Raw genomic sequence first — 205665 nt, 5'->3', positions numbered from 1 at the left:
TGAATCAGATACGGCGCGAGAAGACGATAGATGCCAGCGTCAATCGCAAACAGAAGATGGCCACCATGAGCGAAGAAGTGCTGGACTTAATCGTGAATGCTTAAAAAACGTTCACGCTCTTGCCCTGGGGGTTGGTGGAGCTGGCGGGAGTTGAACCCGTATTATCTTTATTAATATTAATCATTTAGCCCCCGCTGTTTAATAATATCTCGAACCATGCTTTCAAGTTTTACTTTCTCCTCCCCTTCTAAGGAGCGGAACAAATGTTGAGTATTAAACACCTTATCAGATATCTGTGGAATTGGGCATAGTGATTTAGCCTCACTCTTTAAAAGAGAGGCCGCCGCAGGGATGAAATACTCCAAGGCGGCCTGACTATGCTCGAGAACTAAATCCGTCAATACCATACATTGATCTGTCAGAGCTGCATAATTAGCAAATCTTTGAACTTCTTTTACAGTCGAAAGATCTGGCTCTATTCCATTAGGATCCGACTGAGAGGGTGAAGTGAAACATTGCTGGTAGAGATCATTTCTGATACGCCACATCTCAGCAAGCGATTCAATGGTTGAAAGGTGATAGGATAAAACGGTAAGTGAGCGAGATCTAACCGCAATCTCCTTTTTATAGATTGATTTAGCCTCGTCCTCAGAAATCAGTTTTGCCGTGAAGCTGAGCGTTGATAGATTCCTCTTAAGCTCCGTTACTTTTATCTTCGGAATTATAACAATATAGGGGACTTTGAGAAACCTACTATACTTCTCATGCTCACACTTTGAGTAATCAAAGTTACGCTCGTAATTAACTCTTATCCCTGCAAGCTCATGGATTATGCTTATTAATGTATTTTGAAATTCATTTATGCTCTCGGCTTTTTTTACATCGTAGTTAATTTTCTCTTTTACTCTATTCAAGTCATAGGTAAACATCGCAACTGAAGCAACGATGAACGAACCCACGATAGCTAAAAGAGTCGGGATATAAAATGAAAGCGCCAAAAAGACGATGACTAGTAATCCGATGACGCGGGTCAGAGTGCTAGCGTGTTGAAGTTCTTTCATAGTTTCACCGGACATAAGTCGACTTTTCTTAGATCCATCTTCCATAAATTTTCCTTATCATTCCCCAATCTCTATGCCCTAACTGACGCGCCACCCACATGGGGCTTTCACCGTGAGTTAGCATTGTTGATGCATAAGTATGCCTGCATGCGTAAGGTTTTAAGTATCTGACTTTAGATTGTTTTAGGGCGGGTTGCCAGTATCGCTCGCGGGGTACGCCATCATACTTCCCACGTTTGCCTGTTTTTGGGTCAAGAAACACATAACCGGTGCGGTGAGGTAATCGACGTAGAACAGCCAATGCATCCTCATGCAATTCATGGGTTCGGTTACTACCAGCGGTTTTCGTACCAGATTTACGCCCTTTGACGATTGATTCACGAATGAAAATCACACCTCGTTCAATATCAACGTTATCCCAACGCAAGCCGATTTGCTCACCCGTTCTTAAGCCTGTCCAAAATGCGAACTCGTAAAAGTCACGAGCATAGCCCTCTGGTAGTGCTGCCAGTATTCGTTCACGTTCGTCGGCATTGAACGGTTGAACCTCTTCACGCTCGGTTTTCATGCGCTTAACGCTTTTCATTGGGTTACGCTCAATGATGTCGTCATACACCAAATAATCGAATGCTTGGCTCAATAGGCTATGCACTTCGTTCGCAGTTTTTGGATTTAACCCTGTCTTGCGTTGCCATTCGCGGAAGTGGGAAGGTTTGAAGTCGCAAACGCGGAGCCGGCCGAACTTCGGCAAAATGTGGTTATCCATCCGACCGCTATTGGCTTTTAACGTACTATGTGCCCAATTCTTATGGCTTTGTTTGAACCATTGTTCGCACATTTCAGCGACGGTGAGTAATGCCGCTTTATTGTTGGACAACTCGAACGCCAGCTTGCTTTCGGGAAACTCTGTCGCGTAATCAAATTCACCGAAATCAATTTTCATCTGAACACGATCACGCTTCTGCTTCACGAGCCTGATATTTTCGGGGGTTGGTTCAACGCGAACAGTTTCACGGCAACGTCTACCGTTGAATAGAAATTCCAAACGAATCGAATGTTTTCCAACACTGATGCCTGCGTACTGAGATGCTTTCATGATTAGCGCCTCTCAACCCAAGATTCATATTCGATCGGCGGACTGAAAGAGCCGCGGGTTTGAGGTCTAAAACGTCATTTATCTTCGATATAATAGATGCGTGAAACCACCGAAGGGCGCGACTTATGCTTCGCTAGGTCGTAAATCGGCGTGTAATCTGTCACCTTTAAAACTGTGCTGAAACTTGCAACGTCATTTACCTCGCCTGATGCATAGCGATACTTCAGTGTCTCGTCAGGCGTCAACAAACGTACTCCGCAGGAATAGTTATTGCCGTAATTTGCTTGAATGTAGGCATCGAACCTCTCTTTAGCAGCATTGATGTTTGCGTCGTGTGTTAAAGGGCTTTCTGAAGGACCTCCAGAAGATACCGCATCAGCCAATACTGGGGTTCCTCCAGTCATTGCCATCACAGTTAAAACAAACCTCATTCCGCTCATAATTCTGCTTCCTTTCAGTACAAACTAATTTTTTAAACCGTCTTATTGAAGTAACAGCATAATTTTTAGGAGATTGCAGCTCTTCTGAGCAACAGTTACGACAAAGTGACACACATTCACCTTAGTTGCATCATGTTTGATGCAATGTTCTTCAAAATAAAAAAGGAGGTGCCAAGTTACGTAAAGGCTTGAACGGGCATTGCGTTAGTGGGCAGTTTGACCCGTGGTAGAACCACGGGCTACAGATACAAAAAAGCCGCTCGGGTGAGCGGCTTTTTATTGGGATTTGGTGGAGCTGGCGGGAGTTGAACCCGCGTCCGTGATACCTACATCCTCGGTACTACATGCTTAGTTGATCTTTTGGTTAATCAGTGTGACGCCGACCAACAGGCTTCAGCCACTGACGAGCCCGATTAAGTTTAACGCTTCAGCTCCGGGCGAAGCATCCACGCGATTCTGCTTTGGGGTTGAGCCGACTGATCCTAGTCTCGCAGACTAAGCGCTAGGGGTCGGGCATAGCGGGTTATTAAGCCGCTAAAGCGTAGTTGTCGTCGTTTGCAACTATAATGTTGAGGCTTTTTACGAGGCCAGCCTCACCTCGGCATGCACCTTGGGTTTCGTGTATCCCGTCGAATCCAAATCAGCCCCAGGTTTCTTTCTAAATCTTGCGTACTATACCTAAGACCGCTTCTTAGCACCAGAAGTTCCGTGCCTCAGCGCATTTTTTTTGTGCGCTTACGCGGCCATATAAAGTACTTTTTCAACCAATTTGCCAATGCCCTTATCGGCGTCGGCAACACTCTTCGCCAACATGTAAGCCGGTGTGGTTACCACCAGGTTGGCGTCATCAAGAACAATGTCATCGACCGGACATTCTACATGAGTTCCACCCATTTTCTCAATGGCGTTCGCAGTTTCTTTATCGTTGCCAATGGTGGCGTGCACGCCTTCACCATAAACATACGGCAACAATACAGGCGAAATGCAGATGTAGCCCGCTGGTTTACGCTCCTGAGCAAACTCTTTGAGTATCTCCAGTAATTGCTCATTCACTGTCATATCGGCGCCATTCACGGCAAAGTCACAAAAGTTCTTCGCCACGCCGTAACCGCCTGGCAGGATCAGAGCATCAAACTCTTTAACATTCAGCTCGTTCAGTGGCTTAATGTCACCGCGGGCGATGCGGGCAGCTTCGGTCATGACATTACGCTTTTCCTGAGTCGTTTCACCGCTAACATGGTTTACCACATCCATCTGCTCAACATCAGGAGCGAAGCACTGATAGGTCGCGCCCTGTTTGCCGATATGCAACAGCGTAAGTACCGCCTCATTGATTTCTGCGCCATCATTAAAGCCTGCGCCTGAAAGTAAAACCGCTACTTTTTTCATGATTGCTCCTTTGTTGCGCTATTTGCTAGTGCTATTTGCTAATGATATGGGGGGCTTGCGTGACGAATTCAACCATCGTACTTCGGATTGTAGACCACTTCCCAAAGGTGACCGTCAGGGTCGGCAAATACGCCGCCGTAGCCACCCCAGGCCAGCTCGCGACCATGTTTGACCACGGCTTTTTCGGGGAGTGATGAAATGACCTCATCGACCGCCTGGCGGCTGCCGACATTATGCGCCAGCATGACCGCTGTTTGATCGCGAGGACCACGCTCAACCCCGCAGTCATGGGCAATACTGGCGCGTTCCCATAATGCGAAGGTGAGTCCATTGGCCATTTTAAAAAATGCCACTGCTCCATAATCGTATTGTTCACCGACAATGCCGTCAGTAGGAAAACCTAAAATATCCTGATAAAAGGCGACGGCCTTTTCCAGGTCGTCGACGCCAAGCGTAATGTAGCTAATCGCTGGTTGCACGTATGCCCCCCGGTATTGGTAAGCTTCGTCTTACCTTTATATCTTTAATTAAGGTGACCAAAACAAAGCTCAGTAACATTAATAAAAACCATGAGCTCAGTTTAGCAAAGGAAACCATTTCCCACCCATCGTGCTGGTTCGGGTAGATCCAGATATTGGCAAATGTCGCGATGTTTTCTGCGAACCAGATAAATAAGGCGACTAAAAACCACCCCAGTAACAAAGGCATACTGCGATAGTGATCAATGACTCGAAAATAAATGGTGGTGCGATAAAACAACGCGATAGTCGCAGCTAATAGTAGCCAACGCAGATCATAAATAAAGTGGTGACTGAAGAAGTTAATATAAACCAGGGTGACCAGAACCACTGTCGTCCATTTCGGCGGGTAATAAGAAAACTCGAAATCAAACAAGCGCCAGACGCGTGCCAGATAAGTGCCTACCGCGCTGTACATAAAACCCGTGAACAAAGGCACATTGCCAATGCCAAACACATAAGCTTCGGGGTATACCCAGGCACCAATAGCGTCAGCTGTTTTAAATAATTCCATGACGGTGGCCACCAGATGAAAAACGATAATCACCAGTGCCTCGCGCAGCGTCTCGAGTTTGCAGACCAGCAAGAACAGCTGAAAAACAATCGCCGCGAGAAAAATAAAATCGTAACGGTGTAATCCTTCCAGCGGATACCAGTAACGCGTGATGAGCATGACGGCTAATAAAAAGCCGCCAAAGATGCTGGCGTTGGCCTGCTTCAGACCGAAACGCCAGAATTCCGCCAGGAAATTTTTCAACTTTGCTTATTCTCGTCCATGTTGGCGCCGCCAGCGCATTTCGGTCTCAAGACTGGCAATCGGTTGCAGCATGTCAAAGTTGAGAGCATCCGGCTCTTTACCTGCTTTGACTTTATTGACGAACTGCGGATCGCCCAGCGCCGCTTTGGCAATTGCAAGAATAGCGCCCGGATAATGGGCTGCCACCTTGGCGTAATTGGTAGCATCAATACCACCGTTCACTATCTGTGGTATACCGGCATCGCGCACCACTTCAGCCAGCGAACGCGTGCCGCCTTTTAACGCCGGACGTTCAGTTGTGTTATCGGTGGTATGGATGTAATCGATCCCCGCGTCGGCCAACGCCTGAACCAGCCAGTTAAAGCCTTCTTCACCTTCAGGCCACTGATAATCAGGGTCGGTAATCGTAATTTGCGACAACCGGATGCCCAGCACAAAGTCATCAGCAACCATTTCGCGGGCTGCTTTAACTAAATCGAGCAGGAATTGTGCGCGGCTTTGCATGTCACCGCCCCATTTATCGTTACGCGTGTTGAAGTGGGTACTTAATATCTCATTTAACAGATAACCATTGGCAGCATGCAGCTCAATACCGTCGAACCCAGCTTCCGCTGCATTGCGAATACCGTGTAAAAAGCCGTTCAGCACCCGTTCAAAATCGCTTTCATCCATTTTTTTAGCGTCGTGCCATGCCTCTTGATCGCCATAGAGCCCTAACGGTTTGCCCACAGGCTTTTGCTCAGTAATACCCAGTGGTTGCTTATCGAAGCGGTTATATTGCATTTGAGCGCCCGCGTGCATCAGCTGGGCAATAATTTTTGCGCCACTGGCGTGCACGGCTTTCACGACGGGCCGCCAGGCCTCAATTTGTAATGCATCAGCCAGGCCTGGTTGGTTCTCATAACCCTGACTGGCCTCTTGGTCAGGATAGGTTCCTTCGGTAATAATCAGGCCGAAACCGCCCTCGGCATAACGCTTATAATGCTCTACCATAAGCTCGTTGGGGCGACCATTGGCCTGTGCACTGACGCGTGTCATAGGCGCCATCGCGAAACGATTTGCCAGTTTCATGCCGGCGAATTCAATACTCGAAAACTCTGAATCAAACATAAGGTCCTCAATTTGAGATTATGATGTTTCGGTTACGAGCGGGCTGTACAAGCAGATCGAAATAGATAGTATTTCGCGTATGAATGTTTAACACCGCAACGTGCGTTTTCTTCTAGCTACAGCTGTACGCTAAGGGAGTTATGATTTTTAATCAAGTCGCTGACGCCGCAGCAGCGTTACAAAATTTTTTAATCACGCGGCAGCCGGTTACCTTACTGACTGGTGCCGGACTTAGCACCGACTCAGGCATTCCGGACTATCGCGATGCGCATGGTCAGTGGAAGCGCAACCCGCCCATGCAGCATCATGAGTTCATGGGTGACAGCGAACTGCGCAAACGTTACTGGGGGCGCAGTTTGCATGGCTGGCCGACGCTGTATCATGCTCAACCCAATGCCGCGCATTATGCGATTGCTGCACTGCAGCGCCAGGGTCTGATCGATACCATCATCACCCAAAATGTCGATGGCCTGCACCAGCGTGCAGGCAGCGACAGAGTGATTAATCTGCATGGTTATGCCAATGACATGATCTGTATGAGTTGCTGTGCGCATTCGCAACGATTAGACATGCACGAACGCTGCTTAGCGGCGAACCCTGACTTTAAAGTCAGCCGCCTTGCTGAAGAAACCCATGTTGCACCTGACGGCGACGCTGACATTGAGGTCGACTTTTCATCGTTTGTGGTACCGGAATGTTTGTATTGCGGCGGAATTCTTAAGCCCGACGTGGTCTATTTTGGTGACAATGTGCCGCGTCCGCGCGTCGAGCAAGCGCAGCAGGCCCTGCGCGACAGCAATGCCCTGCTGGTAGTGGGGTCGTCTTTGATGGTATTTTCCGGTTTTCGCTTTGCACGTCAGGCCAGTGCTGAGAATCAGCCTATTGCCCTGCTCACCCGCGGCACGACCCGTGCCGATCAGCTGGCAAGTCTGAAGCTCGACACCGATATCAGCGCCACGTTGCAGGCGCTGAGCATCTAACGTGATAACACCAGGGCGGCTTTTTGCTTACGCCGGCCAAAGCCAAAGGCGCGGCGAAACGTCGCCAGCGGAATCGGCAGATATTGGCGCTCTGCAGGTGACTGCCATGGCAGCGCATCCTGATCAGGATCATTGATGTAAATATAGTTTTCGTCGGCAGCACAGATCACCACCCAGTGGGGCGCTTTACTCTCGTCAAAGACATAAGTACTGATCAGCGCTACTACCACTTTTCCGGCTTCCAGGTCATGAATCAGCTGCGACAAGCTGTAATCGCCGACCTCAATCGGCACACCTGCGGCTTTCAGCGCAGCAATGTCCGACTCCTGAATGCGCGACATGATCTGTTTTTTCTCAGTGCTACGCACCGAATCAAGTAACAAGGGACCATCATGACTGACATGCAAGGTGACCGACATACCACGCTTCATTGCCGCGCGCGCCAGACCGTGAGGTCCGCACCCGCCATGACCTGACGTCATAAAAATAGTGGTTGCCTCGCGCCATATCTCAAGTTCTTCGTGCGCCGGATCGGCCGACGGAATATCAAAATACGCCATCGCCATTAATAAGCTCGCCGGACCACAAGTAAACTCTGTGGTCTGGGTGCGATAAGGAACCAGACGTTGGGCAGCGCTCTGCCCCACCGGCGGTTCAAAATGTGGTAGTAATTTTTGCAACACCACGGCATCCGAGTCGTCTTCGTAGTACTCGGGCCGTATTTCCATGTCGTAATAACCGGCGCCATGATAGAGCGCCAGCGCTGCCGCGTTGTCGATTTTCACCTCAAGACGCATAAACAGGCAATGGCGTTCATCGGCGTCATGCTCAGCTGCATCCAACAGCTTTCGGCCATAACCACGGCGCCGGAATGCCGGGTCCACGGCCAGCGAGTAAAGCCGCGCCAGCTGTGTCGCCTGACGATACAACACAATGTAATAACCAACCACCTGCTCATCAGCAATGAGTACCTTAAAATCCCCAAGCCCCTGATCGATAAACCGACGGAAGCTACGCCGGCTGATTAAGTCGGTGGTGAAACTCGCCTGCTCAATGCGCTCAAGAGCATCAAGATGCGTGCGGTTAGCAGGAACAAGGTGTGCGGTCATATAAGTCTTTTGTGAGGTGGTCAAATGCGCGCATAGTATATCGCAGTTACGCACAGAAAGTGTTAAACTAGCGCGCAAATTTTTCGCACCAGCTGAGGACCTTTCCGTGAGTGAGCAAAAACCTTCTTTGAGTTACAAAGACGCCGGCGTTGACATTGATGCAGGTAACGCTTTAGTTGACCGTATCAAGGGTGTGACCAAACGCACCGCGCGCCCTGAAGTAATGGGCTCAATTGGTGGTTTTGGCGCGCTTTGCGAGCTGCCGGGTAAGTACAAGCAGCCCGTGCTGGTTTCCGGCACTGACGGTGTGGGTACCAAGTTACGTTTGGCCATTGATCTGGGCAAACACGACACGGTCGGTATCGATTTGGTCGCCATGTGCGTGAACGACCTCATTGTACAAGGTGCGGAGCCACTGTTTTTCCTTGATTACTATGCCACCGGCAAACTTGACGTCGATGTCGCCGCTGATGTCGTTACCGGTATTGGTGAAGGCTGTGTACAGGCCGGCTGCGCGCTGATTGGCGGTGAAACCGCTGAAATGCCGGGCATGTACGAGCACGGCGATTATGACATTGCCGGTTTCTGTGTGGGCGTGGTGGAAAAAGAAGAGATTATTGACGGCAGCAAGGTTGCTCCGGGCGATGCGCTGGTGGCGCTGGCATCCAGTGGCCCGCACTCGAACGGCTACTCACTCATTCGCAAAATTATTGAAGTCAGTGGTGCTGATGTCGCCAATGAAGAACTCGACGGTAAGCCGCTGGCTGAACATCTGATGGCGCCGACCCGTATTTACGTGAAATCAGTATTAAAAGTACTGGAAAAACATAGCGTACATGCGATTTCGCACATTACCGGCGGTGGATTCTGGGAAAACATTCCACGCGTCTTACCTGATGACGCCAAAGCTGTCATCGACGATAGCAGTTGGGAATGGCCGGTTGTCTTTAACTGGCTGCAACACAACGGCAACGTCGCCACCAAAGAGATGTACCGCACCTTCAACTGCGGCGTCGGTCTGATTATGGCGGTACGCAAATCAGAAGCCGAGGCGATCGTTGCTGAGTTGCACGAGCAAGGCGAAGACGCCTGGGTAATTGGCCATGTGGCTGCCCGCGAAGGTGATGAAGCACAGGTAGAAATCATCGAATGAAGCGTATCGTTGTCTTAATTAGTGGTTCTGGCACGAATATGCAGGCCATTGTCGAGGCCTGCAAAGCGGGCCGCATTGACGGTGAAGTGGTGGCGGTCATCAGTAACAAGCCTGGCGTCGCCGGGCTTGATAAGGCCGAGCGCGCCGGAATTCACACTGCGGTGTTATCGCACAAAGACTTCCCGACGCGCGACGCCTACGATGTTGAGCTACAAAAGCTGGTAGAGGAGTTCCACCCGGATGTGGTGGTCTTGGCAGGCTTCATGCGCATTCTTACCGCTGCGTTTGCCGAGCACTTTCATGGACGCATGCTGAATATTCACCCATCGTTATTACCCAAATACCGCGGCATCAATACCCATCAACGCGCCCTCGACAGCGGCGACAAAGAGCACGGTGTGTCCGTGCATTTTGTGACTGAGGAACTCGATGGCGGCCCGGTGATTCTGCAAGCCCGGGTACCGGTGTTTGCAGGCGATGATGCGGACGATCTGCAACAACGTGTGCATGCACAGGAGCATCGCATTTACCCACTGGTCGTGCAGTGGCTTTGTTCAGGACGTTTAAAGCTTACCGCAAAAGGTGCCGAGCTTGATGGCACCCTGCTCGGCCCGCAGGGCTACGCCGCCGACTAAACTACTGCCCGCTGGCAGATAATTCGACCTGTTCCAGCAAGAGGGTGGCGACTTCGTCACCCTCTTTTCGTTGTTGCATCTTCACCATCACGTAGTCGAGCTGCGGCGCGAACCAGTAAAGCGTTTCGCGCGTACTCGAAGTCCGCACCCGCTCAACTTTAATTGCCTCCACTTCGCCATAGGGTAAGCTCAGCGTTTCGCGCTCAAGCCGGCGAAATTTCTGCTCATCATAATCGCCCTTGTCACCCACCAGCTGGTAGTCAAACTCACGCTTATCAGTATGCTGCAAATCAAAACGTAACTGCTCCAGCATACTTGCCTCATCTAGCAGATGTGGCTGCCACTGAATCGGCAACGGCGCCCCAGACTCCGCTTCGATCACTTGTTGAGCCTGTGGGTCAAACTGAACCGCGAATTTTTTATTACTGCCAGTTCCTGAGCGTTTAAACGAAAAGCTTTGTGGTTTTATCTGCTGTTGTGCAAAGCTAAACACCGATTCATAGCGACGAACATCAGATAAGAACAAAAACGAAATCTCTGTCTCATTTTGTAACAAAAAGCTGCCATCATCATTACGCTGCAATTGCCGCGTCGCCTCGCCGTAATCAGAGCCGCCGCGCTGTACCTGATAGCGCGTGTAATATTCGCTAAGCTCCTGTTCTGACAGGGCTAAAGCTTGCTGGCTCTGGCCCAGAGCGATGCTCAACATGACGAAGCTAAGCCACTGAACAACTGCTTTCATAAATTCTCCTGCGGATAAATTTTCAGCATTCACGTGATCGTATTTACAGGTCTGACCTTATCATAGTTAAAAAGTGCGATGAGGGTTGAAATTAACCCCCGAATTGTCTAATCTCAGGGGATAATTTACTGGTCAGACCTCTAGCCACAACGACGGAGTATCATTATGAGTGTCGCCCTTTGGATCATTGCCACCTTAGTAGTCTTTGGTGGTCTGCTTTATTACCGCACATCGCTACTGGTCACCAGCCTCGGGTTGGTGGGTATGTTTGCAATTGGCAGTCTGTTTGACATTGTCGGCCCGGTACTTTGGGTGCTGCTGGCTTTAGTGCTGTTACCGCTCAATATTACCGCATTCCGCCGTGGCGTTATCAGTAAATCGCTGCTGACTATGTATCGCAAAGTCATGCCGGAAATCTCTGAAACTGAAAAAGACGCCATTGACGCGGGCACCACCTGGTGGGAAGGCGAACTTTTCCGTGGTGCGCCTGAGTGGAAAAACCTGCACAGCATTCAAAAAGCGGAACTAAGTGCTGAAGAACAAGCTTTCCTGGACGGCCCGGTCGAAGAAGTCTGTAAAATGATGGACGACTGGGAAGCTACCCATGAACTGGCAGATATGCCGGAAGAGGTGTGGCAATTCCTGAAAGACAACAAATTCTTCGCGATGATCATCAAAAAGAAATACGGTGGTCTGGAATTCTCTGCCTATGCACAGTCACGTGTATTGCAGAAACTTGCTGGCGTCAGCACCATTCTGGCCAGTACCGTGGGTGTACCGAACTCCTTAGGTCCTGGTGAGCTGTTACAGCACTATGGTACTGAAGAGCAAAAAAATCACTACCTGCCACGTCTGGCAACCGGCCAGGAAGTCCCCTGCTTTGCTTTGACCAGCCCTGAGGCAGGCTCCGATGCAGGCTCCATTCCTGATACCGGTATCGTCTGTAAAGGCGAATGGGAAGGCGAAGAAGTTATTGGTATTCGCCTGAACTTCAATAAACGTTATATCACCCTTGCGCCTGTGGCGACTGTGATTGGTCTGGCATTTAAAATGTACGACCCCGATCACCTGCTGGGTGACAAAGAATCGCTGGGCATTACCGCAGCCTTGATCCCGCGCGATACCAAAGGCGTTGATATCGGTCGTCGCCACTTCCCACTCAACGTACCATTTCAGAATGGTCCGATTCATGGCGAAGACGTTTTCGTACCGCTCGATTTTATTATTGGCGGTAAAGACATGGCCGGCAAAGGCTGGCGTATGCTGGTTGAATGTCTGTCGGTGGGCCGTGCCATTACCCTGCCTTCTAATAGCGCAGGTGGCGTGAAGCAGATCGCTCTGGCAACTGGTGCCTATGCCTATATCCGTCGTCAGTTCCGCTTGCCTGTGGGTAAAATGGAAGGCGTACAGGAAGCGATGGCGCGTATTGGCGGTAACGCATACCTGATGGATGCTGTTACCAGTTTCTCGACCAAAGGTATCGACCTTGGCGAAAAGCCATCTGTTATCTCAGCGATCGCCAAGTACCACATGACTGAAAAGTTACGTGCGTCCATGGACGACGCCATGGATATCCATGGCGGTAAAGGTATCTGCTTGGGCCCTAACAACTACCTTGGTCGTGGTTATCAGGGCGTACCTGTCGCCATTACTGTAGAAGGCGCGAATATTCTGACCCGCAGTCTGATGATTTACGGTCAGGGTGCGATCCGCTGCCATCCTTATGTGCTGGAAGAAATGCTCGCTTCTGCTGAGCATAATGACGAAGGCCTGAAACGTTTCGACAAAGCCATTTTCGGCCATATTGGCTTTGCTATGAGTAACTTTGTGCGTTCGCTGGCACTTGGCTTAGGCGGCTATCGTTTGAGCAGTGCACCGTATAAAGACGCAACCAAGCAGTACTATCAGCAGATGAACCGCTTCAGTGCTAACCTGGCGCTTCTGTCCGACGTTGCCATGGGCGTATTAGGCGGCTCACTGAAACGTAAACAGCGCATTTCGGCGCGTTTAGGCGACATGCTTAGCTATCTGTATATTGGCTCTGCTACGCTGAAGCGTTTTGCTGACGAAGGCCGTCAGCATGACGACCTGCCGCTGCTACACTGGGCAATGCAGGACACCCTGTACAAGCTTCAGGAAGCACAACTTGCGTTATTAGATAACTTTGGCTTCGTCGGCAAAACCATGCGTGTCATCATGTATCCGTTTGGCCGTTTCGTGAAACGTCCTTCCGATCGCCTGGATAGCAAGGTTGCTAAGATTTTGCTCAAACCAAACGCCAGCCGTGAGCGTCTGGGCGCAGGCCAGTTCCTGTCACCGGAAGGTCAGTTTGGCTACCTCGAGCAAACCTTACGTGAAGTTATTGAAGCTGAGCCACTGTTCGATCGGGTTCAGCGCGCGACGAATGAGCGTATGCCGTTTATCTTCCTTGATAAGGTCGCGGAAAAAGGCAAAGAGCTTGGTGTGCTGAGTGACGATGAAGTCGACTTACTTAAACGTGCTGAAGAAGGTCGCAAGCGGGTTATTAATGTTGATGACTTTGCTTCTGAAGATCTTATGGCTGGTAAAGCAGCGCGTCAGTGGGCACTTGACCACGACAACAAGAAATCGTCAGCGGCCTAAGCGCTGCCACGAAGGAATAAAAAAACGGCGCCTTTTGGGCGCCGTTTTCATATCCGGACACTCAACTCATACTTAATCTTCGTCTTTTACGCTGGTATAGCGCAGGTACGGCTTCACCGTTTTAAAGCCTTGTGGGAACTTCTTCTGCGCGTCTTCCGACGACACTGTAGGTGGAATAATGACATCGCCACCGAGCTCCCAGTCGGCCGGACAGGCAATACCATGCTTGTCACCTGTCTGCAGCGCATCGATCACCCGTAGAATCTCGGCGAAGTTACGGCCCACGCTCATTGGATAGGTCATGGTCAGACGTATTTTGTGATTCGGGTCGATAATAAATACCGAACGCACTGTCGCCGTCTCACTTTCGCCCGGGTGAATCATTTCATACAGCTTCGCCACTTTCTTGTCTTTGTCCGCAACGATAGGAAACTCAACCTGTGTGTTCTGCGTTTCATTAATATCGTTAATCCAGCCTTTATGCGCTTCCACCGTGTCCGTTGAGAGGCCCAGAGGCTTCACCTTGCGTTTGGCAAATTCATCTGCCAGCTGTGCGGTGCGACCCATTTCTGTGGTGCAAACCGGGGTATAGTCCGCCGGGTGGCTAAAGAAAAACACCCACGAGCCTTTAGCCCAGTCATGGAAGTTAATCGACCCTTCTGTCGTGTCAATTTCGAAGTCGGGGGCGATATCGCCAATTCGTAAACCCATAATCATTACCTCTTGGTTAAACATTCATTGATTAAAACCTGTTAAGCGGAATCTTCAAATAACGATGACCGTCAGCTTCGGGTTCCGGTAACTGCCCTGCCCGCAGATTCACCTGTAACGCATGTAACATGCGATCAGGTAGCGCCAGCGTCGCATCACGCTCTTCGCGTAATTCCAAGTATTGTTCTTTGCTGATATCGCCGGACAAATGAATATTTTTTGCTTTATGTTCTGCGACAGTGGCTTCCCACATTGGCTCACGTCCGTCCTTGCAATAATCGTGACCGTTAAATAACCGCGTGGCGTCGGGCAGGCTCAGAATACGCTGTAACGAGTCCCACAGTTCACTGGCAGATCCTCCGGGAAAATCAGCACGCGCCGTACCGCTGTCAGGATACATAAATGTATCATGCACAAAAGCAGCGTCCCCGACCAGGTAGGTAATCGACCCAAGGGTATGCCCCGGCGACAACCAGACTTTGACATCCAGCTCACCAATCCTGAAGCTGTCGCCTTCAGCAAATAAGCGCTCAAAGTCTTCGTGCGGCGCAAAACTTTCCGGTAAATGATAGTAGCCGCGCCAAAGTTCAGCAATGTCGGTCACCTTCGCGCCAATCGCGTTAGGTACACCCAGTTTTTCTTTTAAATAATGCGATGCCATGAAGTGGTCAGCGTGAGGATGCGTGTCGAGCACCCAGACAATTTTTAACTTTTCCTCGCGCGCCAGCTCCAACACTTTATCAGCCGAAGTGAATTGGGTACGCCCTGAACGAGGGTCAAAGTCTTGCACCACATCAATCAGCGCAGCCTCCGATGTTTTCGGGTCTGCCACAAGGTACTGGATAGAGCCGGTGTCGGGCTCATAAATACCCCAGACATCAGGTGTTCCGGGCTGTGTGGAAGGACTATGTCGCACAACTGTATCCATAACACCTCCTTATTATTTCGCACTTTACTAAAGTAGGAGAAACAACAGCAGAGTTCAAGTTGCGCCGACGACTTAGCTATTCCATTTCGTACTAACTGATAACCAAAATGCGGTTGTCGCTAAACTCAGTAAGCGCATGAGCCGAGCTTTTTTTTAGTGTACAATCGTTGGCTTTGATAAAAGCTTAGTACAGGAGCAGTATTGCATGACGCAATCAAACTCATCCGCAGAACAACAAAAGCGCGGTGCCTTTACGCGTTTTCTTGATACGGTCGAGTGGTTAGGAAACCTTCTTCCGCACCCGATCACCTTGTTTGCCCTCTTCGCTTTGGGTGTCATTGTTGCCAGTGGCGTTGCCGCCTATTTTGGCTTAAGTGCACAGGATCCGCGCCCCGGCGGTGAAGTCATTGAGGTGGTGAGCCTGCTTAATGCTGAAGGCCTGCAACGTATTGTCACGGGCCTGGTCGATAACTTTACCGGGTTTACTCCGTTAGGTACGGTGCTGGTGGCTTTACTGGGTGTTGGTATTGCTGAACGTTCGGGCCTGCTGTCAGCTGCAATGCGTGGCCTGGTAATGAACGCGCATCCGCGCATGGTCACCGTTGCGGTCGTGCTTGCCGGGGTTATCTCAAATACCGCTTCTGAGCTTGGTTATGTGGTACTGGTGCCGCTCTCTGCGATGATTTTCCACTCGCTGGGACGCCACCCGCTGGCTGGTCTCGCCGCGGCATTCTCAGGCGTATCGGCCGGTTATAGCGCAAACCTGCTGATTGGTACCGTGGATCCGTTACTTGCCGGTATTACCACCAAAGCAGCGAACCTGATTGACCCTGACTACTACGTTGGCCCTGAAGCCAACTGGTACTTCATGATGATTTCAACCTTTCTGATTGCCGTTATGGGTACCTTCGTAACGGAGAAAATTGTCGAGCCGAAGCTTGGCAAATACGATACCAACGAAGCCAGTATCAATCTGAGCGATCAGAAAATTGAAGCGCTCTCACCAATTGAAAAAAAGGGTCTTAAAGGAGCAGGGTTAAGCTTCTTGATTCTGGGAGCGCTGTTGGCAGTGACCATTGTTCCTGAATGGGGTATTTTGCGTCACCCTGAAACCGGTGAAGTTGCAGGTTCGCCTTTCTTGCGCGGTATCGTGACCTTTATCTTTATTACCTTTGCGATACCAGGCTATGTTTACGGGCGCATCACGAAAGTCATGCGCACCGACCGCGATGTTATTGACGCCATGTCAGAGTCAATGAGTACCCTGGGCATGTATATTGTGCTGGTGTTTTTTGCGGCGCAGTTCGTCGCCTTCTTTGGCTGGACCAACTTCGGTAGTATTTTTGCGATTAAAGGCGCTCAATTCCTGCAGGAAGTCGGTCTGACCGGTCCATCGGTGTTCATTCTGTTTATTCTGATGTGTGCTTTCGTCAACCTGATGTTGGGCTCAGCGTCGGCACAATGGGCCATTACTGCGCCAATTTTTGTACCTATGCTCATGCTCATCGGTTATGCGCCCGAAGTGATTCAGGCTGCCTATCGAATTGGTGACTCAGTGACCAATATCATCACCCCGATGATGAGTTACTTTGGTCTGATTCTGGCGGTTGCCGCGCGCTATAAGAAAGATATTGGTATCGGTACGCTCATCGCCACCATGCTGCCTTATAGCATTATGTTCCTGTTAGGCTGGAGCGCCCTGTTCTTTATCTGGGTCTTCGCTCTGGGCATGCCGGTCGGCGTCGAGTCACCGACGTACTACACGCCGTAGGTTCACTGCGGCGTGCGTAATAACCGATAAAGTGTAGTAGCGCTTAGTCCACAGGCGCCAATCACAACTAACATACCTAATGGATGCTGGTGACCGATCACGTTCACCAGCGCCGAAACAACACCCGCGATTAAAAACTGGAGGCTACCGGTGACCGCACTTGCTGAGCCGGCTCTTTCTTGTTGCTCTGCCAACGCACCTGCCATCGCGTTGGGAAATACCATGCCGAGCGTACTGACATAAGCGAATAGCACAGCCAACACCCACCAGAACCCGGCATTCAGTAACGCAAAACCTATCGCGATGAGCGATATCAGTGCCAATACCGGTAGTGATTTATTAAGTATTTTTCGCGCATCACGGCGCCTTAACAGCCAGGCGTTAAATTGCGCCATACCAATAATGCCGATAGCATTCAGCCCAAACAGCCAACTGTAATGGGTCGGCGATAAGTCAAAGTGCTCAATAAACACAATCGGCGAGCCAGTGATATAAGCAAACAAACCTGACTGCGCGACCCCGCCAGCCAACGAGTAGCGCAAGAAACCACGGTCTTGCAGGACATCCCAGTAAATGGGCAGACTACGGCGCATTCGCACCGCACCGTTATAGCCGCGGGTTTTCGGTAACCGGACACGGACAATCGCCATGCACGCCACCGCAAGCGCAGCAACGATAAGGAAAATAGCCTGCCAGCCAAATGCTTTAGTAACATAAGCTCCCGCTAAGGGCGCCAGCACCGGGGCAATGCCCATCACCAGTATCAGAAATGAAAACACTTGCGCTGAGGCCTGTGGGGTATACAGATCCCGCACCATCGCCCGGGCGATCACCAGGCCGGCACAGGAGCCAATCGCTTGTAAAAAGCGTAGCACGATAAGACTCTCAAGATTAGGCGCGTAAGCACAAGCCAGCGACGAGAGAATATAAAGGCTAAGGCCAAAATACAGCGGTGGTTTGCGCCCCCACTTGTCAGAGGCGGTGCCGTACAGCAATTGGCCGACAAATAACCCTAAGAAAAAGGACGTTAAAGAGAGCTCAACGCGGTTTGACTGCGTGCCATAGCTGGCCGCAATATCGCCAAACGCGGGTAGGTACATGTCGATAGAGAGCGGCCCGAACATGGTCAACAACGCTAAAACCACGACGACCAGATCAAGTCTCGCTTTATCCGAACCTGGTGTTACCGTCATTGCTGCGGCGCTTTAAAGCGTTGCGTGCTATGCGCTTCCGGCCGTTTAATTAGCTTGGTTTTTCGGGCCCAGTCGACGAATGACTGCGCATAATTTACGTAAGTGTCCTGCACCTTCCCTTCACGCTTCAGTTCTGCCAGCAAATGCCAGCCATCTGAACCGCTGGCGAGAAAGCTATTGGTCACCATGGTGTAAGTGCGATCATCTGCCATCACCTGCCAGCCATCATCGGTTAGTACCTGCAGTTGACTGAAACGTTCTCCTTGTTCAGCGCCCAGATCAACATCAAAGCGAATACCAGCGCCGTGTGGATAAGCCCCGTCAGAGCCTGATTCAGATAAAGCGTACGCAAGTGCCTGCTCCAATACCTGCTTCACTTCAGCGCCGGTAATCTGTATTTCCACCAAGGTGTTGGCAAAGGGCAATAACTGATAGGCATCGGCGATCGTCAGCGGCCCCGCACTTAGCTCGGTGCGCACGCCACCGCCATTTTGCAAGGCGAAGTCAGCCTGCGGCGCGCTGGCAAGAAAGGCTTTAGCGACGACGGCATGGGCATCAGACTGCCGTCCCAGCCCGCAGTCTTCGACCTGCATAGGCCCCATGCGCTCCATACATAATCGTTGTTCAACCACAGCGATTTGGGTCTGAGTAAGCGTGCTCAGCTCTGCCTCATAACTTTCCAGCAAGGTTGCCGCGTCAGCATCGGGGGCAATGGCTGTCACCAACGGCAACTGCTGAATTTCTTGCGGCGCGTTTTCACTCACCAGTAAGTGTGGCTGTCCACCGCAACTTTGCACGCGATCGCCGGCAAAACGCAGCTGTAACTCTCCCACCACCTGACTGTATTGCCATGCCTGGGCAATACAGACCAGATCGCCATCGCGGTTCAATACCTTAGTTGGGTACGGGCCGTCACTGGCCAGACCGTAGGCATCGAAGTCACCTAATAAGGTATGCGAGTCACCGCCAATAATAAAATCGACAGCTGGCAATTCAGCCGCCAGGCGCAGATCATTTTTATATTGAATGTGGGTCAGCAGACCAATCTTACCAATACCCTGCTGTTGCAACGCATTGATATAGTAACGCGCTGTTGTCAGCTCATCGGCGAATAAGGTGGTAGCGTCAGGCTGCGAGGAGTTTTTGGTTTTCACCGCGATATCAAGCCCAATCAAGCCAATCCGTTCACCGCCGACGCTAAAAATCGTGTACGGCTGAAAATAATCCCAGCGCGTCTTTTGCGCCAGTGGTGAAACACCGACTTCAGGTTTGACATTGGCCGCCAGCACTTCGGTCCGGCACGAGTCGCTCATACTCAGATGGTTGAGAAATTCGCGCAGCCCCTTGTCCCCGTTATCGAACTCATGATTACCCAGCGCAAACGCATCGAAACATACTTCGTTCATCAGGTCCGCGTCTGCGGCACCATTAAAAACGGTGTAAAACAGGGTACCGGTAATTGCGTCACCAGCGTGCAACGTCAGCACATGCTCGTGTTGCTGCCGCAGCGCCTGAAGCTGGGCGACGACACGAGCAAAACCACCGGTTTCCACCTCATAGCTTTGCTCACCTACACGTAACTGAGTTGCCTCGTGAGGTAATAAGTTCGAGTGATGATCGTTGATGTGGGCGACCGTCAGTTGAAACGGTGCTAGTGGCGCAGTACTTTGCGCGCACCCCGCCAGCAAAAACAACCCCGCAAGACCTGCCGCCCAACGCACCACGTTATTTCACCAGACCTATTTCACGCAAGCGCTCCATCAGATAGTCATCTGATGAAATAGCTTCCCAGCGCTTCGGGTTTTCGTCAGTAATGCAGCTTTCCAGCGGGTCAATGACCACGTCAGGATTAAAGTGCAGGAAGAATGGAATTGAATACCGCGACTTCGCACTGTACGGCACCGGTGGGTTCACCACGCGGTGAGTCGTTGAAGGCAGCACGCCGTTGGTCATGCGTTGCAGCATGTCACCAACGTTACAGATAATGGCGCCCTCAATAATGGTCACCGGAATCCAGGAGCCATCCTTTGCCAGAACTTCCAGCCCCGGCTCGCGCGAGCCGACCAGCAACGTCAGTACATTAATATCTTCATGCGCGCCGGCGCGCACTGAAGGGGTGCCTTCGTCTACGATGGGCGGATAATGCAGCGGGCGCAAAATAGAGTTGCCCAGATTGACCTTATCGTTAAAGAAGTCACGCGGTTGCTGCAAGTATACGGCAAGAGCTTCAAGCACACGCAGGCCCAGGGCATCCAGCGAACGGTACAGCTTTAAGATCTTCTCTTTAAACTCTGGCAGCTCCTGTGGCCAAATGTTTGGCGTCAGTTGCTTGAACGGCGGCTCACCTTCAATTTCGCGACCCACATGCCAGAACTCTTTCAGATCAACGTGCTGCGCATCTTTAGCGATTTCAGTACCAAATGGGGTGTAACCACGGGCACCGCCACCACCAGGAATATGGTACTGTTTCTTCACCTCTTCCGGTAAGGCAAATAAATCACGGCAGGTATCCAGCGCTTCTTCAATAAGTTGCTGGTCAACACCATGCTTGGTCAGTGCTACGAAACCATTTTTCTCGTAACCCTCGCCAACGTGCTTGGCAAACGCCTCAAAGTCTTGATCGTAGAGGCTCATATCAATATGTGGAATGGATTTCATCGGTACCCTTTAGGAACTGCTAAAAACAGCCCTCTATGGTATGAATTTTACGTTGTGAAAACAACGAAAAAAGGCAAAATAGGCGCGAGTAAATGTTAAGTAAACCGTCTTTTCAAGTTGCCAGTTATCTCTCACACTTAAACCCACATTCATTGGTAGTGAGGTACCCCATGATGACGAGTTACAACAAGGTGTTTGCGCTGACTGTCATGGTAACTGCTCTCGCCGCGGCAACCCCCGCCCTGGCACATACGCAAAACCAAAGCCCGTTCGAGTCGCCGCAAACACAGCGCGCCTTTAACTTTCTGAGCGCTGGTATCGCCGACCATGATCATGGCGCTGACAGCATCATTATTGAAGGCAGCTACCAGTTTAGCTCGCCCTGGTTTGTCAGCGCGTATGTGCGTGATGGCGACGATGGCCCGTTTGGTAATGGCCGCGATGCGCAAGGTCTGAAATTAGGACGTTACCTGTGGCTGAGCGATACCGTAATTGCCGACTTTTCCGGTCGCGTAGGAAATGTCGACTTTGGCGTTGATGATAGCGGCTACTGGGGCGTTGAGGGTAATCTGCGAACCCGCATTGACCGCTTTGAACTGTTCGCCGGACTCGGCTGGGTCGACTACACCGATGCCGGTAGTGACAGTCAGTACCAGTTTGGTACGCGGTTTTATGTAACCCCGGAGTTCGCCGTCGGCGCGCGGTACCAGGACAGCGAGTTTGGTGACGGCTTACGCATCGAAGCCAGTTATCACTTCTGACAAAATCAGGTATGCTGTGGCAGTAACAAAGCTTATTTTTGGAGTTTCGTGATGTCACAGCTACCCGCCTTTCTTACGCTCTATCGTGAGCTAATTGCGATTCCTTCGGTGTCGTGTCTTGACCCGCATTGGGATACCAGCAATAAACCCGTTATCGACAAACTGGCAAGCTGGCTCACAACTTTAGGTTTTGAGGTGTCAGTGAATGAGCTGACGCGACAACAGGGTAAATTTAATTTACTGGCCAAATATATTCCGCCAGCCAGTGACGGCAAAGGCGGGCTTTTACTGGCCGGCCATACCGACACGGTGCCTTGGGACGAAGGTCGCTGGACCCGCGATCCGTTTCAGTTGCATGAGGCTGATGGCAAACTTTATGGTCTTGGCAGCGCAGACATGAAAGGGTTCTTTGCCTTTGTGCTGGAAGCGTTGCGCGGGCTGAACCTCAACGACTTCAATAAACCCATTTACGTGCTGGCCACGGCCGATGAAGAGACCACCATGGCCGGCGCACGCGAGCTGGCATCCTTTGGCGAATTACGCCCTGATTATGCCATTATCGGTGAACCTACTTCGATGACGCCGGTGACCATGCACAAAGGTCACTTAACCGAAGGTATCCGGGTCACCGGGAAAAGCGGCCACAGCTCGAATCCGGCGGCCGGTGTGAATGCAATTGAGGTCATGCATGATGTTATCAGTGGGCTGCGTGAATTACAGCGCGACTTCCAACAGCGCTTTCAAGATGATCATTTTGCGGTGCCCTACCCGACGCTGAACTTTGGCAATATTCACGGCGGCGACGCTGCCAACCGCATTTGTGCCTGTTGTGAAATGCATATCGATTTACGCCCTTTACCGGGCATGCGCATGGATGAGCTTTACGGTCTTATTGAGCAAAAGCTGCAACCGGTGCAGCAACAGTTTCCCGGCGCAGTCTGTCTGGAACATCTGCACGAAGCGATTCCCGGCTATAAATGTGATCCCGACTCGGCCATTGTCAAATTGGTGCAGGACGTGACCGGTCATCACGCCGAGCCAGCAAATTACTGTACCGAAGCGCCCTTTGTGCAGGATTTAGGCTGCCAGACCATTGTCATGGGCCCGGGCTCTATTGCGCAAGCCCATCAGCCAGATGAATTTATTCGTATTGATGAGATCACGCCCGCGCAACAGCAGTTGCGCGAGATCATTTCGCGGGTTTGCGCGGGTGCTTAGCTAATCAGCTTCAGTACCCGCTGTACCGGTTTAAAACTGCGCCGGTGAATGGGACAAGCGCCGTGTAGCTCGAGTAGCTTCAGGTGTTCGGGGGTCGCATAGGCTTTATGCCTGGCAAACTCGTACAGCGGGTAATGTTCATGCCAGGCGACCATTTGCCGATCGCGCTCGACTTTCGCCAGAATCGAAGCCGCACCAATGCAGGTATGCAGTCCGTCGCCACCTATGACTGCTTCAGCAGGTACCTTTAACCGCGGTAACTGATTGCCATCGACCAACACTTTTAACGGCGGCACCGACAAAGCTGCAACCGCCCGCTGCATGGCCAGCAACGAGGCCTGTAGGATATTCATCGCATCAATCTCGTCAACATCACACTGAGCAATCGCCCAATACAATGCTTTTTCCTTGATCTCTTCACTTAGCGCCTCACGCTGTGTTTCATTCAGCTTTTTTGAGTCATTAATGCCAATAATGGGCCGCGCAGGATCCAGAATCACCGCTGCTGCGACCACTGGACCCGCGAGAGGACCTCGCCCTGCTTCATCTGTTCCACATATCATGAGATGTACCGTTCTTCTATTGTGCTTCTTCGGTGTTGGGGTATGATACTTGCGACTGATAAATAATAACAATAGAAAAAAGGGGTTTTCTCATGTCCGAATCATCCTCGTTACTCAACCGCATGCTCGACAAAGTCGAGAAGGTGGGTAACAAGCTTCCTGATCCGGCGGTCATGTTCTTTGGCTTGCTCATTATCGTCTGGGTATTCAGCTTCTTGCTTTCAGGTGTACAGTTTGACGCGGTGCACCCACTGACCGGTGCCAATGTTGAGGTAACCAACCTGTTAAGTGGCGAAGCCATGGCTGACTTCCTCGCCAATATGGTCGGTACGTTCATGGGCTTTGCGCCACTGGGCGTTGTGCTGGTTGCCATGTTAGGTGTCGGTGTTGCCGAGCGTAGCGGCTTTATCAATGTTGCCATTAAGCTGATGCTGAATGTCACCCCGAAAATGCTGCTGACGCCAGTTCTGATTCTGATTGCCATTGTCAGCCATACCGCTGTTGATGCGGGTTACGTGCTGGTCATTCCGCTCGGTGGTGTTATTTTCTATGCTGCTGGACGGCACCCATTAGCAGGTATTGCTGCAGCGTTCGCCGGTGTTTCGGGCGGCTTTAGCGCCAACTTTGTACCGTCGGCCATCGATCCGTTACTGCAGGGCTTCACTGAGTCAGCGGCGAAAATTCTTGACCCTGCGATTCAGCTGAACCCGTTAAACAACTATTACTTCACTGCGGCTTCTTCAATTATCGTGGTGTTAGTGGGCTGGTATCTGACCGATCGCGTGATTGAGCCGCGCCTGAGCGACACTCCTATCGACGGTGATCAGGAAGATATGCCAGCGCTTGACGATGTCACCCCGCGTGACCGCAAAGCGTTCTACCTGGGTGTACTAACCATGGTAGTAGGGCTGGTAGCGCTGTATTTTGCTGCTACAGCAGAAAACACGCCGCTAGCTGACCCTACCGGTGAGCTGGCCTCATTTGCTGCACCGTTAATGCAAATGATCGTGCCCCTCATTTTCTTGCTGTTTATTTTGCCAGGTATTGTTCACGGTTATGTGTCCGGTAACTTCAGCAACTCGCAGGACGTGATTGGCGCAATGACCAAGTCGATGGAAGGCATGGCTTACTATATGGTCATGGCATTCTTCTGTGCGCTGTTTATTAAAGCTTTCGGCGACTCGAATCTGGGTATTCTGCTATCGATTAAAGGTGCGACCTTCTTAAGCTCACTTGAGCTATCAGGTGGCGTAACTATGGTTGGTATTATTATCCTGGTTGCCTTTATCAACCTGTTTGTCGGTTCAGCTTCGGCAAAATGGGCACTGATTGCACCGATTTTCGTGCCGATGCTGATGCAACTTGGCTACTCGCCTGACTTAACCCAGGCCGCCTATCGTGTCGGTGACTCGACCAGTAATATCATCACCCCACTGTTGCCGTACTTCCCGTTAGTAGTGCTGTACTGCCAGCGCTATGTGAAAAATACCGGTATCGGCTCGCTGGTCGCTCTGATGTTACCGTTTACCGTCAGTCTTCTGGTTATCTGGTCGGCCTTCCTCGTGCTTTACTGGATGAGCGGTATTCCACTTGGTATTCAGGCAAACTACATCTACCCTGCAGGCTAAGTCATGCAGTATTTCTCAGGTAAAACTGTCTGGTTAACCGGTGCCTCTTCAGGCATCGGTTTAGCCATGGCACAGCAACTCGCTGATGCCGGCGCGCACCTTATTCTTACCTCGCGCCGCGCTGAAGTGCTGGAGCAGGTCCGTCAGGGGCTCGCTCATCCTGAACGCCATCGCGTACTGGCACTTGACCTCAGCCAGCCTGAGCAAGCCGCCGACCAAGCGCGCGAGGCACTTGGCGATCAGGTTATCGATATTCTGATTAATAACGCCGGTGTCTCACAGCGTTCACTCATTTTAGAAACCGACTTTGACGTCTATCGTCAGCTTATGGAGATTGATTATTTTGGTGTGGTCGCGCTGACCAAGCTGGTCTTGCCACGTATGGCCGAACGGCGCAACGGCCACATTGTTACCGTGTCATCGGTTGCCGGTAAGGTCGGTACCAAATTACGCAGTGGCTACAACGGTGCTAAGTTCGCGGTGATCGGTTTTATGGATTCACTGCGTGCTGAAATGGCCGAACATGATCTGGTGGTCACCTCTATACTGCCGGGCTTTATTAATACCGCGATTGCCCACAACTCACTGGCCGGTGACGGCTCGGCGTTAGGCAAAGAGGATCCGGATAACGCCGGAGGCATCTCTGCCGAGGAATGCGCGCGACGTTCACTTGAGGCGATTGCCGCGCAAAAAGCGGAGGTTATCGTTGGTTCGGGCTTGTCAAAACTCGCCCCTTTGCTGCAACGGATCTCCCCCGCCTTTGTCCGGCGTATGGTAGCGAAGCGCTAACCTGAGCGCTGCAAACTGAAGTCTAACTGAACCTGCTGTTCCTTACTGACCACCGGTTTACCTTCTTGGTAGGCCGGGATATAAACCCATTGGGCCAACGCGTCTCTGGCTGCTTTCGCAAAGTGACGATCGGTCGCAGAAATAATACTAATGTTCTGGGTGCGCCCCTCAGCGTCGACATCAAACATCAGTAACACTTTACCGCCTTCGGTAGTATTCAGGTTTTCTCGCGGGTAGCTCGGGCTCACACGCGTCAGCAACTGAGAAGGAGATTCTCCGCTCAGCTCCGTTTGTAACTGTTCAACGCGCGTTAAAGTCTCCTTAACCTTATCGCGCTTTTTTTGCGCCCCATAAACCGTTGCCAACCGGTAGTTCGCCGCCAACTGCAGACGCTTCGCTTCGGGCTGATTCTTTGCGTCTGCTTGAGTCAGTTGTTCAAGTCTGGCCACCGCGTCCACGGGCGAGGCCGATTGCAAGCTGGAAAAAAAGCCTGTTTTGAAGGTCAGCGGGTGACTTTCGCCCAGTAGTTTTGAGCTTTCCTGATACAAGCGCTCCCAGAGCGTTGGCCGGGATTGCTCGAGTCGTAACAACTCTTCAGCAACTCGCACACGCAGCGAAAGTTTAATGGGTGCTTTCTCATCAGGCCAGGCACTGAAGACTTCCTCCAGTGCGCTCTCATAAGATGCAATCTGCGTCGCGTTAGCTTCTGGCATGGTTTCTAACGCCAACAGCAAAGGCTCCAGCTGTTGCATATCGGACGCTGGCAATTCGTTTTGATAGACCTCAACTGCGCGCACCGCCACAGCGTGAGGCGCCGACCCTTTGCGCTCATCCGGTGACAGCAATAACAAATAATTGATTGCCAATGTCGCTGTATTAAAGTGCTCATCACCAAAGTAAGCGCGTCCACTTTCAAAGGCTTGCAGCGCCAACTTTTTTAACTCGCTTTGTGGCGTATCTGCATTTGCCTGGGCTTCCTGAAAAAGGCCATAAGCGTGCTCAAATGCTTGCGCATCTTGATTTTGCGAAAATGGCAAGGCAACAGTTGATTGTGAGAGACATGCGCTACTGATAGCTGAGGCGATAAGCAAGGTTCGTAGTTTTCCGGGGAACTGAAGCATTCTATCCATCCATGTTGTTTTTTGTTTTTTTATTGTATCAACCAAGCATACCCCGAATGCTTTCATAGAAGCAAAAAAAAACCCGCAAATCTGCGGGTTTTTATTTCAGTTCGTCTGAAGTCAAACTTAAATCATATGGACAAGCATGGAGGTCGGGTCTTCCAGGTACTCCTGCCAACGCTTGTTAAAGCGGGCAATGGTACCACCATCAATAATACGATGATCGCCGGACCAACTGACATTCATAATCTTACGTGCCACCACATTGCCCTGAGCATCAAAGCGTGGCAGCTCCTGCACTTTACCTAAGGCAACGATAGCAGCTTCCGGCTTGTTGATAATAGGTGTCGCCACCGTACCGCCAATCACGCCGATATTTGAGATAGAAATAGTTCCACCTTTCATATCTTCCTGCGCAACACGGCCATCACGAGCCGCCTGCGTCAGACGCGTCACCTCATTGGCTATATCAATAATGCTCTTGTTCTGTACCTGCTTCACATTCGGTACTAACAGACCAATTTTGGTGTCCACCGCCATGCCGATGTTGTGATCGTCAAAATAAGTGATTTCAGTGCAATCAGCATTCACCTGCGAGTTCATAATTGGGAACTCTTTTAGAGCCAGTGACAGAGCTTTGATGAAAAACGGCATCATGGTGATGCGGATACCTTCATCTTTATAACGCTCTTTCAACTGCTTCTGCAGCGCCATAACTGCGGTCAGGTCAAACTCATCTGCATAAGTAAAGTGCGGAATAGTGCTGACCGACTCGGTCATTGCTTTTGCCATCGCGGCTTTCACACCACGAATCGCTTCGGTACGGGTACCGCCCGTAGCTGAGGCGGGCTTGGCAGTCGCCGCAGGTTGCTGAGCAGCCGTAGTGGTGCTCTCACCGGCAGCAAACTTCTCCACGTCTTCTTTCATGACGCGGCCTTTCGCACCTGAGCCTGAAACTTTACTGATATCAATATCAAGCTCACGGGCACGACGTCGTACCGCCGGGCTGGCGATGGCTTTCCCCTGACGCGCCGGTTGCGGTGCGTCGGCCTGGCCTGGTTGCGCCGCAGAGCTTTGCTTGCTGGTAGCGGTGCTGGCTTGCGCAGCTGCGCCCGTTGGTGCGCCGCTGTCTGCAGCTTCCGCTTCACCCTCAACGCGAACGGCGAACAGTGGCTCATGAACTTTAGCAATATCGCCCTGAGCGTAATACAGCTTTTCCACCACGCCATGCTCTTTGGCCGGTATCTGCACCAGGGCTTTGTCGGTCATGACATCTACCACCGGCTGATCTTCTTCGATCACGTCGCCTTCTTTAACCTGCCACTCGACAATTTCGCACTCGACGATACCCTCGCCAATATCAGGCAGAATAAAGTCGGTTACCGACGAAGAGGAGGAAGCGCTTGCGGTGCCGACGGGTTCTGCCTTAGCCGGTTCTGGTTCCGAAGTCGCTTCATCGCCCTCAGTGGCCACGGCGAACAAAGGCTCGTGTACTTTGGCAATGTCGCCCTTCTCGTAATACAGCTTGGTGACAACGCCGTCGTCTTTGGCCGGAATCTGCACCAAAGCTTTGTCGGTCATGACATCAACCACGGGCTGATCTTCTTTGATGGTATCGCCTTCTTTGACTAACCATTCAACAATTTCGCACTCAACGATACCTTCGCCGATATCCGGTAAGATAAAATCTTTACTCATCGTTTACGGCCCTCTTAGTAAGTCATTGAAGCTTTAATGGCTTCGTACACTTTCAAGTGATCGACGAAGTATTCTTTCTCGTGACTCAGCGGATACGGCGTATCAAGGCCACAGACACGGGCAATCGGTGATTCCAGATACAAGAAACACTTGTCCTGAATGGTCGCAGCAACTTCGCTGGCAAAACCATTGGTCAACGGTGCTTCCTGAGTCACCACCAGACGACCGGTTTTCATCACTGACTCAGCAACGGTATCGATGTCCCAGGGTAACAGGCTCACCAGGTCAATCACTTCACAGTCGATACCATCTTCAGCAGCCTTCTCGGCAGCTTTTTCAGCCATTTCAACCTGCGCGCCCCAGGCTACGATGGTCAGGTCTTTACCTTCACGCACGACATCAGCTTTCCCCAGTTCCAGCGTGTACTCTTCTTCCGGGACTTCGCCGGTTGAGGCACGGTACAAACGCTTTGGCTCCATAAATAAAACCGGGTTTGGATCGAAGATAGCGCTTAATAACAAGCCTTTTGCCATGTATGGGTTGCGCGGCATGACAATTTTCAGACCCGGCGTATGAGCAAAGTACGCTTCCGGTGACTGCGAGTGATAGTGACCACCGGCAATACCGCCACCGTATGGGGTACGGATCGTCAGGCCACCGACATTAAACTCATTACCTGAGCGGTAGCGGAACTTGGCCGATTCATTAACGATCTGGTCAAAGGCAGGAAAAATATAGTCACCGAACTGAATCTCGGCAATCGCATAACTACCCTGCGACGCTAAGCCGTTCGCGAAGCCAAGAATACCTTGCTCCACCAAGGGCGTGTTGAAGTTACGATGACGCCCGTATTTCTCAGTTAAACCTGAAGTCGCACGGAATACCCCGCCAAAGGAACCGGTGTCCTCACCAAAACTGTAAACTTTGTCGTTTTTGGCCATCGCAATATCAAGCGCATTATTGATAGCCTGTAATAAATTCATTTTCGCCATTATTTATCTCCCCCATCCAGACGTGACGCTGTTTTCGGATAGGCCTCAGGGTACTTCCGAATATGCGCTTTAAGCTCTTCAAGCTGCTCTTTCAGCTGCTTGGTTGGGGTGTCATAGACATCATTGATAAGCTCATCAATGTGTGGCACTGGAATCTTCTCTGCGTCTTTCAGCGCCGCCAGAACAGCCGCTTTCTTCTCAGCAAAGTTTTCTTCCGCTTCTTTCTCAGTCAGCCATTTTTTCTTGATCAGGTAAGTCTGGAAGCGTGCCAGCGGATCTTTCGCCCGCCACGCGTCTTCTTCGTCACGGGTACGATAGCCCGTCGGGTCGTCGGACGTCGAGTGGCCAGCCATGCGATAGGACATGCCTTCAATCAGCACCGGCTCGTTTTCTTCCACAGCCAGTTTACGTGCCAGTTGCGTTGCCTGATACACGGCAAAAATATCGTTACCATCGACACGAATCGTTTTCATGCCATAAGCCACGCCGCGTGGCGCGATACCATCGCCGGCGTACTGCTCGCCCTGTGACGGAGTTGAAATGGCATAACCGTTATTACGGCAGAAGAAGATGGCCGGAACTTTGTAGACCGCCGCCATGTTCAGTGCCGCGTGGAAGTCACCTTCAGAAGCTGCACCCTCGCCGAAATAGCAAATGGTACATTTACCTGATTTATCCATTTTCTGGCCAAAGGCGTAACCTGTCGCCTGCGGGATCTGCGTCGCCAGTGGCGATGCGATGGTCATAAAATTGAGCTCAGCACAGCCGTAGTGAACCGGCATCTGACGACCTTTACCCAGATCGCGCTCATTGGAGAACAACTGGTTCATGAACTGTTCAACGGTGAAACCACGATAGGCCAGCGCACCTTGCTCACGGTACTGCCCCATGATCATGTCGCCATCATCAAGTGCCGCAGCCGAACCGATACTTGCTGCCTCTTCACCAAGTGACGATAAGTAGAAGCTGATACGGCCCTGACGCTGCGCGGCAATCATGCGCTCATCGAGAATACGAATGAACTGCATGGTGTCGAACATTTTCAGTGCGAGGTCTTTATCGATGTCAGGTACTTTCGCGTCTTTATGCACGGTACCGTCTTCTTTAAGGATTTGAAGCATTGGAATTTGCAGTGCCGAACCGTCCAGAAAATTCGGTTGGGTCACAATTTCCAGCTGATGTTGTTTATCCTGTGCCATAACTTTCTCGTTCTCAGAAAAATTGCGCTCACTTTACCTTTACGTCAACTGACATGCAAATGAGCACCCTTGTAATTGCGCAAAAATTATACCAGCTTAAGACGTTCCACTGGCATATCGATAACCGTCAATAGCGCGCGCTGTCCCAGAGCCACATTGGCGTTGGGGAAAATAATGCGCTCGCCGGCCTGTTCCACGTAGTACTCTTTGCTGCCATCTGTGGCTAACAGATAGCCCTGTTCAAACGCGGTGAAATTCGCAACCTCGTCGGGAAAATGCAGGGTGAAGTCTTCAACTGTACGGTTTATTGTACGGCAGACATCAAAAATGCGGGTACGATTTGCGTCAAACTCAGGCAAATCCAGCTCTTCTTCACTGATTAAGCGCTTGAACATGGTTTCTGCTGCGGCAAATTTGCTGCGATCATTTTCACCAAAAGGACGCACTTTCCCCAGCTCCACGGTGAAGGCGTCGGCATCATGATTCCGTACACTGTAATAACTGAAAGTGGTGGTGGGCGCCTGGTTCAACAAAATCGTTTCGACGCCGCACTCCGCCAGGAATGTCAGTTGTTCTTTTTTATACGGGCCACCATGGGTGAACGGATAAACGGCGAACTTTTCGTACTGCGAATCACGGATCGCGGTATGCAGGTCATAATGGAAGCGTCTGCGCTGCCCTTTCGGCGCATCATTGTAGAAACTGGTGATGTAATGTTCGAGGTTCGCTGCGCGCTTATGCTCCGGTGTACTACCTTTCTTGTGCGCGCCGTTAAACAAGCGATTCATATTCATATCGACAAAGCGTTTGTTAATTGCGATCGCGGCCGGGTTGGCAATTAAAAACAAAGTGCGCTGTACTGGTTTTAACTCGCCTTGCATGATGCTGTGAATCATGTCGCGGACAATCTCAATGGGTGCTGTTTCGTCACCATGCACCGCACAGGAATAAACCACATCCTTGCCGCTGGGCTGCTCCGGCTCTGCGATGATGACACCGTAATCCTGAAAAATCAGGCGGCCGCCGTCATATGTTAGCTCCTGGTTGATTAGGTCCTGCTCTTCACTTAATGACTCGCCGGTGTAACCGGCCAGCGTCCATTCTAATACATCGACATTATTGCGCTTCACGTTCAGACTCCTGTTCAGACTCCTGTTGCTTTATCCGCCCTGGCTCCAGACCCTTGGTGGCCAGTAACGCACGCAGCACGCGCGAGCGGTATTCACGGCGGTACAAAACCGACACCACGATCACGGTCGACACGACAAATAAGACCGGGTGTAAAAACCAGGTTAGAAAGGCCAGAGCAAAATAATATGCCCGCAAGCCATTGTTGTATTCATGTCCGGCCTGATCAATAACCTTAGCTGATTGCCGCGCAAATACCTCACGCTGTGCGTCAGTAAATTCGGTGCTGCGGTACTGCGGAGCGGCGCCAAGCAGTACCGAAACAAAGCCAAACTGGCGAATCGCCCAGGTGAATTTAAAAAATGCAAAAACAAAAATCAGCGCCAGTACCGCAAGTTTAAATTGGACTTTGTCCGTAGATGTGTCGGCAGTTAACGGCAACGACTGCAAGACCACCACAACTTTATCGGCAGATGCCAGCAAGGTCAGTACACCGGCCAGAACCAGCACGGTTGATGAGGCAAAGAAAGTAACTGTTCGTTCCACATTACCTAATAACGCCGCGTCGGCAATCTGATGCTCCTTGCGGGTCAGCGTAGTCATCCAGTCAATACGAAGCTGACGCAAAATGTAGGACAAGCTATAGGTCGAGCGCGCCCGAATGCGGGCAAACTGAGTATAAGAAACCCAAACCGTCACAAAAAACATCAGTGTAACGATATCGAGAGATGTTAGATTCATGCTTATGACCCTGCACTAACGTGGCGAGTAGCCCATCACCCGAGCCAGAAATCCAGTTTCAGCCCGGGTGATAGCGTTAATCATTGTAAGGTCATTAGTTTACCATTATGTGACGGAATTGTCCGACTCAGATTTCGGTGCCGGTTTTTCCGCCAGGCCATACCAGGACAGCATCGTTTTAAAGCCGCGTTTGGTATCGTCGAGGATCAGATACAAACATGGAATCAACAGCAGCGTAATAACGGTGGCGAATAAAATACCGAAGGCTAGTGAAATCGCCATGGGAATAACCATTTTGGCTTGTAGACTTTTCTCCAGCACAATCGGTAACAGGCCGAAGAAAGTTGTCAGACTGGTCAGGATGATTGCCCGGAAGCGAGCCGAACCTGCGTCTTGCACCGCCTGCCGTAACGGCACACCATCACGACGAGCCTGGTTCACATAATCCACCATCACCAGCGAGTCATTTACCACAACACCGGCCAGAGCGATAATACCAAACAGGCTAAGGATCGAAATCGGCATGCCAATCACCCAGTGTCCGATCACCGCACCTATCATGCCAAAGGGAATGACTGACATAATAATTAATGGTTGACTGTAGGATTTCAGCGGTACTGCCATCAGCGCAAAGATGGCAAACAAGGCCAGCACGAAGCCAACTGCAAGGGAGTTAGTCGCTTCTGCTTCGTCCTGCGATGCTCCTTCAAGCTGGAAATTCACTGACGGGTACTTGTCCAGAATTGGCTGAATATGCTGCTGCCGTACTTTTTGCACCACTTCAAATGGCTCTACATTGTCTTTGTTAACCCGCGCCCGTACTCGTACCGAGCGCTCGCGATCGATACGCGTGATGGTATTGTAGCCCTTCGCAAAACGAATATTAGCTAACTCGGTAAAAGGAATTAGTGCGCCGTCTGCGGTGCGTAGCTTCATATCTTCCAGGTTACCGACCGACTGACGTTCGTCCAGCGGGTAACGCACCATGACCCGTACTTCCTCGTCACCGCGCTGAATACGCTGCGCTTCAGCACCGTAAAAGGCGTAGCGAACCTGATTCGCCAGGTCGCTCAGGGTAATTCCCATTGCCGTTGCCAGTGGCTTGGTTTCCAGAATGATTTCATCATTGCCGGCGCCAAAGGTATCTTCAATATCAAACACGCCATCGAACTGCCCTAAGACTTCTTTCAGTTCTTTTGCCGCGGCGGCAAGTTCATCCAGATTATCGCCCGAGAGTTGAAATTCAACATCGAAGCCGCCGCCTCCACCAATGCTACCCTGGAAATTAATCGCTTTTACCCCCGCAATTTCCGGGGTTTCCATGCGCCAGCGATTGATAATTTCAAAGCCGTCAATATTTCGGTCTTCGCCTTTCTCCAGCTCGCTCATGATCGTGCCACTGGAAGTACCTTGCAGCCATACCGTGGTATGACGCACCACATCATCGCCTTCCTCCTCTTTGACTTCAGCATTCACTCGCATGAGTGCATCCTGAATGGTTTGCAGGGCACGAATCGTCGCTTGTTCTGACGAGCCTGGCTGCATCTCGACGCTGGTCTGAATGAAGTCACTGGGAATATTCGGGAAAAAGACCCAACGCACCACGCCACCACTGATAAGACCGATCATCAGAATAAACATAGCGATGAAACTGGCTAAAGTGGTATAGCGATAATGCAGGCATTTCGCCAGGAAAGGACGGTAATAGCGCTCAACGAACATGCGTAACGCGTCAGAAATCTTATTACGGCCACGCTGGAAGGCATTGAGTTTTTCGCCGCCGCCTTTACTGAACTTCATGGAGGCAATGTGCGCCGGAAGAATCAGTTTTGACTCAACCAGTGAGAAGGCCAGACAAAGAATAACTACCCAGGCAATCGATTCCCAGATCGCACCCATACCGCCATCGACCATTAGCATTGGAATAAAGGCCACCATGGTGGTGAGTACGCCAAAAGTCGCGGGTATCGCCACCCGTTTCGCGCCCCGAACAACGTTATCGGTGGTTTTACCGAATTTCTCGATTTCAGAATAGGCACTTTCGCCTATGACTATGGCATCATCCACCACGATACCCAGCACCAGTATGAAGCCGAATAAACTGATCATGTTGATGGAAATATCAAACATAGGCAGCGGCATCAGCGCAATGGTGCCTAAGAAACAGATTGGAATACCAAGCATGACCCAAAATGCCAGGCGTAACTGCAGGAACAGTGACAGCATCAGAAATACTAAAAAGCCGCCGGTAATCATGTTGTCGAGCATCAGGTCAAGACGACCCTGCAAGTAGTATGACGAGTCGCCCCAGTAACTGATTTTCACCTCAGGCGGTAACTCTTTTTGCTTGCGCTCAATATAACTGCGCACGGCTTCGGCAACCAACAAGTCGTTTTGATCGCCTACCGAATCCACCCGCACAAAAGTAGCAGGCTTACCGTCGAACTGAGTAAAGCGGCGGCGTTCAATGAATTCATCTTTGATCTGGGCTATATCGCCAAGGGTAAGGCTGGTACCGTCAGGACGATTGATAAGCACGATATCTTCGAACTGATCGCCAAAGTAGGCCTGATTGTTAGCTCGCAGCAAAATATCGCCGTTCGGTGTACGAATGGAGCCACCGGCGACATCAACCGAGGTCCCCCGGACCGCATTCACCACTTGCTGAAAGGTCAGGTTATAGCGTTGCAGGTCATACTCTGAAATTTCGATAGAAATCTCGTAATCACGTGCCCCCACGGTTTCAACTTTGGTGATTCCGCCAATATCCTTCAGGTCATCGCGAATTGACTTAGCGAGCTCTTTTTGACTGCGCTCGGTCATATCCCCGTAGACACTGATCCAAATCACCTGCCGCTGCGGACGAATGCGATAAATATTCGGATTTTCAATTTGCTGCGGAAAGTTCGGGATGGCATCGACAAGCATTTTCACTTCGTCCATGACCACCTGCGGATCGTAGCCACTCTCAACTTCAACGGTGACCGAACCGCCACCCTCACGCGCCGTTGAAACCAGGCGCTCGACACCGTTGACGTCTTCCAGCGCGTCTTCGATAAGAATCAGTACGCCCTGCTCTACCTCTTGCGGTGCTGCACCAGGAAAAGGAACCTGAATGCTGATGGTATTGAGCTCGACTTCAGGGAACATTTGTTTGCGCACCTGAAAGACCATAAAAATACCAGTAATAATAATCAACGCCATCAGTAAGTTGGCGGCAACAGTATTATTGGCCCACCAGGCAATGAGACCTTTTTCGCTTCCTGAGTCAGGTGAATTCTGCGGTACTTGCATCACTCCGCTCCTTATTCGCTGCTGCTGTCAGCAGTTTCAGTGGCATCCCTGTCGGCTGCGGGCTGCCCCCGCTGACCTTCCATTTGTTGCGGCAACGGATCACCAGGCAAGCGTACTTTCATACTAGGTAAGGCATTGGCCAACTGGGTTAATACCACCTTGTCACCGGCATCAAGCCCCTCACTAATAATCACCTGGTTCTCTTCTGCCCGCAGCACTTCAACATGCTGACGTTGCAGGCGGCGATCCTCGCCCACCAACCAGACATTACCATCAGTGGTCAGTGCATAACGCGGCAGGCGGTAAACATCTTCCACATACTTGCCTTCAATCGCCAGTTGGACGAAGCGGCCAAAGCGCAGCACTTCATCATGGGTCTGGCCGTTACGGTTGTACGGGTCCTCCACTTCAACCACGCCGTAGATCACCCGGCTACTGGCATCGAGTACACCTTCACTACGCACCAGATAGCCCTGCCAGCGATACTCTTGCTCGGCAATGAACGAACTCAGTTGAACGCGCGGAAAGTCACTTTGTTGCTCAGGTGAGGGTAAGTTCAGATAGGCCAGATCACGATCACTTAAAGGTACACGCACTTCGGCGGTTTCAGTGCCCATTAACTGTGCGACCTGACTGCCAATATTAATAAACTGACCCAAATCAACATTCTTGTTTTGCAATAAGCCCGCAAAAGGTGCGCGGATGACGGTACGATCGAGGTCGCGTTGCGCTTTGGCTACTGCCGCCTCTGCCGATTGTACTGCCGCCACCGCACTTGCGACTTGCGGTTCACGCAGACCGAGCGCCGGAATTTCGCCCATCTGCAGCGACTCCCACTCTTCTTTGGCAACTTTCGCCAGGGCACTTTCCTGCGCCAGTGCAGCACGTGCTTGCGCTAAATTCGCTTTGGCGTTTTGCAGTGCGACCTCATAATCTTTTGGGTCAATCTTTAAAATCATCTCGCCCTGATTAAAAAAGCCGCCATTTTGAAAGTTAGGCGCAGTTTCAATAATCTGGCCGCTGACCTGCGCTACCAGATTAGTGGTATGTTTCGCCCGGACATTGCCCTGGCCTGACACCATCAGATGAATGTCTTGCGGCGTGACTTCCTGCACCTCGACCAACACCGCTGGACGCTCACTGGCGCGCATCGGCAATTGCGGACGGAGCATGCCAAGCAGAACCACTAAAGCGACTGCGACAATGATAATAAGCGGGGGTAACAGAGCGCGTTTTTTGAAAGCCATTGATCGTATTCCGATTGAATATGAAGATGGCGCATAGTATGCGCCATCATAGAGGGATTATTAAGGCAGATTATGTTGCCAGTTGTAACAAATGAAACATTAACCGTTCACTAACCGTTAAGTAAGTAACTTTCGCTGGCCTCGATAGCACGGGGCCCACCAGCAAGCAATACGACGTCACCTTTACAAAGCGTAAAGTCGCCGTGAACCTCACTGAACTCCTCATCGCCACGGCGTACCGATTTCACCTGTACAGCGATATCGTCAAGCGCCAGCTCTTTCAATTCCTTACCGCAGGCATAGGCATTATCGGTCAATTGCACCGCATGCAAAAACTGCAAGCGATCGATCTTTTCCGGATCCATATCCGTCGTCTCGCCCGGATAAAAGCCATGCATTTCACCGTAATGTGAGCGACGCGCCTGATCAAGCCGGGACAAAATACGGCGTATCGGCACACCCGACCGGCTTAACACCTGCGAAACCAACATCAAACTGGCCTCCAGAGTATCTGGTACCACCTGTGTGGCGCCGGATTCCATCATTTCCTGCAGGCGCACATCGTCCCGTGAGCGGACAATAATTTCAGCATGATCGTTAATTTCACGAATGGCTTTAAGCACCTCTAAAGCTTTATGATCCTCGGCGAAGCTGATAATAATCAGTTCAACCTTGTCAGCATGCACTGCCCTTAAGATGTCGCGCCTTGCAGCGTCACCGAAGTACACTTTCGCGCCACCAGCAACGGCCTCTTGCACCCGCTTGGTATCATGGTCGATAGCCAGATGGTCGATACCCTCATTAGTAAGAAAACGGCTGATGGTCTGGCCCACCCGGCCAAAGCCCAGCACCAGTACCTGCTTTGGCTCCGACACATCGGGTTGTTTAATGTCAGCTTCCTGTGCGCGTGACTTACCACGCACCAGCGGTGCTACCAACTGCCGGCAACGCTGAATCGCCATGGGCGTAACTGCCATCCCTAATACGCCGACACCGACCAGCATGGAAGCAACGTCCTGGCTCAATAAGTTATAAGTCAGCGCCAGCGCAACCAGCACGAAACCAAACTCACCCATTTGAAACAGCATTAGCCCTGCGCCCCAACTGTCTTCTTCGCGCTCTCCCATCGCCCCGGCGAGCAGTCGTACGACCAGCATTTTAATTGCGCCGATAAGTAACACGCCGAGCAAAATCCAGTGCAGGTTTTGCCAGAACACATCTAAATCGAGCTGCATGCCGACAGTAATAAAAAATAAGCCCATTAAAATATCGCGAAACGGGCGGATGTCAGCTTCTAACTGATGCTTGTACTTACTCTCGCCAAGCATCATCCCTGCCAGAAACGCGCCTAATGCCATCGACAGACCAAACAAATGAGTCAAGCCGCCGGCGACCAGTGCCACTAACAAGGTGGCAAGTACGAACAACTCATCGGTGCGTAAACGCGCAATTTCACGAAAAATATGCGGCAAGACCCATTTACCGATTGCCATCAGCACTACTACCACACCTGCGCCTTTCAGCAACGCGATGCCAAGGCTCTCCCAAATACTCACTTCAGCCGAACTGGCCGCCAGTAACGGGATAATGATAAGCATAGGGACGACTGCGATATCCTGGAACAATAATACCGATACCGTCGCCTGCCCTTTGCGGGTCGTTAACTGCGATGACTCACCTAACTGTTTAATCACCACCGCTGTGGAGCTAAGTGCTAAGGTACCACCAATAACCATGGCGGCGGTCCAATCGCCCATCAACACATACGCAAGTCCGGCAAACAGTAAGGTACAAATCACCACTTCGCCGGCACCAAGGCCAAATACCAGGCGCCGCATGGCGATCATTTTCGGTAATGAAAACTCCAGCCCCAGCGAGAACAGCAACAACACCACACCTAATTCAGCGACAAAGTGATACTCATTCGGATCTTTAATCCACGCCGTTACATCAGGTCCGGCAATGATGCCAGCGACAAGGTAGGCTAAAATCGCCGGCAACTTAACCCGCCGAAAGCCCCATACCAGCACAACGGCAATAGCGAGAAGTAACAGTACGTCGGCGAAAGTTCCATTCATGTCGATTTCCTTTGTAAATAAAGTCCACAACAAATCAAGCTTAGCCCAATTAAGGTCGTTAACTGAATCACTTCACCGAGAATAAAGTAAATCAGCACCAGGCTCATAAACGGGCTTAAAAATATAAGCATAGATAATTGTGAGGTTTTTTCGGCTGTGCGCATGGCAGTCAGCCAAAGCAAAAAGGTAATGCCCATCTCGAACAGGCCAACATACATGGCTGCTGCCAGGGCTTTCCACTCATGCCAGGGGAGCGGCCGCGTATCAACAGCAACGGCGACGGCCAAACAAACACTGCCAAATGCGAAACACCAGAACATGGCGGGTATCGGTGCATCGGTATTGCGCGTATTCACCAGCCAGTAGGTCGCCCAAAGCAAGGTGCTTAGCAAAGCAAGGCCAATGCCTGTCCAGTTCGTTTGCGTAAAGTCCCATTGCCCGCCGGTCGCAATTAGTACCACTCCACCGTAAGCCACCAACATGGCCAGCAGTTCTTTCACGCCCAGCCGCTGCTTTAGGACAGGCACCGCCAGCAGCGACATAGTAATCGCCCAGGTGTAATTGATAGCCTGCGCCTGCTGCGCGGGCAACTGATCATAGGCAGCGAATAGTACCCAGTAATAAATAAATGGATTCAGCGCACCCATGGCAAGATAAAACAGCCAGCGCTGGCGCCCCAATTGCAGGATCTCCCGCAGCCGGCCTTGCCAGAGTAATAGCAGTAGAAAAACCAAGGTACTGGTCAATGCTGCTAAAAACAGTAAATGCAACGGCGTCAGCAACATCAGTGCTAGTTTGAACGCCGTAGCAACGGTGGACCACAAGGCCACCGCAGCCAGGCCAAAGGCAACCGCGCGACGTTGATTCAAACCCGCTGGAGAACCCGGTGCTGCCATATCAGCTCCCTAAAACCGCTGCAATAATTGCAACGTACGCTGACGCGTACGCACGACTTTGTAGTCGCCCCATGCCACTTGTGGCTGCCGGTCATTACCCGTCAGTAGCATTTGTTTGCGGAGCTGCTCGAGCTGTGCGTAGGACGGCATGCTCGCGCCCTGATGCTGCAACCACGCCCTTAGCAACGCCCGTTGCGTACTTTGCGAGTGGGGTTGTAGTGCGCCGACGGCTAATTCTCCCGTCGCATTCATCGCCTGTCTTAACTGTTTGCCGAGTAATTCGTCCAGTACCTGTTGCTGCTCTGCACAAAGCTGTGCGCTGCGTAGCACCGCGGCGCCAAAATGCGGCCAGCGCTGTTCCAGCTTCGGCACCACTTCGTGACGTAAATAATTACGATCGATGCTGGTATCAAAGTTGGTATCGTCTTCAATCCAATGTAACTGATGCTCTCTGGCATAGGCATAGATGCTGGCCTTGCTGACGTTCAGTAACGGCCGTAGCCAGGTTTGCCGGCCCGGGCGCTGGGGCGCATCGCTACCAATAGTTTGTGCCATCGCTGCCAGGCCTTTGGGCCCTGAGCCACGTTTTAACTGTAACAGGAAGGTTTCAATCTGATCATTTCGATGCTGGCCTAACAACATAATTGCGTCCGGCTCGGCCAGTTCACTTAAGCGCTGATAGCGCGCACTGCGCCCGGCCGCTTCTTTGCTGATGCGCGGGCCTTGTGCCACCGCTAGCACCTCGCAGTGCATCGGAAACTGCCGGCGCGCACAATCCTCCTGTAAGCTAGCAGCCCAGGCAGCCGAATCAGGATGAAACTGATGATCAAGATGAATCGCTAAATACTGGTAATCCGGGTAGTCGGTCCGCCAGCGATCAAGTAAATCGAGGATAGTCTGTGAGTCCGCGCCGCCCCCCAGACACGCAACAAGTTGTTGTTGCGGCCGTAGCTCCAGCGCGGCCAGAGCTGCGGCAAAATCGTCATATAAATCGCGGTAATCGGCGCTCACAAGGTTTGCAAACTGTCGGCTTTAGCAATAGCCAAAGGACATGAGTTTCTGATATCGCTGCTCGAGCAATGCCGTCCGATCCAGACCTTTCAGGGCGCTGAGATCTTTCAGCAGTTGCTGCTTCAGACGTTGTGCCATGGAGCTGTGATCGCGATGCGCGCCGCCTAGCGGCTCTTCAATAATGCTGTCAATAAGACCCAGTTCCAGGCTGCGGTCAGCAGTCACGCCCATTGCCTCAGCGGCAATCGAAGCTTTTTCGGCGCTTTTCCATAAAATAGATGCACAACCCTCCGGCGAAATAACCGAATAGGTTGAGTATTGCAGCATGTTGACCCGATCGCCGACCCCGATGGCCAATGCACCACCAGAACCACCCTCACCAATGACGGTACAGACAATCGGCACATTCAGACGCGCCATCACTTTCAGGTTGCGGGCAATGGCCTCTGACTGACCACGTTCTTCCGCGCCAATGCCCGGGTAAGCGCCCGGGGTATCAATAAAGGTAATAATCGGCATCTTAAAGCGCTCGGCCATTTCCATGAGCCGCAGAGCTTTGCGATAACCCTCTGGTTTAGGCATGCCGAAGTTACGGCGAATTTTTTCTTTGGTCTCACGCCCTTTCTGATGACCGATAATCATCACCGGCTGATCGTCAAGACGTGCAGTACCACCGACGATGGCCCGGTCATCGGCGAAGGCCCGATCGCCGGCCAGCTCATCAAAGTCGGTAAAAATATGCTCAATATAATCAAGTGTATAAGGGCGTAGTGGATGACGCGCCATTTGCGCAACTTGCCAGGCGCCGAGATCGCCGAAGATCTTCTCAATCAGTTGCTCGCGTTTTTCCTGCAACCTGGCAACTTCTTCTTCAATGGAAATATCAAAGTCGCCTTTCGCGCCGACCGCTTTAAGCTCATCAATTTGCGCTTGTAGCTCAGCAATCGGTTTTTCGAACTCTAAAAATTGCAAATTCATTTGGACTCCCGTTCACAACGGCTTTACCTGCCCTTGCGGATCAAAATTCTAATGCCACCTGTTTTGGCCCGAGCTGCTGCTCCAGCTCATAAAGTAAATCGTCTTCCGGCGTTATGAACCACTCGGTTGCGGTCTGATAACTGGCTTTTACATCTGGACGCTGATAATCAAACAGCAGCGGACACGCGCCACCTTTATAAGCGGTCAGCGTCTGCACCAGACGTTTCATGCCATTGCCTTCCAGGTGCTCTGGTCGCACCGTGAGGCGCACGCCCTTGGCGTATTGTTCGCGCATTCCGGTGATGGTCATGACTTCTCGAGCGGTCATTGTATTGCCCCCCGAGTATTCATCAAAGCTGACCTCTCCTTTAATCACCAAAATCTGGTCTTTTGCCAGCAAATGCTCGTAAGTTTCATAGTCTTGTGCAAAAAAGCGTACATCAAAGCGGGCCGTTTTGTCATCTAAGGTGACAATCGCCCAGCGCGCGCCCTTCTTGTTCATCATAACCCGCATATCAATCACTAAGCCGGCAACTGTGGTCATTTGATCACGGCCGGTCGGGCGCACATCGCTCAGATTACAGGGCACATAGTTGCGCAGTTCCGCCCGGTAACGATTGATCGGGTGCCCCGTCAAGTATAGCCCAAGCGTTTCCCGTTCGCCGTCAAGCCATATCGCCTCTGGCCATTGTGGTACTTGTTCAAATTCGTGTTCAATGGTTTCGGTATCATTGGCGCTGGTAAGAACACCGAACAAGTCGCTCTGTCCGATTTCTTCAGCGCGCGCATGTTGCTCGGCTTGACGCATCGCCTTTTCAAGGGTTGCCATGAGTGCCGCGCGATGCGGCCCCAGTGAGTCCATGGCGCCAGCGCGAATCAGCTTTTCCAGCACCCGGCGGTTGAGTTTTTTCAAGTCGACGCGGCAGCAGAAGTCGAACAGATCAGTAAAGGGCCCCTCACTGTTGCGCGCTGCCAGAATCGCTTCAATCGGGCCTTCGCCCACCCCTTTGATGGCACCAATGCCATACACCACATGGCCATTATCATCGACAGTAAATCTGTACTGGCCGACATTGACATCCGGTGGCATTAATTTCAGCCCCATCTGCTCACATTCGTCCACCAGTGTGACAATTTTATCGGTATTATCCATATCGGCGGACATCACAGCCGCCATAAATTCTGCCGGATAATGGGTTTTCATCCATAAGGTCTGATACGAGACCAACGCGTAGGCAGCGGAGTGTGACTTGTTAAAACCGTAACCGGCAAATTTTTCTACCAGATCAAAGATTTTCATCGCCAGGTCGGGATCGATACCGTTATTCTTCGCGCCTTCAGCGAAAACCTCGCGCTGCTTTGCCATTTCTTCCGGCTTCTTTTTACCCATCGCCCGACGTAATAGATCGGCGCCACCGAGCGAGTAGCCGGCCAACACCTGAGCGATCTGCATGACCTGTTCCTGATACAGGATAACGCCATACGTCGGTTCCAGAATCGGCTGCAATAGCTCGTGCTGATAATCTTTATCCGGGTAAGAGATCTGTTCGCGGCCGTGCTTACGATCAATAAAGTTATCAACCATGCCCGACTGTAGCGGACCCGGACGGAACAGAGCCACCAAGGCGATAATGTCTTCAAAGCTATCGGGTAAGAGCTTTTTGATCAGTTGTTTCATGCCGCCTGATTCAAGCTGGAAAACGGCGGTGGTCTGCGCCTTTTTCAACAACGTGAAACAGCGTGGATCATTAAGCGGGATCTTTTCAATCACGACCGGCGTTTCGCCACGGCGCTGACGTTTTGCGTTAACCATATCCAGCGCCCACTGAATAATGGTCAGGGTACGCAAACCAAGAAAGTCGAACTTAACAAGACCCGCCGCCTCAACGTCATTTTTATCGAATTGAGTAACTGGCTGCTTGCCCTCTTCATCACAGTACAAAGGCGAAAAATCGGTAATCTTTTCCGGTGCAATGACGACGCCCCCGGCATGTTTACCGGCATTACGTGTCACCCCTTCCAGAATGCGCGCCATATCTATAAGGTCACGCACGTCTTCGTCCTGACCGTACATTTCGGGCAATCGCGGCTCAATCTCAAAGGCTTTCGCCAGGGTCATGCCCGGGTCACCCGGTACCAGTTTGGTGATTTTGTCGACAAAGCCATAGGGGTGCCCTAAAACCCGGCCTACGTCGCGAATCGAAGCCTTCGCCGCCATCGTGCCAAAGGTGATGATCTGCGATACCGCTTCGCGACCATAAAGCTCAGCGACGTGCTCAATCACTTCGTCACGACGTTCCATGCAAAAGTCGATATCAAAATCGGGCATGGACACCCGCTCTGGGTTAAGGAAGCGCTCAAATAGCAGATCGAGTTCAAGCGGATCGAGATCGGTAATTTTCAGCGCGTAAGCGACCAACGAGCCAGCACCGGAGCCTCGCCCCGGACCGACCGGAATACCATTGTCTTTGGACCACTGAATAAACTCCATGACGATCAGGAAGTAACCCGGAAAGCCCATCTGGTTAATAACATCAAGCTCAATCTGCAGACGCTCATCGTAGGCCTGGCGCTGCTTCTCGCGCTCGTCGTTATCCGGGAAAAGATGCTGTAGCCGCTCTTCCAGACCTTCTCTTGACTTCTTCACCAGAAAGTCTTCAGGCGTCATACCGCCGGTGGGAAATTCCGGTAGTACATATTTGTCCAGCGTAATGGTCACATTACAGCGTTTCGCAATTTCGACAGTATTCGCCAGCGCTTCAGGAATATCCGCAAATAGTTCAGCCATCTCGGTCGGACTTTTCAAATATTGTTCACGGCTGTATTTCTTTGGCCGGCGCTTATCGTCCAGAGTGTAACCATCAGCGACGGCGACGCGCACTTCATGAGCGTGGAAATCATCAGGCTTGAGGAAGACTACCTCATTCGTCGCCACCACAGGAATCTGTTGTTCGGCTGCCAGCGCCACTGCAGCATGTAAATAATCATTTTCCTGCGGCCGCCCCGTGCGCAACAATTCCAGATAAAAACGATCGGCAAAATGCTGTTGGTAAAATGCCAGTTCAGCTTCGGCTTCAGCTTTACGATTTTGCAGCAACTTGCGGCCGACATCGCCCTCGCGCCCACCGCTCAATAACAATACACCTTCGCTGTGCTCGGCCAGCCACTCTTTATTTACGCAAGGACGTCCGGCACGATGGCCGGCGAGGTAACCGCGACTAATCAACTGAGTCAGCTGCTGATAACCCTCATTATTCATTGCCAGCGCCGTCAGACGAAACGGCGCCTCCTGGCTGTCGCTGCTCCAGCCAGCCGGCAATACCCAGAGATCGCAACCGACAATGGGTTTGAGCCCTTTGCCATGGGTTGTCCGATAAAAACGTACCAGGCCACACATGTTCATCTGGTCGGTCAATGCTAACGCTGGCATGCCCTGCGCGGCAGTGGACTCACAAATAGGACCAACCTTGGCGAGGCCGTCAATCATTGAAAAGTCACTGTGTACCCGCAGGTGGATGAATTGCGGAGCTGTATTCTGAGCTATTTCCGTCATGCGCACTTTAGCATTTTGTTAGGGTGAGTCTATCGCTGTATTGTGCCGTATGCGGCGGTCGATGTCATGCCTGAATGTGGTTCTTCTTATGTCTTTTTTGCCGCAATCAGCTAAGCTGTCAGGCAGTTACTGAGGAGGTATTAGATAATGCAATGGGTTCTTATTAGCTTGGTCAGCTGCGCTATGTTCGTCGCCAGCGCCACAACTGCCGCACACGACATTGAGGTGATTAGTGACGGGCATTCTTTCACCGAAGGTCCGTTATGGCATGACGGCGAGCTTTGGTTCTCCGATATTCCAACGTCAACCATTTACCGCTGGCACCCAGAGCGCGGCAGCAGTATTGCTGTACGTCCCTCAAGTGGTGCGAATGGGCTTGCCCTCGACACGCAGAATCGGCTGCTGATGGCGCAACATCAGGCGCGGCGCATTGCGCGTCTAAATAGCGATGGTACGCAAACCAGTCTTGCCAGTCATTTCCAGGGCAAACGGCTCAATAGCCCCAATGATTTAGTGGTGGCTGACAACGGCGCAATTTACTTCACCGACCCGCCTTTTGCGGTAAGTGAAGAGGAACAGGAACTCGACTTTGCCGGTGTTTTTAAAATCAGCAACGCTGGCGAACTGATAGTGCTCGATGACGCGCTGGCAAGGCCTAATGGCATTATTTTAAGTCCCGACGCGACAACGCTGTATGTCACAGATGCTTATCAGTGGCAGATCTTCGCTTATGATGTAACCCCTGAAGGGGTAGCGAACAAGCGTTTATTCGCCGAACTTGAAGGCACCTATGAGCAAGGAATGGATGGCATGGCAGTGGCGCAGGACGGCACCCTGTATGTCGCCGGTCCGCAGGGCATTTATGCTTACTCAGCGCAGGGCAAGTTACTGGAACTGATTGAATTACCCGACTTTACGGCCAACGTGGCACTGGTTGAGACAGACAACCGGGTACTTTACGTGACCAATCAGACCGAGGTACTTAAAATCAGTTTATCTGCCAATGATACTGATTAGGTGACTGTTATGCGCCCTTTGCTGAATTCTGCTTTTTCGCTGAGCCTGATGGCTGGCGCCCTACTTGCCGGTACGTCTCCCGGCTATGCAGCGGAGGAGACAGAAGCAACACTCAATGCTTATGCTGCCGGTTATTTAGCTGGCTTTACCTGTAGCGCAGTTTTTAACGGCAAAAAGGAAATGGATGCCATTCGCCGCGATGAGCTGACTGGTATTTATCCTCTCATCGCCGAGCGAGTTAATGCGCTGGAGCCGGAAATCAATCGTGAAGAGCAGTGGGTTCGGGTCAGCTACGATAACGGTCAACGGGCGCGCATCAGTGTCTGGCGCCCCAGGCTTGGCTGCGTCGACTTACCGGTAGGTGCCACCCTTGCCGATCGCGTGCATCTTGCCAACCCTTTTGCCGGTGCAATTGCCCCGGGCGCGGATAATGGCCAACCCTGGTCTGATCAGCAACCCGCGACAATGACTTCCTCACAGCAGCAAGCATTAAATGAAGTGGTGGCGCAGGCATTTACTAAAAAGTATGGCAGTGGTACGCGCACCTCCGCGGTGTTTATCGCCACCCCTGAGCATATTTTAGCAGAACGTTATCAACCAGGGTTCACCGCCGTAACACCACAACGTACCTGGTCGGTCGCCAAAAGTATCGGCGCCAGTGTTATTGGCGCGGCAGTCTGGCAACGTCTGGTTGAGACTGAGGCGCCGGCCCAACTCGCCAACTGGTCCCATCCGCTTGATCCGCGCCGCCAGATTACCCTGGAGCATCTGTTACATATGGCCTCTGGCCTGGACAGTAATAAGGCGGGCAACCGTACCGACCGGGTATACATGGGGGGTGGACTAGTCAGCGATACAGCCACCGAAACGGCATTAGAAGTAGCCCCCGGCAGTCGCTGGAAGTATGCCAATAATGACACGTTACTGGCCTTACGTACGTTGCGCGAGCGCTTCGCGACCCTCGACGGCTACCTGCAGTTTCCGTATCAGGCGCTGCTGGACAAGATTGGCATGCAGCACACGTATCTGGAAACCGACTGGCAAGGTGACTTTATTCTTTCCTCGCAAGTGTGGACCACTGCCCGCGATCTTGGCCGGCTGGGAGTGCTGCATCTTAACCGTGGTGAATGGTACGGTGAACAGGTGCTCCCCAGTGACTGGCTGACGTACATCAGCACCCCAGCCCCGGCACAGCCGCCTGAGAATGCACCGGCTTACGGCGCGCAGTGGTGGCTTTATAATGAGCGTTTTCCCGAGCTGCCCAACGATACCATTGCCGCACGCGGCAACCGGGGGCAGTTTCTGCTGATTATTCCCAGTGAAAACCTGGTCATTGTCCGTCGTGGTTACGATCTTGCCGGCGAACCGGGCTTTAACGAACATGACTTTACCCGTGATGTGTTAAAGGCGCTTGCCAGTGAGTAAGACAACCCATACGCCTTTTATTATTTTTATCCATGGCTTTGGCTCAAATGGTTTTGGCAGCAAAGCTCAGGCCATGCGTAGCTATTGTCGGCAGCATGAAGTGCGGTTTCTGGCACCATCACTATCACATATCCCCACTTTGGCTTTGCAAACTCTTGAGGAGCTCATCGAACAGCTTGGCGCGCTGACACCAGCGCCACGTCTGTGTCTGATGGGCTCATCATTAGGTGGCTTTTATGCCCACATACTGGCGTTAAAATATGACCTGCCGGTGGTGCTGATAAATCCGTCGATGCACGCTGGTTCGTCGCTACGCCGGGCCTTAGGCCGTGCAGTCAACTATTTTGATAACAGCACTTACGAATGGCAGGAAAGTTATCTTGCAACCTTAGAACAAACTGAGCCAGCTTACCCTTCGCCACTGAATGCCAGCCAGTGCTGGCTGCTGGCACAGACCGCCGATGAGCTATTGGATTATCGCGAAGCCGTCGAAGCCTTACCCGAGGCGCGACAAACTATAGAGCCAGGCGGCGATCATGGCTTTGTCGGCTTTGCGCGTTATCTTGACGATATTATGAGTTTTTTTCGCCAGGCCACAGCTACATAACTACAAATAAAAAAAGCGAAAAAGGAAGCCTCAGGGCGCTAGACAGGCCGATCCAATGAGGTTATTGTTTAATTCTCAACCAGTAGACATTCATCGACATGTGCTTTGCATTACGCCGTAAACTCCCCCTTACCTCAGCGTTAATCACAGCGACGCTGCTCATCGCCCCGACACAAGCCAGCGCCCCGCCGACTGCGACGCCAGTGTTTGCCAGCGAACCGCATATTGCCGCTGAGGTACAAATTCCGCAGCGTGATCCCGCGTTAGAAACACAACTGGACCAGCTCCTCGATAGTGACCTTTACCCCAGTGATCGTGAGGCGTTACGCCAGTTGCTGCGTACCGTCGATATCAACACGCCGGTAGAGACTTTCGTCCGGGCGCATGCTTATCAGGTCGTCGCACTGGCCCATGAGCAAAAAATGTCCGCAGCAATGGCCATTGCCAACGAAGTACAAACCATTGCCGAAAAGTCAGATAACAGCAATGCTATCGCTGAAGCCCGGGTCATGCTCGGCGAAGCCCATTTTGCTGCCGCCGATTTCGAGGCAGCGTTAAAGCATGCGCGCCATTTGACTGACTTGTTGCACACCGTGACGCAACCGCGGGTGCGTTATACTGCCAATCATTTTATCGCCCGTGCCTTGCAGCAGAATGGCGAGTTTTCAGAAGCGCTCGAGTTTTTGCTTGCCGCGCAGGCATTGGTTCCGCAAACAGAGGCCTCGGGACAGCAACGCCGCCGCCAGTTTCTTAATTTACACTTAGCTCGCATTCAGGCGAACCTGGGCCGCTGGCAGGCTTCGGCGAGCACCGCTGAACAAGCCATTGCTGATGCAAAGCGCTCAGGAATTACGCACCATCTGCCCGATCTCTATCTGATTCGCGCGTACTCACAACAATACGACCAGGGTCCCTCTGATGAAATTGTTGCGGCTTTTGTCGCCGCCGCTGAGGCAGGCCGCGATATGAATAACCCACGCGTTGAAATGCTCGCATTCAATAACGCCGGCGCTGCAAAGTTACTGATGAATGAACTGGACGCGGCCCGGGAGTTTCTGGAACAGGGGCTGGCGGTAGCCAAGCGCATTAATAATGTTAACGAACGCTCAGTGACCGAGTTTAATCTTGGCTATATCAAAGTATTGCAAGGCCAACATCAGCAAGGGATTGCCGAAATGCTTGCCGCCGCCGAGGTGTTTAACAGTTTTGCGCAAAAACGCGAAAAGGCGATATTACTGACGCATATTGCCAAAGCCTATGAAGTCGCCGGCGACTATCAGAAACAAGCGCAGACATTGCATCAACAAGTTCAGCTGACCGCCGAGCTGGCTGAGGAAGAGAGCAACGAGCGAATCAGCGAATTGCAGGTGCGTTATCAGGCTGCGGAAAAGTCATACGAGATAAAACTGCTGGAACAACAAGCCGAATTGCGCGAAAAGGAGCTGGCTGCGCAAAAACGGCAGTATCAGTTTTTTGTTCTGGCCGCTGGCTCATTAATTTTGCTGATCCTATTATTCGCATTTGGTTACCGTAAAACGCGCAAATTAAATAATTTACTCAATTCAGCTAATCAAGAATTGCATCAACAATCGCTACGTGACCCACTGACCGGACTGTACAACCGACGTGCGATATACGACCAATTGTTGCGCGGTGATCAGCGCATTTACAGTGGCAATCATGCAGTTCTTATTCTCGATATCGACCATTTCAAAGCCATTAATGACCGCCACGGGCATAACGTCGGTGATGAAGTGCTGATTGAATTTGGCCGCCGGGTGAAAAATGCCCTTCGCCGTTCTGACCTGGCAGTACGCTGGGGCGGTGAGGAGTTTTTGCTGCTACTTGAGAACGTTCAGGCAGACGAAGCGCTGAAGGTCGCAGGTAAATTGCTGCAGGAAATTGGCGAGCGCTCTTTCGATACCAGCGCCGGACCACTACCTATTACTGTGAGCGGCGGCTTTGCGCTGGTTACTGCAAGTCCGAACCCACCCGACTGGGAAACCACTGTGAAGCAAGTGGACGAACTTCTTTATCAGGCCAAGCGCGAGGGGCGTAATCGCATTCGTTATCAGCTTCCCGGTGAGCAACCGGCCAGCTTAAAACTACTGCGCTAGCCTTATCAGCTGAACAAAAAAAAGCCGCATCGCTGCGGCTTTTTTTCTGCTTTAAAAACGGCTTATAGATTTGCCAGTGCGGCATTCAAAGTTTCTGAAGGACGCATCGCCTTAGAAACAAGCTCACCATCAGGCTGATAGTAACCGCCAATCTCTACCGGCTCACCTTGCACCGCGTTCAGCTCACGGACGATTTTGGCTTCATTTTCATTCAGGAAAATCGCGAGTTTCGCCATGCGCTTCGCCAATTCCGCATCGTCGTCCTGCGCAGCAAGTGCTTCTGCCCAGTACATACCTAAATAGAAATGGCTACCACGGTTGTCAATTTCACCCAGTTTACGCGCTGGCGACTTATCGTTCTCGAGGAACTTAGCCGTCGCTTTATCCAGTGCATCAGCCAGAATTTGCGCGCGCTGATTACCGGTACGTTGCGCCATATGCTCAAGCGAAGCCGCCAGAGCCAGGAATTCACCCAGTGAGTCCCAACGCAGGTAGTTTTCTGAAACAAACTGCTGCACGTGCTTCGGTGCTGAGCCGCCGGCGCCGGTTTCAAATAAACCACCACCATTCATCAGTGGAACAATTGACAACATTTTCGCTGACGTACCTAGTTCAAGAATCGGGAACAAGTCAGTCAGATAGTCACGTAAAACGTTACCGGTTACCGAAATGGTGTCTTTTCCTGCTTTCATGCGCTGCAGAGTATGACGGGTGGCTTCCACCGGTGCCATGATCTGGATATCGAGACCGTCAGTGTCATGCTCTTTCAGATACGTCTTCACTTTCTCGATCAGTTGCGCGTCATGAGCACGGTTCTCATCTAACCAGAATACTGCTGGCATACCGCTTAAACGTGAACGATTGACCGCCAGTTTAACCCAGTCGCGAATCGGTGCGTCTTTCACCTGACACATGCGCCAGATGTCGCCCTTGTGCACATTATGCGAGAACACTTCTTCACCCGCCTGGTTCAGTACTTTTACGGTACCGTCAGCAGGAATCTCAAAGGTTTTGTCGTGCGAGCCATATTCTTCAGCTTTTTGCGCCATCAAACCGACGTTCGGGCAGGTACCCATGGTCGCCGGGTCAAACGCGCCATTTTCGCGGCAGAAACGGATCGTTTCCTGATAGACACCGGCATAACAACGATCAGGGATCATTGCACGGGTGTCCTGACGCTCGTCATTTTTGTTCCACATTTTACCTGAGTCACGGATCATCGCCGGCATCGAGGCATCAATAATCACATCACTTGGGACATGCAAATTGGTAATGCCTTTATGCGAGTTGACCATTGCAAGATCAGGTTGTTTTTCATAAACCGCCTGAATATCCGCTTCAATTTCAGCGCGCTTGTCAGCAGGTAATGTAGAAATTTTCGCTAACACGTCGCCAAAACCGTTGGTCGCATCAACACCCAGGTCTTTAAAAAGATCTGCATGCTTATTAAACAGGTCTTTGAAATAAACCTTAACTGCATGGCCGAACATGATCGGATCAGAGACCTTCATCATGGTTGCTTTCAGGTGTAATGACAGCAATACGCCTTCTTCTTTTGCCTTCTCAGTCTCGCGAGCGAAGAAGTCACGCAGCTTGGCCACATCCATACGCGCAGCATCGACAACCTCACCGGCTAGAATTTTGACCGAGTCTTTCAAGACCGTCTGGCCGGCTGGGGTGTTCAGTACGATTTTCAGATCATCAGCCTGCTCAAAAGTGGTCGACTGCTCACTACCATAGAAGTCGCCTTCATCCATGTGCGCGACGCGGGTTTTTGAATCTTCACTCCAGGCGCCCATGCGATGCGGATGTTTCTTCGCATAGTTTTTCACTGAGGCCGGTGCACGGCGATCTGAGTTACCTTCACGTAGTACGGGATTCACCGCGGAGCCTTTGACTTTGTCGTAACGCGCTTTGATATCACGCTCTTCGTCGGTTTCCGGCTCGAACGGATAATCAGGCAGTTTATAGCCTTGCTGCTGCAATTCTTTAATGCAGGCGGTCAATTGTGGAATCGACGCACTGATATTTGGCAGCTTGATAATATTTGCTTCTGGCGTCTTCGCCAGTTCACCTAGCTCGGCCAGAGCATCACTGATGCGCTGTTCTTCAGTCAGATATTCAGGGAAAACGGCAATCACGCGACCTGCCAATGAAATATCACGCGTTTCAACAGAAACGCCAGCAGCGTCGGTAAAGGCACGAATAATCGGCAACAACGAATAGGTCGCTAAGCGCGGCGCTTCGTCGGTTTCCGTGTAAATAATCTTTGAATTATCATTCGCCATAGTGATTCCTTACTAGGTTCGCAAAGGATGAGAAAAGTGGCGCGAAGTATAGCAAGAAAGCCCACTATCGACCAGTCAGCGTAACTTGAATCTGAGTATTCACAGCATTTATTAGCGCGCTGATTTTTGACATGTGTGCGCCGGTCGCCTATCTAAAGTTAAGCAACTGATGCTCTCAACCTGGTCATTACCCAGTTCAGGAACCCACTATGTCATTACGCTGGATCAAAATTATATTAGCGCTGTTATTAGGACTTATGTGCATTGCCTATGCTTTGCAAAACCTCGTAAATCTTGCCGGAGCACATGCGGCTTTAAGTTATGTTCTCGGCATGCAGGACCATACTTATTACCCTGAGACCTTCGCCTTTGCCGTTACTCACCCTACCTTAACCTGGTTGGCTCTGAGCGTGGTCATAGCCCTGGAACTCCTGGCCGGGATTATTCTACTGACAGGCTCCTGGCGTTTGTTTCAAGCCCGTTACCTACCCGCAGCCGGCTTTCAACAGGCTAAGTACACGACCTTAGTCGGCGCTGGGGTCGGCATCATCGTCTGGTTTGGCTTATTTCAGGTCTTCGGTGGCGCATTTTTTCAGATGTGGCAGACCGAGCTGGGTGACGCCTCCTTCGATGGCTCCTTTGTTTATCTTGGCTCAATTGCTTTGATTGCTCTATTTATAAATCAGGCGGAACCTGCGAGCCATTAAACGAAAAAGCCCGTCGGCCTCAGAAGGCGACGGGCTTTTACATAAATTAATTTCAGTTAGTCGTTAGTCAATTTTCGGTGCTGTCAGACCACGACGTTCAAGTAATGCGTCAACCGTTGGTTTCTGACCACGGAAGTCGATGTACTGTTGCATCGGATCTTTGCTGTTACCTTTTGACAAGATAGCGTCACGGAATGCCTGACCATTTTCCAGCGTCAAACCACCGTTTTCCTGCACAAATTTGAAGGCGTCAGCAGCCAGTACTTCTGACCACATGTAGGCGTAATAACCTGCTGAGTAACCGCCGGCAAATACATGCGCAAAGTAGTTAGAGCGATAACGTGGTGGTACCGCTTCAACAGCCACACCATTGCGCGTTAATGACGCTTGTTCAAAGCTGTTCACATCAGCAATACCTGCTGCCGAGTCTGGCGTCAGCGTGTGGTATTCGAGATCAAGCAGGGCCGCAGCAATGTACTCAAGGGTGTCATAACCCATGTTGAAGTTTTTCGCAGCCATCACTTTGTCTAACAGTTCCTTAGGAATCTGTTCACCTGTCTCGTGGTGCTTGGCCATATTTGCCAGAACTTTCGGGTTCAGCGTCCAGTCTTCCTGGAAGGTTGACGGGAACTCAACGTAGTCACGAGAAACTGAAGTACCGGCCAACGATGGATAGGTTACGTCTGAGAACATACCGTGCAATGCGTGGCCCATTTCGTGGAACATGGTGCTCACTTCGTCGAAGCTCAGTAATGTCGGCTGACCGTCAGGCGCTTTGGTGATGTTCATGTTGTTTAAAATCACCGGCTTGTCGCCTAACAAGTGAGACTGAGATACAAACGAGCTCATCCAGGCACCACCGCGCTTGCCGTCACGGGTGAACCAGTCACCGTAGAACAAGCCCAGGCTTTCGCCGTTGACGTCTTTCACTTCATAAACCACGATGTCATCAGCGTAAGTCGGAATGTCATCACGTTTCTCGAAGGTAATGCCAAACAGCTGGTTCATCGCATAAAACACCCCGTCTTCAACGACGCGGTTGAATTCAAAGTATTGCTTCACTTCATTCGAATCCAGAGCGTATTTTTCAGCGCGTACTTTCTCAGCATAGAAAGCCCAGTCCCAGGGCTTCACTTCAAAATCACCGCCTTCGCTGCTGATTTGCGCCTGGATTTCAGCCATTTCTGCTTCAACGTTGCTTACAACCGCTGGCACCAGGTCACGCAACATTTGCTGTGCTGCTTCAGGAGTTGCCGCCATGCTTTGCTCAAGCACATAAGCACCCCAGTTGTCGTAGCCTAACAACTGTGCTTTTTCAGCGCGCAGCTGGGCCATACGTTTAACCAGCGGACGATTGTCGGTTGCTGTGTTGCCGCTGCCACGCTCGGCTGAAGCGCGCCAGACTTTTTCACGTAACTCGCGGTTCTCCAGCGAGCTCAGAATCGGCTGACGCGTCGTGTTAGTAATAGTGATCACATACTTGCCCGGCATGTCTTTCGCTTCTGCGGCTTTGGCCAGACTCGCAATCTGTGACTCACTTAAACCGGTGAGCTGAGCTTTGTCGTCGACTACGATCATGTTCTCATCAACCAGTGTCATCAGGTTGTTACGGAACTCAGTGGTGAGTGATGACAGCTCTGAATTGATTTCACGAATGCGAACTTTTTGTTCTTCAGTCAGGTTTGCACCGGCGCGAACGAAATCTTTATAAGTGTCTTCGATCAGGCGCAGTTTCTCACCTTCGAACTGGTCGCGATTCTCATAAACAGTTTTTACCCGGGCGAACAGAGCCGCATTAAGGCTAATATTGTCACTATGAGCCGCGTACTTCGGCGCCATTTTCACTTGCAAGGCACGGAAGTCGTCATTACCTGCCGAACCCGCAACATTACCGAACACAGCGCTTACGCGGCCCAGTAAAGCACCCGATTTTTCCATCGCTACAATGGTATTTTCAAACGTAGCTGGCTCTGAGTTCGTGGCAATCTCGGCAATTTCAGCTGCATGGGCTTCCATACCAGCTAACAAGGCGGGCTCGTAATGCTCAAACTTGATTTTGGTAAAGTCGGGTGCATGGAAAGGCAGCGTGCTTTCTGCATAGAAAGGATTGCTTTGGTTGAATTCTGCCGCAGCAGTTTGCTGCTCGGCTTGCTGAACTTGTTGCTCAGCTTGTTGGTCGGTTGCTTGCGCCGCTTCTTTATCAGCACAGGCTGCTACGGTTAACGCTGCACCTATGGCGACGGCGATCAGGCTCTTACGCATGGAATTTACTCCCCTGTAGATTATTCAGCGCACTACCTTGTCCGGTAGTGCTCGTTTTAGTCGTTCCATAATGTAACTCTTGGCCGACAAGGGCTCAAGAGCTTTTCGTAGCGCAAAAACTGCGATTGAACGGATTATGCAACTTCTTTGACGGGGATAAGCGGTGCCAGACCATATTTTAGCCGCGCTTTATCGCAGTAAGGATTAGCGGCTTCATCACCGGCCGCAAACTCTCGACAAGGCGAGGGACGATTGGCATAGATAGAGCATCCGACCTGTTTGCCGATTTCGCCCTCCAACGCAACACAACGTGGGTTTGCCTGGTTGGTACCTTGCATACAGAGCAGATGAGGATGAAAGTTTTCTGTCAGTTCAGACGGAACATAACCTGCAGGTGCGCCAGTGGCTTCACCCCAGTAAAAAGAAACACGATAGGACGCGCAGCAAGCCCCACACGTCAAGCAGGCCGAAACCTTACTCATCGCGCAACACTCCAAAAAGCACTTATGAAATGGCGGAGCGGACGGGACTCGAACCCGCGACCCCCGGCGTGACAGGCCGGTATTCTAACCAACTGAACTACCGCTCCGCAGCGGTGATTTGTATTTCAGGAAGTGGCGGAGCGGACGGGACTCGAACCCGCGACCCCCGGCGTGACAGGCCGGTATTCTAACCAACTGAACTACCGCTCCAGCTTCCTGCATCTGGGTTTCCCGAGTGGGTCCCCCCGAATGCGGAGCGAATATTACGAGGGCTGTTGTTTCCCGTCAACCTTTTTTTTGAAGTTTTATTCCGTTTGCCTGAAAAACCATCAAATCGGTTTGTTTTTGCATTTTCATCGCCCTTCAACCGATCGCATTTACGCTCAGTTTGGGGTAATCTGCTCGGGTTTCATTAGTAAAAAGGAAAGTGCCGGCATGCGACAAATCGTTCTTGATACCGAAACTACAGGTCTGGATCCTGCCCGCGGGCATCGGATTATTGAAATTGGCGCGGTGGAGCTTATCGGCCGTAAACTTACCGGCAATACTTTTCATGTTTACATCAATCCACAGCGCGTAGTGGAACAAGAAGCGATAGAAGTACACGGTATTACCAATGAGTTCCTGCAGGACAAACCGGTATTTGCACAAGTTGCCGAGGAATTTCTGGAATTCATTAAAGGCGGCGAACTGGTCATTCATAATGCCGCCTTTGACGTTGGCTTTATGGACCATGAGTTTCGCCTGTTAAGAAATGGCACCGGCGCCACCCGCGATTACTGTCAGGTACTCGATACCCTGATGCTGGCCCGTGAAATGCGCCCGGGACAGAAGAATAATCTCGATGCGCTCTGTCGTGCCTATGGTATAGACAACTCCAACCGCACCTTCCACGGGGCTCTGCTCGATGCTGAGCTACTGGCCGACGTTTATCTCGCCATGACCGGTGGGCAAACCAAGCTGGAACTGGCAACACAGAAAAAGAGTCACCAGCATAACGGGCAGATGGTGGACTGGAGCCGGGTGGCCGATAAACCGGCGCTGCGCGTTATCAAAGCCAGCGCAGCCGAAGAACAGGCGCATCAGGAGCGCCTGAAACTGATCGACGCCCCACTTTGGCAGGAACAACAGTGACAGCAGCGAAAAAACACGTTCATATTTATACTGACGGCTCATGTCTGGGGAATCCCGGTCCCGGCGGTTATGGCATTGTGATTGAGTACGGTAAGCATCATAAGGAACTGGCAGAGGGGTTTAAGCTGACCACCAATAACCGCATGGAAATGCTGGCGGCGATTAAAGCATTGCAGGCACTTAATCAGCCCTGCGAAGTCACCCTGACCTCAGATAGCCAGTATCTTAAGCAAGGCATTCAAAGCTGGATCCACAACTGGAAACGCAATGGCTGGCGTACCTCAAATAAAAAGCCGGTGAAAAATGCTGACCTGTGGCAAGCCCTCGACGCTGCCACGCAGCGCCATACGATTCACTGGAAGTGGGTGAAGGGCCATGCCGGCCACCCGCAAAACGAGCGCTGCGACGAACTCGCCAGGCAGGCTGCCAAAGCGGGTAAATTGCTGGAAGATACCGGCTATCAGCCCGAAACGAATGTCTCTTAAGGACGGTCTGAGTATTCGCCGGTGACCTGTGGATACTTATGCTCTTCCCATGCCTGCATGCCGCCAGCAACCGAGTAAACCTCGTTGAATCCCATTCGTTGCAACGACTCAGCCGCCAGCGCTGAGCGCCCGCCACTGCGGCAGATAAGATACAAAGGCTGACTGGCGATGCGCTGTAACGCATCGTCATAGCCAGCGACTTCAGGATGCTGAGTAAGCTGCATCTCAAGCACACCGCGCGGCATATTAACAGCCTGATGAATGTGGCCCACCAGATATTCGCCTGGTTCGCGTACGTCAATCACCCGAGCACCCTCGGCAATGCGTTGTTGCAACTGCTCGACATCGATTTCTTTCACATTGGCTCTGGCTTTTGCACATAACTCTTGTGGACTTAGCATGATGACTCCTTCGATTGTGTCTGGTTTGCCAAAGGTACGGTTTGTAGCTTTGGCGCTAATTTTCTGTGTTTGTTCTTTTCCGGCAGCAGGGTCAGCGGAAATTCGCGTTTGCGTGCCACCAGCAGATAGCAACTGTTGAACTGCGGTAACGCCCTGTTTAGTTGCGCAGCCACGCGCTGCGGCCAGTTCCAGCGTCCTTGCAAAAGGCCCGGCGCAAAATAATGTTGTACCGACACTTCAAAATTTAACAGTGCCAGCCAGTCCAGCACCCGCGCCTTAGTAAAATAACGGCCACACCACGGATACTGATTCAGATAACCCGGCCAGAGCATTTGCAACTGGTTAAGCGCATAAGGATTAAAGCCAACATAGATGAGCTTTCCTTCAGCAATAAGACTGTGGCTGACTTCTCTTAAGATCTGGTGAGGATCCTGCGCAAACTCAAGCTGACCCACCATTAATACCGCATCAAGACTCGCCTCGGCAAACGGCCAGGCAGTTGGCAGCGCACAAACCTGCACCGCATGATGCGGGCGCTCGGCGACGGCAAACTGGTGGGCAATGGGGAACTTGGGCAAGGTTAATTCGGCACTTAGCGCACCCAACCGGGCAAAATGGTAACCGTACAAGCGCTCGGCGTGAGGGGCAATTGCCTCCTCAACCTGATGCTGCAACCAGCGACCATGGGCAAGATCACGCCAGGACTGTGGCGGCTTTACCGGTTTTTGTCGAAGTGCGGGTTTTAACATCACCCCTTCCCACCTGTATACTGGCCTTAGCTAAGGCAACCAAGATGACTAGTGTTATGAAAATTACGCCTCTACCTGCTTTTGATGATAACTATATTTGGGCCATTCAGCCAACTGAACATGCGCCTGCGGTCATTGTCGATCCGGGCGATGAAGCACCGGTATTACGCTGGCTCGATGAACAACAAACCGAGCTCGCCAGTATTTTGATCACCCATCACCACTGGGATCATACCGACGGTCTGCTCCCCTTGCTGAATCAGTTTGACGTGCCTGTTTATGGCCCCGACAATCCCAAAATAGAGGGTATCAGCACCCCCCTGCGCGAGGGTGAACGCTTCACTCCAGCCGGACTCGGGGAGGAGTTTCAGGTGCTGGAAACACCCGGCCATACGCTTGATCACATCAGTTTTTACAGCAAAGGTATGCTGTTCTGCGGTGACACTTTATTCAGTGCTGGTTGTGGGCGGATGTTTGAGGGCAACGCGCCACAGTTTTTCAAATCTTTACGTAAACTGGCAGAACTTCCCGCTGCAACACGCATCTACTGTACCCACGAGTATACCGCAGCAAATCTGCGTTTCGCCGCCGCGGCTGAGCCTGAAAACACGGCTATTCGCGAGGCACAACAGGAGGTTAAGGCGTTGCGGGAGGACCAGCAACCGACACTGCCAAGTACACTCGCGCGCGAACTACAGATAAACCCTTTTCTTCGGACCAAAAGTGCTGATGAATTTGCCCGATTAAGAAAGTGGAAAGATGAATTTTAAAACCGTAAACTGCGACAAATCCGCAACGGTTCCGATGTAACCTTTTAGTACAGGAAAGACTGCATGAAAAAATGGATAATGCTGACGCTCAGCGCATCGGTATTGGCGGCCTGTCAGTCAACGCCGACCACGACGCAAACACCTACGACAGCAAATGAGCCAATGCACAGCGCTGAACTTCCGACAACTGAATCAGCGCCCGTTGCGTCAGCAAAAATTGACACTGTAGACCATTTGTTAAACCCTGAATTAATTGCTCCAGTGCCAGCGCCCGTGGTTAAGGAAGTCACACCTCAGCAAGAGGCTGATCTGTGGCAGCGTATCCGCCGCCAGTTGACCATGCACGTGCCTGAAAATGATCGCGTCAGCGCGCAACGTAATTTTTACCTGAAGCATCCGGCCTATATGGACCGTGTCGCGAAGCGCGCGGCACCATTTATGCATCTGATTGTCGAGGAAATCGAACAGCGCGGTTTGCCACTTGAGCTGGCATTGTTGCCAATTGTTGAGAGCGCCTTCGATCCGTTCGCCTATTCTCACGGCAGCGCCGCCGGCATCTGGCAGTTTATTCCCGGTACAGCACGGCAATATGGTCTTGAAATCAATTGGTGGTACGACGGCCGTCGCGATGTCTATTCAGCAACGCATGCGGCGCTTGATTACCTGACCGACCTGAACAACCTTTTTGATAACTGGCTGCACGCACTGGCTGCCTATAACTCGGGCGGAGGCAGGGTTTCCTCAGCGATTCGACGTAACCAGCGTGCCGGGAAGCCCACCGATTTCTGGTCGTTAGACCTGCCCCGCGAAACCCGGGCCTACGTACCAAAACTACTTGCGCTCGCCGATATATTACGCAATCAGGATACCTATCAGGTTAGCTGGCTGGCGATTGAAAACCAGCCCTATCTGACCTTAGTGGAAACTGAGACGCAAATTGATCTCGCGCTGGCAGCAGAACAAGCCGGGCTGGAACTGGAGCAACTGCATCATTACAATTCGGGCTACAATCGCTGGGCCACTGATCCTGAAGGTCCTCATCGCTTGCTGTTGCCACAGCAAAATGCACAACGCCTGCAACAATGGCTGGCTGCGAGCGATAGTAGGGACTTAGTGCGCTGGAGCCGGCACAAGGTTGCCTCTGGCGAAAGCCTGATTGTGATTGCGAAAAAATATCACACCACACCACAGGCTATTCAGCAGGCAAATAATATTCGCGGGCACTTGATTCGGGCCGGTGATTATTTGCTGATCCCTGCCGCTTCGCGTGATCTTGATGATTACAGCCTGTCGGCCGACCAGCGCCTGAGTGCAACCCAGTCGCGCCAGCGCGGCAGCTACAAAATCGACCACACCATTGTGCCTGGCGATACCTTTTGGGATCTCAGCCGCAAATATGACGTCAATCTGCGTCAATTGGCGAAATGGAATGGTATGGCGCCGACCGACCCCTTACGCCCGGGACGCAAGCTGGTGGTCTGGCTAAGCGAAGATGACAAGCCCTCCGGAGTGACCCGCAATATTCATTATCAGGTACGTTCCGGTGATTCGCTGGCGCGTATTGCGCAGCGTTTCAATGTGACCATTGGCGATATTGAGAAGTGGAATCAGATTAAACGCTCGAATTATCTGCAACCCGGTCAACGTCTGAAACTTATTGTCGACGTTACCCGGATGACCAACGATATCTGACCCTCACCGCCGGTATGACTGCTGAACGACGCTATCAGTCGTTCAGCAGTTCTTGCAGATCATCTTCGCTTAACACCGGCACACCCAGCTGTTCGGCCTTCGCAAGCTTTGAGCCAGCGTTGTCACCGGCAACGACAGCGGTGGTCTTTGCCGAGACACTTCCGGTCACTTTCGCACCACGTGCCTGCAGTGCCTGTTTTGCTTCATCGCGGGTCATGGTGGTCAACGTTCCGGTCAGAACATAGGTATTGCCTGCCAGCGTCGCTTCGGCTGCTGCCAGCTTTTCAACTTTTGGCCAGCTAACACCCAGCTCCAGCAATTCATCAATGACGCGTTGATTGTGCGGTTCGCGGAAAAACTGATAAATGTGACTGGCCACGACCGAACCGACATCACTGACTTCTTCCAGTTGCTCCTGGCGTGCTGCGGCAAGCGCTGACAGTGAGGCAAAATGACTGGCCAGATTGGCGGCGGTTGCCTCGCCAACTTCGCGGATACCTAAAGCGTAGAGAAAACGCGGTAGCGTGGTGGTTTTACTGGCTGCAATGGCGGCGACAATGTTCTGCGCCGATTTCTCGCCCATGCGTGGTAGTTGTGCTAATTCGCGCGCCTTTAACCGGTACAGGTCCGCTGGTGACTTTAACCACTCGCGCTCGACCAGCAGCTCAATCAGTTTATCGCCCAGGCCATCAATATCCATGGCTTTACGTGAGGCGAAATGTTTTAACGCCTCTTTACTTTGCGCCGCGCAAATCAGGCCGCCAGTACAACGGGTCACCGCCTCACCTTCGGCGCGCTCAACGTGTGAGCCACAAACCGGGCAATCGGCGGGAAATTCAATTGGTTTGGCATCTGCCGGACGGCGCTCGCGCACCACATTAACGACTTGCGGGATGACATCGCCGGCACGACGAATAACCACCGTATCGCCCAACTGAACATCTAACCGGGCAATCTCATCGGCGTTGTGTAAGGTTGCATTAGACACCGTCACCCCACCGACCGCCACTGGCTCAAGGCGCGCTACCGGGGTAATCGCGCCGGTGCGCCCCACCTGGAAATCGACGCCTTTGAGCACTGTCATTTCTTCCTGCGCGGGAAACTTCCAGGCAATCGCCCAGCGTGGTGCACGGGACACGAAGCCAAGGTCCTGCTGCTGCGCAATACTGTCGACTTTGAGCACCACGCCATCAATTTCATAGCGCAGTTGATCGCGTCGCGCCAAAATATCCGCATAATAGGCTTTGCAGCCGCTGGCGTCATTCACCCGCTTCACCTCAGCGCTGACCGGCAAGCCCCAGCTCTGTAACTGCTGCAGACGCTGATAATGAGAGTCCGCCAGCTGAGTTTCCTCACTAACGACGCCCATGCTATAAGCGTAAAAGTGAAGGGGACGTTGCGCGGTCACCCGCGAGTCAAGCTGTCGCAGGCTGCCTGCCGCGGCGTTGCGAGGGTTAGCAAAGGCTTTTTCACCGCGAGCCAGGGCTTTTTCATTGTATTCCGCGAAGGCCTGTACCGGCATGAATACTTCTCCCCGCACTTCCAGGCGGGCCGGAAATTCACCACTGAGTTGCAACGGTAAATTGCGTATCGTGCGCACATTGGCGGTGATATCTTCACCCACCTGGCCATCACCACGGGTGGCCCCCCGTACTAACTTTCCGTCTTCATATAACAGGCTGACGGCGGCACCATCGAGTTTTGGCTCACAGCAATAGGCAATCGCACTGGCGCTATCAAGGCGCTCTTCGACACGCCTGGCAAACGCCTCAAACTCCTCAGTCTCGAAGGCGTTATCAAGGGACAGCATGGGCATTTCATGCGCTACCTGAGAAAATGCGTCAAGGGGTTTGCTACCTACTTTTTGCGTCGGTGAGTGCTCGCTTTGCAATTGCGGATGCGCTTGCTCAAGCTGCTGCAATTCGCGGAACAGGCGGTCATACTCAATGTCGGGCACTGAGGGCTCGTCAAGTTCGTAGTATTCGCGATTGTAACGGGTGATAAGCGCGCGCAATTCCTGCACGCGCTGCTTTACTGCTGAATCTGTCATAAGCTTACTGTCGAATTAATCGTTTACGTTCGTATTCACGAATACTCTGATGGATATGCTGCACGGCCTGACGGGTTAACGGATTACGATGTTCATCAAGCACCTGGCCACCCTCAACGGCGGCCGCTAGCTTTTCCGCGGCATTGTGCATCATGGTAAACGCCTGCGTTGAATTGCTCTTAATTGGTAAGGCAAGAAACAGCGCGACCCCTTTGGTTTCAAATTGCTCCATGGCGTCAATATCAAAGGTGCCCGGATTAAACATATTGGCAAGACTGAATAACACCGGTCCGGTTCCGGCACTGTCAACATGGCGATGAAAGATGTCAAACTCGCCGTATTTGAACCCCAGTTCCGTTAACTGTTGTAATAAGACCGGACCTTCAATATTACCGGTGACATGCAACGCTATCACCATATCAGGCGCTTGCGATACCACGGGTTCGTCGCCAGGTTCCAGTGCCAGATCCATACTTTGTTGCGTCGGTTTTGGCTCGTCCGTTCGGCTCTTTTCTGCCGCGCTTTTCGGTGCCGCTTTGGCAGCAGCTTTCGGCGCAGGCTTGGCTTTCTGCTCAGCTTTTTTCAGTTCGTCAGGTTGCGCCGCCAGCGACGGTAAGTCGAGTTCCTCGTCGTCTTGCCAGGCGCGAATCGGTTGCTCGCCCGCCGGCTTCGTCTCACCTCTGGCGGGTTGCTCACTTATGTCATTGTTATTTTTCTTTGCCTCTGCGGCAGTAACCGCTGCACGCTTATCCGTTGCCTGCGCACGCTCAGAAGCACGCTTAATTACCCGTACCTCACCAATACCGTCATCATCGAAACCTGAGGTGTCATGCGCCCGTTGACGCTTTTGCTCAAGTTCGTGTTGCTGTTCCTGTTTACGTCGCTCGCTGCGACGGATGTTCCACATGCCGTGCCCGATGATCAGAGCGATCAGCAGCAGACCAATAATGCTAAAGACGATTTGCATGGTACTCATTGCAGGCTTTCCATGATGTTTTGATGTTCTGTTGTTGTTATCATTCAGGAGGCTTCGGTCAACGCCACTGCCTCGTCCACATCTACTGCGACAAGACGCGACACCCCTGGTTCCTGCATCGTAACACCGGCCAGGTGTGAAGCCATTTCCATTGCCACCTTATTGTGACTGATATAGATAAATTGCACGCTTTGTGACATCTCCTCTACCAATCGGCAAAAACGGCCGACGTTCGCATCATCCAAAGGCGCATCGACTTCATCAAGCAAGCAAAACGGTGCCGGATTCAGCCGGAAAATCGCAAATACTAATGATAAAGCCGTTAATGCTTTTTCACCACCCGATAACAAGTGAATTGTACTGTTTTTCTTTCCGGGCGGTCTTGCCATAATAGCAACACCTGTTTCGAGTAGATCATCTTCAGTAAGTTCCAGATAAGCGCTCCCACCACCGAATACCTTGGGAAACAATTCCTGCAGACCGCTGTTGACCGCATCATAGGTGGTTTTAAACCGTTGCCGGGTTTCCCGGTCAATCTTGCGAATAGCGGTCTCTAAGGTTTCCAGACTTGCGGTTAAGTCCTCATGTTGCTGATCCAGGTATTCTTTACGCTCTGCCAGCGTTTCCGCTTCTTCAATCGCGGCCAGATTGATCGCACCAAGCCGGCCAATGGCATTTTGCAAGCGCTCGACTTCCTGTTGCCATTGCTTCTCGTCGGCGCTGTCGCTGAGCTGTTCAAGTACCGGTTTCAGTGGCTGCTGCATTTCTTCCAGCACCGCCAGCACATTGCGGCTGCGCTCCTGTACTGCGGCCAGCTCCATCTGGCTGCTCTGTAGGCGCTGCCGGGCTTTTTCGATTTGTCCCTCGACACCTTTCGCGCCGCTGCTGACGTCGTGCAGCTGCTGTTCCACTTCAGCTAACTTGTTCGCCCACTCACGACGTTCTTCGTCAACCTGCTCGCGCTGAGCCAGCAACTCTTCCAGTTGCAGCGCCAGCACTTCAAGCTCTTCCTGATGCGCTTCCGGCTCCGCCAGTGACTGCAATTGCTCACGGGCTTGTTGTTGCTGTTGCTCAACCCGTTGCAGCAAGGTCTGCATATGCTGCTGCTGGCTCTTATACTGTTCGGTCTGCAGCTTTTTGTCCTGGTATTGCTGCTGCAGGCGCTGAGCGGTATCGCGTAGTTGCTGCCGCTCCGCTTGTAGCTGCTCACGGCGTGCCTGCCACACTGCGTCGTCTGCATCTGGCTGTTGCTGGGTTAGTTGTTCCTGTTGCAGCGCAAGTTCTTCCTGCTGCAACTGCAACTGCTCGCCCTGCTCTGCAAGTTCGCGCTGACGCTCGCGGTTGGCTGCTAATTTATTTCCCAGCTGTTGCTCCTGCTCAGCCTGCCAGCGCTGCTTTTCGCGCCAGGTCGCTAACGCTGCCTGCTGCTGACTGTAATTGTCGCGCGTCTGATTGACAACTTGTTCCAGCTCCTCGCGCTCACGCGCCAGGCCTTGTTGTTGCGCCTCACATTGCTGCAGCTCTTGTTGCAGCACCTCGAGTTCGGCTTCCAGTTGCTCCAGCTCACTTTGTTGCAACAGCTGACTCTCTTGCTCAGCAATTTGCGCGGCCTGATAACCGGCGGCTGACCATAATTGCCCCTGCGAACTCAGCATGGCAACGTCGGCCTGGCCGGTCGCCGTTTTGCCTGGCATATCTTCTGCCACTGCCAGTTTCAGCTGCTGTGCCCAGGGCCACTGTTGCAGGTGTCCTTGCAACTTACTTGCCAGACTATCTGGCGGCGCGCTTTGCTCATTCAGCACCACCAGCCGGCTCCCCAGTTGCTCCGGCCAATGCGCCGGAGCCTCAGTTACGACATAGGCGTCAAGCCAGTGATGCACCGCCTGCTCGGCAGCAAGCTGCCATTCTGGTGCAACTTGCAGTAAGTCGCGAACCTGACCCAGCGGGGTGATGCTTTGCGCTGCCAGCCACTGCGCCAATGCCGCGGGCCAGTCGGCTTTGGCCGCTTTCAGTAAGGTTTGTAACGAGCTTTGCCGACCTAACAAGCGCTGTTCGCCCTGCTGCAACTGCGTTAACTGCGTTGCCAGAATTTCACGTTGTTCACGTATGCCCTGCAAGTGTTGTTGCTGTTGCTCTAATTGCTGTTGCGTTTGCTGTAATTCAGCACTGGCAAATTCAACCTGTTGGCGGGCTTCGCTTTGCGCCAGCTGCGCCAGCTCGGCTTGCAGTTGCTGCTCCAGCTGCTGCAATTCGCGTTGCTGTTGCTCATTGCGTTGGCGCTGATCCGCAGCTCGTTCATATTGCATCTGTAGCTGCTGCTCACGCTGACGTTGCTGCTGCTGCGACTGTAAAAAGTCCTGATAATCATGCTGCAGTTGCAGCCATGCTTCCTCGTGTTCCTGAAACGCTGCATGGGCTTGTTCTGCAGCCGCCGCAGCGGTCTCCAGCTCAGGCTGCAACTGTTCCAGCTGCAATTTAATTTCGACATCTTGTTCAATGTCGCGTTGATAGGTCAGATCGAGTTGTTCAAGCTCGGCGTGCAACTGCTGCTGGCGCTGTTCCCGTTGTTGTGCCTGAGTGCGTAACGACTGCAACTGATGTTCGTTGCGGGTGACTTCATTACCAAGCTGATAAAAACGTTGCTGGATATCGTCAAGTTGCGCTTTGGTTTCACTGGCTTGTTCGCGCAGCTCCAGCGTACCACGCTCGCTACCGCGCTGCTCGGCCAGCCAGCGCTCCAGTTCTGCCTCGTGCTCGCGGATGGTCTGGCGTAAGCGTTCGGCCTGCTGTTCATGATTAAGCCAGCGCAATGCCTGCAACTCCGCTTTGTACTTGCGCTCTTGCTGTTTTAAATCTTTATAGCGGCGGGCGGCCGCAGCCTGGCGCTGTAATTTGTCGAGCTGACTGCCTAACTCGTCACGCACGTCGTTCAGACGATCCAGATTATCGCGGGTGTGCTGCATGCGGTTTTCAGTCTCTCGGCGCCGCTCCTTGTACTTGGAGATACCGGCAGCTTCCTCAATGAAGACCCGCAGCTCCTGGGGTTTTGATTCAATTAGACGCGAGATCATGCCTTGTTCAATAATGGCATAACTGCGCGGCCCCAGACCGGTACCGAGAAAAAGATCGGTGATATCGCGGCGGCGACATTTGCTATTGTTCAGAAAGTAATCCGAGCGACCATCACGGGTGACCAGACGCTTAACGGAAATCTCTGCATAGTTGGCATATTCGCCCTGAATGCGCCCGTCAGTATTATCGAAAACCAGTTCAACACTGGCCTGTGACACTGGCTTGCGCGCTCCTGAGCCATTAAAGATGACATCCGTCATGGCATCACCGCGTAAGTTCTTGGCGGAACTTTCGCCCAGTACCCACCGCACAGCGTCAATCACGTTCGACTTACCACAGCCGTTCGGCCCGACGACACAGGTCATCTGGTGCGGGAACGGTACCTTGGTAGCATCGACAAATGATTTAAAGCCTGCAAGCTTGATGTGTTTAAGGCGCATGGGGTCCTTATCAGGTTCTTATTATTTAGGCTTTCACTTATGCCTTCACTTATGCCTTCATAATGCTAGATTTTGTAACATTTTCAAGGTTAGATCGTGAGTATAACCACGTATACTGAGCAAAGCTCTCGCAAACTTCACTGATCATGGCACAAGGAGTACATTATGCCACAACCCGGCTACAGCGATTTTGGCGCCAGTTATGTCGCGCGCGGATTCGAATTAGCGTTTCAGAAAGGGGTACGACGTTACTCTCTGATCCCACTGGCAATCAATATTTTGTTGTTCAGCCTGGCCATCGTTGCAGTCTTTCACTACACCACCATGTGGGTAGCTGATTTTATGGCCTGGTTGCCCGAGTGGCTGGGCTGGCTCGAGTTCTTATTGTGGCCGCTGATTATTATCGCCGTGCTGCTGCTATTTGCAATGACCTTTACCAGTGTCGCAAATATCATTGCTTCGCCGTTTAACAGCCTGCTTGCTGAAAAAGTAGAAGAGCGCCTGACCGGCGTGCCTGCTGCCAATGGCGGTGTGCCGGGCATGATCAAAGATATTCCACGCACGCTGGGACGTGAATTCCAGAAAATTGTTTATTTTGTGCCACGCGCGCTGGGCTTTTTTCTGCTGTTAGTATTTCTGCCCATTATTGGGCAGCTGTTGTGGCTGCTGTGGGGCGGCTGGATGATGACCGTGCAATATGCCGACTATGCCTTTGACAACCACAAAGTACCTTTTGCCAATATGCGCGCCAGTTTAGGCCGTCACCGGGGTAAAAGTCTGAGCTTCGGGGTTGTGGTGGCCTTTCTTGCTTCCGTACCGGTGATTAATTTGATCATGATACCTGTTGCGGTATCAGGCTCCACAGCGATGTGGGTCGACCATATGCGTGGTGAAAATTTGGGCTAGCGCATCGCCTGACGGATGGTTATGATGGTGACCATCATGTTAGTAACTTGAGGTTTTTACCAGGTGCGTTCAGTTTTCAAACGATTAACTGGATTGCTGATAGTGTTCACGGCAGCGACATCTGTCACTGCCGCGGAAGATGATATTGTCTGGGGCGTCAATAGCGCCCCGCCCTATCATATTGTCGACGGCTATTTTGCCGGACAAGGGATCTGCGACGTTATGATCAGCGCCTTCGAACGCGCCTTACCTGAGGGCACCCGCCACCGTATTGAAAACTACCCGCAGGGGCGTATCGCCGCGCTAATTCGCCAGGGCGAGAATCTCTGTTTCCCGTGTATGATCCGCAAAGAGACACAAAGCGGGCCGGTTATTTATTCAAACTCAGTCATGGAATACCCTCCGCATGGCCTTATTACCAGGCCTGAACTAGCGGAAGAATTCACTAAGCAGTTTGGCAATCCCGTCGATTTAGTTGAGTTGCTCAAAGAACGCCGTTATCGTTTTGGTCAGCCACTGGGGCGTCGTTATGGCATCCTGGAACCCTATCTGGAGCGGTTTCTCCATAATACACCGCGTTTTACCGAGGTTTCGGGTAGCGACGCCAACGCCAATATGCTGGCCATGGTTAACGCAAAACGTCTCGACTTTGTGATTGATTATCCGCTACTGCTTAATTACCACAATGAAATCTTACCTATCGATTTAGTATTCTTGCCAATTAAGCAAAACTTTGAGACGCAGATTGAGGGCGCCATTGGTTGCCCGCGAACGGTCTGGGGCCAGCGCGCCATCGACCTGATAAACGAAGCCATTCCTGCGGTTCGCGATGATCCACAGTTTAACCGCACAAAAGATCGTTGGCTTCTGCTTCAGAACCCGTAAAATAGCAGGCTAATTTTTGCGCCCTGGCGCAGCATCCGCTTTTTTTGTTCAATCGATGGCCTAAATTATGAAAGTAAAACAGTTTTCTCTCGCTGCTATCAGCGCGGTGACCCTTGCCTGTTCGGCATCATTTTATTCAGCTCCGGCAAACGCCTGGGGCAAAACCGGACATCGCATTACCGGTAAAATTGCGCAAGCTTACTTGTCGGTTGAAGCAACCGCGGCCATCGCTGAATTGCTCGGCCCGGAGTCGCTGGCTGAGGCCTCGACCTATGCCGATGAAATGCGTTCAAACCCGAGCGAGTTCTGGCAAAAGACAGCCAACCCATTTCATTATGTGACGTTGTCTGAGCCGCATCATTATCATGAGCATGACAAACCTGCTCAAGGCGATGCGATGAGTGCATTGCAGGACTTTACAGCGACCCTGCAAAATCCGGATGCCAGTAAAGAAGAGAAACAGCTGGCACTGCGCTTTATCGTGCACATTATTGGTGACTTACATCAGCCACTTCACGTTGGCTCAGCAGCTCTGAACGACCGTGGCGGTAATGACGTAAAAGTGACGTTTTTCGGCGAACCAAGTAATTTGCATCGCGTCTGGGACTCCGGTCTGGTCGATCACCAACAACTGTCTTATACCGAGTTTTCCCATTGGCTGCAGCGCCGCATTACCCCTGATCAGGCGCAACGATGGGCCACGCCTGACCCTTATACCTGGATTCACGAAAGCTCGCAGTTGCGTGATGACGTTTATCCGCAAACTGACGAACCCTACCTGGCCTGGGATTACGTCTATAATTACACTCCGGTCATGAAGCAACGCTTGCAACAGGGCGGCGTGCGTATTGCGGCCTATTTAAATCACGTTTTTGCGAGTAACAGTAATTAATATGAGTGTTGAATCTTACATTCCCGTCACTGACGGCGTTATTACCCAGCCTAAAATTGGCTTTGTCAGCTTAGGCTGTCCGAAGAACCTGGTCGATTCTGAGCGTATTCTTACTCAGTTACGTACCGAGGGCTACGACATTGTGAATACCTATGACAATGCTGACATGGTCATCGTCAATACCTGCGGCTTTATTGATAGCGCAGTACAGGAATCGCTCGACGCTATCGGCGAGGCACTCAACGAGAACGGTAAAGTGATCGTAACTGGCTGCCTTGGCGCCAAAGACGATGAGATTCGTGAAGTACACCCAAACGTGCTGGCGATTACCGGTCCGCATGCCTATGAAGAAGTCATGGGGCATGTCCATCAGTACGTACCTAAACCTGAGCGCGCGCCCTTTGAAAATCTGGTACCGGAGACTGGCGTCAAGCTTACCCCACGTCACTTTGCTTATCTGAAAATTTCAGAAGGCTGCAACCACCGGTGTACGTTCTGTATCATTCCGTCCATGCGCGGTGATCTGGTCAGCCGACCGGTGGGTAATGTCCTTGCTGAGGCGCAGCGCCTGGCCAACGCCGGTGTGAAAGAGTTACTGGTAATTTCCCAGGACACCAGTGCTTATGGCGTAGATGTGAAGCATAAGACCGGCTTCTGGGATGGCCAGCCGGTTAAAACCCGCATGCTGGAGCTTTGCGAAGCTTTGAGTAAACTCGGTATCTGGGTACGCTTGCATTATGTCTACCCCTATCCCTCAGTGGATGAGGTGATTCCGTTGATGGCTGAAGGCAAGTTATTACCTTATCTTGATATACCTTTACAGCATTCCAATAAACGTATCCTGCGCCTGATGAAGCGCCCGGGATCCGCCGAGCGCACGCTGGAACGTATTCAGAACTGGCGTAAAATATGCCCTGACCTGGCTATCCGTAGCACCTTTATTGTCGGCTTTCCGGGCGAGACTGAAGAAGAGTTTGAGGAACTGCTGGAGTTCTTACGCGAAGCGCAGCTTGATCGCGTCGGTTGCTTCACCTATTCCGATGTCGAAGGCGCGAAAGCCAATGACCTGCCTGATCCGGTTCCGGAAGAAGTTAAGCAGGAGCGGTATGCCCGCTTTATGGAAGTGCAGCAGGAAATCAGTGCCGCGCGCCTGCAGCAAAAAATTGGCCGCACGCTGCAAATTCTAATTGACGAAGTAGATGAAGAAGGCGCCATTGGCCGTAGTTACGCCGACGCCCCTGAAATTGACGGACTGGTCTATCTGAACGGTGAATATGATGTCAAACCTGGTGACATGGTCAATGTTCTGATTGAGCACGCCGATGAGTACGATCTCTGGGGTACCAAGGTTTAGTCTTCGGTGACCGGCACCAGTAGGTCGTCGGTCACATCCATTTCGAGTGGCGCAATACGCTCAAGTATGGCGCCACTGATATAAAACCGTGAACATGAATTCCTTTCCTTTTAGTTGTCGTCCGTGCCTTCGCTATCAAGTAACTTACTGTCGATACTTTTTGAGGTCTGGACCCCCATTTCTTTAAACTTCTCCACGCGTCCTACCAGATTACCGCGGCCCGTTGAAAGCTTATTCATAGCGCCATCATAATGTTTACGCACGGTTTCCAGACTATTGCCTATTTTCTGCATGTCTTCGATAAAGCCAACAAACTTATCATAAAGCTTGGCCGCATCACCGGCGATACGCTGCGCGTTTTGATTCTGATATTCGTATTGCCAGATGTTATTAACGGTGCGTAGCGCGACCAAAAGATTGGTCGGGCTGACCAGCATAATGTTGTTATCCAACGCCAGGCGAATCAATTCCGGATCGCGATCAACTGCAAGTAAAAATGCCGGCTCGATAGGAATAAACATCAGCACGTAATCAAGGGTGCGGACACTTTCCAACTGCTGATAATTTTTCTTGCCAAGCCCCTTAATGTGATTGCGTAGCGAGTTCACGTGTTCAGTTAACGCTGCGGCACGCTCTTTATCGTCGTCACTGTTGAAGTAACGCTCATAGGCAACCAGCGACACTTTTGAGTCAATCACTACGTCTTTGTCGTTCGGCAGGTGAACGACAACATCGGGCTTAAAGGATTTACCGTCTTCATCGCGGTGATGGCTTTGGGTTTCGTATTCGTGCCCTTCGCGTAACCCTGACTGGGTCAGAATACGCTCCAATACCACTTCTCCCCAGTTACCCTGGGTCTTACTGTCACCCTTAAGTGCACGGGTCAGTGCATCAGCTTCGGCCGCCATTTGTTTATTGAGCTCTTTCAGCGTGGTCAGCTCAGTGGTTAACGAGGCCCGTTGCTTAAGCTCTTCGGTATACTGCGTTTCAACCTGCTTTTTGAACGCCTCAAGCTGTTGCTTAAAGGGTGCCAGCGTCACTTCCAGAGTTTGTTTGCTGTTTTGCTGTAAGCGTTCCGACTTTTGCTCAAAAATTTGCTGGGCCAGACGCTCGAACTCTTTTTTCATGCGCTCTTCACTGGCTTCAAGCAAACGTTGCTTTTCTTCAGCGTGTTTTAAAGTGCTTTCCAGCTTTGAGTGCGTCGCGGCAAGATCGGCCTGCAACTGACTGCGCTCCTGCTGCAACCGTTGCTGCTGCTGTTCGTGCTGCTGCAGTCGCTGCTCCAGTGCTTGCTGTTGTTGGGTCGTGCGTTGTTGATGTTGCGCTAACTCATGCTGCAGCTGCTGCTCACGTTGCGCCGCAACCGCCTGTTGATGGCCAAGCTCCTGTTGCCCATGCTGCACTTGCCCGCGGCGCAGCCACCAGCCCAGTAACATACCGACAGCCAGCGCCAGTGCGCCAGCTGCCAGCCATTGCCAGATAAGCAAACTATACATCGGCCGTTTCCAGCTTCACCCGCCAAATGGCAGGTCCGGTTTCATGGGCGTTTTCTCCGGTGCTATCAACGGCAACCGTCACTGGCATGTCCTCCACCTCAAACTCGTAAATCGCTTCCATGCCAAGATCTTCAAAAGCAACGACGCGCGCTTTCTTAATCGCCTTGGCGACTAAATAAGCTGCACCACCTACGGCCATCAGGTAAACGGCTTTATGCTGCTTAATACTTTCAACCGTCGCAGGACCGCGTTCAGCCTTGCCGATCATGCCAAGAATGCCGGTTTTATCGAGCATCAGGTCGGTAAATTTATCCATTCGTGTTGCGGTAGTGGGTCCGGCAGGCCCCACTACTTCATCGCCGACAGGATCAACCGGACCGACGTAATAAATAAATTTATTGGTGAAATCGACAGGTAAAGTTTCGCCGCGGTCGAGCATGTCTTTTATGCGCTTATGCGCCGCATCACGGCCGGTCAGCATTTTGCCACTAAGCAATACGGTTTCACCGGTTTTCCAGGTCTCGATATCCGCCTGAGTCAGCGCATCAAGATTCACGCGCCGCGCGTCGTCACCCAATTCAAAGGTGATATCCGGCCAGTCCTCCAGTTTTGGCGGCTGAAGATCGGCAGGCCCAGAGCCATCGAGCACAAAATGCGCGTGGCGGGTGGCGGCACAGTTTGGAATTAAGGTCACTGGCTTCGAGGCAGCATGGGTTGGCGCGGTTTTGATCTTGACGTCCATCACGGTGGTCACGCCACCCAGACCTTGGGCGCCAATACCGAGTTGATTTACCCGCTCGTAAATCTCCAGCCGCAGTTCTTCTTCAGCGTTCTGCGGACCACGATCCAACAGTTCCTGAATATCGACCGGATCCATCAGCGCTTCCTTTGCCAGTACCGCAGACTTTTCCGCGGTACCACCAATACCCAGGCCGATCATGCCCGGCGGACACCAGCCGGCGCCCAATTTCGGCATGGTTTCAACTACCCAGTCCGCAATCGAGTCGCTGGGGTTGAGCATCACCATTTTCGACTTGTTTTCCGAACCACCACCTTTTGCGGCGATCATCACTTCTATCTGGTCACCGGGCACCATGTCGATGTGAACCACTGAAGGAGTGTTATCACCGGTATTTTTCCGTTTGCCGGCAGGATCAGCAACTATAGAGGCGCGCAACGGATTCTCGGGGTTGGTGTAGGCCTGACGGGTCCCCTCATCCACCATTTGCTGCACCGTCATGTCTGTTTTATCCCACTGCACTCCCATACCAACTTTGACAAAGCAGGTCACAATGCCGGTATCCTGACAGATCGGGCGGTGCCCCTGTGCAGCCATACGTGAATTCGTCAGCACCTGAGCGATAGCGTTTTTCGCCGCGTCACTTTTTTCCTGGTGATAGGCTTTTTCCAACGCCTGAACAAAATCCAGCGGGTGGTAATACGAAATATATTGCAGAGCATCGGCGATGCTTTCAATGAAATCAGCCTGACGAATAATGGCCATGAGTACCTCAACTTCCTCCAGTTATAATTGGCCGCTATGATAGCGTTTTAACTGCACGCTGACCAGTTTTCGGCAGGTATATGTTAAGCTACGGACAAATGATTTTGGGAGCCCGATAGCTGTGTCCATTGTTGCTGTATCTTTACCTGTAAAAGCCCGGTTTGCTTCGCTGTTCGCGGCCATCGCAGAACAACCCTGGGCATTGCTGCTAGATAGCTGTGAACACCCCCAAAGCCACTACGATTTCATTTTCTGGCAGCCCGAATTGCAGGTTGTCGACAGTAGCGACTGGCCACGTCGCTTGCGTGAGTTGCTTGCTCAGGTACCAACCTATGAAGGCCCTGCCGACCTGCCGTTTCAGGGTGGACTGGCGGGCGCCTGGAGTTATGACGCGGGCCGCGCGCTGGAACGCTTGCCCGAGCATGCTCTTGCCGACAGTGAATTACCCGAACTGGCCGTCGGCCTTTACACCCGCGCTTTAATACGTTGCCGTGCCACCGACACCACCTGGCTACTCGCACCCAAACAAGAAATTGCGCACTGGCAGACATTCTGGCAACAGGCGGAAATTCAACCTCATGCAACTGCGGCGTTTCAACTGACCTCAGCCTGGCAGAGCAACATGCAAGCGGCAGATTATCTGCAAAAATTTGCGCGGGTGCAGGACTACCTGCGGGCCGGTGACTGTTACCAGGTGAATCTGGCGCAGCGCTTCAGCGCTGATTATCAAGGCTCCCCCTGGGGGGCATACCAATGCTTACGAGAGGCAAATCAGGCACCTTACTCAGGTTTTTTAAGGTTGCACGAGGGGGCCGTACTAAGCCACTCGCCGGAGCGCTTTTTACAGGTCAGTGCCAGCGGCGCGGTCGAGACCAAACCAATTAAGGGTACGCGCCCACGCCATGCTAACCCGCAGCAGGATCAGCAACTCGCACAGGAGCTGCAGCAAGCAAGTAAAGATCGCGCGGAAAATGTGATGATTGTCGATCTGTTACGCAATGACCTGAGCCGGGTCTGCCAGCCTGGCAGCGTACAGGTTCCGAAGCTATTCGAGATCGAAAGCTACCCCGCCGTGCATCATCTGGTGAGTACCGTAACGGGCACGTTGGAAACCGAACTGTCAGCCATTGATGTACTGGCCGCTTGCTTTCCCGGCGGTTCCATTACCGGGGCGCCGAAAATCCGTGCCATGGAAGTCATTGATGAGCTTGAGCCCCAGCGCCGCAGTTTTTATTGCGGCAGTATGGGCTATATTTCTCAACACGGTGCCTGTGACACTAATATCTGCATCCGCACGCTGGTCGCAAGTCAGCGCCTGCTCCACTGCTGGGCCGGTGGTGGGCTGGTGATGGACTCAGTGGGTGACGAAGAGTACCAGGAGACACTCGATAAAGTGGCCAAGATACTCCCGGTCCTTGCGACCGCCACGTCAGGGGAGCATCCGCATGACTCGTGATGAATTCTTACAGCGCTTTCAGCTGCACCACAAGAAGCCTTTGCAGCGGCCGCCACTCAAGCGACTGCGCCCGGCAGCGGTGTTAATTCCGTTGTGGGAACGTGAGGGGGAACTGCAGTTAATTCTGACGCAACGCAGCGTAAACTTACGTCATCATGCCGGACAAATCAGCTTTCCGGGGGGGCGCCAGGAATTGAACGATGCCGATCTCTACGCCACTGCCCTGCGCGAGGCGCACGAGGAAATCGGGCTTGATCCCGGCGATGTTGAGCTTGTGGGCGCGCTCGAGGACTACCCGGTCATTAGTAATTTTCTGATTCGTCCTTATGTTGCCTTCGTACGACCGTCGGCTCCACTGCGTCCTGATCCACGCGAGGTTTCTGAAATTTTCACTGTGCCGCTTAAGCACGTATTGCACCAACAACAACACTTCGCCTATCGGCTGAGGCGTTTTATTTACGATCAGGTATACTTTATTCCATATCAACATAGAAATATCTGGGGTGCGACGGCCGGAATTTTGCGAGAATTGGCCGATCACGTGTATCCTGAGCGTCACACTTTTTATCGCTCTTTAAACTAAGGTTTACGATAACTTTATGATTAGTGTTTTTGATATCTACAAAGTGGGTATTGGTCCATCGAGCTCTCATACCGTGGGCCCGATGCGTGCCGCGAAGGAATTTCTGCAAGCCGCTGCGCAGGAAATTGATCTCTCTTCGGCCACCGGCATCAAGGTCGAGCTGTTTGGCTCACTGGGCCAGACCGGCAAAGGTCACGGTACCGGTAAAGCGGTCATTCTGGGACTTGCCGGTGAAGAGCCTGAAACGGTAGACACCACGCAGGTCGATGCTTTTCTGGCCGAAACCGATAAAACCCAAAAGCTCAAGCTGTTAGGCTCGCATGAAATCAAGTTCCCGCGTGAGGGCGCTATCACCTTTCATCGCCGCAAAACCATGCCGCGTCATGCCAATGCTATGGAGCTGCGTCTGTTAAAAGGTGATGAAGTCCTTTACAAAGACCTTTATTACTCTATAGGTGGTGGCTTTATTGTTCGTGACGCCGACTTTGACGACACCCTCGAAGAAGCGATTGAGCAGTCAACTCAGCCTATTCCGTACCCCTTTGATAGCGCTGCGGAATTGCTCGCGCAATGTGACGAGCATGGGCTGCGCATTAGCTCCTTGATGCTCGCCAATGAAAAAGTATTCCGCAGCGAAAAGGAAATTCGCGAACGGCTGATGCATATCTGGAAAACCATGGACGAATGTATCGACCGCGGTATTAAAACCGAGGGTATATTACCCGGTGGCCTCAAAGTCCGCCGCCGTGCGCCTGGCCTGTATCAGCGTCTGCGCAATGAAAAATCAGCCGACCCCATGCAAACCATGGACTGGGTCGACTTATTTGCGCTGGCGGTCAATGAAGAAAATGCTGCAGGTGGCCGGGTCGTGACGGCTCCGACCAACGGCGCTGCGGGAATTATCCCAGCGGTGATGAAATATGCCGATAAGTTTATCTCACCGCTTGATGAAGAGACAGTGGTACGTTTTTTACTGACGTCCGCAGCCATAGGTATTCTGTATAAAAAGAACGCCTCCATCAGCGGCGCCGAAGTCGGCTGTCAGGGCGAGGTAGGTGTGGCCTGTTCGATGGCAGCGGGTGCACTGGCCGAACTCATGGGCGGCAGCGTCAGCAATGTTGAAAATGCCGCAGAAATTGGCATGGAGCACAATCTGGGATTAACCTGTGACCCGGTCGGCGGCCTGGTACAGGTACCTTGTATTGAGCGTAACGCAATGGGCTCAGTGAAAGCCATTAACGCGGCACGTCTTGCATTGCGCGGCAGTGGTGATCATAAGGTCTCGCTCGACAAGGTCATTAAGACCATGTGGGACACCGGTAACGATATGAAAACCAAATATAAAGAGACCGCTCGTGGCGGCCTCGCGGTAAATATTATTGAGTGTTAACTTAAAGCATCGGTAACCGGGTTGTTTCAAATAAGCGATCAACAGCGTCCTGGGTACGCTGTTGCATCGCTTCCTCTACCACAGGCTTGGTCAAATGTGGGGCAAAGGTCTCAATAAACTCAAACATGTAGTTGCGCAAAAAGGTTCCTTTGCGGAAGCCGATTTTGGTGGTACTGGGTTCAAACAGATGATCGGCAGGTAGCGCCACTAAGCCTTTATCATTTTGTGCATCAAATGCCATGGTCGCCACCACTCCCACTCCTAAACCGGCATGGACATATGTTTTTATGACATCGGCGTCAGTGGCGGTAAAAACGACATTAGGGCAAATGCCCGCTGCACTAAAGGCGCGATCGAGCTCGGAGCGTCCGGTAAAGCCATGCACATAAGTGACCATCGGATGTGCGCCCAATTGCTCTATGCTGACTTTGGACTCTTTCGTCAAAGGATGGTCTTTAGGCACAATAATCGAGCGATTCCAGTGATAACAGGGCAACATGATCAGGTCCTGATATAAATGCAGCGCTTCAGTGGCAATGGCAAAATCTGCGGTTCCCTTTGCAGCCAGTTCGCTGATCTGCTCCGGAGAGCCCTGATGCATGTGCAGTGATACCTTCGGATAGCGTTGCATAAACTGCTTAATCTTGACCGGCAAGGCATAGCGCGCTTGTGTGTGCGTGGTGGCAATATTGAGTTTGCCCCGGTCCGGCAAGGTATGTTCACTGGCAACCGCCTTAATACTGTCTACCTTGGCAAGGATTTCACGTGCGATCACAATCACTTCATGACCGGCTGGGGTAACCTGGGTAAGATGTTTGCCACTGCGTTCAAAAATCTGAATTCCCAGTTCGTCTTCCAGCATGCGTACTTGCTTGCTGATACCAGGCTGTGACGTATAAAGGCTCTCGGCGGTCGCTGAAACATTTAAGTTATGGTTTAATACTTCAACGATATAACGCAGTTGCTGCAGTTTCATGGCGTGTTCCGGTTCGCTTACTTATTCTAAAAATATATAACACGTTGGTTATTTATTCCAAGCTTAAAATATGAGGTGCTCGTGTCAAGTCTATCTGATCAACTTAAAAATTTAGGCTTTCGCCCATCGGAAACTGCTGAGCCAACACCAGCAGATACCCCTGCTGAACCCGACACCTCACAGACTGTGCGTATTCAACGACAAACCAAAGGTCGCAAAGGCAAAGGTGTCACGGTGATTCTTGATTTGCCCGATGATGCCGAGCTGTTAAATCGTTATGCCAAAGCGTTGCGCAAACAATGCGGCGTCGGCGGGAGCGTGAAGAACAGTACGATTGAGCTGCAAGGCGATCAGCGCGAATCAGCCATGGCGTATCTGCAGCAACAAGGATTCACCGTAAAACTAGCCGGTGGTTGAGGCAGTGCTTCTGGTCGGCGTCAGATAGTAGCCGAACTCGACAGTGCGACCATCTTCATGCCAGATCAGCGGGCTCGCCAGGTGTCTGAGTAACTCAAGCCCACGCCCATGTGACCGTTCCTGGCCGGCAAGCGCAGCCTGGCTTTGCGGCTGCCAGCGCGTGCCGTTGTGGCTGAGAGTAAAGTAGATATGCGCCGAGCGTGGCTGGTAACTCACCTCGACCCTGATCATTCCTTTACTGAGTTGTTGCAGCCGCTCGGCGCGCAACTGATAATAATACGTGAAACCTTCAGGTTCATCCTTAATCCGGGAGTCAAGCCCCAGCAAACTGTGCTCCAGCGCGTTATTGAAGACCTCGGCCAATAGCAGGTACAAGGTGGTACGATGGTATCGCAGGTTCGGTAGATGACCGATAATACCCAATATTGCGCTAACTACATCAACCTGGCGCAAATCATCCGCGTTAAGCTCAGTGATAAAGCTAAACGGTAAGGCGCGAGCCTCGCTCTCTGCCCTGGCCGGCGCAAGACCAGTAGGACAACACGCTAAAATTGCCAACGACATATCGTCGTGCAGGGGCTCATCGCCACGAAAATGCTCCAGCTTATGAATCAGACGATCGAAATCGCGCAACTGCGGATAAGCCTGTAAATAACATTCAAGACTTTTCAGCCCGAGAAACTCATGGCGCTGACTTAACATTTCAATCACCCCATCGGTATAGATGGCGACACGATCACTGGCACTGGTACGGATACTGGATACCTGGGCGTCAAACTCTTCGGTCGGTAATACACCCAGCGCCACATGTTGTGCCTTGAGGCGGTGTTTGATTGCCCCTTGGTCATCATAAACCAGCGCTGGTGGCATGCCGCCATTCCAGTAGGTCAGACGCTCCCCGTTTGCCGCCAGTTCTAACAAAAAACACGCACAGAACATTTCATTTGGCAGTAGCCGGTGCAGGCGGTAATTAAATTCAGTTACCATCTCGGCCACTGAGACGCTACGATCAGCCATGGCAAAAAATGCCTGGGAGAGTGGCAAAGCGCCGGTTGCCGGCGCCAGTCCGTGACCGGTGAAGTCTGCCATCATTACATACAGGCTGCCGGTTGGTCCTGGCGCGACGAGGCACAGATCACCATTGAACTTCGCAGCCGGCGCCAACAAGGTTCGGATATGCGGGTAATCGGTAAAATTGCGACTGAGCGCATTCTGAAAAATATTCTCGACTAACTCGTATTCGCGTTCCACCTGACGCGCATGCCACGCCAGACTCTCTTGCATGGATCTGAGTTGATGCGCGCACTGAAAACGTTGCACCAGTAACTGTATCTGTTTGGACAACAAAGGCACGCTTAGCGGCCAAACCAGGCTATCGCCGGGCCATAGCAGCAGTTTTTTTGCGTCGAGCTGGAAAGGTAAAATCAGCAGTTGCTCAGTACAGCACAGCGGCTGCTCTAATTGCGCAGCAAAATCAGCGAGCACTAACAAGGTTGGATGCGGCAACAGCGCGTCCGGGCGCCAATCCCGGAAAGCTTTAAGGCGTAGTCTTTTGGCCAGCTTTAAATGCTGCAGATCGCCGATAACTTCCTCTGCAAAAGCTGAACCGTCATGATAGATATCGATAACGAGAGGCGGAGATGGCTGAAGCATAGCTGTTATATTCGCGTCGCATTTACTCGATAACAAAGAGCTTATCGAAACGCGAAATATCTAAAATATTACTGACTTCGGCACTGCAGTTAATGATATGAATTCCTTTCACATGATCACTGATGGCCTTACGCATATTCAGTAACATTCCGAGAGCGGAGCTGTCGAGGTACTCTGTTTGCCTGAGATCGACATAGACAGTGGGCTTTTGGTCACCCAGAGAACTGTACGCACGGCGGAATTCCTGCACAATCCCGAAGTCGAACTTACCGTGAATTGCAATTGTTAGCTCTTTACCATCGCTTGATAAGTGACGGACTACCGACATTCCACACCTGCTGAAGTTGTTATTTTTTGATTAGATAGGTGTAAATAGTGCCAACACCTCTAAACAAACACAAGTCTGACCAAGAGGTTTTTTACGATGAATTCCTAAATAAAAAAGCCGACCTGTCGGGGTCGGCTTTGATTTTAACCATACTCTTAAGGCTTTTGTTTATATTTATTATAGAGTTGCAGGTGTCGATTGTTCAGATCGACCAGGCGTCCCTCAATAAATAACTGCTCAATTTTCTGACCAATCGGGTCAAGCAGATCGCCATCTGAAATCAATATAGTGGCCTGTTTGCCCTCTTCCAGTGAACCCAGACGATCGGCAACACCTAAAAACTCAGCTGGCTTCAGAGTAATAGCTGCCAATGCCTGCTCCCGATCTAAACCGTAAGCAACGGCGTTACCGGCAGCAAATGGCAGATTACGCACATCCCAGTAGCCGGGGTAACTGATAGCAAAGTTCACGCCGGCCTGCGCCAGTGCCGCAGGGGTACTGAATGCCTGATCATAGGCCTCGTCGTGGCGAGTAGGTAGACCAAAAGGTGCACCATAAACCACGCGTACGTTTTCCGCTGCCAGCTGATCGGCCATCCGCCAGGCGTCACGGGCGCCCATTAATACCCAGTCAAAGCCCCACTCACGAGTCAGCTCTATGGCTTCCTCAATCTGGCGCTGATCGTCGGCATGTACGAATAACGTGCTGGAGCCGTCGAACAATCCCAGCATGGCTTCCCAACGCAAGTCGGTGCCATTAAGTTCACCAGCTTGCTTCGCGTCATAATATGCTTTGGCGTCGATAAAGGTACGTTCCAGCTGCTTGCGCGCCTCGGCATTAGCTTTACGCTGTTCAGCCGGCGAGCGACGCTCCCACCATGCGGTATTAATGCCAACGCGTGGCCAATTCACGTGGACGCCCACGTTCAGACGTTCACCAGCATCTTCATAAGTCCAGCCATCAAGTTGCAATAAGCTCGAACGCCCGGTAATCAGCTCGCCCTGCGGTACGATCTGAGCATGCGAGACACCGTTGTAGCGAATTGTCGGAATCACTTCCGAATCGGGGTTGTAAGCAACATGACCTGAGACTTCAGGGGTTATGACCCCTGCTTCGTCAGCATCTTCAGTGGCCCGTACCGATTCAATTTCGCGCAGGCCGATGGTGGTATCCAGCGCAATCACGCCCGGATAGACGTGTTTACCAGCCACATCCAACACCTGCGCATTGGCCGGTACCGCCAAGTCAACGCCAATGGCAGTAATCTTGCCGTCCACAAATAGCAGGTCGGTATTGGCTTGCACGCCATGGCTGACCGTATGTAACGTTCCGTTCTGCAACAGAATAGGTTGCTGCTGCGGCTCGCCCGGCACGATATCATGCGCGGCAACGGACAGAGATACAGTCGCCGCAGCTACGGCTGTGATTAATTTTTTCATTCTTAGTGTCCTCCGTGGCTATGTGCAGTGAATGTACCTAGCCAGGTATCATGTTCGGTATCGCAGTGCCAGGCTGGCTGCTCGCGCTTGTAGCCATTGCTGTCGCCATTACTGGCGTTTGGATCGGCCAGTACTTTTTGCAGCAGGGCTTGTTTTTCCTCTCGCAGTTCTGCGCGTAACTGTTCGTCACGCTCGCGATTAAAGAAGTTACGAGCATTGATCCAGGTCTGCTCAACCCGCGCGTACGAACTCAACGGATGGTTATTCCAGATAACAAAGTCGGCATGTTTGCCGGCTTTAATGCTGCCCACGTATTCATCAACTTTAAGCTGCTTGGCTGGATTCAGCGTCACCATCTTCAAGGCTTCATGCTCGTCCATACCACAGTAAGTCACCGACTTGGCCGCTTCGGTATTCAGACGACGTTGCAGGTCATTACTGTCTGAGTTGATGCTGGTCAGTACGCCTTTTTCTGACATCAGACAGGCGTTATGCGGAATTGCGTCATACACCTCAAACTTGTAAGCCCACCAGTCAGCGAATGAGGAACCGCCCGCGCCGTGCTTGGCCATCTCCGACGCAACTTTGTACCCCTCAAGAATGTGGGTAAAGGTCGTCAGCGTGAAGTTAAAGTCTTCTGCTAAGCGCAATAACATCAGGATTTCTGACTGTACGTAGCTGTGCGCGTGGACAAAGCGCTCACGATCAAGAATCTCTAACAAGGTCTGCAGACGATAATCAGGACGTGGTGGTGCAGTTTTCGCACGCTCACTGCGACTTAGCTTCTTATAGGCCTGTAAGCGTTCGCGATACTCAAGTGCGGCGGTAAAACCATCACGCATCAGGGTTTCCACACCCATCCGCGTTTGCGGATAACGTGTGCTCAACCACGACGGGTAACGACTTTGTTTTACGTTCTCACCCAATGCGAACTTAATCGAAGGCGGCGCTGCGTCAAATTTCATTTGATCTGCCGTGGCACCCCAACGCAGTTTAATCACCTGCGCCTGTCCGCCGATCGGGTTCGCTGAACCATGCAATAGTTGCGCCATGGTGGTGCCACCGGCCAATGAACGATAGATATGAACGTCGTCCGGGTTGACCACATCGCCAATACGCACTTCTGAGGTAATAGCTTCAGAACCTTCGTTCACGCCACGATCAATCGCAATGTGGGAGTGCTCATCAATAATACCCGGCGTCACGTGCATGCCGGACGCATCAATTACCGTGTAGCCTGAGGGGGTAGGCAAATCCTGGCCAATACGGTAGAACTCACCATCACGAACGATGATGTCAGTATTCTCCAGCACACCATCTTCATCTGCGGTCCATACCGTGGCATTTTTAATATGCAGATTCTGTCGCGCCGGCAAGCCATCCAGGCCATAAGCGACGTTCGGATAAGTCAGGCGACTGACATAACTGACATCGGTCGCTGCGGTCGTTGCCGCGGTAGCTTCGCTATCCCCACCGTCTGTGCGGGTACCGCTAAAGTGCAGGGTACGGCCATCAGGACCGACCGCCACGCCACGAAACTCTTGCTCCGCAGCTTGTTGCAGTTGCACTCGCCAGGCGCCGCTTAGCCCAGCCAACTCAGCGTCGACCACAAAGTTCAGGGTGTCTTCATCACGGGTCACCGAGCGTAGCTTACTGCTACGTTCGCCCATGACCAGCTCGCCGCTGACGCGCTCGTCACCTTTTAACTCAAACTGCACATCCTGATTCGCCAGACTGGCACGAATGGTGCCAGCGAAGTTTGCGGTGCGAAGTGGTGCCAGTTCAGTTTCAGCGCCTTGCAACCACACTGACTTAATCGTGCCTTTCGTAAACAGGTCGCCCTCGGCAACGACAAAATCAGCCATATAGCCTGGCGCGAGTTTACCTGCCTTGTCACTGACGCCGGCAATCTGCGCCGGTATCGTCGTCAGCGCAGCCAAAGCGGTGTCCTTATCCAGTCCGTGCTGTACGGCTTTGCGCAAATTCGGCCAAAAGTCACCAGCTTTTTGTAATTGATGCAGGGTAAATGAAAAATCAATATCCGCAGCTGCTAACGCGGCTGCATTGCCTGGCGCACGCTCCCAGTGACGCAAATCAGCAAGCTCGACATCCAAATCATCATTGACGCCAGCTACTTCCGGCGCGGCAGGGAAGTTTAACGGTAACACCAGCTTCGCCTGGGTGGCCTTTACGGCATCCAGACGCGCATATTCATAGTTTGAGCCAACAAAGGTGACCGGCACATCGAACTCACTGAGTACCGCGTGCGCGCGCAGTAGTGACTTGTCATCAGTGACTTTGAACAGCATACCTTCTTGCTCAATAGGTCCGAGCTCTGCCAGGGCGGCATTGTATTCAACCGTACCGTTATACGCTGCTTTGCCGTAGGCTTGCTCGTACCAGTTGGCGTCGGACAGGGTTTGCCGGATAAGGGCAATCGACCCCATCAATGAGTTCGGGTATTGCTGTTGCGAAGTGCCTTTGTCAAAAGAGCCAAAATGACGCCCTTGGGCGCGATAGACCACGTCGTTGGCAATTTTGTCAGCCAAAGATAAAGTGACGGCCTGGCCCTGAAAAATACCGTCTAGCCGGGCACTTTGTACGGCAGTAAAACCTTGTTCAATGTAATCTTCTGCGGCTTTACTATCGCTTGCTGCCTGATCTACCCACAGTTGCTGCGAATGAATTGCGTCGTTCGCCGCATTGCCGCCTTCGCGCTTGTTATTGTACTGCGGTTTGGTCGAAAACCACGGGCCGCGCTGCTCTTGTTTTGGCGCGGGCACCCCATAATTACTGTAAGCGTCGATGAAACCCGGGTAAATCGTGTGTCCGGTTAAGTCAATCACCCGCGCCCCTTCCGGCACGCGGTTATTTTCGTTGATACGCTCAACCTTACCGTTGCGAATGACTAAAGTGGCGTTTTCCAGACGTTTGCCTGGCTCAGTGATGATGGTCGCATTCTGCAATGCAACAAAACTGGATGAGTTGTCATGCAACCCTTGTACAGTGGTGGTCTGCGATGCGCTGGCAAGCACTGGTAGTGCTGCGCACATCGCCACCGCCAGCTTGCTAAGGCGGTTACTGCTAATCATCGGCGTCCCCTCGATAGGTTGTTCTGCAGTGTATTTTTTCGGATTTAAAAAAGATTCGTTCTCGCCTACATTAAATGTAATAACGAGGTAAGCGCAATCCATTTAGGGATAAACAGCCTGGTTGAATCGGTAAAGCGTTGTATTCTTAATAAGATAATAGTGAACTACTACATAAAACGCATTGGGAGTGCATACATGATCTTCAAGACCTTTCAATTAACTTTGCTTACCGGAGCTCTGACCATGAGCGCCATGGTCGCGGCGCAACATGCCTTTAATGACGCAGAAAAAGCGGTTGAGTACCGGCAAAAAGCATTTTCTGTCATGCAGAATAATTTTGCTTATATGGGCGACATGCTCAAAGGTGACATGCCCTTCGATGCCGAGATTTTTAAAGAACGCGCCGATACGGTGGCGCAGATGTCATCGGTACCCTGGGTCGGCTTCCGTCAGGAAGGTGCCATGCCCGGTAACAATACTGACGCGCTGCCTGCAATCTGGGATAACTGGGAGGATTTTCAGGAACGTGCTGAGCAATTGCAGCGTGACACCTACCGCTTAGCGCAGGTTGCGGTAGCAGGTAATCAGAACGAGCTGCGGGCAGCTTTTAAAGAAACCGCGCAAAACTGTAAAGGCTGCCACGATCAGTATAAAGATTAGTCACGACTTCAGGCCCACAAGTACCATCCGCTGGCAGCCAGCACGGCTGCCAACAACCACGCCCAAAATGACCAACGTAAACCTGGCGCAAGCGCACCGTCACGCTTACCATGAATCATCGCAGCAATCAGTGAAATGCCCTTTAACCGGTATAGCAGCACCGCGAGTATATGAATCGCTATTACCGTCGCCAACACAACAAAATTCAGTCTGTGCAGATCGGTGAGTTGATTCTGCCAGTCACTACTAACCAGACTGGCTAACGGACCGGAAAAGAAGATCTCGTCGGTGGCAAACAGGCCGGTGCCAAGCTGCATTGCCAGTAAGCCCCATAATAATAACACCGACCAGCCACCTGCCGGGTTATGAGTGCTTCCGGGAGTATAGGACTGGCGCGACATTAAGCTGCGAAAATGTTTTATCACCGCGCCGGGTCCTTTCACGAAGGCACTGAAGCGGGCATTTTTGCTACCAGCGAGAGCCCAGATAAGTCTTGCGATGAGTAAGGCACCGATACCGATACCGATGCGCAGGTGCCATTCCATGTGGCCCTCATTGGCGGTCCACCACATGGCAGGGATGCCGAGGACCAGCAGCCAGTGATAGCCGCGCACAAAACTGTCCCAAATTTTCATTTTGTTAAGACCTTAAAGCGTTGTTGGTTATTGGATATTGGATATTGGATATTGGTTAGAATAGTCAATGTGATTGCCAGGATGCCAGTATTTCTTTACCCTGTTGTTCCATCGGAAGTTAAACAGAGCTGTGAACATAAAGGAGTCTGCGATGGCAAAACAATCAACGCATGTGGTCATTGTCGATGATGATATGATTTCACTGGAAGTCATGAGAGCCATGTTGGGTCACTTTCCTGCCACCAAAATCAGCACCGCCGAAAACGGTCAGGATGCTTACGAGTTAATCGTTAGTGAGCGGCCCGATCTGGTTCTACTTGATCATGAGCTGCCCGACTTTAATGGCGTGGAGCTATATTGCAAGGTACAGCAGGAACTCGGCGCCGAAACGCCGACAACCGCGATGATCTCTGGCCACAACCCAGATGACTTCCGCGCTGAATGCGAGGCAGCTGGTATTAACAAGCTACTGCAAAAACCGCTAGCGCCCAGTGACCTGGCTGAGCTGATGCGCATCGCCGGCGCTAGCTAACAGGCGCTGGCTATCCTCAAGAAACTTCTGTGAAAACTCACCAAAATACTGACTAATTTCAGCGAACTTGTCGACAAACCCCTGTTTGTCGCCTTGTTCCAACTGACCCAGAACCTGATCAAACGTACTCAGATAACGGCGCATCATGGCAAAATTCTCAGGATGCGCGAGAATAATGTCCGCATAAAGCGCGGCATTTTGTGCGAACAAACGCCCGACCATCATTAGTTCAAGCCGGTAAATCGGCGAGCTTAAGTCCAGCAGCTCCTGCAGGTCTGCGCGTTCTGACGCCAGATGAGCACCATAAACAAAAGTTGATAAATGCCGCATAACCTGAATAAACCCCATCGCCTCGTCATGGCGCGCAGCATCGGTTTGATACAATTGCGCGCCCCAACGCACTAATGTATCCAGTAACCACCGGCAGGCCTCAGGTTTTCGCCCCTGGGTAACCACAATAAGCTGCTTGGCCAGGGTCGCAACTTGCGGACCAAACATCGGGTGAAGACCCACCACCGGGCCGTCATGTTGCGCAAGCATCGCTGTCAACGGACCTTGTTTAATGCTGGTAACATCAGCCAGAATGCAGTGTGCCGGCAACTCAGGTAAGCGTGCAATAACGACTTCGGTAACGGCAATAGGAACACTGACAAGTACCAGATCAGCTTGCTGACAGGTTGCCCCGATATTGTCCCAGTCATGCTCACCGACACACGCCACACGCGCTCCGGCTTCGCGGAAACGTTCCGCAAAAAGTCCGCCCAGGGCACCGTGCCCGCCAATCACGACCACTTTTTTATCTTCCAGATGGACGTCAGCCGCTTGTTGCTGTTGATAGGACTCGCGAATCACACGGCGCAGGACATCCTCAATGAGATCTGCTGATAACCCCACCTGTTCCGCTTCACGGCGACGCGCGGCGAGCAGTTTGGCCTCGCGCTCCGGAACAAACAGCGGCTGTCCTAGCCCGCGCTTAACCACACCTACCTCCGCCGCCAACTGGCGGCGGCGATGTAGCAACTGCAATAACGCGCTATCGGTTTCATCAATAGCTTCGCGCAGTTGCGCTAGCCGTTGTTCCGGAGTGGGGACTGCCGAGTCAGACATGGTGTGGGCTCCTTACTTCAATACCGCAGTCATTGTGCCTTATTTCAGCCATAAAAAAACCCGCCAGCGGCGGGTTTTTTCAGATCAAAGCTGATCTTAAGACAGCTTCTCACGGATACGTGCAGATTTACCTGAACGCTCACGCAAGTAGTAAAGCTTAGCACGACGTACCGCACCTTTACGCTTCACAACGATGCTGTCGATGATTGGGCTGTGCGCCTGGAAAGTACGCTCAACACCTTCACCATTTGAGACTTTACGAACCGTGAAAGAAGAATGTAAACCACGGTTGCGCTTAGCGATAACCACGCCTTCAAATGCCTGAACACGCTCACGGTTACCTTCAACAACTTTAACATTAACGACCACTGTATCGCCCGGCGCGTAGTCCGGAAGGTCTTTTTTCATTTGCTCGTCTTCGATCGCTTTGATCAAATTTTGACTTACTTTTGCCATGTTAGCCTCACTTTCCTAGATTAACTACCCGCGTCAGTTTCAGCCTGATACTGATGAATAAACTCATCAAGTAGCTGTTGCTGTTCGTCAGTCAGAGCTAGGTCATTTAACAATTCCGGTCGCCTTAGCCAGGTTCTGCCAAGAGCCTGCTGCAGACGCCAGCGTCTAATTTGTTCATGATTGCCACTCAGTAATACTGGCGGCACTGCCTCATCATCAAGTACTTCTGGTCGTGTATAGTGCGGGCAATCTAACAGTCCTGCTGCAAAAGAATCTTCTACAGCTGAGTCCTGGTGTCCCAACACCCCGGGTACAAGCCGCGCAACACTGTCTATCATGACCATTGCCGGCAGCTCGCCGCCACTCAACACGTAATCACCAATCGACCATTCTTCATCAACGTGACGTGCAATCACACGCTCGTCAATGCCTTCGTAGCGACCGGCAATTAAGATGAACTTGTCATGCAAAGCGAGCTGCTGCACGCCGGCATGATCAAGTTTGCGACCCTGAGGTGACAAATAAATCACCTTGGTATCGGCCCCCAGCTGCTGTTTTGCTGAGGCAATCGCATCGGTCAGCGGTTGCACCATCATCAGCATGCCAGGACCACCGCCATAAGGGCGATCGTCGACGGTGCGATGACGGTCATGAGTAAAATCGCGCGGGTTGGTCAAATGTACTTCCAACAGCCCATCGCGAACCGCTCTACCGGTCACACCATTGTCGGTGATTGCCTGAAACATTTCAGGAAACAGCGTGATTACGCCGACCTGTAATTTTCCAGCCATTAAAAATCCGACGGCCAATCCACAACGATGCGTTTGTTCTCTTTGTCGACTTCCTGAATGTACTGACTCTGAATAAACGGAATCAGACGTTCAGAGCGACCAAAAGCATCGTTACTGTTCGCTTTCACCACCATCACATCATTTGATGCTGTGGCCATTAACTGGTCCACGACTCCCATGTTATAACCGTCAGTATTTACTACGGTCATACCAATCAAATCGCGCCAGTAAAACTCATCCTCTGGCAACTCGGGTAACTGCCCGGCGTCAATAATAATGTCAGCACCCGTATAAAGGTGCGCCGCATCACGATCTTCAACGCCTGCAAGTTTGGCAATCAGTCCTTTATTGTGTCGACGCCATTCCTCGACCTGAACTTCCTGCACTTTACCCTGCTTACGAATCTGCCAGGGGTGATAATCAAAAATGGCTTCAACGTCGTCAGTATAACTTTGAATTTTCAGCCAACCTTTCACTCCATACACTGCGCCTAGCTGGCCAATGACGACGTGTTCAGTAGGTTGATTCATAGTTACTCTGCTACCAACGTTGATGAATAAGCTGAATTAAGCTGCGCTACGCGCATCTTTTAAAAGCTTAGCTACGCGCTCAGATACTGTTGCGCCGTGACCTACCCAGTGGTCAACACGCTCAAGATCTACACGTAGTTTTTCTTCCTGACCACGCGCAAGCGGGTTGAAGAAACCTACATTTTCAATGAAACGACCGTCGCGGGCATTGCGACTGTCGGTAACTACCATCTGGTAGAATGGACGCTTTTTAGCGCCGCCGCGTTGTAAACGAATGGTTACCATTACGTTCCTCGATACAGTTTTTAATGTTAAATAAATAGAAAAATCTCCGACCGGGGTCGAAGAGCCCGGCAATTCTACCGATTTTTCCGCCGAATGCAAGTATTCTCTAGCCTTTGGGGAACATTCCGGGAGGCATTTTACCGCCCATTCCGCCCAGGCTTCGCATCATTTTTGCCATGCCACCGCCTTTCATTTTCTTCATCATTTTTTGCATCTGCATAAATTGCTTCAGCAAGCGGTTGACATCTTGCACCTGAGTTCCCGACCCGGCAGCGATGCGACGCTTGCGCGAGCCCTTAATAAGGTCCGGGAATTCACGTTCTTTCGGCGTCATGGAGCTAATAATCGCTTCCATACGCACGGTCATTTTATCATCCATCTGACCTTTGACCTGGGCGCTCATTTTGCCCATGCCAGGGAGCTTATCCATCAGCCCCATCATGCCACCCATATCACGCATCTGAGCTAATTGCTCGCGGAAGTCCTCAAGCGAGAACTTACCTTCTTTCATGACTTTTTTGGCAACCTTTTCGGCCTTGGTACGGTCGACCTTTTGTTCCAGTTCGTCAATCAGCGACATTACGTCGCCCATGCCCAGAATTCGTGACGCAACACGTTCCGGATGGAACGGCTCAAGCGCGGTATTCTTCTCGCCAACCCCTAAGAACTTAATGGGCTTGCCGGTAATATGGCGAATCGATAACGCCGCACCGCCACGGGCATCACCGTCAGCTTTGGTCAGAATGACACCGGTCAGCGGTAATGCCTCATTAAAGGCGCGTGCCGTATTCGCAGCATCCTGACCGGTCATGGCATCGACCACAAACAGTGTTTCGATGGGGTTGATCGCGGCATGCAGGCCTTTAATTTCCGCCATCATCGCATCATCGATCGCAGTACGACCTGCGGTATCAACTAACACGACATCAATAAACTTCTTCCGCGCATGACTGATTGCAGCCTGGGCAATGGCGACCGGTTGCTGTTCGGTCGAAGACGGGAAAAATTCGACCTCAACTTCGTTGGCTAAGGTTTCCAGCTGCTTGATTGCCGCCGGCCGGTAAACGTCCGCCGACACCACCAGCACCTTTTTCTTCTGCCGCTCACGCAAATAACGCGCCAGCTTACCAACACTTGTGGTTTTACCGGCACCTTGTAAGCCAGCCATCAGAATCACTGCGGGCGGTTGTGTCGCCAGATTCAGCGGGACATTGCCCTCGCCCATAGCGTGCTCAAGTTCTTGCTGAACTATTTTCAGAAAGACCTGCCCCGGGGTCAGGCTCTTATTCACTTCGGTACCGACCGCACGTTCCTTGACCCGGCTGATAAAATCGCGCACCACGGGTAAAGCGACGTCGGCCTCAAGCAGAGCCATACGTACTTCACGCAAGGTATCTTTAATATTGTCGTCGGTCAGCCGACCGCGACCGGTAATATTCTTTAACGACTGCGACAGGCGTTCGCTTAAATTCTCAAACATGGTGTTGTCCATCTACTGCTAGCTGGAAATAATCTGGTGGCGATTATATCGTAAATCAAGCAAAGTTTCCCGATCCTATTGGGTTTCTTCATCACAATGCATATACTTGTGCTTTGCACTCAGGACGTTAGAACACTTCAACAGTGGGAATCAACATGTCAGGCCTTCTTGCTCTTACCCTGATCCTTTACTTTGCCAGCGCCGGAATGCTGTGGCGTCAGCTTGCCAGTGTCGGAAGTTTGCGTGCTACCAGTTGGTGGCTTGCGGTCGCTGCGGTAATCAGCCACGGTGCGTTACTCACCTGCTATCTGGCAACGGACGGCTTTGATCACCTGAATGTTGCCAGCAGTCTGAGTACCGTTGCTTTTCTGCTGGCGTTATTTTCGCTGGTCCGGGTGCAGCGCAATAGTGGACTGATACTGCGCCCGGTGATTTACGTATTTGCTGCCGTCAGCTGCATCATTCTGCTGGCGAGTCCTGCGAACTGGGGAGCAACTATTGCGAATACCCATGGCCTGGTGATTCACATCGTCTTGAGCCTGCTGGCCTATGCTATTTTAATGCTGGCAACCTTGTATGCGGTGCAGTTACTTTATTTAAACTACCTGCTCAAAAATCATCGCATGAACGCCCTGTCGAGCTATCTGCCGCCGTTAATGGTGGTTGAGAAGTATTTTTTCCGCTTATTAAGTACCGGAACCTTGTTACTTTTCATTGCCATCGGCAGTGGCTATGTCTTCCTTGACGACATGTTCGCTCAGGGGCAGGCCCATAAAACCCTGCTCAGTTCCGTTGCTGCGATTATTTATGCTGCCATTGTCGTGTTACATCGCTTGCACGGTGTGCGCGGCCGCGCTCTGGTCGTCGCCAGTGTCATTGCCAGTCTTCTGCTAAGCTTAGGTTATTTCGGCAGCCGCTTTGTGCGCGATGTCATGTTAAGCTAATTCAAACTTGACTTGTCTGACCATGTCATTAAATTAGGCACTCAAGTATTCAATATAGGTAACCTTCTTGGACGAAATAGCCACGTCGACCCTGCTGATCATTCTGGGTCTCTTACTGTTTCTTTCGGCGTATTTTTCAGGCTCGGAAACCGGCATGATGTCGGTCAACCGCTACCGTTTGCGTCATCTCGCACAACAAGACCATTCCGGCGCCAAGCGGGTGCAGTACCTGCTCGACAGACCAGACCGCCTGATCGGACTCATTCTCATTGGTAATAACCTGGTAAACATTGGCGCTTCAGCCATTGCCACCGTGCTCTGTTTTCGCTGGTTTGGCGACGCAGGTATTGTTGTCGCGACCTTTGGCCTGACCATCATTGTGCTTATTTTTGCCGAAGTGACGCCCAAGACCATTGCCGCATTGCACCCTGAACGGGTTGCCTTTCCAAGCTCGGTGATCCTCAAGCCGCTACTGACCATTATGTACCCGGTGGTGGCGACGGTGAATTTTATTACCAACGGTTTTATGCGCATCTTAGGTGTCAACCCCAACACTACCTTGGGTCAGGACGCACTTAGTTCAGAAGAACTACGCACCGTGGTGAACGAGGCACAATCAATGATCCCCAGCAGTCACCAGGATATGCTGCTAAGTATTCTTGATCTTGAAAAGGTGACTGTTGAGGATGTCATGATTCCGCGTGCCGATATCAGTGGCATTGACGTGCAGGATGATATCAAGTCAATTATCAAACAGTTGTCGCAGGCTCAGTACACGCGTCTGCTGCTTTATCGCAGTGAAATTGATGACGTGATCGGCTTCCTGCACGCCCGTGACATTATGCAGATTGTAACCAAGTCAAGCAGCGAGACCGACAAAGCCGAACTGATCCGCGCCGCGCGCGAAATCTATTTCATTCCTGAAGGTACGCCGCTAAACGTGCAGCTACTCAAGTTTCAGCACAATAAAGAGCGCATTGGCCTGGTAGTTGACGAATATGGTGACATTCAGGGACTGGTCACCCTGGAAGATATTCTCGAAGAAATTGTCGGTGACTTCACCACCAATATCACCCCGGCACCCAGCGAAACCGTGTCCCCACAAGAAGACGGCTCGATTCTGGTGGAAGGTACCGCCAACATTCGCGAACTGAATAAAGAAATGAACTGGGAGCTGCCCACCAGTGGCCCGAAAACCGTCAGCGGTCTTATTGTGGAACTGCTCGGTGATATTCCGCAACACCCCTTGTGTCTGCGTATTGAGGGTTACGCATTGGAGATTATGGAAAGCAGCGAGAGCATGGTAAAACAGGTTCGCTTTTTGCCTGATGAATCGCGCCATCAGGAACAACAGAACCTGTTCGGTTAATTAAAAGAACAGATCCCACAGCCAGCTACGCTGCAAATCCTCTTCACAGCGGCGCAGCTGCGCACCATAGGTGCCAGCGCGCTGCTTCACCCGCCCTGCAGTGCGTTGCAACCAGGCTTTAGAGCGATAGGTCTGACGCTTATAGCCAGTCCAGCCTTCATGATAGTTCAGATACAGTGCATAAGCGTCCCACTTTGAAACGCCATTAATTCGGTGGCTCTTGTCGATAAACCACCCCATAAAGTCAATCGCATCAGCAAAAGAGTCGCGTGAAGCCCAGGTGTTGCCTGTTTCACGCTCGTAGTCATCCCAGGTGGGCGTTTTGGCCTGTGAATAGCCGTAGGCACTGCTCACCCTACCCCACGGAATGACCCATAACAGATAGTCGCGCGGTGGCACCGCATCGTGCTTAAAGGAGCTTTCCTGGTACATTATCGCCATGGGGATCTGAATCGGCACGCCCCAGCGCTCGCGCATGTCAGCGGCGGCATCATACCAGTCCGGTTTTTCGTAAAAGATTTCACATAAGTCATCAGGCTGCTGCGGCGGCGCTGAGGCACAGCCGCTTAGTGCCAGCGTGACCAATGTCGCAAGCGAGATTGTTTGCCAGCACTTCATGACTTTTCACATTCTGCCGCAGTGCATTTCGCTTTAACGAAATAGTCTTCGAGGAAGTGGTCAAACGAGGTTCCGGCATCTTTCTCTTCACGTGCCGTTTGCTCATCAATTGAGGCCTGTGTCCACTGCTCAAACTGCTGCTCGGTAAAGTAGCGCAGCGGTTGTTGTAATTCTTCGCGATAACGTTTGGCCAGTTGCATTCCCAGATGGCTATTATCAAGGTGCTCTTCGCGCATCAGCGCCAGCATTTGTCCAGACAGCGTCAGCTCGGGGTTAAGGACCATTTTATAGTGCTCGGCGACGCTTTGCCGATAGTCATCACCAGAACCACCGTCCATGAAACGCGCCAGCGCCTGCAGATCGGCAAAAAGTTCTTCCAGCCAGTCACTAATGGGCCGCTCGTAGCCATTGTCGTTGAGCGTCAGGCGTGGATTCCGGCCATCCAGTACGACCTTATTAAAATTACGTTCGGTCATTTGCTGAGCGTCCCAGTCGAGCTCCGGACTGTCGCTCAGTAAACAATACAGCAGCAACAGATCAAGCATGCGGATCTGGCCTTCACTGATACCTACCGGACTGAAAGGATTCACATCCAGCGCGCGTACTTCTATGTATTCAACACCGCCGCGCTCCAGAGCCTGGGTCGGTGTTTCACCGGACGTGGCTACGCGTTTGGGGCGGATCGGTGAGTAGAACTCATTTTCAATCTGCAGAATATTCGCATTCAACTGCCGGTACTCTGTCTCCCCTTGAGCATTGGTCTCCTTTACGCCAATTCTGGCGAACCGTTGTGACGGCGTGGTGATTGCACGGCGCAGCCGCCCGACGTAATCACTCAGAGAGTTATAGGTAATTTGCAGGTCCGCCTGCTCTTTATTGGTATAGCCAAGATCACTCATGCGCAGCGAGGTACCATACTCTCGATAGAGGGTACCTTTGCCCAGCGGCTTCAGGTCAATCTGCCCGTCAGCATGATCTAAAAATGACTGGCACACCGCTGGTGACGCACCAAATAAGTAAGGAATAACCCAACAAACGCGCTTGTAATTACGGATCAGACCAAAATAACGCCGTGAGATATAACCGGGATCCAGTTGCACGCCCTCTTCTGCGGCCAGCGCTTCCCACATGGCCGCAGGTACGGAAAAGTTATAATGGACTCCGGCAATGATTTGCATACCACCACCGTACCTATGGGTCAGTCCACGTCGATAAAGATTTTTCATCCGGCCACTGTGCGACGCGCCATAGCGGGCAATATGAATATCTTCCGGATCACCGACAAAACAAGGCATAGAGAGTGGCCACATCAGCTCGTCACCCATGAAACGATAGGTGTAGCTGTGAATATCCGTCAGTTGATCCAGAGTAACCTGAATATCGCTCGCCACTGGGGTAATGAATTCCAGCAGCATTTCCGCGTAATCGGTGGTGATGTGCGGATGCGTCAGCGTTTTGCCTAAACCAATCGGGTGTGTTGTCGCGGCCAGACGGCCTTCCGATGTAATGCGCAGACATTCACGTTCAATACCACGTTGTAACTTCCTGATCGCAGCTTGTTCAGCGGCCGACTGTTCAGTGGTTGACTGAAAATGTGCGAGCGACTTCAAAAGTGTTGTTTGCAAAGTAAATCCTGCCTCTACTTACATCGACGTCAGATGATGCAAAGCTTACTGTTTATCGCCTGCTACGTCCATGCTGATGAGATAATTTGGCGAAGTTCGCGACGCATGGCATGATATTACGCAAGCTATCTTATTTTCGGAATCTTATGGCCACAGATGATAAACCGGTAAACCAAGTTCGTGATTTGGCCGCGCTTGAGCAAGCCATTGCCAGCGCCGAAGCCGCTAATCAGGCCAAAAGTGAGTTTCTGGCTAATATGAGCCATGAAATTCGCACCCCGATCAATGCCATCCTGGGCATGACGCAACTTTGTCTGAAGACCGCGCTGAGCGATAAGCAGCATGGCTACCTGAAATCCATTGAGAGTTCGTCGAAGATCTTGCTGGGTATTGTTAACGACTTGCTCGACTTCTCTAAGCTCGAAGCCGATAAGCTCACCATCGAGGCAATTCCTTTCGATCTTGAAGAAGTACTGCGCAATCTCGCCGACCTTTTTGCTTATCGCGCGCACGATAAAAACCTGGAATTTATTATCAATTTGCCGCCGAATATACCGACGCGGCTGATAGGCGACCCGTTGCGTCTGAACCAGGTGCTGGTCAACCTGGTCAGCAATGCCATCAAGTTTACCGAACATGGCGAAGTGGTCGTCTCGGTCACCAAGCTCGACCAGACTGAAACCGACCTCTACCTGCGGCTGTCGGTCACCGATACCGGCATCGGCATGGATGAGGAACAACGCCATAAGTTGTTTCAGGCCTTTACCCAGGCGGATACCTCAACCACCCGTAAATACGGCGGCACCGGTTTGGGGCTGGCCATCAGTCAGCGCATTGTTAAACTCATGAATGAGCATGGCATTGGCGTTATCAGCAGCAAGGGTCAGGGCACCACCTTTTTTATTGAACTGCAACTACCTTTGCAGCAACCTCAGCAACAGCGTATTCCGCAAAATGTTCTCGACCAGTTGATGGGCAAACAGGTGATGATTGTTGAGGACAACCTGACGACGCGCGAAATGCTGACGGACCTGCTGCGTAGCATACAGTTAGATGTCACCAGTTTTCGTACTGCAGAAGAAGCGCTGGCGGGTCTTAAAGATCGCCACTTTGAGGTGGCTATTGTTGACTGGCAGTTGCCGGGCATGAGTGGTCTTGAATTATGTGAAAAACTGCTGCAACAAGCGACATCAACAAAATGTATTCTGGCGACCAGTTATCATGCCAGCGAGCTTATCGATAAAGCCCGCGAAGTGGGCGTCAACGGCCATCTGTTAAAGCCCTATACCAGCCACGCAGTGATTCGTGAATTAAGCGCAACCTTGTCGCTGCATGGCAGCAGCCTCGCCGACGCCAACACTGATACATTGCAGGAGCTGCAAGGCACACGCGTATTATTAGTCGAAGACAATGATATCAACCAACATATCGCCACAGAAATGCTCGAACATCTGGGCTTGCAGGTCGACGTGGCTCAGCATGGCGAGGAGGCCCTGGAGCGGGTTGAGCATCAGACTTATGGCATGGTGCTGATGGATATTCAAATGCCAATTATGGACGGCTATAGCGCTGCGCGTGCCATCCGGAGCCGCCATGCGTATGAGCAGTTACCGATTGTTGCGATGACAGCAAATACCGCCAGCGAAGATGTTGAGAAGTCGCTTGCTGCGGGTATGCAAGATCACCTGGCCAAGCCGATTGACGAAGCGAAACTGCGCCAGGTCGTCAAGAAATGGTGTCGCCGCGGACTCGATAATGCGACTGCCGCGGCGCCCCAGGACGCGCCAGCACAGACCCGGTTGCGATATCCTAACCACCATGACATTGACTTTCAGAGTGCGCTGACACGGCTCAACCACAATGTCGAGCTTTACGTCAACCTGGTACAACGCCTCTACGACAGCTATGACGAGGCACCCTTGCGGGTGGTAGACTTTCTCACTAAGGGTCAACATGAAGAAGCGCGTCGCTACTTTCATACCCTGAAAGGCTCGGCCGCCAACTTAGGCTTGTCCGGGGTAGAAAAACTTGCCGCACAACTTGAGCAAGCCATGAAAAATGCAGAACTTGATCAGGTTGCTGACCATATTACCCGTTTGCGCCCGATGCTTGAGCAAGCGCAACTGGCAGCAGCTGACCTAAACCTATGGGTGGAGAGACAATGATACGATTTTTATTTTTAATTCCTTTGGTGCTGGGGTTACTCTGGTGGCTCTACCTGCGCGCGAACGGCTGGACCTTGCAACAGGGACGCAAGGGCTTTGTGGTGATTGTCATTGTGAGTGTCTTTATTGCGCTTATTTACACTTTATTGCTATGGCTTACCGGGCGGCAGTTTTAGCCGCCCGTACGCCGTTTAACCCACCAGTGCCAGCAAAATACCTGCGGCGACCGCAGAGCCCAGCACCCCGGCAACATTAGGTCCCATCGCATGCATTAACAGGTAATTACTTTGATTTGCATCAAGTCCGACCTTGTTAACGACCCGCGCCGCCATCGGCACCGCTGACACGCCTGCAGCGCCAATCAGCGGGTTGATGGGCGCTTTACTAAAGCGCGCCATCAATTTGGCCATTAACACCCCTGAGGCCGTGCCAATAGCGAAGGCAACCGCGCCTAAGGCAAGAATACCTAACGTCTGCACGTTGAGGAACTCTGCCGCAGAAAGCTTTGAACCCACGGCAAGGCCAAGGAATATAGTGACGATATTGATCAGCTCGTTCTGTGCAGTTTTACTCAGCCGCTCGACGACGCCGGCTTCCCGCATCAGATTACCTAAACAGAACATACCGACCAGCGGTGTGGCGGTTGGTAAAAACAGCAAGGTTAAAAACAGTACCGCAAGCGGAAACAGGATTTTCTCGCGCTGCCCCACCTGACGTAACTGCTCCATTCTTACCGCGCGCTCTGCTTTGGTGGTCAGCAACTTCATAATCGGCGGTTGGATAATAGGTACCAGTGCCATATAAGAATAGGCGGCTACGGCAATCGCCCCCAACAGGTCAGGACTTAACTTCGAGGCCAGGAAAATAGCGGTCGGGCCATCCGCGCCACCAATAATGGCAATCGCAGCGGCATCCTGCATGGAAAAGTCGAAGCCGGGAATGGCATTCAGTGCGATGGCACCGAATAAGGTCGCAAAAATACCAAATTGCGCAGCAGCGCCAAGTAGCAGTGTACGGGGGTTTGCGAGCAAGGGACCGAAGTCTGTCATCGCCCCCACGCCCATAAAAATGAGCAGCGGAAACACGCCGGTATCAATGCCCACTACGTAGATATAGTAGAGAATACCGCCAGGCTCATTAAAACCCGCTAACGGAATATTCGCTAAAATCGCTCCAAAGCCAATGGGCAGCAGTAACAGCGGCTCGAATTTCTTACGAATTGCAAGAAATAGCAAGATTGCGCCGACCAGCATCATCGCCGCATCTTCCCAACCAAAAGCTGAAAGCGCTGTACTCTGCCATAACGTCAACCATCTCTCCATCGCGACGTTACTCCAAAGTCAGCAATTCATCGCCAACAGAGACGCTATCGCCCTCTTTGGCCAGAATATCGCCGACGGTACCGGCGCGATCAGCACGGATATCCGTCTCCATTTTCATCGCTTCCAGAACAATCAGCACATCACCTTCAGCAACTTCCTGGCCCGGCTTCACAACAATCTTAAACACATTCCCTGCCAGCGGTGCGGTAATACTCTCTGCGCCTTCACTGGATTTCTCAGCAGTTTCGTCGCTGCTTTTAGCTGCTGTCTCTGAACCTTCCGCTGCTTCACTTTTTGTGTCTTTTGCGCCGCTCTCGCCAGTAGAAATCGAGCCCTCCGGGCCCACTTCAACAGTAAAGACTTTACCGTCCACTTTCACATTGTAAGTGACCGGCTCGCCTGAGCGCGCTTTAGCAGTTTTTTTCTCTGCTTCTGACTCTACTCTCTTCGCTGACTCGGAGGGCTCTTCCGGCTCGGGTTCGAAGGCATCAGGATTATCACGATTGGAGAGGAATTTAAGACCAATTTGCGGAAATAAAGCATAGGTCAAAACATCATCGACCTTATTCTCGGCCAGACGGATGTCTTTTTCGCTGGCATGCTGCTCCAGCTCTTCGGTAAGCTTATCCATTTCATCATCAATCAGGTCTGCCGGCCGGCAAGTAATGGGCTCGTCGCCCTCAAGAACTGACTTTTGTAGCTCTTCATTGACCGGTGCCGGCGTAGCTCCATATTCACCACGCAGCACCCCTTTGGTTTCTTTTGAGATAGATTTATACCGCTCACCGCTTAATACGTTTAACACCGCCTGGGTGCCGACAATTTGCGAGGTCGGGGTAACCAAAGGTATATAGCCGAGGTCCTCTCTCACCTTCGGGATTTCAGCCAGCACTTCGTCAAACTTCTCCGTCGCGCCTTGCTCGCGCAACTGATTTTCCATGTTGGTCAACATGCCACCAGGTACCTGCGCGATCAGAATGCGGGCGTCGATACCTTTTAGCGAGCCTTCAAACTGCGCGTACTTTTTGCGAACCTTGCGGAAGTACCTGGCAATTTCTTCCAGCTTTTCCAGATCAAGCCCGGTATCACGATCGGTATTCTCGGTCATTGCGACAATGGTTTCAGTCGCGGAATGGCCATAGGTCATGCTCATCGAGGAAATGGCGGTATCGAGCATATCAATACCGGCATCAATAGCTTTCTGATAAGTCGCGGTACTCAGACCGGTCGTAGCGTGGCATTGCATCGCAATCGGCAAACCCGTCGCATCTTTTACTGCGGTGACCAGATCATAGGCCGCCTGTGGTCGTAATAACCCTGCCATGTCTTTAATGAACAACGAGTCACAGCCTAAGTCTGCCAGCTCTTCTGCCATGGCGACCCACTTATCCAGGGTATGCACCGGACTCACGGTGTAGGCCAAAGTACCTTGCGCATGTCCTTCAACGTCTTTTGCCGCTTTAATTGCAGTCTTCAGGTTACGGACATCATTCATCGCGTCGAAGATACGAAAAACATCGACACCGTTTTCTTTCGCACGCTCAACAAAGCGGCGTACGACGTCGTCGGCATAATGACGATAACCTAATAGATTTTGCCCGCGTAACAACATATGTTGCGGGGTTTTCGGCATCGCTTTTTTCAGTTCGCGGATACGCTCCCACGGATCTTCGCCTAAATAACGGATACAGGCATCAAAGGTGGCACCACCCCAGGACTCCATTGACCAATAACCAATATCGTCCAGCTGTTCAGCAATGGGCAACATATCGTCCAGTCGCATGCGCGTGGCTAGTAGCGACTGATGGGCATCACGTAACACCAGTTCCGTTAGTTTCAATGGTTTTGGCATGCTAAGCTCCTGCTAATTGTTATTCGTGATCGCGCCGATAGGCGTGCACCGCAGCAGTAATAGCCGCAAGGCGCTGGTTATCGGTCGAGGTTTCGCGGGCTGCACTTGACTGAGAGGTCGCTGTATCGGTCTGCGGCTGGATAGCAAAACGACGCAAAAGTGCCATGGCCATCAGCAATAGCGTTAAAAACACAAAAACGGTGATCATGCCGGTCAGCATGATAGTGAATGCTTCAGAAAGTTGTTGTTGCATAGTTTACCTGCCGCTAAAACCTTATCAGTAAGCGTAACTTATAAGCAGGATAACACAACTTTTTAACGGGTCGCCCTAAGTGGGGCATATAGAAGGTATAAACAGAGGAAATGGCGCGCTCGGGAGGACTCGAACCTCCAACCGCCTGGTTCGTAGCCAGGTACTCTATCCAGTTGAGCTACGAGCGCACTTTTCGGTTGCACTGTTAGCAAATGGCGCGCTCGGGAGGACTCGAACCTCCAACCGCCTGGTTCGTAGCCAGGTACTCTATCCAGTTGAGCTACGAGCGCGTGTTGCTAACAAATGGCGGTGAGGGAGGGATTCGAACCCTCGATAGGGCTACAAACCCTATACTCCCTTAGCAGGGGAGCGCCTTCAGCCTCTCGGCCACCTCACCGCTTACTTGTGGCGATGAATTCTAGCGACACTGAAAATAATGTCAAACGATTTTTTCCAATAAAGAGTGCGTTTGTGGGATTTTTAAACATCTCGCGCAAATTTCCCGCAAAACTCTTTATTTTTCTATCTTAAAGACGAAAAAAGCTGATGATAGCTCATCAGCTTTTTATTCAGCTATCGCACTATTCGGACGAGTCCTTTTTGTCCTGATGCTCCGCTTGAATTCGCATATAAATTTCTTCCCGGTGTACCGAGACATCCTTGGGCGCATTGACACCAATACGCACCTGATTCCCTTTTACACCCAAAACCGTGACTGTGACCTCATCTCCAATCATTAAGGTCTCACCCACGCGACGGGTTAAGATCAACATGTTACCTGCTCCTTCCCTACTTTTATGTGTGGGCATCCATGAGAAACACCACACTACCAGCCTGATTTTAAGTCTAATTATGTTGCATGAATCATCACCAGATGTCATGCAACCTTCATTCTAGCAAGGAAATGCTAACCATGACAGCACGTTTGCGGGTCTAATTTGACCCTCACGTTGCTTACTGCAGCAGTTCCTCAATTTTACCCTGCGCGGCTGCCAGAGCCGCCTGGATTTTGCTTGCGTCGCTGCCGCCGGCCTGTGCCATGTCAGGACGACCACCGCCCTTGCCACCAACTTCAGCCGCAGCAACGTTTACAACATCGCCAGCTTTCACTTTAGCAGTTAAATCTTTGGTCACGCCAACAATCAGGCTCACTTTGTTGTCGTTCGCCACCGCGAGCACCACGATGCCACTACCAAGTTGATTCTTAAGATCATCAACCATACCTCGCAATGCCTTACTTTCTACGTTGTCCAATTCTGCGAGGATCACTTTGTGACCAGCAATTTCCCGGGCATTTTCGACCAGGCTACCGCCGGCTTGTGCCGCCATTTGCTGCTGCAGCTCAGCAACGGTTCGCTCCAGCTCTTTGCTGCGTTGCAGCTGTTGCTGAATACGCTCAGGCAATTGCCCGGGCTCGGCTTTAAGTAAACCGGCACTGGTGCGTAGCAGCTGTTGCTGTTGCTGCGCATAACGCAGCGCACCAAGTCCGGTAACAGCCTCAATCCGGCGCACACCAGAAGCGATGCCAAGCTCACTGATAATCCGGAAGCTGCCGATATCACCAGTGCGCTTGACGTGGGTTCCACCACACAGCTCCATGGAGTAATCGCCCATCCGTACGACCCGTACGTCCTCGTCGTACTTTTCACCGAACAAGGCCATGGCACCCGCTTTTTTCGCTTCCTCAATTGGCATCACTGCGGTGGCCAGCTCATGGTTGCGGACAATCTCTTCATTGACCTGGCGCTCAATCGCATCCATCTCTTCTGCGGTTACTGCCGCAAAATGTGAGAAATCAAAACGCAGACGGTCAGCGGTCACCAAACTGCCTTTTTGGGTCACGTGTTCGCCCAGAATATTGCGCAGTGCTGCGTGCACTAAGTGGGTCGCACTATGGTTGCGTTTCACCGACTCGCGACGTTCCGCATCGATTTCAGCTTCTACTTTGTCGCCCACCGCCAAATTAACTTCCGCACGTCCATGGTGAGCAATCGCCTTACCGATATACTGGGTATCTTCAACGACAAAGTCGCCGCCACTTGCGTGTAAACGGCCGGTATCGCCGATCTGCCCACCGCTTTCGGCATAAAAAGGCGTCTGTGATAATACTACGACGCCCTGCTGGCCGGCCTCGAGTTGCTCCACGGGCTTGCCATCGGCAAACAGTTCAACAATCTCGCTGCTACCAGCTGTTGCACCATAACCGGTAAACTCGCTACGCTGAGCTGATTTCAGTCGCTCGTTGTAATCCACGCCAAATTGCGACGCCTGCTGCGCACGCTTGCGTTGGGCCGCCATTTGTTTTTCAAAGCCTTCAACATCAATGGTAAGCTCTTTTTCACGGGCAATATCAGCAGTTAAATCAACCGGGAAGCCATAGGTGTCATAGAGCTTAAACACCACTTCACCAGGAATTACCTTACCGCTCAGTGATGTCAGCGCGTCATTTAAAATGACCAGCCCGCGTTCGAGAGTTTTGCCAAACTGCTCCTCTTCACGCGCCAGCGCGTCGATGATCACTTTTTCTTTATCTACCAGCTCAGGGTAGGCCTGCCCCATTTGCGCAATTAATGCCGGTACCAATTTATAAAAGAATGCGCCCTGTGCGCCCAGCATGTTGCCATGACGGACCGCACGCCGGATGATGCGTCGTAACACATAGCCGCGGCCCTCATTCGACGGTTGCACGCCATCGGCAATCAGGAAGCTACAGGAGCGAATGTGATCGGCAATAACGCGCAACGATTTATTATCCAGATCATCATGACCGATAATCTCGGCGGCTTCTTTAATCAGCGCCTGGAACAGGTCGATGTCATAGTTGCTGTGGACATGCTGCAACACCGCCGCAATACGCTCCAGTCCCATGCCGGTATCAACTGAAGGCTTCGGCAATGGCTCCAGGGTGCCATCGGCCTGGCGGTTATACTGCATGAAGACCAGATTCCAAATCTCAATATAGCGGTCGCCGTCTTCTTCTGCCGTTCCCGGCGGTCCACCCCAGACTTCTTCACCGTGGTCATAAAAAATCTCTGAACATGGACCGCAGGGCCCCGTGTCCCCCATGGCCCAGAAGTTATCTTTTTCACCGATACGCGAAATACGATCTTCCGGTACGCCAATCTCTTTCGCCCAGATGTCATAAGCCTCATCGTCTTCGGTAAAAACCGTCACCCATAGCTTTTCCTTCGGCAACTGTAATACGCCGGTCAGGAAGTCCCAGGCATATTCAATGGCTTCGCGCTTAAAGTAATCACCGAAGCTGAAGTTACCAAGCATTTCAAAGAAAGTGTGATGCCTTGCGGTGTAGCCTACATTTTCCAGGTCATTATGCTTGCCGCCAGCGCGCAGACAGCGCTGCGATGAGGTTGCGCGATTGTAATCACGTTGCTCGTCGCCTAAAAAAACATCTTTAAAGGGCACCATGCCGGCGTTGGTAAACAGCAACGTCGGGTCATTCGCTGGAATTAATGATGCTGAGGGCACGCGTTGATGGCCTCGCTCAGCAAAATAGGACAAAAACGCTTCACGGATTTGCGCGCTAGTCATACTCATGAACACTTTCCTGTTACAACTTATCGGGGGGTGAAAATTTTCGGTTATTTAGCGCGCAAGACTAGCACGAATGGAAACTTTCGACTAGTGCGCTGACATATCAGACAGCTGTTGCAGCGCGGCTTTTATTTCGTCAAAGCGAAAGCCACGGTTCAATAAATGGCGCATTATTTTATCGCGCTGCTGACGCGTCTCGGGCGCTTGCTCGCCAAACTTTTTACACAAGCGCTGAAAGCAGAGCTCCTGCCAGTCCGGGGCGGCGGTTCGCAAGGCTTGTTGCAGCAGCTGTTCATCAATGCCTTTGCCCGTTGCATTGGCCTTAATTCTTAGCCAGCCATTACCGCTCGCCAATGCTTGCCTAAGCCAAATCTCGGTATACCGCGCATCAGATTGCCAGCCCTGTTGCTGTGCTTTGGCCAGTACTGTGGCGATAACGGTGTCGGCAAAGCCACGCTGACGCAGTTTTTGCTGTAACTCGAAAGCACTGTGTTCACGCCGGCCAAGCAAGCGCACAAGCGTTTCTTCAGCTTGTAGCTGTTGATCAGAAATCATCACCACTCCTCTGGATTATCTGTCTTCGCTGCGGGAATTTTTTCTTTAGTTTACACTCTATAATTACAACTGTTGAGCCACATAGCTCCATCAACGTCTATTACTGAAAAGGAAGCCTTATGCGTCGTTTGATCCCATTTTTTATGATTGCTGCCAGCCTGTCTCTGGTTGCCTGCCAACCAGCGCCTGAGGTAACGCCCTCCACTTTGACCGTGGCCGGCAGTGCCACTGTCGAGGCCACGCCTGACGAGGTGCAGCTGACTTTGAATATCGAGCGTTCAGGCATGGATATCCCGGCGCTGAAAGCACACGTCGACGACATCACTGCCAATCTACTTAACTATCTGCGTCAACAAGGCGTGGCGGAAAGGCATATCCAGTCGTACGCAATTCGGCTGTTTCCACAATACCGGTACACTGAGGGTGAGCAAAAGCTGACAGGGTACCAGGTCAATCGCCGCATGGTGGTCGACTTTACCGAGCCGCAGTTGCATACCGATTTTCTTGAATACGCATTACGTAACGGTGTGCAACGTATTAACGAGCCGAGCTATCGTATCAGTGACGCGGAAGAACTTTATCGCCAGACGGTCGCGCAAGCTATTATGAACGCGCGGGCAAAAGCAGAACATATGGCAACGGCTGCGGGCACCCAGATCATCGGTATCCGCGAGATCCGTGAAAGCATGCAACAAGCGCCGGTCATGCGCTATCGTATGGCCGAGATGAGCGACAGTGGCAGCAATGTCAGTCTTCCCGGTCAGCAAACCGTTGAGGCACAGGTCGAGGTGATCTTCCTGTTAGCCCGGCAAAACTAAGCTCAGGCAGTGTGGACCGCCACCACCGCGGACCATTTCGAGTGCGTCGACAGGTATCACCGCCAGTTCAGGAAAGGCCTGCTGTAATCCTGCGACAGCAGCGCTGTCGTCTGCCAGGCCAAATTGTGGTACGACCAACGCGCCAGGCAGCCTGAGCAAATTGGCATAACTGCAAAGTAAAGGCCGCTGGCCGCGCCGCTGAACACCGGCACGGCGGCGGACATCGTGATAAATATCGACCGCGTCAGTTACCTGTTGCGCGGCGGGCAATTCAATCCAGCGATAGGCCCGGCCCCAGGGTTGCCGTTGCAAAGTCGCCACTTCTTCATTCCAGGCGGGATCATCGGTACTGGTAACATAGACAATGGAATGCGCGTCAACGAACTGCAACTGGTTGTCGGTATGACCGCCAGTTTCATCCGCGCTCAGTGCCTGATGCAACCAAATGATTTGTTGCAACCCTAATGCGCGTTTTAACTCGCGCTCCAGCGCGGCCAGTCGCCACTGCGGGTTGCGGCGTTGCAGGCTGCACGCATGAACCACCGCTGTACCGGCACCGTCGTGACTTAACATCCCCCCCTCAAAGATAAAGGGTAACGAATGTAACGGCAGCGCGCGACGATGCGCCAGCGCTGCAGCAAAGCGCTGATCGCGCTGATAGACGCCATGTACACCTTGCCAGCCGTCGAATTGGCCCGCGACTGCTGATAGCCCACCCGGCCCTGAGCGAAATAACGGCCCGAAATCTCGAATCCAGGCATCATCATAGGCCAGCGGCAGCCAGGTTAGCTGCTGTGGTAGCTGACGTAGGGCAATGTTCAGTTGCGGCGGGTGGATGGCCAGAGTCACCGGGTAATAGGGCAAAATAGCGTGGAGCATGGCCAGCAGTGCCTGTTGCACAAACTCGCCATTACCACGCCAGACGTCATTCCGATAGGGCCAGCAGGTCAGTAAAGGTCCTGCTAATTGCCAGTCGGCAAGAAGTTTCATTTGCGGCTGCGTTGTTTCGCATTCTGTAGGCGTTTGGCCTGGCTACGGCGTGCCCGGGCATAGCGCTTCTGGCGCGACTCCTGCTTGCGTGGATCGATAAACGTGCGCTCTTCGGGCGGTAACCCTACCAGTTCTCGTAAGTAGTTAATTTGCTCGAGCGGCAACTCACCCCAGCCGCTTTGTGGCAACCCTTGTTCAAGACGGATGGAACCGTAGCGTACCCGCATCAGTCGGCTGACAGTGACGCCTTGCGACTCCCACAGGCGCCGCACTTCGCGGTTACGCCCTTCGGTCAGCACTACCCGGAACCACTGGTTCATGCCCTCGCCACCACCGGTACGCTTAATTTCTTTAAATGCTGCCGGTCCGTCCTCTAATTGCACACCTTTACTGAGTTTACGAATCATCGCATCCGTCACTTCACCAAACACCCGTACAGCGTACTCGCGTTCAATTTGGTGACCGGGATGCATCAGACGATTCGCCAGCTCACCGTCTGTCGTAAATAGCAGCAAACCAGAAGTATTCACATCCAGCCGACCGACTGCGACCCAGCGCGCACCCTGTACCCGCGGCAAACGATCGTACACCGTCGGGCGCCCCTCGGGGTCCTTACGGGTACATAATTCACCTTCAGGCTTATGGTACATCAGGACACGACATACCACGTCCTCAGGAGGCTTAATGGTGACTTCATGGCCGTCGATCCGCACTTTAGCGTCAGCATCAATACGCTCACCTAGACTGGCAATCTGGCCATTGACACTCACCCGTCCAGCAGCAATCATTGCTTCCAGTTCGCGACGGGAACCATGGCCTGAACGGGCTAAAACTTTCTGTAATTTCTCACTCATGGGGCGCTTTCACTCTCTTCTGGCGCTGTCTCAGCGGTTTTTTCTTGAGCAACTGGCCCTGTATTCGATGCCTTTTGCGGGGGCTCTGGAATAGCAGGTAACTCAGATAAATCCTGTAAATTAAAATAGTCTAAAAACTCATTGGTGGTGGCATACAGCTGTGGTCTTCCGGGCACCTCGCGATGCCCTACCACTTTAACCCAGCCGCGCTCCTGCAAGGTTTTCATGATCTGCGAACTGACGCTGACACCACGTACTTCTTCAATATCGCCACGGGTAATTGGCTGGCGGTAGGCAATCAGCGCTAAAGTTTCAAGCAGCGCCTGGGAATACTTCGGCGGCTTCTCCTGCCACAGGCCGGCAATTATACCACCTAATTCAGCGCGCGTCTGAAATCTGTAACCCGATGCCACCTGATGTAACTGTATGCCCCGCTCCTGATAATCAAACTGTAATTCCTGAAGTACTTCACGAATCTGGTTGCGGCTGGCATCCATACCATGCTCGCTCAGATAGTCCGCCAGTTGCGCCACCGACAGCGGCGATTCAGTAACGAACAGCAGGGCTTCAATTAACTGTTTAATCTGATGCTTCTGCATAAACCTGACCACGATTTGCGATATGAATTTCACTAAACGCATCGACCTGGACCACGTCGATCAATGCTTCTTTTACCAGCTCCAAAACGGCTAAAAAACTGACCACAACGCCCGGTTTACCTTCTTCGGGCGAAAATAAGTCAGCAAAACGTAGCCGCGAACGGGTTTGCAGCAGATCGAGAATGCGGCTCATACGCTCACGCGTTGACAGTTTTTCGCGCTGCACCTGATGGTGATGCTGCAACTCTGCCTGTGCCATAGCGTGGGCAAAAGCAACCGCTAGTTCGGCCAGCGCAATCTCAGGCAGTTGTTGCTGCACATGCTGTTTAGCATCGGTGGCGGCATGCGCGACAAAATGATCACGGCCGGTCTGCGGCATTTCATCAAGATAGCCAGCGCCCGTCCGAATGGCTTCGTATTCTTGTAACCGACGGACCAGCTCGGCACGGGGATCGACTTCGTCATCGTCCTCAGCCGGCGGCCGCGGTAACAGCATTCGGCTTTTTATCTCTGCCAGCATAGCTGCCATGACCAGGTAATCGGCCGCAAGCTCGAGCTTCAACTCTTTCATCATTTCGACGTATTCCATATATTGCCGGGTGATCGGCAAAATGGGCAGCTCAGTAATTTCCAGCTTCTGACGTCGGATTAAATACAGTAACAGATCCATCGGCCCGGAAAAGCTCTCTAAAATAAGCTCCAGTGCATCAGGCGGAATGTAAAGATCTTCAGGCTTATCAATGACGGGCTCGCCGCGGACAAACCCCAGCGGCAGCGATTGTTGCTGTGGTGCAGAAAGCTTTTCGGTCATTGCTCGTATCTGCTCCTGCACATGCCCTAACGGCTTTGTTCAAAAGGTGAAGGGTCGCCTGCTCCCACCCGGGTCACCACGACTTCGTCATCAGCCAGATCAACCACGGTGGTGGGCGCCTGCCCGCGGTGCTCGCCATCAATAATCACATCAACCTGATTATCTAACTGGTCACGAATCTCATAGGGATCGGATTCGGCAAAGTCATTATCACCTAAGATCAGACTGGTGGACATCAGCGGCTCGCCTAATGCCTCCAGTAAAGCGACACAAATAGGATCATCAGAGACGCGAATACCGATCGTTTTTCGTTTTGCGTTCAGCAAGCGCTTTGGCACTTCCTTGGTAGCCTTAAGAATAAAGGTATAAGGACCGGGGGTATTGTTCTTTAACAGGCGAAAAGCAATATTATCGACGCGCGCATAGGTCGATAACTCGGACAAATCACGGCACATGAGGGTGAAATGGTGCTCTTTATCCAAATCACGTATGCGGCATATGCGCTCTATCGCATTTTTTTCACCCATACGGCACCCCAGCGCATAGCCTGAGTCCGTCGGATAGACCGCGACGCCGCCCTGCATGATAATTTCCACCGCCTGCTGAATTAAACGGGCTTGTGGATTTTCTGGGTGAATACTGAAATAGTGACTCATAACGGTTTGCTTTCCTCGCCCTTAATGCTTGTCCCATGAACGCCATATTGGCACAGTGTCAGGCGGTAAACAAAGATTTTTGCCGAGCTCCCGCCACGGGCGCGGGCCGTGAAAATCAGAGCCTGCCGAGGCTGCAAGGCCGATGTCCTTCGCCATGGTCGCCAATGCCAGCCGCTGTCCCGGACTTTGCTGACTAATTGCCACTTCAACACCATCCAGACCCCAGCTTTTGCAATCGGTAAATAACCGGCGCAGCCACTTATTACTCATTTGATAGGCATGTGGATGAGCCAGTACCGCACTCCCCCCAGCGGCATGTACTGCAGCAATCGCCGCTTCCAGCGAACTCCATGCGGTCGCCACATAGGCTTGCTGCCCTTTCCCAAGGTAACGGCGAAACGCAGTATCGATATCTTTCACCCAGCCCTGATCCAGTAACGCTTGCGCCAGATGCTTACGGGTCGGCATGGTCAGGTCGGCCGCCAGCGGCGGCTCAACCTCAATACCTGCCTTATGCAGTTTCGCCAGCATCTGTTCATAACGTTGCTGGCGCATTTGCTGCTGATGCGCCAGCAACGCCACTAATGCCGGATGTTCCGGATCCATATTCAAACCCACCAGATGGATCTCAAAACCTTGCCAAGCACAGGTAATTTCCACCCCGGCAATTAAGGTAAGCGCTAACTGATGCTCTTCAATGGCCTGCCGCGCGTTACCGATACCCGCCACGGTATCGTGGTCGGTAATGGCAAGGTGACTCACACCCACCGCCGCGGCGCGCAAAACCAGTGCTTCCGGAGCAAGCTCGCCGTCTGAGAAATGACTGTGACAATGTAAATCGTATAATTCGCTCATAATTGTGCCGCCAGTTCTGCACCCTGTCGAATGGCGCGCTTGGCATCGAGTTCCGCGGCAACATCTGCGCCACCAATCAGGTGAACCTTCTTGCCCGCGGCCTCTAATTGTTCCTGCAACTCACGCAACGGTACTTGGCCCGCACAAATCACCACGTGATCAACCGGTAACAACTGCTCCTGGCCTTCAATCTCAATCCAGAGCCCCTGGTCGTCAACCTTTTTGTAAGTCACGCCCGCGACCATATGTATGCCTTTCTTTTTCAGTGTTGCGCGATGCACCCAACCGGAGGTTTTACCAAGGCCTTTACCCACTTTACTGGTTTTGCGTTGCAGTAACCATACTTCACGCGGACTGTGTTCCGGCGCTGGCTGGGTCAGTGCGCCGCGGCCACGGTAATCTTCATCCACGCCCCAGATACTGTTCCATTCACTCACTGAGAGCGCTGGTGAAGACTCAGTGCTAATGTACTCAGCAACATCAAAACCGATACCGCCGGCACCAATAAGCGCCACTTTTTGGCCCAGTGGCTTGTGATCGCGCAGAACATCAATGTAACCCAGTACTTTTTCGTGATCGGCTCCGGGAAAGTCGACTTTGCGCGGCAGTACCCCGGTGGCCAGAATAATTTCGTCAAAGTCCTCTTCCAATAAGGACTCAGCGCTCTGCCGACACTGCAGATGCACCTTGACCCCGGCATCGGCAAGGCGGTTCTCAAAATAACGCAGGGTTTCGTAGAATTCTTCTTTACCCGGAATCTGTTTGGCGAAATTGAACTGGCCACCTATTTTATCACTGGCTTCAAACAGGTGTACCTCATGGCCCCGCTCGGCGGCATAACAGGCGAAGGCTAAGCCTGCCGGTCCCGCGCCCACAACGGCAAGGCGTTTAGTTGTGCTGGCAGGTTGCATTAACAGTTCCGTTTCATAGCAGGCCTGCGGATTCACCAGGCAACTGGCGCGCTTATTTTCAAACACATGATCAAGGCAGGCCTGATTGCAGGCAATACAGGTATTAATACGGTCACCTTTACCAGCTTGCGCTTTGGCGACGAAGTCAGCATCGGCTAATAACGGGCGTGCCATCGAAACCATATCGGCCTCGCCCTTCGCCAGAATCTGCTCTCCAATTTCAGGCGTGTTAATACGGTTGACTGCCACCAGCGGAATGTTCACTTCTTGCTTCACACGCGCGGTAATCCAGCTGAACGCGCCGCGTGGCACTGAGGTGACGATGGTTGGCACCCGTGCTTCATGCCAGCCGATACCGCTGTTGATCATGGTAGCGCCGGCAGCTTCAATCTCTTTTGCCAGAGCAACCACTTCTTCATAAGCATGGCCTTCAGGTACTAAATCCAGCATCGACAAACGATAAATAATAATAAAGTTTTCACCGACCGCGGCCCGCACAGCTTTCATAATTTCAATGGCAAAGCGTGCGCGGTTTTCGAACGAGCCGCCCCAGCGATCAGTGCGCTTATTGGTACGCGGACACAAAAACTGATTAATCAGATACCCTTCCGAACCCATCACTTCGACACCGTCATAGCCAGCTTTTTGTGCGAGTCTGGCACAGCGGGCAAAGTGCTTAATGGTCTTTTGTATTTGACGCTCCGACATGGCCTTTGGCGTGAACGGCGATATAGGAGCTTTAAGTTTACTTGGCGCAACCGCAAACGGGTGGAATGCATAGCGTCCGGTATGCAGAATTTGCAGGCAGATTTTTGCCTCATGACGATGCACTGCCTCAGTAATCTGGCGATGCTTCTTTACATGCCAGGGCTTACTCAATTCTGAGCCCAGTGGCTGCACCCGCCCGCGAAAGTTAGGACTGATGCCACCGGTCACGATAAGACCTACTCCGCCCTTTGCGCGCGCCTCATAAAAAGCCGCGAGCTTCTCAAAGCCGCGCTTTTCTTCTTCAAGCCCGGTATGCATTGAGCCCATGAGCACGCGGTTCTTTATCTGCGTAAATCCTAAATCAAGTGGCGCAAGTAAATGGGGGTAGGGAGCTGTCACAGTGACCTCAACTTAAACGACTGTTTGAATAAGTTCACTGTACTGATTTCACCGCTTGCCAGCAAGTGCCAAGCGGTGAAACCCGCGAGGGACGGCAATAGTTTAAAAGTAGTAGCCAATATTAATATTAAAGCGGGTATTGGTGTCGTCTGAGTCACCCACCATACTGCCGCCAACAAACGGCTGGTTTTTCGCCGTAACCAGATCAAAGTAGGTATAAAGTCCACCCGCCGATACCGCCATACCCAGCACATTCATAAAGGTGTCTTCACTACCGCCACGCTTATCGGTCATCAGGCTGTAATCATTATAGAATGTCAGATTAGTGATGGGACCGATCTCAACTGGCAGGCTGTAAGCCACATTCGCGGTGTACAGGGTCGCCTTACTCGGAATAGTGTCGTAGAAGGCGTAGGCCCCTACAACAATACCTTCGTTGGCCATCTCCATGTCGTAATCGTACTGACTGACCTGACCCATAAAGGTCCAGCGATCGATGGAATATACGCCGTGTAATGCCCAGGCACTGCGGTCACCAACATCGTCAGTACCGTCATGCATCTGTCCGAACTGACCGGAGACGCCCATTTCAAATGACTGCTCATTATTCCACGAGTATTTACGGGCTACCCGTGCAGCAAAGCTGTTTGACTCACCTACAGCCAGTGACGGCGTATCATAAATACCCTCGCCCGCCAGACGCACGCCCAGTGGATCATAGGCATAGCGGTCTTCACGATTACTGACATAACCATCGACACCGCCCTGCTCATCATTGACAAAGTAGGCAATGTCAAAATCCCACTGGTCATCGCGATAAAGGAATTTGAGTCCGGCGTCGTGGTCATCCTCCAGCCCTACGTAAAAGTTTGAACTGAAGAAGTAATTATTGGAGTTATACGGCGTATTCCCAAACGGTACCTTGGTAATACCCGCCTGTCCCTGCCAGTTTTCATTAAAGTTATAACCGACCCAGGCGTGCTGCACAGCTTCCATGTACTGGAACCAGCGATACTGTGCCGAGAGAATCACATCACCGATGGTGCCGCGAAAATCGAGCCGGAAAATATCAAAGTCAAAATCGCCACCACGATCTTTATTGCCTTCGTTATAGTCTTCCCAGACAAACTGACTGCGCACCGCCCCGCCAATCGCAATCGGGGCGTTTTCGGCGTCTTCAATGTCAGCCTCCAGTTGTTCAACCCGTGCGGCCAGTGCACTGTTATCGTTTATGCGCTCGCGTGGCGGAATCGCACCGACTTGTTGTTCGTCGTCTGTCGCTGGTTGCACTTGTTCGGTTTCCGCGGCCACCACCGCGGTATCAATTTCACGTTCTTCGTCGAGTTGTCTTTCAAGTTCAGCAACACGCTGTTGCAGCTTTTCCATTTGCTGCAATAGCTGTTTGATTTGTTGCTCGGTTGCCGCGCTCTGCTCCTGCTGTGCGATGGCAGGGGAGCTCAGCGCAGCTCCCACACAAAGTGCTATCAATTGCTTTTTCATAGGTCCTCCTTACCGCAGCACATGTAAGAAATGCATGTGTTTGTGATAGTGGTCGATGATATCGCCAATCACGGCATCTCGTGACCAACCTAAGATGTCATAGTCCTGACCACCCTCTCGTAAGTGAACTTCAGCCCGATAATATTTTTTCTCTTCATCAATGTCGGTCGTATCAGCGTCAGCATGGATAAAGGCCGGCTGAATATGACTCGTCAGAAATACCTGATAAACAAAATCGATCTCATCACCATGAACAACGCGGAACGCCATTTGTCCGTCATCGTCTTGGCTGATTTCGACCGTCAGGCCACTTGATTCCATTTCCTCAGACACTTCTTTGAACGCCGGTGCGACGACTTGTTTTAAGAAGCGCTGGCCGACCTGTTTGGTAGGAAAATCGATAATATTATGCAAGCGATCTTTCCAGTTGCGGTTACTCACCGCTGAGGCAGTCAGGTAATTGTTTTGCAACGCATCCTTTTTATGCACATCGACTCTTAACGCGCGTATCAATCCCCAGGTTGCGACCATCAGCACAATGGTAAAAGGTAAGGCACTGGCTATGGTCATGGTCTGAAGTGCTCCCAGACCACCTACCAGCAATAATACGATGGCAACTACGCCCTCGCCGCTGGCCCAGAAAATACGCTGCCATACCGGGGTATCGTCACGGCCGCTCGAGCAGAGCATGTCCACCACCATGGAACCTGAATCCGAAGAAGTCACGAAAAACACGATGACCATGACAGTCGCGAGACCCGAAAGAAAGCTGCTAAACGGGAAGCGCTCAAGGAAGGCAAACAACGCCACCGAGACATCATTTTGTACCATGTCTGCTAAACGGTCGGCGCCCTCGTTCATGATCATATCAATGGCTGAGTTACCAAAGAAGGTCATCCACATTAAGGTAAAGCCCGCCGGTACTAACAGTACACCTGCTACGAATTCACGAATGGTGCGACCACGCGAAACCCGGGCAATAAACAGACCGACAAATGGCGCCCAACTTAACCACCAGCCCCAATAGAATACTGTCCAACCGCCAATCCAGTCGGTTTTCTCGTAGGCAAACAGGTTAAAGGTATTACTGACAATTTCTGAAACGTAAGCGCCCGTGTTCTGTACAAACGCCTGTAGCAGAAAGACCGTTGGCCCCATAAGCAATACGAAAAGAAGCAGTAACACGGCCAGTCCCATATTCAGCTCAGAGAGCCGGCGGATGCCTTTATCCAGGCCTGTGGTGACTGAGATGATTGCTAACAGGGTCACACCCACGATTAACATCACCTGCACCATGGTTGAGACCGGTATATCGAATAAATACCCCAGACCTGAGTTGATCTGGGCGACACCATAACCGAGTGACGTTGCGACACCAAATACCGTACCGATGACGGCAAAGACATCAACGGCGTGACCAATAGGCCCATAGATACGTTGGCCGATGAGTGGATAAAGTGCTGAACGTAAGGTCAACGGTAAACCGTGGCGATAAGCAAAGAAGGCCAGTATCAACGCCACAATGGCATAAATCGCCCAAGCGTGAAGGCCCCAATGGAAGAAGGTGATCTTCATGGCTTCGCGGGCTGCCTCAGTGGTGCCCACCTCGGCGACCGGTGGTGCCAGATAATGCATCACCGGTTCGGCGACACCAAAAAACATCAGGCCGATACCCATGCCCGCCGAAAATAGCATTGAGAACCAGGTCAGCTTGCCGTAATCAGGCGCGGCATGATCGGGCCCCAACTTTATGGTGCCGTAACGGGAAAAACCTAAGAAAATAACGGTTAGCAAAATAATGGCTACGGCTAATACGTAAAACCAGCTACCGTTTTGGATAATCGCTGCTTGCGCGGTTTGGAAGACACTGTTTGCAGTGTCAGGAAAGACAGCTGTGAAAAAAAGAATAATAAAGATAAGCCCTGCTGCACTGTAAAACACAGGGGGATTAAGACGGGCTTTTTCGCTCGACTCCATGCTCGCTTCTCCCATTTGTTATGATTTTCATTCAATTATAGAGGGTTATGCATAAGATGCTAATTTGGATCGCCGCCAAATAAAAAGGCCTCCATCGCTGGAGGCCTTTTTTATGCGTTTTAATTACCTAACGAATTAGATAACTTCTGCGCGCTCTACAATTTCAACCAATGCCCAAGACTTAGTCTTAGATACTGGACGGGTTTCGCGAATAATCACGGTATCGCCCATTTTGCATGAGTTGTCTTCGTCGTGAGCGTGTAACTTAGTAGTACGAGAAATGTACTTACCATATACAGGGTGCTTCACCCGGCGCTCAACAGCAACAGTGATAGACTTGTCCATCTTGTCGCTGATTACACGACCTTGCAGAGTACGAACACGTTTTTCTTCAGCCATTACGCACCTGCCTTCTGATTCAGAATAGTTTTCACACGTGCGATATCACGACGCACTTGCTTCAACATGTGAGTTTGATTCAGCTGACCAGTCGCTGCTTGCATGCGCAGATTAAACTGCTCACGACGCAAACCCAGCAATTCTTCTTGCAGCTGCTCAACGGTTTTATCATTCAGTTCGTTCGCTTTCATTACATCACCGTCCGAGATACAAAGATGGTTTTGAATGGCAGCTTACGTGCCGCAAGAGTAAACGCTTCACGCGCCAGCTCTTCCGAAACACCGTCGATTTCATACAGGACACGGCCTGGCTGAATTTGAGCTACCCAGTATTCCACGCTACCTTTACCTTTACCCATACGAACCTCAAGAGGTTTCTTGGTAATTGGCTTATCAGGGAACACGCGGATCCAAATTTTACCCTGACGTTTCACGTGACGCGTCATGGCACGACGAGCCGCTTCGATTTGACGCGCAGTCATGCGACCACGGTCAACAGCTTTCAAACCGAAAGTACCGAAGCTAACTTTGTTACCTGCTTGCGCCAGACCACGGTTGCGGCCTTTGTGAACCTTACGGAATTTTGTACGCTTTGGTTGTAACATTTAGTATCTCCTTACTTACGGCCTTTAGGGCGTTTCGCTGGAGCCTGTGGCTTTTCTTCAACTGGCATACCGCCCAGTACTTCACCACGGAAGATCCAAACTTTCACACCGATGATACCGTAAGTGGTGTTAGCTTCTGCAGTTGCGTAGTCGATGTCTGCACGCAGTGTGTGCAGCGGTACGCGACCTTCACGGTACCATTCAGTACGGGCGATTTCCGCGCCACCTAAACGACCGCTAACTTCCACTTTGATACCTTTGGCGCCCAGACGCATTGCGTTTTGTACCGCGCGCTTCATCGCACGACGGAACATAACACGGCGCTCAAGCTGACCAGCGATATTTTCAGCAACCAATTGTGCGTCCAGTTCAGGCTTACGCACTTCTGAGATGTTGATTTGAGCTGGCACGCCAGTCAATTTTGAAACTGCTTGACGCAGCTTCTCAACATCTTCACCTTTCTTACCGATGACCACGCCAGGGCGTGCGGTATGAATGGTGACACGGATGCTCTTCGCAGGACGCTCAATAACGATGCGAGAAACTGAAGCATTGCTCAGCTCTTTTTGCAGCATCTTGCGAACCTGGTGATCACTGTGCAGGTTATCGGCAAAATCTTTTGTATTCGCGAACCAGGTTGCATTCCATGGCTTGGTGATACCTAGGCGAATACCATTAGGATGTACTTTCTGACCCATAATTTATCTCCTAGCTATCTGATACAACCACAGTAATGTGGCTGGTACGCTTAAAGATACGATCAGCACGACCTTTCGCGCGAGGCTTGATGCGTTTCATGGTAGGACCTTCGTCAACCATTACTTTGGCAACTTTCAGCTCGTCGATGTCGGCACCTTCGTTGTGTTCAGCATTCGCGATAGCTGACTCCAGCACCTTCTTCAGCAGGCCAGCTGCGTCTTTCGGGCTGTAGTTCAGAATATCCAGCGCTTTCGCTACTGGTAAACCGCGAATCTGGTCAGCAACCAACCGGCCTTTTTGCGCAGAAAGGCGAGCAAACTTGTGAATAGCAATAGCTTCCATCTCAACTCTCCCTTAGCGTTTCTTGGCTTTCTTATCAGCAGCGTGGCCACGATAAGTGCGGGTTGGTGCGAATTCACCAAGCTTGTGACCAATCATTTCGTCAGAAACGAAGACTGGCACGTGCTGGCGACCGTTATGAACAGCGATAGTAAGGCCGATCATATCAGGGATAATCATTGAACGACGGGACCAAGTCTTAATAGGCTTTTTGTCACCGGCTTCCAACGCTTTCTCCACCTTATTTAGCAGGTGAAGGTCAATAAATGGACCTTTTTTAAGAGAACGTGGCATGTTTAATCCTCAACTCTTATTTGTTGCGACGACGTACGATGAATTTATCAGTACGCTTGTTCTTACGGGTCTTATAACCCTTAGTCGGAGTACCCCATGGGGTAACCGGATGACGACCACCAGAAGTACGGCCTTCACCACCACCATGCGGGTGATCAACCGGGTTCATCGCCACACCACGAACGGTAGGACGAACACCACGCCAGCGCGTTGCACCAGCTTTACCCAATTGACGCAGCATGTGTTCTGCGTTGCCTACTTCACCGATGGTTGCACGGCAGTCCGACTGAATCCGGCGCATTTCGCCAGAACGCAGACGTACAGTAACGTAGCCGCCATCGCGAGCCAAAACCTGTACATAAGCACCGGCTGAACGAGCCAGCTGTGCACCTTTACCAGGTTTCATTTCGATTGCGTGTACCACAGAACCTACTGGAATGTTACGCAGTGGTAAGGTGTTACCCGCTTTGATCGGTGCATCTGAACCAGACTGAACTTTATCACCAGCTTTCAGGCCTTTAGGGGCCAGAATATAGCGACGCTCACCGTCTGCATACAGAACCAATGCGATGTTTGCTGAACGGTTTGGATCATATTCCAGACGCTCAACTTTCGCAGGGATACCGTCTTTGTCGCGCTTAAAGTCGATCATACGGTAGTGATGCTTGTGACCACCGCCGATGTGACGAACTGTAATGCGACCATTGTTATTACGACCGCCTTTCTTGTTGTTTTTATCCAACAAAGGCGCGTAAGGCTTGCCTTTATACAGGTCTTCGTTAACCACTTTAACTACGTGGCGACGACCTGGAGACGTAGGCTTACACTTAACTAATGCCATGTGAATTCCTCCTCTTACTCAGCGCCGCCGACGAAGTCGATGTCAGCACCTTCTTTCAGGGTGACATAGGCTTTTTTCCAGTCACTACGCTTACCGAAGCGCATGCCGGTACGTTTGGTTTTGCCTTTCACGTTGACAGTGCGAACGCCTTCAACTTCAACCTCGAACAGTTTTTCAACTGCTGCTTTGATTTCAGCTTTGTTAGCGTCGGTTGCAACTTTGAAAACCACTGTATTTGCAGTTTCAGCTGCAACAGTAGATTTTTCAGAAACGTGAGGAGCAATGATCACTTTCAATAAACGTTCTTCGCGCATCATGCTAAAGCCTCCTCAAGTTGCTTCACTGCGTCCGCAGTCATCAGAACTTTTTCAAAAGCAATCAGGCTTACCGGGTCAACAGCCTGAACATCACGTGCGTCAACTTTGTGCAAGTTGCGTGAAGCAAGGAACAGGTTCTCGTCCAGTTCTTTGGTCACGATCAACACGTCGTTCAGATCCATTTCTTTCAGCTTAGTAGCCAGTTGCTTGGTCTTTGGTGAATCAACACCAAAGCTTTCGACCACGACTAAACGGTCCTGACGAACCAGTTCAGACAAGATGCTCTTCATCGCACCGCGGTACATTTTTTTGTTTACTTTCTGGTCGTGGCTGCGTGGTTTCGCTGCAAAAGTAGTACCACCAGAGCGCCAGATTGGGCTACGGATAGTACCTGCGCGAGCACGGCCAGTACCTTTTTGGCGCCATGGCTTTTTGCCACCGCCAGCTACTTCAGAACGCGTCTTCTGTGCTTTGGTGCCCTGACGAGCGCCTGCAGCATAAGCGACAACGACTTGATGAATCAAAGCTTCGTTGAACTCACGTCCAAAGGTAGCTTCGGAAACTTCAAGAGCGCCTTTTGCGTCTTTCAATGTTAATTCCATCACCATTCTCCTCAGACGTTACGCCTTAGCCTTGACTGCTGGCTTGATGACAACGTCACCGCCAGTAGCACCAGGGACAGCGCCACGAATCAGCAACAAACCACGCTCAGCGTCAACACGCACGACATCAAGAGTCTGCACGGTTATTTGCTTGTTACCCATCTGACCTGCCATTTTCTTGCCTTTGAATACCCGACCAGGAGACTGGTTTTGACCGATAGAACCCGGTGCACGATGTGACAACGAGTTACCATGGGTAGCGTCCTGAGTACGGAAATTCCAGCGCTTAACAGCACCTTGGAAACCTTTACCTTTAGAGGTACCGGTAACGTCTACTTTTTTGGTGTCCGCAAAAATTTCTACGGTGATTTCAGAACCTACTGCGAAATCTTCACCTTCGCCGTCTTCCAGGCGGAATTCCCAGAGACCACGACCTGCTTCGACACCCGCTTTCGCGAAGTGACCAGCAGCTGGTTTGTTTACGCGGTTCGCTTTTTTCTCACCTGTTGTAACTTGAAGCGCGCGATAGCCGTCAGTTTCCTCAGTTTTGACCTGAGTCACACGGTTTGCAGTCACTTCAATCACAGTAACAGGTACAGAAGCGCCGTCTTCTTGGAAGACACGTGTCATTCCTACTTTACGACCGACTAGACCAATAGCCATTGTTAAAACCTCTCGTGTGTAATCCTATTACTGCCCGCTTAACCCAGGCTGATCTGAACATCAACACCCGCTGCAAGGTCAAGGCGCATCAGCGCGTCAACAGTCTTGTCAGTAGGGTCCATGATATCGATCAGACGCTTATGGGTACGGATCTCGTACTGGTCACGCGCATCTTTGTTCACGTGTGGAGAAATCAACACGGTGAAACGTTCTTTGCGCGTAGGCAGAGGGATTGGACCACGTACCTGAGCACCAGTCCGTTTTGCAGTCTCAACGATCTCTGCAGTTGACTGGTCAATCAGACGGTGATCGAACGCTTTCAGTCGAATCCGAATTCTTTGATTAGCCATAAAAAATCAAAGCCTCAAATAAAGAGCATTTAAAAAAGAGCACAGAAAAAAACCTACACCCTGGCAGCATACCGGGCGAGGTATTTCTAACGAATCAACATTCAATCCCCTATCGGGATTGCTGTGGCAACCAACTTCCAGTTGTTTACTTACCGGTCAAGAGCCCTGAGGGATCAACAACTGTGGCGGCAAATTATACACGGAAAAGATAGAAAAGCAACAGCGTTATCGGTTATCAGATACTGGTTATTAGCAAACAACCAATATCCAGTATCCAGTAACTAATAACGCTCTAAGGTTTTAGTGGTTCGCGGCGTAGGTTTCTACTTCGCGCCAGACGCGAAGTAAATTCTCATTGAGGATCTTCTTAATATCGGCGTCAGAATAGCCCCGATCAAGTAAGCCTTGCACCAGATTTGGATACGTTGATACGTCTTTCAGACCCACCGGCAAAGAGTCACCAACACCGTCGTAATCAGAACCAATACCGACGTGGTCAATGCCGACCAACTCGACGACGTGGTCAATATGGTCGAGCACCTGCTCCAGCGTTGCGAACGGGAACGGGTTATCAGCGCGTAATTCGGCGATGCGTTGTTTGGCTTCTTCGCTGTCTTCACCGAGCTCAGCGATGACTTTTTCAACCTGCTGGTTAATCATGTCGCGATAACGGTTCGCGGCCTGGGTCACGAAGGTCGAACCGAAGTTGATCATAATAACGCCGCCGTTTTCGCCCAGCGCTTTGATCATGTCATCGCTCATATTCCGTTCAAAGCCCGGCGTATAACGACGCAAAGATGAGTGAGAGGCGATAACCGGTGCTTTAGAGAGCGCCAGGGTTTGCCAGAAAGCATCATCGGAGACATGCGAAATATCGATCATCATACCGATATTATTCATCTCAACGACCAGCTCTTTACCAAAGGGGCTCAGGCCATTCCACTGGCGGCGGATGTCATAGGATGAGTCAGCGATGTGATTCGACAGTGAATGCGACAAGGTAATATAACGAATGCCGCGATCATAAAATTCTTTCAGGTTAGCCATGTCGCCTTCCATAGGCGAGCCATTTTCCATGCCCAGCGCTATCGACATCAGGCCCTGGTCGAACTGTTGCTCAACGTCAGCCACCGTATAGGCCATGGCAAACTTGTCTGGCGCGCGCCACGCCACTGCTTCCATACTATCAATCAACTGGTGGGCAAGTTGCTTACTGGCACCCGGCGTCTGTTCCAGCTGTGCCGGAATATAAATCGACATGAAAGGCACATTCAGACCGCCTTCTACAGCACGGGGATAATCGAAGTCACCACCTTCAGTGGCTTGAGTTACGTCGGCCCACTTTTCAGTAAGGCGATAAGGGACGTCAATGTGGGTATCGATCAGCATATTTTCCTGCGCAAGCTTAATTGCACGTTCGCTGGCCTGATACTGCTGCGCATTTACCGGCGCCTGAAGCGCTGCCACTACGGCCAGACTCACTGCGCTGACCATTCCTAACCATGCGTTTTTGTTCACTACAAGTTCCTCTGACTAAAGTTACTCTTGTTATTGTGAACCGCAGACTAGCACAGAAAAGCCTTTAAAATCACCCTGTGTTGGTTGCGTTAAACGCATGGTTAATGACGACGGCCGCACCGGCGACCACTGTGCTTACCACCGGTGCAAAGGTCAGAATCAGCAGCCAGATCGAAGTAAGATCAAACATTCGGTTACTCCCCTTTCAGGGCTGACGGCTTTACCTCAACGCGTTGTTCCGCCACAATCAGCTCGGGCTCAAGGCGTGGACCGCGTAATTCAGCCAAAAGGCGTTGTTGCTGCAAACGGCTCTGCTGATCAAGATGATGCTTCACCTGTTTGGCTTGCGCATGCAGGCTTTTCCCGATCGCCGCTTCAAGCTCGGCTTTATTGTTCGCCAGTGCCGGAGTAGCCGTTGCAGCGGCGACTAAGGTGATAAGTGCGATGATAGCTTTCATGTTTTGTTCTCCTATCGAATGGTGAAACGCAAACCGTCCTCACAACGGTCCTGGTTAAGTCGATAGAAGTAATACAAAGGTTGTGCCAACTTTTGAAAAACGATGACAACCATCTGTATTCTAAAGGTTTTATATTTATTACTTATGGAAGGGTGAGATTTTTCGGGCGCTTATTCGTTGGTCTGTTCCGCTAACTTTTGGTCAAGCTTTGCACGTTCTTGCAGCACAAAAGCCAGACCACCGCGGATCAGTTCTTCGGCATTTGTCGCCGTGGGCCCTTGTTGGCTCAGCCACTGACGCCAGCGTTTCGCGCCTGGCTGTCCCTGAAATAAACCCAGCATATGGCGCACCACATGCCAGCAGCGCCCACCCTGTTGCAGATGCGCTTCTGTGTAGGGAATCATTTGCTCAACGACCGTGACTTGCTCAGCGAAGGTCGCATATTGCTGCAGCATTTGTTGCGGCATTTCTTCCGACATTTCTTGCGGCATAGGTGCAGCAGTATCAGCCAGCAGTGTATCAAAACAACCAAGAAACGCAGGGTTCTGATAAGCCTCACGACCTACCATCACGCCATCAACATGCTGCAGATGCGTGGCAATGGCAGCGGCATCGGTAATGCCACCATTTATCATCAGATGCAGCCCGGGGTAGCGCTGCTTCGCCTGGTAGACACGCTCATACTGTAACGGGGGAATCTCGCGATTCTGCTTCGGGCTTAAGCCCTGGAGCCAGGCTTTGCGGGCGTGCAACGTCAGATAACGACAGCCAGCATCGGTAACGGTGTCAATAAACCGGTAAAGGAACGCATCACTGTCGTGCTCGTCAATACCGAGTCGGGTTTTCACCGAAACCCGTAGCTGCGGGGCTGCTTTTTGCATGGCCTCGACACAGGCGCCTACGATCGCAGGCTCTGCCATCAGACAGGCGCCGAAGCTGCCATTTTTGACGCGATCGGACGGACACCCGACGTTAATGTCGACCGCCTCATAGCCGCGTTCAAAAGCACGCGCTGCACATTCAGCCATCGCTGCCGGATCGCTGCCACCAAGCTGCAGAACCACCGGCTGCTCAGCCGGATGAAAAGCGAGGAAGTCGTATTTACCGTGAATAATGGCGCCTGTTGTTACCATCTCAGTGAAAAGCACGGTTTTCTTGGTAAAAAGCCGATGAAAATATCGACAATGGCGATCGGTCCAGTCGAGCATAGGAGCTACAGCGAGTGTCGGAGCTGTTAATGTCGATGCCATAGGGAACGCGCCTCAATACCAGTAAGGACGCCGTATTCTACGGTTTCGCTCTGGCTTTGCAAGTTTTGCGGTTAATGCTCGCGCGGTAACAGCGCTGGTGCTCGCCGTTGTTGGCTGACTTGCTCATAGGCGTAAGCCGCTTCGATCAGCAACGCATCCGCACCGGCGCCGGCAAAGAAGCTCATGCCTACCGGTAAGTGCCCGATAAAACCCATTGGCACCGTGATATGTGGGTAGCCGGCTACCGCGGCTGGTGAACTGGCCGAGCCAAGATAATGATCGCCGTTGATGACATCAATCTTCCAGGCGGGCGAGGTGGTCGGCGCAATCAACAGGTCAAGTTGGTGACGCTTGAGTGTCGCATCAATGCCGTTTTTACCTGCGGCATCTTTCGCTCGCGCAAGCGCCGCTTCATAATCCGCTTGCTGTTCATCGGTACGCAAATCCGCAAGGGCAAAGATTTGCTGCCCGAAAAATGGCATCAGAACCTCGCCATATTGCTGCGTCGCCGCTATAAGCTCATCAAGATTATGGTAACGTGCTTGCGGATGCTGGGAGAAATAATCCTGTATGCTGTATTTAAACTCATGTAACAAGACGATGAGTTCATCTTCACTCCAGTCGTGCTCGCTGCAAAACTCAACCTCTTCAATGATCTCGGCGCCGGCATCGCGCAACACGTTTAACTGCTTCTCGAAGGCCGCGTCCAGGTCGGTATGATAACCCATCAGATTGCGTGCGACTCCTATGCGCTTGCCTTGCAGACCGGCGACCTTTAGATGCTCACTAAACGACGGGCTGCGTTTGTCATCAGCGTTACGTTCAACCAGCACATCCAACAGATATACCGCGTCACGAACAGTGCGCGCCATAGGACCGGCAGTGTCCTGGCTGGGAGCGATGGGAATAATCCCCTTATGGCTAATCAGGCCAAGCGTCGGTTTAATCGCGACAATTCCCGTGGTTGCTGCCGGACATACCAGCGAACCATCGGTTTCGCTCCCCACTGCTACCGGAATCAGGTTACTACTGACAGCACAGGCCGAACCACCGCTCGAGCCACAGGTACTGCGCGTGGTGTCATAGGGGTTTTTTATCATGCCACCGAGACTGCTCCAGCCTGAACTAGCGCCACTGGAACGGAAGTTTGCCCACTCCGTTAAGTTCGCTTTACCAATGATAATCGCACCCGCCGCGCGCAACTTTTCTACCAGCGGGGCATCACGTTCAGGAAAGTGCTCTTTCAGTAGCAAAGAGCCTGCAGTATTTGGCAATCCATCAGCGGTATCAATATTATCTTTCAGTAACACCGGAATACCATGCAGTTTTCCACGGACATTGCCCTGCTCGCGCTCGGTGTCTAACTTGCGCGCTATTTCCAGGGCGTCGGTAAGGGGCAATAACTGATTTACCGCACGTAAATCTGCGCCCTCCTCGTTATGCCGGACGATCTGCCGATAATAATGACGTACCACCTGTTGGGCATTCAATTCACGGTTCTGCATCGCCTCCTGCAACTTATCAAGTGTGATGTCAGTAAAACTGAAATCCGGCTCACCCGGTGCTATCGCATCGGTGTGAGATAAGCCAACAAGTAAACGTCGCCAATTGGTTTGATAAGATTTGCCAGAATCTGAAGTCATGATTGTCGTCCTTTTCATCTGCTCTGAGCTGCTTGTGTGCTACCCGATTCGCAATGACCGTGATAAACTGCTTGTTATGACGACAAAAGATACAGCGCGCCTTATCTCTAAGGCCGAAAAATTATGTGCACAGCGTGGTGCGCGGCTAACGCCGGCGCGCCGTGAAGTATTTGAGATCCTGGCAGAACAAAGCGGCGCGATCGGCGCCTACGATCTGCTTGATAAACTCAAATCGGCTGTACCTAATGCCAAGCCTCCGACCATCTATCGTGCCCTTGATTTCCTGCAAGAGCAAGGCTTTGTCCATAAGATTAGCTCATCAAACAGTTATGTGCTTTGTAGTCATTTTGACCACCACCATCCCGTGCAGATGCTCATCTGCGAGCGCTGCGGCTCAGTGCAGGAAATTCAGTCCGACGGGGTGTATGAGGCGCTGCGTAAGCAGGCTGAAGATCAGGGTTTTCAGGTTGAATCGCAAACCATCGAGGCACACGGTGTGTGCCGCGAGTGTGCTTAACCCTTCTTATTAGTAGTCCGGCCCGTCAGGAATTTCATGCTGGGCCAGATTATCAAAGCGTGAATACTGCCCCTGGAACTTCAGTTTCACCGTGCCAATGGGGCCATTCCGCTGCTTACCCAGAATAATCTCAGCAATGCCCTTCTCATCACTTTCCGGGTGATAGACTTCATCACGATAGATGAACATGATGACGTCGGCGTCCTGCTCAATCGAGCCCGACTCACGCAAATCTGAGTTGACCGGACGACGGTTCGAGCGTTGCTCAAGTGAGCGGTTGAGCTGTGACAACGCCACCACAGGCACTTCGAGTTCTTTCGCCAGCGCCTTCAGTGAGCGCGATATTTCGGCAATTTCCAGAGTCCGGTTTTCAGCCATGCCGGGCACCGTCATTAACTGCAAATAATCGACCATGATCATCGATAAACCACCGTGTTCACGCGCTACCCGCCGCGCCCGCGAGCGCACCTCGGTGGGCGTCAGACCTGATGAGTCATCAATGTAAATGTTATTGCGCTCTTTCAGAATCGAAATGGTGGAGGCCACGCGACTCCAGTCTTCTTCCTGTAGCTGACCATTACGTATGCGGGTCTGATCCACATGGCTCAACGAGGCCATCATCCGCATCATGATCTGTTCTGACGGCATCTCTAAACTAAACACCAGCACCGGCTTGTCTTCGCGCATGGCTACATTTTCACAGAGATTCATGGCGAAGGTGGTTTTACCCATCGACGGCCGCGCCGCGACGATGATTAAATCAGAAGGCTGTAAGCCAGCGGTCATGCGATCGAGATCGGAGAAGCCAGTCGAGCGTCCGGTGACACCGTTGGCATTTTTACTGCGACTGAGCTCATCGATGCGCTCCACTGTGCGTTGCAGAATCGGGGCAATCGCCTGTGGACCCTCGTTGGCATCGGTGCGTTTTTCGGCGATATTAAAAACCTTGCTCTCTGCAATATCGAGTAGTTGAGCACTGCTACGGTTCTGCGTGTCATAGCACGACTCGGCGATTTCATTTGAAGCGGCAATCAGCTCGCGCAGCACCGCGCGCTCACGAACAATTTGCGCGTAGGCGCGAATGTTCGCCGCACTTGGTGTGTTCTTAGCGATTTCACCTAAATACGCAAAGCCGCCGACATCCTGTAGTTCTCCCGCCGCTTCCAGAGTTTCCGATACAGTGACGAGATCAATAGGTTGGTTTTGCTCGGTCAGTCGCGACATCGCGCGAAAAATAAGCCGGTGACCGCGATGGTAAAAATCGTCACTGATAATATCGCCGGCAATCGCGTCCCAGGCCTGGTTATCGAGCATTAAGCCACCGAGTACCGATTGTTCGGCCTCAATTGAATGGGGTGGTGTCTTAATTGCAGCAAGCTTGGCATCCGTACGTGCTTGCTTTTCAGGGCGGGTCGCGGCCATGGTTCTCTCAGTTACGATGAATGATGGCTTAGACTATACAAAATGCGGGGCAAGGAGGGAAGCGAATCGCGCTGCGATCCGCTTCTGTTTGATTACTTTTTGATGAAATGGATATCACCGCTCATGGTAGTTACATCAATGACACCAGAACCGTTGCCGACGGTCGACTTCAGCTGCGCACCGACGCCCCAGCGTGACTCTTCCGCGCGCTGCTCATTGAGACGATTCACAATGCTACCGCCACCACTGACCACGGCTGATAATTTCGCATTCAGTTCACCGCGAATCGCTAATTCAACATCACCGCTGACAGAGTTTGCTGTCACCCGACCATTGTTCGCCAGGCTAAACGTCGCTTCGACATCGCCGCTCACGGATTTCGCCGCCAGTTCTTTCACTTCGCTGAGGGTCAATTCAATATCACCCGAGACCGACTCGACACGCACTTCTGTTGCTGGCGTTGCCACACGGATGTCACCACTGGTCGTACTATAATCGGCAACCGTGGCGTTACCGTTACGATCATCAATATCGCCACTTACCGACTTCAGCTGTACGCGTCCGCCCACTTCACTGGCGAATACGTCACCACTGACGGTGTTCAACCGGATATCACCCTGCAACTCTTTTGCGGTGATATCGCCACTTACCGTATTAATTCTCACGTCACTGTTAAAACCTGTGATCGCGTAATCACTCGAAACCCCCTCAAGCGTAAGCTCGGCACTTTGCGGTAACCAGATTTCAAGTTCCGTTACATCGTTACCGGAAAAGTTTCCCCGTTGTGGCATCTCGACTGCAATTGTCAGGGTACTGCCATCCAGTGCGAAGATAAAACCCGTGGCATATTCATCAAGTACGCCTTCGACCCGTGCCACTGAATCCGCTGTGCCCTTGATTGAAACTTCACCGCGCATATTCTCAACTTTTACGAACACATCTGCAGGAACCTGAAGTTGCTCGTCAACACGCTGCTGTTCAGCCACCGCGCCGGTGCTATAAACCAATCCCGTCGCCAGGACCATCCCCGTTACTACACTTGTCAGAACTTTCATGACTTTTCTCCTACCCGTTAAACCTGTTGCAGCTTATCGTTCACCACAAACTGTGATTCCAGTAACTCTAACTCTTTGTTATACAACCATTGCAGTAGCTGCCAGAGCGCCTGATTGTCGGGTTCCTCCAACAGTTGTGCACTGACTTCCTGAATACTTGCGCGGATCTGCTCTACTTCGGCGGCCACAAAATCACTCTCGCCGTTCCAGCCCGCTGTTTGATAATGGGTCAGCACAAACTCCCGTTGTTGTTCATGCTGCGCATTCAGATACGCCAATAAGGCTTTGGCTGGTGGTGTCCCGGTGGCAGTTGCTGCCGGCTCATGCATGCCCATAAAGGTCACCCCACCGACCGCCAGCACTAAACAGGCAGCACTTGCCCAGACCCAGTTCAGCCACTTGCCTGAGCGCCGCTGACGGCGCGCCAGGCTATGTTCAATACCGCGCCACAAATCACGTTCAGGGGCCGGCGTCGATGCGCCACTTGCCGCTTCCTGAATGAGTTGATCGAGTCGCTGTTTTGCTGTCGAATTACTCATCACTCAACCACTCCTCTAATAAAGTTCGTGCTCGATGCACGTGCGCTTTACTCGTACCCACTGCAATCCCAAGCTCACTCGCCACCTCGTCATGACGTAATCCTTCAATGCAGTGCAAAACAAAAACCCAGCGCATTTGCTCAGGTAACCGCTGAATCAACCGGTCGAGCTCGCCCAGGTCAGCACTGGCTGACTGCGTTATCCCATCGGCGTAGCTGCCGTCATCGGTCAGCGTAATATTCTGACGCCAGCGCTTTTGCTTGCGCAGCTCACTGATGGCCACGCGACTGGCAACGGTATGCAGCCAGGTACTGAATTTACTCTCGCCGCGAAAGCTGCCCAGGGCATCCCAAAGCTTGATAAAGACTTCCTGCGTCAGGTCATGGGCGGTTTCACTGTCGCCCGCCAGCCGCCAGACCAGGCCATAGACCTTGCGGTGATGACGCTCAAACAGCTGCGAAAAAGCTGCCATGTCGCCATTTGCCGCCTGACGGACGAGTCGCTGGTCCGGGTCCTCAAACGCCTGATGGGTGATCACTTGTGCTGTCACGGGGTGTGCCCTTTTTGCTGTTCTTGTAGGGTTGGTCGCTGCCAATACTTACAAGGTTTACATGAGCATAAAAAAAAGCAAAAAAAAAACCGCAGCCCGGTGACCCGAACTGCGGTTTTTGGTGTGCATATTTGCTTAGTGCTGATTACTCAGCAGCAACCACCTGCAACTTGATGGTGGCAAATACGTCAGCGTGCAAGTGCAACTCAATGTCATACTCGCCAGTCTCACGTAAAGTACCGTTTGGCAACAATACTTCGCTCTTCTGCACTTCAACACCCGCTGCAGTTACTGCATCAGCGATGTCTTTGGTACCGATAGAGCCAAACAGCTTGCCTTCATCGCCAGCTTTAGAGCTGATCACGATAGGATCAAGTGCGTTGATTTTTTCTGCACGCTCTTCTGCAGCAGCTAAGTCAGAAGCGATTTTCGCTTCTAATTCAGCGCGGCGTTCTTCGAAAACTTTAATGTTCGCGGCAGTTGCTGGAACAGCTTTGCCTTGCGGGAACAAAAAGTTACGTGCATAGCCAGACTTCACGGAAACCTGGTCGCCCAGGCCACCTAAGTTGGCGATTTTGTCTAATAGAATAATTTCCATTGTTCGCTACCTCTGAGTTTCTGAGATCGTTCGCGATGCCGGCTTACTGATGTGAGTCAGTATAAGGCAGCAACGACAAGTAACGTGCACGTTTGATGGCACGCGCCAACTGACGCTGGTACTTCGCAGAAGTGCCAGTGATGCGGCTAGGAACGATTTTGCCACTCTCAGTGATATAGTTTTTCAGAGTAGCGATATCTTTATAATCAATTTCTTTAACGCCTTCTGCCTTAAAGCGGCAGAATTTACGGCGACGGAAAAAACGAGCCATGATGGTCTCCTCAAATCTTTACAAGTTGCCGGGCGTGCAGTACCAGTTTTCCAACACCGTTTTTATCTTCAATTCGATTCAAAAAACCGCTGACCTGTAACTGTGTCCCAACTGTCAATTCGTTCATCCACTGTTTCGCTGCTTCACCTGTTACCACAACCAGAATTCTTACGAAACTGCGCCGTGAGTATCCGGCTTCCTGTTGTTCCGACTGGTGATCCAGTACAAAACGCAAGTGGCTGATGCCTGCCGGGCTGGTGGTTAACCTGGGTGGTTTGCTGACGCTGCCACCTAATACCAGTTGATTACTTAGCTCCACAATGGTCAGACGCTAACAATTCAGCTTACGCTGCTTCGTTATCGCCTTGTTCTTCGTTACGGCTGTCGCCTTTACGGTCTTCTTTTTTAGTCAAAGGAGACGCATCGGTGACGGCTTCTTTCTTACGCATGATCATGTTGCGAAGAACGGCATCGTTGTAACGGAAAGCTGTTTCCAACTCTTCGACAACTTCAGCTGAAGCTTCGATGTTCATCAGAACGTAATGTGCTTTGTGCAACTTGTTGATTGGGTAAGCCAGTTGACGACGGCCCCAGTCTTCCAGGCGGTGGATAGTGCCGTTACCTTGTTTGATCGTTTCGCTGTAACGCTCGATCATACCAGGTACTTGCTCGCTCTGGTCCGGGTGGACCATGAATACGATTTCATAATGACGCATTTCTGCTCCTTATGGTTCATAGCTACTGATAGGCTCAGTCACACCTGCAGCAGCAAGGAACGCTTTATTGATAGTTTAAAAACTTCAGACTGATTTAAGCGGCGGGATTTTAGCCGAATTTGGTCGGGATCACAAGCTTGTACTATGCTTTTCTGCGTTTTCAATCAAGTCAGTCAGCACTTTCACGAACTGTTCCGGTAAAGCCCCCATGGCATCATAGGGTCCCTGAACTTTAAAACGCTGCTCCTGAACTTGTTCGGTCGTCTCGCTTTGCGGGGCACGTAATACTGCTACGATCACCAATTGTTCGGACTCGAGAACTTCAGCCTCTAACTGCCACGCATAGGGCGCTGCGTTTTCAACCAAGCGCCATTCATGGCGTTGCTGAATACGCTGACGAATGTCAAACATGACATCATCGACGCGTGGCGACATCGACGCAGAGGTTAGCTCAACATACAACTGCGGTTTATTGGTCCGCTCACCAGGCAAAAATCCACCGGTCGGTAACCATGCCAGCGCCAGTAAAACAATGACGATCATCGACAGCACCACCGGGCGCATACGCATTAGCGGAACCTTCTTCATGCTGTTTCGCCCCGCTGCCGCACTGCTTCAAACAAACACACGCCGGTTGCTACCGACACATTCAGGCTTGAGACGCTGCCATGCAGAGGAATTTTAATCAGTTCGTCACAGGTTTCACGGGTCAAACGCCGCATGCCATCGCCTTCGGCACCCATGACCAGCGCCACAGGCCCTTTCAGATCGACGTTATAGACCGATTGCTGTGCCTCGCCTGCGGTCCCCATCACCCATACGTTCAACTGTTGTAACTGCTTCAGCGCCCGTGCCAGATTAGTAACCTGCACCAATGGCATGGTTTCAGCTGCGCCGCATGCAACTTTCCGTACCGTGGCATTCAGCGATGCTGATTTGTCTTTTGGCACAATGACTGCTGTGACACCGGCAGCGTCTGCAGTTCGCAGACAGGCCCCTAAATTATGCGGGTCGGTGACACCGTCCAGGACCAGAAACAAAGCTGCTGAACTGCTGTTATTTACCAGATCAGGCAAATCATTATCGGTGAGCAACGGCGCCTCCAGGGCTACCACGACAATGCCCTGATGGGTGCCACCGTCAGCCTTTTTATCAAGGGTCTGTTTAGGCACAAACTGTGGCCGGACGCCTAAGCGCTGAGCACTTTGTACCAGTGTTTGCAACGCGTCGTCCTGACGCTCACGCAACGCAAATACCTCAACCACCCGCTCGGGATGTCGCTCAAGCAACGCACGTACTGCGTGCAGACCAAATACAGCTACTTTCTTACTCATTGATTGAGCTATCCTTTCATTTTTAGTTATTTCTGCTTGGTTATTTCTTTTTGCCGGTGGTTTTCTTTTTCGCTTTACGCTGCTTTTCAACTTTCGCGCGTTTCGCTTTCACTTTACCGTTTTTTTCGCGCTTTTGCTGACGCTTGCTTTTCGGTTTACCGCTGCTCTCATCTTTATCCTTACTTTTGGGCTCAGGTAAGCGTTGTTTACCCGAAGGACTTTCAGCCGACAGCAAGGTCAGATCAATTTTGCGCTCATCCAGGTCGACGCTGCGCACACGAACCTTCACCTTGTCACCTAAGCGATAGACCCGACGGCTGTTTTCGCCAATCAGTAAATGTCGCTCGCTGTCGTAATGATAATAATCATTATCGAGGTTCGACACATGTACCAAGCCATCAATATGCAAGTCATCTAAGCGGATAAACAGACCAAAATTAGTAACCGAAGCGATCACCCCGGTGAATTCCTCACCAACATGATCCTGCATGTATTCACATTTAAGCCATTCATCGACCTGACGTGTGGCGTCATCTGCGCGACGCTCCGTCATTGAACAGTGCTCACCGAGCTCATCAAGCTGTTCATCAGGATACATCCAGGCCCCTTCCAGGGCTTTGCTCGGACCTTCAACTTTTTTCAGCAGCGCTTTTATCGCGCGGTGTAAGACCAGATCAGGATAACGCCGAATCGGCGAGGTGAAGTGCGAATACTCGTCCAGTGCCAGGCCAAAGTGACCGGCATTATCCGGGGTATAAATCGCCTGCTGCATCGAGCGCAGCAACATGGTCTGAATCAGCTCCGCATCCGGTCTGTCACGTACCTGCTCAAGCACATCGGCATAATCATTTGGACTTGGGTCATCGCCACCTTTAAGTGAAAGACCCAATTCTCCCAGAAAGCTGCGGAAATTTGTCAGCCGTTCCGAGGATGGCGGCTCGTGGACCCGGAATAGTGCACCGGCTTCATCATGCTGTTCGATCAATCGGGCCGTCGCTACGTTGGCCATGATCATACACTCTTCAATGATGGTGTGCGCGACATTGCGTCGCACCGGCTCAATACTTTCAATTTTGCGCTGCGCATTAAAGATGAAACGGGTTTCCAGCGTTTCAAACTCGATCGCAGCGCGTTTCTGCCGTGCTTTTTTCAGCACTTTAAAAAGCTCATGTAAATTCTCAATTGGCGTGAGAATCTGTTCGTACTGCTGACGCAGCTGCGGGTCCCCGTCCAGAATATCCGCAACTTTGTTGTACGTCATTCGCGCATGTGACTTCATCACCGCCGGATAAAATTTCGCCTGCTGCAACTTACCGCGGCTCGATACTTTCATTTCTGCAACCATGCACAGCCGATCGACTTCGGGATTCAGTGAGCACAAGCCGTTTGACAACTTCTCCGGTAACATGGGCACGACGAAGTTCGGAAAATATACCGAGTTACCGCGTTCCAACGCATCTTTATCAAGCGCTGTATTCGGCCGCACATAGTAACTCACATCAGCAATCGCTACCCACAGGCGCCAGCTATCGCCTTCAGGCTCAGCATAGACGGCATCATCGAAGTCGCGCGAATCTTCACCGTCAATGGTGATAAGAGGTAACTCGCGCAAATCGGCGCGATTCTCATAGGCTTCAGCAGGGACTTCGTCGGCCAACTTGTCAACCTCGGCAAGCGTCGCCGGACTCCAGTCAGTGGGAATGTCATGCTCACGAATGGCAATTTCAATTTCCATTCCAGGCGCCATATGCTCGCCTAAGATTTCTGTTACCTCACCGATGGGCGACGTGCGTCGATTCGGCCGACGGGTGATCGTGACCACTACAATCTGGCCATGCCGGGCACCATTTCGGGCTTCCTCGGGAATTAAAATATCCTGATTAATGCGGCTGTCGTCGGGCACTACGATGCCAAGGTCATGGTCAATAAAGAAGCGTCCGACAATGCTCGCATCGCGCGGCTCAATCACCCGTACAATACGGCCCTCGCGGCGACCTTTCGGGTCTGTACCCTGTTCCTGCACCAGCACCTTATCGCCATGCATCACGCTGTACATCTGATTCGGCGGAATAAACAGGTCATTACCGCCGTCTTCCGGCTTACAAAAACCGAAGCCGTCCCGGTGGCCAATAATGCGCCCTTTAATCAGATTCATACGTGAGGGTAAGCCGTAGGCATTGGCTTTGGTATAAATCAGCTGACCATCGCGCTCCATAGCGCGCAGGCGACGTTTAACCCCCACGTGCTGGCGCTCGTCAGTAAGCTCAAAGCGTTCCAGAATTTCTTCAAACGTGGTCGGTTTCAGACGCGACTCCACGGCTTCTAGTAGCGCTTCGCGGGATGGGATTTCAACCTCGTATTCAGGCTGTTCCGGATTGTTTTTGCTGTCGTTCTTCGACATAGAACCTCTGCGGTTTGTTCATACGAATTGCATCAACGAATAGCAGACAGTATAACAGAAAATCAAGGGGATAGCTGTGCTGTGATTCAGCGCAAACAGAGCAGAGATGAAGTTTTGGTGCCGAAGGGGGGACTTGAACCCCCACGCTGTTGCCAGCGGCGGATTTTGAATCCGCTGCGTCTACCAATTCCGCCACTTCGGCATAGAAGATTTGACTTGAATGTCGGTAGTGCGTGGCATTATACGCAAGGGAATTTTCCGATCAAGAAAATTATCAAGGTTTTAGTGTGTTCGGCTAATTCATAAGCAACTCACTAAATTTGTGCGGACATGAGGCTGGTCCTTGCTTCTCAAAGGCGACTCAAAGATAATCCTCCTGCAGTTATTATTAGTCAGTTAAGGAATCATCATGACGGACGCCAGTCCTGCGCAAAAATTACATGCTTCATTTCCCAGCGCCGGATTCTTGCGGCGCCTCGCCGCCTGGGTCTACGATCTACTGGTCGCCGTGGCTATTATTATGTTGGCTTCCGCGCTCGCGCTTGGCTTTGCGGCCCTGCTGACCAGTCTTGACTGGCTGACGCTGCCTGCAGGCGTCGACCATGCGGCATGGCTCAATAGCTCACCACTTTACGGACTATATCTGCTGGCGATGCTGGCTCTGTTTTTTGGTTGGTTCTGGTACCGTAGCGGTCAAACCCTGGGAATGCGCGCCTGGCGCTTAAAGGTGCAGCAACGCGATGGTTCACGCATCACAAAAAAGCAAACGCTCATCCGCTTGCTTACCTGTGCGTTCGGTCTGGGTAACCTCTGGGTGCTGGTTGATGTTAAGAATCGCCGTGCCTGGCATGATTATGCTGCGGGAACCGAAATGGTGACCTTATCCAAAGAAGCTAACCAGCTCTATTACTGGAAAGAATTATAAGGCCTGCAGGTTAACGTTCATTGCAGGCGCTTATTTTCATTGCGGTTTTATTTGCGCTGCAGTAAGTAGAGCGCGGCGCCGGCAAACAAGACACTTGGCAGCAGCGCGCCAAGTATTGGTGGCAGGTGATAAACCTGCGCTAGCGGCCCGAAAATTTCATTACTGACGTGAAAGCCAAAGCCGGTAATTACCCCTAGCAAAATGCGCGCGCCCATGGTCTGTGAGCGTAAAGGTCCAAATATAAAGGACAAGGCCACCAACAACATGACCGCTACCGTGACCGGCGCCAATAACTTGCGCCATAGTGCCAGCTGATAGCGTTCTGTTGCCTGTTGATTGGCACGCAGGTAATCGAGATAGTCGAGCAGGCCGGTAATGGATAATGCCTCGGGCTTGACCGTCACGACGCCAAGTTTGTCCGGCGTAAGTGAGGACTGCCAGACCCAGCGCGATAATTCGCTATGCTCAATACGTTCCTCGCCGTGCTCAGTAATCTCGACGTTGGTCAGCAACCACTGGCCATTTTGATAAGTCGCGGACTGTCCCTGCACCACCGACTCAAGTACCCGTTGCTGATTAAACCTATAGACCGTGAGATCACGCAGGCGACCGGTGTCTTCCACTTCACTGATATTGACAAAGTGAGAGCCGTCTTTGGCCCAAACGCCCTGCTGAGCCGAAATCAGGCTGCCGCCAGAAATTGCTGACGCTCGTAGTTCGCGCCCTTGCGCCTCAAGTTGTGGCGCAATCCATTCGCCCATCGCCATGACCGCCAGCATCATGATGACTGCTGCCTTCATCACCGAGCCAACAATATTTAACCGCGAGCGCCCTGAGGCCAGCATCACCACCAGCTCAGAGTTACTGGCCAGCATGCCCATACCGATCAGGCCGCCAAGCAAAGCTGCCATGGGAAAGAACACTTCGATATCACGGGGCAGGCTATAGAGTACAAACAGCCCCGCTTCCGCCACTGAGTAAGTTCCTTTACCCACTGACTTCAGTTGTTCAACAAAGCGGATCAACGCCGACAAGCCACTGAGTACCGCCAGACTTAGCAATGACGTCGTCAGTACCGTACGGGCAATGTATTTATCGAGAATAGAAAACTGCAGCATGTTAAGACCTCCGCAGTTGCGCCAGCATGCGCAACCCTAACGGACGGCCTTTGCCGACCAGAATAATACCGAACAACAGCAGCAACACATGAATCCACCACAAACCAATTACCGCAGGTATCACGCCATCAGCCACCGCCGAGCGTGCCGCCATCAATAACAGAAAGTAACCCAGGTAGATGAGTAGTGCCGGCGCCATCCGGGCAAATTTACCCTGGCGCGGATTGACCCGGCTTAGCGGTACAGCAATGAGGGTCAGCAGCGGCATGGCCAGCGGAATGGCAATACGCCATTGCCACTCGGCAGCAGCCTCCGGATTATCTTCAGCCCAGAGCTCAGCCGTACTGTAGGCTTCAAGCTTACGGCTGTATTCAGTTGCTTCCTGTTCTTTAATCTGCAACTGATAACTGGCGAACTCCATTACCTGATAGTCACCCTCGCCAGTGTTACGGGCATAGCGGGTGCCATTATTGAGAACCAGTTGCTGCGAGCCACTGTCATTGGCGATAACCGTGCCGGTATCGGCCATTACCACACTGCCGCCGACAACACGCTCTTCTTCATCGCGCAATGACTGCGCCACAAAGACCTCATCGAGGTCGCCAGTCTCAGTCAGCCCCTGTACGAAAATCACCGCTTTTTGGTTACTTGCCTGCTGAAAACGTCCCGGCATAATGACCGACAACCCAGTGTCACTGCGCGCCCGCTCCTCGACCTGCCGCTCCTGTTCCAATGACCAGGGCACCAGCCACAGCGTCAGCGTGGCGGTCACCAGCGCGAGCAGTACGGCCAGCACCAGGGTAACCCGCGTCACGTACCATTCACTCACACCACAGGCATGCAATACGGTCATTTCATTGTCGGCATAGATACGCCCATGGGCTAATAAAACACCGAGGAATAAACTCAATGGTAGGATCAGGGCTGCCAGCGCCGGCAGATTTAAACCCAGTAACTTTATGACCAGATCGCCGGGAATTTCGCCCGCAGAGGCGTCAGCCAGTACGCGGACGAACTTTTGACTGACAAAAATGGTCATCAGCACCGTTAAAACGGCGATTTGAGATTTGAAGGTTTCTCGCATTAAATAGCGGAATATACGCACTGGTGACCACTCTTAACGTTGCTTTTTGCTGGAAAATACGCAATTTTTCAGTAAACTTGTCATTTTACCAAGAATTATTCTATGGCAGCCCTACCCTGTCAACCGCCAAAAACGGGAGTACTTATGGAGTTTAGCGTCAAAAGTGGCAGTCCGGAAAAGCAACGTTCTGCCTGTATTGTCGTAGGAGTGTTTGAACCCCGCCGCTTGTCAGGCGTCGCCGAGCAACTCGACCAGGTCAGCGAAGGCTACCTTAGTGGCTTATTGCGTCGCGGTGACCTTGAAGGTAAAGCCGGGCAAATGTTGCTGCTCCATCATGTGCCGAACATTTTAAGTGAACGCGTACTCCTTGTCGGTTGCGGTAAAGAGCGTGAACTTGATGAACGTCAGTATAAACAAATTATCGAAAAAACCATCCATACATTGAATGAAACCGGTTCAATGGAAGCGGTTTGCTTTCTTAGCGAGTTACACGTAAAAGGCCGCGACACCTACTGGAAAGTCCGTCAGGCGGTGGAAGCAGCGCAGGCCGGGCTGTACACGTTCAACCAGTTGAAAACGCGCAAGGAAGAACCTCGCCGGCCGTTACGTAAACTAGTATTCAACGTCCCCACCCGCCGTGAATTACCCTTAGGCGAGCGCGCGATTCAGCATGCGCTGGCGGTCAGTAAGGGCGTGACCATCTGTCGTGATGTAGCTAACATGCCACCGAATATCTGCACCCCGCGCTATCTTGCTGAGCAGGCGCAGTCAATGGCAGATCAATACGACAACCTCTCGTTTAGTGAAGTTGACGAAGCACAAATGGCTGAGCTGGGCATGAATGCCTACCTTGCTGTGGGGCAGGGGTCCGAGCATGAATCAGTGTTATCGCTATTGCACTATCAGGGCGCTGCCAAAGACGTCCCACCGGTGGTGCTGGTAGGTAAAGGCCTGACGTTTGACTCTGGGGGGATTTCTATCAAGCCTTCCGCCAATATGGATGAGATGAAGTACGATATGGGCGGCGCGGCCTCGGTTTTAGGTGCCATGCAGGCGTTGGCGGAGCTACAATTACCCATCAACGTAATTGGTGCCATTGCTGGCTGTGAAAATATGCCTGATGGCAAGGCCTATCGCCCTGGCGATGTGCTTACCACCATGAGCGGACAAACCGTAGAAGTTCTGAACACCGACGCTGAAGGGCGTCTGGTACTTTGTGACGTGCTGACTTACGTAGAGCGCTTTGAACCAGAGGCGGTGGTCGATATCGCCACCCTCACCGGTGCCTGTATTGTTGCGTTAGGTCATCATGCCAGCGGCCTGATGAGTTCGCATAATCCGCTCGCGCACGAGCTGCTTAACGCTTCAGAGCAAAGTGGTGACCGCGCCTGGCGCCTGCCATTGTGGGATGAGTACCAGGACGCCCTGGACAGCCCCTTTGCCGATATGCAGAATCTTGGCGGACGCGATGCCGGCACCATTACCGCTGCCTGCTTCTTGTCCCGCTTCACCAAGAAATACCACTGGGCGCATCTGGACATTGCCGGCACTGCATGGCGCAGTGGCGCGAAAAAAGGCGCGACCGGACGACCCGTGCCCATGTTGACACAATTTCTGCTCAATCGGGCTGATAACGGACAAAGCAACTAATATGGTACACGGTATCTTTTATGTCCTTGACGGGCTGGACGAAGCACAGCAGCTAAGCCTGTTTTGTCAGCTCATCAGCGAGCGCTGGCGCGAATTGGGCAGCGTCCGCGTCTGGTGCCGTGATCAACAACAAGCTGAAGCGCTTGATGAAGCGCTGTGGCAACAACCCGCCGATGCATTCGTGCCCCATAACCTGATCGGTGAAGGCCCCAGTCAGGGCGCACCGGTAGAGTTATGTTGGCCCGAGGCGGCCATCGGCGCGCGGCGTACCAAAGTGGTCGTCAATCTGATGCCGACCGCGCCGCAATTTGCCGGCGCCCAACTGGTGATTGATCAGGTGCCCAGTGACCCACAGGCCCGTCAGCAAGCACGTGAGCGCTTTAAATGGTACCGTCAGCAAGGCGTGCAACTTAGCACAGTGAATGCCACTGAGCTGCAACAAACAACATCAAATTAATGTCGTGAAGGTTTCGCATGGATAAAACGTATTCGCCAAATGCTATTGAGCAAGCGCTCTACCAAAAGTGGGAGCAGGCAGGCTATTTTAAACCCTCCGGCGAGGGCAGTAGCTATTGCATCATGATCCCGCCACCCAATGTGACGGGCAGTCTGCATATGGGCCATGCCTTTCAGCATACCATTATGGATACGCTCACCCGCTACAAGCGTATGGATGGCTTTAACACGCTCTGGCAGGTTGGCTCTGACCATGCTGGTATCGCTACACAAATGGTGGTTGAGCGGCAATTGGCAGCGCAAGGTCAGACCCGCACCGAGCTGGGGCGCGAAAAATTCATCGAAAAAGTATGGGAATGGAAAGCCCAGTCCGGTGGCACCATCACGCAGCAGATGCGTCGCCTAGGTGACTCTGTCGACTGGGATCGCGAACGCTTTACCATGGACGAGGGTCTGTCAAACGCGGTGAAAGAAGTCTTCGTAAGGCTGCACAAAGAGAATCTGATTTATCGCGGCAAGCGGCTGGTCAACTGGGATCCGAAACTGCAAACCGCGATCTCCGATCTGGAAGTGGAAAATAAAGAGCAACAAGGCCACATCTGGCATCTTCGTTATCCGTTAGCTGACGGAGCCACCACTGCCGATGGTAAAGATTATCTGGTGGTTGCGACCACGCGCCCCGAGACCATGCTCGGTGACGTTTGTGTTGCGGTCCATCCTGATGACGAGCGCTATCAGGCGCTGGTCGGTAAATTCATTGATTTGCCTTTGGTCGGTCGCCGTATTCCGATCATTGCCGACAGTTATGTGGACCAGGAGTTTGGCACCGGCTGTGTGAAAATCACACCTGCGCATGACTTCAACGACTATGAGATTGGTAAACGCAATCAGCTGGCGATGATCGCCGTGCTTGATGATCACGCGCAGGTGCGCGAGCGCGCCGGACTTTACACGGCCACCGGCGAAGCCATTGATAGCATCGGTGACTTCGATGGCATATTGCCTGAGGCGTACCGTAATCTTGATCGTTTTGAAGCCCGCAAAAAAGTAGTCGCTGACTTTGATGCCCTGGACCTGCTTGATAAAGTTGAAAAACATACCAATAAGGTGCCCTACGGTGACCGTGGCGGCGTGCCGATTGAGCCACACCTGACCGATCAGTGGTATGTGCGTGTTGCCCCGTTGGCAGAAGTGGCAACACGCGCTGTTGAAGAGGGCGAGATTCAGTTCGTACCTAAACAGTATGAAAATATGTATTTTGCCTGGATGCGTGACATTCAGGACTGGTGTATTTCACGCCAGCTTTGGTGGGGTCATCGTATCCCTGCCTGGTACGATGCTGAGGGCAACGTGTATGTGGGCCGCGATGAAGCCGAAGTCCGTCGCGAACATGGCCTGGCTGACGACGTTGCTCTGCAACAAGACGAAGACGTGCTTGATACCTGGTTCTCATCAGCACTGTGGACTTTCTCAACCTTGGGCTGGCCAGAAAACACTGATGATCTGAAAACCTTTCACCCGACCGATGTGCTGGTGACAGGTTTCGACATTATTTTCTTCTGGGTGGCACGCATGATCATGATGACCATGCACTTCCTCAAAGACGAAAATGGCAAGCCGCAGGTACCTTTCAAGACGGTTTATGTGACCGGCCTTATTCGCGACGAAGAAGGCCAGAAAATGTCGAAGTCGAAGGGCAACGTGCTCGACCCGCTCGATATGATTGACGGTATCGATTTGCAGTCACTGGTGGAGAAACGTACCGCCAATATGATGCAGCCACAACTGGAAGCGAAAATTAAAAAGCGTACCGAAAAGCAGTTCCCTGAAGGGATTACTGCGCACGGTACCGATGCCTTACGTTTCACGCTGGCCGCGCTGGCCTCCACCGGTCGTGACATTAACTGGGACATGAAACGGCTCGAGGGCTATCGCAACTTCTGTAACAAGCTATGGAATGCCAGCCGCTATGTGCTGATGAATACCGAAGAGCACGACTGCGGTATCAAAGGCGGTGAAATGCAGCTGTCCTTAGCTGACCAGTGGATCATTGAGGGTTTCAACGATACCGTGAAGCAGTTCCGTAACGCGCTGGATAACTACCGCTTTGACCAGGCCGCAGCGATTGCATACGAGTTCACCTGGAATCAGTTCTGCGACTGGTATCTTGAACTCACTAAGCCAATCTTATTCAATGGTAGCGAAGCTCAGTTGCGTGGCACCCGTCACACCCTGGTGACCGTGCTGGAGCAACTGTTGCGCCTGCTGCATCCTTTACTGCCATTTATCACCGAGGAAATCTGGCAGCGCGTGGCTCCGCTTGCCGGCGTCGAGGGCGAAACTATCATGTTGCAGCCCTACCCTCAGGTGCAGAAAGAGCGCTTTGCCTCAGCCCGTGATGACATGGAGTGGCTGAAACAGGTGATTGTTGCGGTACGCAATATTCGTGGTGAAATGAACCTGTCACCCAGCAAACCGCTGCCGGTATTAATTACCAATGCCGATGCCAAAGCCAAAGCCCGCCTGCAGGAAAATGAAAGCTTTCTGGCAGCACTGGCTAAGCTTGAATCGGTGACATTCCTTAGCAGTAGTGCTGAGGCTCCGGCCAGCGCCACCGCATTGGTGGGCCGGATGGAAATACACATTCCAATGGCAGGTTTGATTGACACCGCTGCGGAACTTGCCCGACTGGATAAGGCAATTGAAAAAGCTGAAAAGGAAGTGACAATGTTCTCACGTAAGCTAAGTAATGAGAACTTCGTCAGTAAGGCGCCAGCAGATGTCATCGCCAAAGAGCGTGAGAAGCTTGCTAACGCCGAAGATACGCTGCAGCAGTTACAGCAGCAACGGGCAAAAATTGCGGCGCTTTAACAGCGCCGCAGCATTTTACTCTTCTTCGTCAGCCTCACCAAAGAAGGTACCCCAACCGTCGTACTCTACGCCGGCTAAGTCGGCTATCTTGCAGACTTCTTTGGTTTGCTGACGCAGCAGTTCAGCGTCAAGCTTCACCTCACTGACAGCAGCAAAAGCAAACAAGCGGCTACCATCATCAAGCTCGAATTCGTCGGCATCGTCGACGTGATAGCCTGCTTTTACCAGCTCCACCGCTGCTTTCTCTAATTTGGTAAAGTCAGCGCTGACCAGGTGGTGTTCAATAGTAAAGCGTGTGTCCGGATCTGCACCATCTTCAATTAGCGCAGCAACTGTTGCATCGCTTTGCGCCAGCAGTTCAGCAGAATCATTGGCCATATTCAGTAGCTCCCTGAGCGAGTTCGTGATCAAGCTCACTAATTTTCATTTGCATCAGCTGGTGGCAATGCGCCGTAAGCGCGCGCACGTTTTCCGCACTGTAGCCGCTGACCGGCACCGGCTCCAGCATTTCGATAATTACCGTACCATTATTCCAGCGATTTAACTTAATACGACCGTGCAGATTCGATACGCAAATCGGGACAATGCTCACGTCCGCCTGGATCGCAGTGCGAAAAGCGCCCGTTTTAAATGGCAACAGGCCCCGGCCATAGCTACGTGTACCTTCGGGGAACAATAACACCGAAATCTGCCGCTCCCGAATGGCTTCGGCGGCCTGATCAATAGTGCCGCGGGCCCGACCGGTATTTTTGCGGTCAATTAAGATATTACCAGCCAGCCAGTACAACTGACCAAAAAACGGGATCCACTTCAGGCTTTTTTTACCAATACTCACGGTACCTGGCGGCATCGCCCGGCTTAGGGTGAAAATGTCGTAGGTATTCTGGTGATTGGCGATATAAACATAAGGCCCGCCTTCATAAAGTCCCTGCGGAACACGAATATCAAGCTTTACACCCAACAAACGGTGCATGCGGCCATACCAATGCGCAAAAATAGGGGTATTGTTTGGATGGAATGGGCGCAACAGGCAGATTAACAGACCTATTACGCCACAAATCACGACAAAACAGCCAAGTAAAATCAGACGTACAACAGCGAGCATGCATTCTCCTAATTAGTTGCTGCCCGCTATTATACCTTTTTCAGCGGAAAAAATTACTCCGATCAGTCCTGACTCTCTACGGTAATCGCGTCAACGCGTTGCAGACCGCGCGGTAGCTTATTTCCCCGACGGCCGCGTTCACCGCGATAATGCTCCAGATCGGCAGGCTTTAAGGTCAGCTTGCGCTTGCCTGCCAGCAAGGTAATTGCGGTATCCGCGGGCACCACATTAGTCGCTACGACATACTCCTCGCGCGACTGCGCCCGTAGCGCCGGAATACTCATCATCTTATTGCCTTTACCCTTGGCTAACTCGGGTAAATCAGCGACCGGGAAAATAAGCATCCGCCCTTCGTTCGAGACCGCGACAAGTAAATCTGACTGCATATCGTTCACCCGATTTGGCGGCAGTATTTTAGCGCCCGTTGGCAGGTTCAGCACCGCTTTACCATTTTTATTGCGACTGACCAGATCGCTGAACTTACAGATAAAGCCATAACCTGCGTCAGACGCTAACAGGTAACGTTGCTCATCTTTGGCCATCATGACTTGTTCAACGGTTTCACCGGCTACCATACTGAAACGGCCGGTCAATGGCTCGCCCTGCGTTCGGGCAGACGGCAATAAATGCGCCTCACAGGCAAAACTACGCCCCGAGCTATCGAGAAAGACGACTTGCTGATTACTCTTACCCTGAGCACTCGCCAGGAAACTATCGCCCGACTTATAAGCTAAGGCGGCGCCGTCAACATCATGGCCTTTGGCGGCGCGTACCCAGCCTTTTTTCGACAGCACCACAGTCACCGGTTCCGCAGGTGTCAGGTCACGCTCACTCAGTGCTCGCGCTTCAGCGCGTTCTACCAGCGGCGCGCGACGCTCGTCACCGTATTTCTCAGCGTCAGCCAGGATTTCTTTGCGGATCAATGTCTTCAGACGACGATCAGAGCTCAGTAGCAGTTCCAGTTGCTCTCGCTCTTTTTCCAACTCATCCTGCTCACCTTTCAGCTTCATCTCTTCGAGCTTGGCTAAATGGCGTAACTTCAGTTCCAGAATGGCTTCCGCCTGCGTTTCCGTTAACTGGAAACGCTTCATCAACTCAGCTTTGGGCTCATCTTCGTAGCGAATAATGGCGATCACTTCATCAATGTTCAGATAAGCAATCAACAAACCTTCGAGGATGTGCAGGCGCGCCAGCACCTTGTCCAGACGATGCTGCAGACGGCGGGTGACGGTCGTTTGCCGGAAAACCAGCCACTCTTTCAGTACGTTCAGAATCGGCTTCACCTGCGGGCGGCCGTCAAGGCCGAGCATATTCAGGTTAACCCGGTACTGCTTCTCAAGATCGGTGGTGGCAAATAAGTGTTGCATCATCTGCTCAATGTCGACCCGATTTGAACGGGGCACAATGACCAGGCGCGTCGGATTTTCATGATCGGACTCATCGCGCAGATCAGACACCATCGGTAACTTTTTCGCCTGCATCTGCGCTGCAATCTGCTCTAACACTTTGGCGCCTGATGCCTGATGCGGCAACGCATCAACAATAACTTCGCCGTCCTCCAGCTGATATTTTGCCCGCATCCGAATACTACCGCGGCCACTCTCATAGATTTTTACAATCTCTTCATGCGGGGTAATAATTTCTGCATCGGTCGGATAATCTGGCCCGCGTAAATGTTCCATCACCTCGGCCAGATCGGCGCTTGGCTTCTCGAGCAACAGCGCGCATGCATGTGCCACTTCCCGAGCGTTGTGCGGTGGAATGTCCGTCGCCATACCAACAGCGATGCCTGTCACCCCGTTCAGGAGAATATGCGGTAACCGCGCAGGCAACATGCGTGGCTCTTTCATGGTCCCGTCAAAGTTCGGTACCCAATCCACGGTGCCCTGACCCAACTCACTGAGCAGCAGTTCACTGAAGCGTGACAATTTCGCTTCGGTATAACGCATTGCGGCAAATGACTTAGGATCATCCTGTGAGCCCCAGTTACCCTGGCCATCTACCAACGGGTACCGGTACGAAAACGGCTGCGCCATCAGTACCATGGCTTCATAACAAGCGCTGTCGCCATGCGGGTGGAACTTACCTAATACGTCACCCACGGTACGCGCCGACTTCTTATATTTCGCTAACGCCGACAAGCCCAACTCTGACATGGCATAAATAATGCGTCGTTGCACCGGCTTAAGGCCATCACCAATATGTGGCAAAGCGCGGTCCATAATGACGTACATGGAATAATTGAGGTAGGCATCCTCAGTAAACCGACGCAGTGGAATTTGTTCTACGGTGTCCATCGACATTCTTATAATTCTCCTTACAGCTCAGCCAGATCGACCAGGTTGCCCTTACTTTCCAACCACTCGCGACGGTCGCTTGCGCGTTTTTTGGCCAGTAACATATCCATCAGCTCTTCAGTCGCGGCAGGCTCATCCACCGTAAGCTGCACCAGCCGGCGGGTATTCGGATCCATGGTCGTTTCACGTAACTGCAGCGGGTTCATTTCACCCAGACCTTTAAAACGCTGAACGTTGACTTTGCCCTTGCGCTTTTCCGCATCAATACGATCTAAAATGCCCTGTTTCTCGTCTTCATCGAGCGCGTAAAACACTTCTTTGCCAACATCAATCCGATAAAGCGGCGGCATCGCGACATACACATGCCCATGTTCCACCAACGCGCGGAAGTGGCGCACGAACAGCGCACAGAGCAAGGTGGCGATATGCAGACCGTCAGAGTCCGCATCGGCCAGTATGCAAATCTTACCGTAGCGCAGCTTCTCCAGATCGCCAGAGTCAGGATCAACGCCAAGCGCGACAGAGATATCGTGAATTTCCTGCGAACCGAGAATTTGATCAGACTCGACCTCCCAGGTATTCAGAATTTTACCGCGCAGCGGCATCACCGCCTGAAAATCACGATCCCGCGCCTGTTTGGCAGAGCCACCGGCCGAGTCACCCTCAACCAGAAACAGTTCGCCGCGAGACGGATCCTGGGTCGCACAGTCGGTCAGTTTGCCCGGTAACGGCGGCCCCTGCGTGACTTTTTTGCGCACCACTTTCTTACTCGCGCGCATGCGCCGTTGGGCGTTATGAATACACAATTCGGCCAGTTGCTCGGCCTGCTCGGTATGTTCGTTCAGCCACAGGCTAAAGGCATCTTTAACTACGCCGGAAACAAATGCTGCCGACTGGCGCGACGACAAACGCTCTTTGGTTTGTCCGGCAAATTGCGGATCCTGCATTTTCACCGACAAAATATAAGTGCACCGCTCCCAGATGTCCTCGGGGGTCAGTTTGACCCCACGTGGCAACAGGTTACGGAACTCACAGAATTCGCGCATGGACTCCAGTAAGCCCTGGCGCAGGCCGTTAACATGGGTGCCACCCTGCGGCGTGGGGATCAGGTTTACGTAGCTCTCCGCAACGCCCTCGCCGCCTTCGGGTAGCCAGGTGACCGCCCAGTCAACCGCCTCTTCATTACCACTGAAGCTACCAATGAAGGGTTCCTCTGGCAACGTCGGTAATTCCTGCACCGCCTCGACCAGATAGTCACGCAGACCGTCGGCGTATTGCCAGGTCTGTTCACTGTTATCGATGAGGTTTTTAAAGGTAATCTTCAGGCCCGGACAGAGAACCGCTTTCGCCCGTAACAAATGGGTCATTTTAAGTACTGAGAACTTGGCCGAGTCAAAGTACTTAGGATCAGGCCAGAAACGGATGATGGTACCGGTATTACGTTTACCAACGCTACCAGTGACGGTTAAATCGCTTACCTTATCGCCGTTCTCAAAAGCCATTTCATAGACTTGCCCGTCGCGCTTGACGGTAACATCAACGCGGGTCGAAAGAGCGTTCACGACAGAAATACCTACGCCGTGTAAACCACCGGAGAAATTGTAATTTTTGTTCGAGAACTTACCACCGGCATGGAGCTTGGTCATGATCAGCTCGACCCCGGGCACGCCCTCTTCAGCGTGCACGTCAACCGGCATGCCGCGGCCATCGTCCTGCACTTCCAGCGACTGATCCGGGTGCAGAATAACCGTCAGCTCGCGCGCGTGGCCCGCTAACGCTTCATCGACGCTGTTATCAATGACTTCCTGGCCTAGGTGGTTGGGTCGGGTGGTGTCGGTATACATTCCCGGGCGACGTCGCACCGGTTCGAGGCCATTGAGGACCTCAATCGCATCTGCTTTATAGTCTGACATGCGCTCTTCTTTTCGATGACAAGAATTATAGTTATTGAATGCTCATATACTGTTACAGCTTGAGTATAAACTCAAGCTAGTATTCGGCAACCAGCCCTTGCTCACGAATAAGTTCAAGCCACTCCTGCAAAAACTGGTTCACCTGAAACTTTTCGTTGCGCTGATGCATGGCCGGATTGGGCTGAGTATAGACGGCAGCGAGACGCTGTACATTTTGACTTCGCGTAACTTCAGCAAGTTGCGCGTCATGGTAAAGCCGCACCTCAAGTTCGGTTTCGACTAAGCCCGGCAGCTTTGTCTGCAACGCATGTTGCTGAATGCGGATATCGGTGGTGTAAGGAGCGCGCTGTACGACCGCCACGCGAAAATGTAAATGGCTGCCAACTTTAATCAGCTTCTCACTGCCTTGCTTAATCTGTTTCACCAGCTTAGTTAACGCCGCATAGTTCACTGCCGCCAGCCGTTGCAGGGCGGCAAGATCGAACTGATAACGCTGACGCTTAATATCTCGGGTCATGATTGCCTGATCTGCTCCAAATGTAATTGCAACCATTGTAGTCCAATCACACTGGCTGCATTGTTAATTTTTCCCTGCTCAAGCAGGTCTACTACGTCTTGCCTTGGTAACGAATGAACACGTATATCTTCGTTCTCAGACGCCAGGCCTCCATGATTCGACGCCTTACTGCTGTCCACCTCTGCCACATAGACCGAAATTTTTTCGGTACAGCCGCCGGGGGTCGACAGATAAGTTAGGGCGTAATGCAGTTTGTCAGTCTGCAGCCCGGCCTCTTCCTCTAGCTCACGATGGGCCACCGTTTCCGCACTCTCGTCGGGCTTGTCGATCATGCCAGCCACAAATTCGATTAACCATGGCGAGTCTTCTTGTTCGAGTGCGCCAATGCGAAATTGTTCCAACACGACTAAGCGGTCGCGCTTAATGTCATAGGGTAACACCACCACCGCATGCCCGCGGTCCATGACCTCGCGATCAAACTCCTGCGACCAGCCGCCAGCAAATAAACGGTGCTTCAGCCGATAGCTGAAAATACTGAGAAACCCTTCACGAACGATCTTCTTCGCGATGATTTTGTAATCATCATGACTAAATTTTTGCACATTAAACCTTTTGCTTTTTACCAACGTCTATCAGATTTAGCTAAACTACGTTCGAGCCTTCATGCTGCATAGTTTAACAGACCCTAAGCTGGGATACGTCAGACAATGAGTTTTCGTGCACACTTCTCATAATTGGTTACATTTCTGCCAATCCTGTTGCAACTGAAAGCATGAAAGCGACGGGCTATCGGAGTATGCTAGTAATCATTCAAATGTGTATGTAAAATACCAAACTAATTTAGCAACGGTCATCTGAGCCAGACAAACAATTCAGGACTACTGAACTCATGAAAAAAACGATTTTATCTGCTGTTATCGGACTTACTTTTGCTGCAAGCAGCTCAGCGGTATACGCTGACGATCTTGCTGAAATTTTTCAATTAGCGCTGCAGAACGACCCGACGCTGAAGCAAGCTCAGGCACAACGTGATGCCGCGCAAGAAGGCGTTGACATTGCCCGGGCCGACTGGTGGCCGCAGCTTGGTTTCAGTGCCGGTTACGCGCGCAGCCAGCGGGAAACGCTGGACATCGATAGCTCAGGTAATACTTTCATGTATGACATTACCACCACCGGTTGGGATGCTGGATTTAACCTGAGTCAGAACCTGTTCAGCAAAGCCGTCTGGGAGCAGACGCAAATCGCTGAGAAACAGGCGTACCAAGCTGAAGTAAGCTACCTGAGTGAGCGCCAGCAATTAATGATTCGCGTTGTTAACGCTTATTTCACTGTGCTCGAACGTAAAGATGACCTGGAGTTCGCGCAAGCAGAAAAGCGCGCGATTGAACGTCAGTTAGAACAAACCAAGCAGCGTTTCTCAGTTGGCTTAACTGCCATCACTGACGTGCACGAAGCTCAGGCCCAGTATGATCAGGCCGTTGCGCGTGAAATCCAGGCGCAAAATGCGGTGGAAATCGCCCAGGAAAGCCTGCGTGAAATCACCGGCCGTTATCATGACAATCTGGCTGAGCTTGATACCAAAAACTTCTCACCATCGTCGCCTCAGCCTGATGAAGCTGACGCCTGGGTGCGCACTGCTGAAGACAAAAACCTGCAATTACTCGTACAACGCGTTGCGGTAGAAATCTCTGAACAGCAAATCGAGCTGGCCCAGGCCGGACATTATCCTCGCGTTTCGTTATCGGCCAGTTACGGTACTTCCGACTCTGAATCAGAAGTATTAGGTCGTACCAATGACAGCCCACGGATGGATAACTCCCGTATCGGCGTGTCGCTTGACGTGCCTATTTTCAGCGGTTTCCGCACCTCATCGCAGGCCGATCAGGCGCGCGCTAACTATGTCGCCAGCAGCCAGCAGCTTGAATCTACCCGTCGTAATGTCGAGCGTGAAGTTCGCACCTCTTATTATGATCTGGTCGCCGCTATTGCCACCATCCGCGCCCTTGAGCAGGCAGTGGTCTCGGCAGAAAGTGCGCTAAATGCCACACAAACGGGCTTTGAGGTAGGTACACGTACGATTGTTGACGTGCTTGACAGCACCCGCGACCTGTTTAATGCGCGCCGCAACCTGTCGACTGCGCGTTACAATTACATCCGCCAGTCACTGACGCTGCAGCAAGCTTCAGGTAAAATCAGTGAACAGGATCTGATGGCAATTAACGCAAGTCTGATTAATGAAAATAATTGAAAAACCTAAATTTGAAGCAAGGTTTTTATTACCGAAGTACTGGCTGACCTGGTTAGGGGTCGGCCTTCTTTATTTCATCTCTTGGTTACCTTACAAGTGGCAACTGGCACTTGGCCGCGGTCTGGGCAAGCTGTTTTACAAGTTTGTGCCGAAGCGCGCAGATATTGCCCGGCGTAATCTTGAACTGTGCTTTCCTGACAAGTCCAGTGATGAAATAGAAGCCTTAGTGCGTAAAAACATGGAAAACACCGGCATTGCGTTCTTCGAAACGGGAATGGCGTGGTGGTGGCCCGATTGGCGTATTCGTCGCAAACTGCACGTGCATGGTGTTGAGCATTTACATGCGCCCTTGCAAGAAGGCAAGGGTGTATTGCTGCTTTTATTTCACTTTCTCAGTCTTGAGGTGCACGCCCGTTTACACGGCTTTGTGCAGCCTGCAGTAGGTTTATACCGGCCACACAACAATGCCGTCATGGAATACCTGCAAACCCGGGGACGCGGTCGTTCAAATAAATACATGATTCCGCGTACCGACGTACGCAGTATGAAACAAGCGATTGACCAGGGCGAAATTGCCGGCTACCTGCCGGATCAGGATTATGGTCGCCGGCGAACGGTTTTCGCACCTTTTTTTGCGGTGCCGGAAGCCAGCACCACAACCGGTACCTTGCTGTTTGCGAGCAGCAAAAACTGTGCGGTACTGCCAACGACCTGTTTTCGTCGTGAAGATGGTAGTGGTTACGATATGACTTTTTATCCGCAGTTTGAAAACTTTCCAACCGGGGATGACGTTGCGGACGTCACCCGCGTGAATCAGATGGTCGAATACGCCATCAATCAGCGCCCCGAACAGTATCTTTGGGTTCATCGCCGTTTTAAGACACGCCCTTCTGAAACCGATCGGGATCTCTATCGCCGCGATTAATTAGCGCGGCGATCGCTCTCAGACTCCCCCGGGAACCACTCCTGCCACGCCTGCTGCACAATGGCCCGCTCTTCGGTGAAGGGCTGATGGGTTACTGAGCCGCGATCATCGAGCGCCAACTGATGCAGGTATTCGCGCTGGTGCACATACACCCGGGTCAATTGCTCCGCCTGCGCGGCGCTTAACACCCCTGCCTCACCGGCCTGCGCAAGAATACGGACATTATCGGTGTACTCAGTCAATTGCGGTGACACGTTGCTGAACCGTAGCACCAGATATTGCACTAGAAACTCGATGTCGGTAATACCACCGGTGCCCTGTTTCAAGTCAAAGCTTTGTTCGTTGTCGGCCTGCTGTTGCTTATGGCTGCGCATCTTTTCGCGCATTTCTACCACTTGTTGCGCCAGCTTATCCGCATTCCGTGGCTGACACAGTTGCTCTTTACGCATCTTGCCAAACGCCTGACACAGCTGTTGGTCACCGAATACCGGACGCGCCCGCACCAATGCCTGTAACTCCCAGGTCCAGGCGTCTTCAGCAAGGTAACTGGCGTAGGTCGCCAGGCGAGTGACCAAAAGCCCGGCCTTGCCTGAAGGGCGTAAGCGCATATCGACATCGTACAAAGTTCCGATCATGGTGCGCGTGGTGAACAGATGCAGTATGCGCTGCGCCAGGCGCAGGTAAAATTGTTGCGTCTCCACTGGCTTTACACCATCAGTTTCGCCCTGATAATCGCTGTCAGTCACAAACACCAGATCCAGATCGGAGCTATAGCTAAGCTCAATACCGCCGAGCTTGCCGTAAGCAATCACAGCAAACCCCATGTTTTCAGGCGAGCGTCCCGGCGGACAGCCATGACGCGCCACGAGTTGCTGCCACGCAAGTCGCACTACCGCGCCAATAATCGCTTCGGCAAGATAGCTCAGATGGTCGCTGACTTTCATTAACGGCAAGCCACCGCTGATATCTGCGGCGGCAATTTTCAACTGACAGGACTGCCGCGCCTGGCGCAGCGCATTCATTTGCGCTTCCAGATCATCTTCCTGCTCAGGGATGCGAAGCAGGTACTCGTCGATAATAGCGCGGTAATCATTCACGGCCGGGAGTTCATACAGGTGCTGCGGATCAATCAGTTCATCCAGTAAAATGGGCAGCTTGGCCAGATGCTGTGCAATCCAGGAGCTGGCCCGACAAAGTTTAACTAACTGTTCCCGCGCGCCGACGTTCTCGACCAGCAGCTCAACGTAGGCGGTGCGACTCATAATTCGCCGCAAAATACCGAGCACCCGCTCGAGCACTATTTCCGCATCAGCAAGTTGCAGACAGCGCTGTAACAGTAGCGGCACCAGTTTTCCCATTGCCTTGCGCCCCCGCGGCCCGCTGCCGCGTTTTCGCACTTCGTCGCGCAGTTCATTAACCAATTGCCAGATCGCTTGTGCGCGCTGTTTATTAAGTCCGTAGTCCTGCAGTACATCGAGCGCAGTCGCGTCCTCAATCATGTCCTGCCAGAGGATCTGCAACGGCCCGGCATCCTCGTCATCGGTTTCATTGTCGCCAATCACCTGCTGAAAATGCTGATGTACGGTACGCATCGCCTGCTGAATGCTGTCCAGCAGCTGCGGCCATTGCTGCTCAAACACTGCTGCTACCCGCTCTTGCGCGTCCTCGTTGTCCGGTAACGTCTGGGTCTGCTCGTCGTTCAACTCCTGCAGTGCGTGCTCGACCCGGCGCAACAACTCATAACTGCTCAGCAGTTCAGTAACCGTTTGCTGTGGTAGCAGTCCCTGCCCGGCAATGACCTCATAAGCCTGATACAGCGACTGCGTTTGCAGCTGACGTTCCTGTCCACCGCGTATCAGCTGAAAGGTCTGGGCAATAAATTCAACTTCACGAATGCCACCAGGGCCTAATTTAATATTGTTCTGCACACCCTGACGTTTGGTTTCCTGATTGATCAGGTTTTTCATTTTGCGCAATGCATCAATCGCCGAGAAGTCGATATAGCGGCGGTAAACGAAGGGGCGAAGTAACTGTCGGAACTGTTGTTCATGCTCGCTACTGGCGCCAATCAGACGCGCCTTCACCATGGCGTAACGCTCCCAGTCGCGACCTTGCTCCTGGTAATAGTATTCCAACGCGGCGAGACTGGTCACCACCGGCCCTGACTGCCCGAAGGGACGCAGCCGTAAGTCCACCCGAAACACCCTGCCATCGCCTGTTACCGTATCGAGCAGATTCACCAACCCTTGTACCAGCTTGGTGAAAAACACGTCGGTCTCAATAGGCTTGCGCTCGTGATCGGTCTCACCACGCTCGGGGTAGCAGAAAATCAAATCAATATCAGATGAGAAGTTCAGTTCACGCCCACCGAGCTTACCCATTCCGAGAACCAATAACGGCTGTGCGGCCCCCTCGCTGTCGCGGGGCACGCCATAACGGTCGCTCAAACGCGGATACAGCCAGTCACGGGCAGCAATAATAAAAGCATCAGCAGCGGCAGATAAATGTTCCAGCATGGTCGCCAACGAAAGTTGCCCGGCAATGTCTGCCGCCGCAAGACTGGCGAACCAGCGCTTACGATAGCTGCGCAGTATGCGTTGCGCTGCTGCCTCATCGTCGGCAGCTTCCAGGGCTCCTTGCAGCTTGCGCAAATAGTCCTCAGCGCCGGGCAACACTACCGTCGCGTTCTGAGCGAGCGTAACAGCATCAGGGTCCTGTTCCGTCACATCGGCAACGAACTGACTGATATGCGTTACTTTTTGCTTTACCTGTTCCGCGCTCGTGGGTTTCGTCATGATTAACTCAACCAATAGGGTTCTTGCTTTAATGCGGCCTTGCGCGAGTGCTCGAGGGCATAGAGCAGCGACTCCAGCTGCACCTGCTGCCAGTTCAGCAATCGGTCGGGTTGGCTGTCTTCATTGTCCTTTATCGCTTCGCGCAACAGCTTCAGTGCCATGATTTCGCGGATACCGCGCATCATGTCCTGCCACGGGGCCCGAAACTGCTCGCGATCTTCCTCATCGAACAGATACCCCACACAGTAACCAAGTTGCAGTGAGCTTTGCAGTAAGGGTAACTGCTTCAGATAATATTCAGGTTTGAGTTCGCCTTCTTTGGCAAAGGCATCAATCACCCCCTGCCAGTCCTCACGCAGACGCTGCGCAGCCCATTGCTTTAAAGGTAACTCGGCAATTTCCTCATGCCGCGGCTGCTGATGACAGAGCGCACCGAGCTCCAGCAAGGTCAGTTGATAGTCGTCCCGAATACTCAGGCTTTGCACCAGTTCCAGCTGAACGGCATGCTCCTGTTGCTCAAGAATGGCCTCATACAACTTCGGGTGTTGCTTGAGCGCGCGGTGATAGGCACCGTCCTCTGCGGTCAGTTCGGTCAAACCATCGTAGCGACTCAGCCAGCCCAGATGACCGAGCATCTGCTCCAGCCGCAGGATATGATCGCTGACATCCACCTCAAGTGCCGCCAGCTGCTGCAACACCACTTTACTCAGACGGATACCATCAGTGATACCGGCAACCGCCCGCACACTGGGCATTTCGGCCAGGCAGGCATCATTATGTTGCCAGTACTGTAAAGCATAAGTCAGTGCCCGGTAGAGGCCAATGCCAACCCCATCATTTGGCTCTTGAGGTACGAAATGGGCATGGGTAAAGGGTTCCAGTACCGTTTTGCCAGCCAGCAGGTAGCCCCGCGCGGCTTTACTCAGACTACCAAGTCGCGCATTCACCCGGGTAATCAGGCGTCGTGCCATTTTGTAAGCATCAGCAATGTCACCCTGTTGCACCTCAATTTCAATTTCGGCGATGGCACGTTCATGCTCCCCCGCCCGAATCACTCCCTCGTCATACACCAATTCAATGCGGCCTTCGGCACTTGGAATATGCCAGCGATGACGGGTAAAGTCGGTAGCAAAAATCTCTTCCAGCTCGCGGTTTATATCAAACAACGGGAAATCGTCAGGCCAGATATCTTCTTCAAACAGCGTCAGGTCGGGGGTATCGCTGGTCACCACAGCATTATATTCCGGGCGGGTATGCATGCCGCCCAACACTTCACCGGCAAGTTTAATGGTTTGCTCGCGCTCGTCATCATGTTGGCGGATGCGCAGCCCCATGTCATGCTGCCGTAAGCGCAAATCGGCGGTGTCAAAGTAACTGTTGCGCAAGTGCAGGGTATCGTGTTCTGCACCTTTAGCGAGACTTTGGCACAGTTGCATAATCTTTTCTCTGGCGTTGGCGTCGACCAACAGCTTTAGCTCAATTTCCTGACTCACAAACCCTCTCAGCTTAGCAAATATCCCTTACTGAATACGGTACTCGCAGCCAGCAACCGGGTCAACTGTCATGGGCTTGACAGCAGCGGCCAAAAATTGCACCGTGGGCGGCGACGAAAAGTTTAGAAAAACTGACGAAGTGGGCTTTACGCGCAGTAAAAAAGCAATATACTTGCGCGCAAATTATGTCCCCTCCAGCCTTGGGCTGAGTCCTACAGGAGATGCTATGTTCAAAGCCAGTGAAGTACTTCAGGCTCAGTATTCCGGCGCCGACCTTGGCAAGCTGCAGCGCGCTATTACCGAAAACTATATCGTTGATGAAGACGCCTACCTCAAAGAACTGATGCAATTAGTTCCTGCTGAGAATGAGGTGCTTGATCAGGTAACAGAGCGTACCGATAAGCTTGTCCGCACCGTGCGTGAGCGTGCAGATGGCGGCGGCGTTGATGCCTTTTTGCAAGAGTATAGCCTTGATACCAAAGAAGGTATCATTCTCATGTGTCTGGCTGAAGCGCTGTTGCGGGTTCCCGACGCCGCTACAGCCGACGCCCTGATCCAGGATCGCCTCTCGGGCGGTGACTGGCAAAAACACATGGGGCAAAGCGCCTCGTGGTTAGTCAACTCAGGCACATGGGGTCTGGCGCTTACCAATAGCGTCATCAACCCAACCGGTCAGCCAATGGAAACCCCGCGGGGGGTCTTCCGTCGCCTGACTCGCCGCCTGGGTATGCCGGTTGTGCGTAAGGCTACTTACGCTGCCATGCGCATTATGGGTAAGCAGTTCGTACTCGGCCGTACCATTGAAGAAGCACTGAAAAACAGTCGCGCCAACCGCGAGAAAGGCTACACGCATGCTTATGACATGCTGGGTGAAGCCGCTCTGACGATGGCTGATGCACGCCGTTACCATGCTGACTACGTCAATTCGATTAAAGTGGTGGCGGCAGAGAACTTTAATAATCCCAAAGCGCCGCGACCAACCATTTCAATCAAATTGTCCGCGCTGCACCCGCGTTATGAGGCCGCAAATCAGGAACGTGTGCTGACTGAACTGGCACAAAGCCTGACCGAGCTGGTCAAGCTGGCAAAAGAAGCGGACGTGGGCGTAACCATTGATGCCGAAGAAGCCGACCGGCTGGAGCTTTCGCTTGAGTTATTCGAGAAAGTCTATCGCAGCGGCGTATGTAAAGGCTGGCCGCGTTTTGGCGTAGTGGTTCAGGCCTACGCTAAACGTGCACTCCCGGTTCTTTGCTGGTTAACAGCACTGGCAAAAGAGTGCGGCGACGAGATACCGGTCCGGCTGGTAAAAGGCGCTTACTGGGACACTGAAATTAAGCACTGCCAGGTCAATGGCCTGACCGGCTATCCGGTGTTCACCCGCAAGGCGAATACCGACGTCAGCTATCTGGCCTGCTCGCGTTACCTGCTGTGTGATAAGACCGATGGCGCGTTATATCCGCAGTTTGCTACCCATAACGCGCAAACTGTCATGGCCATCCGCCAGATGAATGAAAGCACCAAGCGCCGCATCGAGTTTCAGCGCCTGCACGGTATGGGCGATGACCTGTACGATACTTTGTTACAGGAAGATGCCGAGACTACGGTACGTATTTACGCGCCGGTGGGTGCCCACAAAGACCTGCTGCCGTATCTGGTGCGACGCCTGTTAGAAAACGGCGCCAATACCTCATTCGTGCACAAACTGGTAGACCCGGAAACGCCGGTGGAGGAACTGACCCGGCATCCGATGCGCAGTGTGGCCAAGTATGAAAGCCTGGCTAATACCAAAATTCCATTACCGACGCAGATTTTCAGCGATCGTAAAAACTCGTTAGGATTGAACATGAACATTCACTCTCAGGCAGACGACTTCATTGCTGCAGTACAGCAGTACCGTGACAAACAGTGGCAAGGTGGCCCTATCGTCAATGGCGACGTGATTGATGACGCTCACCATCGGGTGAGCATTAACAGTCCGCAGGAAAACCAGCGCCAGATCGGCAGCATTTGTTGGGGCGATAAAGCCCTGGCCGAGCAGGCTTTAAACAGCGCGAACGCAGCCCATCGCCGTTGGCGCGATACCGATGTCGAAGTACGCGCGAAAGCGCTGGAAAAATTTGCCGACCTGATGGAAGCAAACCGCGACGAACTCATTGCACTGTGCTCTCTGGAAGCGGGCAAGAGCCTGCAGGATGGTATTGATGAGGTGCGCGAAGCCGTCGATTTCTGTCGCTATTACGCCGTCGAAGCACGCAAACTGATGGGGGAAGGCACCACGTTGCCAGGACCGACCGGTGAGACCAACGAGCTCTTCGTTGAGGGCCGCGGTACCTTTATCTGTATCAGCCCGTGGAACTTCCCGTTAGCTATCTTTACTGGCCAGGTCGTTGCCGCGCTGGTAACCGGTAACTGCGTGATCGCGAAACCGGCCGAGCAGACCGGCTTAATTGCCTTCCGTGCAGTGCAACTGTTACTGGAAGCTGGTGTTCCGGGTGATGTTGTTCACTTTATGCCGGGTAGCGGTGCTGAAGTCGGCTCGTTCCTGGTTAGCCAGGAAAACATCGGTGGTGTTTGTTTCACCGGTTCAAGCTACACCGCACAATCGATTAACCGTGCGCTGGCGGCGCGGACCGGCGCCATCGTACCGCTTATCGCCGAGACCGGTGGCCAGAATGCCATGCTGATTGACTCGACAGCCTTACCTGAGCAGGCCGTTACCGATATCGTTGCCAGTGCGTTCAAGAGCGCCGGTCAGCGTTGCTCAGCGCTACGCGTACTGTTCGTGCAGGAAGATATCGCTGATCGCGTGATTGACTTGCTCAAAGGCGCAATGGCGGAACTTCAGGTGGGCGACCCGATGTTGCATGAAACCGACGTCGGTCCGGTCATTGACGGTGTTGCGAAGAGCAACCTCGAGCAACATGTTTCCGATATTTCGCAAGCAGGCCGTCTGATTGCGCGCGCGCCCATGCCTGATTACACCAATGGCGGTACCTTTGTTGCGCCGACCGCAATTGAAATCGACAGCATCAATCAGTTGGTGAAGGAAAACTTTGGCCCGATCCTGCACGTTATCCGTTACTCAACAGATAACCTTGATGAAGTCATTCACAGTATTAATGCCACAGGCTTTGGTTTGACGTTCGGCATTCACAGTCGCAATGAAACCTTTGCTGAAGATGTCGCGCGCCGCATTGATGTAGGTAACGTGTACATTAACCGCAATCAGGTAGGTGCTGTGGTCGGTGTCCAGCCGTTTGGTGGCCGTGGTCTGTCAGGAACGGGTCCGAAAGCGGGCGGTCCACACTACCTTACCCGCTTTATCACTGAGAAAACCCGCAGCAATAACATCACTGCGGTCGGTGGTAACGCGACCCTGCTGTCACTGGGCGACTAAAAGTCACCCAATTCATGCAAATAAAGCGACTGGCTGCCGTCCTCAATGGCGGCGGCCAGCCCTTCAATCCGCGGCAATAGTCGCGCCATGTAAAACTTCGCGGTTTTAATTTTACTTGCCAGTTGTGGCCGCCCACTGGCCAGCGGTTGTGCCGCTTTGGCCATGCGTAACCACAAATAGCCATAAGTCACGTAACCGAGCAGATGCAGATACTCCACTGCGACGCTGTTAATCACATTCTCATCGCCCGCGACCTGCTTGAGCACATGCTCGGTAAGCTGCTTCGTACGCTGCACAGCTTTGTCCAACTGCGCGTATTCTGTCGCAAGTTCAGGCATAGGCTCCGCCAGCAACGCTGCAATATCGGCCATAAGCGGTTTGAGTAATTCGCCGCGCGAGCCAGCGACTTTACGTCCTAACAGATCCAGCGCCTGAATACCGTTCGTGCCTTCGTAAATTTGCGCAATGCGACAGTCCCGCACCAGTTGCTCCTGACCCCATTCGCGGACGTAACCGTGGCCACCGAATACTTGCTGACCAATCACCGTTGCCTCAAATCCGGTATCGGTAATAAAGGCTTTCGCAACCGGTGTTAACAACGCGACCAAAGCCTCAGCGCGGGACTTTTCCTCACTGTCCTCACTGTATTTTGCAATATCCAGCTGTTGTCCGACGTAGGTCGAAAACGCACGTCCGCCTTCTACCAGCGCTTTCATGGTTAGCAGCATGCGCCGCACATCACCATGTACCAGTAACGGATCGGCTTCTTTATCCATATTCCGGCCGGCCAGCGCGCCGCGTCCCTGCAAACGCTCCTGCGCATACTCAAGCGCATTCTGATAAGAACGCGCCGCGGCGCCCAGGCCCTGAATGCCAACGCCCAGACGCTCGTAGTTCATCATGGTGAACATTGCCTTCAGGCCCTGATGCGGTTCGCCAATTAACCAACCTTTGGCGCCATCAAAGTTCATGACACAGGTCGCCGAACCATGAATCCCCATTTTGTGTTCGACCGAACCGCACTTCACGGTATTTCGCTCGCCGGGCTGGCCTTGGTTATCGGGCAAGAACTTGGGTACTAACAGCAGGCTAATCCCCTTACTTCCCGGCGGTGCGTCAGGTAGTTTCGCCAGCACCAGATGAACAATGTTGTCGGTCAGATCATGCTCACCGCCGGTAATGAATATTTTTGTACCGGTTACCGAATAAGTACCATCGGGCTGTGGTTCAGCTTTGGTGCGAATAATTCCCAGATCGGTTCCCGCGTGCGGTTCCGTCAGGCACATGGTGCCAGTCCACTCGCCCGAGGTCATGCGCGGCAAATAAAGCTGTTTTAGCTCATCGCTGGCGTAGGCATCAATGGTGATGATTGCGCCTGAGGTCAGGCCGGGGTAGAGGGAAAATGAGATATCAGCTGCGCAGAGCATTTCTTCGTATTGAGCAGAGAGCGCTTTCGGCAAGCCCATGCCGCCAAAATCCGGGTTGGCTGTCACCCCTACCCAGCCACCTGCTGCGAGTTGCTGGAAATTCTCACGATAACTCGCAGGGGTTTTTACTTCACCGTCCTGAAAGTGTACGCCTTCTTCATCGGCTGCGCGGGCATGAGGCGCGATCAAGGTTTCCGCCAATTTTGCCGCTTCATCAATAATGGCGCTGGCCATATCCAAATCAACTTCGGCCAGAGCTGGGAAGCGGGCCCAGTCTTTATCTACCTGGAACACGTCCTGGAGTAAAAACTGCATGTCATCACGGGGAACTCGATAATCAGCCATCGCACACCTCTAAAAAATCAAACAGTGAATTTAAACAGGTGTTTTAATAACAACTTATGGCGAACTTGTCCAGTCTTCCAGCGCAGGTTGTTGAAAGGCCTGCTGGCCGAGGACCAGAACAACGTGATTCGGCGCGATAGTAAGTACCTGAATTCCTTTCCAGAAGTCGCCCTGACGTAAGCGCTGCCCAGCGAGTTCCACAAAACGCTCAGGAACACGGGATGAATACTGATGCGCGTCGTAGGTAAAACCTGGGATTTGTCGGCGTACCTCTGGTGGCAATTGCTCGATTCGCGGCAATACCGATTGCTGCCTGTCGCCCGCAGCACCATTGCCAGTCGCCGCAATCGCCTCTTCAAAGGCAGCCAGCAGCTCCGCCGGAACCTGATTCAAGTCCACGCCCTGCCCGGCATCCAGTGCCGGTGGCGAGGCAAACGTCGACTCGGTAGGTTGGGCTTCTGCGGTGGGTTGAGTGTCTTCGGTCGTTTGCGCAACGGGTAAGCTTACCTGGCGCACGGGTGCCGGCTCACCCAGACGAATCGGTAGCGTCTGGCCCTCTGCTGCCGTCCCGGGCGGCACGGTGGTGCGCAACAGGAATACGGAACTGGCAAACCAGCCAAGTGCCAGCGCGGCCACCAGCGCAAGTACCAGCCAGACCCATGGGTGGCGCCGTGACCGGGGCGGCAGCGGTGCCAGTTGTACCGGCTGCTGTTGCGGAATCAGGTCGGACTGCTGTTGGCGCAGAGCTTTTAAAACTGAAGACATTAGCGATTCTCCGCCGTTGCGGCCGTCAGACGAGGCCCGAGTTCCGTATGATGACTGGTAAGCCAGGCCAGCGTCAGCGCGTCAAATTCGCCACTAACCGGGAGTCCCTGGCGCTGCTGCAGTGTTTGCGCCAGCGCGTTTAAGTCATCGGTAGTGTTCTGCCGGTAGGTCGACAGTGTTTGTTTCAGCCAGTCCTGATAGGTCTCCGGTGCAGTGATCTGATAGCCCGGAGGGTTCGGCCAAAGCGCCATGAACTCGCCGGTCCAGTTCGCTTGCGGCGTACTTTGCGCGTCGCCGATAAACTGCCAGCTACCGTCATCAAGACGCAGTATTGCCGGTAAATTCAGGGCCAGAATGCGGTCAAACCGCAGCCGCCCACGCACACAACTCAACTGATATTCCTCAACCCAGCGACACAGCTCCTGTTGTCGCGGCAACTGCGGTAATTGCCAGTGGCGTAGCAGCTCCTGCACGCCTTCTTGTGCTGCCGGCGTAGCCTTTACCGGCCGCTCCTGTGCCGTTGTCGCTGGCAGCGTGTCACTGAGCTGCCAGGCGCCAATCGCGCCGCCAATAAATACCGCAAGCACTAATCCGGCCGCCACAGCCCAGCGCGGTGGCCCACCGACCGGCTGCTGTTCCGCTTCACCCAATTCACGCGCGGCAGTGCGCATCTGTTGTTTTCCTACGGTCTGCACCTGGTCGTTATAGGCCGCCAGTAGTGCGCGATCACAGAGCAAGTTCAGCCGCCGCGGGATACCCCCACTGAGTTGATGGACCAGACGCACGGCAGCTGGCTCAAACAGTGCGCGTTGCGCGCCCGCCACCTGTAAGCGGTAGTTGATGTAGCGCTCGGTATCCGTCGGTTGCAGCGGCAGTAAGTGATAGCGGGCGGTAATGCGTTGCGCCAGTTGTCTGAGCTCGCGCCGCCGTAACAGATCCTGTAACTCTGGCTGGCCGATTAAAATGACCCTTAGCAGCTTATTTTGGTTGGTTTCCAGATTGGTGAGTAAGCGTAACTGTTCCAACACCTGAGGTCGCAGATGCTGCGCTTCATCAATCAGTACGACACACTGCTCCCCTTGCGCATGAGCGTCGAGCAGGAACTCCGAAAGTTTATCCGTCAGGCGTTTATTGGTGATGTTGCGTTTCGCGTAACGAATGCCAAATTCATCGCACAGCGTTGCCAGCAACTCGGTTTCATTCAGCATGGGGTTGAGGATAAACGCGGTGCGGGTCTGTTCCGGCAATTGCTCCAGCAGTGCCCGTGATACCGTCGTCTTACCGGTACCTACCTCGCCGGTCAGCAAAATAAAACCGCCACTCCCCTGCAGGCCATAACTTAAGTGCGCCAACGCCTCCTGATGCCGCTCGCTTAAATAAAGAAAGTGCGGATCCGGCGCAATTGAAAAGGGTTCTGTTTGTAAGCCAAAGTAATTCAGATACATAGTCTGTCTACATTCACCAAGCTGAAGCAAGCTCCAGTGTAACGATTGACTTGCATCAGGGCTAGTCATTAGCGATCATCAAATAAATTATTAAGGAGCTTAATGTGGAAGTCTATCTGGTCGGTGGCGCGGTGCGCGATCAATTGCTTGGCAAAGAAGTACATGAACGCGACTATGTGGTGGTCGGAGCGACCCCTGAAGAAATGCTGGCGCGGGGCTATCGTCAGGTTGGCAAAGACTTCCCCGTGTTCCTGCATCCGGATACCAGCGAGGAGTACGCACTGGCCAGAACCGAGCGCAAGTCAGGGCGCGGCTATACTGGCTTTGCGATTGCTGCCGACCCTTCGGTGACCCTGGAGCAGGACCTACGGCGCCGCGACCTGACCGTTAATGCCATTGCCCGTGCTGCGGACGGAGGTCTCATCGACCCTTACGGTGGGCTTGCCGACCTTAAAGCACGCAAACTCCGCCATGTTTCTGAAGCCTTTGTCGAAGATCCACTACGGGTATTGCGGGCGGCCCGCTTCGCTGCACGTTTTGCCGCTGACGGCTTTACTATTGCAGAGGAAACGCTGGGTCTGATGCAGGACATCAGCGCTTCGGGCGAACTCGAAACCCTGGCCAATGAGCGCGTCTGGCAGGAAACTGTTAAAGCACTGAGTACCACGTCGCCCGCAGTTTATTTTGAAGTCTTAGCTGCCGCAGGAGCACTTGAGCCCTGGTTCGCTGAGCTCCATGATGACGCCATTTTCAGCGCTGTCATCAGCCGCCTGGCACAGTGTCCGACATCGCATTCAGCACTAACTGCTTTCGCCAGTTGGCACGGCGAACTCAGTGCGCCGCAGGTTGAGATGAGTTGTGAGCGTTTACGGGTACCGAATGAGTGGCGTCAGCTCGCCCGTCTGGCTCAGCAGTGCCACGCCCAGCAGCGGCAGTTAGATGACGCGGAGCAACTGTTCCAATGCTTACAGCAAGCCGATAGCTGGCGCCGTCCGGAACGGGTGCCAGTGCTAGTCCAGGTCTGGCAGAGCCAGGGGCTAAGCGACGCAGTCGCTGTCGCAATTGAAGCAGCCTTCGCCAAGGCTCAACAAGTGAATGCCAGCGCAGTCATCAGCGCCGCTAAAGAGCGCGGCGAACAGCTACAGGGACCTGCGATCGGCGCGGCAGTTACGGCCGCGCGCGCAAAGGCACTACGCGAGTGCCTAGAGGAACATGACCAGCAGTAAAGCGCCGAGCAAAAGCCGGTAAATCACGAACGGCAGCATGCCCATTCGCTCAATTACCTGCAAGAACAACTTAATGCACAGATATGCTGAAACAAAGGAAACCAGCATACCAATCAGCACCATAGACCAGGCAACAGGCTCTGCCTGCTGCGCCAGTTGCATGCCTTTGTAACTGCCAGCCAGCATAATGATGGGAATTGAGAGCAGGAACGAGAACTTCGCAGCATCGGTGCGGTTCAGACCCAACAGCAGTCCGGCCGTAATGGTAATACCGGAGCGTGAGGTTCCCGGAATCAGTGCGATTGCCTGGGCAATACCAATGAACATTGCCTGACGTAACGACAAACCGGCAATATTTTTGTGTTCGGTGGCGCGCTTGTCGGCATACCAGAGTAACAAACCAAAAAGAATGGTGGTGGTAGCAATGACCAATGCCGAGCGCCCGTAGTTTTCCAGTAAATCATTGCCGAACAAGCCGGCTAAAGCTGCTGGTACCGTCGCCCAGATAATGAACCAGGCGAGCCTGCTGGATTGGTTGTAGCGGCCGCGGAAGCTCGCTAACCACCCCATGATAAGCTCGCCGACCTGTTGCCGGTAATAAAAAACGACCGCAGCTAAGGTTCCGACGTGCACTGCGACATCAAAGGCGAGTCCCTGGTCGCGCCAGCCCAGTACCTGTGAAGGAAGAATTAGATGGGCCGAACTGGAAATCGGCAAAAACTCAGTCAGGCCTTGAATCAGAGCAAGAATAATGGCTTCAAAAGTAGACAACGTCAGCTTCCTTGTGATCTAGAGCGTTTGCATATGGGGTAAAGTTTCGAAAGCGAATTTTAGCGGTTTTATCTGTTGCTCGCTACGATAACTTTGCCAATGCTGTGCAAAGCTCAAGCCTGTCTGCGGATGTTTTTTCTCCGGGATTAACTCTGCCAATGGCCAAAGCACAAAAGCATTTTCAGTAATCTCGCCACGCGGTAAACAGACCGGCGTGGTACACACCTTATCGTCATAGAGTAAAACGTCAATATCGAGCGTTCTCGGGCTGTATTTGGGCGCACTTGAAGGATGCCCATGATCACGCTCAATGGTTTTACAAGTCTCAACAAGCTCAGCGATACTCAGGTCGGTCTGTAACTCCACCACGGTATTGTAAAAGTCGTGGCCGTCAAACCCGACCGCCGCGCTTTCAAACACACGAGCCACCCGCAGTGGCGTTTGTGCTGAGGCAAAGCGTCCGTGCAAGGCGCGTAAACCGGCGTTAATATGATGAGTGCGCCGCCGGTTACTGCCCAGGCCTAAATACACCCATGCCATCTCAGTTACTGCTCCGGGTGATCTCCACCCCCACGGTCTGGGCGGCATCGACCGCTTCGGGCTTCTCTAAACGAACCGTCACCTCGGTGACCTTGAACTCGTTAAGAATCAACGCGGCGACTTCCTCAGCAACGGTTTCTATCAATTGCCGCGGGCGCGCCTCAACCAGCTTGATAACCGCCTTGCTCAGGGTGTCGTAATCAAGGGCATCAGCAATATCATCAGTCGCCGCAGCAGCGCGTTGATCCCATGCCATGGTCAAATCGAAGATCAGCGGTTGCGACTGTTCGTGCTCCCAGTCATAAACGCCAATGAACGCCTGGGTGCGCAAGCCTTTTACAAACACTTTATCCATTCTGCTCTACTCTTATTGTCAGTCTACGTTGTCAGCATAGAATTTTTTCTTCAAAGCGCTTATGCTAAGTGCTTTAATCAGGAATGAAAAGCACAGCGGAAAAGATTACCTATGGGTGGTTTAATTGTTCTGGCGATCGTTGTCGCCTATTTGTTTGGCTCTATCAGCAGCGCTGTGCTGATCTGCAAGCTATTTGGTCTGCCTGATCCGCGTCAAAGTGGCTCCAACAATCCCGGCGCGACCAATGTTTATCGCATTGGCGGTAAGGTTCCGGCTCTACTCACCCTGGCCTTTGACGTGCTCAAAGGCATGATCCCCGTCTGGGGCTCCTATTTTCTGGGTATTCCGCCATTATTCCTGGGCATGATCGCTGTTGCTGCGTGTCTGGGCCACATTTTTCCGTTGTATTTTCATTTTCGTGGCGGCAAAGCCGTGGCAACGGCACTGGGCGCAATGTTTCCGGTAGCCTGGGAAATGGCCTTGCTGCTGATTTTTACCTGGCTCGTGGTATTTAGAGTCAGCAAGCTCTCTTCATTAGCGGCCATCATCACCGTTTCTCTGGCGCCGTTTTATGCGTATTTTATCAAGCCCCAATACACAGTGCCGGTGATCATGATCTCATTGCTGATTATCTGGCGCCATCAGGCCAATATTTCGCGCTTACGTCACGGTAACGAGCAGCGGATTAAACCCCGTTAAGGCGCATTCTCTCCGGGCACCTGTAACTGCTCTAAAGGCCAGCGTGGATAGGTCTTAATCTGCTTACCTACGTGCTCGCCCGCTGCCAGACGCTGCGCACCGGCGAATGCAATCATGGCACCATTGTCGGTACAGAATTCCGGCCGTGGAAAAAACACCTGGCCGCCGATTTTCTCCGCAAAACTCTGTAACTCGCTACGTAAAGCTTTATTGGCGCTGACCCCACCAGCGACAACCAGGCGCTTTAAGCCTGTCTCCTTCAGTGCCCGACGGCATTTAATCACTAAGGTATCGACGACGGCATCCTGAAAGGCGCGGGCAATATCCGCGCGGGTTTGTTCGTTGTCGTCCGCTGCCGCAATGGTATTGGCAGCAAAGGTCTTCAGGCCACTGAAGCTAAAGTCCAGTCCGGGACGATCGGTCATTGGCCGGGGAAACTGAAAACGCCCGGCTTGTCCTTGCTCCGCCAGCGCTGCCAGACGCGGACCGCCAGGATAATCGAGGCCCATCAGCTTGGCTGTTTTATCAAACGCCTCGCCGGCTGCGTCATCTACCGACTCGCCTAATAACTGATAGTCGCCGATACCGTCGACACGAACCAGTTGCGTATGCCCGCCGGAAACCAGTAACGCAATAAACGGAAACTCCGGCGCCTCGTCTTCAAGCATGGGAGCGAGCAGATGCCCTTCCATATGATGCACGGCAATTGCGGGTACCTGCCAGCCAAGCGCCAGGCTGCGACCAATACAAGCACCCACCAGTAAGGCGCCGACCAGACCTGGTCCGGCGGTATAGGCAATGCCATCAATATCGTTCGCGGAAAGCTGCGCTTGCGTTAAAGCAGCGCTAATCAGTGGCAGGGTTTTGCGGACATGGTCGCGTGACGCCAGTTCAGGCACCACGCCACCATAGTCGGCATGCAGCTTAACCTGTGAATAAAGCTGATGGGCCAATAGCCCTTTCTCGGTATCATAAATTGCGATACCTGTTTCATCACAAGAAGTTTCAATACCTAAAACGCGCATGCCAGACCTCGAACGACCGCTCTTAAAACCAAAAAGGAGCGGTAGTTTAATCGAAGTTACTCTAAATCTACAGTCACACCTTTCAATGGACTATCATCACTGCCACTGGACTCGCCGCTGAGTTTAATACGTAAACGCAGATCGTTCGGCGCGTCGGCATGACGCATGGCCTCTTCAAAGGAAATTTTGCGCGCTTTATAAAGGTCAAACAATGCCTGGTCAAACGTCTGCATACCAAGCTCACGCGATTTGGCCATAATCTCTTTGATTTCGCCCATATCATTTTTTGCGATTTTTTCGGCGACAATCGGACTGTTCAACAGTACTTCAATGGCCGCAACCCGGCCACCATCGGTGGTAGGTACCAGCTGCTGCGCCACAATTCCGCGCAGATTCAGTGACAGATCAAACATAAGCTTGCTGAGTTTTTCTTTGGGCACCATATGCATAATCCGCTCAATCGCCTGGTTGGCATTGTTGGCGTGCAACGTTGCGACACACAAATGTCCGGTTTCAGCAAAGGTCAGCGCGTACTCCATAACCTCCTGCGAACGGATCTCACCAACCAGTATCACATCGGGCGCCTGCCGCAGCGAGCTCTTTAACGCTGCTTCAAAACTTTCCGTGTCAGTGCCGACCTCGCGTTGGGTAATCATCGATTTACCATGTTCATGCACGAACTCAACGGGGTCCTCAATGGTAAGTATATGGCCGCGCGAGTGCTGATTACGATAGCCGATAAGCGCTGCCAGACTGGTCGATTTACCGGTACCGGTACCACCCACTACCAGCATCAGGCCGCGCTTGGCCATAATAAGTTTGGTTAATACCTCAGGTAACTTAAGTTCTTCAACGCTGGGAATGTCGGTAACGATACGGCGAATAACCATGCCGGCGCGCTGTCGCTGCCAGAAAGCACTCACCCGGAAACGACCGATACCTTCGCGGTAAATGGCGAAGTTTGCTTCTTGCTCTTCAAAGTACTCGTCATGGTGCTTCTCACCCAACGCCTCTTTGACCAGGTCCAGAGCCTGCTGCTCACTTAGTTTTTGTTCACTTAAGTGACGCAGCTCACCATTAATTTTTGCACTTGGCGGTAACAGCGCTGAGATAAAAAGGTCAGACGCCTCTTTTTCAATCATGATCTTGAGTAATTTATCCAGCAACATACCGCCTCCTGATTTAGTTTCTGCCGCCATAACTTACTTAAACGCCTCTTTGTTCGCGGCTTTCGCCCGCGCGTCGACCCGTGATACCAGTCCCTGATTCAGTAGGTTCAGCAGCCCCTGATCCAGAGTCTGCATGCCATGGGCTGCGCCAGTCTGGATTGAGGAGTACATTTGCGCCACCTTATCTTCGCGGATCAGGTTTTTAATTGCCGGGGTCGCTATCATAATTTCGTGCGCGGCAACGCGCCCGCCGCCGACACGCTTCAACAGTGTTTGCGAAATGACCGCGCGCAATGACTCCGACAACATTGAACGCACCATAGGTTTTTCATCACCGGGGAAAACGTCAATGATCCGGTCGATGGTTTTTGGTGCCGATGTGGTGTGCAAGGTACCGAATACCAGATGGCCCGTCTCGGCGGCCGTCATCGCCAGACGAATGGTTTCAAGGTCACGCATCTCACCTACCAGAATAACGTCTGGATCTTCACGTAGTGCCGAACGCAGCGCATTACTGAAACTATGCGTGTCACGATGTACTTCCCGTTGGTTCAGCAGGCTTTGTTTATTTTTATGAACAAATTCTATGGGGTCTTCAATGGTGAGAATATGATGATGCTTATTCTCATTAATGAAGTCGACCATCGCTGCCAGTGTGGTTGACTTACCCGAACCTGTTGGCCCGGTTACCAACACCAGTCCGCGCGGTTGGTCAGCAATCGTTTTAAAAATATCAGGCGCACCGAGCTGTTCCAGCGTCAGAACTTCACTGGGAATGGTCCGCAAAACGGCGCCACAGCCGCGGTTCTGCACAAAGACGTTAACCCGGAAACGCGCCAGCTCAGGCACTTCGAAAGAGAAATCGCACTCAAAGTTTTGTTCATATTCCTTACGCTGGCGATCATTCATAATGTCATAGACCAGCTCCTGCACCTGCTTATGGGTCAGTGCCGGAATATTGATTTTACGAACGTCACCATCTACCCGTATCATAGGGGGGGAATCGGCCGATAAATGTAAGTCTGACGCATTATGTTTGACGGCGAAGCTGAGTAACTCAGTTATATCCATACTATTTCTCTTAATTGTTATTAGTGAGCCGTTAGCAGATGAATAGCATAGTTGAACGCTTAAAAGAAGTCCGGATGAGCATTGAATCTGCATGCCAACAATGCAATCGTAGCCCAGAATCAGTGCAATTGTTAGCTGTGAGCAAGACCCAACCGGCAAGCGCTATTCAACATCTCTACGCCGCTGGCCAACGTGACTTTGGCGAGAACTATCTGCAGGAAGCTTTGCTGAAACAGCAGCAACTAACAGATTTACACGACTTAACCTGGCATTTCATCGGGCCTATACAGTCAAATAAAACGCGTGATATCGCCGCCCACTTTACCTGGGTACAAAGTATAGACCGGAAAAAAATTGCCCGCCGCCTGAGCGAGCAGCGTCCATCCCACCTGCCACCATTACAGGTGTTAATTCAGGTCAATATTGACGATGAAGCCAGTAAATCCGGCGTCGCTGCCGAGCAAGTCAGCGATCTGGCCGCTTATATTGATGACTTACCGCAGCTCGAATTACGCGGTTTAATGACAATACCGGCAGCCGACACCGATAGCGACCAACAGCAAGCCAGCTTTACCGCCATGCAAAGGTTGTTTTCCGGGCTGACATCCCAATATTCAACAGTAGATACATTATCAATGGGCATGAGTAACGATCTCGCCGCCGCAATTGCCGCTGGCTCGACCATGGTTCGGGTCGGTACCGCTTTATTTGGCAAACGCGAGCGCTAGACGAAGCTGCCCCTAAAAAAACAAGGAGTAACGAATGACCACCCAGCCCCGCAACATCGCCTTTATCGGCGCCGGAAATATGACCCAGAGCATCGTCGGCGGTATGGTAGCCAGTGGTTACCCGAAAGAGAAAGTTTTCGTCAGTAATCCCAGCCCGGGCAAACTGGAAAAAATGTCGATTGAACTGGGCGTTACCACCAGTCAGGACAACGCTGAAGTAGCCAAAGCCGCCGATGTGATTGTACTCGCTGTTAAGCCACAGTTAATGGCCGATGTCTGCGCTGCACTGCGCGATGAGGTTCCGGGTTTAGATAGTAAGCTTATTGTGACCATTGCAGCGGGTATCCGCATGGAAAAGTATCGTCAGTACCTGGGCGATAACATCCGCATGATTCGCGTCATGCCAAATACGCCGTCACTGGTGGGTAAAGGCATGTCAGGTCTGGTTGCTGATGCGTATGCCACTGCCGACGACAAAACTTGTATCACCGAAGCGTTCGATGGCGTCGGCGCAACGTTATGGGTTGCTGACGAAGATGAGCTGGATATTCTTGGCGCGGTAGCGGGTAGCGGACCGGCCTACTTCTTTGAATTTATGGCCAGCTTGCAAAAAGCGGCCGTAGCATTGGGCTTCGACCGTGACAAAGCACGCACCATGGTGCAACAAACCGCATTGGGTGCTGCAGAAATGGCGATCGCCAGTGACCTTGAACTGGAGGAACTACGTAAGCAGGTCACCAGTAAAGGTGGTTCCACAGCCAAAGGCATCGAGCAATATCAGGCTTACGATATTGATAAAATCTCTGCTGATGCGGTCAAAGCAGCAGTACAACGAAACCAGGAAATGGCTAAACTCTTCTAAGGGTAATTACTATGGAAATGATGCGTTTTCTCATCACTGTTGCCTTTGAACTATTTTTGATGGTGGTGATTTTGCGCGTGTGGCTGCAAGCTGCGCGAGCTGATTTTTACAATCCGATGAGCCAGTTTGTGGTCAAAGTGACCAATCCGCTGGTGCTTCCCCTACGTAAGGTGATTCCTACTGTCGGGGTGTGGGATTTGGCAACGATAGTGCTGGCATTATTGGTAAGCTTCGGCAAGTTTGTTGTGCTCTCCGCTGTTCTCGGTTACCCGTTCATCTGGGTCGACCTGATCATGGTTGGCATACTTGGCGCGATCAGTCAGTTTTTACAGTTGTTTTTCTGGATTGTCATCATTCGCGCCCTGCTTAGCTGGTTCGCGCAAGGCTATAATCCAATGATGGCCATTCTGGTGCAGCTCACTGAACCTTTCCTGGCGCCCATTCGCCGTATCATTCCACCCATCGGCGGTCTGGACTTATCGGTACTGGTATTAATTATCGGTATTCAGGCGCTGCGGATTTTAATAGGAATCTGATTATGATGTGTCGACTCTTACACTTCACATTGCTATCCAGTCTCGCACTGAGTCTGCTCTGGGCGACTCCGGTGATGGCCCAGCAAAGTCAGCGGCTGGGGCCGTGGGAAGTCCACTACAATGCGTTCAACTCGACCTTACTGCGACCTGAAATGGCGCAGCAGTACGGCTTAGAGCGTTCACCAACGCTGGCAACTGTGAATATTGCAGTGTTGGCTGCGGAAAAACCAGGCAAGCCGGCACAACAGGTAGAGATATCGGGCATTGTCAGAAACCCGTTGAGCGTTGAACAAAAGCTTGAGTTTGACGAAGTGATTGAAGGTGAAGCGGTATACTATCTGGCACAGGTGCCCTTTACTAACCTTGAGACCTTGCGCTTTTTTATTACCATCAAACAAGGTAATCAGGCACAAGAACTCCGCTTCTCAGAAGAGTTCTGGCGTAACTAACCACTTACTTTTCGTCTTTATCCAGAAGCTTTACGCCAACCTTGGTGATGCGGCCCTCATCGTTCAGCTCACGAGCCGTGAGCTGAACCTTACCAAGTACTAATTGATCACCAACTACCATGCGGCGATGAAATTTCTGCGAGAAATACTCGTGCAGGCTTAGTTGCCGCAACTCACCTTCGAGCTCACCTAGAGGATAAAAGCTTGCCACGTCGGCCAGGCTTAAATCGCCGTTAAGGGTAAAGTCACCAAAGAAGTCACTGCTGGTCAGGGCGCGATCTTTACCACCTGCGGCCAGCACGCGGCTAATTTCATCAATATGCTTTACCTTGGCTACCACCAGCACCCGATCATCTTCCAGCAGTTTCGGACGTCGTTCGGGACGCAGCCATTCACCGTCACGGATGAGTCCGACGAATTCCAGCGGTACCGACCAGCGTAATTCGTGCCAAAAGTGATCACATGCCGGTGAGCGCTCACTAATCTCGTACGCCCATAGCTCAAGCGGATCTTTACTACCTACCTGCTCCAGCGCCATGCGCCGGTCAGGCTCCGCCTGCGGCGGCACTTCAAGCTTCAGCCAGCGCGCCATTGGCGCCAGCGTCCAGCCTTGTAATACCAGCGATACCAGCACCACCACAAAGGCAATATCGAAAAACAACTCTTGCCCCTCTACGCCGCTTAACCAGGGATAAAGCGCCAGAATGATGGGCACCGCACCGCGCAGGCCCACCCAACTAATGAAAAACTGTTCGCGTAACGGAAACGAGAACGGCAACAGACTGACAACGACCGCCAGCGGGCGCACAATAAATATCATCAACCCGGCAACCGCAAGCGACAAACCAATATTGTTCATCAGATGTGACGGGGTCACCAGTAAGCCAAGAATCAGGAACATCATGATCTGACTGAGCCACGCCAGGCCATCCTGCACCTTCAGAATATGAATCAGTTGCGGCAAACGGGCATTTCCGATGATGTAACCCATCAGATAAGCGGCGAGAAAACCGCTGCCACCAATGCCAGAAGTCATGGCAAATACCACCACCGCGCTTGCCGCCGCCAGCAAGGGGAAAAACGCAAACTGAGCAGTAATTTTACGCGCCAGCAGCACGAAAGCATGCCCGCCAAGCCAACCGGCCAGGTAACCGATAACCAGTTGTTGCAGTACATTCAAACTAATGCTGGTGAGCGACATTGCTTGCGAGGAAGCGATGACCGTGGTCATGGTCAGGGTAAGAATGACTGCCATGGGATCGTTGGTGCCTGACTCGATTTCGAGTGTCGACGCCACCCGTTGTTTAATGCGCAGATTCTGTGACTGAAAGATACCGAACACCGCCGCGGCGTCGGTAGAACTGAGGATTGCCCCAATGAGCAAGGCGATGGGCCAGGGCAAATCAAAGAATAAGACGATACCGAGAGCGGTTAAGGTGCAAGTCAGCGCGACGCCAACCGTTGCCAGACTGATCGCGGGCCAAAGAGCCACCCGGAAGCGCTCTTTGCGGGTGCGCATACCACCGTCAAAAATAATAATGACCAGCGCCAGTGAACCAATAAAGAAGGCAATTTCGGGTTGATCGAACTCGATACCCAGCACCCCCTCTTCGCCAGCCAGCATGCCGACGGTCAGGAATACCAACAGCAAGGGTGCACCGAAGCGTGATGACACCACCGCTGCCAAAATGCTCACCAATAACAATGAGCCCATTAAAAGCATCACGCTATTCAAGTCACCCAAGCATTTCTCCTTTGGTCGCACTATCGCTATGGCTTATAATGAATTCATTGTGCCGAAAATGAAGTCATCTGTCATGCAAGAAGTCGTATTAGCAACTGGAAATCAGGGTAAGGTTCGCGAACTAAGCGATCTCTTAACGCCGCTCAGCTGGCGGGTAAAGCCACAGAGCGAGTGGAACTTCGAAGAGGCTGAAGAGACCGGCCTGACGTTCATTGAGAATGCCATTATCAAAGCACGACATGCGGCCAGCCATACCGGTCTGCCCGCCCTTGCCGATGACTCAGGTCTGGCAGTAAAGGCCTTAGATGGCGCACCTGGTATCTATAGCGCGCGTTACGCTGGCAGTAGCGCCAGTGATCAGGAAAATGTTGCTAAGTTACTCCATGCGTTGCAGCAGGTACCTGTGGGCGAGCGTCAGGCGAGCTTCCACTGTGTACTGGCCTTTTTGCGTCACGCCGATGACCCAACGCCACTCATCTGCCATGGCAGCTGGCGCGGAGAAATTGCCCTGCAGCCCAGCGGCAGTGACGGTTTCGGTTACGACCCGGTTTTTTATATCGCCAGTGAAGGTTGTACCGCAGCTGAACTCAGCAAGTCGCGAAAACAGCAGCTAAGTCATCGTGGACAAGCACTACGACAACTTCTTGCGCAGTTACAGGAAACATGATGAAGTTGCCACCACTGTCGCTGTACGTGCATATTCCCTGGTGTGTACAGAAGTGCCCCTACTGCGACTTTAATTCCCACGCATTAAAAGGGGGCGTGCCTGAGCAGGCTTATATCGCCCGCTTACTCGATGACTTACGGGCCGACCGCAGTTGGGCACAGGACCGTCCAATTGTCAGTATCTTTATTGGCGGCGGCACGCCAAGTCTGCTTTCGCCGCAGGCAGTAGCAACGCTACTCAACGGTATTAAGACTGAGTTGCAGTTAACCGCAGACTGTGAAATTACCCTGGAGGCCAACCCCGGCACCTTCGAACAGGAACGCTTCGCCGGTTTTCTACAGGCAGGTGTGAACCGCCTCTCTATCGGTATCCAAAGCTTAGATGAGGCGCAACTGCAACGCCTCGGACGTATTCATAACCCGCAGCAAGCCTTGGCCGCAGCCGCACACGCGCGGCAATTGCCGCTACGCAGTTTTAATCTGGATCTGATGCACGGCTTGCCGCAGCAAAGTATTGCACAGGCAATGGCCGATCTGGATGGCGTGATCGCATTGAATCCGCCGCATATTTCCTGGTACCAGCTGACTATTGAGCCAAATACGTCATTTGCCAGCCGACCTCCGCGTCTGCCGGAAGATGATGTCCTGGCCGAGATAAGCGAACAGGGCCATCGCAAATTACTTGCCGCAGGGTATGAGAATTACGAAGTAAGCGCTTATGCAAAGCCCGGCCATCAGAGCCGCCATAATCGCAATTACTGGCAGTTTGGCGATTATCTGGGCATTGGTTGCGGCGCGCATAGTAAGATCACGCTTATTGACGAGGCGCGCATTCTGCGTTGCGAGAAAATCAAGCATCCGCAGGGCTACCTGGACCTGACCCGGCCATTGCGCTATCGCACCTGGGAAGTAGACGCCGCAGAGCTGCCCTTTGAATTTTTTATGAACCTGTTACGGCTCGCTGAACCTATCACCAAATCTTTGTTTACAGAGCGCACCGGTCTGCCATTGGCCGTGGCTGAGCAGGCTCTGGCACCTGCACTTCACAAAGGGTTAATCACCTCTTCAGCGACAGAATGGCAAACGACGCCACTGGGGCGCCGTTTTTTAAATTCCATTCTTGATGAAATGGTTTAGTGGTCTGCTTTGATCGCTGTCAGGGCTTAACGCAAACGCTCGAACTTCAAGTCCCAGACGCCGTGACCGAGACGTTCACCACGCTTTTCAAACTTGGTGAGTGGACGCTCTGCGGGTCGCGGCACAAAATCATCCGACTCTGACAAATTCCGCCATTTACCCTCGGCAGCCGCTGCGCGCATGACTTCAAGCATATGCTCGGCATAGTTCTGCCAGTCTGTCGCCAGGTGCAATACACCGCCTATTTTGAGTTTACTGCGTAGCTTTTCGACAAACTCAGGCTGAATCAAACGACGCTTGTGGTGACGCTTTTTGTGCCAGGGGTCGGGAAAAAACACCTGCACACCGGCCAGGCTTTCTTCAGCAATACAGTCGCGAAAAACTTCCACTGCGTCATGTTCATAGACCCGCAAATTGCTCACGCCTTGCGCTTCAGCTTCCATCAGGCAGGCGCCGACTCCAGGACGGTGAACTTCAATACCAATAAAATTTTTCTCGGGAGCAGCTTTAGCCATACTGACCAACGAGTGGCCCATGCCAAAACCAATTTCAACAATTGTATCGGCATCGCGACCAAAGACCTCGACCAGATCGATAGCACCGTTACGGTGCTCCAGACCCATCGTGGGCCAACTGCGCTCAAGCGCTGCCGCCTGACCTTTGGTAAGACGTCCTTCGCGCTTTACAAAGCTGCGTACCTGACGAATATAGCGACCCTCTTGCTGCGCTGCGGCAAGATTTTCCTGTGTTGAAGTTTTCTTACTTTCAGTCATGACCTGATTCTTTTTCCTGCATTCAGACAAAAAAGGCGCTACCAAGCAAATTGCTTAGCGCGCCTTTTTCAACTTACTTTATGAAGCTTAGTTGTCTTCTTTCACCGGTACTTCTTTGGTGACTGACATTTTGGCTTCAATACGGCGGTTCATCGCACGGTTTTCTTTCGAGGTATTTGGCACCAGCGGACGGTTTTCACTATAACCGATAGTGCTGATACGCTCCTGCTCAATACCGTAGTCTTTCACCAGGCTCTCGCCTACTGATTTTGCACGACGCTCCGATAAGCCCTGGTTGTACTCGACCGTACCAATGTTATCAGTGTGGCCTTCGATACGAATATCCAACTGCGGGTATTCCTTCAGGAAGTCCGCGGTTTCTTTCAACTCAACGACTTCGTTGGTTGGGATTTTCGCTGAGTCAAAGGCAAAGTTGATCATCAGCTCGTGAGTGATGGTCTCGTTGCGATACATGACACAACCCGTTTCATCAACTTTATAAGTTGGCTGCGTATTCGGACACAGGTCGTTGGCATCGATAACACCGTCACCATCTGAGTCAACTGGCGCAGCTTGCTGCGGAGCTGGTGCCGGAGCCGGCGCTGGGGCTGCGGTGCGACCGAAGTAGTAACGCACACCTGTCATCAGTAAGAATTCAGTCAGGTCGCCGTCGCTTTGCTGTACACCACCTTCAACAAATACGTCCCAGTTGTTGTTTAACTGCTCACGATAACCGGCACCTACCCGTAAGAACTGGTTCGATACGTCACCGAGCTCGGTATTGTTAATACCCAGGCTACCGTAAAGGTTGTTGGTGAAGTTATAAAGTACGTCGACACCGAATACCCGGCCGTCGGCAGAGTCGGCGTTTTCCAGATCACCACGCAGGTAATCATAGTACACACGGTAGCCCCACTCTGGGGTAAACTGGAAGCCAGCTTCTAAACCATAGAATGCACTGTCGAATCCGCCATCGAAGGTACGGAGTTGATTATTGTCGATAGCGACCCGATCGGAATCAGTTCCGAATGGACCAAGCCGCGGACCGACATACCATTCACCCTCATTTGTACTTTGAGCGTAAACTGAACCGGTAAAAGATAGACCGGCTAATACTGCTAATGATACTGCGGCGATACGATTCACGAGATGCTCCTTTAATTTCCCAATGAATAGATTCGAATTTCCCTTTACTATATACGAAATAGAGTGATTTCGCTTGTTTTTTAGTGATTTTTTCATGCTTTACAAAAGATTTACCTGATAACGACCTCGTTCTTACGAAATTTAAAGAAAATCCTTAAAAATGAATGCGGTGGAGACGTCATTAAGTGTCAAACTCTCAAGTTACAGCGGCAACAAAGGTTATCTCGCCAGAGGCGCTTGCCAACTGCATCACTGGCTGGCAAAAAGCCAAAGGCCGTAACGATCTGCCCTGGCAGTTGCATAACGATCCCTATCACGTCCTGGTCAGTGAACTTATGTTGCAGCAGACTCAGGTTAAAACCGTGATTCCTTACTTTGAGCGCTGGCTGCAGACGTTCCCGACAATCGAAGCATTGGCCAGTGCCAGCGAAGATGAAGTGATGACGCTTTGGCAAGGGCTGGGTTATTATCGCCGCGCGAGAAATTTGCACGCTGCCGCGCAGAAGGTCGTCCGCGACTACCAAAGTGAGATTCCACGCAGCGCTGCGGAACTTAAGGAAATACCGGGTATCGGGCCCTATACTGTGGGCGCCATTCGCGCCTTTGCCTTTGATGCGCCCGCGGCGATTGTCGACGGTAATGTCAAACGCTTGTTCGCGCGATTGTTCGCGCTACCTTACGAAGTGAATAAAAGCACTAACGATCGTTATTTCTGGCAACTCGCTGAGCATTTTACCCCGGCCAGAGACAATCGTCGTTTCGCTCAGGGGTTACTCGATTTAGGCGCCACTATCTGTAAACCGCAGCAACCTTTATGCGCGCTATGTCCTTTAGCGAAAGTGTGCCAGGCATTGCAACTTGGTAAGGTGAATGCGTTGCCAAAGCGCCAGCAGAAAAAAGCAATACCGACGCGTAAAGGACATTTTCTGCTCGACGTTAGTGCCAGGGGCATTGTGCTGGAACAACGCCCGGCCAGCGGCATCTGGCCGACGCTTTGGTGCCTGCCCGAAGTAGCACAGGCGCCCGACGCGCAACTTTGGACGAGATTCCGCCATACTTTTAGCCATTACAAACTTGATGGCCATGTCTGGCTGGCAACACCGCCGGGCAATGGCACAACAAGACGCATTGCCTGCCACCAGCTTGATGAAGTTGGCTTACCCGCTCCCATACGTAAGTTACTGCAACAGCTGATTGCCAGCGAGGTTTGTAACCAACAGGATTAGGGCGTAAAATTCAGCATATTCACAGAGGAACCGAGGTAACTATGAGCCGTACCGTATATTGCCAATACCTGAAAAAAGAGGCCGAAGGTCTCGACTTTCAGCTTTACCCTGGCGAGCTTGGAGAAAAGATTTACCAAAATATCTCCAAAGAAGCCTGGGCTGAGTGGCAGAAAAAACAGACCATGCTGATCAATGAAAAGCGTCTCAACTTAATGGACCCGAAATCACGTGAATTTCTTGAAGAGCAAATGAAAGCTTTTCTTTTTGAGGGTAAAGACGTCGAAATTGAAGGCTACACCCCTCCCAGCGAATAATGTCTCTCTAAAGCCCCATTAACAGGGGCTTTTTTATTGCCTGCACCGCCCCCTCTTGCTCATTTCCTGAGCACTATTTCCTAAATTTTACTAAGCTATGATCAACATAGCCACGGCTTATAGTCTCAACCTAGAGAAACCCCTACATATCTGTTAGACTACGAACGAATTTTTTGAGAGGGAGCCACTATGAAAATGCCTTCCTGGCAGCGTGCCGTCGTAAAAGTTGGCAGTGCGTTGATTGCGCCAGACGATACAGGAACGAGCAGTAAATACTTATTAGCTATCGCCCGCTTCATCATTGAGTGTCATGAGCGTGGGCAAGAGATAGTGTTAGTTTCATCCGGCAGTGCTGCGGCCGGACGCAAGCATATCGCTTATAACAGCGATACCATTCCGGTAACGGTGAAAAAAGCCATGGCGGCGGTGGGACAAAGCGACATGATGGCCAACTGGTCGCGCTTTTTTGATTTCCCCTGCGCTCAGGTACTTATGACCCATGGCGACCTTCGCGACCGCGCGCGTTATGTAAGTATTCGCAATACCTTACATACATTGTTAGAACACGATGTATTGCCTATTGTGAATGAAAATGATGCCCTTGCCACCGACGAAATGAAAGTGGGTGACAATGACAACCTGGCAGCAATGGTTGCAACTTTGGTTGACGCTGACGCGCTATTTATTTGTTCGGATATTGACGGCTTGTTTGATGCTGACCCACGGGTCAAGCCCGACGCCAAGAAGATTCCGGTGGTCGATGAGATCACTGAAGAAATATTTGCCCTTGCCGGCGGCACCACGAACAAGATTGCCACCGGTGGTATGCGTACCAAAATTGAAGCAGCAGAAAAGGCAACCTCGCATGGCGTTGACACCTATATTGTCAACGGCCGCAAAGGCGAAACATTCGAATTAATGTTGCAGGGTGAGAACCCTGGCACCTTATTCAAACGCCAACAAGACCCGATGAGCAACAAGAAGCATTGGTTGCGCCACACGTTGATCTCACAGGGTGAGATTGTGGTCGACAGCACAACTGCTGATGCTCTGCTGGATGGTCAGTCGTTAACAACGACCGGAATTGTTGACGTGCAGGGAGATTTCAATCGCGGTGACGCAGTGGTTATTCGCAATGGCGAAAATGCCGAAGCCATTGCCAAAGGCATTTGTCAGTACAGCTCACATGAGTTGCTGCATATTAAAGGCCAGGAAGTGAGCCATATTGCCGAACAATATGGTTATAGCCCAATCACCGAAGTCATCGAAAGTAACGATTTAATGATATTGGAGGATGTATGAGTAACTCCGTAGCCAGTGATATTGCCAAACGCGCCGCCGTTGCCGCGCGTGCCGTTGCAACACTGACAGAGCAGCAAAAAAATGATGTCTTACAACGTATGGCCAATGCCATCCGTAAACATCAGGACAAAATTCTTGAGGTCAACCAGCAGGACATGGCTGCAGGTCGCGAGAAAGACCTTTCTGATGCCATGCTCGACCGTCTGCAGCTAAACCCTGAGCGGATTGAGGGGATGGCCACCGCAATTGAAGAAATTATTGAACTGAAAGATCCCGTCGGCGAGCGGATGCCGTTTACCACCCGCCCGAACGGCATCGTGGTCGAAAAAATGCGTATCCCGCTGGGCGTTATTTGCATGATTTATGAAGCGCGTCCTAACGTTACAGCTGACGCCGGCGCCCTTTGTTTTAAATCAGGCAATGCCGTCATCCTACGCTGTGGTCGCGAAGCTATCGAAAGCAGCAAAGCTATCGCCGCCGCGTTGCATGAAGCATTGCGCGAGAGCGATTTGCCAGAGGACGTCATTACCGTGGTGCCAACACCCGATCGTGATCTGATGCTTAACCTGTTGCAACAGGACGACTATATTGATCTGGTCATCCCGCGTGGCGGTGAAGGTCTGATTCACTTTGTCAGCGATAACAGTAAGATACCAGTTATTCAGCACTACAAAGGTGTTTGCCATCTGTATGTTGATAAGGACGCGGATCTGGATAAAGCGCTGAATCTGTTGCTGAACGGCAAAACACAGCGTACCGGTGTTTGTAACGCCCTGGAAGGCCTGCTGGTGCATAAAGATATTGCCGAGCAGTTCTTACCAAAAGCGGCAGCGGCATTGCAGGAAAAAGGCGTTAAGATTCACAGCGACCAAACCTCTGCAAGCTACTTTGAGCAACCAGATATCATTAGTACTGACGCTTTTGGCGAAGAGTATCTGGCGCTTGAGATTGCGGTCCGCACCGTCGCCGACTTTGACGCTGGTATCAAGCACATTCAGGATTTCGGCAGTGGCCACACTGAAGTCATTGCTACTGAGAATGAAACCACTGCGCAACGCTTTATTCGCGAAGTCGATTCGGCGGTTACCATGTGGAACGCCTCCTCACGTTTCAGTGATGGCGGTCAGCTGGGTTTAGGTGCAGAAATTGGTATCTCGACCAGTAAACTGCATGCCTATGGCCCGATGGGACTGCAGGCATTGACCACCGAGAAATTCGTGGTCACAGGTACGGGTCAAACGCGCGATTAACGCGCGTTTTCATACCCCGCCATCAGCAAAGGCCAGTCGCGCTCTTCCTGCCAATGGAAGTCCCGGCTGGCCTCTTGCGCTTTACGATATTCCTTTTTAAAACTACGTAATAAGCGCGCCAGATTCCCTTCGCGCCACTGCCCACTCTCACGAAATTCACACTTATCGAAATCAACGATCCAGGCTTTATCGGCGCTGTCTAACATCAGGTTGTGGCAGTTCAGGTCTGAATGGTAAACATCGGCATCATGAAGTTGGCGAATCGCAGCCCCGAGCTTGTGCCACTCATCAGCACTTAGTGGACGCTCCGACAAACATTTAAATACATCTTTGGCACCGGGAATGACTGCCACCAGTATATCTGCGCGGTAGCCCCACCATGGCGCTTTTTTATAGCGCGCAGCCAGGGGCTCGGGCACCGGTAAACCTTGCTCTCTTAATTGCAGGAGCAGCTCAAACTCTGCCATCGCCCTGCTTTCTGCAACAGGTTCACGTTTAAACCTGTCTTTATTGAGTTTTCCGACCAGTCCACCGCGATAATAGTGGCGTAATAACATATCGATTTTTTCGCCGGCGATAAACCAGGCCGTGCTTCTGCCAGTAGCTGCGCCTTTTATTTGATCGCGGGCGCGCCAGAAATCGGGGTCAAAGTACGCTTCCTGAAAAGCTTCAAAGCGATCGCTGCGATACCAGATTTCTTCCTTTGCTGAGGGGTTCAATTTCTCAACGGTTGCCATATTCAGCTTTTCTCCCTTGGTTAACTGCGGCAGACAATGGCTTATATCATTTAACATTGCCGTCGTTGCACCTTGATCCTGCGCAAATTCCTGGCGCGCTGCCTGCTGCAATTTTGACCGCAACTCTGATTTCTGGAGTAACTCGGTCAACTGTTGTGCCAAATCTTCAGCACCTTCAGCCCAGCGCATGCCGCCCGCTGCATCAAGCCGCGCAAAAATCTCTTTAAAATTAAATACGTGAGGACCGCTGACGATGGCGGTATCAGTGGCCACTGGCTCCAGCGGATTGTGGCCGCCTCGCGTGATTAAGCTGCCGCCGACAAAGGCAACATCAGCCACAGCATACCAGAGTAATAACTCGCCCATCGTATCGCCCAACCAGACCTGATGCTGTTCATCAGGTAAATCGCCTGAACTGCGCCGCTGCAGCGCGAAGCCTTGCTGACCGATAAGCTCTGCGACATTTTCAAATCTTTCCGGGTGACGTGGCACCAGAATCAACAGGGTCGAAGGTTCGTTTTCCAGCACGTCAGCAAAGGCATCAAGTATCTGTTCATCTTCGCCTTTATGAGTACTCGCTGCCACGACCACCGGGCGGGCAAGGCGCTGGCGTAACTCGTGAGCTTCGGAGAGTGTCGTAGCTGCTACATGACTGTCGAATTTCAGGTTGCCCCGGCTGGCCAGTTTATCTGCCGGTACACCCAACTCGATAAAACGTTCACAACTCGTTTGCGTCTGCGCGGCGACCCAACGTAGTTGTTGCCAGATGGGTCCCAGCAACCAGCTATTACGCTGATAAGACGCCAGCGACTTTTCCGACATCCTGGCATTCAGCAACATAACCGGCACCCGACGGCACCGCGCTTCGCGCAGAAAGCAGGGCCAGAGTTCAGTTTCCAGAATAATCGCTGCACGGGGCGCCAGCTTGGTAAAAAAGCGGCGCATCGCACCGGGCGTATCGATGGGTAAGTAAAGGTGGTGAACGCGGCTGCCAAATAATCGCTGCGCTAAGTCGGCGGCGGTTGGCGTCATGGACGATAGTGTTACGGGTAAGTGCGGGTACTGCGTTAAGATGCCCTCAATCAAAGGCCGCGCGGCGACAGTCTCGCCCACTGAGACACAATGAATCAATAAGCCATGCCGGTAAGCCGGAGGAACTGGCTGCAATGCCAGTCGCTCTGACCAGCGTTGCCGATAGGCCGGGGCTTTTTTGCCCCGAAGCCACAAATATACGAACGCCAGAGGCAGTAACAGCCGAATGAGTAAACGATACGCGGCTGTCATGGTACTTAGCGCCAGTACTCTTTGATCCAGGTAGTGGGCAGAACTTTGCGGTACCATTTACCACTGCGGCCGGCAATGGCGTCGTCAGGGTGTGGGCGACCATGGAAAATAATGACCTTGGCGCCTTCAGGAATGCGTGGCTGCTGAAAAAAGCTCAACGGGAACGGGCGCAAACAGTGACGCTTGAAGCTGCGGCACCACTCTGCCGGCCAGTATTTCAGTTTGCCCTGGCGGTCGACATATTGGGTGATATATTCCTGTTCGTTGCGTACATTTTTACGGGCACCCACCGGATCTTCTTTCAGATGCTCAAGTGCGTCTACATGGGCGCCAATATTGAACCGGAACACCGAAGTATTGCCTGTAGCATCTGATTTATCCCATTCTTTAATGACCAGAAACTCGCCTTCAGGCTCAAAAAACTCGTCCAGACTACCCACAATGACGATATCGAGATCGAGGAATAGCGTGGGCCCCTGCAAGTCATAAAGCGGTTCGGCAAAGACAGTTAATTTCAGCCAACCATGGCCAAACGTCCATGGCTTACGCTCATCAAAATCGGCGAACCCTACTTCGGGAATAGGTTTAACCTCGACTTCGTCGCGAATGCCTTCAGGGTCATCAGTGAAGCAAACGAAACGATATGGTCGCGACAAATTGCGGCTGACCATTGAGTAAAGCGTATTGACATAATCGGCGCCATATTTCTGGCCCCACTTGATACAAATGACATTAACTGGCTGCATAGTTTCCTGCCTGTAAGACTCTTCTGCGAATCGGTGCATAATGCCAAATTATGCCCACTCTGGCTATGTTTCGCGGCAAATTTACCAGCTTTTTATAAGGATCTGTTTGCCTTAGCGCACCGTACCCGACTATTAACTCTAATACACTTTTTCGCGATTAACAGGATTATGGCAACTTCAACATCTCCGCTATTTTTAAGCTCAAAATGCTGGTTATGCTTAAGTGACGTGCCCGAACAAGACATCGATACTGTCGCCTTAATTCTTGGCGACCAGCTGAACGCCGATCACAGCTGGTACCGCGAACAACAAGCCAACAGGTTGTTCGTTATGTATGAACTGCGCCAGGAAACGGAATATTGTCAGCACCATATTCAAAAAGTGGTCGGCTTTTTTGCTGCCATGCGTAAGTTTGCCAGTGCCCTTGCTGAAGCCGGACATCAGGTTTTGTATTTAACCCTTGATCATGCCGATAATCAATCGTCACTGACCGATAATCTCGCGCGGCTGCTGGAGCGTTGCAACGCCGACCAGGTACACCTGCAACAACCCGACGAGTATCGGTTGGATCAGCAGCTCAGCAAGTGGAGCGAGCGCTGCGCGGCACAGGTGCATTGGTATGACACTGAACATTTTCTGACGGAGCGAACAGTATTAGAGGACTGGTTCGGTAAGCAAGCCAACTACATGATGGAGCATTTTTACCGGCGCGTGCGAAAACAAACCGGCTACCTTATGGACGGTGATAAGCCGGCAGACGGGCAATGGAATTTTGATAAGGACAACCGAAAAACTCCAAAAGACACGCAAGACATTCCGCAACCGCTTACGTTTTCCCACGATGTCACGGAAATTTACGAAATGCTCGAAGCAGAGAACGTCAAGACACTGGGGGCAATCAATGCCAGTCAGTTTATCTGGCCGCTGACCCGTAAAGACGCCAAACAGCAGTTGGCAGACTTCACCAAACGCTTCCTCCCCCACTTCGGGGATTACCAGGATGCGATGCTCGACGCACAGTGGAGCCTTTATCACTCGCGCTTGTCGTTTGCCCTGAACAGTAAAATGATTAGCCCGCGGGTGGTCGTCGAGAAAGCACTCTCCGCCTGGCGCGAGAACCGCGATGAAATATCACTGAACCAGATTGAGGGCTTTGTGCGCCAGATCATTGGCTGGCGTGAGTTCGTGCGTGCCATCTACTGGCAATTTATGCCCGAGTATGGCGATCGCAATCATTTTAATCACCGCCGCGCCTTACCTGAGTTTTACTGGCATGGCGAAACCCGCATGAATTGTCTGGCGCAGAGTATTCAACAGTCGCTCGAGCATGCCTACGCGCATCATATTCAGCGGCTGATGGTCACCGGTAATTTCGCCTTACTCGCAGGCTGTGACCCGGACGCGGTAGATGCCTGGTATCTGGGCATTTATATCGACGCTATTGAATGGGTGGAGCTACCGAATACCCGGGGCATGAGTCAGTATGCCGATGGCGGCGTTCTGGCCACCAAGCCCTATATTTCCAGTGGTAGCTATATTCATAAAATGTCTGATTATTGCGCCAGCTGTGACTACGACGTGAAACAAAAAACCGGTGCGCAGGCATGTCCGTTTAATTATCTCTACTGGAATTTTATTGACCGGCATTATGACCATTTGCAAAGTAACGGCCGTATGGGGCTCATTTTAAAACAGTGGGAACAGCGTGACAGCACTGAAAAAAAGGAGATTCTTAACGAGGCCGAGAAGTTTCTCGAACAGCTGCAATAAAAAAGGGGAGCGACAGCTCCCCTTCGAGTCATTTCTTAGTAGTGGTTACTGAAAACGGCGCGGGCGACGCTCACCACGTCCCTGACGCTCTTTACCACCGGCAAAACCACGTGGCGCCGGACGCTCACCACGCGGCTTACGTGGCCGTGCGGCTATGTTCGTGTCAGCCAGCTCCATGCCCATTTGCTGCTGGCGTACCCGTGCCCGTTGCAGAATGCGCAACACACCCGTTGGCATACCTTTTGGTAGTTCTACCAGGCTGTGATTATCAAACAGCTGAATCTGACCGATATATTTGCTGTCGATATCGCCTTCGTTAGCAATGGCACCAACGATATCCTGTGGCCGCGCGCCATGCTCACGTCCCACTTGAATACGATAAGTATCAAATTCAACGTTGGCGTCACGACGGTCACGACTGTTGCGCTTCTCGCCACGTTTCTGGTCGCCGCGCTCCGGACGCTCAGCAAATTTCTTCGGTGCCGGATCAGCTGGCACGATAAGCGGACGCTGGGTCTGTTGTTCAGCCAACAGCGCAACCGCGATCTGAGTTGCTGATAAACCAGTCTCCTGCTGCATCTTTTCGACGATGGCAGTCATTTCACTTAAGTCACTGTCAGCGACTTTCGCTACAATTTTTTGCTGCAATGAGTTTTGACGATGCGCGCTCAGTTCAGCCGCATTGGGTACTTCAAAGAACTCAATGGAACTATTGGTCAAACGCTCGTACTGACGCAACAAGTGCTTTTCACGCGGACGATAGAACAAAATCGCCTCGCCGCTGCGACCCGCACGGCCCGTCCGGCCAATACGGTGAACATAAGATTCACTGTCACCCGGCAAGTCATAGTTCACCACGTGCGTAATTTCGGGGACGTCCAGACCACGTGCGACAACATCAGTGGCAACCAGAATTTCAATATGGCCACTACGCAACTGATTCACCGTTTGCTCGCGCTGAGACTGGTTTAAATCACCGCTTAAAGGCGAGGCTTTGAAACCAGATTTTTGTAACAGCTCGGTCACTTCCATGGTGTCACTGCGGGTACGTACGAAAATCAACACGCGCTGATATTCCATCGTTTCCAGCAAGCGGGTCAGCGCCATCATTTTGGTCAGGCCACGAACCTGCCACGCGCGTTGGCGAATATTCGCTTTATTTTGCGTTTTCGGTGCAATTTTAATGTTGATCGGTTGCTCACTTGCCTCGTTAACCAGGAAGGTTTTCGCTAATTTGCGAATCGCATTCGGCATCGTTGCTGAAAACAGTGCGCGTTGAGCACTGTTCGGCACTGCGCCCATGATCGTCTCGATGTCGTCGATAAAGCCCATGTTGAGCATTTCATCGGCTTCATCCAGCACTGCCATGCGCAATGCAGATAGCTTCAATAGGCCCTTGTTCAACATATCAAGCAGACGTCCTGGCGTACCCACAATGATTTGTGCGCCGGTACGTAAAGCTTTGATCTGTGGTCCGAAAGCGGCACCACCATAAACGGTGGCAACTTCCAGCCCGCGCATTTTCTGACCGAAACCGCTTAGCGCCTCAGCTACCTGAATGGCAAGCTCACGGGTTGGTGCGACTACCAGCATTTGCGTCTCGCGAGTCTGTGCGTCAATCATGCTTAACCCCGGCAAACCAAAAGCGGCGGTTTTACCGGTACCGGTCTGGGCTTCGCCCAGCACGTTTTTGCCATCTAAAAGGGCAGGAATTGCTTGTTCCTGAATAGGTGTTGGCGCAGTGAAGCCCATGCTGTCCAGTTGGTTAAGCACAGCACTAGGTAAGCCCAAGTCGGCGAACGACTGGCCTGAAGTTACTTCTGTCATATTTTTCTCACATCATTTCTGTAAAGCTTATAGGGGGAAGTACGCCCAGCTACAGAACACGATGAACACTCTGGCAGGATAATAGGCGCTGAACCCCAGCGAGTCAGGGGTTGAGCCGCTCCCATCATTAGCGGTAGTAACCCTGAGGAGCGCGAACTATACGCTAATTGTCGCTAAATAACAAGATAAACTATCATTGAAACTACGGCGTATAAGCAACATACTCATAAAACAATCATTTACTGAAACTGCAGGGGGTAAACCTATGTCATCCCATAGCATGCGTTCGTTAACCAAGTCTAATGCGTTCATTGATGGTCACTGGGTACCTGTCGATCAGCGCTTCGAAGTCACTAACCCCGCTACCGGCGAAGTCTTAGCCGAAGTTGCCGACGCTGACGCAGCGCTCGCTGAACGCGCCGTCGAGGCGGCACACCGCGCCTTGCCCGGCTGGCGCGATCGCACCCCACAGGAAAGGTCTGAGCTATTACTGAAATGGTTCGACTCGATGCAGGCCAACAAACAGGCGCTTGCCGAGCTGATGTGTGCCGAGCAAGGCAAGCCCGTTGCCGAAGCTGCCGCTGAAATTGAGTACGGTGCCAGCTTTGTAAGGTGGTTCGCTGGCGAGGCCGAGCGTAGTTACGGCGATGTCCTACCCAGACAAAGCGACGACAAGCGCGTCTGGATCAGTAAGCAGCCGGTAGGCGTTTGTAGCGCCATAACGCCCTGGAACTTTCCCAACGCCATGATTACCCGCAAGGTTGCGCCCGCGCTTGCTGCCGGTTGCACCATTGTGGTGAAGCCACCGCATCTGACTCCATTATCGGCGCTGGCGATAGCACAGTTAGCCAGTGAGGTAGGAATTCCTGACGGGGTCCTGAATATCGTCCCCAGCTACGAGGCGAAACATGTAGGCAAGGTACTGACCGAACATCCTTTGATTCGTAAATTCAGTTTTACCGGCTCGACCGCCGTAGGTAAAAAACTGATGGAACAATGTGCCAGTAATGTGAAAAAAGTTTCCTTTGAATTGGGCGGCAATGCACCTTTCATTGTGTTTGACGATGCCGACCTTGATCTTGCCGTCGAGCAGCTGCTGATCTGTAAATTCCGTAATGCCGGACAAACCTGTATCAGCGCTAATCGTATTCTGGTGCAAGAGAAAGTGCTGGATAGTTTTGTTAATAAGCTTAAAAGCGCAATGGAGCAGCTTAAGGTTGACCGTGGCACCGCCGACGAAGTGGACTATGGCCCGCTGATCGACCAGGATGCCATTGACAAGGTGCAGCGTCTGGTTAACGATGCGAAAGACAATGGGGCCGAATGTTTGCTGGGCGGCAACGTACTCGATGAGCTGGGCGAGCTGTTCTATGCGCCGACCCTGCTGACCGAAGTGACATCAACCATGGACATTGCCAGCGAAGAAATTTTCGGCCCGGTCGTCGCTATCCAGAGCTTTAGCGACGAAGAGGAAGGCATCCGCAAGGCAAATGATACGCCCTTTGGTCTGGCAGGCTATTTCTGTGCCCAGGATTACCGCCGCATCGACCGCGTCAGTAACGCATTGGAGTGTGGCATGCTGGGTATCAATGCCGGGGCAATTTCACATGCCTATAATGCTTTTGGCGGCGTGAAACAGTCAGGTATTGGCCGTGAAGGGTCGCGCTATGGCCTTGCGGAATATCAGGAAACCAAAACTCTCACCCTGGGCGGCTTCGCATGAAGGAAATGATGCAACGCTTACGCCACACCTATGTCAGCGGCCTGACCCGGCCGCGGCAGTGGCGTGTTGAACAGCTGCAACAGTTAGCACTGCTACTGGAAGAGCATGAAAACGATCTGCTTGAAGCCCTGACCAATGATCTGGGTAAGAGTCATGCTGAAGGCTGGCTGACGGAGCTTGGTTATTTACATACCGACATTAAACATACCTGCAAGCAGTTGCGTAAATGGATGCGGCCCAAGCGGGTATCACAACCCATGCTGGCCTGGCCGGGCAAAAGCTTTCTGCAACCTGAGCCATTGGGGGTGGTGCTTATTATCGGTGCCTGGAATTATCCCCTGCAACTATTACTCAGCCCTTTAATAGCGGCTTTGGCCGCCGGCAATTGCGCGGTGGTAAAACCGTCGGAACTGGCACCCAGGACTGCCGCTATTCTGGCGCGTTTACTGCCCGACTATTTGTCATCCGAGGCAGTCCGGGTGGTGACTGGTGGGGCCGATGTCGCGCAGCAGTTACTGGCCGAGCGCTTTGATCACATTATGTATACCGGCGGCGGACGCGTCGGCCGTATCGTTATGGAAGCGGCTGCGCAGCATCTGACGCCAGTGACGCTGGAGCTCGGTGGTAAGAGCCCTGCGGTGGTACTAGATGACGCTGACATAAAAATAGCAGCGCGGCGCATTGCCTGGGGCAAATGGCTCAATGCCGGGCAAACCTGTATTGCGCCCGACTATGTTTTGGTTGCCGAAGGTATCAAGCAAGATTTCATTTCCGCTTTGCGCCAGGCAACCGATGCGTTCTATGGCGACGACGCCAGTGACGCCAATGACTACGGCCGTATCGTTAATGAGAAACACTGGGAACGCCTGGTTAGCTATCTTGACCAGGGTACGGTGGTTCATGGTGGTGATTACGACCGTCAGACCCGCTATCTGGCACCGACCATTCTTGATGACGTTGCGCTGGACAGTGCGGTCATGGAAGAAGAAATTTTCGGCCCGGTATTGCCGGTACTGTCAGTTCCCAATCTGGCCAGTGCCATCGAATTCATTCGCGAGCGCGACAAACCGCTGGCACTCTATGGGTTTAGCGCCTCAGCGCGTTCACTGCAGCAACTGACCGAGCAAACCCACGCCGGCAACCAGTGTAACAACGACACCTTGATGTTTATGCTCAATCCTGAGCTCCCCTTCGGCGGGGTCGGCAATAGCGGTATGGGGCGCTACCACGGTAAATTTGGTTTCGACACCTTTAGTCACCATAAAGCGGTCATGCAGCGACCGTTTTGGTTTGACCCGAATTTTCGCTATCCACCTTACACGTCATTCAAGCAAAAGTTATTGCGTTGGTTTAACTAAGCAAATTTAAGCAATCAATTTTAAAGAGGATAAATCGTGGCAAACGTTGGTATTAATGTCACCATGGAAAACTTCCAGCAAGTCATTCTGGAAGCGTCAAAAAACAAACTGGTTATGGTTGATTTCTGGGCCGACTGGTGTGAGCCCTGCAAACAGTTAATGCCGGTACTGGAAAAACTGGCCAATGAATTCAGCGATCGGGTTACGCTGGCCAAGATCGACTGCGACGCACAGCAACAATTGGCCGCTCAGTTTGGTATCCGCAGCCTGCCAACCGTAGCATTTTTTAAAGACGGTCAGCCGGTTGACGGATTTGCCGGTGTGGAACCCGAAAGTGCCATTCGCGCACGAATCGAAGCACAGATCCCGGGCCCGGGCGAAGACTTGTTGCAACAAGCACAAGACCTGTTGCAGCAAGAGCAGTTTCAGGACGCTTACGCCGTGGCCAAACAAGCCTATGACTTACAACCTGACAATGCAGTGGTCAAGCTGACGCTTGCCGATGCGGCCTGCAGCGTCGGCCGTATTGAACAAACCGAGGAGTTGTTGCAGCAAATTGGACTGGTTGATCAGGACAGTTACTATCAGCATGTTTCGAGTAAACTTGAGCTGGCCAAGCAGGCTGCTGATAGTCCTGAGCTTCGGGCTTTACAGGAGCAGGTCGCGGAACAACCGGACAATCTGGCATTGAAGCTTGAGCTGGCTGGTAAGCTGTATCAGGCGCAGCGCATGGAAGAAGCACTCGAAGCAGCGTTCTCGGTATTGCGCAGCGACTTTAACTTCGCCAACGCCCGCAAGCAGACCCTGGATATGCTGAATGGTTTACCAAAAGGTGATCCGCTGGCGGCGAAATACCGGCGCCTGCTGTATAGCATGATGTACTAGCTTTTTGCCTGTCTGAAAGTAAGGTTAATCCGCTGCTCGCCGAGTAGCGGATGCTCCCCCGCCACAACCTTTTTCACGCCGTGAAACCGAAGCCGGTCTACCCCGCCCCAGACGACGACATCGCCGTGCTCGAGCATGATCTTTTCTGAGCGGTCATTTCGCCTTAAACCGCCCCATAAAAATTCAGCCGGTAACCCCAGTGAAACGGATACGATGGGCGCACTCAAATCAGCTTCGTCACGGTCCTGATGCAACCCCATCCGGGTTCCGCAGCGATAACTGTTGAGCAGACAGGCATCAGGCTGATAGTTGTGAAAGTCGAGCTGCCGGGCGGCGTCCTGTGCCAGTTGCAGGAAACAGGCAGGCAAAGCTGGCCAGGGTAATGCGGTTAATGGGTCCTGGGCGACATATCGGTAACCACGCCTGTCGCTATGCCAGCCCCAGTCACCGCAGTTGCTGGTGCGTACGGACATGGGCCGGCCGCCGGGAGTATGCAGCTGACGCCAGGGTGCAACTGCTACGACCTGTTGAATTGCCTGCCACAACTGTTCACTTTGTGCCAGGGCAAAGCCTTTGAGGACAGCAGCTTGCTGACCTAAGAAAATAGGTCGTTGTTGTTCACTGGTAGCAAAAAGGTCTCGTTGCATCGCTTTCTTCAGCTGTTGGTGCTTGCCGCATTTTACGTCATACGCTAGGATTGAGCGAATAACTTTCGGGGTCCGGGCGGCAGGCACAGTTGGGCAAGCACCTATGCTCCGATTTACTCAACGCATAATAACTATAAACAAAGGTCTCCGTTATGAGTACATCCCGCGAGCATTTCAGCTCGAAAATAGGCTTTATTCTTGCAGCCGCAGGCTCTGCCGTTGGTATTGGAAACCTGGTGGGTTTTCCGGTAGCTGCCACCAAAAACGGCGGTGGTGCCTTTTTGATTATTTATGCTTTGTTTGTGGCTTTCATTTGTTTACCAGTGATGCTTGCCGAGATGGGCTTGGGCCGACGCTCACAGCACAGCCCTTATAAAGCCTATGCCGAGCTTGGCCAACAAACGACGCACTGGCGACTGGCCGGCTGGTTAGCTACTTTCACGCCTTTTATGATCGCCGTTTTCTATATGGTCATTACCGTCTGGATTTTCGGCTATCTGTTCCAGACCTTATCGGGAAATCTTGAGCTCATCGCGCAGCCAGAATACTTCGGTCAGTTCGTCAACGATTACTCCTTTGTCGGCTATTTGGTTGCAGTTACCGTAATTATTAACTTCATCCTGGTTGGCGGGGTACGTAAAGGTATCGAGCGCGCCTCAAAAATTCTCATGCCGACGCTGTTCCTGATGCTGATTTTGCTGGTTATCTTTGTGCTTACCCTGGATAACGCCATGGCGGGGGTTCAGTTCTACCTGGTTCCTGATTTCAGTAAGATCGATGGCAGCGTCATTAACGGGGCCTTGGCTCAGGCGTTCTTCTCGCTCTCCTTAGGTATGGGTATTTTGATTACTTACGGCTCCTATTTCCGTCGTAGTGACGATATTGTTACCTCAGGTAAACTGGTGGCAGTGACTGATACTGCTGTAGCTTTCACCGCCGGCCTGATGACCTTACCGGCGATTTTTGCCATTTACCCTGAGACTAACCCGGAAAGCCTGAGTGATTCATCAGTGTCGATGATTTTCTCGTTCTTCCCACAAATATTCATGCAGTTGACGGATATCGTCGGCTACGGCTTTGCCAGCGTCGCAGCGGCTATTTTCTTCCTGCTTGCGTTCGTCGCGGCAATCACTTCGTTGGTTTCGATCATTGAAGTACCAACTTCATCGTTTATGGAACGCCATAACGTCTCGCGCAAAAAAGCACTGTTAGTAATGGGACTGGCGATTACCGTCCTCACCTTGTTAGCCGCCACTTCGTTTGGCCTGCTGCCCTGGGTAAGTAAAATTGCTCATTATGCAGGTATGGACAAGTCTCTGTTTGATGTCATCGTCGATGTGTTCTACGAAACGATTCTGCCGTTAAACGGTTTGCTTATTTGTCTGTTTGTCCGCTTCCGCTGGAAACGCGAGAACTTCACTGCTGAGATGAGTGAAGGTAACGCGGCTTATAAGACATCGTTGCTGCATAAGTACGTGAATTTCTCTGTTGGTACTTTTATACCGGTCATTCTTGCGATTATCTTCGCCAATACCGTAGCAACCAAGTTCTTCGGTGTGTCGTTCCTGTAAGGCAACACCATGCTCGAACAGTGGCTAACGCAATTAAAGGCAGCACGGCAACGTGCTGTCTTTATTTTTTCTGCCGCCACAGCTGATGAACGAGCGCATATTCACGCCCGGTTACAGGCTCTCCTAAGCGACGCGTTATGGTTAGCCGACGCTGCCGGGCAGTATGCCCGCGTGCATCGTTACCGCGATTATCTGGGGCTTACCCAACAACATGTGGTGATGGATTTCCAGCAGCTTATTCATGCTGACGCTCTGGCGGCACTCGCCGGTACGGTTGAAGGTGGCGGTTGTTTGTGGCTGATATTGCCAGTCCATTCCTCACCATTTCAGCAGCGTTTGTGCCGTTATGCTCAGAGCTACCCGTTAGTCTGCTGTTTTAGCCATTGGCGGGAGTTGATTGCGAAACTTGAAACCACACCTGAGCTACACCTTCCAGGTGCGAATTCGCCCGGCTTCCCAAGCGCTGAGCAACAACAGTTAATTAAGAAACTACAAGAGGCTCCGAAGCAGACGCATGTCATCGTCGCCGACAGGGGGCGCGGTAAAAGCACCGCACTGGGGCTTGCGGCTCGTACCCTATCATCGGCAGCCCCGCTGCTGGTCACCGCTCCCCAGCCCGCGGCCGTGACCACTTTGCTGCAACACGCCGGCGCTAGCGTACAGTTTCGCGCCTGGGATAAGTTACTGCACGACACCAAAAGTTACGGGCAAAGACTTATCATTGATGAGGCTGCAGCGCTCCCTCTGCACATCTTGAAGCAGCTTATTGAACATTATGAGGTGTGGGCTATTGCGACCACGGTAGATGGTTACGAAGGCTGCGGAAAAGGCTTTGTTCTGCGTTTTGTGGCCTGGTTGCAACATCATGCTGATGTGCGCATGCATCGCCTGGTGACACCATTACGTTGGTCGCCAGCGGACAATTGTGAGCCCTGGCTCCATGAGGTTTTGCTGCTGGCCGCGCCGGTTTCAGAATCCGGCAACGCGCGCAACGAGGTACTGACGTTGCGGCAGTGTCACGCCAGCGAGCTGACCGAAGAACATTTACGGCAAACCATGGCGCTATTGCTTGAAGCCCACTACCAGAGCAGTCCCAATGACTTACGTCTGTTACTCGACGATAGCCGGCAACGTTTGTTACTGAGCTTTTATGGCACGACGCTGGTGGGAGTCTGCTGGCTGGCGGCAGAGGGACCGCTGCCCGTCGAACTCCAGGCCGCAGTCGTTGAAGGACGCCGGCGGGTGAAAGGCGAGTTGCTGCCCCAGGCACTCGGATTTTACCGTCAACAACCACAATGCCTGAACTGGCGCTGGTTACGCGTGGTACGTATTGCCGTGGCCGCCGATCAGCGGCGACACGGCATCGCTACAGCGATGCTCGGCCACATAGCCGACACAGCACGCAACCAGGGCTTCGATGCGTTGGGCACCAGTTTTGGCATCTCTGCTGAAGTACTGCGTTTTTGGCAACATACCAACTTCCGCGAATTACGCCGCGGACTGAAAAAGAACCCTGCCAGCGGCAGTGTGAGTGCGATTTGGGGATATGGGCTTACTCCACGTGCGCAGCATCAGTTACAACAGCTTGGCGAATTGCAAACACTTGAACTTGCGTGGCAACAGGGCGCGACGATCGATCCTGTCGCACCTGATCTGTTCGCCATTTGCCAGGCTATTATTAAGGGCTTCGTGCGCGGTTTTCTGCCGTTGTCGAATGTTCGTTTTGCCTGGTATCTGTTATGGCTGCAGCAGCGGAACCCGGTGTTTGATTACCGACAAAGCGTGTTTGATCCAACAGTTAGTATCGCAGCGCTAAGCCAGGCTTACGCGAAGGCAAGTCGCGCTGAACTTGAGCAGTGGCTGCGCGGCGAAGCCAGCAATTTTTTAACTCAGACAGCGTCCCGGTGCTAACAGCGGATGCTGTTTTTTGAAAAATATGCTATCTTTCAGCCTTTAAGTCACCCGTTTATGGAATCAAAAAAAGGGTCGTTTTCATGTCAAGAGTACTGATTATTGGCGCTGGCGGCGTTGCCGGTGTAGTGGTAAAAAAATGTGCAATGTTGCCTGAGTATTTTTCAGAGATTCACCTTGCCAGCCGTACGCTGTCTAAATGCGAAGCATTGCAGAAAGAAGCAGGTAAAGATCGGGTTGTTGGTGTGTATCAGGTCGATGCCGACCATGCTGATGAAGTTGCCGCACTGATCCGCAAAGTCGAGCCAGCACTGGTTATCAACGTTGCCTTACCGTATCAGGATCTGCCAATCATGGATGCCTGTCTGGAAACTGGCGTCCACTACCTCGACACTGCGAATTACGAGCCAAAAGACGAAGCGAAGTTCGAGTATTCGTGGCAGTGGGCTTATCACGAGCGTTTCAAAGAAAAAGGCATTATGGCATTGCTTGGCGCAGGCTTTGACCCGGGCGTAACCAACGTATTTACCGCCTATGCTGCCAAGCATTACTTTGATGAAATTCACTACCTCGACATCGTTGACTGTAATGGTGGTGACCACGGTCAGGCGTTTGCCACCAACTTCAACCCTGAAATTAATATTCGTGAAATTACCCAGCGCGGCAAGTACTGGGAAAATGGCGAGTGGCACGAAACAGCCCCTATCAGTGTGCGTGAAGATCTGGACTATCCGAACGTGGGCGTTCGTGCGTCCTATCTGCTCTTCCACGAAGAGCTTGAGTCATTGGTGAAGCACTTCCCTACGCTGAAGCGCGCACGGTTCTGGATGACCTTTGGTGACCAGTATCTGACCCATTTGCGGGTGCTGGAAAATGTCGGCATGACTTCGATTGAGCCGGTCGAATTCCAGGGCCAGAAAATCGTTCCACTGGAGTTTCTGAAAGCGGTTCTGCCTAACCCGGGCTCGCTGGCTGAGGGGTATACCGGCATGACCTGTATTGGTACCTATGTTACTGGTATCAAAGACGGTAAAGAGAAAACCATCTTTATCTTTAATAACTGTGATCACGCGATGTGTAATGCCGAAGTAGGTGCACAGGCCGTCTCTTATACCACTGGCGTTCCTGCAATGATCGGCGCGTCAATGATGTTACAAGAGCGCTGGATGCAACCAGGTGTCTGGAATATGGAACAATTCGACCCTGACGAGTTTATGGAGCGCCTGAATAAATACGGCCTGCCATGGCACGTGGTCGAATGCGAATCGCCATTTAAGCGCTAACGTTATGAGTCATCCTTACTTATCTGCAGCGATCCCATCGCCTTGTTACGTATGTGACGAGGCGTTACTGGAGCGCAACCTTAAGCTGATGAAACGGGTTCAGGACGAAAGCGGCGCCGACATTATTCTGGCGTTAAAGGGCTTCTCGATGTGGAGTACCTTCCCACTGGTGCGGAACTACCTGAAAGGTTGTACCGCCAGCTCAGTCTGGGAAGCAAAGCTTGCCGCTTACGAATTTGAGCGCGAGGTGCACGCCTATGCGCCGGCATACAAGGCGAGTGATATAGACGAGCTGTTGCCGTTGGTTAACCACATTTCGTTTAACAGTCTGACGCAATGGCAAGCATACCGTGAAAAAGTTGCAGCTTCAGGTGTATCGCCCGGCCTGCGGGTTAACCCTGAGCATCAGGAAGCAGAAACCGAACTTTATGATCCCAGTGCGCCTGGTTCACGACTCGGTATTCGCGCCGCTGATCTTGAAGGGGCGGACTTAACCGGTATTGAAGGCCTTCATGTACACAACTTGTGTGAGTGTGATTCCTACGCACTGGAACGCACCTTGCAAGCGGTGGAAGCCAAGTTTGGTGCACTGCTGAAGAAGATGAAGTGGCTCAATCTCGGTGGCGGGCATTTGATGACGCGCGAAGGTTACGACGTTGATCACCTGATTGCGCAGCTCAAGCGCTTGCGTGAGACCTATGATTTACAGATCATCCTGGAACCGGGCTCAGCGGTTGCCTGGCGAACCGGGCCATTGGTTGCCGAAGTAGTCGATATTGTCGAAAACGAAGGCGCGATTGCTATTCTCGATATTTCTGCGACAGCGCATATGCCTGACGTGCTTGAGATGCCCTATCGCCCGACGATCACCTACGCCAGGGAGCCAGGCGTACTCGCCCACACCTATAAGTTGGGTGGTAACTCCTGTTTGGCAGGCGATGTGATTGGTCTTTATAGTTTCGCTGAGCCGCTTAAACCCGGATCACGGATCATTTTTGAAGACATGATGCACTACACCATGGTGAAGACTTCTTTCTTTAATGGGGTCGAGCATCCATCTATCGGCATCCTGCGCCGTGACGGCAACTTTGATCTGGTGCGTAAGTTTGAGTACGAGGACTTTCGTGACCGTTTGTCTTAAGAGTGCATGCACAGTTCACTAAAAAAGGCGCTTCGAGCGCCTTTTTTATTTACCTTAAGCCCCCGCATAAAGCGCAAGCCCCTGCAATACCAGTTCGCTGCGATGCTCACCGCGACGTTTCAAGTCCATGGGTAATAAGGGTGTCGACCCGCCACTAAAAAGCACGCGGAAATCAAACCAGTCCAACTCTGCCTCAGTGACATGTAATGCCTGCCGAACCAGTCCGGCAAACATATTGACGCAGCCATCCATCAGGCCATCCGGCGTACTGGTGCCAAGTTGATTTACTCTGCCCCACATTTGCTGTTGATGAGCAAAGACTCGTGGTGCCCGGGCCGTTACCGAGGTTTGCATTAGTTCGACGCCCGGCGTGATCCAGCCTCCCAGATGCTGCCCCTGCGCGTCGACCCAGTCAACGGTAATCGCCGTACCGGCGTCGATGATAAGCGTCGGCTTAGCCAACTCATTATAAGCGCCCAATAACGCCAGCCAGCGATCCACGCCCAAATTGAGGGGTTCTGCATAGGCGTTGGTGACACCAAATGCAGTGCGCTCTGACACCACGTTATGAACGCGTTCGCGCAAATCTTTCAGCCAGTTATTCAGCTGTTGCTGCTGCACGCTACCACCCACTGGTGCCAGCCAGACATCGGTCAGGGAGTCGCTTAGCGGGTACTGTTCGAGATCATCGTAGGATTGATTAAACCACGGCTCAATATGGCCTTCAGCATCCATTAAAGCGGTCTTAACGCGTGTGTTCCCGGCATCTATCAGTAATTTAACTGGGGTCATATCGTAAACTTACCTCTCCTGCGTGATAAGCTTTCACTTGTCCCGCAACATCAACTAACAAAGCACCGTCGGCAGCGATACCTTGAGCGATGCCCTGCAACTTGCGCTCACCGAATTCCAGATTCACTGGTCGCTGATAAAGATCGTCAAAATCCAGCCAACGCCGGATAAATGGAGCCAGGCCATGCGTCTCAAATTCCATAAGCGCTGCGCGCAGTGCAGCAATAAATTTCGCCACCCACTCATTACGTAACAGCGGCTGATTATTTAATTCGCTTTGCAGATCGGTCCAGGGTTGATCGATCGGCATCTCCAGCCAATCCGGCATCGACAAATTGACTCCAACGCCAATGATAGCGTGGGCGCTGTCCACCGCCTGGCCTTCCAGATCGATAAGAATGCCAGCCAATTTCTTACCATCAACTAAAACGTCATTGGGCCATTTCAGGGAGACGTCGTTGACGCCGCTAGCGCGTATGGTTTCGGCTAATACCGTACCTACCAGAATACTCAGGCCCATAGCAGCCGACATGCCCCGGTTAAGCGGCCAGTACATGGTCAGATATAAGTTGGTGGCAAAGGGTGAGTACCAGCTTTTTCCCCGACGCCCCCGGCCTGCGGTTTGGGCTTCCGCTAACAATACTTCACCGGCCTTTAGCAATTGCCCTGCTTGTAGCCGGGCACGCATACTGTCGTTGGTCGAGCCAACAATACGCTGCAAGGTTACCGGAGCCTGACTTTCGGAAAGCGCCGTCAACGCCGTCGAAATTTTGGCTTCATCAAGTAGCTCAATACTTTGAGATAGCTTGTAGCCTTTGCCGGTAACTCTGAATACATCGAGACCCAGCGCCTGGATATCCTTGATATACTGACTGATTGCCGTGCGTGACACGCCAATCTGTTCACCAATGGTCTCACCCGAGTGAAATTCCCCATCGGCAAGTAATTCGATAACGCGGATCATCCGTTCATTACGTTTGCTCATAAGTCCATTAGGCCTTTACTGTCCATTAGTCTAACTTCAGCTTCCAGGTTAACACCAAATACCTCGGCTACCCGAGCCTGAATTGTCCCGGCGAGTTGCAGCACATCTTCGCCTTTTGCCTGATTTTGATTCACTAAAACCAATGCTTGCTGAGCATGAACCGCGGCACCGCCACAACGAAAGCCTTTCAGGCCCAATTGATCGATAAGCCAACCTGCGGCTAACTTAACCTTGCCATCGGCAACCGGATAATGTGCGATAGCAGGAAAGCGCTCCTGCAATTCAAGAAACTGTAGTTTCTCAATCACCGGGTTTTTAAAAAAGCTGCCGGCATTAGGGATGATGTCTGGGTTTGGTAACTTACTATTGCGGATAGCGATTACCGCTTGCATGATCTCTTGAGCGCTGACGTTGGGAGGCAGTTCCTTCAACGCGCCATAGTTTAAGCGCGCAACCCATGCTTTGGGCATACAAAACTCAACTTCGGTAATCAGATAACGACCGGCGCTGCGTTTAAAAATGCTGTCCCGGTAGGCAAACTCACAGCTTTCTCGGTTGAACGTATGCCAGCGCCGGGTCTGACGATCCCATGCCTTGACTGAGTTTATGTATTCACCAACCTCAACACCATAAGCGCCAATATTTTGTACCGGCGCCGCACCGACACTGCCCGGAATCAAAGCTAAGTTTTCAAAGCCAGGGATAGTATGTTCAAGGGTATAGCTCACCAGCGCGTGCCAGTTAACCCCTGCGCCGACCCGTAAGGTAAAGTAATCCGCTGACTCCTCAACGTGAATATGGTCCAGCAAAATTCGCACAATGGGTCTGTCAAAGTCGCAAGTGAAGATAGTATTACTGCCTTCACCAAGCACGAGAAAGTCGCCTTCAAGGCGCTCAAGCTCAGCTTCAGAAGTTATCTCGGTAACCTCGCTGGCGTAATACGGCAACTGAAAGCTATGTAACGGTTTTAATGAGATATTACTACGGTGTTTCATCATAGCCGCATTTTAAACCAGAGGTCAGATAAAGGCGAGCAAGTTCGCTATTCGCTGTTTGCTGTTTTACAGGCATAAAAAAACCCCAGTCCATCGGGACTGGGGTTCTCTATTTGAAGCCTGGCGGTGTCCTACTCTCACATGGGGAGACCCCACACTACCATCGGCGCTGAAGCGTTTCACTACTGAGTTCGGAATGGGTCAGGTGGTTCCACTTCGCTATGGCCGCCAGGCAAAACTGGT

183 protein-coding genes, 6 tRNA genes, 1 rRNA gene and 1 other RNA gene are annotated in these 205665 nt (G+C 52.1%); 61 read left to right on the top strand and 130 right to left on the bottom strand.

Annotated elements, in window-relative coordinates:
• Positions 1 to 176: 176 nt before the first annotated feature.
• From CWI71_RS07205 to CWI71_RS07170, 8 genes are all read right to left on the bottom strand, one after another.
• The gene (locus CWI71_RS07205; RefSeq protein WP_126754581.1) at positions 177 to 1106 is read right to left on the bottom strand and encodes a hypothetical protein; all 930 of its coding nucleotides are present in this window, start codon (positions 1104 to 1106) and stop codon (positions 177 to 179) included.
• Complete coding sequence (locus CWI71_RS07200; RefSeq protein WP_126754580.1) at positions 1090 to 2157, bottom strand: tyrosine-type recombinase/integrase; 1068 nt, start codon at positions 2155 to 2157, stop codon at positions 1090 to 1092. Before CWI71_RS07200 ends, CWI71_RS07205 begins: the two co-directional genes overlap by 17 nt.
• A 74-nt stretch (positions 2158 to 2231) precedes the next feature.
• Positions 2232 to 2597, bottom strand: coding sequence for a hypothetical protein (locus CWI71_RS07195; RefSeq protein WP_126754579.1), 366 nt, complete (start codon positions 2595 to 2597; stop codon positions 2232 to 2234).
• Between the two features lie 287 nt (positions 2598 to 2884).
• Positions 2885 to 3245: a transfer-messenger RNA gene (gene ssrA, locus CWI71_RS07190) on the bottom strand.
• An 87-nt stretch (positions 3246 to 3332) separates the two neighbouring features.
• Complete coding sequence (elbB, locus tag CWI71_RS07185; protein ID WP_126754578.1) at positions 3333 to 3986, bottom strand: isoprenoid biosynthesis glyoxalase ElbB; 654 nt, start codon at positions 3984 to 3986, stop codon at positions 3333 to 3335.
• Between the two features lie 68 nt (positions 3987 to 4054).
• Positions 4055 to 4465 carry a VOC family protein gene (locus CWI71_RS07180; RefSeq protein WP_126754577.1) on the bottom strand — a complete coding sequence of 137 codons (411 nt, stop codon included), beginning with the start codon at positions 4463 to 4465 and terminating at the stop codon, positions 4055 to 4057.
• A complete protein-coding gene (locus tag CWI71_RS07175; RefSeq protein ID WP_198678755.1) occupies positions 4449 to 5261 on the bottom strand; it encodes a DUF817 domain-containing protein in 813 nt (270 codons plus the stop codon). The genes CWI71_RS07180 and CWI71_RS07175 overlap by 17 nt, the downstream gene beginning before the upstream one ends.
• Positions 5262 to 5267: 6 nt before the next feature.
• Positions 5268 to 6371: an oxidoreductase gene (locus tag CWI71_RS07170; RefSeq protein ID WP_126754576.1), complete on the bottom strand. Its 1104-nt coding sequence runs from the start codon at positions 6369 to 6371 to the stop codon at positions 5268 to 5270.
• A 140-nt stretch (positions 6372 to 6511) separates the two neighbouring features.
• On the opposite strand from CWI71_RS07170, the gene CWI71_RS07165 reads away from it, so the two are divergent.
• Positions 6512 to 7351, top strand: a complete 840-nt coding sequence (locus CWI71_RS07165; RefSeq protein WP_126754575.1) for an NAD-dependent protein deacetylase — start codon at positions 6512 to 6514, stop codon at positions 7349 to 7351.
• Here CWI71_RS07165 and CWI71_RS07160 read toward each other — a convergent pair.
• Entirely contained in the window at positions 7348 to 8460 is a 1113-nt protein-coding gene (locus CWI71_RS07160) for a peptidase C39 family protein (RefSeq protein WP_126754574.1), read from the bottom strand. The two genes, CWI71_RS07165 and CWI71_RS07160, sit on opposite strands and share 4 nt — an antisense overlap.
• 106 nt (positions 8461 to 8566) lie before the next feature.
• Between CWI71_RS07160 and purM the strand changes: the two genes are divergently transcribed.
• On the top strand, positions 8567 to 9613 hold the full coding sequence (gene purM, locus CWI71_RS07155; protein WP_126754573.1) for a phosphoribosylformylglycinamidine cyclo-ligase: 1047 nt from the start codon (positions 8567 to 8569) through the stop codon (positions 9611 to 9613).
• A complete protein-coding gene (gene purN / locus CWI71_RS07150; protein WP_126754572.1) occupies positions 9610 to 10248 on the top strand; it encodes a phosphoribosylglycinamide formyltransferase in 639 nt (212 codons plus the stop codon). The genes purM and purN overlap by 4 nt, the downstream gene beginning before the upstream one ends.
• A gap of 1 nt (position 10249) precedes the next feature.
• Here the strand turns inward: purN and CWI71_RS07145 are convergent, their stop codons facing one another.
• Positions 10250 to 10990: a DUF3108 domain-containing protein gene (locus CWI71_RS07145; RefSeq protein WP_126754571.1), complete on the bottom strand. Its 741-nt coding sequence runs from the start codon at positions 10988 to 10990 to the stop codon at positions 10250 to 10252.
• Positions 10991 to 11155: 165 nt separating this feature from the next.
• Here CWI71_RS07145 and fadE point away from each other — a divergent pair, with 165 nt between their 5' ends.
• Positions 11156 to 13612: an acyl-CoA dehydrogenase FadE gene (fadE, locus tag CWI71_RS07140; protein WP_126754570.1), complete on the top strand. Its 2457-nt coding sequence runs from the start codon at positions 11156 to 11158 to the stop codon at positions 13610 to 13612.
• Positions 13613 to 13684: 72 nt separating this feature from the next.
• On the opposite strand, the gene CWI71_RS07135 is transcribed toward fadE, so the two are convergent.
• Both CWI71_RS07135 and CWI71_RS07130 read right to left on the bottom strand, forming a co-directional pair.
• Positions 13685 to 14323, bottom strand: coding sequence for a peroxiredoxin (locus tag CWI71_RS07135; RefSeq protein ID WP_126754569.1), 639 nt, complete (start codon positions 14321 to 14323; stop codon positions 13685 to 13687).
• Between the two features lie 31 nt (positions 14324 to 14354).
• A complete protein-coding gene (locus tag CWI71_RS07130) occupies positions 14355 to 15251 on the bottom strand; it encodes an MBL fold metallo-hydrolase (RefSeq protein WP_126754568.1) in 897 nt (298 codons plus the stop codon).
• A gap of 205 nt (positions 15252 to 15456) precedes the next feature.
• Here CWI71_RS07130 and CWI71_RS07125 point away from each other — a divergent pair, with 205 nt between their 5' ends.
• Positions 15457 to 17022, top strand: a complete 1566-nt coding sequence (locus CWI71_RS07125; protein ID WP_126754567.1) for an AbgT family transporter — start codon at positions 15457 to 15459, stop codon at positions 17020 to 17022.
• Positions 17023 to 17024: 2 nt separating this feature from the next.
• Here CWI71_RS07125 and CWI71_RS07120 read toward each other — a convergent pair whose 3' ends face one another.
• The 3 genes from CWI71_RS07120 to CWI71_RS07110 are packed head-to-tail and all read right to left on the bottom strand — an operon-like array spanning position 17025 to position 20873.
• Positions 17025 to 18215 (bottom strand): multidrug effflux MFS transporter, encoded by a 1191-nt coding sequence (locus CWI71_RS07120; protein WP_126754566.1) that lies wholly within the window; start codon positions 18213 to 18215, stop codon positions 17025 to 17027.
• Entirely contained in the window at positions 18212 to 19939 is a 1728-nt protein-coding gene (locus CWI71_RS07115; RefSeq protein WP_126754565.1) for a bifunctional metallophosphatase/5'-nucleotidase, read from the bottom strand. The genes CWI71_RS07120 and CWI71_RS07115 overlap by 4 nt, the downstream gene beginning before the upstream one ends.
• 1 nt (position 19940) lies before the next feature.
• A complete protein-coding gene (locus CWI71_RS07110) occupies positions 19941 to 20873 on the bottom strand; it encodes an isopenicillin N synthase family dioxygenase (protein WP_126754564.1) in 933 nt (310 codons plus the stop codon).
• A 170-nt stretch (positions 20874 to 21043) separates the two neighbouring features.
• Between CWI71_RS07110 and CWI71_RS07105 the strand changes: the two genes are divergently transcribed.
• Positions 21044 to 21634 carry a hypothetical protein gene (locus CWI71_RS07105; RefSeq protein WP_126754563.1) on the top strand — a complete coding sequence of 197 codons (591 nt, stop codon included), beginning with the start codon at positions 21044 to 21046 and terminating at the stop codon, positions 21632 to 21634.
• Positions 21635 to 21685: 51 nt separating this feature from the next.
• The gene (gene argE, locus CWI71_RS07100) at positions 21686 to 22852 is read left to right on the top strand and encodes an acetylornithine deacetylase (RefSeq protein ID WP_126754562.1); all 1167 of its coding nucleotides are present in this window, start codon (positions 21686 to 21688) and stop codon (positions 22850 to 22852) included.
• Here the strand turns inward: argE and rnhB are convergent.
• The gene (rnhB, locus tag CWI71_RS07095) at positions 22849 to 23415 is read right to left on the bottom strand and encodes a ribonuclease HII (RefSeq protein ID WP_126754561.1); all 567 of its coding nucleotides are present in this window, start codon (positions 23413 to 23415) and stop codon (positions 22849 to 22851) included. The genes argE and rnhB overlap by 4 nt on opposite strands.
• A 92-nt stretch (positions 23416 to 23507) precedes the next feature.
• On the opposite strand from rnhB, the gene CWI71_RS07090 reads away from it, so the two are divergent.
• Together CWI71_RS07090 and CWI71_RS07085 are read left to right on the top strand one after the other, a co-directional pair.
• Positions 23508 to 25043 (top strand): AbgT family transporter, encoded by a 1536-nt coding sequence (locus CWI71_RS07090; protein WP_126754560.1) that lies wholly within the window; start codon positions 23508 to 23510, stop codon positions 25041 to 25043.
• Positions 25044 to 25046: 3 nt separating this feature from the next.
• Entirely contained in the window at positions 25047 to 25832 is a 786-nt protein-coding gene (locus CWI71_RS07085) for an SDR family oxidoreductase (RefSeq protein WP_126754559.1), read from the top strand.
• On the opposite strand, the gene CWI71_RS07080 is transcribed toward CWI71_RS07085, so the two are convergent.
• The 13 genes from CWI71_RS07080 to dnaE form a co-directional block, all read right to left on the bottom strand.
• Positions 25829 to 26953, bottom strand: coding sequence for an energy transducer TonB (locus tag CWI71_RS07080; protein WP_157981074.1), 1125 nt, complete (start codon positions 26951 to 26953; stop codon positions 25829 to 25831). The genes CWI71_RS07085 and CWI71_RS07080 overlap by 4 nt on opposite strands.
• Before the next feature lie 126 nt (positions 26954 to 27079).
• The gene (locus CWI71_RS07075) at positions 27080 to 28651 is read right to left on the bottom strand and encodes a dihydrolipoyllysine-residue acetyltransferase (protein WP_126754557.1); all 1572 of its coding nucleotides are present in this window, start codon (positions 28649 to 28651) and stop codon (positions 27080 to 27082) included.
• A gap of 14 nt (positions 28652 to 28665) precedes the next feature.
• The gene (locus CWI71_RS07070; protein ID WP_126754556.1) at positions 28666 to 29643 is read right to left on the bottom strand and encodes an alpha-ketoacid dehydrogenase subunit beta; all 978 of its coding nucleotides are present in this window, start codon (positions 29641 to 29643) and stop codon (positions 28666 to 28668) included.
• Positions 29643 to 30842 carry a thiamine pyrophosphate-dependent dehydrogenase E1 component subunit alpha gene (locus CWI71_RS07065; RefSeq protein ID WP_126754555.1) on the bottom strand — a complete coding sequence of 400 codons (1200 nt, stop codon included), beginning with the start codon at positions 30840 to 30842 and terminating at the stop codon, positions 29643 to 29645. Before CWI71_RS07065 ends, CWI71_RS07070 begins: the two co-directional genes overlap by 1 nt.
• 86 nt (positions 30843 to 30928) lie before the next feature.
• Complete coding sequence (gene astE / locus CWI71_RS07060) at positions 30929 to 31972, bottom strand: succinylglutamate desuccinylase (protein ID WP_126754554.1); 1044 nt, start codon at positions 31970 to 31972, stop codon at positions 30929 to 30931.
• On the bottom strand, positions 31959 to 32711 hold the full coding sequence (locus tag CWI71_RS07055) for a DUF599 domain-containing protein (RefSeq protein ID WP_126754553.1): 753 nt from the start codon (positions 32709 to 32711) through the stop codon (positions 31959 to 31961). Before CWI71_RS07055 ends, astE begins: the two co-directional genes overlap by 14 nt.
• Positions 32712 to 32816: 105 nt before the next feature.
• Positions 32817 to 36005, bottom strand: a complete 3189-nt coding sequence (locus CWI71_RS07050) for an efflux RND transporter permease subunit (protein WP_126754552.1) — start codon at positions 36003 to 36005, stop codon at positions 32817 to 32819.
• An 11-nt stretch (positions 36006 to 36016) separates the two neighbouring features.
• On the bottom strand, positions 36017 to 37252 hold the full coding sequence (locus CWI71_RS07045) for an efflux RND transporter periplasmic adaptor subunit (RefSeq protein WP_126754551.1): 1236 nt from the start codon (positions 37250 to 37252) through the stop codon (positions 36017 to 36019).
• A 110-nt stretch (positions 37253 to 37362) separates the two neighbouring features.
• Positions 37363 to 39330 carry a monovalent cation:proton antiporter family protein gene (locus CWI71_RS07040; RefSeq protein WP_126754550.1) on the bottom strand — a complete coding sequence of 656 codons (1968 nt, stop codon included), beginning with the start codon at positions 39328 to 39330 and terminating at the stop codon, positions 37363 to 37365.
• Positions 39327 to 40226 carry a DMT family transporter gene (locus CWI71_RS07035; RefSeq protein WP_126754549.1) on the bottom strand — a complete coding sequence of 300 codons (900 nt, stop codon included), beginning with the start codon at positions 40224 to 40226 and terminating at the stop codon, positions 39327 to 39329. The genes CWI71_RS07040 and CWI71_RS07035 overlap by 4 nt, the downstream gene beginning before the upstream one ends.
• Positions 40227 to 40235: 9 nt before the next feature.
• Positions 40236 to 41237, bottom strand: a complete 1002-nt coding sequence (tilS, locus tag CWI71_RS07030) for a tRNA lysidine(34) synthetase TilS (RefSeq protein WP_126754548.1) — start codon at positions 41235 to 41237, stop codon at positions 40236 to 40238.
• A 21-nt stretch (positions 41238 to 41258) separates the two neighbouring features.
• On the bottom strand, positions 41259 to 42215 hold the full coding sequence (gene accA, locus CWI71_RS07025; protein ID WP_126754547.1) for an acetyl-CoA carboxylase carboxyl transferase subunit alpha: 957 nt from the start codon (positions 42213 to 42215) through the stop codon (positions 41259 to 41261).
• Between the two features lie 40 nt (positions 42216 to 42255).
• Positions 42256 to 45768: a DNA polymerase III subunit alpha gene (gene dnaE / locus CWI71_RS07020; RefSeq protein WP_126754546.1), complete on the bottom strand. Its 3513-nt coding sequence runs from the start codon at positions 45766 to 45768 to the stop codon at positions 42256 to 42258.
• A 147-nt stretch (positions 45769 to 45915) separates the two neighbouring features.
• On the opposite strand from dnaE, the gene CWI71_RS07015 reads away from it, so the two are divergent.
• The 4 genes from CWI71_RS07015 (at position 45916) to CWI71_RS07000 (ending at position 50934) form a co-directional block, all read left to right on the top strand.
• Positions 45916 to 46785, top strand: a complete 870-nt coding sequence (locus CWI71_RS07015) for an SMP-30/gluconolactonase/LRE family protein (protein WP_126754545.1) — start codon at positions 45916 to 45918, stop codon at positions 46783 to 46785.
• A 9-nt stretch (positions 46786 to 46794) separates the two neighbouring features.
• A complete protein-coding gene (locus tag CWI71_RS07010) occupies positions 46795 to 48210 on the top strand; it encodes a serine hydrolase domain-containing protein (RefSeq protein ID WP_126754544.1) in 1416 nt (471 codons plus the stop codon).
• Positions 48203 to 48817: a YqiA/YcfP family alpha/beta fold hydrolase gene (locus CWI71_RS07005; RefSeq protein ID WP_198678754.1), complete on the top strand. Its 615-nt coding sequence runs from the start codon at positions 48203 to 48205 to the stop codon at positions 48815 to 48817. Before CWI71_RS07010 ends, CWI71_RS07005 begins: the two co-directional genes overlap by 8 nt.
• Positions 48818 to 48915: 98 nt before the next feature.
• Positions 48916 to 50934, top strand: a complete 2019-nt coding sequence (locus tag CWI71_RS07000; protein ID WP_126754543.1) for a GGDEF domain-containing protein — start codon at positions 48916 to 48918, stop codon at positions 50932 to 50934.
• Positions 50935 to 50996: 62 nt separating this feature from the next.
• Here CWI71_RS07000 and CWI71_RS06995 read toward each other — a convergent pair whose 3' ends face one another.
• On the bottom strand, positions 50997 to 53222 hold the full coding sequence (locus tag CWI71_RS06995) for an NADP-dependent isocitrate dehydrogenase (protein ID WP_126754542.1): 2226 nt from the start codon (positions 53220 to 53222) through the stop codon (positions 50997 to 50999).
• A 209-nt stretch (positions 53223 to 53431) separates the two neighbouring features.
• Here CWI71_RS06995 and CWI71_RS06990 point away from each other — a divergent pair, with 209 nt between their 5' ends.
• The gene (locus CWI71_RS06990) at positions 53432 to 53929 is read left to right on the top strand and encodes a DUF2165 family protein (protein WP_126754541.1); all 498 of its coding nucleotides are present in this window, start codon (positions 53432 to 53434) and stop codon (positions 53927 to 53929) included.
• A 63-nt stretch (positions 53930 to 53992) separates the two neighbouring features.
• Here the strand turns inward: CWI71_RS06990 and CWI71_RS06985 are convergent, their stop codons facing one another.
• From CWI71_RS06985 to CWI71_RS06970, 4 genes are all read right to left on the bottom strand, one after another.
• Entirely contained in the window at positions 53993 to 56191 is a 2199-nt protein-coding gene (locus CWI71_RS06985; RefSeq protein ID WP_126754540.1) for a M3 family metallopeptidase, read from the bottom strand.
• 134 nt (positions 56192 to 56325) lie between these two features.
• Entirely contained in the window at positions 56326 to 56673 is a 348-nt protein-coding gene (locus tag CWI71_RS06980; RefSeq protein WP_126754539.1) for a YkgJ family cysteine cluster protein, read from the bottom strand.
• A 30-nt stretch (positions 56674 to 56703) separates the two neighbouring features.
• Positions 56704 to 56780: transfer RNA gene (locus tag CWI71_RS06975), tRNA-Asp, on the bottom strand.
• 26 nt (positions 56781 to 56806) lie between these two features.
• A tRNA-Asp gene (locus tag CWI71_RS06970) sits at positions 56807 to 56883 on the bottom strand.
• Positions 56884 to 57108: 225 nt separating this feature from the next.
• Here CWI71_RS06970 and dnaQ point away from each other — a divergent pair.
• Together dnaQ and rnhA are read left to right on the top strand one after the other, a co-directional pair.
• Positions 57109 to 57807: a DNA polymerase III subunit epsilon gene (dnaQ, locus tag CWI71_RS06965; protein ID WP_157981073.1), complete on the top strand. Its 699-nt coding sequence runs from the start codon at positions 57109 to 57111 to the stop codon at positions 57805 to 57807.
• The gene (gene rnhA / locus CWI71_RS06960; protein WP_198678753.1) at positions 57804 to 58292 is read left to right on the top strand and encodes a ribonuclease HI; all 489 of its coding nucleotides are present in this window, start codon (positions 57804 to 57806) and stop codon (positions 58290 to 58292) included. Before dnaQ ends, rnhA begins: the two co-directional genes overlap by 4 nt.
• Here rnhA and CWI71_RS06955 read toward each other — a convergent pair.
• On the bottom strand, positions 58289 to 58693 hold the full coding sequence (locus CWI71_RS06955) for a rhodanese-like domain-containing protein (protein WP_126754537.1): 405 nt from the start codon (positions 58691 to 58693) through the stop codon (positions 58289 to 58291). The two genes, rnhA and CWI71_RS06955, sit on opposite strands and share 4 nt — an antisense overlap.
• Positions 58687 to 59442 carry a methyltransferase domain-containing protein gene (locus CWI71_RS06950; RefSeq protein ID WP_126754536.1) on the bottom strand — a complete coding sequence of 252 codons (756 nt, stop codon included), beginning with the start codon at positions 59440 to 59442 and terminating at the stop codon, positions 58687 to 58689. The genes CWI71_RS06955 and CWI71_RS06950 overlap by 7 nt, the downstream gene beginning before the upstream one ends.
• 56 nt (positions 59443 to 59498) lie before the next feature.
• Between CWI71_RS06950 and gloB the strand changes: the two genes are divergently transcribed.
• Both gloB and CWI71_RS06940 read left to right on the top strand, forming a co-directional pair.
• Positions 59499 to 60212: a hydroxyacylglutathione hydrolase gene (gloB, locus tag CWI71_RS06945; RefSeq protein ID WP_198678752.1), complete on the top strand. Its 714-nt coding sequence runs from the start codon at positions 59499 to 59501 to the stop codon at positions 60210 to 60212.
• 63 nt (positions 60213 to 60275) lie between these two features.
• Entirely contained in the window at positions 60276 to 61904 is a 1629-nt protein-coding gene (locus CWI71_RS06940; protein ID WP_126754534.1) for a LysM peptidoglycan-binding domain-containing protein, read from the top strand.
• Between the two features lie 34 nt (positions 61905 to 61938).
• Here the strand turns inward: CWI71_RS06940 and ligA are convergent, their stop codons facing one another.
• The 3 genes from ligA to smc are packed head-to-tail and all read right to left on the bottom strand — an operon-like array spanning position 61939 to position 68442.
• Positions 61939 to 63954 carry an NAD-dependent DNA ligase LigA gene (ligA, locus tag CWI71_RS06935; protein WP_126754533.1) on the bottom strand — a complete coding sequence of 672 codons (2016 nt, stop codon included), beginning with the start codon at positions 63952 to 63954 and terminating at the stop codon, positions 61939 to 61941.
• A gap of 4 nt (positions 63955 to 63958) precedes the next feature.
• The gene (zipA, locus tag CWI71_RS06930; RefSeq protein ID WP_126754532.1) at positions 63959 to 64930 is read right to left on the bottom strand and encodes a cell division protein ZipA; all 972 of its coding nucleotides are present in this window, start codon (positions 64928 to 64930) and stop codon (positions 63959 to 63961) included.
• A gap of 44 nt (positions 64931 to 64974) precedes the next feature.
• On the bottom strand, positions 64975 to 68442 hold the full coding sequence (gene smc, locus CWI71_RS06925; protein ID WP_126754531.1) for a chromosome segregation protein SMC: 3468 nt from the start codon (positions 68440 to 68442) through the stop codon (positions 64975 to 64977).
• 165 nt (positions 68443 to 68607) lie between these two features.
• On the opposite strand from smc, the gene cysZ reads away from it, so the two are divergent.
• The 4 genes from cysZ (at position 68608) to rimO (ending at position 72479) form a co-directional block, all read left to right on the top strand.
• Positions 68608 to 69348, top strand: coding sequence for a sulfate transporter CysZ (cysZ, locus tag CWI71_RS06920; RefSeq protein ID WP_126754530.1), 741 nt, complete (start codon positions 68608 to 68610; stop codon positions 69346 to 69348).
• A gap of 102 nt (positions 69349 to 69450) precedes the next feature.
• On the top strand, positions 69451 to 70233 hold the full coding sequence (locus CWI71_RS06915; protein WP_126754529.1) for a hypothetical protein: 783 nt from the start codon (positions 69451 to 69453) through the stop codon (positions 70231 to 70233).
• Between the two features lie 67 nt (positions 70234 to 70300).
• On the top strand, positions 70301 to 71125 hold the full coding sequence (locus tag CWI71_RS06910; protein WP_126754528.1) for a S1/P1 nuclease: 825 nt from the start codon (positions 70301 to 70303) through the stop codon (positions 71123 to 71125).
• Between the two features lies 1 nt (position 71126).
• A complete protein-coding gene (gene rimO / locus CWI71_RS06905) occupies positions 71127 to 72479 on the top strand; it encodes a 30S ribosomal protein S12 methylthiotransferase RimO (RefSeq protein WP_126754527.1) in 1353 nt (450 codons plus the stop codon).
• A 110-nt stretch (positions 72480 to 72589) separates the two neighbouring features.
• Here the strand turns inward: rimO and rmuC are convergent, their stop codons facing one another.
• Entirely contained in the window at positions 72590 to 73975 is a 1386-nt protein-coding gene (rmuC, locus tag CWI71_RS06900; protein ID WP_126754526.1) for a DNA recombination protein RmuC, read from the bottom strand.
• Positions 73968 to 75479, bottom strand: a complete 1512-nt coding sequence (locus CWI71_RS06895; protein WP_126754525.1) for a fumarate hydratase — start codon at positions 75477 to 75479, stop codon at positions 73968 to 73970. The genes rmuC and CWI71_RS06895 overlap by 8 nt, the downstream gene beginning before the upstream one ends.
• A 121-nt stretch (positions 75480 to 75600) precedes the next feature.
• Here CWI71_RS06895 and pabB point away from each other — a divergent pair, with 121 nt between their 5' ends.
• The 3 genes from pabB to CWI71_RS06880 are packed head-to-tail and all read left to right on the top strand — an operon-like array spanning position 75601 to position 78908.
• On the top strand, positions 75601 to 76935 hold the full coding sequence (pabB, locus tag CWI71_RS06890) for an aminodeoxychorismate synthase component I (protein WP_241967657.1): 1335 nt from the start codon (positions 75601 to 75603) through the stop codon (positions 76933 to 76935).
• Positions 76925 to 77518: a CoA pyrophosphatase gene (locus tag CWI71_RS06885; RefSeq protein ID WP_126754523.1), complete on the top strand. Its 594-nt coding sequence runs from the start codon at positions 76925 to 76927 to the stop codon at positions 77516 to 77518. The genes pabB and CWI71_RS06885 overlap by 11 nt, the downstream gene beginning before the upstream one ends.
• Before the next feature lie 16 nt (positions 77519 to 77534).
• A complete protein-coding gene (locus tag CWI71_RS06880) occupies positions 77535 to 78908 on the top strand; it encodes an L-serine ammonia-lyase (RefSeq protein WP_126754522.1) in 1374 nt (457 codons plus the stop codon).
• Between the two features lies 1 nt (position 78909).
• Here the strand turns inward: CWI71_RS06880 and cysB are convergent, their stop codons facing one another.
• A complete protein-coding gene (cysB, locus tag CWI71_RS06875; RefSeq protein WP_126754521.1) occupies positions 78910 to 79884 on the bottom strand; it encodes an HTH-type transcriptional regulator CysB in 975 nt (324 codons plus the stop codon).
• 81 nt (positions 79885 to 79965) lie between these two features.
• Between cysB and CWI71_RS06870 the strand changes: the two genes are divergently transcribed.
• On the top strand, positions 79966 to 80301 hold the full coding sequence (locus CWI71_RS06870) for a translation initiation factor (protein ID WP_198678751.1): 336 nt from the start codon (positions 79966 to 79968) through the stop codon (positions 80299 to 80301).
• On the opposite strand, the gene CWI71_RS06865 is transcribed toward CWI71_RS06870, so the two are convergent.
• From CWI71_RS06865 to CWI71_RS06850, 4 genes are all read right to left on the bottom strand, one after another.
• Positions 80287 to 81954, bottom strand: a complete 1668-nt coding sequence (locus CWI71_RS06865) for a PP2C family protein-serine/threonine phosphatase (protein ID WP_126754520.1) — start codon at positions 81952 to 81954, stop codon at positions 80287 to 80289. The genes CWI71_RS06870 and CWI71_RS06865 overlap by 15 nt on opposite strands.
• 22 nt (positions 81955 to 81976) lie before the next feature.
• A complete protein-coding gene (locus CWI71_RS06860) occupies positions 81977 to 82282 on the bottom strand; it encodes an STAS domain-containing protein (protein ID WP_126754519.1) in 306 nt (101 codons plus the stop codon).
• Between the two features lie 155 nt (positions 82283 to 82437).
• Positions 82438 to 83721 carry an amidohydrolase family protein gene (locus CWI71_RS06855; RefSeq protein ID WP_126754518.1) on the bottom strand — a complete coding sequence of 428 codons (1284 nt, stop codon included), beginning with the start codon at positions 83719 to 83721 and terminating at the stop codon, positions 82438 to 82440.
• A gap of 2 nt (positions 83722 to 83723) precedes the next feature.
• Entirely contained in the window at positions 83724 to 86813 is a 3090-nt protein-coding gene (locus CWI71_RS06850) for an amidohydrolase family protein (protein ID WP_126754517.1), read from the bottom strand.
• A 195-nt stretch (positions 86814 to 87008) separates the two neighbouring features.
• Here CWI71_RS06850 and CWI71_RS06845 point away from each other — a divergent pair, with 195 nt between their 5' ends.
• Positions 87009 to 87473 carry a c-type cytochrome gene (locus tag CWI71_RS06845; RefSeq protein WP_126754516.1) on the top strand — a complete coding sequence of 155 codons (465 nt, stop codon included), beginning with the start codon at positions 87009 to 87011 and terminating at the stop codon, positions 87471 to 87473.
• A gap of 8 nt (positions 87474 to 87481) precedes the next feature.
• On the opposite strand, the gene CWI71_RS06840 is transcribed toward CWI71_RS06845, so the two are convergent.
• Complete coding sequence (locus CWI71_RS06840) at positions 87482 to 88108, bottom strand: cytochrome b/b6 domain-containing protein (RefSeq protein WP_126754515.1); 627 nt, start codon at positions 88106 to 88108, stop codon at positions 87482 to 87484.
• Positions 88109 to 88259: 151 nt separating this feature from the next.
• Between CWI71_RS06840 and CWI71_RS06835 the strand changes: the two genes are divergently transcribed.
• A complete protein-coding gene (locus CWI71_RS06835) occupies positions 88260 to 88640 on the top strand; it encodes a response regulator (RefSeq protein WP_126754514.1) in 381 nt (126 codons plus the stop codon).
• On the opposite strand, the gene tyrA is transcribed toward CWI71_RS06835, so the two are convergent.
• The 6 genes from tyrA to ffh all read right to left on the bottom strand — a co-directional run bounded on the left by tyrA (position 88590) and on the right by ffh (position 93289).
• Positions 88590 to 89747, bottom strand: coding sequence for a bifunctional chorismate mutase/prephenate dehydrogenase (gene tyrA, locus CWI71_RS06830; protein ID WP_126754513.1), 1158 nt, complete (start codon positions 89745 to 89747; stop codon positions 88590 to 88592). The two genes, CWI71_RS06835 and tyrA, sit on opposite strands and share 51 nt — an antisense overlap.
• Before the next feature lie 96 nt (positions 89748 to 89843).
• The gene (gene rplS, locus CWI71_RS06825; RefSeq protein WP_126754512.1) at positions 89844 to 90203 is read right to left on the bottom strand and encodes a 50S ribosomal protein L19; all 360 of its coding nucleotides are present in this window, start codon (positions 90201 to 90203) and stop codon (positions 89844 to 89846) included.
• A 20-nt stretch (positions 90204 to 90223) separates the two neighbouring features.
• Positions 90224 to 90994, bottom strand: coding sequence for a tRNA (guanosine(37)-N1)-methyltransferase TrmD (gene trmD, locus CWI71_RS06820; RefSeq protein WP_126754511.1), 771 nt, complete (start codon positions 90992 to 90994; stop codon positions 90224 to 90226).
• A complete protein-coding gene (gene rimM, locus CWI71_RS06815; protein ID WP_126754510.1) occupies positions 90994 to 91524 on the bottom strand; it encodes a ribosome maturation factor RimM in 531 nt (176 codons plus the stop codon). Before rimM ends, trmD begins: the two co-directional genes overlap by 1 nt.
• A 36-nt stretch (positions 91525 to 91560) precedes the next feature.
• A complete protein-coding gene (gene rpsP / locus CWI71_RS06810; protein ID WP_026860381.1) occupies positions 91561 to 91809 on the bottom strand; it encodes a 30S ribosomal protein S16 in 249 nt (82 codons plus the stop codon).
• Positions 91810 to 91915: 106 nt separating this feature from the next.
• On the bottom strand, positions 91916 to 93289 hold the full coding sequence (gene ffh, locus CWI71_RS06805; RefSeq protein ID WP_126754509.1) for a signal recognition particle protein: 1374 nt from the start codon (positions 93287 to 93289) through the stop codon (positions 91916 to 91918).
• A gap of 155 nt (positions 93290 to 93444) precedes the next feature.
• On the opposite strand from ffh, the gene CWI71_RS06800 reads away from it, so the two are divergent.
• Together CWI71_RS06800 and CWI71_RS06795 are read left to right on the top strand one after the other, a co-directional pair.
• Positions 93445 to 94233: a cytochrome C assembly family protein gene (locus CWI71_RS06800; protein ID WP_126754508.1), complete on the top strand. Its 789-nt coding sequence runs from the start codon at positions 93445 to 93447 to the stop codon at positions 94231 to 94233.
• Positions 94234 to 94300: 67 nt separating this feature from the next.
• The gene (locus tag CWI71_RS06795) at positions 94301 to 95602 is read left to right on the top strand and encodes an HlyC/CorC family transporter (RefSeq protein WP_126754507.1); all 1302 of its coding nucleotides are present in this window, start codon (positions 94301 to 94303) and stop codon (positions 95600 to 95602) included.
• Here CWI71_RS06795 and CWI71_RS06790 read toward each other — a convergent pair whose 3' ends face one another.
• Together CWI71_RS06790 and gshA are read right to left on the bottom strand one after the other, a co-directional pair.
• Positions 95603 to 96220, bottom strand: coding sequence for a transglycosylase SLT domain-containing protein (locus CWI71_RS06790; RefSeq protein ID WP_126754506.1), 618 nt, complete (start codon positions 96218 to 96220; stop codon positions 95603 to 95605).
• On the bottom strand, positions 96217 to 97845 hold the full coding sequence (gene gshA / locus CWI71_RS06785) for a glutamate--cysteine ligase (protein ID WP_241967656.1): 1629 nt from the start codon (positions 97843 to 97845) through the stop codon (positions 96217 to 96219). The genes CWI71_RS06790 and gshA overlap by 4 nt, the downstream gene beginning before the upstream one ends.
• A 146-nt stretch (positions 97846 to 97991) precedes the next feature.
• On the opposite strand from gshA, the gene CWI71_RS06780 reads away from it, so the two are divergent.
• Both CWI71_RS06780 and CWI71_RS06775 read left to right on the top strand, forming a co-directional pair.
• Entirely contained in the window at positions 97992 to 100010 is a 2019-nt protein-coding gene (locus tag CWI71_RS06780) for a response regulator (RefSeq protein ID WP_198678750.1), read from the top strand.
• Positions 100007 to 100186, top strand: a complete 180-nt coding sequence (locus CWI71_RS06775; protein WP_126754504.1) for a hypothetical protein — start codon at positions 100007 to 100009, stop codon at positions 100184 to 100186. Before CWI71_RS06780 ends, CWI71_RS06775 begins: the two co-directional genes overlap by 4 nt.
• Positions 100187 to 100201: 15 nt before the next feature.
• On the opposite strand, the gene CWI71_RS06770 is transcribed toward CWI71_RS06775, so the two are convergent.
• The 9 genes from CWI71_RS06770 to CWI71_RS06730 form a co-directional block, all read right to left on the bottom strand.
• A complete protein-coding gene (locus CWI71_RS06770) occupies positions 100202 to 101332 on the bottom strand; it encodes a sodium ion-translocating decarboxylase subunit beta (RefSeq protein WP_126754503.1) in 1131 nt (376 codons plus the stop codon).
• A 7-nt stretch (positions 101333 to 101339) separates the two neighbouring features.
• Entirely contained in the window at positions 101340 to 103184 is a 1845-nt protein-coding gene (oadA, locus tag CWI71_RS06765) for a sodium-extruding oxaloacetate decarboxylase subunit alpha (protein WP_126754502.1), read from the bottom strand.
• Positions 103185 to 103203: 19 nt separating this feature from the next.
• Positions 103204 to 103437 (bottom strand): OadG family protein, encoded by a 234-nt coding sequence (locus CWI71_RS06760; protein ID WP_126754501.1) that lies wholly within the window; start codon positions 103435 to 103437, stop codon positions 103204 to 103206.
• A gap of 111 nt (positions 103438 to 103548) precedes the next feature.
• Positions 103549 to 103625, bottom strand: a tRNA-Arg gene (locus tag CWI71_RS06755).
• Between the two features lie 25 nt (positions 103626 to 103650).
• Positions 103651 to 103727: transfer RNA gene (locus CWI71_RS06750), tRNA-Arg, on the bottom strand.
• Positions 103728 to 103741: 14 nt separating this feature from the next.
• A tRNA-Ser gene (locus tag CWI71_RS06745) sits at positions 103742 to 103834 on the bottom strand.
• A 184-nt stretch (positions 103835 to 104018) separates the two neighbouring features.
• A complete protein-coding gene (gene csrA / locus CWI71_RS06740) occupies positions 104019 to 104210 on the bottom strand; it encodes a carbon storage regulator CsrA (protein WP_126754500.1) in 192 nt (63 codons plus the stop codon).
• Positions 104211 to 104391: 181 nt separating this feature from the next.
• Positions 104392 to 106992, bottom strand: coding sequence for an alanine--tRNA ligase (gene alaS, locus CWI71_RS06735; RefSeq protein WP_126754499.1), 2601 nt, complete (start codon positions 106990 to 106992; stop codon positions 104392 to 104394).
• Positions 106993 to 107076: 84 nt separating this feature from the next.
• Positions 107077 to 107544, bottom strand: coding sequence for a regulatory protein RecX (locus tag CWI71_RS06730; protein WP_126754498.1), 468 nt, complete (start codon positions 107542 to 107544; stop codon positions 107077 to 107079).
• 119 nt (positions 107545 to 107663) lie between these two features.
• Here CWI71_RS06730 and CWI71_RS06725 point away from each other — a divergent pair, with 119 nt between their 5' ends.
• The gene (locus CWI71_RS06725; RefSeq protein WP_126754497.1) at positions 107664 to 108362 is read left to right on the top strand and encodes an SIMPL domain-containing protein; all 699 of its coding nucleotides are present in this window, start codon (positions 107664 to 107666) and stop codon (positions 108360 to 108362) included.
• Here CWI71_RS06725 and CWI71_RS06720 read toward each other — a convergent pair.
• The 24 genes from CWI71_RS06720 to CWI71_RS06605 form a co-directional block, all read right to left on the bottom strand.
• The gene (locus tag CWI71_RS06720) at positions 108345 to 109352 is read right to left on the bottom strand and encodes an agmatine deiminase family protein (RefSeq protein ID WP_126754496.1); all 1008 of its coding nucleotides are present in this window, start codon (positions 109350 to 109352) and stop codon (positions 108345 to 108347) included. The genes CWI71_RS06725 and CWI71_RS06720 overlap by 18 nt on opposite strands.
• Positions 109349 to 110206, bottom strand: coding sequence for a 23S rRNA pseudouridine(2605) synthase RluB (gene rluB, locus CWI71_RS06715; RefSeq protein ID WP_126754495.1), 858 nt, complete (start codon positions 110204 to 110206; stop codon positions 109349 to 109351). Before rluB ends, CWI71_RS06720 begins: the two co-directional genes overlap by 4 nt.
• On the bottom strand, positions 110203 to 110805 hold the full coding sequence (gene scpB / locus CWI71_RS06710; RefSeq protein ID WP_126754494.1) for an SMC-Scp complex subunit ScpB: 603 nt from the start codon (positions 110803 to 110805) through the stop codon (positions 110203 to 110205). The genes rluB and scpB overlap by 4 nt, the downstream gene beginning before the upstream one ends.
• Positions 110786 to 111616, bottom strand: coding sequence for a segregation and condensation protein A (locus CWI71_RS06705; RefSeq protein ID WP_126754493.1), 831 nt, complete (start codon positions 111614 to 111616; stop codon positions 110786 to 110788). Before CWI71_RS06705 ends, scpB begins: the two co-directional genes overlap by 20 nt.
• 26 nt (positions 111617 to 111642) lie before the next feature.
• Complete coding sequence (locus tag CWI71_RS06700; RefSeq protein ID WP_126754492.1) at positions 111643 to 112272, bottom strand: L-threonylcarbamoyladenylate synthase; 630 nt, start codon at positions 112270 to 112272, stop codon at positions 111643 to 111645.
• Positions 112273 to 112293: 21 nt separating this feature from the next.
• Positions 112294 to 113127, bottom strand: coding sequence for a PHP domain-containing protein (locus tag CWI71_RS06695; RefSeq protein WP_126754491.1), 834 nt, complete (start codon positions 113125 to 113127; stop codon positions 112294 to 112296).
• Positions 113124 to 115145, bottom strand: a complete 2022-nt coding sequence (locus tag CWI71_RS06690; RefSeq protein ID WP_126754490.1) for an NADPH-dependent 2,4-dienoyl-CoA reductase — start codon at positions 115143 to 115145, stop codon at positions 113124 to 113126. The genes CWI71_RS06695 and CWI71_RS06690 overlap by 4 nt, the downstream gene beginning before the upstream one ends.
• Before the next feature lie 102 nt (positions 115146 to 115247).
• Positions 115248 to 116645: a carbohydrate porin gene (locus CWI71_RS06685; RefSeq protein WP_126754489.1), complete on the bottom strand. Its 1398-nt coding sequence runs from the start codon at positions 116643 to 116645 to the stop codon at positions 115248 to 115250.
• Between the two features lie 9 nt (positions 116646 to 116654).
• Entirely contained in the window at positions 116655 to 118622 is a 1968-nt protein-coding gene (gene betT / locus CWI71_RS06680; protein ID WP_126754488.1) for a choline BCCT transporter BetT, read from the bottom strand.
• A gap of 135 nt (positions 118623 to 118757) precedes the next feature.
• Positions 118758 to 119021 (bottom strand): 30S ribosomal protein S17, encoded by a 264-nt coding sequence (gene rpsQ / locus CWI71_RS06675; protein ID WP_126754487.1) that lies wholly within the window; start codon positions 119019 to 119021, stop codon positions 118758 to 118760.
• Positions 119021 to 119212, bottom strand: coding sequence for a 50S ribosomal protein L29 (gene rpmC / locus CWI71_RS06670; RefSeq protein ID WP_126754486.1), 192 nt, complete (start codon positions 119210 to 119212; stop codon positions 119021 to 119023). The genes rpsQ and rpmC overlap by 1 nt, the downstream gene beginning before the upstream one ends.
• On the bottom strand, positions 119212 to 119625 hold the full coding sequence (gene rplP / locus CWI71_RS06665; RefSeq protein ID WP_126754485.1) for a 50S ribosomal protein L16: 414 nt from the start codon (positions 119623 to 119625) through the stop codon (positions 119212 to 119214). The genes rpmC and rplP overlap by 1 nt, the downstream gene beginning before the upstream one ends.
• Positions 119626 to 119636: 11 nt before the next feature.
• Positions 119637 to 120323 (bottom strand): 30S ribosomal protein S3, encoded by a 687-nt coding sequence (rpsC, locus tag CWI71_RS06660; RefSeq protein WP_126754484.1) that lies wholly within the window; start codon positions 120321 to 120323, stop codon positions 119637 to 119639.
• Positions 120324 to 120333: 10 nt separating this feature from the next.
• Complete coding sequence (gene rplV, locus CWI71_RS06655) at positions 120334 to 120666, bottom strand: 50S ribosomal protein L22 (RefSeq protein WP_026860407.1); 333 nt, start codon at positions 120664 to 120666, stop codon at positions 120334 to 120336.
• A gap of 12 nt (positions 120667 to 120678) precedes the next feature.
• A complete protein-coding gene (gene rpsS, locus CWI71_RS06650; protein WP_026860408.1) occupies positions 120679 to 120957 on the bottom strand; it encodes a 30S ribosomal protein S19 in 279 nt (92 codons plus the stop codon).
• Between the two features lie 16 nt (positions 120958 to 120973).
• Positions 120974 to 121798 carry a 50S ribosomal protein L2 gene (gene rplB / locus CWI71_RS06645; RefSeq protein ID WP_126754483.1) on the bottom strand — a complete coding sequence of 275 codons (825 nt, stop codon included), beginning with the start codon at positions 121796 to 121798 and terminating at the stop codon, positions 120974 to 120976.
• Between the two features lie 14 nt (positions 121799 to 121812).
• The gene (rplW, locus tag CWI71_RS06640) at positions 121813 to 122115 is read right to left on the bottom strand and encodes a 50S ribosomal protein L23 (RefSeq protein ID WP_126754482.1); all 303 of its coding nucleotides are present in this window, start codon (positions 122113 to 122115) and stop codon (positions 121813 to 121815) included.
• Complete coding sequence (gene rplD, locus CWI71_RS06635; RefSeq protein ID WP_126754481.1) at positions 122112 to 122717, bottom strand: 50S ribosomal protein L4; 606 nt, start codon at positions 122715 to 122717, stop codon at positions 122112 to 122114. The genes rplW and rplD overlap by 4 nt, the downstream gene beginning before the upstream one ends.
• Before the next feature lie 18 nt (positions 122718 to 122735).
• Positions 122736 to 123380, bottom strand: a complete 645-nt coding sequence (gene rplC, locus CWI71_RS06630) for a 50S ribosomal protein L3 (RefSeq protein WP_126754480.1) — start codon at positions 123378 to 123380, stop codon at positions 122736 to 122738.
• A 38-nt stretch (positions 123381 to 123418) separates the two neighbouring features.
• Positions 123419 to 123730, bottom strand: a complete 312-nt coding sequence (gene rpsJ / locus CWI71_RS06625; protein ID WP_008488677.1) for a 30S ribosomal protein S10 — start codon at positions 123728 to 123730, stop codon at positions 123419 to 123421.
• A 300-nt stretch (positions 123731 to 124030) separates the two neighbouring features.
• A complete protein-coding gene (locus tag CWI71_RS06620) occupies positions 124031 to 125224 on the bottom strand; it encodes a dipeptidase (RefSeq protein ID WP_126754590.1) in 1194 nt (397 codons plus the stop codon).
• Between the two features lie 218 nt (positions 125225 to 125442).
• On the bottom strand, positions 125443 to 125706 hold the full coding sequence (locus CWI71_RS06615; protein WP_126754479.1) for a hypothetical protein: 264 nt from the start codon (positions 125704 to 125706) through the stop codon (positions 125443 to 125445).
• 170 nt (positions 125707 to 125876) lie between these two features.
• Complete coding sequence (gene dusA, locus CWI71_RS06610) at positions 125877 to 126956, bottom strand: tRNA dihydrouridine(20/20a) synthase DusA (protein WP_126754478.1); 1080 nt, start codon at positions 126954 to 126956, stop codon at positions 125877 to 125879.
• A 71-nt stretch (positions 126957 to 127027) separates the two neighbouring features.
• Positions 127028 to 128599, bottom strand: coding sequence for an amidase (locus CWI71_RS06605; RefSeq protein WP_126754477.1), 1572 nt, complete (start codon positions 128597 to 128599; stop codon positions 127028 to 127030).
• Positions 128600 to 128675: 76 nt separating this feature from the next.
• Here CWI71_RS06605 and zur point away from each other — a divergent pair, with 76 nt between their 5' ends.
• Entirely contained in the window at positions 128676 to 129116 is a 441-nt protein-coding gene (gene zur, locus CWI71_RS06600) for a zinc uptake transcriptional repressor Zur (protein ID WP_126754476.1), read from the top strand.
• Between the two features lie 9 nt (positions 129117 to 129125).
• Here the strand turns inward: zur and dnaB are convergent, their stop codons facing one another.
• The 12 genes from dnaB to CWI71_RS06540 form a co-directional block, all read right to left on the bottom strand.
• Entirely contained in the window at positions 129126 to 130538 is a 1413-nt protein-coding gene (dnaB, locus tag CWI71_RS06595; protein ID WP_126754475.1) for a replicative DNA helicase, read from the bottom strand.
• Between the two features lie 92 nt (positions 130539 to 130630).
• Positions 130631 to 131593 (bottom strand): DUF4097 family beta strand repeat-containing protein, encoded by a 963-nt coding sequence (locus CWI71_RS06590; protein WP_126754474.1) that lies wholly within the window; start codon positions 131591 to 131593, stop codon positions 130631 to 130633.
• Positions 131594 to 131610: 17 nt separating this feature from the next.
• Positions 131611 to 132132, bottom strand: coding sequence for a hypothetical protein (locus tag CWI71_RS06585; RefSeq protein WP_126754473.1), 522 nt, complete (start codon positions 132130 to 132132; stop codon positions 131611 to 131613).
• Entirely contained in the window at positions 132125 to 132682 is a 558-nt protein-coding gene (locus CWI71_RS06580) for an RNA polymerase sigma factor (RefSeq protein ID WP_241967655.1), read from the bottom strand. Before CWI71_RS06580 ends, CWI71_RS06585 begins: the two co-directional genes overlap by 8 nt.
• Positions 132683 to 132827: 145 nt before the next feature.
• Complete coding sequence (gene rplI, locus CWI71_RS06575; RefSeq protein ID WP_126754472.1) at positions 132828 to 133280, bottom strand: 50S ribosomal protein L9; 453 nt, start codon at positions 133278 to 133280, stop codon at positions 132828 to 132830.
• 43 nt (positions 133281 to 133323) lie between these two features.
• Positions 133324 to 133551 (bottom strand): 30S ribosomal protein S18, encoded by a 228-nt coding sequence (gene rpsR / locus CWI71_RS06570; protein ID WP_006956988.1) that lies wholly within the window; start codon positions 133549 to 133551, stop codon positions 133324 to 133326.
• A gap of 10 nt (positions 133552 to 133561) precedes the next feature.
• Positions 133562 to 133870, bottom strand: coding sequence for a primosomal replication protein N (priB, locus tag CWI71_RS06565; RefSeq protein ID WP_126754471.1), 309 nt, complete (start codon positions 133868 to 133870; stop codon positions 133562 to 133564).
• 25 nt (positions 133871 to 133895) lie between these two features.
• Positions 133896 to 134267, bottom strand: coding sequence for a 30S ribosomal protein S6 (gene rpsF, locus CWI71_RS06560; protein ID WP_126754470.1), 372 nt, complete (start codon positions 134265 to 134267; stop codon positions 133896 to 133898).
• A gap of 129 nt (positions 134268 to 134396) precedes the next feature.
• Complete coding sequence (locus tag CWI71_RS06555) at positions 134397 to 134855, bottom strand: hypothetical protein (protein ID WP_126754469.1); 459 nt, start codon at positions 134853 to 134855, stop codon at positions 134397 to 134399.
• Entirely contained in the window at positions 134852 to 135601 is a 750-nt protein-coding gene (rlmB, locus tag CWI71_RS06550) for a 23S rRNA (guanosine(2251)-2'-O)-methyltransferase RlmB (RefSeq protein WP_126754468.1), read from the bottom strand. The genes CWI71_RS06555 and rlmB overlap by 4 nt, the downstream gene beginning before the upstream one ends.
• A 40-nt stretch (positions 135602 to 135641) precedes the next feature.
• Positions 135642 to 138002 carry a ribonuclease R gene (rnr, locus tag CWI71_RS06545; RefSeq protein WP_126754467.1) on the bottom strand — a complete coding sequence of 787 codons (2361 nt, stop codon included), beginning with the start codon at positions 138000 to 138002 and terminating at the stop codon, positions 135642 to 135644.
• 115 nt (positions 138003 to 138117) lie between these two features.
• A tRNA-Leu gene (locus tag CWI71_RS06540) sits at positions 138118 to 138204 on the bottom strand.
• Between the two features lie 207 nt (positions 138205 to 138411).
• Between CWI71_RS06540 and CWI71_RS06535 the strand changes: the two genes are divergently transcribed.
• Positions 138412 to 138927 carry an RDD family protein gene (locus CWI71_RS06535; protein ID WP_126754466.1) on the top strand — a complete coding sequence of 172 codons (516 nt, stop codon included), beginning with the start codon at positions 138412 to 138414 and terminating at the stop codon, positions 138925 to 138927.
• A gap of 47 nt (positions 138928 to 138974) precedes the next feature.
• Here the strand turns inward: CWI71_RS06535 and lptG are convergent, their stop codons facing one another.
• Positions 138975 to 140045, bottom strand: coding sequence for an LPS export ABC transporter permease LptG (gene lptG, locus CWI71_RS06530; protein WP_126754465.1), 1071 nt, complete (start codon positions 140043 to 140045; stop codon positions 138975 to 138977).
• A gap of 1 nt (position 140046) precedes the next feature.
• The gene (gene lptF, locus CWI71_RS06525; protein ID WP_198678749.1) at positions 140047 to 141150 is read right to left on the bottom strand and encodes an LPS export ABC transporter permease LptF; all 1104 of its coding nucleotides are present in this window, start codon (positions 141148 to 141150) and stop codon (positions 140047 to 140049) included.
• Positions 141151 to 141273: 123 nt separating this feature from the next.
• On the opposite strand from lptF, the gene pepA reads away from it, so the two are divergent.
• From pepA to CWI71_RS06510, 3 genes are read left to right on the top strand one after another with little or no spacing between them, the layout of a single operon-like run.
• Positions 141274 to 142779, top strand: coding sequence for a leucyl aminopeptidase (pepA, locus tag CWI71_RS06520; protein ID WP_126754464.1), 1506 nt, complete (start codon positions 141274 to 141276; stop codon positions 142777 to 142779).
• A gap of 1 nt (position 142780) precedes the next feature.
• Positions 142781 to 143236 (top strand): DNA polymerase III subunit chi, encoded by a 456-nt coding sequence (locus CWI71_RS06515; RefSeq protein WP_126754463.1) that lies wholly within the window; start codon positions 142781 to 142783, stop codon positions 143234 to 143236.
• Positions 143237 to 143253: 17 nt separating this feature from the next.
• Complete coding sequence (locus CWI71_RS06510; protein ID WP_126754462.1) at positions 143254 to 146106, top strand: valine--tRNA ligase; 2853 nt, start codon at positions 143254 to 143256, stop codon at positions 146104 to 146106.
• A gap of 15 nt (positions 146107 to 146121) precedes the next feature.
• On the opposite strand, the gene rraB is transcribed toward CWI71_RS06510, so the two are convergent.
• The 6 genes from rraB to CWI71_RS06480 form a co-directional block, all read right to left on the bottom strand.
• A complete protein-coding gene (rraB, locus tag CWI71_RS06505) occupies positions 146122 to 146484 on the bottom strand; it encodes a ribonuclease E inhibitor RraB (RefSeq protein ID WP_126754461.1) in 363 nt (120 codons plus the stop codon).
• Positions 146474 to 147211, bottom strand: a complete 738-nt coding sequence (locus tag CWI71_RS06500; protein WP_126754460.1) for a 1-acylglycerol-3-phosphate O-acyltransferase — start codon at positions 147209 to 147211, stop codon at positions 146474 to 146476. The genes rraB and CWI71_RS06500 overlap by 11 nt, the downstream gene beginning before the upstream one ends.
• A 62-nt stretch (positions 147212 to 147273) precedes the next feature.
• Positions 147274 to 149514: a DNA topoisomerase IV subunit A gene (gene parC / locus CWI71_RS06495; RefSeq protein ID WP_126754459.1), complete on the bottom strand. Its 2241-nt coding sequence runs from the start codon at positions 149512 to 149514 to the stop codon at positions 147274 to 147276.
• Positions 149515 to 149528: 14 nt separating this feature from the next.
• On the bottom strand, positions 149529 to 151421 hold the full coding sequence (gene parE, locus CWI71_RS06490) for a DNA topoisomerase IV subunit B (protein ID WP_126754458.1): 1893 nt from the start codon (positions 151419 to 151421) through the stop codon (positions 149529 to 149531).
• Between the two features lie 76 nt (positions 151422 to 151497).
• Positions 151498 to 151938, bottom strand: a complete 441-nt coding sequence (locus CWI71_RS06485) for a DUF1249 domain-containing protein (protein WP_157981072.1) — start codon at positions 151936 to 151938, stop codon at positions 151498 to 151500.
• Positions 151935 to 152540 carry an NUDIX domain-containing protein gene (locus CWI71_RS06480; RefSeq protein WP_126754456.1) on the bottom strand — a complete coding sequence of 202 codons (606 nt, stop codon included), beginning with the start codon at positions 152538 to 152540 and terminating at the stop codon, positions 151935 to 151937. Before CWI71_RS06480 ends, CWI71_RS06485 begins: the two co-directional genes overlap by 4 nt.
• Positions 152541 to 152827: 287 nt before the next feature.
• Here CWI71_RS06480 and tolC point away from each other — a divergent pair, with 287 nt between their 5' ends.
• Together tolC and lpxL are read left to right on the top strand one after the other, a co-directional pair.
• Positions 152828 to 154186: an outer membrane channel protein TolC gene (tolC, locus tag CWI71_RS06475; protein WP_126754455.1), complete on the top strand. Its 1359-nt coding sequence runs from the start codon at positions 152828 to 152830 to the stop codon at positions 154184 to 154186.
• Positions 154179 to 155111 carry an LpxL/LpxP family Kdo(2)-lipid IV(A) lauroyl/palmitoleoyl acyltransferase gene (gene lpxL, locus CWI71_RS06470; RefSeq protein WP_126754587.1) on the top strand — a complete coding sequence of 311 codons (933 nt, stop codon included), beginning with the start codon at positions 154179 to 154181 and terminating at the stop codon, positions 155109 to 155111. The genes tolC and lpxL overlap by 8 nt, the downstream gene beginning before the upstream one ends.
• Here lpxL and glnE read toward each other — a convergent pair.
• A complete protein-coding gene (glnE, locus tag CWI71_RS06465; protein WP_126754454.1) occupies positions 155108 to 157906 on the bottom strand; it encodes a bifunctional [glutamate--ammonia ligase]-adenylyl-L-tyrosine phosphorylase/[glutamate--ammonia-ligase] adenylyltransferase in 2799 nt (932 codons plus the stop codon). The two genes, lpxL and glnE, sit on opposite strands and share 4 nt — an antisense overlap.
• A gap of 2 nt (positions 157907 to 157908) precedes the next feature.
• Positions 157909 to 159399 carry a CYTH domain-containing protein gene (locus CWI71_RS06460; RefSeq protein ID WP_126754453.1) on the bottom strand — a complete coding sequence of 497 codons (1491 nt, stop codon included), beginning with the start codon at positions 159397 to 159399 and terminating at the stop codon, positions 157909 to 157911.
• Between the two features lie 226 nt (positions 159400 to 159625).
• On the opposite strand from CWI71_RS06460, the gene putA reads away from it, so the two are divergent.
• Positions 159626 to 162796: a bifunctional proline dehydrogenase/L-glutamate gamma-semialdehyde dehydrogenase PutA gene (gene putA, locus CWI71_RS06455; protein ID WP_126754452.1), complete on the top strand. Its 3171-nt coding sequence runs from the start codon at positions 159626 to 159628 to the stop codon at positions 162794 to 162796.
• Here the strand turns inward: putA and CWI71_RS06450 are convergent.
• The 3 genes from CWI71_RS06450 to CWI71_RS06440 are packed head-to-tail and all read right to left on the bottom strand — an operon-like array spanning position 162793 to position 166778.
• The gene (locus CWI71_RS06450) at positions 162793 to 164568 is read right to left on the bottom strand and encodes an acyl-CoA dehydrogenase C-terminal domain-containing protein (RefSeq protein WP_126754451.1); all 1776 of its coding nucleotides are present in this window, start codon (positions 164566 to 164568) and stop codon (positions 162793 to 162795) included. The genes putA and CWI71_RS06450 overlap by 4 nt on opposite strands.
• Before the next feature lie 54 nt (positions 164569 to 164622).
• The gene (locus tag CWI71_RS06445) at positions 164623 to 165333 is read right to left on the bottom strand and encodes a general secretion pathway protein GspB (protein WP_126754450.1); all 711 of its coding nucleotides are present in this window, start codon (positions 165331 to 165333) and stop codon (positions 164623 to 164625) included.
• Complete coding sequence (locus CWI71_RS06440) at positions 165333 to 166778, bottom strand: ExeA family protein (protein ID WP_126754449.1); 1446 nt, start codon at positions 166776 to 166778, stop codon at positions 165333 to 165335. Before CWI71_RS06440 ends, CWI71_RS06445 begins: the two co-directional genes overlap by 1 nt.
• A 104-nt stretch (positions 166779 to 166882) precedes the next feature.
• On the opposite strand from CWI71_RS06440, the gene CWI71_RS06435 reads away from it, so the two are divergent.
• Positions 166883 to 168004 (top strand): tRNA nucleotidyltransferase/poly(A) polymerase-related protein, encoded by a 1122-nt coding sequence (locus CWI71_RS06435; RefSeq protein ID WP_126754448.1) that lies wholly within the window; start codon positions 166883 to 166885, stop codon positions 168002 to 168004.
• Here CWI71_RS06435 and CWI71_RS06430 read toward each other — a convergent pair.
• The 3 genes from CWI71_RS06430 to folB are packed head-to-tail and all read right to left on the bottom strand — an operon-like array spanning position 167981 to position 169670.
• Complete coding sequence (locus tag CWI71_RS06430; protein WP_126754447.1) at positions 167981 to 168775, bottom strand: undecaprenyl-diphosphate phosphatase; 795 nt, start codon at positions 168773 to 168775, stop codon at positions 167981 to 167983. The two genes, CWI71_RS06435 and CWI71_RS06430, sit on opposite strands and share 24 nt — an antisense overlap.
• Positions 168776 to 168793: 18 nt before the next feature.
• Positions 168794 to 169315, bottom strand: a complete 522-nt coding sequence (gene folK / locus CWI71_RS06425) for a 2-amino-4-hydroxy-6-hydroxymethyldihydropteridine diphosphokinase (protein ID WP_126754446.1) — start codon at positions 169313 to 169315, stop codon at positions 168794 to 168796.
• A 1-nt stretch (position 169316) separates the two neighbouring features.
• Complete coding sequence (folB, locus tag CWI71_RS06420; RefSeq protein ID WP_126754445.1) at positions 169317 to 169670, bottom strand: dihydroneopterin aldolase; 354 nt, start codon at positions 169668 to 169670, stop codon at positions 169317 to 169319.
• A gap of 111 nt (positions 169671 to 169781) precedes the next feature.
• On the opposite strand from folB, the gene plsY reads away from it, so the two are divergent.
• A complete protein-coding gene (gene plsY / locus CWI71_RS06415; protein ID WP_126754444.1) occupies positions 169782 to 170369 on the top strand; it encodes a glycerol-3-phosphate 1-O-acyltransferase PlsY in 588 nt (195 codons plus the stop codon).
• On the opposite strand, the gene tsaD is transcribed toward plsY, so the two are convergent.
• Genes tsaD through CWI71_RS06400 form a run of 3 tightly spaced genes read right to left on the bottom strand, consistent with a single transcriptional unit; the run spans position 170366 to position 173634 of the window.
• Complete coding sequence (tsaD, locus tag CWI71_RS06410; RefSeq protein ID WP_126754443.1) at positions 170366 to 171394, bottom strand: tRNA (adenosine(37)-N6)-threonylcarbamoyltransferase complex transferase subunit TsaD; 1029 nt, start codon at positions 171392 to 171394, stop codon at positions 170366 to 170368. The genes plsY and tsaD overlap by 4 nt on opposite strands.
• Before the next feature lie 56 nt (positions 171395 to 171450).
• A complete protein-coding gene (locus tag CWI71_RS06405; protein WP_126754442.1) occupies positions 171451 to 172563 on the bottom strand; it encodes a PilT/PilU family type 4a pilus ATPase in 1113 nt (370 codons plus the stop codon).
• Positions 172564 to 172596: 33 nt separating this feature from the next.
• Positions 172597 to 173634: a type IV pilus twitching motility protein PilT gene (locus CWI71_RS06400; protein ID WP_126754441.1), complete on the bottom strand. Its 1038-nt coding sequence runs from the start codon at positions 173632 to 173634 to the stop codon at positions 172597 to 172599.
• A gap of 38 nt (positions 173635 to 173672) precedes the next feature.
• Here CWI71_RS06400 and CWI71_RS06395 point away from each other — a divergent pair, with 38 nt between their 5' ends.
• From CWI71_RS06395 to CWI71_RS06380, 4 genes are read left to right on the top strand one after another with little or no spacing between them, the layout of a single operon-like run.
• A complete protein-coding gene (locus CWI71_RS06395) occupies positions 173673 to 174362 on the top strand; it encodes a YggS family pyridoxal phosphate-dependent enzyme (protein ID WP_126754440.1) in 690 nt (229 codons plus the stop codon).
• A 34-nt stretch (positions 174363 to 174396) separates the two neighbouring features.
• Positions 174397 to 175224 (top strand): pyrroline-5-carboxylate reductase, encoded by an 828-nt coding sequence (gene proC / locus CWI71_RS06390; RefSeq protein WP_126754439.1) that lies wholly within the window; start codon positions 174397 to 174399, stop codon positions 175222 to 175224.
• 11 nt (positions 175225 to 175235) lie between these two features.
• Entirely contained in the window at positions 175236 to 175760 is a 525-nt protein-coding gene (locus CWI71_RS06385) for a YggT family protein (RefSeq protein WP_126754438.1), read from the top strand.
• 2 nt (positions 175761 to 175762) lie between these two features.
• Entirely contained in the window at positions 175763 to 176209 is a 447-nt protein-coding gene (locus CWI71_RS06380) for a DUF4426 domain-containing protein (RefSeq protein WP_126754437.1), read from the top strand.
• A 4-nt stretch (positions 176210 to 176213) separates the two neighbouring features.
• Here the strand turns inward: CWI71_RS06380 and CWI71_RS06375 are convergent, their stop codons facing one another.
• Positions 176214 to 177953, bottom strand: a complete 1740-nt coding sequence (locus tag CWI71_RS06375) for a potassium/proton antiporter (RefSeq protein WP_126754436.1) — start codon at positions 177951 to 177953, stop codon at positions 176214 to 176216.
• A 73-nt stretch (positions 177954 to 178026) separates the two neighbouring features.
• Between CWI71_RS06375 and rdgB the strand changes: the two genes are divergently transcribed.
• Positions 178027 to 178620: an RdgB/HAM1 family non-canonical purine NTP pyrophosphatase gene (rdgB, locus tag CWI71_RS06370; RefSeq protein ID WP_126754586.1), complete on the top strand. Its 594-nt coding sequence runs from the start codon at positions 178027 to 178029 to the stop codon at positions 178618 to 178620.
• A complete protein-coding gene (gene hemW, locus CWI71_RS06365; protein WP_126754435.1) occupies positions 178617 to 179756 on the top strand; it encodes a radical SAM family heme chaperone HemW in 1140 nt (379 codons plus the stop codon). The genes rdgB and hemW overlap by 4 nt, the downstream gene beginning before the upstream one ends.
• Positions 179757 to 179782: 26 nt before the next feature.
• On the opposite strand, the gene trmB is transcribed toward hemW, so the two are convergent.
• Together trmB and CWI71_RS06355 are read right to left on the bottom strand one after the other, a co-directional pair.
• Entirely contained in the window at positions 179783 to 180529 is a 747-nt protein-coding gene (trmB, locus tag CWI71_RS06360; protein ID WP_126754434.1) for a tRNA (guanosine(46)-N7)-methyltransferase TrmB, read from the bottom strand.
• A gap of 87 nt (positions 180530 to 180616) precedes the next feature.
• Complete coding sequence (locus CWI71_RS06355) at positions 180617 to 181675, bottom strand: OmpA family protein (protein ID WP_126754433.1); 1059 nt, start codon at positions 181673 to 181675, stop codon at positions 180617 to 180619.
• Between the two features lie 185 nt (positions 181676 to 181860).
• On the opposite strand from CWI71_RS06355, the gene mutY reads away from it, so the two are divergent.
• The 4 genes from mutY to CWI71_RS06335 all read left to right on the top strand — a co-directional run bounded on the left by mutY (position 181861) and on the right by CWI71_RS06335 (position 185767).
• Complete coding sequence (mutY, locus tag CWI71_RS06350; protein ID WP_241967654.1) at positions 181861 to 182901, top strand: A/G-specific adenine glycosylase; 1041 nt, start codon at positions 181861 to 181863, stop codon at positions 182899 to 182901.
• 41 nt (positions 182902 to 182942) lie between these two features.
• Positions 182943 to 183215: an oxidative damage protection protein gene (locus CWI71_RS06345; RefSeq protein WP_126754432.1), complete on the top strand. Its 273-nt coding sequence runs from the start codon at positions 182943 to 182945 to the stop codon at positions 183213 to 183215.
• A 189-nt stretch (positions 183216 to 183404) separates the two neighbouring features.
• Positions 183405 to 184517 (top strand): glutamate 5-kinase, encoded by a 1113-nt coding sequence (gene proB, locus CWI71_RS06340; RefSeq protein WP_126754431.1) that lies wholly within the window; start codon positions 183405 to 183407, stop codon positions 184515 to 184517.
• Positions 184514 to 185767, top strand: a complete 1254-nt coding sequence (locus tag CWI71_RS06335) for a glutamate-5-semialdehyde dehydrogenase (protein WP_126754430.1) — start codon at positions 184514 to 184516, stop codon at positions 185765 to 185767. The genes proB and CWI71_RS06335 overlap by 4 nt, the downstream gene beginning before the upstream one ends.
• Here the strand turns inward: CWI71_RS06335 and waaA are convergent.
• Positions 185764 to 187845, bottom strand: coding sequence for a lipid IV(A) 3-deoxy-D-manno-octulosonic acid transferase (gene waaA, locus CWI71_RS06330; protein WP_241967652.1), 2082 nt, complete (start codon positions 187843 to 187845; stop codon positions 185764 to 185766). The two genes, CWI71_RS06335 and waaA, sit on opposite strands and share 4 nt — an antisense overlap.
• Positions 187794 to 188534, bottom strand: coding sequence for a glycosyltransferase (locus CWI71_RS06325; protein ID WP_241967650.1), 741 nt, complete (start codon positions 188532 to 188534; stop codon positions 187794 to 187796). Before CWI71_RS06325 ends, waaA begins: the two co-directional genes overlap by 52 nt.
• A 168-nt stretch (positions 188535 to 188702) precedes the next feature.
• Here CWI71_RS06325 and CWI71_RS06320 point away from each other — a divergent pair, with 168 nt between their 5' ends.
• Positions 188703 to 190304, top strand: coding sequence for a cryptochrome/photolyase family protein (locus CWI71_RS06320; RefSeq protein WP_126754428.1), 1602 nt, complete (start codon positions 188703 to 188705; stop codon positions 190302 to 190304).
• A gap of 45 nt (positions 190305 to 190349) precedes the next feature.
• Here the strand turns inward: CWI71_RS06320 and CWI71_RS06315 are convergent, their stop codons facing one another.
• Complete coding sequence (locus CWI71_RS06315; protein WP_126754427.1) at positions 190350 to 192131, bottom strand: DEAD/DEAH box helicase; 1782 nt, start codon at positions 192129 to 192131, stop codon at positions 190350 to 190352.
• A 265-nt stretch (positions 192132 to 192396) separates the two neighbouring features.
• Between CWI71_RS06315 and CWI71_RS06310 the strand changes: the two genes are divergently transcribed.
• From CWI71_RS06310 to trxA, 3 genes are all read left to right on the top strand, one after another.
• Positions 192397 to 193854: an NAD-dependent succinate-semialdehyde dehydrogenase gene (locus CWI71_RS06310; protein WP_241967649.1), complete on the top strand. Its 1458-nt coding sequence runs from the start codon at positions 192397 to 192399 to the stop codon at positions 193852 to 193854.
• Positions 193851 to 195212 (top strand): aldehyde dehydrogenase family protein, encoded by a 1362-nt coding sequence (locus tag CWI71_RS06305; RefSeq protein ID WP_126754426.1) that lies wholly within the window; start codon positions 193851 to 193853, stop codon positions 195210 to 195212. The genes CWI71_RS06310 and CWI71_RS06305 overlap by 4 nt, the downstream gene beginning before the upstream one ends.
• A gap of 63 nt (positions 195213 to 195275) precedes the next feature.
• Positions 195276 to 196097, top strand: coding sequence for a thioredoxin (gene trxA, locus CWI71_RS06300; protein WP_126754582.1), 822 nt, complete (start codon positions 195276 to 195278; stop codon positions 196095 to 196097).
• Here trxA and alkB read toward each other — a convergent pair.
• A complete protein-coding gene (gene alkB / locus CWI71_RS06295) occupies positions 196094 to 196744 on the bottom strand; it encodes a DNA oxidative demethylase AlkB (RefSeq protein WP_126754425.1) in 651 nt (216 codons plus the stop codon). The two genes, trxA and alkB, sit on opposite strands and share 4 nt — an antisense overlap.
• 152 nt (positions 196745 to 196896) lie before the next feature.
• Here alkB and CWI71_RS06290 point away from each other — a divergent pair, with 152 nt between their 5' ends.
• The 4 genes from CWI71_RS06290 to nspC all read left to right on the top strand — a co-directional run bounded on the left by CWI71_RS06290 (position 196897) and on the right by nspC (position 202650).
• Positions 196897 to 198315, top strand: coding sequence for a sodium-dependent transporter (locus CWI71_RS06290; protein WP_126754424.1), 1419 nt, complete (start codon positions 196897 to 196899; stop codon positions 198313 to 198315).
• Between the two features lie 9 nt (positions 198316 to 198324).
• The gene (locus tag CWI71_RS06285) at positions 198325 to 200226 is read left to right on the top strand and encodes a GNAT family N-acetyltransferase (RefSeq protein WP_126754423.1); all 1902 of its coding nucleotides are present in this window, start codon (positions 198325 to 198327) and stop codon (positions 200224 to 200226) included.
• Positions 200227 to 200309: 83 nt separating this feature from the next.
• Positions 200310 to 201509, top strand: a complete 1200-nt coding sequence (locus tag CWI71_RS06280; protein ID WP_126754422.1) for a saccharopine dehydrogenase family protein — start codon at positions 200310 to 200312, stop codon at positions 201507 to 201509.
• A 4-nt stretch (positions 201510 to 201513) separates the two neighbouring features.
• On the top strand, positions 201514 to 202650 hold the full coding sequence (gene nspC / locus CWI71_RS06275; RefSeq protein ID WP_126754421.1) for a carboxynorspermidine decarboxylase: 1137 nt from the start codon (positions 201514 to 201516) through the stop codon (positions 202648 to 202650).
• A gap of 54 nt (positions 202651 to 202704) precedes the next feature.
• Here the strand turns inward: nspC and CWI71_RS06270 are convergent, their stop codons facing one another.
• The 4 genes from CWI71_RS06270 to rrf all read right to left on the bottom strand — a co-directional run bounded on the left by CWI71_RS06270 (position 202705) and on the right by rrf (position 205655).
• Positions 202705 to 203442, bottom strand: a complete 738-nt coding sequence (locus CWI71_RS06270) for a type III pantothenate kinase (protein WP_126754420.1) — start codon at positions 203440 to 203442, stop codon at positions 202705 to 202707.
• Positions 203429 to 204427: a bifunctional biotin--[acetyl-CoA-carboxylase] ligase/biotin operon repressor BirA gene (gene birA, locus CWI71_RS06265; RefSeq protein WP_126754419.1), complete on the bottom strand. Its 999-nt coding sequence runs from the start codon at positions 204425 to 204427 to the stop codon at positions 203429 to 203431. Before birA ends, CWI71_RS06270 begins: the two co-directional genes overlap by 14 nt.
• Positions 204424 to 205425 (bottom strand): UDP-N-acetylmuramate dehydrogenase, encoded by a 1002-nt coding sequence (gene murB / locus CWI71_RS06260; protein WP_126754418.1) that lies wholly within the window; start codon positions 205423 to 205425, stop codon positions 204424 to 204426. Before murB ends, birA begins: the two co-directional genes overlap by 4 nt.
• A 115-nt stretch (positions 205426 to 205540) precedes the next feature.
• Positions 205541 to 205655 (bottom strand): 5S ribosomal RNA (rrf, locus tag CWI71_RS06255).
• Positions 205656 to 205665: the final 10 nt, after the last annotated feature.

The organism is Pseudidiomarina insulisalsae (assembly GCF_003987065.1).
In the GTDB taxonomy this organism is placed as follows: Bacteria; Pseudomonadota; Gammaproteobacteria; order Enterobacterales; family Alteromonadaceae; genus Pseudidiomarina; species Pseudidiomarina insulisalsae.
This window is presented reverse-complemented; position numbering and strand designations above follow the sequence as displayed.

Excerpts from the sequence above, each read along its gene's own strand:
- dnaQ (WP_157981073.1), top strand. The coding sequence starts at position 57,109 with ATGCGACAAATCGTTCTTGATACCGAAACTACAGGTCTGGATCCTGCC.
- CWI71_RS07130 (WP_126754568.1), bottom strand. The coding sequence starts at position 15,251 with ATGGATACAGTTGTGCGACATAGTCCTTCCACACAGCCCGGAACACCT.
- argE (WP_126754562.1), top strand. The coding sequence starts at position 21,686 with ATGTCACAGCTACCCGCCTTTCTTACGCTCTATCGTGAGCTAATTGCG.
- rpsP (WP_026860381.1), bottom strand. The coding sequence starts at position 91,809 with ATGGTAACCATTCGTTTACAACGCGGCGGCGCTAAAAAGCGTCCATTC.
- CWI71_RS06500 (WP_126754460.1), bottom strand. The coding sequence starts at position 147,211 with ATGCTCGCTGTTGTACGTCTGATTTTACTTGGCTGTTTTGTCGTGATT.
- tsaD (WP_126754443.1), bottom strand. The coding sequence starts at position 171,394 with ATGCGCGTTTTAGGTATTGAAACTTCTTGTGATGAAACAGGTATCGCA.
- CWI71_RS06895 (WP_126754525.1), bottom strand. The coding sequence starts at position 75,479 with ATGGCCATTATTCGTCAGGCTGATTTCATTGAAAGCATCGCCGATGCT.
- murB (WP_126754418.1), bottom strand. The coding sequence starts at position 205,425 with ATGATGAAACACCGTAGTAATATCTCATTAAAACCGTTACATAGCTTT.
- CWI71_RS06310 (WP_241967649.1), top strand. The coding sequence starts at position 192,397 with ATGTCATCCCATAGCATGCGTTCGTTAACCAAGTCTAATGCGTTCATT.
- rpsQ (WP_126754487.1), bottom strand. The coding sequence starts at position 119,021 with ATGGCTGAAGAAAAACGTGTTCGTACTCTGCAAGGTCGTGTAATCAGC.
- CWI71_RS06280 (WP_126754422.1), top strand. The coding sequence starts at position 200,310 with ATGTCAAGAGTACTGATTATTGGCGCTGGCGGCGTTGCCGGTGTAGTG.
- CWI71_RS06780 (WP_198678750.1), top strand. The coding sequence starts at position 97,992 with ATGGCCACAGATGATAAACCGGTAAACCAAGTTCGTGATTTGGCCGCG.
- folK (WP_126754446.1), bottom strand. The coding sequence starts at position 169,315 with ATGGCATGGGTGTATTTAGGCCTGGGCAGTAACCGGCGGCGCACTCAT.
- CWI71_RS06400 (WP_126754441.1), bottom strand. The coding sequence starts at position 173,634 with ATGGATATAACTGAGTTACTCAGCTTCGCCGTCAAACATAATGCGTCA.
- CWI71_RS07125 (WP_126754567.1), top strand. The coding sequence starts at position 15,457 with ATGACGCAATCAAACTCATCCGCAGAACAACAAAAGCGCGGTGCCTTT.
- CWI71_RS06590 (WP_126754474.1), bottom strand. The coding sequence starts at position 131,593 with ATGAAAGTTCTGACAAGTGTAGTAACGGGGATGGTCCTGGCGACGGGA.
- CWI71_RS06770 (WP_126754503.1), bottom strand. The coding sequence starts at position 101,332 with ATGGAGAGATGGTTGACGTTATGGCAGAGTACAGCGCTTTCAGCTTTT.
- trxA (WP_126754582.1), top strand. The coding sequence starts at position 195,276 with ATGGAAAACTTCCAGCAAGTCATTCTGGAAGCGTCAAAAAACAAACTG.
- betT (WP_126754488.1), bottom strand. The coding sequence starts at position 118,622 with ATGGAGTCGAGCGAAAAAGCCCGTCTTAATCCCCCTGTGTTTTACAGT.
- ligA (WP_126754533.1), bottom strand. The coding sequence starts at position 63,954 with ATGACAGATTCAGCAGTAAAGCAGCGCGTGCAGGAATTGCGCGCGCTT.
- CWI71_RS07065 (WP_126754555.1), bottom strand. The coding sequence starts at position 30,842 with ATGGCACAGGATAAACAACATCAGCTGGAAATTGTGACCCAACCGAAT.
- CWI71_RS07080 (WP_157981074.1), bottom strand. The coding sequence starts at position 26,953 with ATGCTTCAGTTCCCCGGAAAACTACGAACCTTGCTTATCGCCTCAGCT.
- accA (WP_126754547.1), bottom strand. The coding sequence starts at position 42,215 with ATGAATTTGCAATTTTTAGAGTTCGAAAAACCGATTGCTGAGCTACAA.
- CWI71_RS07170 (WP_126754576.1), bottom strand. The coding sequence starts at position 6,371 with ATGTTTGATTCAGAGTTTTCGAGTATTGAATTCGCCGGCATGAAACTG.
- CWI71_RS06990 (WP_126754541.1), top strand. The coding sequence starts at position 53,432 with ATGTCATTACGCTGGATCAAAATTATATTAGCGCTGTTATTAGGACTT.
- alaS (WP_126754499.1), bottom strand. The coding sequence starts at position 106,992 with ATGAGTATGACTAGCGCGCAAATCCGTGAAGCGTTTTTGTCCTATTTT.
- CWI71_RS06760 (WP_126754501.1), bottom strand. The coding sequence starts at position 103,437 with ATGCAACAACAACTTTCTGAAGCATTCACTATCATGCTGACCGGCATG.
- CWI71_RS07090 (WP_126754560.1), top strand. The coding sequence starts at position 23,508 with ATGTCCGAATCATCCTCGTTACTCAACCGCATGCTCGACAAAGTCGAG.
- CWI71_RS06980 (WP_126754539.1), bottom strand. The coding sequence starts at position 56,673 with ATGAGTAAGGTTTCGGCCTGCTTGACGTGTGGGGCTTGCTGCGCGTCC.
- glnE (WP_126754454.1), bottom strand. The coding sequence starts at position 157,906 with ATGACGAAACCCACGAGCGCGGAACAGGTAAAGCAAAAAGTAACGCAT.
- scpB (WP_126754494.1), bottom strand. The coding sequence starts at position 110,805 with ATGCAGAAGCATCAGATTAAACAGTTAATTGAAGCCCTGCTGTTCGTT.
- oadA (WP_126754502.1), bottom strand. The coding sequence starts at position 103,184 with ATGCCAAAACCATTGAAACTAACGGAACTGGTGTTACGTGATGCCCAT.
- nspC (WP_126754421.1), top strand. The coding sequence starts at position 201,514 with ATGAGTCATCCTTACTTATCTGCAGCGATCCCATCGCCTTGTTACGTA.
- CWI71_RS06335 (WP_126754430.1), top strand. The coding sequence starts at position 184,514 with ATGAGTAACTCCGTAGCCAGTGATATTGCCAAACGCGCCGCCGTTGCC.
- CWI71_RS06950 (WP_126754536.1), bottom strand. The coding sequence starts at position 59,442 with ATGTTAAAACCCGCACTTCGACAAAAACCGGTAAAGCCGCCACAGTCC.
- rplI (WP_126754472.1), bottom strand. The coding sequence starts at position 133,280 with ATGGAAATTATTCTATTAGACAAAATCGCCAACTTAGGTGGCCTGGGC.
- CWI71_RS06855 (WP_126754518.1), bottom strand. The coding sequence starts at position 83,721 with ATGAAAAAATTAATCACAGCCGTAGCTGCGGCGACTGTATCTCTGTCC.
- CWI71_RS07085 (WP_126754559.1), top strand. The coding sequence starts at position 25,047 with ATGCAGTATTTCTCAGGTAAAACTGTCTGGTTAACCGGTGCCTCTTCA.
- CWI71_RS06730 (WP_126754498.1), bottom strand. The coding sequence starts at position 107,544 with ATGATTTCTGATCAACAGCTACAAGCTGAAGAAACGCTTGTGCGCTTG.
- CWI71_RS06615 (WP_126754479.1), bottom strand. The coding sequence starts at position 125,706 with ATGAAAGCTATCATCGCACTTATCACCTTAGTCGCCGCTGCAACGGCT.
- rpsC (WP_126754484.1), bottom strand. The coding sequence starts at position 120,323 with ATGGGTCAGAAAGTACATCCTAATGGTATTCGCCTAGGTATCACCAAG.
- tolC (WP_126754455.1), top strand. The coding sequence starts at position 152,828 with ATGAAAAAAACGATTTTATCTGCTGTTATCGGACTTACTTTTGCTGCA.
- CWI71_RS06290 (WP_126754424.1), top strand. The coding sequence starts at position 196,897 with ATGAGTACATCCCGCGAGCATTTCAGCTCGAAAATAGGCTTTATTCTT.
- birA (WP_126754419.1), bottom strand. The coding sequence starts at position 204,427 with ATGAGCAAACGTAATGAACGGATGATCCGCGTTATCGAATTACTTGCC.
- folB (WP_126754445.1), bottom strand. The coding sequence starts at position 169,670 with ATGGATAAAGTGTTTGTAAAAGGCTTGCGCACCCAGGCGTTCATTGGC.
- CWI71_RS07160 (WP_126754574.1), bottom strand. The coding sequence starts at position 8,460 with ATGACCGCACACCTTGTTCCTGCTAACCGCACGCATCTTGATGCTCTT.
- rmuC (WP_126754526.1), bottom strand. The coding sequence starts at position 73,975 with ATGTATAGTTTGCTTATCTGGCAATGGCTGGCAGCTGGCGCACTGGCG.
- CWI71_RS06320 (WP_126754428.1), top strand. The coding sequence starts at position 188,703 with ATGGCAACTTCAACATCTCCGCTATTTTTAAGCTCAAAATGCTGGTTA.
- rdgB (WP_126754586.1), top strand. The coding sequence starts at position 178,027 with ATGCAAGAAGTCGTATTAGCAACTGGAAATCAGGGTAAGGTTCGCGAA.
- rpsS (WP_026860408.1), bottom strand. The coding sequence starts at position 120,957 with ATGCCACGTTCTCTTAAAAAAGGTCCATTTATTGACCTTCACCTGCTA.
- CWI71_RS06725 (WP_126754497.1), top strand. The coding sequence starts at position 107,664 with ATGCGTCGTTTGATCCCATTTTTTATGATTGCTGCCAGCCTGTCTCTG.
- CWI71_RS07000 (WP_126754543.1), top strand. The coding sequence starts at position 48,916 with ATGTGCTTTGCATTACGCCGTAAACTCCCCCTTACCTCAGCGTTAATC.
- parE (WP_126754458.1), bottom strand. The coding sequence starts at position 151,421 with ATGTCAGACTATAAAGCAGATGCGATTGAGGTCCTCAATGGCCTCGAA.
- CWI71_RS06270 (WP_126754420.1), bottom strand. The coding sequence starts at position 203,442 with ATGACCCCAGTTAAATTACTGATAGATGCCGGGAACACACGCGTTAAG.
- CWI71_RS06385 (WP_126754438.1), top strand. The coding sequence starts at position 175,236 with ATGGAAATGATGCGTTTTCTCATCACTGTTGCCTTTGAACTATTTTTG.
- rraB (WP_126754461.1), bottom strand. The coding sequence starts at position 146,484 with ATGGCCAATGATTCTGCTGAACTGCTGGCGCAAAGCGATGCAACAGTT.
- rplV (WP_026860407.1), bottom strand. The coding sequence starts at position 120,666 with ATGGAAGCTATTGCTATTCACAAGTTTGCTCGCCTTTCTGCGCAAAAA.
- rplW (WP_126754482.1), bottom strand. The coding sequence starts at position 122,115 with ATGATGCGCGAAGAACGTTTATTGAAAGTGATCATTGCTCCTCACGTT.
- CWI71_RS06440 (WP_126754449.1), bottom strand. The coding sequence starts at position 166,778 with ATGTATCTGAATTACTTTGGCTTACAAACAGAACCCTTTTCAATTGCG.
- CWI71_RS07205 (WP_126754581.1), bottom strand. The coding sequence starts at position 1,106 with ATGGAAGATGGATCTAAGAAAAGTCGACTTATGTCCGGTGAAACTATG.
- smc (WP_126754531.1), bottom strand. The coding sequence starts at position 68,442 with ATGCGCCTTAAACACATCAAGCTTGCAGGCTTTAAATCATTTGTCGAT.
- CWI71_RS06700 (WP_126754492.1), bottom strand. The coding sequence starts at position 112,272 with ATGAGTCACTATTTCAGTATTCACCCAGAAAATCCACAAGCCCGTTTA.
- CWI71_RS06285 (WP_126754423.1), top strand. The coding sequence starts at position 198,325 with ATGCTCGAACAGTGGCTAACGCAATTAAAGGCAGCACGGCAACGTGCT.
- CWI71_RS06840 (WP_126754515.1), bottom strand. The coding sequence starts at position 88,108 with ATGAAAATTTGGGACAGTTTTGTGCGCGGCTATCACTGGCTGCTGGTC.
- CWI71_RS07165 (WP_126754575.1), top strand. The coding sequence starts at position 6,512 with ATGATTTTTAATCAAGTCGCTGACGCCGCAGCAGCGTTACAAAATTTT.
- rimO (WP_126754527.1), top strand. The coding sequence starts at position 71,127 with ATGAGTGTTGAATCTTACATTCCCGTCACTGACGGCGTTATTACCCAG.
- CWI71_RS06605 (WP_126754477.1), bottom strand. The coding sequence starts at position 128,599 with ATGACTTCAGATTCTGGCAAATCTTATCAAACCAATTGGCGACGTTTA.
- CWI71_RS06955 (WP_126754537.1), bottom strand. The coding sequence starts at position 58,693 with ATGCTAAGTCCACAAGAGTTATGTGCAAAAGCCAGAGCCAATGTGAAA.
- CWI71_RS06535 (WP_126754466.1), top strand. The coding sequence starts at position 138,412 with ATGACGGACGCCAGTCCTGCGCAAAAATTACATGCTTCATTTCCCAGC.
- CWI71_RS07120 (WP_126754566.1), bottom strand. The coding sequence starts at position 18,215 with ATGACGGTAACACCAGGTTCGGATAAAGCGAGACTTGATCTGGTCGTC.
- CWI71_RS06720 (WP_126754496.1), bottom strand. The coding sequence starts at position 109,352 with ATGAAACTTCTTGCCGACTGGCAATTAGCAGGACCTTTACTGACCTGC.
- CWI71_RS06885 (WP_126754523.1), top strand. The coding sequence starts at position 76,925 with ATGACTCGTGATGAATTCTTACAGCGCTTTCAGCTGCACCACAAGAAG.
- CWI71_RS07110 (WP_126754564.1), bottom strand. The coding sequence starts at position 20,873 with ATGAAATCCATTCCACATATTGATATGAGCCTCTACGATCAAGACTTT.
- cysZ (WP_126754530.1), top strand. The coding sequence starts at position 68,608 with ATGCCACAACCCGGCTACAGCGATTTTGGCGCCAGTTATGTCGCGCGC.
- rpsF (WP_126754470.1), bottom strand. The coding sequence starts at position 134,267 with ATGCGTCATTATGAAATCGTATTCATGGTCCACCCGGACCAGAGCGAG.
- CWI71_RS07200 (WP_126754580.1), bottom strand. The coding sequence starts at position 2,157 with ATGAAAGCATCTCAGTACGCAGGCATCAGTGTTGGAAAACATTCGATT.
- CWI71_RS07015 (WP_126754545.1), top strand. The coding sequence starts at position 45,916 with ATGCAATGGGTTCTTATTAGCTTGGTCAGCTGCGCTATGTTCGTCGCC.
- dnaE (WP_126754546.1), bottom strand. The coding sequence starts at position 45,768 with ATGACGGAAATAGCTCAGAATACAGCTCCGCAATTCATCCACCTGCGG.
- CWI71_RS06995 (WP_126754542.1), bottom strand. The coding sequence starts at position 53,222 with ATGGCGAATGATAATTCAAAGATTATTTACACGGAAACCGACGAAGCG.
- dusA (WP_126754478.1), bottom strand. The coding sequence starts at position 126,956 with ATGGCATCGACATTAACAGCTCCGACACTCGCTGTAGCTCCTATGCTC.
- rnhB (WP_126754561.1), bottom strand. The coding sequence starts at position 23,415 with ATGATATGTGGAACAGATGAAGCAGGGCGAGGTCCTCTCGCGGGTCCA.
- CWI71_RS06345 (WP_126754432.1), top strand. The coding sequence starts at position 182,943 with ATGAGCCGTACCGTATATTGCCAATACCTGAAAAAAGAGGCCGAAGGT.
- CWI71_RS06305 (WP_126754426.1), top strand. The coding sequence starts at position 193,851 with ATGAAGGAAATGATGCAACGCTTACGCCACACCTATGTCAGCGGCCTG.
- CWI71_RS07035 (WP_126754549.1), bottom strand. The coding sequence starts at position 40,226 with ATGGCAGCACCGGGTTCTCCAGCGGGTTTGAATCAACGTCGCGCGGTT.
- CWI71_RS06380 (WP_126754437.1), top strand. The coding sequence starts at position 175,763 with ATGATGTGTCGACTCTTACACTTCACATTGCTATCCAGTCTCGCACTG.
- csrA (WP_126754500.1), bottom strand. The coding sequence starts at position 104,210 with ATGTTGATCTTAACCCGTCGCGTGGGTGAGACCTTAATGATTGGAGAT.
- CWI71_RS06685 (WP_126754489.1), bottom strand. The coding sequence starts at position 116,645 with ATGAAAAAGCAATTGATAGCACTTTGTGTGGGAGCTGCGCTGAGCTCC.
- ffh (WP_126754509.1), bottom strand. The coding sequence starts at position 93,289 with ATGTTTGAGAATTTAAGCGAACGCCTGTCGCAGTCGTTAAAGAATATT.
- CWI71_RS07070 (WP_126754556.1), bottom strand. The coding sequence starts at position 29,643 with ATGGCGAAAATGAATTTATTACAGGCTATCAATAATGCGCTTGATATT.
- CWI71_RS06800 (WP_126754508.1), top strand. The coding sequence starts at position 93,445 with ATGTCAGGCCTTCTTGCTCTTACCCTGATCCTTTACTTTGCCAGCGCC.
- rnr (WP_126754467.1), bottom strand. The coding sequence starts at position 138,002 with ATGTCGAAGAACGACAGCAAAAACAATCCGGAACAGCCTGAATACGAG.
- tyrA (WP_126754513.1), bottom strand. The coding sequence starts at position 89,747 with ATGTCTGACTCGGCAGTCCCCACTCCGGAACAACGGCTAGCGCAACTG.
- CWI71_RS06880 (WP_126754522.1), top strand. The coding sequence starts at position 77,535 with ATGATTAGTGTTTTTGATATCTACAAAGTGGGTATTGGTCCATCGAGC.
- CWI71_RS07040 (WP_126754550.1), bottom strand. The coding sequence starts at position 39,330 with ATGAATGGAACTTTCGCCGACGTACTGTTACTTCTCGCTATTGCCGTT.
- rpsR (WP_006956988.1), bottom strand. The coding sequence starts at position 133,551 with ATGGCTCGTTTTTTCCGTCGCCGTAAATTCTGCCGCTTTAAGGCAGAA.
- waaA (WP_241967652.1), bottom strand. The coding sequence starts at position 187,845 with ATGGTACCGCAAAGTTCTGCCCACTACCTGGATCAAAGAGTACTGGCG.
- CWI71_RS06485 (WP_157981072.1), bottom strand. The coding sequence starts at position 151,938 with ATGACCCGAGATATTAAGCGTCAGCGTTATCAGTTCGATCTTGCCGCC.
- CWI71_RS06845 (WP_126754516.1), top strand. The coding sequence starts at position 87,009 with ATGATCTTCAAGACCTTTCAATTAACTTTGCTTACCGGAGCTCTGACC.
- CWI71_RS06850 (WP_126754517.1), bottom strand. The coding sequence starts at position 86,813 with ATGATTAGCAGTAACCGCCTTAGCAAGCTGGCGGTGGCGATGTGCGCA.
- CWI71_RS06450 (WP_126754451.1), bottom strand. The coding sequence starts at position 164,568 with ATGGCTGATTATCGAGTTCCCCGTGATGACATGCAGTTTTTACTCCAG.
- pepA (WP_126754464.1), top strand. The coding sequence starts at position 141,274 with ATGGAGTTTAGCGTCAAAAGTGGCAGTCCGGAAAAGCAACGTTCTGCC.
- CWI71_RS06910 (WP_126754528.1), top strand. The coding sequence starts at position 70,301 with ATGAAAGTAAAACAGTTTTCTCTCGCTGCTATCAGCGCGGTGACCCTT.
- CWI71_RS06865 (WP_126754520.1), bottom strand. The coding sequence starts at position 81,954 with ATGCTTCAGCCATCTCCGCCTCTCGTTATCGATATCTATCATGACGGT.
- purN (WP_126754572.1), top strand. The coding sequence starts at position 9,610 with ATGAAGCGTATCGTTGTCTTAATTAGTGGTTCTGGCACGAATATGCAG.
- plsY (WP_126754444.1), top strand. The coding sequence starts at position 169,782 with ATGGGTGGTTTAATTGTTCTGGCGATCGTTGTCGCCTATTTGTTTGGC.
- CWI71_RS07050 (WP_126754552.1), bottom strand. The coding sequence starts at position 36,005 with ATGCAAGTACCGCAGAATTCACCTGACTCAGGAAGCGAAAAAGGTCTC.
- parC (WP_126754459.1), bottom strand. The coding sequence starts at position 149,514 with ATGTCGATGGACACCGTAGAACAAATTCCACTGCGTCGGTTTACTGAG.
- CWI71_RS06585 (WP_126754473.1), bottom strand. The coding sequence starts at position 132,132 with ATGAGTAATTCGACAGCAAAACAGCGACTCGATCAACTCATTCAGGAA.
- trmD (WP_126754511.1), bottom strand. The coding sequence starts at position 90,994 with ATGGCTGGAAAATTACAGGTCGGCGTAATCACGCTGTTTCCTGAAATG.
- rlmB (WP_126754468.1), bottom strand. The coding sequence starts at position 135,601 with ATGAGTAAGAAAGTAGCTGTATTTGGTCTGCACGCAGTACGTGCGTTG.
- CWI71_RS07010 (WP_126754544.1), top strand. The coding sequence starts at position 46,795 with ATGCGCCCTTTGCTGAATTCTGCTTTTTCGCTGAGCCTGATGGCTGGC.
- CWI71_RS07075 (WP_126754557.1), bottom strand. The coding sequence starts at position 28,651 with ATGAGTAAAGATTTTATCTTACCGGATATCGGCGAAGGTATCGTTGAG.
- CWI71_RS06620 (WP_126754590.1), bottom strand. The coding sequence starts at position 125,224 with ATGGTCAGCGCAGTGAGTCTGGCCGTAGTGGCAGCGCTTCAGGCGCCG.
- hemW (WP_126754435.1), top strand. The coding sequence starts at position 178,617 with ATGATGAAGTTGCCACCACTGTCGCTGTACGTGCATATTCCCTGGTGT.
- alkB (WP_126754425.1), bottom strand. The coding sequence starts at position 196,744 with ATGCAACGAGACCTTTTTGCTACCAGTGAACAACAACGACCTATTTTC.
- rpmC (WP_126754486.1), bottom strand. The coding sequence starts at position 119,212 with ATGAAAGCGAACGAACTGAATGATAAAACCGTTGAGCAGCTGCAAGAA.
- rplB (WP_126754483.1), bottom strand. The coding sequence starts at position 121,798 with ATGGCATTAGTTAAGTGTAAGCCTACGTCTCCAGGTCGTCGCCACGTA.
- zur (WP_126754476.1), top strand. The coding sequence starts at position 128,676 with ATGACGACAAAAGATACAGCGCGCCTTATCTCTAAGGCCGAAAAATTA.
- CWI71_RS06940 (WP_126754534.1), top strand. The coding sequence starts at position 60,276 with ATGAAAAAATGGATAATGCTGACGCTCAGCGCATCGGTATTGGCGGCC.
- rplC (WP_126754480.1), bottom strand. The coding sequence starts at position 123,380 with ATGGCTATTGGTCTAGTCGGTCGTAAAGTAGGAATGACACGTGTCTTC.
- CWI71_RS06860 (WP_126754519.1), bottom strand. The coding sequence starts at position 82,282 with ATGTCGGTAGTCCGTCACTTATCAAGCGATGGTAAAGAGCTAACAATT.
- CWI71_RS06325 (WP_241967650.1), bottom strand. The coding sequence starts at position 188,534 with ATGCAGCCAGTTAATGTCATTTGTATCAAGTGGGGCCAGAAATATGGC.
- proC (WP_126754439.1), top strand. The coding sequence starts at position 174,397 with ATGACCACCCAGCCCCGCAACATCGCCTTTATCGGCGCCGGAAATATG.
- zipA (WP_126754532.1), bottom strand. The coding sequence starts at position 64,930 with ATGAGTACCATGCAAATCGTCTTTAGCATTATTGGTCTGCTGCTGATC.
- CWI71_RS06985 (WP_126754540.1), bottom strand. The coding sequence starts at position 56,191 with ATGCGTAAGAGCCTGATCGCCGTCGCCATAGGTGCAGCGTTAACCGTA.
- rplP (WP_126754485.1), bottom strand. The coding sequence starts at position 119,625 with ATGTTACAACCAAAGCGTACAAAATTCCGTAAGGTTCACAAAGGCCGC.
- CWI71_RS06555 (WP_126754469.1), bottom strand. The coding sequence starts at position 134,855 with ATGAAGAAGGTTCCGCTAATGCGTATGCGCCCGGTGGTGCTGTCGATG.
- cysB (WP_126754521.1), bottom strand. The coding sequence starts at position 79,884 with ATGAAACTGCAGCAACTGCGTTATATCGTTGAAGTATTAAACCATAAC.
- rplD (WP_126754481.1), bottom strand. The coding sequence starts at position 122,717 with ATGGAATTAACATTGAAAGACGCAAAAGGCGCTCTTGAAGTTTCCGAA.
- lptG (WP_126754465.1), bottom strand. The coding sequence starts at position 140,045 with ATGCTGCAGTTTTCTATTCTCGATAAATACATTGCCCGTACGGTACTG.
- rpsJ (WP_008488677.1), bottom strand. The coding sequence starts at position 123,730 with ATGGCTAATCAAAGAATTCGGATTCGACTGAAAGCGTTCGATCACCGT.
- CWI71_RS06790 (WP_126754506.1), bottom strand. The coding sequence starts at position 96,220 with ATGAAGTGCTGGCAAACAATCTCGCTTGCGACATTGGTCACGCTGGCA.
- rplS (WP_126754512.1), bottom strand. The coding sequence starts at position 90,203 with ATGGCAAAAGTAAGTCAAAATTTGATCAAAGCGATCGAAGACGAGCAA.
- rimM (WP_126754510.1), bottom strand. The coding sequence starts at position 91,524 with ATGAATCAACCTACTGAACACGTCGTCATTGGCCAGCTAGGCGCAGTG.
- CWI71_RS06835 (WP_126754514.1), top strand. The coding sequence starts at position 88,260 with ATGGCAAAACAATCAACGCATGTGGTCATTGTCGATGATGATATGATT.
- fadE (WP_126754570.1), top strand. The coding sequence starts at position 11,156 with ATGAGTGTCGCCCTTTGGATCATTGCCACCTTAGTAGTCTTTGGTGGT.
- CWI71_RS07105 (WP_126754563.1), top strand. The coding sequence starts at position 21,044 with ATGATGACGAGTTACAACAAGGTGTTTGCGCTGACTGTCATGGTAACT.
- CWI71_RS07055 (WP_126754553.1), bottom strand. The coding sequence starts at position 32,711 with ATGAATCTAACATCTCTCGATATCGTTACACTGATGTTTTTTGTGACG.
- CWI71_RS06395 (WP_126754440.1), top strand. The coding sequence starts at position 173,673 with ATGAATAGCATAGTTGAACGCTTAAAAGAAGTCCGGATGAGCATTGAA.
- gloB (WP_198678752.1), top strand. The coding sequence starts at position 59,499 with ATGAAAATTACGCCTCTACCTGCTTTTGATGATAACTATATTTGGGCC.
- proB (WP_126754431.1), top strand. The coding sequence starts at position 183,405 with ATGAAAATGCCTTCCTGGCAGCGTGCCGTCGTAAAAGTTGGCAGTGCG.
- elbB (WP_126754578.1), bottom strand. The coding sequence starts at position 3,986 with ATGAAAAAAGTAGCGGTTTTACTTTCAGGCGCAGGCTTTAATGATGGC.
- CWI71_RS06515 (WP_126754463.1), top strand. The coding sequence starts at position 142,781 with ATGGTACACGGTATCTTTTATGTCCTTGACGGGCTGGACGAAGCACAG.
- CWI71_RS06405 (WP_126754442.1), bottom strand. The coding sequence starts at position 172,563 with ATGTTGCTGGATAAATTACTCAAGATCATGATTGAAAAAGAGGCGTCT.
- CWI71_RS07045 (WP_126754551.1), bottom strand. The coding sequence starts at position 37,252 with ATGGCTTTCAAAAAACGCGCTCTGTTACCCCCGCTTATTATCATTGTC.
- CWI71_RS07145 (WP_126754571.1), bottom strand. The coding sequence starts at position 10,990 with ATGAAAGCAGTTGTTCAGTGGCTTAGCTTCGTCATGTTGAGCATCGCT.
- CWI71_RS06315 (WP_126754427.1), bottom strand. The coding sequence starts at position 192,131 with ATGACAGAAGTAACTTCAGGCCAGTCGTTCGCCGACTTGGGCTTACCT.
- dnaB (WP_126754475.1), bottom strand. The coding sequence starts at position 130,538 with ATGGCCGCGACCCGCCCTGAAAAGCAAGCACGTACGGATGCCAAGCTT.
- CWI71_RS06705 (WP_126754493.1), bottom strand. The coding sequence starts at position 111,616 with ATGACCGAAAAGCTTTCTGCACCACAGCAACAATCGCTGCCGCTGGGG.
- CWI71_RS06695 (WP_126754491.1), bottom strand. The coding sequence starts at position 113,127 with ATGAGCGAATTATACGATTTACATTGTCACAGTCATTTCTCAGACGGC.
- putA (WP_126754452.1), top strand. The coding sequence starts at position 159,626 with ATGTTCAAAGCCAGTGAAGTACTTCAGGCTCAGTATTCCGGCGCCGAC.
- CWI71_RS06510 (WP_126754462.1), top strand. The coding sequence starts at position 143,254 with ATGGATAAAACGTATTCGCCAAATGCTATTGAGCAAGCGCTCTACCAA.
- trmB (WP_126754434.1), bottom strand. The coding sequence starts at position 180,529 with ATGACTGAAAGTAAGAAAACTTCAACACAGGAAAATCTTGCCGCAGCG.
- rluB (WP_126754495.1), bottom strand. The coding sequence starts at position 110,206 with ATGAGTGAGAAATTACAGAAAGTTTTAGCCCGTTCAGGCCATGGTTCC.
- CWI71_RS07135 (WP_126754569.1), bottom strand. The coding sequence starts at position 14,323 with ATGGGTTTACGAATTGGCGATATCGCCCCCGACTTCGAAATTGACACG.
- CWI71_RS06445 (WP_126754450.1), bottom strand. The coding sequence starts at position 165,333 with ATGTCTTCAGTTTTAAAAGCTCTGCGCCAACAGCAGTCCGACCTGATT.
- CWI71_RS07195 (WP_126754579.1), bottom strand. The coding sequence starts at position 2,597 with ATGAGCGGAATGAGGTTTGTTTTAACTGTGATGGCAATGACTGGAGGA.
- CWI71_RS06775 (WP_126754504.1), top strand. The coding sequence starts at position 100,007 with ATGATACGATTTTTATTTTTAATTCCTTTGGTGCTGGGGTTACTCTGG.